195 protein-coding genes, 5 tRNA genes, 1 other RNA gene, 4 pseudogenes and 1 riboswitch (2 of these 206 cut by a window edge) are annotated in these 230686 nt (G+C 70.7%); of the genes and pseudogenes, 91 read left to right on the forward strand and 114 right to left on the reverse strand.

What is annotated here, in order from left to right; translation table 11 throughout:
- The 7 genes from G9272_RS17540 to G9272_RS17570 all read right to left on the reverse strand — a co-directional run.
- Positions 1–1253, reverse strand: partial view of a glycoside hydrolase family 36 protein gene (locus tag G9272_RS17540; protein WP_171402040.1) — the 5' portion only. The gene continues 64 nt to the left of window position 1, outside the view; the window shows 1253 of its 1317 coding nt (coding positions 1–1253); the start codon lies at positions 1251–1253; its stop codon lies beyond the left edge, outside the window.
- Positions 1254–1314: 61 nt separating this feature from the next.
- A complete protein-coding gene (locus G9272_RS17545; protein WP_171397460.1) occupies positions 1315–2199 on the reverse strand; it encodes a carbohydrate ABC transporter permease in 885 nt (294 codons plus the stop codon).
- On the reverse strand, positions 2196–3176 hold the full coding sequence (locus G9272_RS17550) for a carbohydrate ABC transporter permease (RefSeq protein ID WP_171397461.1): 981 nt from the start codon (positions 3174–3176) through the stop codon (positions 2196–2198). Before G9272_RS17550 ends, G9272_RS17545 begins: the two co-directional genes overlap by 4 nt.
- 33 nt (positions 3177–3209) lie before the next feature.
- Positions 3210–4526: an ABC transporter substrate-binding protein gene (locus tag G9272_RS17555; RefSeq protein WP_171397462.1), complete on the reverse strand. Its 1317-nt coding sequence runs from the start codon at positions 4524–4526 to the stop codon at positions 3210–3212.
- Positions 4527–4741: 215 nt separating this feature from the next.
- Complete coding sequence (locus tag G9272_RS17560) at positions 4742–6211, reverse strand: glycoside hydrolase family 18 protein (RefSeq protein WP_171397463.1); 1470 nt, start codon at positions 6209–6211, stop codon at positions 4742–4744.
- Between the two features lie 166 nt (positions 6212–6377).
- The gene (locus tag G9272_RS17565; protein ID WP_171397464.1) at positions 6378–7754 is read right to left on the reverse strand and encodes a sensor histidine kinase; all 1377 of its coding nucleotides are present in this window, start codon (positions 7752–7754) and stop codon (positions 6378–6380) included.
- Complete coding sequence (locus tag G9272_RS17570) at positions 7751–8470, reverse strand: response regulator transcription factor (protein ID WP_171397465.1); 720 nt, start codon at positions 8468–8470, stop codon at positions 7751–7753. The genes G9272_RS17565 and G9272_RS17570 overlap by 4 nt, the downstream gene beginning before the upstream one ends.
- A 156-nt stretch (positions 8471–8626) precedes the next feature.
- On the opposite strand from G9272_RS17570, the gene G9272_RS17575 reads away from it, so the two are divergent.
- Positions 8627–9160, forward strand: a complete 534-nt coding sequence (locus tag G9272_RS17575; RefSeq protein ID WP_171397466.1) for a hypothetical protein — start codon at positions 8627–8629, stop codon at positions 9158–9160.
- 27 nt (positions 9161–9187) lie between these two features.
- Here the strand turns inward: G9272_RS17575 and G9272_RS17580 are convergent, their stop codons facing one another.
- Positions 9188–10054 carry a spermidine synthase gene (locus G9272_RS17580; RefSeq protein WP_171397467.1) on the reverse strand — a complete coding sequence of 289 codons (867 nt, stop codon included), beginning with the start codon at positions 10052–10054 and terminating at the stop codon, positions 9188–9190.
- Between the two features lie 402 nt (positions 10055–10456).
- Positions 10457–10846: a hypothetical protein gene (locus G9272_RS17585; RefSeq protein WP_171397468.1), complete on the reverse strand. Its 390-nt coding sequence runs from the start codon at positions 10844–10846 to the stop codon at positions 10457–10459.
- 255 nt (positions 10847–11101) lie between these two features.
- Between G9272_RS17585 and G9272_RS17590 the strand changes: the two genes are divergently transcribed.
- On the forward strand, positions 11102–12559 hold the full coding sequence (locus G9272_RS17590; protein ID WP_171397469.1) for a hypothetical protein: 1458 nt from the start codon (positions 11102–11104) through the stop codon (positions 12557–12559).
- 64 nt (positions 12560–12623) lie between these two features.
- Here the strand turns inward: G9272_RS17590 and G9272_RS17595 are convergent, their stop codons facing one another.
- Positions 12624–13217, reverse strand: coding sequence for a histidine phosphatase family protein (locus G9272_RS17595; protein ID WP_171397470.1), 594 nt, complete (start codon positions 13215–13217; stop codon positions 12624–12626).
- Positions 13218–13440: 223 nt separating this feature from the next.
- On the opposite strand from G9272_RS17595, the gene G9272_RS17600 reads away from it, so the two are divergent.
- The 7 genes from G9272_RS17600 (at position 13441) to G9272_RS17630 (ending at position 19861) form a co-directional block, all read left to right on the forward strand.
- Positions 13441–14394 (forward strand): phosphatase PAP2 family protein, encoded by a 954-nt coding sequence (locus G9272_RS17600; RefSeq protein WP_171397471.1) that lies wholly within the window; start codon positions 13441–13443, stop codon positions 14392–14394.
- On the forward strand, positions 14345–15466 hold the full coding sequence (locus G9272_RS17605) for a hypothetical protein (RefSeq protein ID WP_171397472.1): 1122 nt from the start codon (positions 14345–14347) through the stop codon (positions 15464–15466). Before G9272_RS17600 ends, G9272_RS17605 begins: the two co-directional genes overlap by 50 nt.
- Complete coding sequence (locus G9272_RS17610; protein WP_171397473.1) at positions 15457–17055, forward strand: hypothetical protein; 1599 nt, start codon at positions 15457–15459, stop codon at positions 17053–17055. Before G9272_RS17605 ends, G9272_RS17610 begins: the two co-directional genes overlap by 10 nt.
- Positions 17052–18392, forward strand: coding sequence for an AAA family ATPase (locus tag G9272_RS17615; protein ID WP_171397474.1), 1341 nt, complete (start codon positions 17052–17054; stop codon positions 18390–18392). The genes G9272_RS17610 and G9272_RS17615 overlap by 4 nt, the downstream gene beginning before the upstream one ends.
- Before the next feature lie 291 nt (positions 18393–18683).
- Entirely contained in the window at positions 18684–19052 is a 369-nt protein-coding gene (locus G9272_RS17620) for a hypothetical protein (RefSeq protein WP_020132289.1), read from the forward strand.
- A 157-nt stretch (positions 19053–19209) separates the two neighbouring features.
- Complete coding sequence (locus G9272_RS17625; RefSeq protein WP_171397475.1) at positions 19210–19797, forward strand: bifunctional DNA primase/polymerase; 588 nt, start codon at positions 19210–19212, stop codon at positions 19795–19797.
- Positions 19788–19861, forward strand: a tRNA-Lys gene (locus tag G9272_RS17630). Before G9272_RS17625 ends, G9272_RS17630 begins: the two co-directional genes overlap by 10 nt.
- 202 nt (positions 19862–20063) lie before the next feature.
- Here G9272_RS17630 and G9272_RS17635 read toward each other — a convergent pair.
- Complete coding sequence (locus G9272_RS17635) at positions 20064–21377, reverse strand: M6 family metalloprotease domain-containing protein (protein ID WP_171397476.1); 1314 nt, start codon at positions 21375–21377, stop codon at positions 20064–20066.
- Positions 21378–21669: 292 nt separating this feature from the next.
- Here G9272_RS17635 and G9272_RS17640 point away from each other — a divergent pair, with 292 nt between their 5' ends.
- Positions 21670–23505 (forward strand): putative bifunctional diguanylate cyclase/phosphodiesterase, encoded by a 1836-nt coding sequence (locus G9272_RS17640; protein ID WP_171397477.1) that lies wholly within the window; start codon positions 21670–21672, stop codon positions 23503–23505.
- Here G9272_RS17640 and G9272_RS17645 read toward each other — a convergent pair.
- From G9272_RS17645 to G9272_RS17660, 4 genes are all read right to left on the reverse strand, one after another.
- Positions 23484–24602, reverse strand: coding sequence for an LLM class flavin-dependent oxidoreductase (locus G9272_RS17645; RefSeq protein ID WP_171397478.1), 1119 nt, complete (start codon positions 24600–24602; stop codon positions 23484–23486). The two genes, G9272_RS17640 and G9272_RS17645, sit on opposite strands and share 22 nt — an antisense overlap.
- A 62-nt stretch (positions 24603–24664) precedes the next feature.
- Complete coding sequence (locus G9272_RS17650) at positions 24665–25153, reverse strand: hypothetical protein (RefSeq protein WP_171397479.1); 489 nt, start codon at positions 25151–25153, stop codon at positions 24665–24667.
- A 17-nt stretch (positions 25154–25170) separates the two neighbouring features.
- Positions 25171–25902 carry a maleate cis-trans isomerase family protein gene (locus tag G9272_RS17655; RefSeq protein WP_171397480.1) on the reverse strand — a complete coding sequence of 244 codons (732 nt, stop codon included), beginning with the start codon at positions 25900–25902 and terminating at the stop codon, positions 25171–25173.
- Complete coding sequence (locus G9272_RS17660; RefSeq protein WP_171397481.1) at positions 25899–26747, reverse strand: maleate cis-trans isomerase family protein; 849 nt, start codon at positions 26745–26747, stop codon at positions 25899–25901. Before G9272_RS17660 ends, G9272_RS17655 begins: the two co-directional genes overlap by 4 nt.
- A gap of 137 nt (positions 26748–26884) precedes the next feature.
- On the opposite strand from G9272_RS17660, the gene G9272_RS17665 reads away from it, so the two are divergent.
- A complete protein-coding gene (locus tag G9272_RS17665) occupies positions 26885–27847 on the forward strand; it encodes a D-2-hydroxyacid dehydrogenase (RefSeq protein ID WP_171397482.1) in 963 nt (320 codons plus the stop codon).
- Positions 27848–27870: 23 nt separating this feature from the next.
- A complete protein-coding gene (locus G9272_RS17670) occupies positions 27871–29244 on the forward strand; it encodes an amidase (RefSeq protein WP_171397483.1) in 1374 nt (457 codons plus the stop codon).
- A gap of 3 nt (positions 29245–29247) precedes the next feature.
- On the opposite strand, the gene G9272_RS17675 is transcribed toward G9272_RS17670, so the two are convergent.
- Positions 29248–29757: a DUF3830 family protein gene (locus tag G9272_RS17675; protein ID WP_253267843.1), complete on the reverse strand. Its 510-nt coding sequence runs from the start codon at positions 29755–29757 to the stop codon at positions 29248–29250.
- Between the two features lie 47 nt (positions 29758–29804).
- Between G9272_RS17675 and ehuB the strand changes: the two genes are divergently transcribed.
- The 6 genes from ehuB (at position 29805) to G9272_RS17705 (ending at position 33916) form a co-directional block, all read left to right on the forward strand.
- Positions 29805–30719 (forward strand): ectoine/hydroxyectoine ABC transporter substrate-binding protein EhuB, encoded by a 915-nt coding sequence (gene ehuB / locus G9272_RS17680; RefSeq protein ID WP_171397485.1) that lies wholly within the window; start codon positions 29805–29807, stop codon positions 30717–30719.
- Positions 30716–31360, forward strand: coding sequence for an ectoine/hydroxyectoine ABC transporter permease subunit EhuC (ehuC, locus tag G9272_RS17685; protein WP_171397486.1), 645 nt, complete (start codon positions 30716–30718; stop codon positions 31358–31360). The genes ehuB and ehuC overlap by 4 nt, the downstream gene beginning before the upstream one ends.
- On the forward strand, positions 31357–32007 hold the full coding sequence (gene ehuD / locus G9272_RS17690) for an ectoine/hydroxyectoine ABC transporter permease subunit EhuD (protein ID WP_171397487.1): 651 nt from the start codon (positions 31357–31359) through the stop codon (positions 32005–32007). Before ehuC ends, ehuD begins: the two co-directional genes overlap by 4 nt.
- Positions 31997–32776 carry an ectoine/hydroxyectoine ABC transporter ATP-binding protein EhuA gene (gene ehuA, locus G9272_RS17695; RefSeq protein ID WP_171397488.1) on the forward strand — a complete coding sequence of 260 codons (780 nt, stop codon included), beginning with the start codon at positions 31997–31999 and terminating at the stop codon, positions 32774–32776. The genes ehuD and ehuA overlap by 11 nt, the downstream gene beginning before the upstream one ends.
- A gap of 194 nt (positions 32777–32970) precedes the next feature.
- Complete coding sequence (locus G9272_RS17700; RefSeq protein WP_171397489.1) at positions 32971–33729, forward strand: IclR family transcriptional regulator; 759 nt, start codon at positions 32971–32973, stop codon at positions 33727–33729.
- A 113-nt stretch (positions 33730–33842) separates the two neighbouring features.
- A tRNA-Lys gene (locus G9272_RS17705) sits at positions 33843–33916 on the forward strand.
- A gap of 109 nt (positions 33917–34025) precedes the next feature.
- Here G9272_RS17705 and G9272_RS17710 read toward each other — a convergent pair.
- The 5 genes from G9272_RS17710 to G9272_RS17730 form a co-directional block, all read right to left on the reverse strand.
- Positions 34026–35654 carry an AMP-binding protein gene (locus tag G9272_RS17710; RefSeq protein ID WP_171397490.1) on the reverse strand — a complete coding sequence of 543 codons (1629 nt, stop codon included), beginning with the start codon at positions 35652–35654 and terminating at the stop codon, positions 34026–34028.
- Between the two features lie 40 nt (positions 35655–35694).
- A complete protein-coding gene (locus tag G9272_RS17715; RefSeq protein ID WP_171397491.1) occupies positions 35695–36156 on the reverse strand; it encodes a DUF3592 domain-containing protein in 462 nt (153 codons plus the stop codon).
- 89 nt (positions 36157–36245) lie between these two features.
- The gene (locus tag G9272_RS17720; protein ID WP_171397492.1) at positions 36246–36851 is read right to left on the reverse strand and encodes a lytic polysaccharide monooxygenase auxiliary activity family 9 protein; all 606 of its coding nucleotides are present in this window, start codon (positions 36849–36851) and stop codon (positions 36246–36248) included.
- 116 nt (positions 36852–36967) lie between these two features.
- The gene (locus G9272_RS17725; RefSeq protein ID WP_171397493.1) at positions 36968–38077 is read right to left on the reverse strand and encodes an SPFH domain-containing protein; all 1110 of its coding nucleotides are present in this window, start codon (positions 38075–38077) and stop codon (positions 36968–36970) included.
- A 118-nt stretch (positions 38078–38195) separates the two neighbouring features.
- The gene (locus tag G9272_RS17730) at positions 38196–39611 is read right to left on the reverse strand and encodes a peptidoglycan-binding protein (protein WP_171397494.1); all 1416 of its coding nucleotides are present in this window, start codon (positions 39609–39611) and stop codon (positions 38196–38198) included.
- Between the two features lie 194 nt (positions 39612–39805).
- Between G9272_RS17730 and G9272_RS17735 the strand changes: the two genes are divergently transcribed.
- The 3 genes from G9272_RS17735 to G9272_RS17745 all read left to right on the forward strand — a co-directional run bounded on the left by G9272_RS17735 (position 39806) and on the right by G9272_RS17745 (position 43943).
- A tRNA-Lys gene (locus G9272_RS17735) sits at positions 39806–39879 on the forward strand.
- Between the two features lie 276 nt (positions 39880–40155).
- Positions 40156–42000 carry a glycosyltransferase family 2 protein gene (locus G9272_RS17740; RefSeq protein ID WP_171397495.1) on the forward strand — a complete coding sequence of 615 codons (1845 nt, stop codon included), beginning with the start codon at positions 40156–40158 and terminating at the stop codon, positions 41998–42000.
- Positions 41997–43943 (forward strand): kelch motif-containing protein, encoded by a 1947-nt coding sequence (locus G9272_RS17745; RefSeq protein ID WP_171397496.1) that lies wholly within the window; start codon positions 41997–41999, stop codon positions 43941–43943. The genes G9272_RS17740 and G9272_RS17745 overlap by 4 nt, the downstream gene beginning before the upstream one ends.
- Before the next feature lie 51 nt (positions 43944–43994).
- Here G9272_RS17745 and G9272_RS17750 read toward each other — a convergent pair whose 3' ends face one another.
- The 6 genes from G9272_RS17750 to G9272_RS17775 form a co-directional block, all read right to left on the reverse strand.
- Positions 43995–45029: a glycoside hydrolase family 6 protein gene (locus G9272_RS17750; protein WP_171397497.1), complete on the reverse strand. Its 1035-nt coding sequence runs from the start codon at positions 45027–45029 to the stop codon at positions 43995–43997.
- A 299-nt stretch (positions 45030–45328) separates the two neighbouring features.
- Complete coding sequence (locus tag G9272_RS17755) at positions 45329–45988, reverse strand: class F sortase (RefSeq protein WP_171397498.1); 660 nt, start codon at positions 45986–45988, stop codon at positions 45329–45331.
- Between the two features lie 2 nt (positions 45989–45990).
- Entirely contained in the window at positions 45991–46641 is a 651-nt protein-coding gene (locus G9272_RS17760; protein ID WP_216377824.1) for a hypothetical protein, read from the reverse strand.
- Positions 46642–46745: 104 nt separating this feature from the next.
- The gene (locus G9272_RS17765; RefSeq protein WP_171397500.1) at positions 46746–47525 is read right to left on the reverse strand and encodes an HAD-IIA family hydrolase; all 780 of its coding nucleotides are present in this window, start codon (positions 47523–47525) and stop codon (positions 46746–46748) included.
- A 166-nt stretch (positions 47526–47691) separates the two neighbouring features.
- A complete protein-coding gene (locus G9272_RS44760; protein WP_437184371.1) occupies positions 47692–48630 on the reverse strand; it encodes a hypothetical protein in 939 nt (312 codons plus the stop codon).
- 134 nt (positions 48631–48764) lie between these two features.
- Complete coding sequence (locus G9272_RS17775) at positions 48765–49868, reverse strand: ROK family transcriptional regulator (RefSeq protein ID WP_171402041.1); 1104 nt, start codon at positions 49866–49868, stop codon at positions 48765–48767.
- A gap of 197 nt (positions 49869–50065) precedes the next feature.
- On the opposite strand from G9272_RS17775, the gene G9272_RS17780 reads away from it, so the two are divergent.
- Together G9272_RS17780 and G9272_RS17785 are read left to right on the forward strand one after the other, a co-directional pair.
- On the forward strand, positions 50066–51193 hold the full coding sequence (locus tag G9272_RS17780) for a Gfo/Idh/MocA family protein (RefSeq protein WP_253267844.1): 1128 nt from the start codon (positions 50066–50068) through the stop codon (positions 51191–51193).
- A gap of 14 nt (positions 51194–51207) precedes the next feature.
- Positions 51208–51702 carry a heme-degrading domain-containing protein gene (locus G9272_RS17785; protein ID WP_437184279.1) on the forward strand — a complete coding sequence of 165 codons (495 nt, stop codon included), beginning with the start codon at positions 51208–51210 and terminating at the stop codon, positions 51700–51702.
- 118 nt (positions 51703–51820) lie between these two features.
- On the opposite strand, the gene G9272_RS17790 is transcribed toward G9272_RS17785, so the two are convergent.
- The 3 genes from G9272_RS17790 to G9272_RS17800 form a co-directional block, all read right to left on the reverse strand.
- Complete coding sequence (locus tag G9272_RS17790) at positions 51821–52678, reverse strand: fumarylacetoacetate hydrolase family protein (RefSeq protein ID WP_171397502.1); 858 nt, start codon at positions 52676–52678, stop codon at positions 51821–51823.
- A gap of 150 nt (positions 52679–52828) precedes the next feature.
- Entirely contained in the window at positions 52829–53530 is a 702-nt protein-coding gene (locus tag G9272_RS17795; RefSeq protein WP_171397503.1) for a YidC/Oxa1 family membrane protein insertase, read from the reverse strand.
- 96 nt (positions 53531–53626) lie between these two features.
- Entirely contained in the window at positions 53627–53938 is a 312-nt protein-coding gene (locus G9272_RS17800) for a DUF6412 domain-containing protein (RefSeq protein WP_171397504.1), read from the reverse strand.
- Positions 53939–54033: 95 nt separating this feature from the next.
- Here G9272_RS17800 and G9272_RS17805 point away from each other — a divergent pair.
- The 4 genes and pseudogenes from G9272_RS17805 to G9272_RS17820 form a co-directional block, all read left to right on the forward strand.
- Positions 54034–55083 (forward strand): annotated as a pseudogene (locus G9272_RS17805) (MFS transporter); the annotation flags it as partial.
- A gap of 266 nt (positions 55084–55349) precedes the next feature.
- The gene (locus G9272_RS17810) at positions 55350–56105 is read left to right on the forward strand and encodes a hypothetical protein (RefSeq protein ID WP_171397505.1); all 756 of its coding nucleotides are present in this window, start codon (positions 55350–55352) and stop codon (positions 56103–56105) included.
- The gene (locus G9272_RS17815) at positions 56098–56481 is read left to right on the forward strand and encodes a GntR family transcriptional regulator (RefSeq protein WP_171397506.1); all 384 of its coding nucleotides are present in this window, start codon (positions 56098–56100) and stop codon (positions 56479–56481) included. Before G9272_RS17810 ends, G9272_RS17815 begins: the two co-directional genes overlap by 8 nt.
- A gap of 77 nt (positions 56482–56558) precedes the next feature.
- Positions 56559–57452 (forward strand): annotated as a pseudogene (locus G9272_RS17820) (DUF817 domain-containing protein); the annotation flags it as partial.
- A gap of 45 nt (positions 57453–57497) precedes the next feature.
- Here the strand turns inward: G9272_RS17820 and G9272_RS17825 are convergent.
- Complete coding sequence (locus tag G9272_RS17825; protein WP_171402043.1) at positions 57498–58286, reverse strand: class E sortase; 789 nt, start codon at positions 58284–58286, stop codon at positions 57498–57500.
- Positions 58287–58728: 442 nt separating this feature from the next.
- Between G9272_RS17825 and G9272_RS17830 the strand changes: the two genes are divergently transcribed.
- The 6 genes from G9272_RS17830 (at position 58729) to G9272_RS17855 (ending at position 64642) form a co-directional block, all read left to right on the forward strand.
- Entirely contained in the window at positions 58729–60204 is a 1476-nt protein-coding gene (locus tag G9272_RS17830) for a beta-1,6-galactanase (protein ID WP_171397507.1), read from the forward strand.
- Positions 60205–60280: 76 nt separating this feature from the next.
- Positions 60281–61309, forward strand: coding sequence for a hypothetical protein (locus G9272_RS17835; RefSeq protein WP_171397508.1), 1029 nt, complete (start codon positions 60281–60283; stop codon positions 61307–61309).
- Positions 61310–61582: 273 nt separating this feature from the next.
- Positions 61583–61822, forward strand: a complete 240-nt coding sequence (locus G9272_RS17840; RefSeq protein ID WP_171402044.1) for a hypothetical protein — start codon at positions 61583–61585, stop codon at positions 61820–61822.
- Positions 61823–61860: 38 nt separating this feature from the next.
- Complete coding sequence (locus G9272_RS17845; RefSeq protein WP_171397509.1) at positions 61861–62262, forward strand: very short patch repair endonuclease; 402 nt, start codon at positions 61861–61863, stop codon at positions 62260–62262.
- Positions 62259–63254: a DNA cytosine methyltransferase gene (locus G9272_RS17850; protein WP_057600362.1), complete on the forward strand. Its 996-nt coding sequence runs from the start codon at positions 62259–62261 to the stop codon at positions 63252–63254. The genes G9272_RS17845 and G9272_RS17850 overlap by 4 nt, the downstream gene beginning before the upstream one ends.
- An 11-nt stretch (positions 63255–63265) precedes the next feature.
- The gene (locus tag G9272_RS17855; RefSeq protein WP_171397510.1) at positions 63266–64642 is read left to right on the forward strand and encodes a DNA cytosine methyltransferase; all 1377 of its coding nucleotides are present in this window, start codon (positions 63266–63268) and stop codon (positions 64640–64642) included.
- Positions 64643–64663: 21 nt separating this feature from the next.
- Here the strand turns inward: G9272_RS17855 and G9272_RS17860 are convergent, their stop codons facing one another.
- The 3 genes from G9272_RS17860 to G9272_RS17870 are packed head-to-tail and all read right to left on the reverse strand — an operon-like array spanning position 64664 to position 68691.
- Positions 64664–65542: a DUF6339 family protein gene (locus tag G9272_RS17860; protein WP_171397511.1), complete on the reverse strand. Its 879-nt coding sequence runs from the start codon at positions 65540–65542 to the stop codon at positions 64664–64666.
- The gene (locus tag G9272_RS17865) at positions 65539–66534 is read right to left on the reverse strand and encodes a hypothetical protein (RefSeq protein ID WP_171397512.1); all 996 of its coding nucleotides are present in this window, start codon (positions 66532–66534) and stop codon (positions 65539–65541) included. The genes G9272_RS17860 and G9272_RS17865 overlap by 4 nt, the downstream gene beginning before the upstream one ends.
- Positions 66535–66537: 3 nt before the next feature.
- Entirely contained in the window at positions 66538–68691 is a 2154-nt protein-coding gene (locus G9272_RS17870) for a helix-turn-helix transcriptional regulator (RefSeq protein WP_171397513.1), read from the reverse strand.
- A gap of 928 nt (positions 68692–69619) precedes the next feature.
- On the opposite strand from G9272_RS17870, the gene G9272_RS17875 reads away from it, so the two are divergent.
- The 4 genes from G9272_RS17875 to drmB are packed head-to-tail and all read left to right on the forward strand — an operon-like array spanning position 69620 to position 81388.
- Positions 69620–74383 (forward strand): DEAD/DEAH box helicase, encoded by a 4764-nt coding sequence (locus G9272_RS17875; protein WP_171397514.1) that lies wholly within the window; start codon positions 69620–69622, stop codon positions 74381–74383.
- On the forward strand, positions 74380–76281 hold the full coding sequence (locus G9272_RS17880; RefSeq protein WP_171397515.1) for a UvrD-helicase domain-containing protein: 1902 nt from the start codon (positions 74380–74382) through the stop codon (positions 76279–76281). The genes G9272_RS17875 and G9272_RS17880 overlap by 4 nt, the downstream gene beginning before the upstream one ends.
- Positions 76278–79526 (forward strand): helicase-related protein, encoded by a 3249-nt coding sequence (locus G9272_RS17885; RefSeq protein ID WP_171397516.1) that lies wholly within the window; start codon positions 76278–76280, stop codon positions 79524–79526. The genes G9272_RS17880 and G9272_RS17885 overlap by 4 nt, the downstream gene beginning before the upstream one ends.
- Entirely contained in the window at positions 79523–81388 is a 1866-nt protein-coding gene (gene drmB / locus G9272_RS17890) for a DUF1998 domain-containing protein (protein WP_171397517.1), read from the forward strand. The genes G9272_RS17885 and drmB overlap by 4 nt, the downstream gene beginning before the upstream one ends.
- A gap of 218 nt (positions 81389–81606) precedes the next feature.
- Here the strand turns inward: drmB and G9272_RS17895 are convergent, their stop codons facing one another.
- Entirely contained in the window at positions 81607–82269 is a 663-nt protein-coding gene (locus G9272_RS17895) for an ATP-binding protein (RefSeq protein ID WP_253267846.1), read from the reverse strand.
- A gap of 215 nt (positions 82270–82484) precedes the next feature.
- Here G9272_RS17895 and G9272_RS17900 point away from each other — a divergent pair, with 215 nt between their 5' ends.
- A complete protein-coding gene (locus G9272_RS17900) occupies positions 82485–83333 on the forward strand; it encodes a helix-turn-helix domain-containing protein (RefSeq protein ID WP_171397519.1) in 849 nt (282 codons plus the stop codon).
- Complete coding sequence (locus tag G9272_RS17905) at positions 83330–83542, forward strand: DUF397 domain-containing protein (protein WP_253267847.1); 213 nt, start codon at positions 83330–83332, stop codon at positions 83540–83542. The genes G9272_RS17900 and G9272_RS17905 overlap by 4 nt, the downstream gene beginning before the upstream one ends.
- Positions 83543–83572: 30 nt before the next feature.
- Here G9272_RS17905 and G9272_RS17910 read toward each other — a convergent pair whose 3' ends face one another.
- From G9272_RS17910 to G9272_RS17920, 3 genes are read right to left on the reverse strand one after another with little or no spacing between them, the layout of a single operon-like run.
- Positions 83573–84424, reverse strand: coding sequence for a helix-turn-helix domain-containing protein (locus tag G9272_RS17910; protein ID WP_171397520.1), 852 nt, complete (start codon positions 84422–84424; stop codon positions 83573–83575).
- A gap of 23 nt (positions 84425–84447) precedes the next feature.
- On the reverse strand, positions 84448–84981 hold the full coding sequence (locus G9272_RS17915; protein WP_171397521.1) for a DUF6879 family protein: 534 nt from the start codon (positions 84979–84981) through the stop codon (positions 84448–84450).
- Positions 84956–85213, reverse strand: a complete 258-nt coding sequence (locus tag G9272_RS17920; RefSeq protein WP_171402046.1) for a hypothetical protein — start codon at positions 85211–85213, stop codon at positions 84956–84958. Before G9272_RS17920 ends, G9272_RS17915 begins: the two co-directional genes overlap by 26 nt.
- A gap of 247 nt (positions 85214–85460) precedes the next feature.
- Here G9272_RS17920 and G9272_RS17925 point away from each other — a divergent pair, with 247 nt between their 5' ends.
- The 3 genes from G9272_RS17925 (at position 85461) to G9272_RS17935 (ending at position 86904) form a co-directional block, all read left to right on the forward strand.
- Positions 85461–85949: a hypothetical protein gene (locus tag G9272_RS17925; RefSeq protein ID WP_253267848.1), complete on the forward strand. Its 489-nt coding sequence runs from the start codon at positions 85461–85463 to the stop codon at positions 85947–85949.
- A gap of 31 nt (positions 85950–85980) precedes the next feature.
- Positions 85981–86430 (forward strand): hypothetical protein, encoded by a 450-nt coding sequence (locus tag G9272_RS17930; RefSeq protein WP_171397523.1) that lies wholly within the window; start codon positions 85981–85983, stop codon positions 86428–86430.
- Between the two features lie 75 nt (positions 86431–86505).
- Entirely contained in the window at positions 86506–86904 is a 399-nt protein-coding gene (locus G9272_RS17935; RefSeq protein WP_171397524.1) for a hypothetical protein, read from the forward strand.
- A gap of 240 nt (positions 86905–87144) precedes the next feature.
- On the opposite strand, the gene G9272_RS17940 is transcribed toward G9272_RS17935, so the two are convergent.
- Positions 87145–87645 (reverse strand): GNAT family N-acetyltransferase, encoded by a 501-nt coding sequence (locus G9272_RS17940; RefSeq protein WP_171397525.1) that lies wholly within the window; start codon positions 87643–87645, stop codon positions 87145–87147.
- Positions 87646–87772: 127 nt separating this feature from the next.
- Here G9272_RS17940 and G9272_RS17945 point away from each other — a divergent pair.
- The 3 genes and pseudogenes from G9272_RS17945 to G9272_RS17955 all read left to right on the forward strand — a co-directional run.
- Positions 87773–88033 (forward strand): annotated as a pseudogene (locus G9272_RS17945) (short-chain dehydrogenase); the annotation flags it as partial.
- A 166-nt stretch (positions 88034–88199) separates the two neighbouring features.
- Complete coding sequence (locus G9272_RS17950) at positions 88200–88880, forward strand: RNA polymerase sigma factor (protein WP_171402047.1); 681 nt, start codon at positions 88200–88202, stop codon at positions 88878–88880.
- Positions 88877–90043, forward strand: a complete 1167-nt coding sequence (locus G9272_RS17955; protein ID WP_171397526.1) for a CU044_5270 family protein — start codon at positions 88877–88879, stop codon at positions 90041–90043. The genes G9272_RS17950 and G9272_RS17955 overlap by 4 nt, the downstream gene beginning before the upstream one ends.
- Before the next feature lie 148 nt (positions 90044–90191).
- Here the strand turns inward: G9272_RS17955 and G9272_RS17960 are convergent, their stop codons facing one another.
- Positions 90192–90638 (reverse strand): Hsp20/alpha crystallin family protein, encoded by a 447-nt coding sequence (locus G9272_RS17960; protein ID WP_171402048.1) that lies wholly within the window; start codon positions 90636–90638, stop codon positions 90192–90194.
- A 162-nt stretch (positions 90639–90800) separates the two neighbouring features.
- Between G9272_RS17960 and G9272_RS17965 the strand changes: the two genes are divergently transcribed.
- Positions 90801–91103 carry a hypothetical protein gene (locus tag G9272_RS17965; protein WP_171397527.1) on the forward strand — a complete coding sequence of 101 codons (303 nt, stop codon included), beginning with the start codon at positions 90801–90803 and terminating at the stop codon, positions 91101–91103.
- Positions 91104–91116: 13 nt separating this feature from the next.
- Here G9272_RS17965 and G9272_RS17970 read toward each other — a convergent pair whose 3' ends face one another.
- Together G9272_RS17970 and G9272_RS17975 are read right to left on the reverse strand one after the other, a co-directional pair.
- Positions 91117–92040 (reverse strand): hypothetical protein, encoded by a 924-nt coding sequence (locus G9272_RS17970; protein WP_171397528.1) that lies wholly within the window; start codon positions 92038–92040, stop codon positions 91117–91119.
- Between the two features lie 62 nt (positions 92041–92102).
- Complete coding sequence (locus tag G9272_RS17975) at positions 92103–93104, reverse strand: GlxA family transcriptional regulator (RefSeq protein ID WP_171397529.1); 1002 nt, start codon at positions 93102–93104, stop codon at positions 92103–92105.
- A 446-nt stretch (positions 93105–93550) separates the two neighbouring features.
- Here G9272_RS17975 and G9272_RS17980 point away from each other — a divergent pair, with 446 nt between their 5' ends.
- Together G9272_RS17980 and G9272_RS17985 are read left to right on the forward strand one after the other, a co-directional pair.
- Complete coding sequence (locus tag G9272_RS17980) at positions 93551–94000, forward strand: hypothetical protein (RefSeq protein WP_171397530.1); 450 nt, start codon at positions 93551–93553, stop codon at positions 93998–94000.
- A 48-nt stretch (positions 94001–94048) separates the two neighbouring features.
- Entirely contained in the window at positions 94049–95626 is a 1578-nt protein-coding gene (locus tag G9272_RS17985; RefSeq protein ID WP_171397531.1) for an alginate lyase family protein, read from the forward strand.
- A gap of 80 nt (positions 95627–95706) precedes the next feature.
- Here G9272_RS17985 and G9272_RS17990 read toward each other — a convergent pair whose 3' ends face one another.
- A complete protein-coding gene (locus G9272_RS17990) occupies positions 95707–97269 on the reverse strand; it encodes an MFS transporter (protein WP_171397532.1) in 1563 nt (520 codons plus the stop codon).
- 65 nt (positions 97270–97334) lie between these two features.
- Complete coding sequence (locus tag G9272_RS17995; protein WP_171397533.1) at positions 97335–98657, reverse strand: DUF445 domain-containing protein; 1323 nt, start codon at positions 98655–98657, stop codon at positions 97335–97337.
- Between the two features lie 222 nt (positions 98658–98879).
- On the opposite strand from G9272_RS17995, the gene G9272_RS18000 reads away from it, so the two are divergent.
- Positions 98880–100241, forward strand: a complete 1362-nt coding sequence (locus G9272_RS18000) for an SGNH/GDSL hydrolase family protein (protein ID WP_171397534.1) — start codon at positions 98880–98882, stop codon at positions 100239–100241.
- Between the two features lie 51 nt (positions 100242–100292).
- On the opposite strand, the gene G9272_RS18005 is transcribed toward G9272_RS18000, so the two are convergent.
- The 4 genes from G9272_RS18005 to G9272_RS18020 are packed head-to-tail and all read right to left on the reverse strand — an operon-like array spanning position 100293 to position 103805.
- On the reverse strand, positions 100293–101120 hold the full coding sequence (locus tag G9272_RS18005; protein WP_171397535.1) for a DUF1707 SHOCT-like domain-containing protein: 828 nt from the start codon (positions 101118–101120) through the stop codon (positions 100293–100295).
- Between the two features lie 9 nt (positions 101121–101129).
- Positions 101130–102164 (reverse strand): ABC transporter ATP-binding protein, encoded by a 1035-nt coding sequence (locus tag G9272_RS18010; RefSeq protein WP_171397536.1) that lies wholly within the window; start codon positions 102162–102164, stop codon positions 101130–101132.
- A gap of 26 nt (positions 102165–102190) precedes the next feature.
- Complete coding sequence (locus G9272_RS18015) at positions 102191–102955, reverse strand: ABC transporter permease (protein ID WP_253268212.1); 765 nt, start codon at positions 102953–102955, stop codon at positions 102191–102193.
- Between the two features lie 49 nt (positions 102956–103004).
- Positions 103005–103805, reverse strand: coding sequence for an ABC transporter permease (locus G9272_RS18020; RefSeq protein WP_171397538.1), 801 nt, complete (start codon positions 103803–103805; stop codon positions 103005–103007).
- Between the two features lie 234 nt (positions 103806–104039).
- Here G9272_RS18020 and G9272_RS18025 point away from each other — a divergent pair, with 234 nt between their 5' ends.
- On the forward strand, positions 104040–106463 hold the full coding sequence (locus G9272_RS18025; RefSeq protein ID WP_171397539.1) for a transglycosylase domain-containing protein: 2424 nt from the start codon (positions 104040–104042) through the stop codon (positions 106461–106463).
- A 15-nt stretch (positions 106464–106478) separates the two neighbouring features.
- Here G9272_RS18025 and G9272_RS18030 read toward each other — a convergent pair whose 3' ends face one another.
- The 3 genes from G9272_RS18030 to G9272_RS18040 all read right to left on the reverse strand — a co-directional run bounded on the left by G9272_RS18030 (position 106479) and on the right by G9272_RS18040 (position 107726).
- Positions 106479–106799, reverse strand: coding sequence for a DMT family transporter (locus tag G9272_RS18030; RefSeq protein WP_171397540.1), 321 nt, complete (start codon positions 106797–106799; stop codon positions 106479–106481).
- Positions 106800–106842: 43 nt separating this feature from the next.
- Positions 106843–106910, reverse strand: a riboswitch (guanidine-III (ykkC-III) riboswitch).
- Positions 106911–106995: 85 nt separating this feature from the next.
- Positions 106996–107298 (reverse strand): GroES family chaperonin, encoded by a 303-nt coding sequence (locus G9272_RS18035; RefSeq protein ID WP_394641133.1) that lies wholly within the window; start codon positions 107296–107298, stop codon positions 106996–106998.
- Between the two features lie 98 nt (positions 107299–107396).
- Positions 107397–107726, reverse strand: a complete 330-nt coding sequence (locus G9272_RS18040; protein WP_171397542.1) for a DUF3618 domain-containing protein — start codon at positions 107724–107726, stop codon at positions 107397–107399.
- A 94-nt stretch (positions 107727–107820) separates the two neighbouring features.
- Between G9272_RS18040 and bcp the strand changes: the two genes are divergently transcribed.
- A complete protein-coding gene (gene bcp / locus G9272_RS18045; RefSeq protein ID WP_171397543.1) occupies positions 107821–108288 on the forward strand; it encodes a thioredoxin-dependent thiol peroxidase in 468 nt (155 codons plus the stop codon).
- A gap of 283 nt (positions 108289–108571) precedes the next feature.
- A tRNA-Leu gene (locus tag G9272_RS18050) sits at positions 108572–108656 on the forward strand.
- A gap of 46 nt (positions 108657–108702) precedes the next feature.
- Here the strand turns inward: G9272_RS18050 and rdgB are convergent.
- The 4 genes from rdgB to G9272_RS18070 form a co-directional block, all read right to left on the reverse strand.
- Positions 108703–109305 carry an RdgB/HAM1 family non-canonical purine NTP pyrophosphatase gene (gene rdgB / locus G9272_RS18055; protein ID WP_171397544.1) on the reverse strand — a complete coding sequence of 201 codons (603 nt, stop codon included), beginning with the start codon at positions 109303–109305 and terminating at the stop codon, positions 108703–108705.
- Between the two features lie 33 nt (positions 109306–109338).
- Complete coding sequence (locus G9272_RS18060) at positions 109339–109755, reverse strand: hypothetical protein (protein ID WP_171397545.1); 417 nt, start codon at positions 109753–109755, stop codon at positions 109339–109341.
- Between the two features lie 111 nt (positions 109756–109866).
- Positions 109867–110604 carry a ribonuclease PH gene (gene rph, locus G9272_RS18065; RefSeq protein ID WP_171397546.1) on the reverse strand — a complete coding sequence of 246 codons (738 nt, stop codon included), beginning with the start codon at positions 110602–110604 and terminating at the stop codon, positions 109867–109869.
- Positions 110605–110698: 94 nt separating this feature from the next.
- Positions 110699–110932 carry a glucose PTS transporter subunit EIIB gene (locus G9272_RS18070; RefSeq protein WP_020132213.1) on the reverse strand — a complete coding sequence of 78 codons (234 nt, stop codon included), beginning with the start codon at positions 110930–110932 and terminating at the stop codon, positions 110699–110701.
- A 185-nt stretch (positions 110933–111117) separates the two neighbouring features.
- Between G9272_RS18070 and G9272_RS18075 the strand changes: the two genes are divergently transcribed.
- Together G9272_RS18075 and G9272_RS18080 are read left to right on the forward strand one after the other, a co-directional pair.
- Positions 111118–112416: a PTS transporter subunit EIIC gene (locus G9272_RS18075; RefSeq protein ID WP_171397547.1), complete on the forward strand. Its 1299-nt coding sequence runs from the start codon at positions 111118–111120 to the stop codon at positions 112414–112416.
- A gap of 146 nt (positions 112417–112562) precedes the next feature.
- Positions 112563–113816: a PTS transporter subunit EIIC gene (locus G9272_RS18080; protein ID WP_171397548.1), complete on the forward strand. Its 1254-nt coding sequence runs from the start codon at positions 112563–112565 to the stop codon at positions 113814–113816.
- A 91-nt stretch (positions 113817–113907) separates the two neighbouring features.
- Here the strand turns inward: G9272_RS18080 and G9272_RS18085 are convergent, their stop codons facing one another.
- A complete protein-coding gene (locus G9272_RS18085) occupies positions 113908–114660 on the reverse strand; it encodes an MBL fold metallo-hydrolase (protein WP_171397549.1) in 753 nt (250 codons plus the stop codon).
- Positions 114661–114940: 280 nt separating this feature from the next.
- Here G9272_RS18085 and G9272_RS18090 point away from each other — a divergent pair, with 280 nt between their 5' ends.
- Positions 114941–115423 carry a type II toxin-antitoxin system PemK/MazF family toxin gene (locus G9272_RS18090; protein ID WP_171397550.1) on the forward strand — a complete coding sequence of 161 codons (483 nt, stop codon included), beginning with the start codon at positions 114941–114943 and terminating at the stop codon, positions 115421–115423.
- A gap of 4 nt (positions 115424–115427) precedes the next feature.
- Here the strand turns inward: G9272_RS18090 and G9272_RS18095 are convergent, their stop codons facing one another.
- The 6 genes from G9272_RS18095 to G9272_RS18115 form a co-directional block, all read right to left on the reverse strand.
- Entirely contained in the window at positions 115428–116378 is a 951-nt protein-coding gene (locus G9272_RS18095) for a PLP-dependent cysteine synthase family protein (protein ID WP_171397551.1), read from the reverse strand.
- A 16-nt stretch (positions 116379–116394) separates the two neighbouring features.
- Complete coding sequence (locus G9272_RS18100; protein ID WP_171397552.1) at positions 116395–116673, reverse strand: MoaD/ThiS family protein; 279 nt, start codon at positions 116671–116673, stop codon at positions 116395–116397.
- A 125-nt stretch (positions 116674–116798) separates the two neighbouring features.
- On the reverse strand, positions 116799–116894 hold the full coding sequence (locus tag G9272_RS46200) for a putative leader peptide (RefSeq protein ID WP_020132206.1): 96 nt from the start codon (positions 116892–116894) through the stop codon (positions 116799–116801).
- Between the two features lie 92 nt (positions 116895–116986).
- A complete protein-coding gene (locus G9272_RS18105; RefSeq protein ID WP_171397553.1) occupies positions 116987–118027 on the reverse strand; it encodes a LacI family DNA-binding transcriptional regulator in 1041 nt (346 codons plus the stop codon).
- Positions 118028–118096: 69 nt separating this feature from the next.
- On the reverse strand, positions 118097–118681 hold the full coding sequence (locus tag G9272_RS18110; protein WP_171397554.1) for an isochorismatase family protein: 585 nt from the start codon (positions 118679–118681) through the stop codon (positions 118097–118099).
- A 97-nt stretch (positions 118682–118778) separates the two neighbouring features.
- Complete coding sequence (locus G9272_RS18115) at positions 118779–120125, reverse strand: nicotinate phosphoribosyltransferase (protein WP_171397555.1); 1347 nt, start codon at positions 120123–120125, stop codon at positions 118779–118781.
- Positions 120126–120133: 8 nt separating this feature from the next.
- Here G9272_RS18115 and clpS point away from each other — a divergent pair, with 8 nt between their 5' ends.
- From clpS to G9272_RS18135, 4 genes are all read left to right on the forward strand, one after another.
- Positions 120134–120499 carry an ATP-dependent Clp protease adapter ClpS gene (gene clpS, locus G9272_RS18120; protein ID WP_057600402.1) on the forward strand — a complete coding sequence of 122 codons (366 nt, stop codon included), beginning with the start codon at positions 120134–120136 and terminating at the stop codon, positions 120497–120499.
- An 11-nt stretch (positions 120500–120510) separates the two neighbouring features.
- Entirely contained in the window at positions 120511–121119 is a 609-nt protein-coding gene (locus G9272_RS18125; RefSeq protein WP_171397556.1) for a DUF2017 domain-containing protein, read from the forward strand.
- A gap of 320 nt (positions 121120–121439) precedes the next feature.
- A complete protein-coding gene (locus tag G9272_RS18130; protein WP_171397557.1) occupies positions 121440–122873 on the forward strand; it encodes an amino acid permease in 1434 nt (477 codons plus the stop codon).
- Positions 122874–123017: 144 nt separating this feature from the next.
- A complete protein-coding gene (locus tag G9272_RS18135) occupies positions 123018–123440 on the forward strand; it encodes a Mov34/MPN/PAD-1 family protein (protein WP_020132199.1) in 423 nt (140 codons plus the stop codon).
- A 52-nt stretch (positions 123441–123492) separates the two neighbouring features.
- Here the strand turns inward: G9272_RS18135 and G9272_RS18140 are convergent, their stop codons facing one another.
- Positions 123493–123846 carry a hypothetical protein gene (locus tag G9272_RS18140; protein WP_171397558.1) on the reverse strand — a complete coding sequence of 118 codons (354 nt, stop codon included), beginning with the start codon at positions 123844–123846 and terminating at the stop codon, positions 123493–123495.
- 192 nt (positions 123847–124038) lie between these two features.
- Positions 124039–126387 (reverse strand): immune inhibitor A domain-containing protein, encoded by a 2349-nt coding sequence (locus G9272_RS18145; RefSeq protein ID WP_171397559.1) that lies wholly within the window; start codon positions 126385–126387, stop codon positions 124039–124041.
- Positions 126388–126755: 368 nt separating this feature from the next.
- Here G9272_RS18145 and G9272_RS18150 point away from each other — a divergent pair, with 368 nt between their 5' ends.
- Positions 126756–127115, forward strand: coding sequence for a hypothetical protein (locus G9272_RS18150; protein ID WP_171397560.1), 360 nt, complete (start codon positions 126756–126758; stop codon positions 127113–127115).
- Between the two features lie 66 nt (positions 127116–127181).
- Here the strand turns inward: G9272_RS18150 and G9272_RS18155 are convergent, their stop codons facing one another.
- Both G9272_RS18155 and G9272_RS18160 read right to left on the reverse strand, forming a co-directional pair.
- The gene (locus G9272_RS18155) at positions 127182–127901 is read right to left on the reverse strand and encodes an RDD family protein (RefSeq protein ID WP_171397561.1); all 720 of its coding nucleotides are present in this window, start codon (positions 127899–127901) and stop codon (positions 127182–127184) included.
- 153 nt (positions 127902–128054) lie between these two features.
- On the reverse strand, positions 128055–129830 hold the full coding sequence (locus G9272_RS18160; RefSeq protein ID WP_171397562.1) for an RDD family protein: 1776 nt from the start codon (positions 129828–129830) through the stop codon (positions 128055–128057).
- 272 nt (positions 129831–130102) lie between these two features.
- Between G9272_RS18160 and G9272_RS18165 the strand changes: the two genes are divergently transcribed.
- Complete coding sequence (locus tag G9272_RS18165; RefSeq protein ID WP_171397563.1) at positions 130103–130579, forward strand: SsgA family sporulation/cell division regulator; 477 nt, start codon at positions 130103–130105, stop codon at positions 130577–130579.
- Positions 130580–130628: 49 nt separating this feature from the next.
- Here G9272_RS18165 and G9272_RS18170 read toward each other — a convergent pair whose 3' ends face one another.
- Positions 130629–131999 (reverse strand): FAD-binding oxidoreductase, encoded by a 1371-nt coding sequence (locus G9272_RS18170; RefSeq protein WP_171397564.1) that lies wholly within the window; start codon positions 131997–131999, stop codon positions 130629–130631.
- Between the two features lie 98 nt (positions 132000–132097).
- Between G9272_RS18170 and G9272_RS18175 the strand changes: the two genes are divergently transcribed.
- A complete protein-coding gene (locus tag G9272_RS18175; RefSeq protein WP_171397565.1) occupies positions 132098–133570 on the forward strand; it encodes a tetratricopeptide repeat protein in 1473 nt (490 codons plus the stop codon).
- Between the two features lie 66 nt (positions 133571–133636).
- Here the strand turns inward: G9272_RS18175 and hppD are convergent, their stop codons facing one another.
- On the reverse strand, positions 133637–134782 hold the full coding sequence (hppD, locus tag G9272_RS18180; RefSeq protein WP_171397566.1) for a 4-hydroxyphenylpyruvate dioxygenase: 1146 nt from the start codon (positions 134780–134782) through the stop codon (positions 133637–133639).
- A 126-nt stretch (positions 134783–134908) separates the two neighbouring features.
- On the opposite strand from hppD, the gene G9272_RS18185 reads away from it, so the two are divergent.
- From G9272_RS18185 to G9272_RS18205, 5 genes are all read left to right on the forward strand, one after another.
- The gene (locus G9272_RS18185) at positions 134909–135391 is read left to right on the forward strand and encodes an Lrp/AsnC family transcriptional regulator (protein ID WP_057600414.1); all 483 of its coding nucleotides are present in this window, start codon (positions 134909–134911) and stop codon (positions 135389–135391) included.
- A gap of 59 nt (positions 135392–135450) precedes the next feature.
- On the forward strand, positions 135451–136098 hold the full coding sequence (locus G9272_RS18190; protein WP_171397567.1) for an ABC transporter permease: 648 nt from the start codon (positions 135451–135453) through the stop codon (positions 136096–136098).
- On the forward strand, positions 136091–137341 hold the full coding sequence (locus G9272_RS18195; RefSeq protein ID WP_171397568.1) for a betaine/proline/choline family ABC transporter ATP-binding protein: 1251 nt from the start codon (positions 136091–136093) through the stop codon (positions 137339–137341). Before G9272_RS18190 ends, G9272_RS18195 begins: the two co-directional genes overlap by 8 nt.
- 38 nt (positions 137342–137379) lie before the next feature.
- On the forward strand, positions 137380–138189 hold the full coding sequence (locus G9272_RS18200) for an ABC transporter permease (protein WP_171402049.1): 810 nt from the start codon (positions 137380–137382) through the stop codon (positions 138187–138189).
- Between the two features lie 86 nt (positions 138190–138275).
- Complete coding sequence (locus tag G9272_RS18205; RefSeq protein WP_437184372.1) at positions 138276–139157, forward strand: glycine betaine ABC transporter substrate-binding protein; 882 nt, start codon at positions 138276–138278, stop codon at positions 139155–139157.
- A 46-nt stretch (positions 139158–139203) separates the two neighbouring features.
- Here the strand turns inward: G9272_RS18205 and G9272_RS18210 are convergent, their stop codons facing one another.
- From G9272_RS18210 to G9272_RS18235, 6 genes are all read right to left on the reverse strand, one after another.
- Positions 139204–139995, reverse strand: a complete 792-nt coding sequence (locus G9272_RS18210) for a S16 family serine protease (RefSeq protein WP_171397570.1) — start codon at positions 139993–139995, stop codon at positions 139204–139206.
- Between the two features lie 132 nt (positions 139996–140127).
- Positions 140128–140778 (reverse strand): IclR family transcriptional regulator, encoded by a 651-nt coding sequence (locus G9272_RS18215; RefSeq protein ID WP_020132430.1) that lies wholly within the window; start codon positions 140776–140778, stop codon positions 140128–140130.
- Between the two features lie 327 nt (positions 140779–141105).
- On the reverse strand, positions 141106–142908 hold the full coding sequence (locus G9272_RS18220) for a DEAD/DEAH box helicase (protein WP_054240231.1): 1803 nt from the start codon (positions 142906–142908) through the stop codon (positions 141106–141108).
- 135 nt (positions 142909–143043) lie between these two features.
- Positions 143044–143412 carry a type II toxin-antitoxin system death-on-curing family toxin gene (locus G9272_RS18225; RefSeq protein WP_171397571.1) on the reverse strand — a complete coding sequence of 123 codons (369 nt, stop codon included), beginning with the start codon at positions 143410–143412 and terminating at the stop codon, positions 143044–143046.
- A complete protein-coding gene (locus G9272_RS18230) occupies positions 143412–143609 on the reverse strand; it encodes a hypothetical protein (protein ID WP_171397572.1) in 198 nt (65 codons plus the stop codon). Before G9272_RS18230 ends, G9272_RS18225 begins: the two co-directional genes overlap by 1 nt.
- Before the next feature lie 32 nt (positions 143610–143641).
- A complete protein-coding gene (locus G9272_RS18235) occupies positions 143642–145114 on the reverse strand; it encodes an MFS transporter (protein ID WP_171397573.1) in 1473 nt (490 codons plus the stop codon).
- A gap of 219 nt (positions 145115–145333) precedes the next feature.
- Here G9272_RS18235 and G9272_RS18240 point away from each other — a divergent pair.
- A tRNA-Cys gene (locus G9272_RS18240) sits at positions 145334–145405 on the forward strand.
- A gap of 213 nt (positions 145406–145618) precedes the next feature.
- Here G9272_RS18240 and G9272_RS18245 read toward each other — a convergent pair.
- The 4 genes from G9272_RS18245 to G9272_RS18260 all read right to left on the reverse strand — a co-directional run bounded on the left by G9272_RS18245 (position 145619) and on the right by G9272_RS18260 (position 148499).
- Positions 145619–146122, reverse strand: a complete 504-nt coding sequence (locus G9272_RS18245; RefSeq protein WP_171397574.1) for a hypothetical protein — start codon at positions 146120–146122, stop codon at positions 145619–145621.
- The gene (locus tag G9272_RS18250; RefSeq protein WP_171397575.1) at positions 146119–146949 is read right to left on the reverse strand and encodes a GTPase domain-containing protein; all 831 of its coding nucleotides are present in this window, start codon (positions 146947–146949) and stop codon (positions 146119–146121) included. The genes G9272_RS18245 and G9272_RS18250 overlap by 4 nt, the downstream gene beginning before the upstream one ends.
- Before the next feature lie 181 nt (positions 146950–147130).
- Positions 147131–147538: a hypothetical protein gene (locus tag G9272_RS18255; RefSeq protein ID WP_171397576.1), complete on the reverse strand. Its 408-nt coding sequence runs from the start codon at positions 147536–147538 to the stop codon at positions 147131–147133.
- A 169-nt stretch (positions 147539–147707) separates the two neighbouring features.
- Positions 147708–148499, reverse strand: coding sequence for a hypothetical protein (locus G9272_RS18260; protein ID WP_171397577.1), 792 nt, complete (start codon positions 148497–148499; stop codon positions 147708–147710).
- Between the two features lie 666 nt (positions 148500–149165).
- Between G9272_RS18260 and G9272_RS18265 the strand changes: the two genes are divergently transcribed.
- The gene (locus tag G9272_RS18265) at positions 149166–151556 is read left to right on the forward strand and encodes a lamin tail domain-containing protein (RefSeq protein ID WP_171402050.1); all 2391 of its coding nucleotides are present in this window, start codon (positions 149166–149168) and stop codon (positions 151554–151556) included.
- Between the two features lie 32 nt (positions 151557–151588).
- On the opposite strand, the gene G9272_RS18270 is transcribed toward G9272_RS18265, so the two are convergent.
- From G9272_RS18270 to G9272_RS18320, 11 genes are all read right to left on the reverse strand, one after another.
- The gene (locus G9272_RS18270) at positions 151589–152809 is read right to left on the reverse strand and encodes an SUKH-4 family immunity protein (RefSeq protein WP_171397578.1); all 1221 of its coding nucleotides are present in this window, start codon (positions 152807–152809) and stop codon (positions 151589–151591) included.
- A 169-nt stretch (positions 152810–152978) separates the two neighbouring features.
- Positions 152979–153143, reverse strand: coding sequence for a hypothetical protein (locus G9272_RS18275; protein WP_171394571.1), 165 nt, complete (start codon positions 153141–153143; stop codon positions 152979–152981).
- Positions 153140–155449 (reverse strand): xanthine dehydrogenase family protein molybdopterin-binding subunit, encoded by a 2310-nt coding sequence (locus tag G9272_RS18280; RefSeq protein ID WP_171397579.1) that lies wholly within the window; start codon positions 155447–155449, stop codon positions 153140–153142. The genes G9272_RS18275 and G9272_RS18280 overlap by 4 nt, the downstream gene beginning before the upstream one ends.
- Positions 155446–157257: a 2Fe-2S iron-sulfur cluster-binding protein gene (locus G9272_RS18285; protein WP_171397580.1), complete on the reverse strand. Its 1812-nt coding sequence runs from the start codon at positions 157255–157257 to the stop codon at positions 155446–155448. The genes G9272_RS18280 and G9272_RS18285 overlap by 4 nt, the downstream gene beginning before the upstream one ends.
- Positions 157254–158147, reverse strand: a complete 894-nt coding sequence (locus G9272_RS18290) for an FAD binding domain-containing protein (protein WP_171397581.1) — start codon at positions 158145–158147, stop codon at positions 157254–157256. Before G9272_RS18290 ends, G9272_RS18285 begins: the two co-directional genes overlap by 4 nt.
- 237 nt (positions 158148–158384) lie before the next feature.
- Positions 158385–160025 (reverse strand): beta-N-acetylhexosaminidase, encoded by a 1641-nt coding sequence (locus G9272_RS18295; RefSeq protein ID WP_171397582.1) that lies wholly within the window; start codon positions 160023–160025, stop codon positions 158385–158387.
- 1 nt (position 160026) lies between these two features.
- Positions 160027–160872, reverse strand: coding sequence for a carbohydrate ABC transporter permease (locus tag G9272_RS18300; protein WP_171397583.1), 846 nt, complete (start codon positions 160870–160872; stop codon positions 160027–160029).
- Between the two features lie 11 nt (positions 160873–160883).
- On the reverse strand, positions 160884–161882 hold the full coding sequence (locus G9272_RS18305; RefSeq protein ID WP_171397584.1) for a carbohydrate ABC transporter permease: 999 nt from the start codon (positions 161880–161882) through the stop codon (positions 160884–160886).
- 5 nt (positions 161883–161887) lie between these two features.
- The gene (locus G9272_RS18310) at positions 161888–163183 is read right to left on the reverse strand and encodes an extracellular solute-binding protein (RefSeq protein WP_171397585.1); all 1296 of its coding nucleotides are present in this window, start codon (positions 163181–163183) and stop codon (positions 161888–161890) included.
- Positions 163184–163491: 308 nt separating this feature from the next.
- A complete protein-coding gene (locus G9272_RS18315; protein WP_171397586.1) occupies positions 163492–163788 on the reverse strand; it encodes a DUF3039 domain-containing protein in 297 nt (98 codons plus the stop codon).
- Between the two features lie 42 nt (positions 163789–163830).
- The gene (locus G9272_RS18320) at positions 163831–164403 is read right to left on the reverse strand and encodes a YqgE/AlgH family protein (protein WP_020132411.1); all 573 of its coding nucleotides are present in this window, start codon (positions 164401–164403) and stop codon (positions 163831–163833) included.
- Between the two features lie 278 nt (positions 164404–164681).
- On the opposite strand from G9272_RS18320, the gene murA reads away from it, so the two are divergent.
- A complete protein-coding gene (gene murA, locus G9272_RS18325; protein WP_020132410.1) occupies positions 164682–166028 on the forward strand; it encodes a UDP-N-acetylglucosamine 1-carboxyvinyltransferase in 1347 nt (448 codons plus the stop codon).
- A 428-nt stretch (positions 166029–166456) separates the two neighbouring features.
- Here the strand turns inward: murA and G9272_RS18330 are convergent, their stop codons facing one another.
- The 11 genes from G9272_RS18330 to G9272_RS18380 all read right to left on the reverse strand — a co-directional run bounded on the left by G9272_RS18330 (position 166457) and on the right by G9272_RS18380 (position 181679).
- The gene (locus G9272_RS18330; RefSeq protein WP_004000874.1) at positions 166457–166738 is read right to left on the reverse strand and encodes an HU family DNA-binding protein; all 282 of its coding nucleotides are present in this window, start codon (positions 166736–166738) and stop codon (positions 166457–166459) included.
- Positions 166739–167032: 294 nt separating this feature from the next.
- The gene (locus tag G9272_RS18335) at positions 167033–168451 is read right to left on the reverse strand and encodes an NAD-dependent malic enzyme (protein ID WP_171397587.1); all 1419 of its coding nucleotides are present in this window, start codon (positions 168449–168451) and stop codon (positions 167033–167035) included.
- A 341-nt stretch (positions 168452–168792) separates the two neighbouring features.
- Positions 168793–171159 (reverse strand): HelD family protein, encoded by a 2367-nt coding sequence (locus G9272_RS18340; RefSeq protein WP_171397588.1) that lies wholly within the window; start codon positions 171157–171159, stop codon positions 168793–168795.
- A gap of 64 nt (positions 171160–171223) precedes the next feature.
- Entirely contained in the window at positions 171224–172006 is a 783-nt protein-coding gene (locus G9272_RS18345) for an anti-sigma factor family protein (protein WP_171397589.1), read from the reverse strand.
- A gap of 50 nt (positions 172007–172056) precedes the next feature.
- The gene (locus G9272_RS18350) at positions 172057–172578 is read right to left on the reverse strand and encodes a sigma-70 family RNA polymerase sigma factor (RefSeq protein WP_010039908.1); all 522 of its coding nucleotides are present in this window, start codon (positions 172576–172578) and stop codon (positions 172057–172059) included.
- A gap of 335 nt (positions 172579–172913) precedes the next feature.
- Positions 172914–173489, reverse strand: a complete 576-nt coding sequence (locus tag G9272_RS18355; RefSeq protein ID WP_171397590.1) for a CGNR zinc finger domain-containing protein — start codon at positions 173487–173489, stop codon at positions 172914–172916.
- 193 nt (positions 173490–173682) lie between these two features.
- Complete coding sequence (locus tag G9272_RS18360) at positions 173683–174858, reverse strand: uroporphyrinogen-III synthase (protein WP_171397591.1); 1176 nt, start codon at positions 174856–174858, stop codon at positions 173683–173685.
- A 99-nt stretch (positions 174859–174957) separates the two neighbouring features.
- Positions 174958–176352 carry a nitrate/nitrite transporter gene (locus G9272_RS18365; RefSeq protein WP_171397592.1) on the reverse strand — a complete coding sequence of 465 codons (1395 nt, stop codon included), beginning with the start codon at positions 176350–176352 and terminating at the stop codon, positions 174958–174960.
- Between the two features lie 343 nt (positions 176353–176695).
- Positions 176696–177994 (reverse strand): acyltransferase family protein, encoded by a 1299-nt coding sequence (locus G9272_RS18370; RefSeq protein WP_171397593.1) that lies wholly within the window; start codon positions 177992–177994, stop codon positions 176696–176698.
- Positions 177994–180069, reverse strand: coding sequence for a bifunctional polysaccharide deacetylase/glycosyltransferase family 2 protein (locus G9272_RS18375; RefSeq protein ID WP_253268213.1), 2076 nt, complete (start codon positions 180067–180069; stop codon positions 177994–177996). Before G9272_RS18375 ends, G9272_RS18370 begins: the two co-directional genes overlap by 1 nt.
- 935 nt (positions 180070–181004) lie before the next feature.
- Positions 181005–181679 carry a hypothetical protein gene (locus G9272_RS18380; protein WP_171397594.1) on the reverse strand — a complete coding sequence of 225 codons (675 nt, stop codon included), beginning with the start codon at positions 181677–181679 and terminating at the stop codon, positions 181005–181007.
- Between the two features lie 871 nt (positions 181680–182550).
- Between G9272_RS18380 and G9272_RS18385 the strand changes: the two genes are divergently transcribed.
- The 5 genes from G9272_RS18385 to G9272_RS18405 are packed head-to-tail and all read left to right on the forward strand — an operon-like array spanning position 182551 to position 188940.
- Entirely contained in the window at positions 182551–183840 is a 1290-nt protein-coding gene (locus tag G9272_RS18385) for an ABC transporter substrate-binding protein (protein WP_437184280.1), read from the forward strand.
- Complete coding sequence (locus tag G9272_RS18390; RefSeq protein WP_171397596.1) at positions 183837–184802, forward strand: carbohydrate ABC transporter permease; 966 nt, start codon at positions 183837–183839, stop codon at positions 184800–184802. The genes G9272_RS18385 and G9272_RS18390 overlap by 4 nt, the downstream gene beginning before the upstream one ends.
- Positions 184799–185623 carry a carbohydrate ABC transporter permease gene (locus tag G9272_RS18395; protein WP_171397597.1) on the forward strand — a complete coding sequence of 275 codons (825 nt, stop codon included), beginning with the start codon at positions 184799–184801 and terminating at the stop codon, positions 185621–185623. The genes G9272_RS18390 and G9272_RS18395 overlap by 4 nt, the downstream gene beginning before the upstream one ends.
- 30 nt (positions 185624–185653) lie before the next feature.
- Entirely contained in the window at positions 185654–187924 is a 2271-nt protein-coding gene (yicI, locus tag G9272_RS18400; protein WP_171397598.1) for an alpha-xylosidase, read from the forward strand.
- The gene (locus G9272_RS18405; RefSeq protein ID WP_171397599.1) at positions 187924–188940 is read left to right on the forward strand and encodes a LacI family DNA-binding transcriptional regulator; all 1017 of its coding nucleotides are present in this window, start codon (positions 187924–187926) and stop codon (positions 188938–188940) included. Before yicI ends, G9272_RS18405 begins: the two co-directional genes overlap by 1 nt.
- Here G9272_RS18405 and G9272_RS18410 read toward each other — a convergent pair.
- From G9272_RS18410 to ftsE, 6 genes are all read right to left on the reverse strand, one after another.
- A complete protein-coding gene (locus tag G9272_RS18410; protein ID WP_171397600.1) occupies positions 188927–189289 on the reverse strand; it encodes a hypothetical protein in 363 nt (120 codons plus the stop codon). The genes G9272_RS18405 and G9272_RS18410 overlap by 14 nt on opposite strands.
- A gap of 72 nt (positions 189290–189361) precedes the next feature.
- Positions 189362–189750: a transfer-messenger RNA gene (gene ssrA, locus G9272_RS18415) on the reverse strand.
- 132 nt (positions 189751–189882) lie between these two features.
- Positions 189883–190419: an SsrA-binding protein SmpB gene (gene smpB, locus G9272_RS18420; protein WP_253267850.1), complete on the reverse strand. Its 537-nt coding sequence runs from the start codon at positions 190417–190419 to the stop codon at positions 189883–189885.
- Positions 190420–190491: 72 nt separating this feature from the next.
- Positions 190492–191670 carry a S41 family peptidase gene (locus G9272_RS18425; protein WP_171397602.1) on the reverse strand — a complete coding sequence of 393 codons (1179 nt, stop codon included), beginning with the start codon at positions 191668–191670 and terminating at the stop codon, positions 190492–190494.
- Positions 191671–191737: 67 nt separating this feature from the next.
- Complete coding sequence (ftsX, locus tag G9272_RS18430; protein WP_020132391.1) at positions 191738–192655, reverse strand: permease-like cell division protein FtsX; 918 nt, start codon at positions 192653–192655, stop codon at positions 191738–191740.
- Positions 192656–192715: 60 nt separating this feature from the next.
- Positions 192716–193405 carry a cell division ATP-binding protein FtsE gene (ftsE, locus tag G9272_RS18435; RefSeq protein ID WP_020132390.1) on the reverse strand — a complete coding sequence of 230 codons (690 nt, stop codon included), beginning with the start codon at positions 193403–193405 and terminating at the stop codon, positions 192716–192718.
- Positions 193406–193641: 236 nt separating this feature from the next.
- Between ftsE and G9272_RS18440 the strand changes: the two genes are divergently transcribed.
- A complete protein-coding gene (locus tag G9272_RS18440) occupies positions 193642–193836 on the forward strand; it encodes a hypothetical protein (protein WP_062647958.1) in 195 nt (64 codons plus the stop codon).
- Between the two features lie 87 nt (positions 193837–193923).
- Here G9272_RS18440 and G9272_RS18445 read toward each other — a convergent pair whose 3' ends face one another.
- The 4 genes from G9272_RS18445 to G9272_RS18460 form a co-directional block, all read right to left on the reverse strand.
- On the reverse strand, positions 193924–194757 hold the full coding sequence (locus G9272_RS18445) for a hypothetical protein (protein ID WP_171397603.1): 834 nt from the start codon (positions 194755–194757) through the stop codon (positions 193924–193926).
- Between the two features lie 270 nt (positions 194758–195027).
- On the reverse strand, positions 195028–196134 hold the full coding sequence (gene prfB / locus G9272_RS18450) for a peptide chain release factor 2 (RefSeq protein WP_054240261.1): 1107 nt from the start codon (positions 196132–196134) through the stop codon (positions 195028–195030).
- A gap of 143 nt (positions 196135–196277) precedes the next feature.
- Complete coding sequence (locus G9272_RS18455; protein ID WP_171397604.1) at positions 196278–197531, reverse strand: serine/threonine-protein kinase; 1254 nt, start codon at positions 197529–197531, stop codon at positions 196278–196280.
- A 144-nt stretch (positions 197532–197675) separates the two neighbouring features.
- Complete coding sequence (locus G9272_RS18460) at positions 197676–199442, reverse strand: serine/threonine-protein kinase (RefSeq protein ID WP_171397605.1); 1767 nt, start codon at positions 199440–199442, stop codon at positions 197676–197678.
- Between the two features lie 336 nt (positions 199443–199778).
- Between G9272_RS18460 and G9272_RS18465 the strand changes: the two genes are divergently transcribed.
- From G9272_RS18465 to G9272_RS18505, 9 genes are all read left to right on the forward strand, one after another.
- A complete protein-coding gene (locus tag G9272_RS18465) occupies positions 199779–203435 on the forward strand; it encodes an FHA domain-containing protein (RefSeq protein WP_171402052.1) in 3657 nt (1218 codons plus the stop codon).
- 264 nt (positions 203436–203699) lie between these two features.
- Positions 203700–205082: an ABC transporter substrate-binding protein gene (locus G9272_RS18470; RefSeq protein ID WP_171397606.1), complete on the forward strand. Its 1383-nt coding sequence runs from the start codon at positions 203700–203702 to the stop codon at positions 205080–205082.
- A gap of 7 nt (positions 205083–205089) precedes the next feature.
- Entirely contained in the window at positions 205090–206433 is a 1344-nt protein-coding gene (locus G9272_RS18475) for a carbohydrate ABC transporter permease (protein ID WP_171397607.1), read from the forward strand.
- A gap of 56 nt (positions 206434–206489) precedes the next feature.
- Entirely contained in the window at positions 206490–207317 is an 828-nt protein-coding gene (locus tag G9272_RS18480; protein ID WP_253268214.1) for a carbohydrate ABC transporter permease, read from the forward strand.
- Between the two features lie 200 nt (positions 207318–207517).
- Positions 207518–209794 carry a bifunctional glycosyltransferase/CDP-glycerol:glycerophosphate glycerophosphotransferase gene (locus G9272_RS18485; protein ID WP_171397609.1) on the forward strand — a complete coding sequence of 759 codons (2277 nt, stop codon included), beginning with the start codon at positions 207518–207520 and terminating at the stop codon, positions 209792–209794.
- Positions 209795–209977: 183 nt separating this feature from the next.
- Positions 209978–212182: a bifunctional glycosyltransferase/CDP-glycerol:glycerophosphate glycerophosphotransferase gene (locus G9272_RS18490; protein WP_171397610.1), complete on the forward strand. Its 2205-nt coding sequence runs from the start codon at positions 209978–209980 to the stop codon at positions 212180–212182.
- Positions 212183–212190: 8 nt separating this feature from the next.
- Positions 212191–214410 (forward strand): bifunctional glycosyltransferase/CDP-glycerol:glycerophosphate glycerophosphotransferase, encoded by a 2220-nt coding sequence (locus G9272_RS18495; RefSeq protein ID WP_171397611.1) that lies wholly within the window; start codon positions 212191–212193, stop codon positions 214408–214410.
- A 26-nt stretch (positions 214411–214436) separates the two neighbouring features.
- A complete protein-coding gene (locus tag G9272_RS18500) occupies positions 214437–215696 on the forward strand; it encodes a hypothetical protein (RefSeq protein WP_171402053.1) in 1260 nt (419 codons plus the stop codon).
- A gap of 192 nt (positions 215697–215888) precedes the next feature.
- Complete coding sequence (locus G9272_RS18505) at positions 215889–217448, forward strand: hypothetical protein (protein ID WP_171397612.1); 1560 nt, start codon at positions 215889–215891, stop codon at positions 217446–217448.
- 32 nt (positions 217449–217480) lie between these two features.
- Here G9272_RS18505 and G9272_RS18510 read toward each other — a convergent pair whose 3' ends face one another.
- Positions 217481–217894 carry an organic hydroperoxide resistance protein gene (locus G9272_RS18510; protein ID WP_171397613.1) on the reverse strand — a complete coding sequence of 138 codons (414 nt, stop codon included), beginning with the start codon at positions 217892–217894 and terminating at the stop codon, positions 217481–217483.
- A 142-nt stretch (positions 217895–218036) separates the two neighbouring features.
- Here G9272_RS18510 and G9272_RS18515 point away from each other — a divergent pair, with 142 nt between their 5' ends.
- The 3 genes and pseudogenes from G9272_RS18515 to galE all read left to right on the forward strand — a co-directional run bounded on the left by G9272_RS18515 (position 218037) and on the right by galE (position 220786).
- Positions 218037–218534 (forward strand): MarR family winged helix-turn-helix transcriptional regulator, encoded by a 498-nt coding sequence (locus tag G9272_RS18515; protein ID WP_171397614.1) that lies wholly within the window; start codon positions 218037–218039, stop codon positions 218532–218534.
- A 279-nt stretch (positions 218535–218813) separates the two neighbouring features.
- A pseudogene (locus G9272_RS18520) lies at positions 218814–219735 on the forward strand (hypothetical protein).
- Positions 219736–219805: 70 nt separating this feature from the next.
- Positions 219806–220786 (forward strand): UDP-glucose 4-epimerase GalE, encoded by a 981-nt coding sequence (gene galE, locus G9272_RS18525; protein ID WP_171397615.1) that lies wholly within the window; start codon positions 219806–219808, stop codon positions 220784–220786.
- An 85-nt stretch (positions 220787–220871) separates the two neighbouring features.
- Here galE and G9272_RS18530 read toward each other — a convergent pair whose 3' ends face one another.
- Together G9272_RS18530 and G9272_RS18535 are read right to left on the reverse strand one after the other, a co-directional pair.
- Positions 220872–221516, reverse strand: a complete 645-nt coding sequence (locus G9272_RS18530) for a LuxR C-terminal-related transcriptional regulator (RefSeq protein ID WP_171397616.1) — start codon at positions 221514–221516, stop codon at positions 220872–220874.
- A 34-nt stretch (positions 221517–221550) separates the two neighbouring features.
- Positions 221551–222189, reverse strand: coding sequence for a TetR/AcrR family transcriptional regulator (locus G9272_RS18535; protein ID WP_171397617.1), 639 nt, complete (start codon positions 222187–222189; stop codon positions 221551–221553).
- A gap of 173 nt (positions 222190–222362) precedes the next feature.
- Between G9272_RS18535 and G9272_RS18540 the strand changes: the two genes are divergently transcribed.
- A complete protein-coding gene (locus tag G9272_RS18540; protein ID WP_171397618.1) occupies positions 222363–223280 on the forward strand; it encodes an ABC transporter permease in 918 nt (305 codons plus the stop codon).
- Positions 223273–224106, forward strand: a complete 834-nt coding sequence (locus G9272_RS18545; protein WP_171397619.1) for an ABC transporter ATP-binding protein — start codon at positions 223273–223275, stop codon at positions 224104–224106. Before G9272_RS18540 ends, G9272_RS18545 begins: the two co-directional genes overlap by 8 nt.
- A gap of 107 nt (positions 224107–224213) precedes the next feature.
- Here G9272_RS18545 and G9272_RS18550 read toward each other — a convergent pair whose 3' ends face one another.
- Positions 224214–229166, reverse strand: coding sequence for an NAD-glutamate dehydrogenase (locus G9272_RS18550; RefSeq protein WP_171397620.1), 4953 nt, complete (start codon positions 229164–229166; stop codon positions 224214–224216).
- A gap of 1217 nt (positions 229167–230383) precedes the next feature.
- Between G9272_RS18550 and G9272_RS18555 the strand changes: the two genes are divergently transcribed.
- On the forward strand, positions 230384–230686 hold the 5' portion of the coding sequence (locus tag G9272_RS18555) for a DJ-1/PfpI family protein (protein WP_171397621.1). The gene runs 264 nt beyond the window's last position; 303 of the gene's 567 nt are visible here — the first part of the coding sequence; its start codon is at positions 230384–230386; its stop codon lies off the right edge, out of view.

Raw genomic sequence — 230686 nt, forward strand, 5'->3', positions numbered from 1 at the left:
AGCCGGTCGCTGGACGCCATCAGGCCGCCGGTCGCCTCCACATGCGCGGCCCACCGCTCCCGGGTCTCCACCGCCGGGCGGGCCATCAGACAGTCGGGGTCGTTGGTCCAGAGCCGGCCGTGCTGCCACTGACGGCCGGCGCCTGTGAACTCGGCCGGGTCCTGGCCTGGCTGGCTGAAGTCGTCGGCCTCGGGGCGGCGGTGCGGGGCCGTGTCGGGGCTGACCCGCATCGCGTCGAAGAGACCGAGGGAGGGCAGGATCGGCGCGCCGCAGCCCAGGAGGTACGCGTCCGGACCGATCGCCGCGCGGATCAGCTCGATGCCCGAGCGGTAGGCCGTCAGCGCGTCCACGGTGTCGTCGTGCCGTACGCCGTCCAGCGCGCCCGCGTAGAGGAAGTCGACCTTGAAGTAGTCGTAGCCCTCGGCGCGCAGCGTCCGGAAGACGTCCGTCAGGTAGGCCGCCGCCTCGGGGTGGGTGGTGTCGAGGACCCGCAGGTCGTGGCCCCAGTTGCGGCCGGCGTGCGCGAAACCGCCGTCGGCGGAGCGGACCAGCCATTCGGGGTGCCGGGCGGCCAGCTCGCTGCTCGGGTCGACCAGGAAGGGCGCCGTCCAGATGCCCGCGCGGCGGCCCCGGGCGCGGATGGCGTCGGCGATGCCGGAACGGGAGCGGAAACGGCCCGAGAGGATGAGCCAGTCGCCCAGGGCGCGCTGGTAGCCGTCGTCGATCTGGACGACGTCGACGGGCAGGTCGAGGGTGTCCATCGCGCGGAGATTCTCGTGGATGTCGTCCTCGGTGACGGCGGTGAAGTACTCGTACCAGGAGCACCAGACGGTCGGCGCGGGGCGGGGGGCCACGAGGCCGAGCCCGGCGGCCCAGTCGGACAGGAGCGCCTGGATGTCGGTGCCCGTGTACTCCTTCACCGGGCCGTCGGCGCTGATCTCCGCCACGGATCCGGCCGGGGTGAGGCGGATGGACGGCACCTCCCGCACCGGGTCCGGCGCCGCCCACAGGCGGACCGGTGAGCCGTCGCCGGGGTCGAGGGCCAGCAGCCCCTCCCCCTGGAAGGCTCCCGCGGGGACGGTGGCCCCGGGGCGGTAGCAGACCGTCGCCCAGTTGTCGTTCGTCGGGCGGTACGGGGTGTCGCGGAGCGCGTAGGTACCGCTCGGGCTCCAGGACTGCCAGCCCTCCTCGTGGACGCGGGCACGACGCGGGTCCACGGGGACGGCGGCCACCGGGGTGAAGGGGTGGTGCACGGGGTTCTCTTTCACGGGGAGGGGCTCGCGGGGAGGGGGCACGCGGAGAGGGGGGCGGCGGTCAGCCCTTGTTGGCGCCCAGGGTCAGGCCGCTGACGAACTGGCGCTGGAGCACGAAGTACACGATCAGCGTGGGGATCGCGGTGAGCAGGGCACCGGCGGCGACCAGGTTGGGGTCGGTGAAGTACTGGCCGGAGAGGTTGTTCAGGGCCGAGGTGATCGGCATGTTCTCACCGGTGGAGATCAGCACGATCGCCCAGAAGAAGTCGTTGTAGATCCAGATGGAGAGCAGGGTCGCCAGGGCCGCCATCGCGGGCTTGCACAGCGGCAGCACGATCTGCCAGTACAGCCGCCAGACGGACGCGCCGTCGACCAGCGCGGCCTCGGTCAGCTCGTGCGGCAGCGAGCGCATGTAGTTGCTCAGCACGAAGGCGCAGAAGCCGGACTGGAACGCCACGTGGATCAGGACCAGGCCGAGCGCGGAGTCGTAGAGCTTGCCGCTGACCGTGATGCCCGGCAGGTCGACGAGGAGGTACAGGCGGTACAGCGGGGTGATGATCACCTGCTGCGGGAGCAGGTTGCCGGCCGTGAACACCAGGAGCAGGAACAGGTTGACCCGGAAGTCGAAGCGGCTGACGTAGAAGGCCACGCACGACGACAGGAAGAGGGTCAGGAGCACGGCGGGGACCGCGATCAGCAGCGTGTTGCCGAAGTAGTGCAGCATGTCCGACTGCTGGAACGCGTCCGTGAAGTTGTCCAGGCCGAGTTTGTCGGGCCAGGAGACATAGCCCTTCTCGCTGGTCTCCGCGTAGGGGCGCAGGGCCGCGAACAGGGCCCACAGCAGGGGCGCCAGCCAGGCCAGGGACGTCACGACGAGGAACGTGTGCAGCAGGATCCGGGCGGGGCGGACGGGGGTGCGCTGCTTGGACGCGAGGGTCGCGCTCATGCTCGCCGCTCCTTCCGGAAGGTCGCGATCAGGTACGGGATGATCACGGCGAGGGAGATCACCAGCAGGACGACGGCGATCGCCGATCCGTATCCGATGCGGCTGGACTCGCCGATGATGTTGTTGGTGACCAGGATCGACAGCAGTTCGGTCCCCTGGGCGCCCTTGTTGAAGACGAAGACCAGGTCGAAGGCGCGCAGGGCCTCGATGATCGTCACCACGAGGACGACGGTGTTCGTGGGCCGCAGGGTCGGGAAGATGACGTTCTTGAACGTCTGCCACTCGTTCGCGCCGTCCAGTGCGGACGCCTCGCGCAGGGCCGGGTCGACGCTCTTCAGACCGGCCAGGTAGAGGATCATCATGTAGCCGGCGTGCCGCCAGGAGGCGGCGATGAGGATGGCCCAGAGGTTGAGGTCCGGGTCGCCGATCCAGTCGATGTAGTGGCCCGGCTCGTTGGCGCCGATCAGGCTGTTGATCAGGCCCGTGTCCGGGTTGTAGACCAGCTGCCAGACGAAGCCGATGACGGCCATGGAGACCACGACCGGCAGGAAGAAGGCCGTCTGGTAGACCCGGCTGAACCGGATCTTCTTGTCCAGCTGGACCGCCAGGAAGAGCCCGAACGGGGTCGGGATCAGGATGAGCACGACGAACCAGATGACGTTGTGCTGGACGGCGGGCCAGAACTGCGGGTTGTTGCTGAACAGCTCCCTGAAGTTGTCCAGCCCGACCCACTTGATCGAGTCGAAGCCGATGCCGTCCCAGGTGGTGAAGGCGAGGGCGACGGAGGCGAGGGCGGTGACCCAGACGAGGGCCACGTGCAGGATCGTCGGCACGCCCGCCATCAGGCCGAGCGTGAGCCGGTCGCGGCGGGTCAGCAGGCGCCGGTGGCCCTGCGGAGCGCGCTTCTTCGGGGTCGCGGTGCCCGGAGGCGGCTCGGCGGCCGCCTCCGGGATCTGCGTGGTCGTTTCGGAGCTCATGTGTCGGTGCTCATCCGCCTCGGCTCGAGCGTCTCAGCCGGACGCGAAGATCGTCTTCTTCTGACGCTCGATCGACGTCAGCAGGCTGTCGATCCCCTTGGGATCGCGGACGAACTTCTGGAGCGCGGGCTGCATCACCGTGGAGGTGAAGTCGGGCCGGCTGTCACGGTCCATGAACTGCGTGAGGTGCTTGGCGCCGCTGATCATCGCGTACGCCTTCTTCTGCAAGGCGGTGTACGAGGAGGTGTCGGCCTTGGAGGAGGCGGCGACGACGCTCGGGTCGGCCTTGAGGTAGATCGCCTCGGCCTCCGGGGTGCCCAGGTACTCCAGGAGCTTGACGGCGGACGCCTTGCTCTTCGGGGCCTTGGAGAGCATGAAGCCGTCGGTGGGCGCCTCGACGGTGTCCTGGCCGTAGGCCGGGTCGATCTCCGGGAAGGCGAAGAAGTCGAGGTCGTCGGCGTCGGCCTGGTTGGTGAACTGCTGCGCCACGAAGGTGCCCAGCAGATACATGCCGGCCTTCTTGGAGACGAGGGTCTGGGCGGCGTCCTGCCAGGTGCGGCCGACGGCGCCGTCCTGGTGGTAGGGGAGGATCTCGGCCCAGTGGTCGAAGGTCTTGCGGACCTTCGCGTCGGTCCAGGAGGCCTTGCCCGCCATCAGCTCGACATGGAAGTCGTAGCCGTTGGTGCGGAAGTTGATCTGGTCGAAGGTGCCGAGCGCGGGCCAGGCGTCCTTGTCACCGAAGGCTATGGGGACGAGCCCGTCCTTCTTCATCTGCTTGCACAGGGCGACGAGCTGGTCCCAGGTGGTGGGGACGGTGTACCCGTGCTGCTGGAAGACGCTCTTCCGGTAGAACAGCGCCCAGGGGTACGTGTACAGCGGCACGAAGTAGTACTTGCCGTCCGCGCCCTTGCTGAGCGCCTTCATGGCGTCGGGGAAGTTGCCGCCGATCTTCTGCCACACGTCGTCGATCGGGGTGGCGAGCTTCTTGGCCGCGAAGAACTGCATGCGGTAGCCGGCGAACCAGTTGAACACGTCGTCCGGGGTGCCCTGGAGGTAGGAGTTGATCTGCTCCTGGAACGTGTTGTGGTCCTTGGTGTTCACGTCGACCGTGATCCCGGACTGCTTCTTGAAGGCCGCGTAGATCTCCGCGAAGGCCTTCTTCGGGACGGCGTCGGAGGCGTTGGAGCCGAGGGTGACGGTCTTCGGGTCGGCCGCGGTGCCACTGCCGCCGCAGGCGGAGAGCAGGGGTATGCCGGCGCCGAGCACGGCCGCGCCGCCCATACCGCGCAGAAGGGTGCGACGGCTCGGGGAGGGGAGAGCGAGGCGGCCGGAGGGGGAGAGGTGGTGCATGAACGGCTCCTGACGCGAGGTTCGGCCACGGTGTGTGGCTGAAAGCCGGTCGCAATCGACCAGAAATCAACTTGACCGAACACGGGGTGGCGCAATAACAGCCGTATGTCCGGTCATGCGTCAAGAGCCGCTGGCTTCATTTGTCGAAACGTAATCGACACACCTTGATCACTTACATGATCATTTCCCGCTCCCCCTCTTGATCGTTCAATTGATCACTTGTAGGCGGCGAACGCCTTCGAGAACGCGGAGTCGGTCTGGACGATCGAGCTGCACGTCGCGTCCGCGTAGTTCTTGGCCCCGCCCGCGCACTGCTTGTCCCGGGTGGCCGACCACATCGACAGCGGGCCGAGCCCCTTGGCCTTGGCGAAGGCGACGAGCTGGGCGGCGTCGTCGACCTTGAATATCTCGGACGTGACGTCGTTCACACCGATCATCGGGGTGACCCCGACCGTCTTCCAGGCCTCGCTGTCACCGAGCCCGAGGACGCTCTTGACCTGCGCCTGGGTGGCGGTGGCGGCCTGCTCGGCGTAGGTCCCCATGTCGCCGCTGTACGCCGGCCCGTAGTCCATCGCCATGATGTTGACGGTGTCGATCCCGACGTCGGCCGACTTGGCGCCGGCCAGCAGGTTCACGCCGTCCTGCGTCAGCCCCTCGGGCATGACGGGGAGCGTGAACGACACGTCCAGGTTCGGGTGCTGCTGCTGGAGCTTGGCGATCGCCTGGGCGCGGCGGGTGTTGGCCGCGGTGTCGGGCAGCGCGCCGCCCTCGATGTCGAAGTCCACCTTGGTGAGCTGGTAGGCGTCCACCGCCTTTCCGTACGCCGCCGCCAGCGCGTCCACCGAGGAGCAGGTCGTCGCCAGCTCGGTGCCGGAGGCGCCGCCGAAGGAGACCCGGACGTCACCGCCCTTGGCCCGCAGGGCCCCGATCTGCGCGGCCACGCCGTCGCTCGCGAGGTCGGTCACACCGCCCCACTTGGGCGTGCAGCCGCCGCCGTCGGTGACGAACGCCAGGTTGTAGTCCTTCACCCCGGTCGCGCTCGCGCTCGCCAGGAGGTCGAAGGCGGGATAGAGGGAGGTGTCGACGTAGGGGGCGAACCCGGCGGATGCGGTGGTGCCGGTACCGGTGCTCGCGCTGGTGCTCGGGGCGGGAGAGGAGGGGGTCGCGGGAGAGGAGGGCGAGGAGGTGGCGGTCGGGCTCGGGGCCGTGGTGGGACTCGCGGTCGTCGTCGGTCGGCCGCTCGGCTCGGGCGTGGCGCCGTCGTCGGCGGAACACTTGGCGCCGTCGACCAGACAACCGGCGGGATCCCCGCTGCCGTTGACGACGAAGCCGACGGTGACGGACTCCCCGACGGCCAGCCCGTCGGTGTCCCACTCGGGCGGCGAGACGGTGACATGCCGCCCGCTGACGGCGGACTCGCCGTTCCACAGGGAACTCAGCTTCGCCCCGGCCGGCAGATCGAACTCGAGCTTCCAGCCCGCCTTGACCTGACCGCTGTTGTTCGTCACGACGTACTGCGCGGTGTACCCCGTCGACCAGTCGCTGGTCCTGGTGTAGGCCGCCCCGACCCCGGCCGCCTGCGCGGTACCGCCGAGCAGAACGGCCCCGCCGCCCACCACGGCCGCGGCGACCGCGCCGCCGATCATCTTGTTCCTGCCGCTGATCCTGCGCCGATGCGTGCTCATCACGTGCCTGCCTTCATTGCTCACGGGGGTTCCCGGGGGTGGGGTGCGGCAGCACGCTAGCGATCCCCAACCGGGCAAAACGCCTGATAGGGACGGCCGTTGAGGTCCTTAGGGAGCGCTTAAGGAACACATCGGGGGCGGTTAAAGGTCGAGACCAATTCGCTCCTCAGGAGCGGCCGGCGACCGCCCGTCGCCGTCTGCGGACAGCCCCCCGGTGGCCCCTGCGCACCGGCTCCCGCCCGTCCAGCTGGATCCAGAGCCGCACCTCGGTGCCACCCAGTACCGAGGAGCCGATGCGGACGTCACCGCCCGTCGACTCGGCGAGTCGGCGGACGATGTCCAGGCCGAGGCCGGTCGAGCCCGCGGTGCCCGAGCCCCGGCCGCGCGCCATCGCCGCCTCGGGGTCACGGATGCCCGGGCCCGCGTCCGAGACGAGCACGATCACCGCGTCCTCGCCGTTGTGGACGTCGACCGCGAAGGCCGTGCCCTCGGGGGTGTGGCGGAAGACGTTGCCGAGCAGGGCGTCCAGGGCGGCGGCGAGGTCGGTACGGGCCACGGGTATGCGGACCGGGCGGTCCACACCGGCCGTGCGCACCTTGCGGCCCTCGTCCTCCGCAAGCGCCGACCAGAACGCCATCCGCTCCCGGACCACCTCCGCCGCGTCGCAGCCCGCGCCCGGACCGGCGGCCGCCGTCTGCGGCTTGGCCTCCCGCGCCGTCCGGATGATCGTGTCGACCTCGCGCTCCAGTTGGGCGACGGCGGTTCTCGTCTGCTCGGCGGCCGCAGACCCGCCCAGGGAGGCCGCGTTGAGCCGCAGCACGGTCAGCGGGGTCCGCAGCCGGTGGGACAGATCCGCCGCCAGTTCCCGCTCGTTGGCCAGCAGTTGGACCACCTGATCCGCCATCGAGTTGAACGCCACCGCCGCGAGGCGCAGTTCGTTCGGCCCCTCCTCGGGCACTCTCGCCCCGAGCTTGCCCTCCCCCAGCTCGTGCGCCCCCTCGACCAGTCGCCTGGCCGGCTGCACCATCCGTACGCCCAGCCGGTCGGCCACGGCGACCGAGCCGACGACCAGCGCGGCCCCGACCGCCGCCAGCACCGCCCAGGCCGTGCCGACGCCGTTGCTCACCTCGGACTCGGGGACGAACACCTCGATCACCACGGTCCCCAGGCTCAGCGCGACCGGCTGGAGCAGTGCGGAGCCTCCGGGAACCTCGGTGGTGGAGGCGCGGCCCAGCTTCCGTACGGCCGCGATGTCCGCGTCCGCGGCACGCTGCCGGCCGAGGTCGACGGCGGCCCGGCCGTCGCTCGCCGGCAGGTGCACCGCCATGCCGTCGTCGGAGCCCGCCGAGGCGACGACCCGCTCCAACTGGTCGCGGTCGGTCGTGATGGACAACGCCGGGACCACGACCGCGGCCTCCCGCTCGGCGTTGGAGAACGCGCGGTCGCGGGCCATCTCCTTGATGACGAGACCGAGCGGGACGGCGAAGGCGACCACGACCATCGTGGTGACCGCCAGACAGACCTTGACCAGTGCCCATCTCATCGGATCGGTCCCGTCCCCCCGGAGTCGCAGACGGGCGGCTCCAGCTTCACGCCGACACCCCGCAGGGTGTGCAGATAGCGCGGCCGCGCCGCCGTCTCGCCCAGCTTGCGGCGCAGCCAGGACAGATGGACGTCGATGGTCTGGTCGTCGCCGTAGGACTGCTGCCACACCTCGGCAAGCAGTTCCCGGCGCGCGACCACGACCCCCGGCCGGCCCGCGAGGAAAGCCAGCAGGTCGAACTCGCGGCGGGTCAGGTCGAGCCGTACGCCGTCCAGCTCGGCCTGGCGGCGCAGCGGGTCGACGGTCAGACCGCCGACGCGGATGACGCTGGAGGGCGAGGCCTCCGCGGCACCGGACCGGGCCCGCCGCAGCACGGCCGCCATCCGCGCCGACAGATGCTCCACGGAGAACGGCTTGGTCAGGTAGTCGTCCGCGCCCGCGTTCAGCAGCCGGACGATCTCCGTCTCGTCGTCGCGCGCGGTGGCGATGATGACCGGCACGTCCGTGATGCCGCGCAGCATCTTCAGGGCCTCGGAGCCGTCCAGATCGGGCAGGCCTAGGTCGAGAATGACCACGTCGAAGCGGAAATGGGCGACCTCGCGCAGCGCCTCCAGCGCCGTACCGACGCTGCGCACGAGGTGCGAGGCGTCGGTCAGCTGCCGGATGAGCGCCGAGCGTACGAACTGGTCGTCCTCGACCACGAGCACACTTGCCATGCGCCGCAACCTACGCCATGCAGACGAGGGTCATTCGGGCCTGTGGACAACTCGGCCCCTGTGGACGACCGGTGAGGCGACCGTGCGCGGCCGAGGGGACAGCCGGGGCGACTTCCGTGCGACACGGGTGAGGCGCGTGGGGCAAGATGGCCCGCGATGCGCAGAGGACTCGTACTCGTACTGGCCTGGTCGCTCGCCACGGGCGCGGCGGTCACGCTGTCGTGGTGGGGTGTCCACACGGTGATGGCGGGCACGGCCTACGACCCGCCGCGCGCCCTGCCGCTCACCGCGGGTGACGCGATCGCGCAGGAGTCGAAGCCGCCGGCCTCGCCGACGAGCAGCCCGTCCGCGTCGCGGAGCCCGTCCCCGACGCCGAGCCGGACCCCGGCGTCCCCGTCCCCCTCGCGGACGGCGGCGACCGCCGGCCCCTCCCCCAGCGCCTCCGGCACGCCTCAGGGCACGTCCCGGGGCACGGTCAAGAGCTACGACACCGACGGCGGGCTGGTCGTCTTCGATCTGGGCAAGGTCTCCGCGTCGCTGGTCTCGGCGACGCCGGGCGCGGGCTGGTCGATGCAGGTGTGGAAGACGGAGTCGTGGATCCGGGTGGAGTTCAGCTCCGGCGCGGACCGGGTGTCGGTGTTCTGCACCTGGCACGACGGGCCGCCCCGGGTGGAGGTGGGCACGTACTGACGCCGGGGCTCCGGCCGGCCGGCGGGCCTAGCGGAAGACCGAGGGCGGCGGGGCCGGTGAGGCCACCGCCGACGCGTCCACGACCGGTACCGCGCCGCCGGTGAAGTCGGTGAGCGCCCTGCCGTGCTCGACCCGGCCGGGGTGGGGGTCGGAGGCAGCCCTGCGGGTCAGTTCGGCGGTCGGCAGCGGCAGGTCGGAGGCGACGAGTACGGCGTTGCCGAACCGTTTGCCGCGCAGCACGGTCGGGTCCGCGACCAGCGCGAGTTCCGAAAACCGGGCGGCGGCGGTGGCGATCTGGCCGCGCAGGTGCGCCAGCGGGGGGCCGTCGGCGAGGTTGGCGGCGTAGGCACCGCCGGGCTTGAGCGCCCTGCGGACCTCGTCGAGGAACTCGGTCGAGGTGAGGTGGGCGGGGGTCCGGGCGCCGCTGAACACATCGGCCAGGACGAGATCCGCCCACCCGTCGGGCACCTTGGCGAGCCCTTGGCGTGCGTCGACCGACCTCACCCTGATACGCGCCCCCGGGTCCAGCGGCAGCTCCCGGCGCACCAGTTGGACGAGGGCCGCGTCCCGTTCGACGACCTGCTGGGTGGAGCGGGGGCGGGTGGCGGCGACGTACCGGGCGAGGGTGAACGCGCCGCCGCCGAGATGCACGACGTGCAGGGGCTTGCCGGGCGGTGCGACGAGGTCGATGACATGACCGAGGCGCCGCTGGTACTCGAAGGAGAGATGGGCGGGGTCGTCGAGGTCCACGTGTGACTGGGGGGCTCCGTCGATGAGCAGCGTCCAGGCCCGCGCCCGGTCCCGGTCGGGTACGAGCTGGGCGAGCCCGCCGTCGACGGGCTCGACGACGGCGTCGGCGTCCCGCTCGCGCCGGGTGTTCCTGGACTTTGCCATGACAGCATTTTCGCAGGCCGCGAGCGCTCCCCGCGCGCCCGCCCGGACAGCGGCCGGACGGCTGCCGGGCAGCGGCCGGGAGCGGCCGGGAGCGGCCGGGCAGCGGCCGGGAGCAGCCGGGAGCGGCCGGGCAGCGGCCGGGAGCAGCCGGGCAGCGGCCGGGCAGCGGCCGGGAGCGGGCCGCACAAGCAGGCGAGCATCAACCGGACAAGCGGGCGAGCAGGAGCCGGACGAGCGGACGAGCATCGGCCGGACCGGCGGGCGAGCAGGAGCCGGACGAGCGTCGGCCGGACCGGCGGGCGAGCTGGAGCCGGGGAGCCGTCACGGAGCTCACGGTCACGCGCGCGTTCGCTCGGGGCCCACGCGCGGCCGGGTGCCGCGCCCGTCACATCGGAGGCGTCCTCACCGGCAGCTGTCCGCCGCCTCGATCAGCCGCGCCGCCTCACCCAACGCCCGCCGCAGCACCGCCGGATCCGTCGCGAGGTCCGCCTCGCCGGGGGGCACCAGCCAGTCCGAGCCCTCGACCGGCGACTCGGGGGCGAGTCGCAGTCCCCTGCCGTCGGTCCTCGTACAGGTACTGCCCGGCATGTCCCATGCCGCCGCCGTCCCGGCCGGCACCACGAAGCCGAGCGTGTCGTCGCCGTCGTCGTGCAGGACGGGCCCCACACCGTCCCCCGTCGCCCCCCTCCGCAGGATGTCGACCGCCTCCAACCCCTGACGGGTCGGCACCGTCACCAGGTCGCACGCCGCCACCGAAGTCATAGAAGGAACATTGCTCTGGCTGGTCTCCATCCCGGCCTCCACCGCGCAGCCCGCTGTATTCCACAAGGCTCAACGCCCCACGACGTCAAGGGCTACGGCGGAAGTCCGCCGCAAAGGATGGCAGTTCATGGCAGAACGCGGATGAGATATCCGGTTTGTAGCCAAACAGCGCATGGCGGCCCGACCGCAGCAGGTACGTTCTTGCCCGCCGGGAACAAGGGTGCCACACGGACAACTCATCCCTATTCCGGCATGGTTCGACGGTTCGCACGAGAGGACCCGGCCATGGCGTCGTCAACGGTGACCCCACCTCGGCCCGACCGGCCGGCACGGCCCAACCTCGCCTTCCGCCGCCTGCGCGGACATCGCTCACCCGCCGAGTTCGCCGCACTCGTGCGGCGGGCCGCGCGTGAGATCGGCGAGCGCGTCAGCTGTGACGCGCGCTACATCGGGCGCGTCGAGGCGGGCGAGATCCGCTGCCCCAACTACGCGTACGAGCGGGTGTTCCTGCACATGTTCCCCGGCCGCACGCTCACCGATCTGGGGTTCGCGCCCCGTGCGTCCGTGCGCGGACGAGGGGCGCGTGCTCCCGAGGACGCGCCCTGCGCGCACACCACAAGACCGGAGCGCACTACCAGTGACGAGCGGAACACGGGTGAGACGGGTGGGGCGCACAAGCCGTATGACACGCAGGACCCGTACGACAAGCACCACAACCACGAGGAGAGCGACGTGCTGCGTCGCGCATTCATGACCGGCGGAGGTGCCACCATGGCCGCCGCCACGCTGGGCCCCCTCGGGCTCGCCCACGACGCGTCGGCGGATCGTCCCGTGCGCCGCGCGGGAGCGAGCGAGGCCGGTGCCCTCGAAGAAGCGGTCCGCAGGATCCGGCTGCTGGACGACCGGCACGGGGCCGACGGTCTCTACCGGCGCGCGGCCGCTCCGCTGCGCGCCGCCTACGCGCTGCTGGACGCCGGGACGACCCGGCAGACGACCGCCGACCGGCTCCACTCGGGCGCCGGGGAGCTCGCCATCTCGGTGGGCTGGCTGGCACACGACTCGGGCCGGTTCGACGACGCGCGCTCGCACTACGCGGAGGCGCTGGCGACCGCCCGGATGACCGGGGACCAGGGACTGGAGGCGCACGCCTTCTGCAACACGGCGTTCCTGGCACGCGACGCGGGCCGGCCCCGGGAGGCCGTCCGCGCCGCCCAGGCCGCGCAGCGCGTCGGCCGTCCCCTGGGCTCGCCCCGCCTGATGTCGCTGCTGGCGCTGCGCGAGGCGGGCGGCTGGGCGGGGCTCGCCGACCGCACCGGCTGCGAGCAGGCCCTCGTCCGCGCACAGGCCCTCTACGACCGGGGTCCCTGCGACAGCGACCCCGAGTGGATGAGCTTCTACGGCGAGGCCGAGCTCGAGGGGCTCGAGGCGCAGTGCTGGTCGACGCTGGGCGACTGGCCGCGCGCGGCCCGGCACGCGAAGCGGGCGGCGGACCTCCAGGACCCGCACTTCTCCCGGAACATCGCGCTGTACACGGCCGAACTGGCGGACGACCTCGCGCGCGGGGGTCATCCCGACGAGGCGGCGGTGGCCGGGATCCGGGTCCTCGACCTGCTGGACCAGGTCCAGTCGTCCCGGATCCAGACGATGCTGGCGGGTACGGCCAGGGTGCTGCTGCCGCACCGGCGGGCGGGCGGCGTGTCCACGTTCCTGGAGCGGCACGCCTCGACACCGCGGATGGTGTGAGACCCGGTTCCCGGAACCGCCCGTGGTCACCGCGACCGCCCGTGGTCACCGCGACCGCCCTCGGCTACCCGAGATGCCCGAGGTCGTTCCAGCTCTCGATCGCCGGTTCGCCGTAGGCCCAGCCCAGGACCGACAGTGACGTCGGGTTCAGGCGGATCCGGGCCGCGAAGTCCAGCGGCAGACCCAGCCAGCGTGCCCCGATGGAGCGGAGAATGTGCCCGTGGGCGAAGATCAGCACGTCCCGGTCGGCCGAGCGGGCCCAGGCGACGGCCTCGTCCGCACGGGCGGTCACCTCGGCGAGCGTCTCGCCCTCGGGGACGCCGTCGCGCCAGATGAGCCAGCCGGGCCGGGCGGCCTGGATCTCGGCGGGCGTCATGCCCTCGTAGGCGCCGTAGTGCCACTCCATGAGGGTGTCCCAGGTGGTGGCCCGCTCACCGAAGCCGGCCAGCTCGCACGTCTCACGCGCGCGTGCCAGCGGGCTGGTGCGTATCTCCACGTCCGTCAGGCCGTCGTACGGCGGCCTGCGCAGCCGCTCGCCGAGCAGCTTGGCACCCCGGCGACCCTCCTCCAGGAGCGGCACATCGGTCCTGCCGGTGTGCTTGCCGGACAGCGACCACTCCGTCTGTCCGTGCCGGGCCAGCAGGATGCGCGGTGCCATGGGGGACCTTTCCGGAAAAACCCTGAGCGGAATCAGGGGAGAAATCAGGGGCGGAGCCCTTCCATCATCGCTCACCCTGAACAGGGGCAACCCGGTGGGCGATCTCAGCGTCTTTGAGAGCCGGGGCGCCAAAAAGGGCCGCGCACATACGCCGTAAAGTGGCCCGTCCCGAGCCACCGGCACACCAGCGACGAGACAGCGACACGAAGGGGGAGGCGATCGGATGCCGCAGACCGAGACACCAGGCACCGAGGCGGCCCCGCGGACACGGCTGCGCTGGTGGACCGAGCTGCCCCTGATCCTGCTGGTGTACGCCTGCTACTCCGCGGGCCGGCTGCTCGCGCGGGGCGATGTGACCACCGCCGTCGACCACGGTCTGGCGATCCTGCGCATCGAGAAGTTCCTGCACATCAACGCCGAGCACCCGCTGAACCGGCTGTTCAGGACCCAGGCGTGGATCGGTGTGCCGGCCGACTTCTGGTACGCGTCGCTGCACTACCTGGTGACGCCGGTGATCCTGGTCTGGCTGTTCCGGTCCCGGGCCGTGCTCTACCGGGAGGCCCGCACCTGGCTGATGACGTCCACGTTCATGGGCCTCATCGGCTTCATACTGCTGCCCACCTGCCCGCCCCGGCTGCTGTCGGCCGGCCACGGCTTCGTGGACACCATGGCCCAGTACAGCTCGTACGGCTGGTGGGGCGCCGAGGCGAGCGCGCCGCGCGGCATGGGCGGCATGACCAACCAGTACGCCGCCATGCCCAGTCTGCACGTCGGCTGGGCCCTGTGGTGCGGCGTCATGCTGTGGCGGCACGGCGGCACGCGTACGGCGAAGACGGCCGGTGTCGTCTACCCGCTGGTGACGACGCTCGTGGTGATGGGCACCGCCAACCACTACTTCCTCGACGCGGTCGCGGGCGCGGCCGTGATGGGCCTCGGGCTGCTGCTGACGCCGTTGGTGATGCGCGGCGCGGACCGCGCCCGGGTGTGGTTCGCGGACCGTGTCCCGCTGGTCGCGGCGGCCTCTGCGGGCACATCGTCCTCGATTGTCAGTGGCGGATGCCAGACTTCGACGGGTGAGCGAATTCCACGGCAGCGCGAGTCACGGTTCGGCCCCGGAGCCGAGCCGGGTGCCTCCCCCTCGGACGCGGGGGACGGCGCTCCGGCAGCGGCTCGCTGAGCTGCGCGGCCCCGACGTTCCGGCCAAGGCGCTGGACGCCCGTGCCCTCGCGGCGCTGGCCGCCAACCCCGGCTGCGAGCGGCGCGCGATCCTCGACGGCGCCGGGGTGGACAAGGCGACGCTGGCGGACGCGCTGGGCTCGCCCTCGGCCTTCGGGCAGTCCCAGTTCGCCCTCACCCGCGGCAACGCGTTCGAGGCGAAGGTGAAGGCGGACGGCGGCGCGGAACTGCTGCGGCTGGTGCACGAGCGGCTGGACCCCGGCGCCGCGCCGCCCGCCGACGCGGCCCTGCCCGACCTGTCCGCGATCGGCCCCGAGGGCCGTACCGCGCGCACCGCGCTGGCACTGCGCGAGGCCACCGGGGCGACCGGCACCTGGACGCTCCTGGACCATCCGATGATCGCGCTCGACGTCGCGGGCTCCCCCGCCTTCCTGGAGCCGGACGCGGTGGTGGTGCACCCGGACGGCAGCTGGACGGTCGTGGAGATCAAGTCCTTCCCGATGCTGGACGGCTCGGCGGACCCGGCGAAGGTCGGCGCCGCCGCCCGGCAGGCCGCCGTGTACGTGCTCGCCCTCGAGGCGGTCGCCGCCCGGCTCGACCCGGCCCCGCGCGTGCGCCACCGCGTGCTCCTGGTCTGCCCCAAGGACTTCTCCAACCTGCCCACCGCCTCCGCCGTGGACGTGCGCAAGCAGCGCGCGGTCACCAGCCGCCAACTGGCCCGCCTCACCCGTATCCAGGACATCGCCGACGCCCTCCCCGAGGGCACCTGTTTCTCCCCCGAGCTGCCCGCCGAACAGCTCACGGCGGCCGTCGAGGCGGTCCCGGCGGCGTACGCGCCCGAGTGCCTGGCCGCCTGCGAGCTGGCGTTCCACTGCCGTGAGCGGTCCCGCACGGCCGGCGCGGTCACCTCCCTGGGCCGTTCCGTGCGGGCCGAGCTGGGCGGGCTGACCACCGTCGAGGACGTCCTGGCGGCGGCACGCGGCGAGAGCGGCGATCCACGGGATCCGGCGGTGGCCGCCCTGCGCCGGGCCGCACGACTCCGCGCCGACGCCCTGGGGACGACGTGTCACTGATCACCACCCTCGCCCGCCTCGAGGCCGTCACCACCGGCCGCGCCCAGCCCACCGCCACCGTCCGGCACCGGCACCTGTCCGAGCGGCCGCTGGTCTTCGTGCCGCTGACCACGGCCGGTGAGGCCGGTGCCCCGCTGGGCGCGCTGGTCGGCACCGACCGGGACGCGCCGCGGCTGCTCGTCGTACCGCAGCCGCGCGACCGCGAGCTGAGGTTCGCGTTCCTCGCCGAACTGGCCGACGTCGTCCTGCCGTACCTCGACTCCTACGCCGACGTCGTCGAGGCCGCCGAGCGCAGCGAGACCGACCCGGAGACCGGCAAACGCGTCAAGGTCGAGGTCGAGCTGTGCGCCGACGCGCCCCAGCTGATCGTCCCGAGCCGCGCGGGCGTCGACTTCGTACGCCTTCTGGGCCGCTCCATGCGCTTCAGGCGCACGGCGGAGCAGGACCCGGAGACGCCGTATCCCGCGCCTCCGCGCGTGCCGCTGCTCGGCCGGTGGCTGACCCACTTCGGGGAGCGGTCCCGGGTGCCCGGATCCTCGCTGCTGACGGCGATGACGGAGGTCCTGGGCCGGCACTGGGCGACCGGGCAGTCCAGCCTGGAGGACCAGCACCTGGGGGCACAGCTCGCCTGGATCGCCCCGCCGCCGGGTGAGACGGGCGCGGCGGCGGCGCTGCGCGCGGAACTCGCGCGGGACGCCGCGGGACAGCTGGGGTGCCCGCCGGCCGGTCCGGCGACCGACCCGGCCTTCGACAACAAGCTGCTCGCCCCGGCCATCGAGCGCTACGACCGCGCGCGTACCGCCCTGGCCGCCGCCGAGGACGGCCTCCAGGCCGACGACCGGCTGGGCGCGCTCACCGCGGCCGAGCGGGAGATCCGCGAGCTGGTGAAGCGCCAAACGCTGCCCACCTGGAACAAGGTGTGGGAGGGCCTGGACCTGCTGCGGGCGCTGCCGGAGGGCGCGCACGTCGAGGAGCGGTGGACGCGCGACCGCTGGTCGTTCACCGGCCACCGCGACCGGGTCGTCGCCGGCGAGCCCCCGCAGCCGCGCCGCGACGACGCGGTCACCGCCGCCAACAAGCTGGCCACCCGCGAGCGCGAACAGGCCCGGCTGGAGGCGCAGGAGGCGCTCGACGACCCGCTGGTGATGGCGGGGCGGCGGCTGGCCGGGGAGGCGTTCGCGGGCGAGGTCGTCGACGTGGTCATGGCGTACAGCGAGAGCAAGCGGCCGAGCCCGCGCCCGCTGGTCACCGTACGCACGGACGACCGGCCGCATCTCGGGGAGCGGGCGAAGGTGTTCCGGTCGCTGGGCGGGAAGCCGCAGGCGGCCGAGTTCGTGGGGCGGGACGGCGAGGAGGACGACGGCCTGTTGGTGCTGCGGATCGTCGACAAGATGGGCCGCGGCAAGGAGCCCGAGGTGGGGTCCGTGCCCGAGAAGGGCGACCGGCTCTGCTTCACGCTCTTCGAGCACGAGCAGCGCGGCGGCGCGAAGCTGCCCGACCCGGAGGACACGCCGTGGACGCACGGCGGCCCGCCGGGCGAACAGGTGCCCGAAGTCCCCGATTCCGTCACCCAGGAGGATGTGCTGTGACCACCGAGGCCGCCTTCGACCCCGGTACCGCCGCCACCCGCGCCACCGACGCGATCCTGCGCGACACGTTGCACGGCACCGCGCGCGGGGTGGTCGTCGACTCCCCGCCCGGCGCCGGCAAGTCCACGCTCGTCGTCCGCGCGGCGCTGGAACTGGCCGACGCGGGGCGGCCGTTGATGGTGGTCGCGCAGACCAACGCGCAGGTCGACGACCTGGTCGTGCGGCTCGCCGTGAAGAACCCCGAGCTGCCGGTGGGCCGCCTGCACAGCAGCGACACCGACCCGTACGACAAGGTGCTCGACGAGCTGCCGAACGTACGGAAGTCCGCGAAGGCGTCGGAGCTGGCGGGCCTGCCGGTGGTGATCTCCACCGCCGCCAAGTGGGCGCATGTGAAGGTCGACGAACCGTGGCGGCACGCGATCGTGGACGAGGCGTACCAGATGCGGTCGGACGGGCTGCTGGCCGTGGCCGGGCTGTTCGAGCGGGCGCTGTTCGTGGGCGACCCGGGGCAGCTGGACCCGTTCTCGATCGTGGGCGGCGAGCAGTGGGCGGGCCTGTCGTACGATCCGTCGGCCTCGGCGGTGAGCACCCTGCTCGCGCACAACCCCGAGCTGCCGCAGCACCGGCTGCCGGTGTCCTGGCGGCTTCCGGCGTCGGCGGCGCCCCTGGTCTCCGACGCGTTCTACCCGTACACCCCGTTCCGCAGCGGCACCGGGCACGGCGACCGGCGTCTGTCCTTCGCCGTGCCCCCGGACGGCTCCGGCACCGACCGGGTGATCGACGAGGCGGCGGAGTCGGGCTGGGGCCTGCTGGAGCTGCCCGCGCGGCACACGCCCCGGACCGACCCCGAGGCGGTGCGGGCCGTCGCGGCGGTCGTCCGGCGGCTGCTGGACCGGGGCGGCGCGGCCACCTCGGAGCTCTCCCCCGATCCGACCCCGCTGACCGCCGACCGGGTCGCCGTCGGCACGGCGCACCGCGACCAGGCGGCGGCGGTGCGGGCGGCACTGGCGGAGCTGGGCGTGCCGGACGTGACCGTGGACACGGCGAACCGGCTCCAGGGCATGGAGTTCGACGTCACGGTGATCCTCCACCCGCTGTCCGGCCGCCCCGACGCCACCGCCTTCCACCTGGAGACGGGCCGCCTGTGCGTCCTGGCCTCCCGTCACCGGCACGCGTGCGTGGTGGTGTGCCGGGCAGGCGTGGGCGACCTCCTCGACGCCTACCCGTCGACGGAACCGGTCCAGCTGGGAACCCTCGTGAAGTTCCCGGACGGCTGGGAGGCGAACCACGCGGTACTGGCACACCTCGCCGAACACCGGGTGGCCTGGAGACCTTGACCTCGCCACCCACCCACCCGTCTGTCCGCCGGCCGGAGGCCGGCACGCCGCCGGAGGCGGCCGGTGAACACAGCCCGGACGGCTGGGAGGCGAACCACGCGGTACTGGCACACCTCGCCGAACACCGGGTGGCCTGGAGACCTTGATCCGGCGGGAACATCAGGGGGTTCCGGAGCCTTGAGACTGCGGGGCCGAGGGCCTCTTGCGCTGTCGGGGGACAATGGAGGGTGGTCCACTCCACCGGTGCTGTGCGCCCGTGGAGCCATCCGAACCGTACGAGGAGGAGAAGACATGGCGGAGCCCACGCCGCGTCGGAACGAACCGCGGCTACGCCCCGCGCCCCTGCTCTTCGAGCCCGCCGAGGCGGCCGGTGATCCGGAGCACTTCTTCGACCTGGAGTCGATAGACGATCCGGCCGCGTTGCTCGCGCGGGCGACGGAACTGACGCTCGCGTTCCGGGCGGCCGCCGACCGGGCGGTGGAGTTCCAGGCCATGGCGGCGGCACAGCTCGCCGATCCGCGCCGCTTCGACCGGCTGACCCCGGCGGACATCGGTGAGCGGGCCGAGTGGACCGAGGACTACGCGAAGAAGATGGTCGAGTTCGGCCGGGATCTGCTGCGGGGCGACACCGAGGGGCGGGGGCACGCCGACCCCGTGTGAGCGCCGCGTCGGCCGCGTCCGGTCCGCCCTGCCCAACCTGCCTGCCCTGCCCGCCTGGCATATGCCAGGCGGGCAAGATACTCCTCCCCGTCCCCTCCCGTCCCGGTTTCCCGCAACCCTGTGAAATCACCCGCTCACCCCCGGTAGACCTGGAGGTATGAGCAGCGCATGCGACGAACCCATCGGTGTCACCCCGGACGGCGCCGCCTGGCTGGCCTCCGCCGGGACCTATCCGCGCAGCACGCTCGCCTTCTGGAAGGAGCGGCCGCAGGCCCCGGTGGTGCTGCCCTGCGGCTCGGCGTTCGACATCGTCAGCGCGCCGGCGATGTTCGGGCGGCTGATGCTAGACCGGCTGTGGGGCGAGGGGCCGGGCTCCGGGCCGGTGGCCGCCTTCCGCGGGCGGACGCTGCTCTTCGCCGCACCGGGCACGGCCCAGCGGCTGCCCTCGCTGCTGGAGTGGGAGGAGTGGAGCGCCGAAGGACGCAAGGACGGCCGTACCGCGACGGTGCCGCCGCTGCTGTGCCACGGCACGGGCGACGCGGTGACCGTGCCCGCGCTCACCCCCGCCGGGGACGGCGCGTCGACGCGCTGGATGGTCGCCCCGGACACCCGTCATCCGTGGCTGCCGGGCCCGGAGATCCTGCTGTGGGCGGCGGTCCGGGCGGCCCGTTCGGCCGTGCGGATTTCGATTTCTCCTCCCCAGGATCAGGATGCTAAGGTCTACGACGTCAGCAGGCGCCGCTAGCTCAGTTGGTTAGAGCAGCTGACTCTTAATCAGCGGGTCCGGGGTTCGAGTCCCTGGCGGCGCACGACGTCGACGGCGGGGCTTGTTCGCAGAAAGCGCGAACCAGCCCCGCCGTCGTCATTCCTGCGCGGCTGCGCCGCGCACTGTGGGGGCTACGCCACCCACACCCCCTCCGGCAAAGGCCCCTCGTGAGAGCGAGGGGCCTTTCGCGTGTCCGAAACGGGTCACGTCCGGGACGGGTCACGTCCGGGATGCCGCGGGAGGGGTCACAGCTTCGTCCCCGGCGTGATCTTCACCGTCCACTCCCCCGACACCGTGCGCCCCTCCACGTCCACCCGTACTCCGTTGCCCGGCACCGTGAAGCTCTCGCCGAGGGCGACCGGGGCGTCCGCGAGGGGCGGGTAGACGGAGTTCTCCCAGCAGGCCTCGGTGCGCGGGTGGGCGTCGATCACCTCGACCGGGCCCCGGCCGGACCGGGCGCCGCTGCTGATGCGGTAGACGAGGACGCCGGTGCGGCAGGCCGCCAGGTCATTGCCCGCCGGGCTGCGCGCCTCGAAGGCGAGCGCGCTGTCGGGGCCGGTGCGCACCACCGCAAGCTTGGGCCCGTTGCCGAGCCCGAAGGCCGGCGCCCCGGAGGCGGCGGCGACCGGCACGCCCGGCCCGGCGCTCAGCGGTTCCAGGGTCAGCCGGGTCGGACCCGGCCCCCGTACGCACACCACCTGGCGCTCGTCCAGCCAGCCCAGTTTCCATTTGTGCCAGGCGAACAGATCGGGGGCGAGGCCGAACTGGCTGCCCATCAGGTCCCAGTCGCCGACGTAGGTGTCCCAGTCGCCCTTGCCGTCGACGGGGCGGTGGTAGAGGTCGGGCAGGTCGAAGACATGGCCCGTCTCGTGGGCGAGGACGAGACGGTCCGGGGGGTGCTGCTCGAAGACCGTGACGACCCGGCGGATGTCCGTGCCGTCGGCGTTCAGCGGGGTGTCCAGGTTGACGACCTTCGTGGCGTCCGAGTCGACGCCCGGCGCGTCCGGGTCCGCCACGAAGTAGACGACGTCGTAGCGGGAGAAGTCCACGTGGGGGTCGGCGGCGGCCAGCGCGTCGTGCAGGTAGGCGGCCCGGCTGTCGGCGTTCCAGTCGCGCTGTATGGCGTACGCGGTGGACGGCTTCGGCATGCGGATCCAGCGCTTCAGCGGATGCGCGCGCAGGGCGAACTTCCCGTAGGACGCCTGCCGGAAGAAGCGGCTGGTGGCCGGGAAGTGGTCGGCGGCCAGTTCGTCGGGGGAGGTCGTCGGGAACCGGTCCGGGAAGGACAGGAAGACCATCACCGCGTCGAGGGAGCGGGCCGGGCGGGGGTAGGCGGTGTTCCAGGTGTCCACGCCCTCCGAGTGGTGGGCCATGGTGCGGGTCAGGGCGCACGGGGCGGGCGAGAACGGCTCGGCGACCGAGGGGCCGCCGACGAGCGAGTTCGCGACCAGCGCCGAGAGGGTGGTGAACACGGCCGCGGTACTGCGCAGTCGGGGGCGCGGAAGCAGTCGCTCACGTCGCGGCAGTCGCGGCACAGGGACCTCCGGAAGGCGGTTCACGGGACACCGCCACCCAGCCTGTGTCAAATTGTCGTACTACGCCCTGTTTGTCTGCCCCAGACGAGTGAGGAGGCGGAAAGCGGGCATCACCTCGACACCCCCGGAATTCTCACGGAACGTCACAAGCGGTCGTCCCCCCACAGAACCGGGCCAGGTGCGGGCAGAAACGATCTGTCAGAAAGGCCGGTTGTTCGGGGACACTGGGCAGTGGCTGCGCGGGTCCGGGGGCAGCCTCTATGATCGGCAGACTTTCCTGCACGGACAGCGATCGAGTGCACTGCGGGAGCGAGCGGTGAGCGGAACGTCCGAAGGGCCGACGCCCGCGGCAGACCTCGACCGGTCAGCCGTCACAGAGAGTGACATCGACAGTACGGAAAGCGGGCTTCTGGTCAACCGACCACCGGCCTACCGTTCCGTCTTCGCGGCGGCACCCCTCGCCATGGCCGTGGTCGACGGCGAGGGTCGCATCGTCGACGCCAACGACGCGCTCGGCGCGCTGCTCGGCGGCGGGAGCACGGGCCTGGTCGGGCGGGTCGCCTCCGACCTGCTGGACCTGGCCTCCGACCCGCGCACCTGGCACGCCTACCGCGAGGTGCTGCGCGGCCGGCAGGCGAAGCTGCGCTGCACCCGGCGCCTGAAGCAGCCCGACGGGCGCTCACTGTGGGCGCAGGTCACCATCTCCCCCCTCGACGCGGACATGCCCGGCGTACTGCTGTCGGTCGCCGACGTGAGCGCTCACCGTGACCTCCAGGCGAGACTGCGCCACCTCCAGATGCACGACCCGGTGACCAGGCTGCCCAACCGGACCCTGTTCTTCGAGCGGGTGTCCGCCGCGCTGGAGGCGGAGGCGTACGAGCAGAGCGGGACCGGCCGGATCGGCCTGTGCTACCTGGACCTGGACGGCTTCAAGGCGGTCAACGACACCCTCGGTCACCGGGTCGGCGACCTGCTGCTGGCCGCCGTCGCCGAACGGCTGACGGAGTGCGCCGAGCAGGCCGGGCAGACCCGGCCGAGCGTGCCGCTGGTGGCCCGGCTGGGCGGCGACGAGTTCGCCCTGCTGGTCGAGGACTCCACCGGCACCGAGCAGCTCGCCGATCTCGCCGAGTCCGTGCTCAAGGCGCTCCAGGCCCCCTTCGACCTGGCCGGGCACCGGCTGAACGTCTCCGCGTCGATCGGGGTGGTGGAGCGGCACGCGGCCGGCACCACGGCGACCGGTCTGATGCAGGCCGCCGACACGACCCTGTACTGGGCGAAGGTGGACGGCAAGGACCGCTGGACGCTGTTCGACCCCGAGCGCAACGCGCATCTGATGACCCGGCAGGCGCTGGCCTCCACGCTCCGTCCGGCCATCGAGCGCGGCGAGTTCCGCCTCGACTACCAGCCGCTGGTCGGCATGTCGGACGGCCGGCTGCGCGGCGTGGAGGCGCTGGTGCGCTGGGATCACCCCCGGTTCGGGCTGCTGTCGCCGAATCGGTTCGTCGCGCTGGCCGAGGAGGACGGTTCCATCGTGCCGCTCGGCCGATGGGTTCTGGCCACCGCCTGTCGGCAGGCACGGCAGTGGCAGCTGGACAATCCGGACGATCCGCCGCTGTTCGTCAGCGTCAACGTGGCGGTGCGTCAGGTGTGGGACTCCGACCTGGTGGCGGATGTGGCGGAGATCCTCGCCGAGACCGGGCTCGCGCCGCACCTGCTCCAGCTGGAGCTCACCGAGTCGGCCGTGATGGGCTCGGCGGGGCGGCCGCTCCAGGCGCTCCAGGCGCTCAGCGACATGGGCGTGGGCATCGCCATCGACGACTTCGGCACCGGCTACTCCAACCTCGCCTACCTGAGCCGGCTGCCGGTGTCGGTGCTGAAGCTCGACGGGTCCTTCGTACGCGGCTTCCAGTACGAGGGCGCGGGCTCCCCGCCGAACCCGGCCGACCAGGTCGTCGTCGAGGCGATGATCGACCTCGCCCACCGGCTGGGGCTGACCGTCACCGCCGAGTGCGTGGAGACCTCCGCGCAGGCGACCCGACTGCGCAGCATCGGCTGCGACACCGGGCAGGGGTGGTTGTACTCCCGTCCGGTGTCGCCGGATCGTATCTCCGAGCTGCTGGGGACCGAGACCTACGCCGTCGGCAACCCGTAGGCGTCCGCGACGAGTTCGTAGGAGCGCAGGCGCAGCTCGCCGCGGTGGGCGTGGCTGGTGAGCATCAACTCGTCGGCGCCGGTGCGCTTGTGGAGGTCGTCGAGGCCGGTGCGGACCTCGTCGGCCGTGCCGTGGATGATATTCGCGCCCCAGGAGTCGACGAACTCCCGTTCCAACGGACTGAATTCGTGCGCCTCCGCCTCCTCGGGGGAGGGGAACAGACCGGGACGGCCGCCGCGCAGCCGGATCATGTTGAGGCCGGTGGCCAGGATCTGACGGCGGGCCTCCCGCTCCTCGTCGACGGCGAGCACGGAGACGCCGATCAGCGCGTACGGCTCGGCGAGCACCTCGGACGGCCGGAAGGACTCCCGGTACAGGTCGAGGGCCGGGACGGTGTTCTGCGCCGAGAAGTGGTGCGCGAAGGCGAAGGGCAGGCCGAGCACACCGGCCAGCCGGGCGCTGAAGCCGGAGGAGCCGAGCAGCCAGACGGGCGGCCGGTGCGGCGACTGCACCCCGCCGGGGGACGTGCCCTGGACCGGGCCGGGGATCGCGTGGATACGGCCGTAGCGGTGGCCGTCGGGAAAGTCGTCGTCCAGGAAGCGGGTGAGCTCGGCGAGCTGCTCGGGGAAGTCGTCGGCGCCCTCGTGCAGGGTGGCGGTGCGGCGGAGGGCCGCGGCGGTGGCGCCGTCCGTGCCCGGGGCGCGGCCGAGGCCGAGGTCGACGCGGTGCGGGGCCAGCGCCTCCAGGGTGCCGAACTGCTCGGCGATGACGAGGGGCGCGTGGTTGGGCAGCATCACGCCGCCCGAGCCGAGCCGGATGCGGTCGGTGTGGGCAGCGAGGTGGGCGAGGATCACCGCGGGCGAGGAGGAGGCGACGCCCGGCATCGAGTGGTGCTCGGCGACCCAGTAGCGGTGGAAGCCGCGCGACTCGGTGAACCGCGCGAGTTCGACGCTGGTGCGCAGCGCCTCGGTGGCGGTGCTGCCGGAGCCGACGGTGACCAGGTCCAGTACGGAGAGCGGCACCGGCGCGCCGCCCTGAGCCGCCCCTCGGATCTCGTCCGCCACCGTCACATCACTCACCGTCTCGTCCGCCGCCACGGGGGTCCTCCTGTTGTCGACCGTGCACTGTCCTCGGGCCGACAACAGGAGGGTGTCCCCGTTTATTCCGCGCCGTTCGAGGAGACGACGAATCCCTCCCCGCCGTAGACGGACTCGTAGTGGATGTCGATCGCCAGCCGGTCCCTGATGCCGTCGTGGAAGCGGAGGAGACGGTCGGGGTCGTCCGTGTCCAGGCGGACCAGGAAGGTGGACTCACCGACCAGGACGACGGAACCCTGCCGGAGCGCGTACTTCTGGACCCCCTCGTCGGAGTCGAGCATCACGTTCCAGGCCTCTCGGGCCCACTGCCCGGCGACCACACCGTCCCAGCGCACCACGGTGGCCGTGATCACGGCCGGGCCCAGTCCGGCGTTGATCACCTTCAGCCCGGTGAGACCCTGCTGCCGGTTCCGGATGCGTCGTATCTGGAGGATGGGCCGCAGGGACTGCCGGTTGTGCACACGGGCAGCCCGGCTCTGGCTGTAGCTGACCCAGAGCGAGCCGAGCGCGACGACCGTCGCCGCGACGGCTATGACCGTTTCCGCCTGCATGGCCCCCCTCGCCCGGTTCACACCTGCACGATCGGCTCCCGGGTGAACAGGCTGCCCAGGCCCGGGGCGTTCACTCGGCGGTCGGTGAGACGCAGGGCCTCCCAGACCGTGACCTGGTTGGCGGTGAGGACCGGCTTGCCGAGCTCCTTCTCCAGGGCGGGGAGGAGCGCGGCCGTGTGCAGGGCGGTGTCGGGCAGCAGGATCGCCCGGGCGTCGGGCGCGTCGGCCGCCCGCGCGAGGGCGAACACCTCCGCCTCGCCCCAGGTGCCGACCTCGGCCGCCGTGACGATCCCGGCGCTGTGGACGCCGGTCACCTCCACGCCGCCCGCCCGCAGGAACTCGGCGAACAGTGCCGCCACGTCGTCCGGGTACGTCGCGCCGACGGCGACCCGCCCCGCGCCGATCTCCTGGGCCGCGTGCACGAAGGCGAAGGAGGTGGAGGAGGCCGGCATCCCGGCGGTCGTGGCCAGGGTGCGCACCTGCTCCTGGGCGCCCTCCCAGCCGTGCACGAAGCCGCCGCTGGTGCAGGCCCACACGATCGCCTCGGCGCCGGCCAGCCGCAGCTGCTCGACGCCCTTCGCCAGCCGCTCCGGCGCGCCCATCTGGCGCAACGCGTCGACCCGGTGCGCGTCCTCGCCGATGTCCGTGTGGACCAGGTCCAACCGGATGTCACTGCCCAGGAGCTGCTCGATACGGGGGTAGTCGTCCTCGGCCGAGTGGCCCGGGTAGAGGAAACCGAGTGCGGTCATGTCCAGCCTTCCTGCTGCTCTTCTTCCGGCAGGACCGGGGGTTCCTGCGGCACGGGAAGTTCCCGCGGTACCCGGGTGTCCGGCAGCCCGGGGGGCCACACGCGTGCCGAAGTGTCCAGCAGCGCTTGATACGGTCCCACCGCTCGGGTACCCAGTCGGCGCAACGCCGCCCACATGGTCACCTGGTTGGCCGAGATCACCGGTATGCGTAGTTCGGCCTCCAGTTGGGGGATGACGTCGTAGGTCGGCAGGTTGGTGCAGGAGATGAACAGCACGTCGGCGGTCGCGGGCGCGGGCACCGCCCGGTGGGCCATCTCCACCACCTCCCGGTACGGCACCTTCCAGATGTGCCGGGTCAGGCCCATGAACGCGCGTCCGGTGACCGTGCCGCCCGCCTCGGCCACGTACTCCTCCAGCGACCGCGTCACCGACTCCGTGTACGGCGTCACCAGGGCCACCCGGCGGGCGCCCAGCTCCGTCAGGGCCTCGATCAGCGCGCCCGAGGTGGTCACGGACGGCGTCGCACCGGCCCGGGTCATCGCCTCGCACATCGCCCGCTCCCCCGCGAGCCCGCCGACGAAGCTGCCCGAGGCGCAGGCATAGGCGACGGTCTCCGGGGCGACCGCGATCAGGGTGCGGACGGCGTCCCTGAGGGTCTCGTGCTCGCTCACCCGGCGGGCGAGGTCCAGGCTGACCTCGACCGGGACGTACGGCGTGCGGGTCAGGTGGAGCGAGACGTCGTCCGGCGTCCAGCGCCACAGCTCGCGATCCAGCGCGAAGTCGAAGGGGGCGACGACACCGAGGCCGCGCTGCGCGCGGGGGCCGCCGAGAAAGGTGACGTCCATTGCGGGCACCGCCCTCACCGGGAGACAGGATGCGCAACGAGCCGTACGAACGGCCGTGTTGACGACGGTAGGTTCGGGTGCGAACGTGGTCAATCCGCGCACGTCAGGCACTTGGTCACGGACGGAGGGGGCACCGGATGGCCGTCGTCCCCGCAGCTCTGCCCACGCTTCTCGTGTTGGACGCCGATCCCCTCCCCCGGCTCGGGCGCCTCACCGGGCGGGCCCGGGTGCTGCACACCGACGAGGCCTCCCTCGCCGCGCGGCTGCCCGCGGCGGACGTCCTGCTGGTCTGGGACTTCACCTCGCACGCGGTGCGCGCCGCCTGGCCCGGCGAGGGGCCGCGGCCGCGCTGGGTGCACACGGCGAGCGCGGGCGTGGACCACCTGCTGAGCCCCGAGCTCGCCGCCTCGGACACGGTGGTGACCAACGCCCGCGGGATCTTCGACGAGCCGATCGCCGAGTACGTCGCCGCGCTGGTCCTGGCGATGGCGAAGGATCTGCCGCGAAGCTGGGAGCTTCAGCAGCGGGGCGAGTGGCGTCACCGGGAGGGCGGGCGGGTCTCCGGGACCCGGGCGGTCGTCGTCGGGTCCGGGCCGATCGGACGGGCGATCGCCCGCACCCTGAAGGCGCTCGGCATGACCACGGCTGTCGTCGGCCGCGTCCCGCGCACCGGCATCCACGGACCCCAGGATCTGGACCGGCTCCTCGCCCGCGCCGACTGGGTGATCGCGGCCGCCCCGCTCACCGAGCAGACGCACGGCATGTTCGACACGCGGCGGTTCGGCGTGATGCAGCCCTCCGCCCGCTTCGTGAACGTCGGCCGCGGGCCGCTGGTCGTCGAGGAGGCGCTGGTGCAAGCCCTGGAGCGGCGATGGATCGCGGGCGCCGCCCTGGACGTCCTCACCACCGAACCCCTCGCTGCCGACAGCCCGTTGTGGCACGTGCCGGGGCTGCTGATCTCGCCCCACATGAGCGGCGACACGGTCGGCTGGCGGGACGAACTCGGCGCGCAGTTCGTGGAGTTGTTCGAGCGGTGGGCGGCGGGCCGACCGCTGAAGAACGTGGTCGACAAGCAGCGCGGATACGTGCCCGGACACTGACGTCCCCGGCCTCGGGAGGGTGCATGACCGACCTCACCACACTCACGGCGACCGAGCTCCTCGACGGTTACCGCAAGGGCGGGTTCAGCCCCGTGGAGGCGACCCGCGCGGCCCTGGACCGGGCCGAGCGGATCCAGCCGGAGGTGAACGCGTTCGTACGGATCCTCGCCGACGAGGCGTCGGCGCAGGCGCAGGCCTCGCGGGAGCGGTGGCGGCGCGGGGAGCCGGCCGGGCCGCTCGACGGAGTGCCGGTGACGGTCAAGGACATCCTGCTGCTCAAGGGGCATCCGACCCTGCGCGGCTCGAAGTCCGTCGACCCGTCGGGCTCCTGGGACGAGGACGCCCCTGCCGTCGCCCGGCTGCGCGAGGCCGGCGCGGTCTTCGTCGGCAAGACCACCACCCCCGAGTACGGCTGGAAGGGGGTGACGGACTCCCCGCTGACCGGCGTGACCCGCAACCCGCACGACCCGTCGCGCACGGCGGGCGGTTCCAGCGGCGGGAGCGCGGCCGCCGTGGCGCTCGGCGCGGGGCCGCTGTCGCTGGGGACGGACGGCGGGGGCAGCGTCCGTATCCCGGCCGCGTTCTGCGGGATCTTCGCGCTGAAACCGACGTACGGCCGCGTGCCGTTGTACCCGGCGAGCGCCTTCGGCACGCTGGCGCACGTGGGTCCGATGACCCGGGACGCGGCGGACGCGGCGCTGCTGCTCGACGTGATCGGCGTGCCGGACTCGCGGGACTGGTCGGCGCTGGGTCCGGCGGACGGGTCGTTCCGGGCGGGGCTCGACCGGGGCGTGCGCGGGCTGCGGGTGGCGTACTCGCCGTCGCTGGGCGGACAGGTCGCCGTACGGCCGGGGGTCGCGGCGGCCGTACGGCGGGCCGTGGAGCGGCTGGCGGAACTCGGCGCGTACGTCGAGGAGGCCGACCCGGACTTCACCGACCCGGTGGACGCCTTCCACACCCTGTGGTTCGCCGGGGCGGCCCAGGTGACCCGGCGGCTGGGGGCGGACCGGCGGGAGTCGCTCGACCCCGGGCTGCGGGAGATCTGCGCCGAGGGCGCGCGGTACACCGCCCTCGACTATCTGACCGCGGTGGACGTCCGGATGGAACTGGGCCGCCGCATGGGCCGTTTCCACGACACCTACGACCTGCTCCTCACCCCGACGCTGCCGATCACGGCGTTCGAGGCGGGAGTCGAGGTGCCGGCGGGGTCGGGGCATCGGCGCTGGACGGGTTGGACGCCCTTCACCTATCCCTTCAACCTCACCCAGCAGCCCGCGGCGACGGTTCCGGTGGGGACGGACGACGACGGGCTGCCGGTGGGGTTGCAGATCGTGGCCGCCCGCCACCGGGACGACCTGGTGCTACGGGCGGGGCATGCGTTGCGCGGCCGGCCGTAGCCCTCACCCGGGCGGGCCGGAACGCCGGAACCGCAGCGTCTCTCCCGCCGCGCCCGTTCGCCACAGGTCGTTGCACGCTTCCGCCATCTCCTCCAGGCCCGCCACGATCCGGCCCCAGACGATGCCGGGGACCCAGCCGACGTCGCCGTTGAGGAGCAGGTTGTTGCGTTCGTAGAAGAGGGCCAGGTCGACGACGGTCGTGTCCGGGCGGACCTCGCGGTCGTAGCCGTAGGCGCCGGTGCCCAGTTCCGTTCCGGCGAAGGAGAAATAGCAGAGATCTCCGGGAATCGGGGTGACCGTCGGATTCTCCAGGGGCGGTTCCGTTTCCGCGAAGGGTGGGAAGAGGGCGTAGATCTCGTTGCGGGCGTACTTCGCGTGATAGACGTCACCGGCGAGAGGCAGGGCGTTCCAGACGGCGTCGCAGGTGACCGGGGCGCGGTCGGCCAGCAGTTTTGCCGTGCAGTGGATTCCCCGTTTCACCAGGGAGACCTCGAGGTAGCGGTCGGCAGCCATGCGATCCATGGTGCATACGTCGTGTCGTCCTGGGTAGCCGCGCCGCCATGGCTCCACCGACCAGACAACTCAGTCATCGCATACACACAACCGGAACCTCCCGCCGATCGCTGCTCGCGGGGGTGGCGGCGCTCGGCACGCTGGGCGTCGCGGGCTGCTCACGGGTGGCGACGGCGTCGACCGCACCCGGCGGCGACCTGCTGGAGAGACTCCGCGCGCAGGGTGTCGTACGGCTCGGGATAGCCGGTGAGATTCCCTTCGGATACATCGACAGGGACGGTCAACTTACGGGTGAGGCACCCGAGTTGGCGAAAGCGATATTCAAGCGGCTCGGCGTCGACAAAGTGCAGCCCGTGCCCACCGAGTTCGGCTCGCTCATTCCGGGCCTCGGTTCCCAGCAGTTCGATGTCGTGGCCGCCGGGATGTACGTCAATCCCGACCGCTGCGAGCAGGTGATATTCGCCGACCCGGACTATCAGATGCTGGATGCCTTCATCGTCCGTAAGGGGAACCCGAAGGGGTTGCACTCCTACCGGGACGTGGTGGAGAAGGGCGCGAAGTTCGCCACCGGGACCGGGTACGCCGAGATCCAGTACGCCGTCGAGGCGGGGTACAAGCAGAGCGACATCCTGATCGTTCCTGACCAGGTCGCCGGGCTGAACGCCGTCGAGGCGGGGCGGGTCGACGTCTTCGCCGGTACGGCGCTCACCGCCCGTGAGGTCGTCAAGAAGTCCGCCAAGGCCGAGGCGACCAAGCCGTTCGCCCCGCTGGTCGACGGCAAGCCGCATGTCGACGGGGGCGCGTTCGCGTTCCGGCCGACCGAGACGAAGCTGCGGGACGCCTTCAACGTCGAGCTGCGCAAACTGAAGAAGAGCGGGGAGTTGTTCCGCATCCTGCGGCCCTTCGGGTTCACCGAGGCCGAGATGACCGACCTGACCGCGAAGGAGCTGTGCGGCGGATGACCTCGGGACTCTGGGAACTCGTCCTCAGGGGGATCTGGGCGACCGTTCAACTGCTGGTGTTCAGCGCCCTGCTGGGCGCTGCCGTCTCCTTCGTCGTCGGGATCGCGCGGACCCATCGGCTGTGGATCGTCCGCTTCCTCGCGGGCTTCTACACCGAGGTGTTCCGCGGGACCTCGGCCCTCGTGATGATCTTCTGGGTGTTCTTCGTGCTGCCGCCCGCCTTCGGCTGGCAGCTGGTGCCGATGTGGGCGGGCACCCTCGCGCTCGGGCTGACGTACGGCGCGTACGGCGCCGAGATCGTGCGCGGTGGCCTCCAGGCCGTCGACCCGGCACAGCGGGAGGGCGGCATCGCGCTCGGCTTCACGCCCGGGCAGCGGATGCGCAAGATCCTGCTGCCGCAGGCGGTGCCGGAGATGATCCCGCCGTTCTCCAACCTCCTCGTCGAACTGCTCAAGGGCACCGCCCTGGTGTCCGTCATGGGCATGGGCGACCTGGCCTTCAGCGGCAACCTGGTCCGCCTGGCGCTCCAGGAGAGCGCGGAGATCTACACCTACGTACTGCTCATCTACTTCGTGATCGCGTTCCTGCTCACCCGGGTGATGCGCGGGCTCGAGAACCACCTGAAGGCGGGTGTGCGATGAACTGGGACTGGAACGCGGTCCGCGACTTCATGCCGTTGTTCTGGGACGGCCTGCTGGTCACCCTCCAGGCGCTGGTCCTCGGCTCGCTGATCTCGTTCACGCTGGGTCTGGTGTGGGCGCTGCTGATGCGGACACCCACGCGGTGGGTGCAGTGGCCGGTCGGGATCGTGACCGAGTTCGTCCGGGACACCCCGCTGCTGGTGCAGCTGTTCTTCCTCTTCTACGTGCTGCCCGAATGGGGACTGACCCTGTCGGCGATGGCCACCGGGGTCGTCGCGATCGGGCTGCACTACTCGACGTACACGATGCAGGTCTACCGGGCCGGTATCGAGGCGGTGCCCGTCGGCCAGTGGGAGGCGGCGACCGCGCTGAACCTGCCGAAGGCCCGGACCTGGCGTGCGGTGATCCTTCCGCAGGCGGTCCGCCGGGTCGTGCCGGCGCTCGGCAACTACGTCATCTCGATGCTCAAGGACACGCCGATGCTGATGGCGATCACCGTGCTGGAGATGCTCGGCCGGGCCCGGCTCTTCTCCCAGGAGCACTTCCAGTTCACCGAGCCCCTCACGGTGATCGGCGTGGCCTTCATCGTCATCTCCTATCTCGCCTCCGTCCTCATGCGCACCCTGGAGCGACGCCTTGTCCGTTGACACCCTCAAGCAGCCCGCCGACACCCCCAAGAGCACCGAGCTGATACGGCTGGAACAGGTCACCAAGCGGTTCGGGGACAACACCGTCCTCGACCATCTGGACTTCTCCGTGCAGCCCGGCAAGCACGTCACCCTCATCGGCCCCTCGGGCTCCGGCAAGACCACGATCCTGCGGCTGCTGATGACCCTGACCAAGCCCGACGAGGGCACCATCACCGTCGACGGGCAGCAGCTGTTCCCGGCGCCGGAGAAGCAGGTCCGCGAGGTCCGCAAGAAGATCGGGATGGTGTTCCAGCAGTTCAACCTGTTCCCGAACATGAGCGTGCTCAGAAACCTCACCGAGGCCCCGGTGACCGTGCTCGGCCTGTCCAAGGACGAGGCGGAGGAGCGGGCTCGTGAGCTGCTGGACCTGGTGGGCCTGGCCGACAAGTGCGACGCGAAGCCGTCCCGGCTGTCGGGCGGCCAGCAGCAGCGCGTCGCGATCGCCCGGGCGCTGGCGATGCGGCCGCAGATCCTGCTCCTCGACGAGGTCACCTCGGCGCTGGACCCGGAGCTGGTCGCGGGCGTCCTCGACGTCCTCAGGGACATCGCCCGCACCACCGACATCACGATGCTCTGTGTGACGCACGAGATGAACTTCGCCCGGGACATCTCCGACCAGGTCCTGATGTTCGACGCGGGCCGGGTCATCGAGGCGGGACCGCCGGAGCAGATCTTCGGCTCACCGGAGCAGGAACGCACGCGGGAGTTCCTGAGCGCGGTGCTGTAGGGACTTTCCCCAGCTCTCGACGACGGGGCATGACTTTGGCATATGCCAGCGTGTCAGCGCCGCAGTTGAGGGGGCCGAAGGTGCAACACATTCTCGTCAACAACCCCTCCCCCCGGCCCCCTTGGCCGCTATCGTGGAGGTGATTCGCTGCCAGATCAGGAATCACGGCCAGAAAGGCGACCAGGGGGGAAACCGTGGCGCTGAAGCACGAGCCGACCGTGCCGTACCACTCGGCCCAGGAAGCGTTGCGCGTCCTGGAGACGGTGGCGCGGCACTCCACCGGTGTCACCGACGCCGAACTCGCCCGTCAGACCGGACTCACCGCGGAGCGGCTGACCACACTCCTGCGCATGCTGCGCCGCGAGGGCTACGTCGAGCAGATCGCCGACGGGGCGTACGTCACGGGCGACGCCCTGACCCGCCTGGGCTCCACGCACCACCGCGAACAAGCCCTGCGCGACCAGCTCCAGCGCACCCTCGACCGGCTCCGCGACTCCGTCGGCGCCGCCGTCTACATCAGCCGGTACGTGGACGGCGAGGTCACGATCACCCAGTACGCCGACGGCCCCGCCACCCCGTCCGTCAACGAGTGGGTCGACTTCCGCTCCTCCGCCCACGCCACCGCGCTCGGCAAGAGCCTGCTCGGCCAGCTCGACCACAACGGCCGGCGCGACCACCTCTCCCGGCACAAGATGGCCCGGCTCACCTCGCGCACCATCACCAGCGACAAGCTGCTGCTCTCCCGCCTGGAGGCACAGCCGCCCACGGTCCCGATGCTCGACCTCCAGGAGTACGCGATCGGCACGGTCTGCGCGGCCGTCCCGATCACCGCCGGCTCCATGGCGGGCTGTCTGGCCCTCTCCCTGCCCGTCGAGCACGCCCACCGGCTCCGCCAGGCCGCCGAGACCCTGAACAGGAACGCGGCACCGGTACTGCTGTCGCTCGCGATCTGACGCCCGTCCGACAGATGGCCCGGCGGGTGCTCCCGGCATGGTCCGGAGCACCTCCGCGGACCGGGTAGTATTTTCTCCGTCGCCAGCCGCCGAAGGCGGAGGGCGGGAGTCATGCGCCGCTAGCTCAGTTGGTTAGAGCAGCTGACTCTTAATCAGCGGGTCCGGGGTTCGAGTCCCTGGCGGCGCACGATGACGGTGGCGGCTTGTGTTCGCAGAAAGCGCGAACGCAAGCCGCCACCGTTGTGTTTTGTGCGGCGAAGCCGCGCGTTGCGGGGGTTCCGCCACCCGCACCCCCCTCAGGAAGGGCCCCTCGTGGAAACGAGGGGCCCTTCGGCGTCCTCTGGCGTGAGCCTTCTGTACGTCGCCTTTCCCGGTGGCCGCCACCACACCGGATCGGCGCATCGGATCCCCTCCCGCCGCAGCAGCGCCCGGTGGATCTTGTTCGTGGCGGTGACGGGCATCCGCTCCAGGACCCGTACGAACCGGGGCGCCATCTTCGTCCCCAGATCGGGCTGGGCGAGCAGGAACTCGGCGAAACCGAGCGGATCGAAGGACCCGGCCAGCGCCGCCATCACCTGGTCCCCGGTCACCGGATCCGGCACCGCGTAGACGGCCACGGCGGCCGCTCCCTCGTACCGGGCGAGGATGTTCTCGATCATCGCGGCGGCCAGGTTCTCGCTGTCGACGCGGAGCCGGTCGTCGGTGCGGCCCGCGAAGTACAGGAAGCCTTCGCGGTCGCGGTAGAAGAGGTCGCCGGTCCAGTACTCCCCGTCGTCCCGGCGCCGCTCCGCCTCCGCCGCCGGGTTGCGCCAGTAGCCCTCGAAGGGGTTGGGGCCCCGGTTGACCAGCTCGCCGATCGCCTCTTCGCCGTTCAGCAGCCGTCCGGCCGGGTCGAGAACGGCCGGCGGACACTCGGCGCGTGTCTCCTGGTCGAGGACGACGAGACCGGGCGCCGCCCGCCCGACCGCCCCCGCCGGAGTCCCCGGCGACCACTGCACGGCCGCCCCGCCCTCCGAGGAGCCGTACCCCTCCACCAGCCGTACCCCGAACCTCCGTTCGAAGGCGGCCGCGTCCACCGCCCCCGCCTCGGTGCCGAAGCCGAGCCGCAGCGCGTGCTCCCGGTCGTCGGGGCGCGGCTCGGTGGCCAGGACGTACTGGATCGCCCGGCCCACATAGGTGAAGTACGTCGCCCGGTAGTGCCGTACGTCCGCCAGGAACCCGGACGCGGAGAACCGCCGTCGCAGCGCCACCCCGGCCCCGGCCGCCAGTGCGGGCGCCCAGTCGGCGATCACCGCGTTGCCGTGGAACATCGGCATGCAGACGTAGTGCACGTCGTCCCGGCGCACGGAGAACTGTCCGGCCAGGGAGCGCCCCGCGGCGGCCAGCCGGCCCTGGGTGCAGATCGCGGCCTTGGGCGCGCCGGTCGAGCCGGAGGTGAAGTAGAGGAGGAGCCGGTCGGCGGGGGTGGCCCGGGAGGGGTCGGGGCGGGCGTCCGCGTACGGGGCGAGCAGGTCGTCGTACTCCGGGGTGCCGGTGATCAGCAGGCGGACCCCGGGCAGGTCGAGGCCCCTGAGGAGGGGGAGGTGGGTGTGCTCGGTGATCAGCAGCCGGCACTCGGTGTGCAGGATGTCCCGGGCCAGTTCGGGGCCCCGCCGGGTGGGGTTGATCCCGGCGACGGCCGCGCCGGCGAGGGCGGCGGCCGACAGCCAGAGCGGGAACTCCGGGGTGTTGTCCAGCAGGACCCCGAGATGCGGCGGACCGTCCGACGGCAGCAGGTCGGCCAGCAGCGCCGCACGGGCGGCGGCACCGGCGGCGACCTCGTGATGGGTGAGGACGGTGTCCTCGAGGCTCGCGGGGTTCTGGCACCACAGCCCGGGCCGGTGGTCGCCCCACCGGGCCGCTACCAGTTCGGCGACGGACTCCATGGCGGCGCACGGTAGTTGACGTACCGTCAGATGTGGAGGGCTACGGCATGAAGACGTCCGCCTCGGCGAACATCCAGTGGGCGGTGACCATGAAGAAGACACAGAAGGCGATGGCCACGCCGAGGAAGAGCAGCAGGCAACCCGACTCGGCGAGGAGCCTGCCGCGGGCGGGCGCCTTGGCCGTGGCCTCCTCGGGGTGGTCGGCCGCGTAGTGGACGGTGACGATGTCACCCTCGATGGTCGTCCCCGGGCCGTTCGCCTCCTCGAAGCGGACGGCCCGGCCCTCGCGGGTGGTGAACTCGTAGACGTGGTGCAGGGTCGTGCTGACCATCGTGTCGCCGCCGCCGCTGGTCGTCGTGTACGACCGCAGACAGCGCGCCTCCGCGGTGAGACCGCCGTTCCAGGCCCGGGCGACCCGCCGGGAGCGGCGGACCAGCCCGAACACGCCGAACAGCAGGCCGGCGATCATGATCGACGGCACCAGGTAGAAAAAGGCTTCCATGAGCTCCCCCGAGATCCAGGCGCCGACCTGGTCGTGTCGGCGTGCAGGGAACGTACCCGCGCGCGGACCCGGGGGAGCTCAAGCCATGCTCAGAACGTGACGTCGGAGCAGGCGTAGAACGCGTTGGTCGTGTCGGCGACCGTCCACACCGCGACGATCACGTGACGTCCGCTGAGCCCGGACGGCAGCGTGCCGCTGTGCGAGAGGGTGGACGGGGGCCGCTGACCGCCGTAGGGCACGGTCAGGAACGGGGTGAGGTTGAGGTCGGAACGGGCCAGGTTGTGGTTCTGGTTCCAGCCCTGCTTGGTGACGTAGTACTTGAAGTCGGTCGTGGCGTGCATCGCGGTGAACTGCCACCGGAAGGTGTAGCTCTGACCGCCGGTCACCTTGGTGGCCGGCCACGCCCCGCCCGAGGGGGTCTTCGGGCTGTCGAGCTGGGCGAAGCGGGTGTTGTTCGCGGAGCAGATCCTTCCGTCGGCCGCGCCGGACGCCGGGAAGCCCTTCGGGCCCTCGACGCTCTGCGGCTCCCACTGGATGTCACCGCAGTTGGTGACGGAGCCGTTCTGGCAGAGCTTCTGCCGGCTGATGGGGAGGTCGGTGTAGCCGTGGCCGCTCGCACCCCCGGCGGTGAGCACGAAGGCTCCCGCCGTGGTGAGTCCGAGCGCGGCGGCGTACCACTTGGTCTTTTTGCGCATGCTGCCGCTCCTGGAGAACGTGGGGAGTTCACTGAGCCGAGCTGTGCAGGTCTAGACCAAGTTCGAGATTATTGCCGTTTCTTGGCTGTGTCCATATCAAAGACGTGTCCGGACCGTCAGGGCCCCTGTTCCCCGCGCCCCGAGCAGAAGGCGACGGTCAGGTCCTTCACCAGCGCCTTGCGCTCGTAGTCGTCGAGTTCCACGAGTCCGCGCATGGTCAGCCGGGTCACCGTGTCCTCCACCGAGTCCACGACCGAGGTCAGCACGCTCGCCCGGTGCTGGGCGTCGAGCGCGGCGATCCGGCGGCGGTGCATCGCGGCGGCGACCTCGGGGGCGTACTCGATCCGCAGCGGCCGCACCGAGAACACCTCCAGTCCGATCGCGCCCGCGTCCTGCGCGACCCGCCTGGTCAGCGCCTCCCCGGCCGCCTCCACCGAACCGCGTCCCGCGCCCGGCGTCTCCACCGGGATCCGGGCCAGGGCCGCCTCGACGCACTCGCGCAGATATGTCTCGTGGTCCTCTACGCCGAGCGTGGCCCGCGCGGTGTCCCGCACCCGCCACACCACGAGCGTCACCACGCGCAGCGCGACCCCGCTGCCGTCGGCGGCGGGCATCGGCTCACTGCGCCAGTGCCGCAGCCGTACATCCACCCGGCGGCGCAGCAGCAGCGGGTTGACCCACAGCAGGCCGGTGCGCCGCACGGTCCCCCGGTAGCGGCCGAACAGACCGAGCACCCAGGCCCCTCCGGTCCGCCCGCGGGCCAGACCGCCGAAGCCGAACAGCCCCAGGGCGCCCGCCCCCGCGTACGCCGCCCACTGCACCGGACCGAGGCCGGCGCCCGCGAACCCCGGCAGCCGCAGCGCCTGCGCCGCGTGCGGCGGCAGCACCCCGGCCCACCACGAGGCCGCCACACAGCCGGCCGCCCCGCACATCCCGGCGAACACGCCCGCCGCGCCGGGCAGTACCCGGGCCGGCCGCTCCACCAGGTCCGGGTCGACCTGCGCCACCGGGCGGGGTTTCGCCGGCGTCGGCCGGCGCAGTCGCGGCTGCTCGCCGGTGCTCGCCCGGCTGCCCACCACGGCGGCCCCGAGCGGCACGGGCCGCGACTCGGGCTCGTCGCGGAACAGCAGATGGACGGGGATCTCGGTGGTCACCTCGTTCTGGATGAGCCGGGGGGGCCTGGACGGTCCCTCGGACTCGGGCGTTTGTGAAGTGGTCGTGTTCATTGCGTGCCTCCAGCCTCCGCGCCAGATACGCCATGACAGTGAGAGGGGATCAAGGGAATCAAGGGAGCGGGCGGGTCCCAGCAGGCCCGAGCGGGTTTCGCGCGGCACCCGCTCCGGTCTACGAGAAGAGCCGCCGCCAGGTCTCCGGGCCCGGGTAGCCGTCCGCCGCGCCGCCCCGCCAGCCCTGGGCGCGCTGGAAGGCCTCGACCCCGCGCCGGTCCGCCTCGCCCCAGTGCGGTCCGGGACCCGTCGTGTAGTACTTGCCGAACCCCTTCTTCGCCAGTTGTCTCCCCAGCTGGGTGACGTACGCGTTCTGCGCGCCGGGCCGGAACATGCCCCGGCCGGGGTATGCGGGGACCCGCGACACCGAGGCTGCGGCGGGCGCGCCGGCCGCCCCGGTCGCGGGATACCCGCCGATCCCACCGCCGGAGCCGGAGCCGGTCGTCGGGGCCTGCCCGAAGGTGATGTTCCTGCCCTGACCGGAGATCAGCAGGGCCCAGGTACTCGGGCCGGGGATGCCGTCGGCGTCGGCGCCGCGCCAGCCCTGGGCCTGCTGGAAGGCCAGGGTGGCCCAGCCGTCGGACGCCGACCACCTCGGGCCCGGGCCCGAGGCGTAGAAGCGTGCGCCGCCGCGCTCGACGAGGAGCCGGCCGAGCTGGGTGACGTACGGGTTGTTCGCGCCGGGCCCGAAGGCCAACCGCCCCGGGAACGACGTCGTCGTGGCACCCCCGGCGCCGGGCCTGTTCCCGCTGCCGGTGCTCGTGCCGATCTGTTCCACGGAGCCGGAAGTGACCGCCGTGAGGCCCTTGTAGCGGTAGGGCACGTAGCGGTCGGAATTGCTCCAGTAGGCGTAGGGAGTGGGCTGCCGGCGCGTGGTCGGGCGGGTCTGCTCGTAGACGAGGTAGTAGGTGTGCGTGTAGTCCGTCCAGCCGCCGAAAATGACGACGTGCGAGCCTTTCTCGGGGTCGGACGGGTTATGGAACAGCAGAATGTCGCCGGGCTGGAGCTCCTCCTTGGTAATCCGTGTCCCGAACTGGTGGAGGCTGCCCGTCCACTCGTTCCCGGGCAGGTTCCAGGCCTTGGAGACGAAGCCCGAGCAGTCCTGCCGGTAACCGTCGTACCAGTAGGTGCTCATGCTGTACGGCACCTCTGCCGAAACCCATTCCTTGGCCCGTCTGATGATGTCCGCCCGGGTTGTCGGGGGCGTTTTCACCGGTCCCGCCAGTCCCCCCGGTCGGGCCGGCTGCCCGGCCGGACCGTGCAGCGGCGCTTTGCGGCCCTGCGGGGTATCGGGCTCGTCACCTGCGGGTACGCCGGGCCGGTCGGAGGACTGCGGGGCCGCGAAGGCGGGCACCGCGTGGGCGGTACCGAGCGCGGCGGCCGCCGCCGTGGCGACGACCACGACGCGATGGGCGGCCGGGTGACCGCCGAACCGGGCGGGCGGGGAATTCGACCCCACCCACCGCCGAGATACGCATCCGGGGCACTCGCAGTCTCTCTCGGGCTCGAATTCCTCGAATACCGGAGAGCCCATGCGATTTCCCTCACACTCCAGCTGGAAATGTCCGCGACTGTGCACGTCCGCCAGTTTCTCAACTGTCTTCCCGACGCGCATGCTGACGGTCCGAATGATGTACGCGGCACCCGCCTGGCCCAGTGGTGCGGCGGCCCGGCGGCCGGGTGGTCCGGGGCACCCCCGGGGGTCCTGTAGAGTTATGACGTCAGCAGGCGCCGCTAGCTCAGTTGGTTAGAGCAGCTGACTCTTAATCAGCGGGTCCGGGGTTCGAGTCCCTGGCGGCGCACAGACACCGAAGGCCCTTCGCGAAAGCGAGGGGTCTTCGTTCGTATGCGCACACACAGCGGTATGTCGCATCCGCGTGCGAATAACCACACCGGTTCCATGAAGTCCACGACACTCCCACATGCGACACAATGCGCCCGTATGCCCGGTAAACAGAGTGTTTCCCATCTTGCGATCATGCTGAGGCCCATAGAACCCTGGATATCAATCTGCTGCGGATACGCGGCAGTTGGGGGGATTTACACGCGGTCTCGAGCCGCGTGTGGGGGGATGATTCATGACGGTGCCCGCGCACCACCATTCCGGGCGTTCCGGCGGCACGGTGACCTACCACCGCCTCAGAAAATCTCTGCCGAAGTACGACTACGAGCACTACAGCAGGCTGGCGGGACCCCTCACCCAGCCGGAGCCGGGCGGACCGTACACCGTCCGCTACCGCTCGCTGCTGGCCCAGGAACCGCACCGGATCCGGGCCGCGCTGATGCTCTGCGCGGCGCCGCTGCTGTCGGTGGTGCTGCTGGTGTGGCTGCTGCGGCCGGCGCACTGGACCGAGCGCGACCACCCGGCGCACGGCTTCCTGCCGGTCCTCGACCTGGTGATGCTGGTGTCGATCGGCCTGATCGAGTTCTTCCGCTGCCTGAACGTGCTGTCGAACGCGCACGCCACCCTGGTCGCCCGCGACCCCGTCCCGGTGGTGCCCGAGACCGGCACCCGCGTCGCCTTCCTCACCTCCTTCGTCCCCGGCAAGGAACCCCTGGAGATGGTGACGAAGACCCTCGAGGCGGCCGTCCGGCTGCGTCACCAGGGGCTGCTGCACATCTGGCTGCTCGACGAGGGGGACGATCCGGAGGTGAAGGAGGTCTGCGTGCGCCTGGGCGTGCGCCACTTCAGCCGCAAGGGCGTCGAGCGCTGGAACCGGCCGTCGGGCCCGCACCGCGCGAAGACGAAACACGGCAACTACAACGCCTGGCTGGAGGCGCACGGCGATGCCTACGACTACTTCGCCTCCGTCGACACCGACCATGTACCGCTGCCCAACTACCTGGAGCGGATGCTGGGTTACTTCCGCGACCCGGACGTCGGCTTCGTCATCGGCCCGCAGGTCTACGGCAACTACGACACCTTCGTCACCAAGGCCGCCGAGTCCCAGCAGTTCCTGTTCCACGCCCTGATCCAGCGCGCCGGAAACCGCTACGGCGCCCCGATGTTCGTCGGCACCTCCAACGCCGTACGGATCGGCGCGCTGAAGCAGATCGGCGGGCTGTACGACTCGATCACCGAGGACATGGCCACCGGCTTCGAGATGCACCGCACGCGCAATCCGGCCACGGGACGGAAGTGGCGGTCCGTCTACACCCCGGACGTGCTCGCGGTGGGCGAGGGTCCGGCCGCCTGGACCGACTTCTTCACCCAGCAGCTGCGCTGGTCCCGCGGCACCTACGAGACGATCCTCAAGCAGTACTGGAAGGGCTTCTTCAGCATGCCGCCGGGCAAGCTCTTCAACTACACGATGATGATCGTCTTCTATCCGATGTCGGCCCTCAACTGGATCCTGGCGGCGCTGAGCTGCGCGCTGTTCCTGGGGCTCGGTGCCTCGGGCGTGAACATCGACCCGGCGGTGTGGCTGATGCTGTACGGCAACGCCTCCGCGCTCCAGATCGGCCTGTATCTGTGGAACCGCCGGCACAACGTCTCCCCGCACGAGCCGGAGGGGTCGGGCGGGGTGGCCGGCATGGCCATGTCCGCGCTGTCGGCGCCGGTGTACGCCCGCTCGCTGATGGACGCCGTACTGCGGCGCAGAAGCAGGTTCGTGGTGACGCCCAAGGGGGACTCCGCCAGCCCGGACACGCTGTTCGGGACCTTCCGGATCCATCTGTTCTTCGTGCTGGTCTTCGCCGTGTCCATCGGCGCCGGGTTCGTGTTCGGGCACGCGCATCCCGCGATGACCGTCTGGGCCACGTTCGCGCTGCTGGTCACCGCCTCGCCGATCGTGGCGTGGCGGATGCTGCTGCGGGAGACGGCGGACGGGCGCGGACGGGGGGCCGAGCCGCACGAGCCCCGGGGGCCGGCCGCCCGGGTGCCGGTGGCGCTGCCGGTCGGACCGGGGGGACGTGAAAAGTGAGGGACGGGGTCGGCGGTTTCGTCCATCGGCGCGTCCGCAGGTTCGCGATCACCACGGCGGTCGTCGCCGTGCTGGCCGGGACGAACGCGCCGTGGCTCTACCGCGTCGGGACGGAGAAATACCACGACTACGCGATCAACAGGCCCGCGTACAAGGCCGTCAACGGCCACTGGCAGATCGTCGAGTTCCCGGAGGAGTACCGCCAGGACACCATCCACGCGGTGCTCCTGCACACCGGGAAGGTGCTGCTGGTCGCCGGCTCCGGCAACAACCAGGACAACTTCGACGCCAAGCGGTTCGACACCCGGATCTGGGACCCGGCGCGGGGCACGATCAAGAAGGTGCCCACGCCCAACGACCTGTTCTGCACCGGCCACACCCAGCTCGGCGACGGTTCCGTCCTGATCGCGGGCGGCACCAAGCGGTACGAGAAGCTCAGGGGTGACGTCACCAGGGCCGGCGGCCTGATGATCGTCCACAACGAGAATCCGGACAAGCCGATCACCCTGCCCGCGGGCACCCGGTTCACCGGGCGGGAGAACGGCAGGACGTTCGTCTCCAGGGACCCGGTGCTCGTGCCGCGCGCGACGAAGGTCTTCGACCGGCGGACCGGGAAGTTCCTGCGCAACGATCCGGGGCTGGGGCGTATCTACGTCGAGGCGCGGAAGTCGGGGGCGAGGTACGAGACCGGGACCCAGGACAACTACCGGATCCGGGGGCTGGGCGGCGTCGACGGGCGCAATACCTACGGCATCGCGCAGAAGCTCGCCCTGGACAAGAAGGACTTCCAGGGGATCAGGGACGCGTACGAGTTCGATCCGGTCGCCGAGAAGTACCTCAAGGTCGATCCGATGAACGAGGCCCGCTGGTATCCGACGCTCACCACCCTGGGCGACGGAAGGATCCTCGGTGTCTCGGGACTCGACGACATCGGACAGTTGGTGCCGGGCAGGAACGAGGTGTTCGACCCGGCCACGGGGAAGTGGACGTACACGAGGAAGCAGCGGCAGTTCCCCACGTATCCCGCGCTGTTCCTGACGCAGGACGGAAAGATCTTCTACTCCGGGTCCAACGCGGGGTACGGGCCCGCGGACGTGGGCCGCGATCCCGGTATCTGGGACGTGGCCGGCAACGGGTTCACCGAACTGCCGGGGCTGAGCGATCCGGACCTGATGGAGACCTCGGCGACCGTGCTGCTGCCGCCCGCGCAGGACGAGCGGTACATGGTGATCGGCGGGGGCGGCGTCGGTGAGTCGCCCCGGGCCAGCGCGCGGACGCGGCTCGTGGATCTGCTCGACGAGAGCCCGCGCTTCGTGGACGGCCCCGCCCTGGCGAAGGGAACGCGGTATCCGCAGGTTTCCGTGCTGCCCGACGACAGCGTTCTGGTGTCGGGCGGCTCGCGGGACTACCGGGGGCGGGGGAACTCCGACATTCTCCAGGCCCGGCTCTACCACCCGGAGAGCAACACCTTCGAGCGGGTCGCCGACCCGCTCGTGGGGCGCAACTACCATTCCGGCTCGTTGCTCCTGCCCGACGGCCGGGTGATGTTCTTCGGCTCCGACCCGCTGTACGAGGACGCGGCGAACACGAAGCCGGGGAAGTTCGAGCAGCGGATCGAGATCTACACACCGCCGTATGTGTACCGGGGGGAACGGCCGAGGCTTTCGGGCGGACCGAAGAGCATCGCCCGGGGCGCTTCGGGGACGTTCGTCTCCCCGGACGCGGCCGCCGTCCGCAAGGTACGGCTCGTCCGCCCGAGCGCGTCCACCCATGTGACGGACGTGGACCAGCGGTCGATCGCGCTGGACTTCGCCGTGGCGGGGGACAGGGTGCGGGTCACCGTGCCGGGAAACCGGAATCTGGTGCCGAGCGGCTGGTACATGCTGTTCGTCGTCGACGGCCGGGGGGTGCCGAGCGAGGCGCGGTGGGTGAAGGTGCCTTGAGGGCCGCGGGCCGGGCCCCGGATCGCTCGTCCGTCCGCGGGCCCCGGTCGCTCATCCGTCCGCGAGTCGCAGGGCGTACTCCGGCCACCACTCCCCCGCCTTCGGGCCGCCCTTGCACTCGCCGTCGGACTCGCCCGGGCGTTTCACCCACAGGTAGGCGTCGACCAGGGGATCCGTCGTGGTGGTGGTCGGGGGTGCCCCCAGGGAGCGGCCCGGGGGGTTGCACCAGCGCTCCGCCGGGTCGCCCTCCTCGTACGGGCCGTTGCCGTTGCGGCTGGTGTCGATGACGAAGTGCTTGTCGCCGGTCCTCGCGGAGAGCTGCCTGCCGTACTCGACGGAGTCCGGTGTGGAGTAGAAGTTGGAGACGTTGACCGCGAAGCCGTCGGCCCTGTCCAGGCCCGCGCGCCGGAGCGGCTGGAAGATCTGGTCGGGCCGGCCCCAGCCGGCGTTGCCCGCGTCCAGGTAGACCTTCGTGTTCTCCAGGGCCTTCAGGGCGGTGACCGCGTCGTCGAGGAGGTCGTAGCGCTCCTCGTGGAACTCCTGCGGGGTGCAGCCGTCGACCAGGTGGAGCAGGGCATCGGGTTCGAGGACGACGACCGCCGGGCGGTCGGCGATGCCTCGGGCCACCGCGGCGATCCAGGCCCGATAGGCGGCGCCGTCCGCCGCACCGCCCCCGGAGTACTGACCGCAGTCGCGGTGCGGGATGTTGTAGAGGACGAGAAGCGGGGTGCGGCCCGCCCGGTCGGCGGCCTCGGTGAAGCCCCGGGCCTCCTCCTCCGGGTGCTCCGGGCCGAGCCACTGACCGGTGGGCTGCCCGGCGATCTCGCGGATCGCGGCGGCCTCGTCCGTCTTGCCCGCCCGCTCGTACGCCGCCACCTGGCGGGCCGCCGAGCCGTCCGGGTCGACCCAGAACGGGCCGGTCTGCCCGGGCTGTCGGGTGACACCGGCCCGCCCGCTCGTGGGCCTGTCGGCCGTGTCGTCACCGCCGCCCGAGGAGCAGCCCGCGAGCGCCGGCACCGCGAACAGCACCACCGCGGACAGCAGTACCGCGCCCGGCAGGGACGCGGTCCCCCTCCTGACGTACATTCACATCCCCCTTGGGCGAACGGAATTGAACCGTCTGTCCCGGAACTCCCCTTGCTCAATCCTGACATAGGACCCGCACTGCCCACGAGAGTGCCGAAAAACGGTCACCAGCGTCGTCCACGGGGTAGGTGAACCTCACAGCCTCCCGCGCCGGTCGCCGGGCTACTCCCGCAGCCCGGGCACGCGCGGTCGAGGACCGGCCCGGTCGGCGGTTTCGGGGGAGCGGGCCGTCGACCGGGCCAGGTGACGTCGAATCAGGTGACGTCGGGCCAGGTCACGTCGGGCCAGATCACGTCGAGTCAGACGCCCGTGCCCGTCAGATACGCCGACACGATCACGTTCGCCGTGTAGCTGCGGCTCACCCGGTCGAAGGTGCCGCCGCAGGTGATCAGCCGCAGTTCGGCGCGGTCCGGCTGCCGGGGGCCGTAGACCTGGCGGGCGTCGAAGCGGTCGCGCTGGACCACCTCGACGTCGTCGACGGTGAACTCGGCGACCTTCCCGTCGTCGCGGACCACCCGTACCGTCTCGCCGGCCTTGAGCGTGCTGAGCTTGTAGAAGACGGCGGGCCTGGTCTCGGTGTCGACATGCCCGACCAGCAGGGCCGTGCCGCGGGCGCCGGGTTTCGCGCCGTCGGCGTACCAGCCGACGACGCCCGCCTGGTCGAAGGGCGGCGGGTCGACGCCCCCCTCGGTGTCCAGCCCGCGGGCGACGACCGGGGCCTGCACGCCCAGGTCGGGGATGTCGATGCGTTGCGGCAGCGCCTGCCCCAACGGCTTGACGGCGGGCGGGAGTTCGGCGTCCGGCGGGCGGCCCACCGCGGCCATGTCACCGGTGGCCGGGGCGGAAATGCCGTGCCGTACGTCGGTCACCTCGCGCCCCCACAGCCACAGCCCGAGCAGCAGCACCGCCCAGGCCAGGCCGGTGAGGAAGCGGCCGGAAGAGCGTTCGCGGTCGGACATGCTCAATCCGCCCTGCGTCTCCGGTGCACCCCGCGGAACGCGACGGCGGCCGCGGCGACACCCGCGAGCACCATCCCGACGACCGTCTGCACGGTACCGGGACCATGGCCTTCCACCTGCGCCTCGTCGACGGCGGCGAGCGGGGCCAGCGGGGCGGTACCGCCGCCGCCGGCGCGCACCGGGGCGACGGGAGAGGCGGGCGTGGACGGCCCGTACGGCTCCGACGACTCGAAGTCCGACGACTCCGACCGTTCCGAGGACTCGGCGGACGACGAGGCGACGACCTTGATATGGCCCTTCACCTTGAAGTCGACGCAGGTGATCTGTACGTCATAGGTGCCCGTCCCGATCGAGGAGCGGACCCGGGTGTCGCCGACGAGCGTGCCGGCCGCGCCGGCGAGCTGCGCGTCGGCGAGCTGCGCGTCGGCGAGCTGCGCGTCGGCGACGAAGGCGTCCGAGGCCGCGGTGGCCGTTCTGCCGCCGCAGCCGCTGACCTTCAGGGTGACCTCGGCGCCGGGTGCGGGCGTGGACGGCGTGATCGAGACGCTGCCGCCTTTGTCCCCGCTGCCTTCGCCCGAGGCGTAGGCCGTCGGGACGAGCACCGCGGCGACGACCGCGATCCCCGCACAGAGAGTGATTTTCATTGAACCCATCGTGAACCTCCAGCTAGATGGAGACTCCCCCGCCGGGACGCGACGCGCATCCCCAGGCGGGGTATCACTGCTCCGTACGAGTGGCTCACGCCGTGTTACGGGTTTCAGATCCGGTCGACGAGATCCGCGATCGAGTCCACGATCTTCGACGGGCGGTACGGGAAGTTCTCGACCTGCTCGGGCCGGGTCAGCCCGGTGAGCACCAGGAACGTCTGCATGCCGGCCTCCATGCCCGCGAGGACGTCGGTGTCCATGCGGTCGCCGATCATCGCGCTGTTCTCGGAGTGGGCGCCGATGGCGTTCAGACCGGTGCGCATCATCAGCGGGTTCGGCTTGCCCGCGAAGTACGGGTTCTTGCCGGTCGCCTTGGTGATCAGCGCGGCGACGGCTCCGGTGGCCGGGAGCGCGCCCTCGGCGGAGGGGCCGGTCTCGTCCGGGTTGGTGCAGATGAAACGGGCGCCGTCGTTGATGAGCCGGACGGCCTTCGTCATCGCCTCGAACGAGTAGGTGCGGGTCTCGCCGAGGACGACGTAGTCGGGCTCGTGGTCGGTGAGGATGTAGCCGATGTCGTGCAGCGCGGTGGTCAGACCGGCCTCGCCGATGACGTACGCCGTGCCCTCGGGGCGCTGGTCGTCCAGGAACTGGGCGGTGGCCAGCGCGGAGGTCCAGATGTTGTCGATCGGCACGTCCAGGCCCATGCGCCGCAGCCGGGCGTGCAGGTCGCGCGGGGTGTAGATCGAGTTGTTGGTCAGGACCAGGAACGGCTTGCCCGAATCGCGCAGCTTCTTCAGGAAGGCGTCGGCGCCGGGGATCGGGACGCCCTCGTGGATGAGCACACCGTCCATGTCGGTGAGCCACGACTCGATGGGCTTGCGGTCTGCCATGTGCGGGATCTCCCTGCCGTACGCGAACGCGGGTACGCGGTGGCCGCGCCTGTACGCGGTGCTGCGCCTGCACGCGGTTGCTGCGTGCGCCCCAGCCTAAGCACAGGCCCGATCTTGAGGGAATGGCCGGTGGTGAGGCGTCCACCGGCTGGGATGCGGCCGCGGTTCAACGGCGTCGCCGGGCCAGCCTGCGAGCCACCAGCAGGACCGTCCCGGCGACGAGGAGACAGACGGTGGCGCCGACCAGAACGGCGGGTGAGGTGAGGCCGGTGCGGGCGAGCTCCTCGGCCTCGTCGGCGAAGGAGAGCCGGCCGGAGTCCGCGGCGGAGGCGTCCGGGGCGGGAGTGGGGGCGGAGGTGGCGGTGGCAGTGGCAGTGGCGGTGGCAGTGGCGGTGGCGGTGGCGGTGGCGGTGATGCTGGCGGTGGCGGTGGCGGCGTGTGTGGGATCGGGGGTGGGGGCGGCCGGGTCGAGGCCGGTGGCGGTGTCGGGATCGGGGTCGGGGGCGGGGGCGGTGCCGGGGCCAGGGCCGGCCTCGACGGCGAATCGGTAGTCGTTCGACTGTCCGATCCAGTCACCGTCGTCACCGTGCCGCTGGACGACCGCCGCGTTGGCGGTGACGGCGTTGGGCGCGGTGTCCGAGGTGAGGGCGAGGCGCAGCTTGACGGTGAGGGTCCGACCGGGGCCCACGGTGAAACCGGGGAAGCCGTGCGCGCCCTCGGCCGCTCCCGTGGTGGGCCCGTCGGTGAAGGCTCCGACCAGTTCGTCCTCGTCGGTGGGTTCGAAGCGGACCGGGTGCGGTCGTCCGTCGGCGTAGAACTCCAGGCGGGCCTGGGACGGCTTCAGGGTGCGTCCGGTGTCGACCAGGACGACGACCGGGTGGATCCCGTCGCAGGTGAGGCGGGTGGTGTTGGTGAGGTCGAGATACCAGATGCCGTAACCGCCCCCGGCCCGGTAGGAAGCCGGGCCCCCGTGCAGCCGGGTGGTGAGGGGGAAGTTCGCGCCGTCGGGACCGGCGCAACTCGGGCCGGCCACCGCGTGGGCGGGCGCGGGGAGGAGGGCGGCGGCCACGGCGAGGCAGAGGGAGACAGGCGGGCACAGTCGCATGAACACGTGAGCCTGCACGACGGAGCGCACCAAGCAGGAACGGCACACCGCACGACCGTACGAATCCCCTCATTCGGCGCAGCCCCTGCCGACCGGCTTGGCGGTGGGCCCGGTGGTCGGCTTCAGTCCTCGGGTCAGCCGTCTCCTCGGCCGAAGACCGGTGCCAGCAGTAGTTGGGCCGCGCCCTCTGCGACGGCTCGGGCTCCGCCGGGGGCGAGGCGTACCGGTACGGGGCCCTCCCGTGAGCCCTCGCGGCGTGCGTGGGCGTCCAGGACGGCGGCGACTCCCCGTACGAACGGCTCCGGCGCGGCCGCGATCGTGCGGCCGCCCAGCAGCACGGCGTCGATGTCGAGCAGGCCGGCCAGGTTCGCAGCGCCCTCGCCGAGCACCCGCGCCGCCTCGGCCATGTCCCCCCGGCCGATGGCCGCCAGGCACAGCGCCTCGACGCAGCCCCGGTTGCCGCAGGGGCAGGGCGGCCCGTCCAACTGGATGACCTGGTGGCCGAACTCCCCCGCGCCGGTACGGGCCCCCCGGTGCACGGTCCCGCCGATCACCAGGCCGGCGCCCAGGCCCGTACCGAGGTGCAGACAGGCGAAGGAGCCGCGTTCGCCGCCGACGGCGAGGCCGAGCGCGGCGGCGTTGGTGTCCTTGTCGACGACCACCGGCACGCCGAGCCGCGCCGCCAGCACGTCCCGCAACGGGAACCCGTCCCACTCGGGAAAGCCGGTGACCCGGTGCAGCACCCCGCGGGCATGGTCGAGAGGCCCGGGAAGCACCACCCCGACCCCGAGCAACGTGGACGCGACACCCCCGCCGCCGGACCCCCTGGCAGAGGCCTCGCCCTCGACGACCTGTGTCACCTCGCTCACCACCGCGCCCAGTACCGCCTCCGCCCCCGCGCCCAGCGACAGCGGGACGCATCGCTCGCCCACCACGCGCCCGTCGAGGTCGGCCAGGACCACCCGCAGCTCGTCCCGGTCGAGGTGGACGCCGATCGCGTGGCCGGCCTCGGGGACCAGTCGCAGGACCGTGCGTGGCTTGCCGCCGGTCGACGCGCGGTGGCCGGCCTCCGCCGCGAGCCCCTCCTCCCGCAGCCGGGCGGTGATCTTGCTGACCGCCTGCGGGGTGAGACCGGTGCGCTCGGCGAGCTCCAGCCGGCTGATGCCCTCCGGGCCGGCGGTGCGCAGCAGGTCGAGCACGAGCGCGGTGTTGTGGCTGCGCAGGGCGAGCAGGTTCACACCTGTCGTACGACCCGTCGGGCGGCCCGTCGTACGACCGGTCGTGCGGTCCGTCGTACGACCGGTCGTGCGGTCCGTCGTACGGCCTGTCGAGCGGCCCGTCGTGGGGTCCGGGCGGCCTCCGCCGTTCGTCCTGTTCACCCCGCCATTCTCTCCCGCGCTTGCACTTTAGCAACAGCGTTGCCAAAGTGGTCGGCATGACTGGACGCACAACTGGCGAGACCGACTCCGACACCGGCACCCGCACCGACCCGGCTGCCCCTCCGCTCCGCGTGGGCCTGATCGGCTACGGCCTCGCGGGCTCCGTGTTCCACGCCCCGCTGATCGCCGCGACCGAGGGCCTCGCCCTCGACACGGTGGTCACCTCGAACCCCGAGCGGCAGGAGCAGGCCCGCGCCGAGTTCCCGGACGTACGCGTCGCCGCCACCCCCGACGACCTCCTCGCCCGCGCCGACGAGCTGGACCTGGTCGTCATCGCGTCCCCGAACAAGACGCACGTCCCGCTCGCGACCGCCGCGCTGAAGGCCGGCCTGCCGGTCGTCGTCGACAAGCCGGTCGCCGGCACCGCGGCCGAGGCACGCGAGCTGGCCGCCCTCGCCGAGGAGCGCGGCCTGCTGCTCTCCGTCTTCCAGAACCGCCGTTGGGACAACGACTTCCTGACCCTGCGCAAGCTGCTCGCCGAAGGCGAACTGGGCGACGTGTGGCGCTTCGAGTCCCGCTTCGAGCGGTGGCGACCGCTGCCGAAGGGCGGCTGGCGCGAGTCCGGCGACCCCGCAGAGATCGGAGGTCTCCTCTACGACCTCGGCAGTCACCTCGTCGATCAGGCGCTGGTGCTGTTCGGCCCGGTGGTCTCCGTCTACGCCGAGGCGGACGTCCGCCGGCCCGGTGCGGAGACCGACGACGACACCTTCATCGCGCTGACGCACGCGAGCGGCGTCCGCTCCCACCTCTACGCCTCCGCGACGACGTCCCAGCTCGGCCCGCGCTTCCGGGCCCTGGGCTCGAAGGCGGGCTATGTGAAGTACGGCCTGGATCCGCAGGAGGCGGCCCTGCGGGAGGGCGAGCGTCCCGACGGCACGCCCGGCTGGGGCACCGAGCCGGCGGAGCTGTGGGGCCGCGTCGGCGCCGGGGAGTCCCCGCTGACCGGCGGCGGACGACCCGAACAGACCCTCCCCGGCGACTACCCGGCCTACTACGCTGCGGTGGCCAGGGCACTGATCGACGGCGGCCCCAATCCGGTGACCGCCGCCGAGGCGGCCGCCGCCCTGGACGTACTGGAGGCGGCCCGCCGTTCGGCACGAGACAAGGTGGCGGTGACGCTGTAATGGGAACCCACCAGATGACCCCGAAGTTCACCCCGGAGATCACCCCGACCCTGGAGGAGCTCCAGGCCCAGGAACGCCGACTGATCTTCCGCCAGTTCACGAACGACGACGCGTGGGAGCTCGGCTCACTGCTGGTGGAGCTGGCCCGCGAGCGCCAGGCGCCGGTCGCCGTCGACATCCACCGGGCCGGCCAGCAGCTCTTCCACGCGGCCCTGCCCGGTTCGACGCCCGACAACGACGCCTGGATCGCCCGCAAGCGCCGGGTGGTGGAACGCTTCGGCGCCTCCTCCTACCTGGTGGGCTCCCGTTTCCGCGCCAAGGGCACGACGTTCGAGGACTCCTCCCGCCTGGACCCCGACGCGTACGCGGCCCACGGCGGCTCCTTCCCCATCAACGTGGAGGGCGTGGGCATCATCGGCGCGGTGACGGTGTCGGGCCTGCCCCAACTGGAGGACCACCGGTTCGTGGTGGAGGTCCTGGAACAGTTCCTGGAGAAGTACCTGGGCTGAAACGCGGCCCAAAGGGGCGCGGGTGAAACGCGCCCGAGGGGCGCGGGGAACTGCGACCAGCCACGGACCGGCCCGCAGCCGACAACCGACCCCAGTTCCCCGCCCCCCAGCGGAGCGCTTACGCGTCCTTGAACTCCTGGCGCTGGCTTCCGAGCCCGGTGATCTCCAGCTCCACCACGTCCCCGGCCCGCAGGTACGGCTTGGGCTCCGGCGCGCCCATGGCGACCCCGGCGGGCGTCCCGGTGTTGATGACGTCCCCCGGGTACAGGGTCATGAACTGGCTGACGTACCGCACGACCTCCCCCACCGGGAAGATCTGCTCACCCGTGGTCCCGTCCTGCTTCAACTCCCCGTTGACCCAGAGCTTCAGGGAGAGGTCCTGCGGGTCGGCGACCTCGTCGGCCGTCACCAGCCACGGGCCCAGTGGATTGAACGTCTCGCAGTTCTTCCCCTTGTCCCAGGTCCCGCCCCGCTCGATCTGGAACTCCCGCTCCGACACATCGTGCGCGACGGCGTATCCCGCGACATGCGCGAGCCCGTCCGCCGCCGACTCCAGATAGCGGGCCGTGCGCCCGATGACGACCGCCAGCTCCACCTCCCAGTCGGTCTTGAGCGACCGGCGCGGCACGAGGACGGTGTCGTAGGGCCCCACGACCGTGTCCGCCGCCTTGAAGAAGACGACGGGCTCGGCGGGCGGCTGGGCCCCGATCTCCCGGGCGTGGTCGTGGTAGTTCAGCCCGATGCACACGATCTTGCCGATCCGGGCCAGCGGCGGACCGACCCGCAGCCCGGTCGCGTCCAGCACCGGCAGTTCCCCGGACTCGGCGGCCTCCCGGATCCGGCCGAGCGCCTCGTCGTCGGCGAGCAGCGCGCCGTCGATGTCCGGGACGACCCCGGAGAGGTCCCGCAGGGCCCCCTCGGGGTCGAGCAGCGCGGGCCGCTCCGTTCCCGCCGTACCGACTCGCAGCAGCTTCATGGTCACTATCTCCCTCGATCGCGGGGCACCCGTCCGATGGGTGCAGCCATCGGAGGACTGGTCGATCCTCCAAGCTCGCGATTCGGTCCGCAAGCCCCCGTTCACGGACTGGACCGTCACCCGTTCAGGACCGTCACCCGTTCAGGACCGTCACCGGTACAGGGCCGCCCGTTCGAGCGCGCTCCACGTCGTGCTCGTGATCACGTAGAGCGCGGCGGCCAGTGGTACGACGGCCACGGTGACCAGCGTGAAGAAGGACAGGAACGGCATCACCTTGGTGATCGCGCCGACCCCGGCCACCTCCTCACCGCCGCCGATCCGAGGCAGCGGCACCCGCTTCGCCCGGACGAAGTTGAAGGAGGCGACGGCCGCGACGACGGCGAACAGCCCGAGGTAGACCAGTCCGGCCGCGCCGAACAGCCCGCCCCCGGCCAGCGCGTCCGCCCAGCGGTCACCGAGGGGTGCGGCGAACAGCTGATGCCCGAGCAGGCCGTTGCCCTCGCCGCCGATCGAGGAGCTGGAGAAGAGGTGGTAGAGCAGGAAGAAGGCCGGAATCTGGCAGAGGCTGGGCAGCAGTCCGGACAGCGGCGACACCTTCTCCTCGGCGTGCAGTTCCAGCACCGCCCGCTGGAGCTTCTCGGGGTTCTTGGCGTGCTTCCTGCGCAGTTCGGCGATCCTCGGCTGCAACGCCGTACGGGCCTTCTGGCCGCGGGCTGCCGCGCGGGACAAGGGGTGCACGAGGAGTCGTACCAGAGCGGTGAACAGGACGATCGCGGCGGCCGCGGCGGTGGCGCCGAACAAGGGGTGAAGCAGGTCGGCGAGCCGCTCGACCAAGCTGGCGAAAACGGACATGAGTGGGGAGCCCTCCGGGGGTCTCGTCGTGCCGGGGAAACGGGACGGCGGCATGACGACCCGCGCGGGTCACCCACGTGACGGTGGAGAGCGGCCCTACGCGACGGTCGTCGGGAGGGCGTGGCCGGGCGCCCTGGGGCGGGGGCGGCCGGAGGCGTCGGGGTCGCGTTGCGGCAGGAATGCCGTACGACGGGCCCGGTCCCTGATGGCCGTGCGCACCCGGGTGGGCGGGACGGCGGGAGCGCTGCGCGCGGCGACGAGCGTGCAGACGGCCAGCGCGGAGCCGGCCGCGGCGGTCGCGGCGAGCGCGACGGCGGCGGAGAGGCTGCCGGCGTCGAGGAGCACGACGTCGACGAAGAGGACGAAGAGGACGAGGGCGGGACGCGGGACGAACCGACTGCGGATCACGCTCTCCCCCTCCCTCTCGTCGGCTCTGGCCGACTCTCGCCGACTCTGGCCTCTGTTTGTCTGATGTCGGTTATACCTGACCGACCTCGATCGGCTCCAGCAGCCTGGGCCTGCTGGTGCACGCTTTCCCCACCCCGCGCGGCCGGCTGCACGCCACCGGGGTGTGGGGCGCGTTCGTCAGCGCGGGCATCGCCGCGAGCCCGGTGCTCAGCGGCGCACTGCCCGGCTGGCGCCTGGTCTACGTCCTGCTCGGCGCCGCGACCCTGCTGGTCGCCGCCGTCGCGTCCCGCGTGCTGACGGAGTCCCGCTCACCGCGCGGCGGGCGCCCGGACCTGCCCGGCGCGGCGGCCTTCGGTGCGGCGACCGTCGCCCTGATCGCGGCCCTGACGCTGGGCCGGGACGGCTGGCTGCGGGCACCGGTGGGGCTGCTGCTCCTGGCGTCGGTGGCCCTGCTGGGGCTCTTCGTGGTCATCGAGCGCAGGGTGGCCACCCCGATGATCGACCTCTCCCTGCTCCGGAACCCGGCCTTCCTGGCCTCCTCCACCGGCGGACTGGTGACCGGCCTCGCGGTGATCGGCCTGTTCAGCTTCCTGCCGACGGTGCTCCAGAAGTCGCTGGGCATGTCCCCGATGGCCACCGCCTGGCTGTTCCTCCTCTGGTCCGGCCTGTCCTTCGTGGTCGCCCTCCAGGCCCGCCGTCTGGCCGGCCGCGTCCCGACCCGGGTCCAGCTCGCCCTCGGCTTCGCCCTGCACGCGGCGGGCGTTCTGACCCTGCTCGGCGCGGTGAACGCGGGCTCCTGGCACCGGATGCTGCCGGGTCTCGTCGTCGCCGGCATCGGCAGCGGCCTCCTGAACGCGGCGCTGCCCCTGCTGGCGGTGGAGTCGGTACCGGCGGCGCGAGCGGCGATGGGGTCGGGTGCGCAGCAGACACTGCGCTACGTCGGCTCGTGCGCCGGCGTGGCCCTGACGATCGCCATCGTCACCGGAACGGGCGGCGGGCTCGCCCAGGGGACGGATGTGGCAATGGCGGTGTCGGCGGGACTGGCGATCCTCGGGGCCGTGGGCGTGCTGGGCGCCCTGGGCGTGGCGCGAGCAGCGACCGCGGCGAGGAGCTTGGCCACGGCGGGTTCCCGGGGGCGGAACTGACGGGACCGACGGGACCGACGGGACCGACGGGACTGGTGGAACTGGTGGAACTGGTGGAACCGAAGGGCCCGACGCGACCGACGGGACTGGTGGAACTGGTGGAACCGAAGGGCCCGGCGCGACCGACGGACCGGTCACCCCGGCGGACCGACGGGACCGACAGATCGGTCACCCCGGCGGTACTTGTATCAACCGATTGACACAAGATCCGGCTCCCGGCATCTTGTACTCACCACTTGATACAAGTACTCACCGGGGGACCCGACATGCTGGACACCGTTCCACCTGAGCGGCTGCTCGCCCGCGCCGACCTCTGCGCCCGCTGGGCCGGGCTGACCCTGGGTGTCGTCGTCGCACAGCAACTGGCGGTGCGGGACAGCGACGACGGCGCCATGACCTTCCTCAGCGCGGTCACCGCGTTCGGACTGTGCGCGGTCGGTGGCGTGCTGCTCGGCGACTCCCTCACCCCCGCCCCTCTCGAAGCGGTCCGCACCGCCAGCCTCGCCCCGCGCCGGGTCCGTGACCACGTACCGCCCCGGATGGCCCCGCTGCTGCTCTTCCAGGCGGCGTGCCTCGTCGTCCTCCTGGCGATCGGGGCCGCCGCGGCCTCTCCCGACACCATGGGCCGGGCGGGCCGGGCCGTCACCGTGACGTGCCGGGGCGTGACCAGACCCCTGGGCCCCTGGCCCGGCATCTTCTACGCCACCCCGATCCTCGCCTCCATCGCCCTCGGAACCGCCGCCTGCGTGTGGGCCCTGCGCCGCATCGCCCACCGCCCGGGCGAGAACCAGCGGCGCCACGACCGCTCGTGGGCGATCACCGCGGCCTGGGGACTGCTGGTCTCCAGCCAGCTGCTGCTCGTCCTCGGCATGATCGGCAGAGTGCTGTCCCGCACGACCTGCGCCGGCATGCTGGGCAACATCACGGCCCTGGTGATCTACCCCCTGGGCCTGCTGAGCCTGTTCTCCCTGGGATGGTGCCTGTTCACCATCGTGATCCCCCGGGCCGTCGGCGATGAGTGAACCCGCGGTCCGCGTCGACACCACGAGCCAGGTACCGCCGTTCGAGCAGATCCGCGCCCAGCTCGCCGCCCTGATCGTCACCGGCCGGCTGACGGAGGGCGAACGCCTGCCGACCGTGCGCCAGCTGGCCTCCGACCTCGGTCTGGCGCCGGGAACCGTGGCCCGCGCCTACCGCGAGCTGGAGGCCGCCGAGCTGATCCGCACCCGTCGGGGCGCGGGCACCCGGGTGGCGGCGCCCCCGTCCGAACCGGCCCGTCCCGACCCGGACCAACTCGCCACCCTGGCCCGTGACTTCACCGCCTCCGCCCGCGCTCTCGGCGCAGACACCGAGGCCGTCCTGACCGCCGTCCGAGAGGCTCTGGAGGAAGGGGCGTAGGCGGAGGCCGCGATGCGGTGGGCGGGACCGCGACGCGATTCGCAACCGCCGCCCCCGCCGGACCGCTCTACATGACCATGCACAAGACGACCACGCACGGAGTGACCACGGACGCGGCGACCACGCACGGAGTGACCACGGACGCGGCGACCACGGACGCGGCCCCCACGGGCACGGCGACCGCACGCGGAACGACCACGAACGTGACGTCCACGCACGGAACAGCCACTGACCCGACGGTCACGCACGGGATCAAGCACCGTGCAGAAACGTTCGTCCGGCAGTTGGTCCGCTTCGCCTGGCTCCAGGCGCGTTGCTGCGCGTTCGCGGTCGCCCTGCTCGGCGGCATGGCGGTCTCGAAACTGCTCCCGCCCCTGCCGGTGGCCCGCTACGACCTGCTGCTCGCCTACGGTGTGCTGCTGACCGCCGTCGGATTCCTGCTCGGCTGGGAGACCCGGCGGGAGGTCGCGGTCGTCGCCGCCTGCCATGTGCTGGGGCTCGCCTTCGAGATGGTCAAGGTGCGGGTGGGGTCGTGGAGTTACCCCGAGCCGGGTCTGGCGAAGGTCGCCGGGGTGCCGCTGTACGGAGGCTTCATGTACGCGGCCGTCGGGAGCTATGTCTGCCGGGCCTGGCGACTGCTCGACCTGACCTTCACCGGCTACCGCGCCCGCGCCACCGCCGCGTTGGCCGTCGGCCTGTACGCCAACTTCCTGAGCCATCACTGGCTGCCCGACCTGCGCCTGCCCCTCGGCACCCTGCTGCTGGCCGCGACCACGGGGACCTGGGTGCACTTCACGATCGTCGAGCGCCGGCACCGGATGCCCCTCGCGGTGGCCTTCGCGCTGATCGGCTTCTTCCTCTGGCTGGCGGAGAACATCGCCACGTACCTCGGGGCCTGGAGATACCCGTACCAGCTCCACGGCTGGGAACCCGTGTCCGTGACCAAGTGGGTCTCCTGGGCCCTGCTGATCAGCGTCACCTTCGTCATCTGCGGGACCGGGCGGCGCCTCGGCGCGCTACCCCCGGGGCAGGGTCGCGACGAGCCTGCCCCACACGACCAGGCGGTACCGGGAGGTGTACTCGGGTGTGCAGGTGGTGAGGGTGAGATAGCGGCCGGGGGCGTCGTAGCCGTAGGCGGGTTGGGTGAGGGAACGGGGCACGGGCCGGATGACGCCCGAGTCGCGGGGTGAGGTCTGCGGCAGGATCTTGTCGACGAGGTAGGTGTAGGTCGCGTTCCGGGTCTCCACCTCGACCTTGTCGCCCTTCCTGAGACGGTTGAGATACCGGAAGGGCTCGCCGTGGGTGTTGCGGTGCCCGGCGACCGCGAAGTTGCCGTCCTGGCCCGGCTGTCGGGTGCCGGCGTAGTGGCCGACGTACCCCTTGTTGAGCACGTTCTGCTTGCTGGTGCCCTCGGCGACGGGGACGCGGAGATCGAGCCGGGGGATACGGAGCACGGCGTAGGCCTGGGAGGAGCGCGGGGTGGCGGACGACGACTCCGCCCCGCCCTGCCCGGTGCCGCCGTCGGATGCCGAGGGCGCACCCTCGGCCCCGGTGGCGGAGCCGGCCCCGGGTTCGCCGCTACCGGCACCGCTGGGGTCACCGGTGCTGGTACCCGTACCGGCCCCCCACTCCCGCTCCAGCGCCTCCACCCTCCGCTCGGCGCCGTCCTTCGCCTCCCGGTTGGTCCACCACAGCTGATGCGCGACGAGGAGCAGCACCAACACCCCTGCGGTGACGAGGACTTCGGCACCGCTCCAGAGCACCCGCCGGTACCGGGCGCGCCGCCGCCGGGTGCTGTGCTGCACGAGGGGGATCCGCTGCCCGGAGAAACTCCGCCGTACGAGGGGAATCCGCACGCGGGCACGATAAGGGGAGGCGGACGAGGTCTCCATACTGTTCGCCCCCTCGAACCCTCCCCCGCCCTTTCTCCACAGGTTTGAGAAAGGGCTGTCAGAACTCTCGACAACACCACGAACCGCACCCGATGCTTCGTGACGCACTGAGCACTGACGCACGAACGCAATGAGCACGGGCGCACGGACCCGCAAGGGCACGGGCGCACAGACCCACGGACCCACGGGCCCACGAACGCACGAACGCGCCGAGAACAGACGCACTGAGAACAGACACACAGACGCACTGACGCACGCACCGGTGCACTGCCGCACACACCCCCGTGCACCGACGCATCCGACGACGCCGGTTGGGACGACCGGCGGTCGATCGCTGTCACGAAGCGGAGAAGTCATGATCCGACGCAGAACACTGCTGGCGGCCACGGGCGGCGCGCTCTTCGGAAGCGCCCTCGCGACGGGCACCGCCCACGCCGACGCGACGATTTCGGTCAACCCGTCGACGACGTACGGAACCTGGGAGGGCTGGGGCACCTCCCTCGCCTGGTGGGCGAACGTGTTCGGCGCCCGGGACGACTTCGCCGACATCTTCTTCACGACCAAATCGGTGTCCTACAACGGCAAGACCCTCCCCGGTCTCGGCCTCAACATCGCCCGCTACAACCTGGGCGCGTGCAGCTGGAACACGGTCAGCGGCTCGAGCATGGTGGCGTCCGCCAACATCCCCGCGTTCAAGCAGATCGAGGGCTACTGGCAGGACTGGAACAACGAGGACCCCGCCTCCTCGGCCTGGGACTGGACGGCGGACGCGGCACAGCGCGCGATGCTGGTGAAGGCGACGGCGCGGGGCGCCACGACGGAGCTGTTCGCCAACTCCCCGATGTGGTGGATGTGCTCGAACCACAACCCGTCCGGCGCCTCGGGCGGCGGCAACAACCTCCAGACCTGGAACTACCGCCAGCACGCCTCCCACCTGGCGGCGGTCGCGCTGTACGCGAAGTCGAACTGGGGCGTGAACTTCGCGACCGTCGACCCCTTCAACGAGCCGTCGTCGTCCTGGTGGACGGCGACCGGCACGCAGGAGGGCTGCCATATGGACGCGACCGTGCAGTCGGCCGTACTCCCCTACATGCGCAGCGAGTTGGACAAGCGTGGTCTGACGGCGACGAAGATCTCGGCGTCGGACGAGACGAGCTACGACCTCGCCCGCACCACGTGGAACTCCTTCTCCTCGACGACGAAGGGGTACGTGAACCGGGTCAACGTGCACGGCTACCAGGGCTCGGGCGGCCGCCGAGACCTGCTCTACACCGACGTGGTGACGACGGCCGGCAAGGCGTTGTGGAACTCGGAGACGGGCGACAACGACGGCACCGGCCTGTCGATGGCGAGCAACCTGCTCTACGACTTCCGCTGGCTGCACCCGACGGCCTGGGTCTACTGGCAGGTCATGGACCCGTCGACGAACTGGGCGATGATCGCGTACGACGCGAGCACGCTGGCGGCGGGCGCGGTCACGACGAAGTACTACGTGATGGCCCAGTTCAGCCGGCACATCCGCCCCGGCATGACGATCCTCGACACGGGCGTGAGCTACGCGGCGGCGGCGATCGACAAGACGGCGAAGCGCCTGGTGATCGTCGCGGCGAACACCTCGTCCTCCGCCCAGACCCTGACCTTCGACCTCTCCCGCTTCACGACGGTGACGGGCGGCTCGTCGGGCCTGGTCCCCCGCTGGAACACCGTGACGAGCGGCTCGGGCGACCTCTACACGGCCCGCTCGGACACCTACCTCAGCGGCAAGACGATCAGCGTGCCGTTCGCGGCGGGCGCGGTGCAGACCCTTCAGGTGGACGGGGTGACGATCTAGGGAGCGCGAGCCGGGGGTCGGCCCCTGGCCTGCACCTATCTCCTTTTTGTCAGCGGCGGGCAGTACGGTGTCGTGCATGCGCCCCGACACGCCTGCCGAGAACGTCGACCACACCGCCGAAGCGGCACGCCTGGAGCGGACCGCCGGCCTGTATCCCGAGGACGCGGAAGCCCTGCTGTTGCAGGCCGCGGCCCACCTGGAACTGGCCGGCGACCGCCCCGCCGCGACGACCTTGTACGACCGTCTCCTGTCCTCCTCCGAGGGTCCGGAGAACCTGGACGCCCCCCACCTGGTCCGCGCCCTGAAGGCCGCCAACCTGTGGGAGTACGGCCACGAGGCCGAGGCCCGAGCCATCATCGACGGCATCCGGGCCGCGGCCCCCCGCGACCCGGCCCCCTGGGTGATCGTCGCGGAGTCGCTGGAAGCCCACGACGAGCTGGAGGCGGCGCAGAAGACGTTCACGGAGGGGGCGACCCTGCTCCTGGCGGACGTGCCGGAACCCCCGCACGCCGCCCACCCGCTGCTCTTCGGCCGCCACCGGGTACGCCGGATGCTGGGCGCGGCCCACGACGAGTGGGACCTGCTGGCGGACACCCTCCACTCGCTGCCCGTCTCCCTGGACGAGCTCCACGACCCCAAGCGCGTCTGGTCCCTGGGCTCGGACAACCCGGCGGAACTGGAGGCGGAGATCTCCCGCCTCCGCGCGGAGCTCGGCGCGTACCGGGAGGAGCTGTCCCGCCCGTTCCCGGTGGCCGTCCTCCACTGGCCGGCGAGCGAACTGGCGGAACTCGTCGCCGCGTACCCGTCCTTGGCGGAGGAGTACCCGTCTCACGAGGAGCACCTGGCAGGCATAGAGGCGTCCCTCACCGAACTGGCCGCCTCGGGCACGGCCAACCTCGGCATCGTGACGGGCACGGTGCCGTCCTACGAGGCCTTCGCAGCCTCGGAGGGCACGTCCCCGTCCGACACGGACCTGCTCCCGCAGTACGCAACGACACTGGCGGCGCGGGGGCGGGCAGCGGGGTGGCCGCCGGAGCGGGGGGCTGGGTGTTGGTGCGGGTCGGGGGCGGCTTATGAGGAGTGCCACAGGGGAGCCGCCCTATAGCCAGGCGACAGCAGGGCCGTGGACACGTTCCGTGACCCCGAAATCGGCCTGGGCGGCTTCTGACCCTCAAGGGAAGATCACCAGCACCACGTTTCCCATCATCTACGTCGAGGTCCTGGTGCAGGACTGAGCTAGGGGTTGATCGCGCCCGTCAAGCCGGAAGTCCGATCTACGGAGGTGAAGCTCGGTAAGACTTGAGCAACGCCTCAAGCGCGCCGGCAGAATGGTTTCGTGTCCGGTGCCGTTCCGTCCTCCCACTCTGTCTCCGCCCGCATGAGCCGCCAAGGCTCCCGCGATACGGCCCCAGAGGTCACCGTCCGACGTCTGCTACATGGCTCCGGCCTTAGCTACCGGGTCAACGTGCCTGTTCCTGGCATGCCCCGTCGAACCACCAACATCGTCTTCAGCACAGCCAGGATCGCGATCTTCCGGGACGATTGCTTCTGGTACGGCCGCCCGAACACGCAACGCACTCGAGTGACGACAGACGTTCGTGAGGCCCAACGACCGTGAACAGCGTGATGCCCTCCTCTTCCGGTGTCTCAGCCCGCATGAGCAGACAGGTGAGCAAGGACACGGGAGCCGAGCTGGCCGTGCGCCAGCTGCTGCACGCGGCGGGGCTGCGTTATCGCGTGGAGTACCCCGTTCCGGGCATGCCCCGCCGCCGGATCGACATTGCTTTCACCGGAGCCAAGATCGCGGTCCTCATCGACGGCTGCTTCTGGCACGGCTGCCCGCAGCACGCCACTTACCCGAAGGCCAACGCGGAGTGGTGGCGACAGAAGCTGGACCGGAACATGGCCCGCGATCGGGAGACGACGGAGCATCTGATCGCGGAAGGCTGGACAGTGCTGCGGTTCTGGGAGCACGAGGCTCCGGAGGAAGTGGCCGTGCGGGTGGGGGCAGCCGTGGAGCGGCGTCAGACGGAACGGACCAGGGGGAGAAGAGAATGAGTGGGCTGACCTTCGTGGATGTGTGCTCCGGGGCGGGTGGGCTCGCCCTCGGACTGGAGCAGGCGGGGTTCGAGCCGCGCCTGCTGCTGGACGACGACGAGGCCGCCGTCAGGACCCTGCGGATCAACCGGCCGCAGTGGAACGTGCTTCACACCGACCTGCTCGACTTCGACCCTGCCGAGCACCGTGTGAGCCACGACGTGGATCTCCTCTCGGCCGGCCTGCCACGAGTGAAGTCGAGTGCGACCGTCCGGCGGGCGGATTCGGGTGTGGAGGAGCGGCTGTTGGAGGCCACGGTCTATCTCGTCCATGCGATCAGACCTCGGGCGGTACTCATCGAGAACGTTCCCGGGCTCGCTCACGCGGACGAGTACCAGCAGTTTCGTGACTTCGCCCGGGCCGAACTGACCCACCTGGGATACGAGTTCAGTTGGTTCGTCATGAACGCCGTCGACTTCGGCGTACCGCAGAGCCGTAAGCAGGGCGTTCTGGTAGCCGTGGAGCGGCAGCGTGCCAAGCCCTTCCGGCCGCCGACAGCAACCGTACAGCGGCCGACGACGGTCGGTTCCGCCTTGGGGCCGTCCATGGCCTCACGCGGTTGGCAGGACGCCGCCCGTTGGGCCGCGCAGGCCGATCGACCGGCTCCGACGCTGGTCGGCGGCTCGAAGAATCGGGGCGGCGCCGACCTGGGGCCGACGGGAGCCAAGCGGACATGGGCGACCATGGGCGTCAACGGTCACACCGTGAGCGACGAGATCCCCGGTCCGGACTTCGTGTGGAATCCCGAACTCGGCAGGGACAACATGGTGAAAATCACGGCTGCGCAGGCGGCGCTGTTGCAGGGCTTTCCTGAATCATGGGAGATCACCGGGCTGAAGACCGCCCGGTACCGCCAGATCGGGCACGCGACGCCGCCGCCCGTCGGAAATGCCCTGGGCCAGGCCATCGCCGAGGCACTGGATGCGGATCCGACGATCTTCATTGCCGGCTAGACTTCCGCCACATGACCAGCACGGCGTCTCACCAGTCCATCCTCGACAAGCCCTTTGTCCTGGATCTATTCGCAGGTCCCGGCGGGCTGGATGTCGCAGGCCGCGTGCTCGACATCCCGAGTCTCGGCATCGAATGGGACAGGAGCGCGTGTCTCACGCGATACGCAGCAGGGCTGGACACCCTCCACGCCGATGTGAGCGCGGTACGCAGGGACGCCTTCGAGTCACTGCCACCAGAGATCAACGTGCTCGCCGGTGGCCCACCCTGTCAGACGTACTCGGTGGCGGGGCACGGCTCCGGGCGGAACGCACTGGACGAGGTCAAGAAGTACATCGAGCGTCTGATGAAGGGCGACTCCGACCAAGCGATCGACGAGGATCTGAAGACGTTCAGCGACGATCCGCGCACGGCGATGGTCCTCGAGCCTCTGCGGTACGCCATCCAGGCGACGAGGAGCCCCAACCGGGACAGGCGCCCCTACGACGTCATCGTCTTGGAACAAGTCCCCGCCGTCGAGGCGCTCTGGCACCACTACGCCAAGGTGCTGAAGGAGATCGGACTGCCCGACGGAACCAAGTACGAGGTCGTCGTCGATGTCCTCGACACCGAGACGTACGGGGTACCACAGACGCGGTCCCGCGCCGTGCTGATCGCACGGCGGGAAGGGCTCGGTGAGCCCTCGCTTCCCCGGGCAACTCACCTTCCCTACGTGGCGAAGGAATGGAATCGAAGGAGTGACCAGGCCACGGGTCAGGTCCTTCAGCCGCCTCTTGACGACGACATCGCAGCGGAAATCGAAGAAGGCAGGAAGACGGGCAAGGAAGCTGAGGAAGCCCCTCAACACTGGAGGTCCATGGGTGAAGTGCTCGCCGAGCCGGTGGGCACGCATCCGGGGCGTGTCACTCCCTTCCTGGTCCGCTCGAACTACGGAAGTTCAGGCAACCCAGGGCGACGTGGGGTGCGGAGCCACCAGCAGCCCGCCACCACCGTCACCGGCCGTATCTCCCGCTTCGTGGTCTTCCAACACCTCGACGAGAACATCGTCTACGAGGGCGCGCGATTCAGCATGAACGAGGCGGGGATGCTACAGAGCTTCCCGCCGGACTATCCGTGGTCCGGTACGGCACGGGCCCAGCAGGTGGGCAATGCCGTGCCGCCCCTGTTCGGTGCGCACCTGCTGAGCGCCGCGCTCGGCATTGCCGCCCCAGCCCCGGAGGTACTGAGGGAGCCGTGGCAGCCGGCCACGGAGGAAAAGCGGGCCAAGCTGCGAAGCCACGGCTGCGGGGCCACTGACGACTGCACCGCCCGGTGCCCGGTGCCCGAGGACCAGACGCCGCCCCGCTCTTCCGCTCGCCCGCGCAAGAACAAGAAGATGTCGGCACAGTAGCTCGCGAGCAATGGAGCCAGGTCAATCCTCGCTCTTCCTGCCTCTGACCGGCGCAGTCTCGAACAGCTCCGCGAAGTAGTCGGTGAGCGCAACCACGGACTCCTCCCGGACGGGATCCTCGTCAGGCCCGTCTGGGAGACGGCGTCGATCGACGGGTGGTGCCGATCCCGCCTCCGCGATCCAATCCCGCAAACGAGCGGGGTCCCGAGGCTCGTCCGGTGCGAGGACGTCGTAGACCAAAGTCGCTCCGGCCGCGTTGATCGCGACGCTGAGGCCGAAGATCTCTCGCCCAGTGGTGACCTGTCCACTCTTCAGGAGTCGGACCAAGGCCTGAGCGGTGGGGCGATGATCGATCAGCTCCATCCGGAGAACCGTGTGGATGAGGTCCTGGTTTCCGCAGGCCGCCTCGACCGGGTCGTAGTCCCGCCCGTTTCGGAAGAGCTCAGCCGCCCACCACAGACGGGAGAAGCACTGCCGGTCCGCGGGGCCGCGGAAGCGCTCTGCGGCAATGCGTCTTTCCGGCTTGTTGGCCGTCGGCTCCGACAGGTGCCGCCAGGCGACGTAGTCAGGGGCCACAGCCAGGGCGATGTGGTTCCACAGACGCTTGTCTGCCGCTTCTCGCCGCGTCAGACGCAGGGTGGCGTGGAGACGTGTGGCCAGCCATGCGTCGGCCCGCGTGCGGTCCTCCCGGAACTCGTACATGGCGTCTTCCACCAGGCTGCGGACCGGCTCGACCAACCACCTGGCGTCGTCCTCCGGGAGGGGTTCGACGACCTTGGCGAGATCGATTCCGCCGTGCACCTGTTCGCCTGTGAGCAATTCCTGCGTGAGGAACGGATCGACAGCCGAGGTGGCGAGCAGCGCCAGGCGCTCGGGTACGTGGTTCGGTGCGGTGATCACGTCTCACTCTCTCGGTTCATCTGTTCCAGACTGCGGATAGCGTAGGCAAGCGCCCTGGTGGCATCTGCACGGCGGACCGCCGCGTAGTGGATGCGGGTCTGGAGTTCCACCCAGCCCGAGTCCCCGGTGCGGCGGCGATGGACCTGCCGTAGGGCCTCCTCGACCTGCACGCCGGGAAACACATCCGGGAGCATTTCCCGCAGCACCTCGCCCTGCCAGTCGGTCGGGAAGACGGGGCCGCTGCCGGGTTCCACCTCCAAGTCACCGATGGCACCGTGGAACACCGCGGTCCAGACGTCGGTGGCCATCTGGGCGACCAAGAGGTCACGCACCTTGCTGTCCACGCCGGAGCCGCTGCTGTCCAACAGCCCGATGACCCCCTCGACATCCGTGTTCACGAACACGGTGGGGACTCTGGCCGAGGTGTCCACGAGCCAGGGCGCGTCCGCGTAAGCCTGCAACCACTCCCGGGAGCTCTTCCTGAACGAGGCTTTCTGCACGTCTAGTTGGAGCCCACGGACCGGGTCGTCGGAGACCGTGTCGACGATCCAGCTCCGATCGGTCTCCGCGATCGACCGTCCGTGTACTCCGTCCACCGTCCCGACGGCGTAGACGGCGAGGGAGGCCCGACCCAAGTGATCGTCACGGAGCACCTCCAGGGGGCCCGACCAGTCACGGCCGTCCTCCGCGTCACGCGTGAGGTCCACAGAGGTGCGGACATTGGTCTCGCCGTCCGTCAGAACGGCGAGGACGCGCAGGTCGGACCAGGCCGCGTCCGGCGCGTTCGCGCCGGGCGGCAGCGTCGCCGAGAGGTCGATCGTGGCGCTCACCCAGTCGGTGTGGCCCGCGATGCCGAGTGCGACCGTCTGCTGCTGGGTGGAGTACGCGGTGGTCTCCAGTTGGTCGCGGGTGCCGTCGGAGAGCCTGAGGGACACCGAGGTCACTCTGAGAACGACCGGCCGGTTGAGCCGCTTGTACGGGTAGATCTTCACTCGTCACTCCCCCTTGCCGGCGCGGAGTTCGAGGACGAGACGGGTGAGAGCAGTCCTGACCGGGTGGCTGGTGACATCGGTCGCCCCTCGGAACTTCGCGCGACGTGTGCCTGGCGCGAAACGCAGGATCCCGTCCTCCACCTCACAGCCCTCGACGGCCACCAGTTCTGCCCAGTCCAGTTTCGGGCGGCCGCCTGAGCGCACGTCGAGCTGGGCGACCGGCATCATCGGGACGATCTCGTCACCGCGCGGAATGCTCACTTCCGCGGTGATCCGCCACTCACCGTCGTCTCCGACCGTCGCGTCGAGCCCGGCCAGGACGGGAACCACCGGCCCGGACGGCGCCTTGGCCTTGGGCCTCGTCTTCACTGTCAATGCCTTGCGCAGCGCCTCACCGCCTTCGCGGCTGCCGCGCTTGGGCCGCGCGACGAGTTCTCTCACCGCGCTGTTGACCTCGGTGGTCAGTGTGTTGATCCGCCGGTACGCGGAAGGTGACCAGCGCAGGGTCAACTCCTCGGTCTGCCCCCAGCGGTCATGCTCGGGCGGTTCCGCCGCGCGCAGGAATTCCTCGGCCTCCTTCGCGAACGGAACCGATTCCCCGGCTGCCTCGCCCACCAGGAGAACGGCCTGGAACGGGTTCGTGCCGAGCGGCAGGTTCGGGACTCCGGCCGTCTTGACGGTCATACGGTTGCCCCGCAGCGAATGCACCTGGTTCTTCGCTCCGTCCCCGTTCTCGGCGTCGGTGGCCAGGTCGGTGAGCAACAAGACCGCTTGGTGTGTCCCCAGGGTCCCCCGGGCACCTCCGGACAGCGGCAGTTTCAGGGGAACACTTCGCGCCGCCACCTGGCCGGCCTCGAGCAGCCGGTCCACGGTGGTGCCCTCGTAGTGCGCTCGCAGGGCACGGGTCCGAGCTGGCTGTTCGGCGGACGGGTCCACCTGCTTCTCCGGTACAACCACTTCGCCGTTGCGAAGGGCACGAACGGAGACCTCCAAGAGGGGAAGTCTGTTGCCCCCACCGGTCATCGCGGCCCAGAAGTCGCGCCCCAGCGCCTCGACCAGACGTCGGTGCATCCTACGGATGTCGCGCGTGTCCTCGACGCCCTCCTCGTCCATGGTCTCCTCGTCGACATCGGCCCCGTTCTCCTCAAGGCTGGCCACGTCGTGCGCGCCGACGATGAGGAAGGACGTGCCGGGTTCGACGCCCTCCCGGGCGAGATGCAGACGAGCGACGGTCGCCTCGTCCGCCCAGAAGGAACGGGCGACCATCGCGCCGGGAGAATCGGGGTCGGGGCGCCCGAACCAGGCGGGGCCCGCGTACGGCTCACCGTCGACCTCCCGCCAGGGCAGTTCGAGACGTCCGATGACGCGCCGCTCCGTACGTCCCTCATGGGGCACGGACAGAGTGGAGTTGACGAGTACGAGCCCCAGGGCACTCGTGGCCCACAGGGTCGCCTTGCCCAGGCCGTATGAACCGCCCGCACCGTGCCCCGACTTGAGACTCTCCAGTTGCCGCCTGACCACGGCGGCGAACTTGCCGTCCGCGTAGTCGTCTCCGATGAGCCCTGACGCGTTGTAGTCATCGACCCGCAGCAGGACCAGGCGGCCCTTCTCGTACATGTCACGCACTCCGGCGTCCACGACTCGGCCGACCTTCTGACTTCCCGCGCCCTCCGAGACGGCGGAGTAGTGGGGGAAGAGGTCGTTCCAGAGGATCGCCTCACGGAAGGCGTCGAGCGTATCTCCGGTCAGCTCGTGCAGGGTGTAGCGCACCCTGACAGGGCGGCCGTTCTCGGTGAGACGTTCGTCGAGGCTGTTCTGGCAGGTCTCTCGGGCGAGTACCTGCACGTCGGCGTCGAACGCGAAGGCCGCGGCATTGCCCAGGTCACGGCCGCCGTCGGGGTACCCGGGGCGGTGGTACCAGGTGATCGGAAGACCGGCCTGGGTATCGGTGGTGCGGGTGTGCACCGTGCCGAGGTCCGTGCCGAGCGCCTTGGCGATGTCAACCATGACAGTCGGGCGGGGCGTCGACCTTCCGGTGATCCACGCGGAGACGGCAGCTCGAGTGACCCCGGCCTCCTTGGCCAGTTCGGCCTGCGTCTTTCCAGCGAGTTTGAGCTGACGGGCCAGCCAGGGCCCGAACTCCTCACCTGTGTCCAACGGTGCCTCCACCTGCTCTTCCCCTCGAGGTCGCCCAGGGCTCGCGGGCGACTGACCAGGAGGCTAATTTGACACAGCGAACACTGTCAACCAACAGTTGATCGGACCTGAACGCCAGGATTACTTGGACCGGTGGCCGAGTTGCCCTACTTTGCACCCTTCTGCCCCGAAATCCACATGCGGAGCGCCCAACTCCGCGCCATCGAGGCGGAGTTGGGTTGACCCCTCGATCACCATTAGGTATTCTGAGGAATGGTGAGACTTTCACCCTGCTCGCGAACTCGGACGGCAAGTCGAGGGAATCGGGTGGCCTGTCAGACGTATGTCAAAAATCAGCATCAAGGGTGAACTTGCAGGTCTAGACCAAATTCGTACAAGCGCCTCCTCGTTCAAATCTAACTACTAGTCAGGCGAGCATGAGGCCTGCTAGGTTGATTTCGGCGAAACGTTTTACCCGAGATTCTCACACCTTTTTTCCGCGAGGGGTCGATCGTGCCTTCATGTACCCCTGGAGACGATGCGACAGGGGGACCTGACATGGATGGAAACTACGGCTACGACCTCGATTCGGGACGCGGCATGAATTCGCTTCTTCTGGACATGCACATGGGAATAATCGCACCCAAGGAAGTGGCACACCTACTGAAGGGCCACCCGCGCGAAGACGAATTCTGGGCCCATTGCCCCCAGCTGAGGGACGACACCTTCACTTCAACCTGACCCCTGTCCCATCACCTCCTGCGGGCATGGGCCCACAGAGGAGAGCTCTCGCACTACCGCCTTCACCAGCACAAACGTGCCGAGGCGGCGATCACGCATCCGCTGACACCACTCGGACGCCCATGGGCCGGCTGTACGAAGTCGACGACAGCCGGCCCCTCAAATACACTTTCGCCCGGATCTTTGACATCTCAGGAGTGCAGGACCAGTGTCGTCTTCATTGTCTCCGGTGATTGAAACCGTAATCGAGCAATCTTCCCGTGTCCTCAAAACATATGCCGTGGATCCCGGGCTCGTAGCCGAGCACGCCAATGGAGAGCGCCGTATCACCCAGGGCGGATATGGCGATCGCCAGCTTTTCGAACTCGTCCAGAACGCGGCCGACGAAATCGCCGACGAGCCCGGCGGAAGGGTTCACGTTGTCCTCACTAAAACCCATCTGTACTGCGCGAACGAAGGAAGTCCGGTCACCGCTGAGGGTGCAGAGACAATTCTTCGGATGAGCATGTCGAAGAAGCGCGGAGGGCAGATCGGAAGGTTCGGTGTGGGCGTGAAATCGGTCCTCGTCGTGACCGACGCACCTGAATTCTTCAGCAGCACCGGAAGTTTCGGTTTCGACCGCGCCTGGTCGTACGAGCAAATCCAGAACGTGCCCGGCGTGGCCGCTCGATACGGTCCGAAATTCGATGCCCCAGTGCTACGGATGGCCCGTCCTCTCGACGCGCAGGCCGAGCGCGCCACCGACCCCGTCCTGGACGAGCTGTTGGCCTGGGCGACCACCGTCGTACGCCTGCCCCTGCTGCCGAAGGCGGACCGTCGGCTGGGTCTGGACATGCACGGCGGGCGCGCCAAAGAACACGGCGAGCCCCGCGACGAGTTTCCTGTGGGCTTCCAGCTCTTCTCACCACACGTCGCGAAAGTCGTCCTTGAGGACCGTAGGCACCTCCCTGCGGCTCGCCGGGTCCTGACCACGCGGCAGGCCGGCGACCTGCACACCGTGACGGAGGATAGGACCGGGAAGGCAAGCACCATCCGCTGGCGGGTGTTCACCACCACCCACACTCCCGGTCCAGCGGCCCAGGCGGACGCCGGTGAACTCCACGACCGCCTCTCGCTCGACCTCTCCTGGGGGGTTCCCGCCCTACGGAAAGATCCGGAGACCGGGCTGTACGTCAACCCGCAGATTCGTGGCCGCGGCAGGTTCTGGTCCTTCTTCCCGACCAAGTACGAGATGTCGTTGAGCGGCATCCTCAACGGAGCGTGGAAGACCAACGAGGACCGGCAGAACCTGCTCGACTCCTCACCCTTCAACCAGGAGATGATCAGGGTGTCGGCGGCGTTGGTCGTCGACTCGCTTCCCGCGCTCGCTCCCGCTGAAGACCCTGCTGCCTACCTCCCCCTGCTTCCCGGACGAGTCAAGGAGGCGATCAGCTGGGCCGACGAGTTCCTGACCCGGGAGATCTGGGCCCGTGCCGCGACCCGTCCGTCGCTGCCCGACCAGGACGGTGTGCTGCGCGCCCCCGCCGAACTGCGTATCCACCCCCGGTTCGACAAGAAAGACCTGAAGAGGTTGGCCGGGTGGCTGCGGACGTGGCACGAGTGCCCCGGTCGCCCCTCGAACTGGCTGCACCCGAGCGTCGAAACCGACTCCCTGCGTTCCGGAAAGGTCGAGCACATCCTCGACGCTGCCAGGCACGAGCGAGCAGACGTCCGTGCATGGCTGGAAGCTTTGGTCGAGAGCGGCACCGCCGAGGCCTCGGCGGCGGCGATCCGGATCCTCGCGAACATGATCGAGGTCGGCTCACCGTACGCGGAGGAGGCCCGCAAGGCGCACGTCGTGCTCACCGAGGAGCACGGTCTGGTCCCGCCCGTGCACGGTCGGGTGTTTCGCCGTGCGGAGGAGGGTGGGCTGCGCGAGTCCTTGGTGTACGTGGTCGACTCACTCGCCCAGGACGACTCTTTGGCACACGCGCTCGACCTTCTCGGGATCCGCGAGGCCGATGTGGAGGGGCGCTTCGTCAGCGTCCTCGACCAGGGCTTCGACGGCTACCGGGACGCCGAGTGGCAGCGGTTCTGGGAGTTGTTCCGTCGGGCTGGGATCCCCCGGCTGTCTCTCAAGGTCCTGGAACGGGTCCCCGCCCCCGGCTCGACGCTGCGCGTGCGCACCACCGACGGAAGGTTCCGGCCGATCGAGGACTGCATGCTTCCGGGCAAGGTGGTCGACGCGCGGCGTGACCCTACCGTCGCCGTCGACCTAGCCTTCCACTCCGACGACACCGCCTTCTTCAACCAGGTCGGCCTGCGAGACCGGCCCAGCACAGGAGTGCGGCCGACGGAGGGCGAGGCATGGTTCGAGGAGTACAGGGAGGCCGTCCACTCCGCCTATCTGCGCAGCCTGGACAGCCGCGCGCCCCGCCCTTCCCTGAACCGGATGAAGGTCGAGGGAGCCGCCATCGGGGGCCCGCTCCACCTGTTCCGCGCACTCTCCGACGAGTCCCGTGCCGCCTTCCTGAAGGCACTTCCCGACGATGCCGTGGTCGACAACTGGACACTCCAGATCGGTGCGCAGAGCGGCACCCGACAGGCCGTGATCTCACCGATCCGCTGGATGCTGCGGAAGTACGGCACGGTCGCCACCTCCCAGGGGATCAAACCGCTGAAGGAAGCCGTCGGTCCTCAGCTCACCGCTTATCGCGATGTGCTGCCGGTCGCCGACCTGTCGGCCGAGAAAGCCCGCAAGCTGCGGCTCCCGTCGACGGTCGACGAGGTTCCGGCAGATCGCTGGGCCACGCTCCTCGACGAGGTGTCCCGGAGCGAGGACGACTCCTTCGTGGGCACCACCTATGTGATGCTGACCCGGTTCGGCGCGGACTTTCCCGAGGACGCCCTCACCCGCTGCCGGATCGGCGACGCCTGGGGGACCCGTCCCGACGACGAGATCACGCTCGCCGTCGGGCCCGCCGAATACGGGGTGCTCCGCGCCGAGCAAGTACCCGCGCTGCTCGTGCCGACAGTCGAGGACGCCGATCTGATGGTCGAGAAGTGGGGGATGCACCGCTACAGCGACATGATCAGCCGGGAGACCCGTGAGGTGCTCGAAGGCGATCCTGTGCCGCTGGTCGAGCTGTACCCCGCCCTGCGCAGGCACCTCAACAGCTCCAACAGGAACAGCGTGGTGCAGCGGTGCACCGAGCTGGAGGAGGTCACCCGCACGCCCAACGGCACCCAGGCCACACCCTTGGACGCCGTCCGCCAGGACGGCGTCGTCAAGGTCCGTGTCCCGCTGGATCCCGAACCGATGCTCCGCCTGATCGACCGCGAACTCGCGTTGGGCCTGGGTGCCTCCGGCTGCCGGGCCGTGCTCGAACACCAGGACCGCATGGCCCGGGACAGTGCGATGCAGACGGCCCGGAAGGCCGTGCGCGACACCTCGGACGTGGTCACCAAGATCGAGCTGCTGGTCGGGGCGGAGGCGCTCCGGATCGGTCTCCCCGAAGGGTTGATGGAGGCGGAGCTGCAAGCGACCGACGGCGTACAGCCCTCGGGGCGGCGGATCGCGCAAATGGCTTTCAACGCCCACGGCGACGGTGTCCTCCATCAGCACGCCCGCGACATCCAGGGACGGTTCCCCGACGCCCCCGTCTCCTACACCGGCTCTTCGTCCGCCGTCGCCTTCGTGTCGGACCTGAAGCTTCCGGTGTCCTTCGCGGGCTCACGGACCCCAACCCCACCGGCGTTCGAGACCGTCGAAGGCCCTCGGGACTTCCCGAGCCTCCACGAGTACCAGGAGGACCTGGTCCGCAACATCACCACCATGCTGGACCGTCTCGCTCCCCAGCGCGGGATGCTGTCGTTGCCGACCGGCGCGGGCAAGACCCGGGTCACCGCCGAGGCAGTGATCCGCTGGGTCAAGCGCGTCGGCGACCTGAACGGACCGCTGCTGTGGATCGCGCAGACCGAGGAACTGTGCGAACAGGCCGTGCAGAGCTGGAAGTTCGTCTGGAGCAAGGTGGGTGCGGAGCGTCCGCTGACCATAAGCCGGCTCTGGAGCGGCAACGAGGTCGGGAACATCCTCGACCACCCGCACCTGGTGGTCGCCACCGACGCCAAACTGGATCGCTGCCTGGACACCGAACCGTACACATGGCTACGGCAGGCCGCGCTGGTGATCGTGGACGAGGCCCACACCGCCGTCTCCCCGCGATACACCGCGATCCTGCGGCAGTTGGGGCTCACCCAGTACGAGACCGGTCGGCACCTCCTCGGCCTGACGGCCACGCCCTTCCGCAACACCAACGAGGAGGAGACCCGTCGTCTGGTCGGGCGCTTCGGGAACCGTCGACTCGACGAGGGTGTCTTCCCGTCCGGTGATCCGTACCGGGACCTCCAGGAGTGGGGGATGCTCGCGCAGGTGGAGCACCGCACCCTGGAAGGCGGTCGGATCGAACTGACCCGTGACGAGAAGGCTCAGGCCGAACGGATGGCGATGCTGTCCCGTGCCGCCGAGCAGCGGCTCGCCGACGACCACGCACGCAGCCGGCGCATCGTCGACTCGGTGGCCGACCTGCCCGACGACTGGCCGACGCTGCTCTTCGCCACCTCCGTCGACCACGCCAAGTACCTGGCGGCCATGCTCAACGACCGGGGGATCCGATCCGCCGCCGTGGACGCGACGACCAGCCCACAGGACCGTCGTACACGCATCGAGAAGTTCCGTGACGGACGGATCCAGGTGCTCACCAACTACGGCGTACTCACCCAGGGATTCGACGCTCCGGCCACCCGTGCCGTGGTCGTGGCCCGGCCGGTCTACAGCACCAACGTCTACCAGCAGATGATCGGTCGTGGTCTGCGCGGTCCGCTCAACGGTGGCAAGGACACCTGCCTGATCCTCAACGTCAGCGACAACATCGCGAACTTCGACACCCGACTCGCCTTCACCCAGTTCGAGCACCTGTGGAGCAGAAAGTGATCGACGCCTACCTCGACAGCCCACCGCTCACCGATGAGCAGCAGGCCGTGGTCGAGCAGCCCTGGGACGCACGTGTCCTGGTCACCGCGGGGGCCGGGGCGGGCAAGACACACACGTTGGTGCGCCGGCTCGACGCGCTGTGCGGTCACGACGACCCCGACGAGGCGTTGGAGGCCGCCGAGATCCTGGTGCTCACCTTCTCCCGGGCCGCCGCCCGCGAGTTGCGCGAGCGCATCGCCCGGCACGGGGAGCGGGCCCGCCGGGTGCGTGCCCAGACCTTCGACGCCTGGGCATACGGGGTGCTCCTCCAGGCTCATCCGGACGGCGAGTGGGGTGCGGTCGGCTTCGACGAACGGATCGGCGCCGCGGCCCGGGCGATCGAGGAGGGGGCGCTGGAGGCCGGGGACGCCGTCCCACCCGCTCATGTCGTGATCGACGAGGTACAGGATCTGGTGGGCGGGCGTCGCGAGCTGGTGGAGACGCTGCTCGACCGGTACCAGGACAGCTGCGGCTTCACGGTCGTCGGCGACGCCGCCCAGTCCGTCTACGGCTTCCAGATCGAGGATCTGGCCGAACGCGCCGACGAGACCGGGCGGTTCTTCGACTGGCTGCGCGGCTCGTACCCCGACGAACTCGTGGAACTACGCCTCACGCGGAACTTCCGAGCCGTCACCCCCGAGGCCCGGATCGCGTTGGCACACGGCCCCCGGCTCCAGCAGGTCGCCGACGCGGACGAGGCGGCGACCGCTTACGAGGAACTGCGCGAACTCCTCCTGGATCCGGCGAACGATCTGGGCGACCTCACCGATCCGTTCACCTTGGACGGATTGCGGGCCTTCCCCGACACCTGTGCGATCCTCACCCGCGACAACCGACAGGCACTGGTGGTCTCCGGCCTGCTCCACGAGCACGGCGTCGAGCACCGGCTGCGGCGCCCTCTCGAAGAGCGGCCGGTGCCGTACTGGGTGGCCGAGTTGTTGCGCCGCACCGAGGCGACCGGCCTCACCGAGGAACGGTTCCGCTCGCTGCTCGCGGAGATCCCGCTGCCGTACGAGCCGGACGCGACCGTCCTGTGGACGGTGCTGCGGCGGGCCGCGCGCTCCGCCGGCCGCGGAGTGCTCGATCTGGAACGGCTGCTCCGCTCGGTCGCCGACGGCAGGTTCCCCGACGAAGCGGCCGACCCGGAGACCGCGCGCATCGTCGTCTCCACCGTGCATCGGGCCAAGGGGCTCGAGTTCGACCGGGTGATCGTCCTGACCCCACCGACCGTCGCCGAACTGCGCAAGCAGTACAAGGACGAGTTGGACCTCTCCGCCGAGGCCCGAGCCTTGTACGTGGCGATGACTCGCGCCCGCGAGGACCTGTACCACGCGCGGTCCCCCGAGCTGCCGATCATCAAGAGAGCGGGCGGCCGAAAGAACGGCCGCCGCTACGTCGGCGGATGGCGGTCGTACGACAGATACGGCGTCGTCGCCGAGGCGGGGGACGTCTGCCGGGACAACCCACCCGGCCACGAGAGCGACGCAGTGGCGACCCAGGCATACCTCCTGACTCAGATCGGCCCCGGGCAGGACGTCGTGCTGCGCAAACGCCACGATCTGCCGATGGGCGAGTACCAGAGCCCGCCGTACGCTCTGGTGCACGGAGGCCGGGAGATCGGTGAGGCGTCGGAGCGGTTCCGGGAGGAGCTGTTCCAGGTGCAGAAGGTGAACAGGACGTGGGACCCCCGGTGGCCGGACGAGATCCACGGCATACGGGTCGACACTCTGGAGACGGTGACAGGCAGCGCCGCCGCCGGCGCCAACGCCGGTCTCGGCGACCGTGGGGCGTGGATCGTCCCCCGAGTCACCGGCATCGGAAGGTATCGACGGGCCGACGAGGAGGAGCAGAGCGCATGACACAGGTGGCAGGCCGGCACTCCGAGCACTATCGGGTCCGGGACGAGGAACTGCTGGTAGGGCTCCGCCGCGAGCTTCTCGGTCCCGCTCCGGGCGCCGCGCCGGAGGACCGGGACGAAGTCCTTGCCGAGGACGCGCCGATCGACCGCTACCTGACCGGCGTCCTGTACCCGCGATCGGCCGACCCGACCGCGGAGCAGCGGATCCGTGAGGACGAGGCCGAGTACGAAGGTCTGGACGTCACCCCGCTGCGCACGCGTGACAGCGTCGAGGAGTCCGGTACCGCGCAGGAGGTGGGTGCCTCGGGCTCCCGCCGCCCCTCGTCCATGGGCCTCACCTTCGCGGTCGACCCGGCCATAAGCGACTCGATCGTGGTCTCGGCGCGCGCGGCCGTCTACGAGCCCACGGATCCGGAGGGCAAACCCATTCCGGCCCGCCGTGCCGAGGCTCGCACCACCTCCGAACAGCGGGAGCGGTGGCGACGCAAGGAACTCGTCCTTCCGGACGCCCCGGTCGACGTGACCTCACCCGCGCCCGACAAGAAGTTCGACCTCGGTGCGGGAGCTCTGCTGCGCGTCAACGTCCGACGCCCTCACCCGACCACCGGCACGGTCACAGTCACGGTCACACTCGTCAACACCCACCAGGTCGGCGAGCGCGAACTCCAGGACGCGTTCTCCCTGTTCCAGTGCGGTGTCACCGTCCGCGCGGCTGACGGGTCCACCGCCTTCGTCGAGCGCCCCGCCCCCGGCGCCCACGACGCGGAGGTCGCCACGAGCAGGCTGCTGCACCGACACGCACCGACCTTCGCCGTCGGCCACGGTTGCGCCGCCGAATGGGACTGGACCCCGCCCCCGATCGGCATGACCGACACCGTAACGGCCGCTGTGGCCGAGGTTCGGAGCGAGTTCGTCCCCAGCGTGGAAGTACTGCTCACCGACTCCAATCCGGAGAGCGACAGCCCAGCGCTGTCCATGCTGGGGCTGGCGGAGAAGTCCGACACCGAGGTCCTGGCCGCTCTGGAAAAGCTCGCCACAGGGTACGAGCGCTGGATCGAGCGCAAGGCGGCCGAGGCGGAGGCCTTGACGGGCGGCACCCACGAGGAGCCCGCACGGAATCAGGTGGAGGCCTGCCGCGAGGCGCTCGACCGGATCCGTGAGGGCATCGAGCTGCTGCGGACCGAGCCCGACCTGATGAGGGCGTTCCGGCTCGCCAACCGTGCCATGGCGGACCAGCGTGCCCGTAGCGCCTGGGTGAAGAGCGGACGCGTCGGCGCCCCCGACCCGGCCGCCGGTCGCTGGCGCCCCTTCCAGATCGCGTTCGTGCTGCTCTGCCTGGCCGGCATCGACGACCCCGGCCACCGCGACCGGGACGTCTCCGATCTGCTGTGGTTCCCCACGGGTGGTGGCAAGACGGAGGCCTACCTAGGGCTCATCGCCCTCACGTCCTTCCTGCGTCGCATCCGCAAGGGTGCGGACGGCGGTGGTGTCACCGTCCTCATGCGCTACACGTTGCGGCTGCTCACCCTCCAGCAGTTCGAGCGCGCGGCGATCCTGCTCTGCGCCATGGAGCACATGCGACGCCGCACACCCGAGTTGGGACGTGAGGAGTTCTCCATCGGCATGTGGGTGGGGCGCTCTGCCACCCCCAACACACTGACCGTGGCCGGCCAGAAGCTGGACGAGCTGCGCAGGAGCCTCGACAAGCGGCTCGCCACCGAGAACCCCGTTCAGCTGCATGCCTGTCCCTGGTGCGGCACCCACCTCGACGCCCGGAACTACGAGATCGACGAGCACGCCAAGCGGATGCGCGTTCGCTGTCCCGGCACGGATTGCGAGTTCACCGACGGTCTGCCCGTCCACCTGATCGACGAGGCGGTGTACAGCGCTCGTCCCACACTGGTGATCGCCACGGTCGACAAGTTCGCGTCGATGCCGTGGCGTCCGGCGACCTCGGCGCTCTTCAACCTCGACGACCTGGACGCCGGCACTCCTCCCCCGGAGCTGATCGTTCAGGACGAACTCCACCTGATCTCCGGCCCGTTGGGGACACTGACCGGCCTGTACGAGACCGCTGTGGACGCACTCGCGGGCCGGCCCAAGGTGATCGCCTCCACAGCGACCATCCGTCGCGCCGCCGACCAGGGCCGCCACCTCTTCGCTCGCGGTGTTCGCCAGTTCCCGCCCGCAGGTCTGGACTCCCGCGACTCGTGGTTCGCCGTGGAGACCCCGCGCGAGGAGAAGGCGAGCCGGCGCTACGTCGGCCTCCTGGCGCCCGGCACCAGCCAGTCCACCCTGCTGATCCGCACGTACGCCACGCTGCTGCATCGGGCCAAGCACGCGGAGACCGCCGACGAGGTGCGCGACGCGTACTGGAGTCTCGTCGGCTATTTCAACAGTCTCCGGCTGCTCTCCGCGGCCGAACTCCAGGTCCACGACGACGTGGTGGCCTATCTGGAGCTGCTCGCCGAGCGCGAGGGGGTGACGGTCCGCTCGGTCGCCAACTACTCGGAGCTGACCAGCCGTGTCGACGCCAGCGAGATTCCGACGCGTCTCAAGGGCATCGAGAAGAGGCTTCCCGACGAGGACACGGTGGATGTCCTCCTGGCCACCAACATGATCGCGGTGGGTGTGGACGTGGACCGCCTCGGTCTCATGGCCGTGATGGGCCAGCCGCAGACAACCGCCGAGTACATCCAGGCGACGAGCCGTGTCGGCCGCGCGCACCCCGGCCTGGTCACGGTCATGCTCAACTCGACCCGGTCTCGAGACCGATCCCACTACGAGAGCTTCCAGCACTTCCATTCGGCCCTCTACCGTGAGGTCGAGTCCACCTCCGTGACACCGTTCTCCGCCCGCGCCCGCGAACGGGGCCTTCACGCGGTGATCGTCGCTCTCGCCCGCATCCTGATCCTGGACGCTCGCCCCAACGAGGGTGCAGGCAAGGTCGAGTCCTACGAACACATTCTCCGGGGCCGTATCAAGTCCGTGCTCCTGGAACGCGTAGAAGCGGTCACCCCGGAAGAGGTCGAGGCCACGTCCCATGCCTTCGACGAGTTCGTCGAGTGGTGGTGCAAGGAGGCGAGCAACAACAGTGGCCTCCTCTTCGAGCCGAAACCGGGCAGTCGTGCCCCTTCCCTTCTGAAGGCGTACGACGACTCCAAGGACGTCAAGGCGTGGGACACGCTGTGGAGTCTGCGCGACGTCGACGCCGAGTCCACCCTGTTCATGGAGGGAACCCGATGACCCCACCCCCCGCCCGCCGTCGCCGGACCGGCGCACAAGGCTCCGCACCCGCCCACAACCTCCCACGGCGCGGTACGGTCCGGCGTGCCCAGGTGATCACCACGTACGGCATCGGATCGCTCATCGCCGTCGACCAAGAATCCTTCGTGGTCTCCGGCCTGGACGAGGCGGACCGGAGCTGGAGCGACAACGAGTCCCCGCGGATCCACGAACGGCGCTTGGCCCGCCTGCTCGACGTCGACCACTTCCGGCTGCCGCCCGCGTCCGACGACAAGAGCAGGGACGGCCTCAGGGTCAGGCGCTTTCCCTTGATGCACTCCTGCCCCGAGTGCAACGATCTTCAGCGACACCGTGACTTCAACCCGCCGGCCGGTCGTAGTGTCTGCGGCACGTGCGAGGCCGACCTCGTCCCCTCCCGCTTCGTCGTCGCCTGCGAGTCCGGACACCTTGGCGAGTTCCCGTACTGGCAGTGGGTGCACCGTTCCACGGACCGCAGTGCCGCGGCGGCCGGGCAGTGCGGGGGGAAGCTCAAGATGCGCACGTCCGGGCGTACGTCCTCGCTCCGCTCGATCCTCATCTCCTGCACCTGTGGCAAAGCCCCCGAGGTCTCGATGGAGGGCTCCTTCCGCAGGAACGCGCTCAAGGACCTGGGCCTCAAGTGTCATGGCACCCGCCCGTGGCTCGGCACGTCCGCCCCCGCTCAGGAGTGCGGGCTCCCTCTGCGCACGCTTCAGCGCGGTTCCTCGGCGGTGTGGCAGCCGGTGCTGAAGTCGGCGCTCTCCATCCCGCCGTGGAGCGACGGCCGCGCGGATCCGCTTGCCGAGCACTGGGAGGAACTCCGCAAGCTCGACAGCCGCGCGGAGGTCGAGATGTGCCTCAAGTTCGCGTTCAAGGGTGAGATCCCGATTCCGATCGACGAGGTGATGGAACTGCTCGACGCGGAGCGCGAGGAGGACTCCGACGGCGAGTCGGATCCCACTCTCGACCACCGCTACCGCGCCCTGCGCAACAAGGAGTACGAGCGTCTCCGCTCGGGCAACGACGAGAGTGAGCACTCCCACGAGGAGCAGTTCGTCTGCGAAACCCCGCTGGGCGACCAGAGCGTACTCCTTCCGCTCGGCGTCACCGGGCCGATGCTGGTCAAGAAGCTCCGCGAGGTACGCGCCCTGAAAGCGTTCACCCGGCTTGCAGACCCCGACTCGACGACCGAATCGAAGGAGATGCCACTCTCCGGCTCCCCCTTGCGCTGGCTCCCGGCCATGGAGGTTCGCGGAGAGGGAGTCTTCCTCCGCCTGGACAATGACCGACTGGGCACCTGGGAGAAGGCTGCGGCGGTCGCCGCACGGGTCGAGCGGATGCGCACCGCCCACCAACGGGTGCTGGAGCAGCGGGCAGGAGACCCGAGCAGTGTCGTACCTTCCCCGGCCACCCCTCGCATGGTGCTGCTGCACACACTGGCGCACGTCCTCATCAACGAGTGGAGCCTGGACGCGGGCTACCCGGCCGCTTCCCTGCGCGAGCGTCTGTACGCCGCCGACGACATGGCGGGGGTGCTCATCTACACCGCGACGAGCGACTCGGCGGGCAGCCTCGGCGGGCTCGTCGCCCAAGGTGAGCCGGACCGCCTCGACCGGGCGATCCGTTCAGCCGTCCATCGCGCCGAGTGGTGCTCCTCAGACCCGCTCTGCGTCGAGTCCGAGGCGTCGGGCACCGGCGGCACCAACCTCGCAGCCTGCCACGCCTGTGTGATGCTCCCGGAGACGAGTTGCGAGCACAACAACATCCTGTTGGACCGCGCGCTGCTCGTCGGCACCCCGGAAGATCCTCGCCTGGGCTTCTTCGCAAACGTTCTGGAGCAGTGACACCCGACCGGCCGTGGGACACCGACACCGAGCGGCACTCTCGACCGTCCACGTCTCGGCAGGGGCAGGGGCAGGGATCGGGACGGTGGCCGACGCTCCGATTCCGGTCCCTGCCGCTCCAGCCGTGCACGGAATGGTGTGGCAAGCAGTGGCTTGTCGCCCTGATGCGATGCGCTTCCGTTCGCCACCCACGAGGACGTCTCAGTGGGATTCCACCGTCACGCACTCGACCCACGACAGACCTCGTCGCCGCAGTTGTCCAGTTCGGCGTCATAGCGGGTCTGAGCACGATCCAAGGCTTCGTCCACGTCACAGCCGTGCGCACGGAGCCAGTGGAGGAAGTCCGTGATGACTGCGATCACCGACTCCTCGGCCGCGGCTCTGCCCACTTTCCCCGGGCCGGGCCTCAGGAGCGGATTCGCGCCCGAGTAACACTCCAGCAAGGCCTCGGCCCGCCCGACACCGGGGCCTTCCACGTACCCGTTCGGCGACGTGAGGCCAGTGACAAGCTCACACCACGTCACCTTTTGGTCAGCATGTAGCTGAACGCCCCACCGATCGGCGATGGCGTCCACGAGGGCCATGCCGCGCCCGGACTCCGACTCGACGTTCGCGTCGAGGAGGGTGGGCAGCGCCCGTGCATCAGGGTCGTGGACTTCGATGCGCAGACGAACGCCGTTCATCGACACCGCGAGCTTGGCCGGGGTCCCGGGGCCGACGTGGGTGATGACGTTGGACACCAGCTCGCTCATGCAGAGCTGGGCGTCGTCGACGACTTCCGCCAGGCCCCAGATGCCCAGATGCAGCCGCATGATCCGGCGCAGGGCCGCCACCTCCGTCGGCTCGGCGGTGAAGGCAAGGTCCCACGGTTTGCGCGTCATGCATGCGTGCTGACCCATGAGAGGCCCTTTCGTCGCAGGTGACACCCCATGGAGACACACAGCGTCACAGGGGATCACGATGAGTTGCGTTGCCTCAGAGTGCAGCCGGCGAATCCCTTCGTGCAATGTGCACGGCGAGAATCCCACTTCCGAGTGATTGGCAAGCCTGCCCCTTGGCCCGAGACTGAACGTCCGCTATCCAAAACGGGGTTGATATGGCCGGATCACCAACGGCACGCCGTCGCCGTCTCTCGATCGAGCTGAAGAAGCTCCGGGAACAGTCGACGCTCACCTGCGCCCAGGTGGGCGCCGGTCTCGACTGGAGCGGTTCCAAGGTCAACCGCATGGAGACGGGCAGCGGCCGGGTCCAGCCGTCGGACATAGACGCCCTCTGCCGGTTCTACGGCACCAGCGACGAACTGCGCGAGTTCCTCAAGTCACTTGCCCGGCAAGCCAAGATGCGCGGCTGGTGGCAGGTCCACGGCGCAGGTGTTCCGGAGTGGTTCAACATCTACATCGGCTTGGAGCAGGAGGCCTCGACCTTCCGTCAGTACCAGTGCGAGTTGGTGCCCGGCCTCATGCAGACCCACGCGTACACCTCTGAGCTGCACAAGACCGGTGCGCACATGTCCGCCGAGGACATCGACAGGGCCGTACAGGTTCGGATGGAGCGCCAAGCTCTGCTGAAGGGGGCGGACGCCCCCGAAGCCTGGTTCATCGTGAACGAAGGTGCTCTGCGCAACGTCATCGGGGACCGTGCGCTGATGCGCGAACAGGTCGAACATGTTCTGGACGTCGCTCAGTTGCCCGCCGTCACGCTTCAAGTCCTCCCCTTCGATTCCGGCACCTATCCGGCCACGGGCTCATTCACCATGCTGGGGTTTCCCGCCCCGGAGGATCCTGACATCGTCTACCGGGACGGCATCACCGATGCCGTCTATCTGGAGGGCGAGCATCATGTTCGTGAGTACACCCGCGCGTTCGACGGCCTGCGCGCCGCGGCCCTGAGCCCTCGGCGTTCGACCCACCTGATCGAAACGGTCTTGAAGGAATACGCAACGTGAGCATTGCAGTGCCCGGCAGGAAGAGCCGTCCGGCGTGGTTCACGTCGTCGTACAGCAACGGGGCGGGAGGGGAGTGCGTCGAGTGCGCGCTGATGGGCGACGGCGCGCTGGTGCGTGATTCGAAGAGGGCGGGAGGGCCCGAAATCATCGTACGAAGCGGGGCTTGGTCCTTCTTCATAGGTGCCGTGAAGCGCAACACCGAGCGCTGACGGCACCGCAGGCAACGCGCCGTTGCCGGATTACCGAAGCGCCTCGATCGCCCGCAGTATCAGAGCCCGGGCATCCGCCCCGTAGACGGCCATGCGGCGCAACCGCTCGAAAGCCTTGATGTACAGGGCGATCTCCGAAGGCTGGGTGATGTTCACCTCGGCGGAGATCAACTCGACGGACACGAGGGTGTCGTCGTGGACGTCGAACGTCTCCTGCGGCCAGAGCGTCCGTTCGCGGGTCGACATCGGGATGACGCCGAGGGACACCGCCGGGAGCGCCCCGGCGGTCAGCAGGTAGCCGAGCTGCGCCGCCATCGCGTCCGCGTTGCCGAGCTGGTAGTACAGCACTGCCTCTTCGACGACCATCACGAAGCGATGGCCGGGCTCGTGGATGATCCGGGAGCGCTGGAGGCGTGCCGACGCGGCTTCGGCCGCGTCGTCGGGGATGTCGAGAAGGCGTGCGTTGGTGCTCAGCAGCGCCCGCGCGTATCCCTCTGTTTGCAGCAGTCCGGGCACCAGGACCGGGGAGTACGTGCGCAGCAGGTCCGTTGCCCGGTACAGCTCCACGTAACTGTCCTGGAGCTTGCGAAGTCCCGCCCGCACGCGTTGCCGCCACTCGCGGTACAGGGACTCCGCGTCCTGGGAGGCCGCGATCAGATCCTCGACCTGGTCCTCGGCGCCGGTCGCACCGCACCACGAGCGGATGTCCGCGGGGGACGGGGGCGTCCGGGCATTTTCGATCCTGGACGTCTTGGCGTGGTGCCAATGGCATTGCGAGGCCAGCTCGGTGACCGTGAGGCCTGCGTTTCTCCTCAGGTCGCGTAGGCGTCGCGCCACGTTCTCGCGTGCGGCCTGGGCGGAGGAGGACGGGGAGATGGACATGAGCTGGCCAGGGACGCTTTCTGTCAGTGGATCTCGTAGTCGTCGTGCGGGACGGCGCGCTCCCATACTGCCTCGAAGGCGTCCGAACACTGCTTGGCGAGGTCCGGATCCGTGCGCAGTTCGTTGGGCGTGCCACTCCAATCGCCGTTGCCCGCGAAGTGGTTGAAGAGCACTTGTGCGTCGTCGAAGATCCACAGATCGGCGCCGGGCAACATCAGGTCGGCCGCGTGCCGACGGGGCAGCCAGCGCACCTGCTCGCCCGCCCGCACGTTGACGACGGTTCCGGCGTGCTCGTAGCGGATGTAGTCGGTGACCGGCTCGGACACGATGCGGGCCCGTCGTACGACGACCCCGCGGGCCACCGCTCTGGAGATCAGGTCCACCCAGGGCGCCCAGTACTCCGAGCTGGGATCGGCGTCCCGCCGGCCGGTGCGCAGCCAGTTGTCGTAGTCGTCCGCTTCGTCGCCGACCGCGTACCGGTCACGCATCTCCAGGTGTACGGCGGAGTGCCGCGCGGCCTCCATCAGCTCGTCAAAGCTGGGTACGTTCTGCGACATCGCAGGCCTCCCGCAGGATCGGCACCAGGCGTGCTGGGATGCGCACCACCGTCTCGTGGTCGGGGATGCCCTTGGCGTGCCCGGGTGCCGGGTTCTCCACACACTGGGCTCGCGTCGGCTCGTCTGCCGTGTAGCTCTGGATCACGATGTCAGAGGTCTCCAGGTCCACCCACGCTGTGGGCGACCCGTTCTTTCCCGTGTCCGGGTCGATCCCGATGAGCCGTAAGCGCATGGCTGCCTCCGTGTCGGTCATGTGCGCTGATGTGCACCAAATTTCTCGGCTTCGAGACGCCTAGTCAAGGCCACAAAGCAGCCAGAAATGGCATTTTGAAGTTATGTGCACATCTATGCACATCGCTGGTTGTGCCGCACCGCTCGGCCCTAGCTTCGGCAAGGTGACCTTCGAGACGAGAACTCGGGCTCTGCAACCCGTCCCACCAGAACCAGGGATCCGCGTCCACACCCGCGCCGTCCGCGAGTTGGCCATTGCCTACTGGCTGCTGTCGGCTCACCCCGTGCCCAGCAGCGCGGCGAAGGAGTGGACGGAGCAGGGCATCGCGCTGCTGCCCCTCGGCACCCTCATGTCGGCCGTACGGCTGCCGCAGGACCTCGTGCGCGCCGTGGCCGACAGCCATGAGCGCGAAGACATCGACTCGTTCCTCGACGAGGCCCTCAACGCTGGTCCGGCCATCTGCGATCCGCAGGGGGCCCGGTACTACGCCCTTGTCCCCGCCGGCATGCCCACCAGATGGCGCATGGCTGCCACGGAATGGCGCGCGCTGGGCGTGAGCTGCCTGGGCCGCGGCTCCCATCTCGGCGTACCGAGACCGCAGTCCGTCTCTCTCGAACCCGGTACGTGGAACTCCTACTGGGCCGTGCCCATGCCCTCGGCCGGCGAACTGTGCCGCCCCCTCGACGTCGCTCGGATCATCGCCGCCGGAAAGCGGCTGACGGGCGACGAGCAGTGAAAGCAAAGTCCCATTCGAAGGAGCTCACCCCATGGCCCCCACCGCCGTCACCGCCGTCACCACGCAGATCCGCACCGGCCGTTCCCTCGTCACCGATGCCGAGTTCGAGATGCTCGCCGCATTCTGCGCCGACGAGTACGGCCTGGAGCGCTGTGTCGCCGATCGGGTCGTCGACCAGGCCCTCGCTCTCGTCTACGTCATGGGGTCGAGCGGTGAGGGCGTGAACATGGCGCCCTCACAGCAGGTCGACCCCGGATGGCACACGCTCATCCTGCACACCGGCTGGTACGCCGACTGGTGCCGGCGCAGCATCGGCTACTTCCTGCACCACCAGCCGAACTCCAAGGTCCGAACACGCGGGCTGATGGTCGACGTCGTCGGCAAAATCCGGGCCGCGGGCTTCGACGTCGACGAACGGCTGTGGGGCACAGCCGCCGAGTGCAATCCGCCCGCCTGCTGCGGCGACGGCCCCTGCTGCTGAACATCCCCTTCGCATACGGGCCGGTCGTCCCCACGGTCGGCCCGCCTCTCCTCACGCCAGAACGGACTCACGCCCGTGCCCCTGACCGAGCTGACCGCGATCAGCCGCGTGACCGTCTTCCCGCTCGAAGGCCTCAGCGTCGCCTACACCACCCACTCCAGCGACGCCCGCGGGCTCGGCGACGTCGGGCTCGTCACGGTCGTCGACGATCAGAGCGACGGCGACGAACTGTGGCATCTGGCGCGCAATCTGGGCGGCCGCCTCAACGGTGGCGACCAGGCCCGATGGATCCTCACCCAGGCGAGCCGTGCCCGGATGGTCATGGCGTACACGGACCTGCCGGACACCTCGTGGACGGCGCACATCCGTCGACACGTCGAGCTCGAGATGCTCTTCGCCAATCACGAATCCTTGATGACCGGCCGGATCACCATGCCTGGTACTCCAGCCGTAAATCGTGATCTTCACGTTTGATTCGCGGCCTAATGGCCGGCCTGGGCTCGAGCCTGGTGAGCGGAATCAGCAGCCAGTGACAGCCAGGCCGGTGACGGCCCAGTCATGGAAGCGGTCCACCCGCGCGAACCGGCCGGCTGTCCGAGCCCATCAGGACCTCGAACGCCTCCTGTCGGCGGGCAGGGGCTACGCGTCCTCACTCACCGGTGATCAGCGGTGGCCGCGGCCTTCCCGCGGTCAGTCCACCGGCAAGATCACGCGCTACGGCTGGACTGCCAGGTCACGCTGATACCAGGTGCCTGGCTTACCACCGAGGTCGGCCGGGTCGGCCGGGCCGACCGGTACGAACCCGGCCTTGGTCAGCACCTTCTGGGACGCGGCATTGTTGTGTGCAGCGGCCGCCCGCAGTGTGCGCAGCCCGTGCCGCGCCGCCGCCAGCCGACACAGCTCCAGGACGGTCGCGGTCGCCACGCCGCGGCCGGCGACGTGCTGCGCGACCCGGTAGCCGAGTTCGGCAGTGCCGTCCTTGAGGTCGTACAGGTTGAACCGGCCCAGAACCGAGCCGTCCTCGGCGACGAGCACGTAGAAGGCGCAGATGCCGGCCTCTTGCTCAGCCAGCAAGGCGCTGTACCGGTCGGCGAACTGGTCGTAGAACTCGTCGCCGCGGTCGGAGACCGAGGCGGCGAAGTAGGCGCGGTTCGCCAGCTCGAAGGCCAGGACCGCCGGGGCATCGCCGGCATGCAGTCGCTTCAGCTCGGGCACCGCCCGACTCTACCCAGGTGGTGCGCTGAGGTCACCCGAGTTCGCTTCCGGCGCCGACGCTGACACCGGGGCCGAGGCCGACTGGCTCTCCTCGACGAGCGGCTGGGGGTCCAGCACCGCAAGGAGCACCCCGGCATACGGCTATCCGGGCGTCGCCTACCCGGCCTCGAAGACCACGGTCAGCATGATCACCGTGCAGTACGCGAAGGCGTTCCCGGCCATGCGGATCAACGCTGTGGAGCCCGGCTTCACCAAAACCGACCTCAACGGGAACACCGGCGTCCAGAGCGTCGAGGAGGGCGCCGAGATCATCGTCCGGCTGGCGCAGGTGGGGCCCGACGGTCCGACCGGCGGGTATCCCGACGCGGCGGGGACACTGCCCTGGTAGCCCCTGGTGGGACCTGGTGGGACCTGGCAGTCCCTGGAAGCCTCGGTTCGGAGGAATGTGATCCATGCCACTGGAACTGCCTTCCCCTGCCCGGAGAGGTAGAAGTGTGAGTTCCAACGATGGCGACAGCGATGGCGATAGCGATGACCGTGACGACGACGGGCTTCTGCGGGCGCGAGTGCGGGGTGGGGAGCGGGCGGCGTTCGCCGAGCTCTACGAGTTGCACGCGGCGGCCGTGTACAACCATGCCCTCCGGCTGACCGGTGACTGGTCCGTCGCCGAGGAGGTCATGTCGGAGACGTTCCTCGCCGCCTGGCGGGGGCGCGGGGCCGTCGAGGTCGAGGGCGGGTCGTTGCGGCCCTGGTTGTTCGGGATCGCCACCAACAAGGCGCGCAACGCCGACCGGAGTCTTCGACGGCGGCTCGCCTTTCTCGCCCGGCGGGCCGAGGCCGGTGCCGGTGCCGGGGGTGATGACGCGGTCGGTGACTTCGCGGAGGACGTCGTCGGGCGGATCGACGATGCCCGTCGGCTCGCCGAAGTGCGGCGGGTGCTCGGGCGGTTGCGGCGGCACGAGCGGGAGGTCATCGCCCTGTGCGTGTGGGGTGGGCTCGACTACGCGCAGGCCGCGGAGGCGCTCGGCGTGCCCGTCGGGACCGTTCGGTCGCGGTTGTCCCGGGCTCGTGCGCGGCTTCGGGAGATCGTCGAGCGGGAGGCGCGGCAGTCCGGGCGTACGGAGCGACGTACGGAACGGCGTACGGAACGGCGTACGGAACCCCGCTCCCGTCGCGGAGAGGTAGAGAGTGAGACCGCGTTCGCGGTCCTGCCCATTCAGGAGGAAGCCCGATGAACGCCACTCCCGCCGGGTCCGAGCAGGAGGAGCGCGCGGAACTCGAGGAACTGGCACGGCTGTTGCCGGCCGGTCCCGTCGAGCAGGTGCTGTCTCCCGGGCGTCGCTCCCATCACAAGGACGTTCTGATGCAGCTCATCGACAGAGACAGCGGCAGCGGCAGCCTCAGCGGCAGCCGCAGCAGTGCCGGCGCCGGCGCCGGTACCAGGGCCGGCGGTCGCGTCGGCTACGGCGATCCGGCCCGGCCTCGACTTCCTCGCCTGTCGCGGCCCGTTCTCGTCGCCGGATCCGTCGCCGTCGCCGTCGCGTTGGCCGCCGGGCTCACCGTCGGGATCGGGGCGGGGCGGGGCGACGGGGGTGCGGCGGCCCGGCCCGGTGCGAGCAGTACGGCGGGCGGGAGCCGTGGTGCCGTCGTGACCCTCGACCGTATCGCCGCCGTCGCCCTGCGGACGGACGTCGAGCCCGTGGGCGACGGTCAGTTCGTGTACGTACGCAGCAGGGGGGCCGGGAACGAGGGCGTCTTCGACGGACCCGTCGAGCTCGGGAAGATGCACGAGCGGCAGGTGTGGTTCTCGCAGCGGCAGGGGCCCGTGATCGACGTGGGGCTGATCCGCGAGTACGGGCAGGACTGGCCGATCGAGATCGGCGTGCCGGACGGTACGGATCCGAAGGACGCCGCGGTACCGGCCGGGTTCGACCGGCCCACCTACGCCTGGCTCGCCTCGCTGCCCACCGATCCCGACGCCCTGCTGAAGCTGCTCTACGCCGGCACCCGCGTCGAGCAGGGGGAGGACAAGGATCAGGAGGTCTTCGGCCGGATCGGCGATCTCATCGGCGAGCAGATCATGCCGTCCGCGACCGCTGCCGCGTTCTACAAGGCCACCGCCCGGATCCCCGGTGTGACCGAGGTGGCCGACGCGGTGGACGCCGTCGGCCGGCACGGCATCGCCATCGCCCGGGAGGACACCCGGCACGGCACCCGCACCGAGTGGATCTTCGATCCCGGCACCCTCGACTACCTCGGCGTACGCACCGTCTTCAGCCGGGACACCGAGCGGGCGAAGGCGGGGACGGTCGACAACACCAGCGCGGTGCTGGAGCGGGGCGTCGTGGACAAGAGCGGGCAGGAGCCGGGCGAGCGGCGTCGGGCGGGTCGAGGCTAGCCCTTGACTCCGGGCGCGGGCGCCGGACTGAACTTCCTCGTGGCCGCCGCAGGGAACCTCCTCGTGCGGCGGCCCGGTTGCGCGGGGGCTCGGGAGAGCGTCGGGCCGTGGCTGCCTCGGCGCTCCCCCAAGCCCCGTCAGGCACCCGTCATCCGCTGAGCTGCCTGCGGTCGCTCCTCGCGCCGCCCGTGATCTGGATACGGCGCGGCTTGGCCTGTTCGGCCACCGGGATGCGGAGGGTCAGGACGCCTGCCTCGTAGGACGCGTCGATGCGCTCCGTGTCGAGGGTCTCGCCCAGGAAGAGCTGGCGGGTGAAGGTGCCGGTAGGACGCTCGGCCACGATCAGCTCCGCTTCCTCGGGGGCGGGCGAACGGCGCTCGGCGCGCACGTTGAGGACGTTGCGTTCGACGTCCAGTTCGATCGTCTCCGGGTCGATGCCGGGGAGGTCGAAGTGGACGAGGAACTCGTCGCCCGACCGGTAGGCGTCCATCGCCATCGCCGCGGGGTGGTGGTCGGTGCCTGTACCTGTGCCGGGGCCGAAGAACTGCTGGGCGAGTCGGTCGAATTCACGGAACGGGTCGGTCCGCATGAGCATCACGGGTCACTCCTTTCCTAGGTGCTGGGTGCGATGCCCTACGCCTTCTTATATAGCTCGCGAGAGGAAAGTTGACAAGCCTAGGCTCATGTTCGTGGTGTCGACGGGTCCCGGCGTTAGCCTCGGGGCAGACGGGACGGACGAGAAGGCAGGCGGACAGACATGGCGAAGGTTCCCAGTGCGGTGATCGCCGCGGGTGGGCTGGTCGGTGGGTACGGCGTGGCCCGGTGGACGAGGAAGCGGCCGCTGGGCGGGGCCGTCCTCGCCGTCGCGGGGGCCGCGGCCGCGCAGCAGTGGCGGCAGCAGGCGGGCGGGAAGGCGGCGGGGGCGCTGACCGTCGCGTACGTCGCCGCCTTCGCGGGGTCGCATCCGCTGGCGAAGAAGGTCGGCGCCTGGCCGTCGGTGTTCGGCGTGGCCGGCGCGGTCGCACTCGCGTCGTGGGCGGTCGCCGACCGGCGGGGCTGAGCAAAGGCCTGGCTCAGGGGGACGAGGGCGGGTACGGAGGGTAGGACGTCGAGGGAGCCGAGGGCGCGGTGTACGGCGACGGGGCTCCGTAGCCGGGCTCCTGGCCCGCCACCGGCGGCGTCGGCTCCCACTCCGGATCCGGCGCCCGCTGCGGCTCTCGTCCCAGCGCCGACGTGAACGTCATCCCGTACCGCTGGTTCAGCCGTCGTATCTCCCACACCGACAGAGCCGTCACCGACAGGGGACCGCCCAGCAGGAACGGGTAGAGGACGAGCGGCGGTGCGGCCACCTCGGGGCCGTCCAGGCAGCTCAGGACGAACAGGGACCACACCAGGACCGGGGAGACCAGCGCGGGCAGCAACTCGTGCACATCGCCGACGCGGAAGCAGGAGTTGAAGGAGTACCAGACGCAACTCAGCACCGAGAAAGCCCCCATGACCACGAGGACGAGGCAGACGGGGAGGACGAGGACAAGAAACGGCACGAACGCCGCCACCGTGGCGAGTATGCCGTGGGAGTGGATCTCGCTCCACGGGATGATCTCCCCCCGCAGCAGCTTGGCCAGCAGCGTGCCGCCGCCACCGGCCATGATCGCGCCGATCAGCAGAGCGCGAAGCGTCTCTCCCGGTGCCTTGAGACGGCGGACGTAGACGCGACGCAGCGGGGGACGCGTCGCGGTGATGAAGACCGCCACGGCGAGAAGACCGGCCACGCAGAGAATTCCGAAACCGGCCACCAGGTCCACCAGCTTGCCCAGGACGAACTCCGCGCGCCCTTCGGCCAGCGGGTAGGACACCAGCATCCATCCCGTCGCTGTGAACCCTGCCAGCGTACGGCCGGACTGGAGCCGTTTGATGACGGGATCCTGGATCTGACCCGGGCGCGGGTCGGCGGCCCCGGCGCCGATCTCGAGGAACTCGCGAACCGTACGGAACATGCCGTTGAGATCCCTGCCGTCGCTGCTGACCAAGACGTTCGGCGGATCACCTTATACGATCTTTACTCCCCCGGGCTCGGCTGCCGCCCCCTGTCCCTGTGTCCCCCGGGCCCCTCCCCCGACCGGAATGCCCGTCGATATCCCTGGGGGCTGGTGCCGACCACCTTGCGGAAGCGTTCGCGGAAGGCCGTCGGAGAGCCGAAACCCGCCTGGGTGGCGATGCGTTCCACCGGGTACGCCGTCGACTCCAGCAGGTACTGCGCGCGCCGCACCCGCGCCCGGTGCAGCCAGCGCAGCGGCGTCGTGCCGGTCTGTTCACGGAAGCGGCGGTTGAGGGTGCGGGTGCTCATACCGGCCCGCCCGGCGATCTGCTCCAGCGTCACCTCCCGGCCGCAGTTGTCCTCCAGCCAGGCCAGCACGGGTTCGAGGGTCGCCCCGGCGGGCGCGGGCGGCAGGTCGTGGACGATGAACTGGGCCTGGCCGCCCTCCCGTTCGAGCGGCATGACCGACATCCGGGCCGCCTGCGCGGCGACCGCCGAGCCGTAGTCGCCGCGGATCATGTGCAGGCACATGTCGAGGGCCGCGGCGGCGCCCGCCGAGGTGAGGAACTGGCCGTTGTCGACATACAGGACGTTCGGGTCGACCGTCACCTTCGGGTAGCGCTCGGCCAGCTCACGCGCCGCGATCCAGTGCGTCGTCGCGCGCAGTCCGTCCAGCAGGCCCGTCGCGGCGAACAGGAACGCGCCGACGCAGACCGAGGCGATCCGGGTGCCGCCCGCCGCAGCGTCCCGCAGGGCCTCCGCGACGCCGATCGGCAGCTCGTCCGGTGGGTTCGCGACCCCGGGCAGGATGATCGTGTCCGCCTCGGCCAGCGCCTCGAGCCCGTACGGCGCGCGCACGGTGAACGCCCCCGCGCTCACCTCCCCGGAGGGGGACGGCGAGCAGACCCTGACGCGGTACGCCGGGCGCCCGTCGGGCAGCCGCGGCCAGCCGAAGGCGTCGATCGGGGCGGACAGGTCGAACGGGACGACCCCGTCCAGGACCAGTACGGCGACGGTGTGCATGGCAAGAGCGTAGGTGTACGACGGATTACGGCCACCCCGGCCCCCTGGTCACCGGCGACCGCCGCCCCCGCCGCCGCGCCCGCCCCCGCCGCCGCGCCCGCGCCCGCCGCCGCGCCCGCCCCTGCGCCCGCCCCACATTCGCCCCGAGCCCGATCCGCGCCCACCCCGAGCCCCCTGGCACCCGCCCCACCCGATCCACGCCCGCCCCGAGCCCGCCGGCACCCGATCCGTGCCCCGAACCACGCCCGTCCGGCACCCCCTCCTCACCCGCACCGCGCCCCACCCGCACCGCGCCCCACCCGCACCGCGCCCCACCCACCAGCGCCCCGCACCCGCAACCGCGCCGCACCCGCACACACACCCGCAACCACCCCCTGGCGAGAATCCGTCGCCCTCTGGCATTTCCGCCGCTTCTGTGGGGCGAGCGCGCCGCCTAGCGTCGGTGTGTGACCAAGTTCCTCCTCGCCGTGCACGTCCTCGCCGCGATCGTCGCGATCGGGCCCGTCACCGTCGCCGCCAGCATGTTCCCGCCCGCCGCGCGCCGCGCCCTGGCAGCGCCCGACGACGCCCGCGCGAGCGAGACCGTCCGGCTGCTGCACCGCATCTGCCAGGTGTACGCGGCCGTCGGTCTCGCCGTCCCCGTCTTCGGGTTCGCCACGGCCGGCGCCATGGGCGTGATGGGTGACCCCTGGCTGATCACGTCGATCGTGCTGACCGTGCTGGCCGCGGGTGTGCTGCTGGTCCTGGTGCTGCCCCGGCAGGAGGTACTCGTCGAGGGCACGGGGGCACGGGAGACGACGGTGCAACTCGCCATGTTCACCGGGGTGTTCAACCTGCTGTGGGCGACCGTGACGATCCTGATGATCGTCCGGCCGGGGTCGACGACGGGGGCGTAGCCGGCCAGGTTTTCGTTATCGGCCCGGCCTCTCGTCCGTCTCCCCGGCATGCATCTGCAACCGCACCTGACCCGACCCGGACAGATCAGCCGCCACGAGATCAGCCGCCGCGGCCTGCTGAAGGCCGCGGGCACGGCGGCCGGAGCCGTCGGTGTGGCCGTGGCCCTCCCCGCGGCCCCCGCCGCCGCCGTCGGATACGCGCACCCGGGCCTCCTGCACACCGGCGCCGATCTGACCCGCATGGCCGCCAAGGTGAAGGCCGGCGCCGCGCCCTACACCGCCGGATACGCCAGGCTCACCGCCAACCGGCATGCGCAGAGCGGCTGGACGGCCAACCCGCAGGCGACCGTGTACCGGGGTTCGGGCTCGCCGCAGAACTACACGATCCTCTACAACGACCTCCACGCCGCCTACCAGAACGGCCTGCGGTTCCACGTCAGCGGTGAGAGCGCGTACGCCGACACCGCCGTCGCGATCCTCAACGCCTGGTCGGCGAAGCTCACTTCGCTCGAGGGCTCGGCCGACCGGTTCCTCGCGGCCGGGCTCTACGGCTACCAGGCCGCCAACGCCGCCGAACTCGTCCGCGACCACGCCGGCTTCGAGCTCGAACGCTTCCAAAAGATGCTGACCACCGTCTTCTCGCCGCTCAGCGAGAGCTTCCTCGTCAAGCACAACGACGCCGTGGTCACCAACTACTGGCCCAACTGGGACCTCACCGCCATGGCCTGCGTCCTCGCCACCGGCATCTTCTGCGACGACGGCGCCAAGGTGGAACAGGCCGTCGAGTACTTCAAGAACGGCTCCGGGCTCGGCGCCGTCAAGAAGGCCATCCCCGTGGTGCACGACGACGGTCTCGCCGAGTGGCTGGAGGCGGGCCGGGACCAGGGGCACGCGCTGCTCGGCGTCGGCCTCATGGGCACCTTCTGCGAGATGGCCTGGAACCAGGGCATCGACCTCTACGGCCACGACGACAGCCGTTTCCTCAAGGGCGCCCAGTACGTGGCCAAGTGGAGCCTCGGCGGGGATGTCACGTACACGGCCAACACCCGGGCGAAGGGCGCGATCAACGGCTGGTCGGGCCGCGAGACCGCCGCCGACGCGGCCGCCGTCGACCCGGCGATGACCCGGCCCATCTGGGCGATGATCGCCAACCACTACACCAAGCGCCGGGGGCTGTCCGCGCCCTACCTCACCCGCATCGCCGCCAAGGCGGCACCCGAGGGCGGCGGCGGGGACTACGGGCCCAACAGCGGCGGCTACGACCAACTCGGCTTCGGGACGCTGGCGTTCACCCGGGACAGGTCGACGACGAGTGCGGGCGGCTCCCCGACCGGCCCGTCCCCCTCGATGGACTCCCCCTCCCCCTCCCCGTCCGCGTCCGGCGCCGCGGGATCGGGCGCCGCCGCATCGGGCGGATCGGCCGCGCCCTCCGCCTCGGCGGCGCCGACCGGGGCGGAGGCCGCCGCCGCGAAGAGCGGCGGCCTCGCCTCCACCGGCTCCACCGACCTCGTCGCGTGGACCGCGACCACCGGCCTCACCGCCCTGGCCGGCGGCCTGCTGTTGCTGCGCCGAAGGGGCCGGACCAGGGACGGCGCCGAAGGCAGGGCCGCGGGCGGGGCCGAGTAGGAAAAGCAGGAGGGGCAGGAGGGGCTAAGAGCACCCGCGTGGGGTGGCCGCGTGGGGCGGCCGCCGGAGCGACCGCACCCTCAGGCAGTGGCCTTCCGCGGCCCGCCCGGAGTCGGCCCACCCGTCGTCGGCCCGCCCGGAGTCGGCCCACCCGGAGTCGTCGCCTCGCGTGTCTTCGTCGCGGCCGCCGTCAGCGGCCGGGCGATGTCCTCCAGGGAGCGTCGCTCGGCCTTGACCGCGAGGAACACCGCCACCAGACCCGCCGCGCACATCAGCGTCGCGCCGATGCAGAAGGCGAGGACCGTGTCGCCGACCTTGCCCGTGTCGGTGAGTTCGGCGAACAGCAGGGGGCCACTGATACCGCCGGCGGCCGTACCGAGGGCGTAGAAGAAGGCGATGGACATCGCGCGGGTCTCCATCGGGAAGACCTCGGACACCGTCAGATAGGCACTCGACGCGCCCGCCGACGCGAAGAACAGCACCGCGCACCAGCAGGCCGTCATCGTCGTCGCGGTCAGCGAGCCCTGGTCGAACAGCCAGGCCGTGCCGAACAGCAGCACACCGGAGAGCAGATACGTCGAGGAGATCATCACCCGCCGGCCCACCGTGTCGAACAGCTTGCCCAGCAGCAGCGGACCACAGAAGTTGCCGATGGCGATGACGGCGAAGTAATAGCCGGTGTTGCCGCTCGGCACGTCGAAGAACTTGGTCAGGATCGCGCCGAAGCCGAAGGTGATCGCGTTGTAGAGGAAGGCCTGTCCGATGAAGAGGGAGAAGCCGAGGACCGCGCGGCGCCGGTAGGAGGAGAACACCGTGCGGGCGATCTCGACGAAGGAGACGCTGCGGCGCTGGTGGATGGTGAGCTCACCCTCGGCCCGGGGCAGCCGCTCCCCCTTCTCCTCCTCGATCTGCTGTTCGATCGAGGTGACGATCTGCTCGGCCTCCCGGTCCCGGCCGTGGATCAGCAGCCAGCGCGGGCTCTCCGGGACGTGCCGCCGTACGAGCAGGATCACCAGGGCGAGGACGGCGCCCAGCGCGAACGTCAGCCGCCAGCCCACGTCCGCCGCGAAGATGTCCGTGTTCAGCGCGACGATCGACAGCAGCGAACCGGCGACCGCGCCCAGCCAGAAGCTGCCGTTGATGATCAGGTCGACGCGCCCCCGGTACTGCGCGGGGATCAGCTCGTCGATCGCGGAGTTGATGGCCGCGTACTCCCCGCCGATGCCGAAGCCGGTGAGGAACCGGAAGAGCAGGAACCACCAGGTGTCGAAGGAGATCGCGGTCAGGGCGGTGGCCGCCAGATACACCGCGAGGGTGATCATGAACAGCTTCTTGCGGCCCCACTTGTCGGTCAGCCGCCCCCAGAAGAGGGCACCGATACAGGCGCCCGCCACATACAGCGCGGCCGCGATGCCGGTGACCTGCCCGGAGGTGATCGGCAGGCCGCTTCCCGGCTCCGACAGTCGGCTCGCGATGTTCCCGACGACCGTGACCTCCAGGCCGTCCAGGATCCACACGGTGCCGAGTCCGAAGACGATGGTCCAGTGCCAGCGCGACCAGGGCAGCCGGTCGAGGCGGGCGGGGATGTCGGTGGTGATCGTGCGGTCCTTCTCGGCCGGCACGGCGGCTTCTGCGCTGGTCATGGGCTCCCTCCTCGGCACGCTCCCCATCGGGCGGCATGCGGATCAGGTTCCCGCGACCGGCTGATTCACGCCCCGAGCGCGCGCGCCACCGTGTAGATCAGCAGCCCGGCCAGCGAGCCCACCACCGTGCCGTTGATCCGGATGAACTGGAGGTCACGGCCGATGTTGGCCTCGATCTTGCGGGTCGTGTGTTCCGCGTCCCAGCCCGCGACCGTGTCGGTGATCAGCGAGGTGATCTCCTTCCGGTACGTCGTCACCACGTGCACCGCCGCGCCCTCGACCCAGCTGTCCACCTTCTCCTGGACCTTGCGCTCGGTGGCCATCCGGGCCCCCAGGGACAGGAGCGAGGCCCGCACCCGCAGCCGCAGTTCACTGCGCTCGTCCTCCGCCGCCGCCACGATCATGGAGCGCACGGCGGTCCAGGCGGACGCGATCAGATCCTGCACCTCGCCCCGGCCCAGCACCTCACCCTTGAGCCGCTCCACCCGCGCCCGCGTGTCCGTGTCGGACTGGAGGTCGGAGGCGAAGTCGGTGAGAAAACGGTCGAGGGCGCCCCGGGCCGGGTGGGACGGCATGTCCCGCATCTCCGCACAGAACCGCAGCAGCTCCTTGTAGACGCGCTCACCGATCCGCTTGTCGACGAACCGGGGGGTCCAGCCGGGCGCACCGCCCTCCACCGCGCCCATCACCGAGTCGCCGTGCAGCACCAGCCAGTCGTACGCCCGGGCCACCACCAGGTCCACGGCCCGCCGGTGACCGCCGTCCGCGACGACCTTCTCCAGCATCTTCCCGATGCCCGGCGCGATCTCCTGCGCGTCCGCGCGACGCGTGATCGCCTCCCCCACCACCGCCTGCACGTCCGAGTCGCGCAGCACCGTGAGCGCGCCCCGCAGTGCCGTCGCCAGCTCGGCCGTCACCCGGTCGGCGTGCTCCGGATCGGCCAGCCAGGCGCCCAGCCGGGTGCCGATGCCGACCGTGCGCAGCCGCTGCCGTACGACGTCCTCGGAGAGGAAGTTCTCCCCGACGAACTCACCCAGCGAGACACCCAGTTGGTCCTTCTTGTTCGGGATGATCGCGGTGTGCGGGATGGGCAGGCCGAGCGGGTGACGGAAGAGCGCCGTGACCGCGAACCAGTCGGCGAGCGCACCGACCATGCCCGCCTCCGCGGCGGCCGCCACATAGCCCGCCCAGGGGCCCGCGCCCCGATGCGAGGCCCACTCGGCGAGGACGTACACCACGGCCACGAACAGCAGCAGCCCGGCCGCGGTGAGCTTCATCCGGCGCACACCGCGCTGCTTCTCCTCGTCGGCGGCGCTGAAGACGCTCATCGTGCGCGCCGCCCTGGTGCCGGCCGGCCGCTCCGCTTCCGTACGATCCATCCGTTCCATCCGTTCCGGTCGACGCCCCGTGCCACCCGTGTCCCGCACGCAGATATTGTCCCTACTTGACCGACTCCTGGAACGGAACAAGAGTTCCCGGCGTCTCTCAGGTGGGGAGCTCAACGGCGAACTCCTGCGTGAACGCATCACCGTATGAACGCATTCACGCATGACTGCATGACTGCATGACCCGGAGCCGCGCCGCTCCCTTCACCGAGGAGAACCCCCAGCATGACCAGGCCACACGTTGGGGGTGTGGGGGTGTCCCCCACAAGACACGGCGCCCTCCTGTCGGCGATCATCGCCCTTGTCGTGGGCCTGTCCACCGCCATATACGTCTCCGTCGCCTCCGACCACGGTCCCGGGCTCGACCCCCGGGCGGCCACCCGCGCCGCCGCCCCCGGCCCCGGCAGCGCCGCCCCCATCTCGACGGGCGTCTGGGTCGGCACCTGGGCCGCCTCCCCGGTCAGTGGTGAACCGGGCACCGCGACCGACGGCATGGCGGGCCGCACGGTCCGCAACGTCGTGCACACCAGCGTCGGCGGGACGAGTGCCCGCATCACGCTGTCCAACCTCTACGGCACCGGCCCGCTCACCGTGACGCACGCCACCCTCGCCGTCGCGGCCGACGGCGGGAGCGCGGCAGCGGTCCCCGACACGCTGCGCCGGCTCACCTTCGGCGGCGCCACCACCGTCGTCGTCCCGGCCGGCGGGCAGACGGTCAGCGACGCCGTGACCGTCATCGTTCCGCACGACTCCGATGTCCTGGTCAGCACCTACTCCCCCACCTCCGCCGGGCCGGTCACCTACCACCCGCACGCCCGGCAGACCAACTACGTCGCCGAGGGCGAGTCCACCGAGGACGTCACCGGCGCCGCGTTCACCGGGGCCGGCGAGTACTGGCGCTACCTGACCGCCCTCGACGTGCTCAGCAACGAGGCCGACGGCACGATCGTCGCCCTCGGCGACTCCATCACCGACGGCGTCACCTCCACCGCGGGCGCGAACCGCCGCTGGCCCGACGTCCTCGCCGACCGGCTGCGGGCGAGCGTCGCCGCCGACGGGGACGCGCCCCGCTACGGCGTCGTCAACGAGGGCATCAGCGGCAACCAGGTCCTCGCCGACGACTCCCGCCGCGGCGCCGCCGGCCTCAACCGCTTCGAACGGGACGTCCTCGGCCGTACGAACGTCAAGGTCGTCGTCATCGACCTCGGCATCAACGACATCCTGCGCAACCCCGGGCTCGTCGACCCGCAGGCGGTCCTCGACGGCCTGCGCACCCTCGTCGACCGGGCCCACGCCCACGGCATCAGGGTCGTCGGCACCACCCTCATGCCGTTCCGCGGCCACCGCGGCTGGAGCGACGGCCGCGAGGACGTACGGCAGCGGATCAACCAGGCGATCCGGGCGGACGGGGTGTTCGACACGGTCGTCGACCTCGACCGGGCGCTGCGCGACCCGTACGACCCGCGCAGCCTGCGCCCGGAGTACGACTCGGGCGACCATCTGCACCCCAGCGACCGGGGCTACCGCAAGATGGCACAGACCGTCGACCTGACGAAGCTGGAAGGCTCGGCACCCGCCCGCCTGTGACAACCGCCGAGCCCCCCGCAGGGCTCAGCCGGAGCAGATCCCGGGGCGGGCTCAGTCCTCGTAGCGGCGCTCCCGCCGGTCCTCCCGGGGCCCGGGCCCTGCGCCGTGGCCCTGGCCGAGGCCGTGCCCGTGCTGGAGGTCCTTGTGGCCCTCCAGGATCCGGCGGTGGGCCTCCCCCTCGTCGCCCCGGGACGACGAACGCAGCTCGCGCTTCGCCGCCTTGCGGTCCAGCTTCTCCTGCCGCCGGGCGGCCCGCGTCTTCTTGCGCTCGATGCCGACCCCACCCCAGAAGGCGAACCCGCCGACGACCACCCGCGGCGCACCCGGGTCACCGGGAACACCGGTCTCCCGCTGGTCGAAGCCGCCCATCACGCCGATCCCACGGACCACGACCTCGACCCCCGGCGGCACCGTGATCTGCACCCCGCCCATGATCGCGACGCAGTTGATCTCGATCTCACCGGCGGCGAAGTTCGCCTCACGCAGGTCGATCTCCCCGCCACCCCAGAAGGCGAAGCAGTTGAACCGCCGGGGCGCCGTCCAGCGGCCCCTGCGCTGGAAGCCGGACATCACGGCCACCGCCCAGGTCGACGAACCCTCGCCGCCCACGATCCGCCCGGCCCAACTCCCCTCCGCAGGCGGCTCCTTGTGCAGCGACACGAGGGGCGCAGGCGTGACCCCGGCGACCGGCAGATCACGGGTGATCGGCGCCAACTCCCCGTACGTGCGCGCGTTGTACGTCTCCTCCAGCCGCTCCTCGAACTCCGTCATGTCGAGCCGGCCCTCCGCGAGGGCGTCCCGCAGGACCTCGGCGACCCGCTCACGATCGGCGTCGGAGGCACGGAGATCCGGCAGGCCCGGGGCTGCGTCGTCGGTCATATCAGCAGCCTACGAGTTCCCGGGCCCCGGCACTACGGTCTCCCTCACGGGCTCCCGGTCCGGCGGGAGCTTGGGCGTGTCCCCCATCGAATACAGCATCTTCGCGATCACGGCCTCGATGTCCGGCTCCCGCACCGACAGGTCCACCAGCGGGTACTCCGCCGCGATCCGGGCGACGAGCGGAGCCGCCGACTCCGACGCCGGGAACGCCAGCCACTGCCTCGGCCCGTCCACCTTCACCACCCGCGCCGCCTCCCCCACCTCGACCGGCGGCAGCTCCCGCTCCAGGTCCACCACCAGCGTCCGCTCGCTCTCCCCCGCCTCGTGCAGCCCGGCGAGCGCACCGTCGTAGACCAGACGACCGTGGTCGATGACCATCACCCGGGAGCAGAGCTGCTCGATGTCCTGGAGGTCGTGCGTGGTGAGCAGGACCGTCGTGCCGCGCTCGGTGTTCAACTCGCGCAGGAACTCCCGCACCCGCGCCTTGGAGACCACGTCCAGACCGATCGTCGGCTCGTCCAGGTAGAGCACCTCGGGATCGTGCAGCAGGGCCGCCGCGATGTCCCCGCGCATCCGCTGACCGAGCGACAGCTGACGCACCGGCACATCCAACAGGGCCGACAGGTCGAGGAGTTCGACCAGCCGGTCGAGGTTCTCCCGGTAACGGCCGTCCGGGATCCGGTACATGCGGTGCATCAGCCGGTAGGAGTCGATCAGCGGAAGGTCCCACCACAGCGTCGTGCGCTGCCCGAACACCACCCCTATGCGATGCGCCAGCCGCGTCCGCTCACGGGACGGATCGATCCCGGCGACCCGCAGCCGGCCCCCGCTCGGCGTCAGGATCCCCGTCAGCATCTTGATCGTCGTCGACTTCCCCGCGCCGTTCGGCCCGATGTAGCCGACCATCTCACCGCGCGCCACGGTGAAGGAGATCGCGTCCACCGCCCGCACCCGCCGCAGCTCCCGCTTCAGGAAACCGGTCCTCCTCCGCACGTCGAAGACCTTCTCGACCCGGTCCACCTCGATGAACGCACTCTCCGACACCGTCGCACCCTCCGACACGATCGCCCTCAACTCCCCGTACTCCGATACGTCCGCAGCCCCGCCCGCCACGCCAGCCCCGCCGCCGCACAGCACGCCGCCGCCACCAGCGGCGGAGCGAACGCCGCCCACTCCGGCAGCCCCAACGGATACGGCCGCCCCAACACATGAGCCGCCGGAACCCAGTTGACGAACGCCAGCGGCAGCACGAACGTCACCCCGCGCACCAGCTCCTTGCCGAACACGGTCGGCGGATACTGAAGCAGCGTCTGACCGCCGTACGTGAACGCGGCCTGCACCTCGGACGCGTCCTGCGCCACGAACTGGAACGCCGCGCCCGCCACGAACACCGCCGAGAAGATCACCCCGCCGCACACCAGCATCACCGGCACCAGCGCCACCTTCACCGGCGTCCAGGCGACATCCAGCGCGACACACGCGTAGCCCAGCACCAGCGTGCCCTGGATCAGCCGGGCGACCCGGCGCAGCGCGAACCGGTCCGCGGCGACCTGGGCCAGCACCGGCGCGGGCCGCACCAGCAGCGTGTCGAGCGTGCCGTCCCGCACCCGCGAGCCCAGCCGGCCCGCCGAGCCGATCGACAGGTCCGCGAGCCCGAACGACGTCGCCGACAACCCGTACAGAAAGGCGACCTCTGGCAGCGTGTAGCCGCCGAGCACGTCCACCTGCGAGAACATCAGCAAGATCGCGACAAAGTCCAGCCCGGTCACCAGCAGACCACCGACCACGGTCAGCACGAACGACACCCGGTAGGCCAGCGTCGAGCGGATCCACATCCCGGCGATCAGCCGATAGGCCCGCAACCCCTCCGCCAGCCGGCCGCCCTCACCCACCCTGCACCACCACCCGCCGCGTCGCCGCCCCCTGCACCAGCCGGCCCACCGCCAGCAGCACCACCGCCCAACCCGCCTGGAAGGCGAACGCGAACAACGGATCCGTCCGCCCCATCAGCACGTCCGCGGGCATCTGCAACAACGCCGACCACGGCAGCAACGTCACGATGTCACCGAGCGGCTGGGGAAACGCGTTGAGCGGCAGCGCCATCCCCGAGAAGAACATCCCGGTGACCATCAGCACCTGCACCGCACCCGTGCCGTCCATCAGCCAGAACCCGCTCAGCGCCACCAGGAACCGGATCCCGTAGCTGACCACCATCGCCAGCGCGATCGTCACCGCGAAGGCCAGCCAGATCACCGGATCGTGGGGCAGCGCCGTCGGAAAGAACAACGCCCCGAAGACGAACGGCAGCACCCCACGACCCAGCAACTGGAACAACGCCCGCCCCAGGTCACTCGCCAGCCACCACGCCTGGAGATCGGCCGGCCGGTACAGATCGACGGCGACCTCACCCGTACGGATCCGCTCCATCAACTCGGTCTCGAAACCGCCGCCCTGGATCGCGAGCGTCGCGAACAGCGCCTGCCCCAGCCACACATAGGTGACCGCCTGCGCCTGGTCATAGCCCCCCAGGTGCGGCCGCTCGTCCCACAACGCCAGATATGCGTAGACGAGGATCAGGCCGAAAACGGTATTGGTGAACACCCCCGCGGCCGTCGCCACCCGATAGGTCGCGTACCTTCTGAAACCCCCCGCCGTGACGGCCGCGTACAACCGCGCCGATCCCAAGGCAACCGTCCTCCTCGCCCGCTAGTCACCCTTCGTGCCCTCTTCGACACCGAAGCGCAGGAGCCTAGTGCGCCGCTCCGGCCGCGTGCCACGCGTTTTCCGGGCACGAGGTGTGACCGAACGCGCGCCGATTGTCGGGAACGGAACGCTTGGTGCGAGAGTCTTCAACAGGGGACGCAGAAGGCGTACGAGGCGTACGGGAACGTACGACGCGAAACAGGAGTCCAGCAACACATGAGTGACGAGCCACAGCCGCAGCAGCCCACCGAGGGCTCGGCACCCGGAGCACCCGAGGCGGGTGACGGAGGAAGTGGCGAGGAGGGCAAGAAGATGAAGCGACCCAAGCGCACCGGCTGGCGACGGATCCTGCCCACCTGGCGGATGGTGCTCGGCACGTTCGTCCTCGGCGTCGTGGTGCTCGCCGGACTCTTCTTCCTCGGCTACTCCATGGTCAAGATCCCGCCGGCCAACGCGCTCGCCACCAAGCAGTCCAACGTCTACCTCTACGCCGACGGCACCGAGATCGCCCGCGACGGCACCGTCAACCGCGAGAACGTCGACCTCGCCCAGATCTCCAAGGACGCCCAGCACGCCGTCCTCGCCGCCGAGGACCGCGACTTCTACACCGAGTCCGCCATCGACCCCAAGGCGATGCTCCGGGCCGGCTGGAACACCGCCACCGGCAAGGGCAAGCAGTCCGGCTCCACGATCACCCAGCAGTACGTGAAGAACTACTACCTCGCGCAGGAACAGACCGTCACCCGCAAGGTGAAGGAGTTCTTCATCTCCATCAAGCTGGACCGCGAGACCTCCAAGGACGACATCCTCGAGGGCTACCTCAACACCAGCTACTTCGGCCGCAACGCCTACGGCATGCAGGCCGCCGCCAAGGCCTACTTCGGCGTCGAGGCCGTCAAGCTCACCCCCGCCCAGGGCGCCTACCTCGCCGCCCTGGTCAACGCGCCCAGCGAGTACGACATCATCGCCCACCCCGAGAACAAGGCCGCCGCCGAGTCCCGCTGGAACTACGTCCTCGACGGCATGGTCACCAAGGGCTGGCTCAGCGAGTCCCAGCGCACCGGCATGAAGTTCCCCGCGGTCAAGGAGACCTCCGGCGCCGACACCGGCATGTCCGGGCAGCGCGGCTACCTCGTCAACGCGATCAAGGACTACCTGCGCGACAACAAGATCGTCACCCAGGACGAACTCGACGCCGGCGGCTACCGCATCACCACCACCATCGACAAGAAGAAGCAGGACGCCTTCGTCGACGCCGTCAACGACAAGCTGATGAAGAAGCTCGACAAGAAGAACCGCAAGGTCGACACCTACGTCCGCGCGGGCGGCGCCGCCGTCGAACCCAAGACCGGCAAGGTCCTCGCCCTGTACGGCGGCATCGACTACGTCAAGCAGTACACGAACAACGCCACCCGCCAGGACTTCCAGGTCGGCTCCACCTTCAAGCCGTTCGTCTTCACCTCGGCCGTCGAGAACGACTCCACCACCCAGGACGGCCGCCAGATCACCCCCAACACGATCTACGACGGCACCAACAAGCGCCCCATCCAGGGCTGGACCGGCGGCACCTACGCCCCCGAGAACGAGGACTACGTCAACTACGGCAACATCGACGTGCGCACCGCCACCGACAAGTCGGTGAACTCGGTGTACGCGCAGATGGCCGTCGACGTCGGCCCCGCGAAGGTCAAGCAGACCGCGATCGAGCTCGGCCTGCCCACCGACACCCCCGACCTCCAGCCCTATCCCTCCATCGCCCTCGGCACGGCCAACGCCAGCGTCCTGGACATGGCGGAGGCCTACGCCACCCTCGCCAACCACGGCAAGCACGGCACGTACACCCTGATCGAGAAGGTCACCAAGGACGGCTCCGACGTGGTGGACCTGCCCGAGCAGAAGTCCTCCCAGGTCGTCAGCCGCGAGGCCGCCGACACCACCACCTCGGTCCTGCGCAGCGTCGTCCAGAACGGCACCGCCACCGCCGCCCTCGCCGCCGACCGGCCCGCCGCAGGCAAGACCGGCACCGCCGAGGAGGACACCGCGGCCTGGTTCGCCGGCTACACCCCCGACCTCGCCACCGTGGTCGCGGTCATGGGCCAGGACCCGGAGACCGCCGCCCACAAGTCCCTCAAGGGCGCGATGGGTCTGCCCCGCATCAACGGCGGCGGCGCGCCCACCGAGATCTGGGCCCAGTTCACCAAGAACGCCCTGAAGGGCGAACCGGCCACGGACTTCAACCTCCAGATCCAGGAGGGCGGCGAGCAGTCCGCCTACCCCTCGGCCCCGCCCTCCGAGGACGAGCCCTCCGCCGACGAGACCGACGGCAGCTCGCCGGACACCGACGCCACCAAGGGCCAGACGCAGGGCCAGACCCAGGGGCAGACGAACGGCGGCACGACCACCGGCGGCACCACCGGAAGCACCACCTCCGGCACCACCGACGGCGGCACGACCACCGGCAACACGTCGACCGGCACCACCGACGGCGGCACGGCGACCAGCGGAACGACCTCGGGCACCAGCTCCGGCACCACCGACGGCAGCACCTCCACCGGCACCACCGAAGGCGCGACCGGAGACACCGGCAACACGGTGGGCACGACGACCGGCCCCCAGCTGACGGCCACCGGCTGGGACTGACGTGCCCCGAGTCCCTCAGTGACCGCTGGTCGCCTTGAGCCCCACCACGGCGACCAGCAGCAGGCACACGAAGAAGATCCGGGCTGCGGTCGCCGGCTCACCCAGCACCGCCATGCCGACCACCGCGGCCCCCGCCGCCCCGATCCCGACCCACACGCCATAGGCGGTACCGATGGGGAGGGAACGGGCGGCGTACGACAGCAGCAGCATGCTGGCGACGATGCCGGCGCCGGTGAACAGACTCGGGACGAGCCGCGTGAACCCGTCCGTGTACTTCATCCCGATCGACCAGCCGACTTCCAGCAGACCGGCGACGACGAGCAGAACCCAGGCCATGAGGGCCACCTCCGAGACGCGAACGCGAACGCACTGACACAGCGATGCGTCGTCTTTTCCTGCGTCCCGGTACGGCGCGTCTCGTCGGGCTCCTTCCAAACGTAGCAAAGGAACGACAAAAGGGCTGGTGACGATGGTCACCAGCCCTTTATGCCGACTAAATCAGAGGTACAGCCCGATCAGAGATACAGGCCGATCAGAGATACAGACCGGTCGAGTCCTCCGAGCCCTCGAACCGGTCGGCCGCCACGGCGTGCAGATCGCGCTCCCGCATCAGCACATACGCGACACCCCGCACCTCGACCTCCGCACGGTCCTCGGGGTCGTACAGCACCCGGTCCCCCGGCTCCACGGTCCGCACGTTCTGCCCCACCGCGACGACCGTGGCCCACGCCAGCCGGCGACCGACGGCCGCGGTGGCGGGAATCAGAATGCCGCCACCCGAACGCCGCTCACCCTCGCCGGTCTCCTGCTTCACGAGCACACGGTCGTGCAGCATCCGGATGGGCAGCTTGTCGTGCGTGGTACTCAGGTCGTCTCTCTTGGCGCTCACACCACTGAACCTACCCCGGGGAGCACGCGAGGAGTGCCAGGGGATCAGCCCTTGCGGCGCCGTCCACTGAACGCGAGCAGCCCCACGACGCCGACCACCACGAGCGCCACCGGCACGACCCGCTCCAGCCGGGGCGCGCCCTCCTCGTCCACGAACTGCGCCCGGACCTCGCTCACGGCACGGTTGACCTGGACGTAGGCCTTCCCGAGCGTGTGATCGACGTTGGCGACGACCTTGGCTTTGGCGTCGCCGACGATGGTCTTCGGATGCACCCGCACCCCAATCTCGTCCAGCGTCTCCGCCAGCACCTCGCGGCGGGCCCTGATGTCCGCCTCGATCTGCGCCGGGGTTCTGGTGTCCGACGTCTCCGCCACGGTAAGGCCTCCGAAGTCAGCTGTGTCTTGTTCTGGACAGTCTGTCAGCTCTGCCCGCCGCCGCACTGTCAGGACCCCCGGTTACGCTGGCCCGATGAGCGAGCGACTCCAGCCCGGGGACGTGGCCCCCGCCTTCACCCTCCCCGACGCCGACGGCAACCAGGTGTCCCTGTCGGACCACAAGGGCCGCAAGGTCATCGTCTACTTCTACCCGGCCGCGCTTACCCCCGGCTGCACGAAGCAGGCCTGCGACTTCACGGACAACCTGGAACTCCTGACCGGCGCCGGGTACGACGTCATCGGCATCTCCCCCGACAGCCCCGAGAAGCTGGGCAGGTTCCGCGACAAGGAGTCCCTGAAGGTCACCCTCCTGGCCGACCCCGAGAAAACCGTCACCGAGGCCTATGCCGCGTACGGCGAGAAGAAGAACTACGGCAAGACGTACATGGGCGTCATCCGCTCCACGATCGTGGTCGACGAGGCCGGCAAGGTCGAACGAGCCCTGTACAACGTCCGAGCCACCGGCCACGTAGCCAAAATCATCAAGGACCTGGGCATCTGAGTCCCCTTTCCGCCGGCAAGCGGCCCGCGTCGAAACACTCCGACACGGGCCGCTTCACGTTTCAGACGTGACTGTCCGAATGGACGTCAACGACACCGATCACCGGCGCGTACGGCGCGCCGCCTCCCGTCTGAACCTCACCTTGCACCTGCGCTGTCTGTGCCCCAATTGCCATGCGCCGACGGAGACGTGGTGGCGCCGGAAGGGCAGAGTCCCACTCGCCGGGTGAGCCGGGAGGCCCGTACACTGAGTGCCGCCGGTCGAGCACGATGACCGTTTTTGAGCGGCCGTGATGGAATTTGGCAGTCATGCTGGGTTTAGGTCCCAGTGGGTTCACACCCGTGTGGGTTCGAGTCCCACCGGCCGCACGCCAATGAGAAGGGCCGCCCGGCCGGGCGGCCCTTCTCACGTGTCTCAGCTCAGCAGCTCCCGGACCACAGGAACCAATTCCCGGAACGCCTTGCCGCGGTGGCTGATCGCGTTCTTTTCCGCCGGGGTCAGTTCCGCGCACGTGCGGGTCTCGCCGTCCGGCTGGAGGATCGGGTCGTAGCCGAAGCCGTTGGTGCCGGTCGGGGTGTGGCGGAGGGTGCCGGTGAGGCGGCCCTCGACGACGCGTTCCGTGCCGTCCGGGAGGGCCAGGGCCGCGGCGCAGGCGAAGTGGGCGCCTCGGTGTTCGTCGGCGATGTCCGAGAGCTGGGCCAGGAGCAGGTCCAGGTTGGCCTGGTCGTCGCCGTGTTTGCCCGACCAGCGGGCCGAGAAGATGCCCGGGGCGCCGTTCAACACATCGACGCAGAGACCCGAGTCGTCGGCGACGGCCGGGAAGCCCGTCGCCTGCGCGAGGGCGTGGGCCTTCAGGAGCGCGTTCTCGGCGAAGGTGACGCCGGTTTCCCTGACGTCGGGGATGTCGGGGTAGGCGTCCGCGCCGACGAGGTCGTGGGGCAGGCCTGCGTCGGCGAGGATCGACCTCAGTTCGGTGATCTTTCCGGCGTTGCGGGTGGCGAGGATCAGGCGGGTCATGCGCCCAGTATCCCCAGTTCCGCCCGGCGTCTCCTACGGGGTGCAGACCTTCGTCAGTTCGCCCGCCGCGTCCGTGACGGGGCTGAGGTCCGGGGTGTTGTCGCCGTTCTCGACGGCTGTGCGGACGTTGGCGACGGCTGCCTGGAGGTCGTCGACCGCCTTGTTGACGTCGGTGTTGTCCGTCTTGTCGCCTATCTTGTCGAGGTTGTTCTCGATGGAGGTCAGCGACTCCTCCGTCTGCGTGGGGTCGTTCGCGGCGTTCTCCACGGCCTGCTGGAGGTCGGTGACGCTGTCGGCGATGGAGTCGGCGGTCTGGACGCAGTCCAGGGCCTTGTTGACTGCGTCGCAGCCGGTCGCCGTCAGTCCCACGGTGAGGGCGACGGCCGCCGTGGCGGTGGCTATGACGGTACGGCGACGCCTCTTCGGGCGTCGGCTCGCGGCCGTGGACATAAGTGTGTTCCTCCCCTTGTCAGGCCCAGGAGGCCCCCGTTGGTGTACTGGCCAAGACGTCTCGGCGGGCGGGCCGGTTGCTCGCACCCGCCGTCCCTCTTGGTGTTCCCTTTACTTTTCGAGGACCGTATCAAGTGCCGTGCGCTGGAGGACAGTCAGTTCCGTGCAGCCCAGAACGGCCAGGTCCAGCAGGGAGTTGAGTTCCTCGCGGGCGAACGGCTCGGCCTCGGCGGTGCCCTGGACCTCGACGAAGCGGCCGTCGCCGGTGCAGACGACGTTCATGTCGGTCTCGGCGCGGACGTCCTCCTCGTAGCGGAGGTCGAGGAGCGGGACTCCTCCGACGATGCCGACGGAGACCGCGGACACCGTTCCCGTGAGCGGCCGGCGGCCGGCCTTGATGAGCTTCTTGCCCTGGGCCCATGTGATGGCGTCCGCCAACGCGACGTACGCGCCGGTGATGGCCGCCGTACGAGTGCCGCCGTCGGCCTGGAGGACGTCACAGTCGAGGACGATGGTGTTCTCGCCCAGCGCCTTGTAGTCGATCACCGCGCGCAGTGAGCGGCCGATGAGGCGGGAGATCTCGTGGGTGCGGCCGCCGATCTTGCCGCGGACGGACTCGCGGTCGCCACGGGTGTTGGTGGCGCGGGGGAGCATGGAGTACTCCGCGGTGACCCAGCCCTCGCCGCTGCCCTTGCGCCAGCGGGGGACGCCTTCGGTGACGGAGGCGGTGCAGAAGACCTTCGTGTCGCCGAAGGAGACGAGGACGGAGCCCTCGGCGTGCTTGCTCCAGCCGCGTTCGATGGTGACGGGGCGGAGCTGTTCGGGGGTGCGGCCGTCGATTCGAGACATGGCGCTGAGCCTAGCCGTACCTGCGGAAGGGGCTCCTCCCACGGTGGCGGGAGGAGCCCCTCGAGAGTGAGTACTCAGAGGTGAGCGCGAAGGCTCACATCATGTCTTCGATCTCCGCGGCGATGGGGTCGGCGTCGGTGCCGATGACGACCTGGATCGCGGTGCCCATCTTGACGACGCCGTGGGCGCCGGCGGCCTTCAGGGCGGCCTCGTCGACGAGCGAGGCGTCGTTGACCTCGGTGCGCAGCCGGGTGATGCAGCCTTCGATCTCTTCGATGTTGTCGAGGCCGCCGAGTCCGGCGACGATCTTCTCAGCCTTGGTGGCCATGTTCCGTCTCCCTGAATTCCCTGATGCGAACCGCGATCTGAACCGCTTTTTCGCAGTAACCCACAGTTGGCCCAACTTCGCGAGCGATTGTGCCGGGTGTGCCGAAGGATGACGTCAGTGATGACGTCGCAGCAACCCAATCGTCCGTAGCTGGTCTACACCACCTGACAGGCGGTCGCCAAACGATGAGTGCCGAGAGCGCCGGGACCGAGATCAGCCCGGCACGCCAGCGCTGGCACACCGCGTTCCAGGGTCTCCAGAAGATGGGGCGCAGTCTTCAGCTGCCGATCGCGGTGCTGCCGGCCGCGGGCATCCTCAACCGGCTCGGCCAGCCTGATGTGTTCGGGGACGACGGGCTGGGCTGGACGAACGTGGCGAAGGTGATGGCGGGTGCGGGGGCGGCGCTGCTCGACGGCTCGCTCGGGCTGCCTCTGCTGTTCTGCATCGGTGTGGCCATCGGCATGGCGAAGAAGTCGGACGGTTCGACGGCGCTGGCGGCGGTGGCGGGTTTCCTCGTCTACTACAACGTGTTGCGGCAGTTCCCGGAGGACTGCGAGCCCGGTTCGAAGGTGATCCCGAACATCGGGTGCCAGGCGACCGACAACACGGTGGGGGCCTTCGCGTACCAGAATCCGGGGGTCTTCGGCGGGATCGTCATCGGGTTGCTGACGGCGTACTTCTGGCAGCGGTACCACCGCACGAAGCTGGTGGACTGGCTGGGCTTCTTCAACGGGCGGCGGCTGGTGCCGATCATCATGGCGTTCGTGGCGATCGCGTTCGCCGCGTTGTGTCTGTGGGTCTGGCCGCCGATCGGTGACGCCCTGGAGAGTTTCAGCGACTGGCTGGACGGGCTGGACGCGTGGGGTGCGGGCATCTTCGGTGTCGCGAACCGGGCGTTGCTGGTGATCGGTCTGCATCAGTTCCTGAACGTGCCCATCTGGTTCCAGTTCGGCAGTTTCACGAAGCCGGACGGCACGGTGGTGCACGGCGACATCAACATGTTCCTTCAGGGCGACCCGGATGCGGGTCAGTTCACCTCCGGGTTCTTCCCGATCATGATGTTCGCGCTGCCCGCGGCGGCGCTGGCGATCACGCACTGTGCGAGGCCGTCGCGCCGCAAGGAGGTCGGCGGGCTGATGCTGTCGGTGGCGCTGACGTCGTTCGTCACCGGCATCACCGAGCCGATCGAGTACTCGTTCCTGTTCGTCGCGCCGCTGCTGTACGCGGTACACGCCCTGCTGACGGGGGCGTCGATGGCGGTGACGTGGGGGCTGGGGGTGCACGACGGTTTCAGTTTCTCCGCCGGGCTCATCGACTACGTCATCAACTGGAACCTGGCGACGCGGCCGTGGGCGATCATCCCGATCGGCCTGAGCTTCGCCGTCGTCTACTACGCGATCTTCCGTTTCGCGATCACGAAGTTCGATCTGAAGACCCCCGGGCGAGAGCCGGAGGAAGAGCGGGAGGACGTCACGAAGGCGTAGCCGGGCGGTCGCCGGGCGGTTCTCGGGCGTAGCTGAGCGTAATACCACGATTACGGGAATCGTGGGTTCCTTATGCCACCTTCATCGTGCTACAACATGGTCTACACCACTGAGTGGTGTAGACCACCACCCGATGGAGGAAGTCTATGAGCACCGCCACCGCGCCCACGGCGGCCCCCTCGAAGAAATGGGGCTCCGGCCTTTTGCAGGGGCTTCAGAAGGTCGGCCGCAGCCTTCAGCTCCCGATCGCCGTGCTGCCGGCGGCGGGCATCCTGCTGCGACTCGGCCAGGACGACGTCTTCGGCAAGGACGGCCTCGGCTGGGACAAGGTCGCCAAGGTGTTCGCGACTGCCGGTGACGCCGTCTTCGCGAACCTGCCGCTGCTGTTCTGCGTCGGCATAGCCATCGGCTTCGCCAAGAAGGCCGACGGCTCGACCGCCCTCGCCGCGCTGGTGGGCTTCCTCGTCTACAAGAACGTGCTGACCGCGTTCCCGATCACCGACGCGCAGATCACCAAGGGCGCGGACGTCGCCGCCACCTACAACGACCCCAAGGTCTTCGGCGGCATCATCATGGGCCTGATAGCCGCGGTCACCTGGCAGCGCTTCCACCGCACCAAGCTGCCCGACTGGCTGGGCTTCTTCAACGGCCGCCGACTGGTCCCGATCCTGATGGCCTTCATCGGCACCGCTGTCGGTGTCCTCTTCGGCCTGGTGTGGGAACCCATCGGCGACGTCATCACCAACTTCGGCGAGTGGATGACCGGACTCGGCGCTGTGGGTGCGGGCATCTTCGGTGCCGTCAACCGTGCGCTGCTCCCCGTGGGCATGCACCAGTTCGTCAACACGGTGGCCTGGCAGGAGATCGGCTCGTTCAAGGACTCCTCCGGTGCCGTCTGGCACGGTGACCTGCCGCGCTTCTTCCACGGCGACCCGACCGCCGGCCAGTTCATGACGGGCTTCTTCCCCATCATGATGTTCGCGCTTCCGGCCGCCGCCCTGGCCATCACCCACACGGCCCGCCCCGAGCGCCGCAAGGCTGTCGGCGGCATGATGCTGTCGCTCGCGCTGACCTCCTTCGTCACCGGTATCACCGAGCCGATCGAGTTCGCGTTCATGTTCATCGCGCCGGTGCTGTACGTCATCCACGCGGTCCTGACAGCCCTGTCCATGGCCGTCACCTGGGCTCTGGGTGTCCACCACGGCTTCAGCTTCTCGGCGGGCGCGATCGACTACTTCCTCAACTGGAACCTGGCCACCAAGCCCTGGATGATCATCCCGATCGGCCTGGTGTTCGCGGCGATCTACTACGGCGTCTTCCGCTTCGCCATCATCAGGTGGAACCTCCCCACCCCGGGCCGGGAGCCCGAGGAGGAGGTCGAGGACCTCACCAAGGCGTAGGCGCGCGCCACGCCCGCGCAGGACATGCGAAGGCCCCCGGAGCCCTGAACCGCTCCGGGGGCCTTCTGCGTGGTGTGTGCATGGGGTGGATCTAGATCTCGTACGTCGCCCGTGGCGCGGCCAGTTCCACCGGGCCGTCGAACACCGCGCGGGCGTCCGCCAGGTTGACCCGGGGGTCCGTCCACGGCGGGATGTGGGTCAGTACGAGCTTCCTCGCGCCCGCCCTGCTCGCCGTCTCGCCGGCTTCGCGGCCGTTGAGGTGCAGGTCGGGGATGTTCTCCTTGCCGTGCGTGAAGGCGGCCTCGCACAGGAAGAGGTCGGTGTCGCGGGCGAGGTCCTCCAGCGCGGGGCTGATCCCGGTGTCGCCGGAGTAGGTCAGCGACCTGCCGCCGTGTTCGACGCGGATGCCGTACGCCTCCACCGGGTGCGCCACGCGTTCGGTGTGCACGGTGAACGGGCCGATGTCGAAGGTGGACGGCTTGACCGTGTGGAAGTCGAAGACCTCGCTCATGGAGGAGGCCGACGGGGTGTCGGCGTAGGCCGTGGTCAGGCGGTGCTCCGTGCCCTCAGGGCCGTAGACCGGGATGGGGTCGCAGCGGCCGCCGTCGTGCCGGTAGTAGCGCGCGACGAAGTAGGCGCACATGTCGATGCAGTGGTCGGCGTGCAGATGACTCAGGAAGATCGCGTCGAGGTCGTAGAGACCGCAGTGGCGCTGCAACTCGCCCAGGGCGCCGTTGCCCATGTCGAGAAGCAGCCGGAAGCCGTCGGCCTCGAGGAGGTAGCTCGAGCAGGCCGATTCCGCGGACGGGAACGACCCCGAGCAGCCGACGACGGTGAGCTTCATGAAGGCGAAACCTCCGCTGGCGGGAAACCGAGAAGTACCGGGTGAGGTCCGGGGGACGGATCGTGGAACGAATGATCGTCAAGTGGAACGAATGATCGTTAAATGGGGCGACGGAGCTCGTGCGGTGCGTCGAGCGTAAGGCGCAAAACCCCGGGTCGCTCCTCCACCAGGGGCCGTTGTGGGCGAACTCACCTGTGGTGTCACCGGTTCGGCTGGACCGGGGGCATGTGAAGTGATGATGGGGCGCGCGGTGGCACTCGCGCGCCGGTAACGTCGTCGTATGGACACGTCCTGGTGGCTCGCGCTCGCGGCGGTGATACTGCTCGCGCTCGTCGCGACGCTCGTGGACGGCTGGGGGCGGGGCCGACGACCGCAGCGGCGCAGGACCCGGCCGCCGGGCCGGACGACGGGTCGGCCCTCGGGCCGGTCGACCCGGGGCCACGGCTTCGCCGGCCGTCCCCAGCCCGCGGAGATCTGGTGGGCGGACGTGCCGTTCGAGGACGGCCCGGGGGTGAAGGACCGGCCGTGTCTGGTGCTCATGGTGCGCGGTGACCGCGCCACCGTCGCGAAGATCACCAGCAAGTACCACGACGAGCGGGCCGGAGTGATCCCGCTGCCGCCGGGTGCCGTGGGGGACGCGCAGGGGCGGCCGAGTTTCCTGGAGACGGACGAGCTGCGCCAGATCCGGATGAGTGACTTCCGGCGCAGGGTGGGTGTGGTGGACCCGGTCCTGTGGGACCAGGTCCGTCACCTGGCTACCTGAAACCCTACGCCCAGAGCTGGCCCTGGAGGGTCTCGATCGCTTCCTCCGTGGTGGCCGCGGTGTAGACGCCCGTCGACAGGTACTTCCAGCCGCCGTCCGCCACGACGAACGCGATGTCGGCGCTCTCCCCCGCCTTCAGCGCCTTCCTGCCGACACCGATAGCAGCGTGCAGGGCCGCGCCCGTGGAGACGCCCGCGAAGATGCCCTCCTGCTGGAGGAGTTCCCGGGTGCGGGTCACGGCGTCCGCCGAGCCGACCGAGAAGCGGGTGGTGAGGACGGAGGCGTCGTACAGCTCGGGTACGAAGCCCTCGTCGAGGTTGCGCAGGCCGTAGACCAGGTCGTCGTAGCGCGGCTCGGCGGCGACGATCTTCACGTCCGGCTTGTGCTCGCGGAGGAAACGACCGACGCCCATCAGCGTCCCCGTCGTGCCGAGGCCGGCGACGAAGTGGGTGATGGACGGGAGGTCGGCGAGGATCTCGGGGCCGGTGGTGGCGTAGTGGGCGCCCGCGTTGTCGGGGTTGCCGTACTGGTAGAGCATCACCCAGTCGGGGTGCTCGGCGGCGAGTTCCTTGGCGACGCGGACCGCGGTGTTGGAGCCGCCCGCGGCCGGGGAGGGGACGATCTCGGCGCCCCACATGCCGAGCAGGTCCCGGCGCTCCTGCGAGGTGTTCTCGGGCATCACGCAGACCATGCGGTAGCCCTTGAGCTTGGCCGCCATGGCGAGGGAGATGCCGGTGTTGCCGCTCGTCGGTTCCAGGATGGTGCAGCCGGGGGTGAGGCGGCCGTCCTTCTCGGCCTGCTCGACCATGTGCAGGGCGGGGCGGTCCTTGACCGAGCCGGTGGGGTTGCGGTCCTCGAGCTTCGCCCAGATGCGGACGTCGGCGGACGGCGAGAGCCGCGGCAGGCGCACCAGAGGGGTGTTGCCCACCGCGGCCAGCGGGGAGTCGTAACGCATGGGGTCCGGCGGCCGATCAGGCCATGCCGCCGGCCACGGCCGGCAGGATGGTCACGGTGTCGCCGTCGGTCAGCTTGGTGTCGATGCCGTCGACGAAGCGGACGTCCTCGTCGTTCAGGTACACGTTGACGAAGCGGCGCAGCTTTCCGTCGTCCACGATGCGGGCGTGGATGCCCGCGTGCCGGGTCTCGAGGTCGGTGAACAGGTCGGCGAGGGTGTCTCCGTTGCCCTCCACCGCCTTCTGACCGTCGGTGTACTGGCGGAGGATGGTGGGGATGCGGACCTCGATGGCCATGGCTCAGGGCTCCTGTCGGAAGGTGTGGGCGGCGCGGGTTCGTGCGTGTGTGGCTCCCCACGCTCGGCTGCGCTCGCGCGGGCGGTGCCCCCATCGGCTCACGGCCGTACGGCGGGGGGTGTGCGTCAACAGATGGCGCTGGCGAGCCTGCACAGGTCGACGTGCAGCCGCGCCACGAGCAGTGCGCCCGGCGTCTTCTCGCTCACGTCGTTCAGAACCATGGGCTCATCGTATCGATTCCCGGTCCGGCTCCTGGAATGTGATCCCACATCGCGGACGGTATGGGGCCGGGGAGTGAGATGTCACCCCGCCGCTAGGCCGACGCGCGGCGCACCAGGCGGGTGGGGACGATCACGGAGGGCCCGTCCGGCGCGTCTTCCCGGGCGAGCAGCAGCCGGGCCATCAGCCGTCCCATCTCCTCGATGTCCTGGTGGACGGTGGTGAGCGGCGGGTCGGTCGTCTCGGCGATGGAGGTGAGGTCGTCGAAGCCGACGACGGCCACGTCCTCGGGGACCCTGCGCCCGCGCTCCCGCAGGGTCTGGAGGGCGCCGGAGGCCATGAGGTCGGAGGCGACGAACACGGCGTCGAGGTCGGGGTGGCGGTCCAGCAGCGCGGCCATGGCGTCGGCGCCGCCCTGCCGGGTGTAGTCCGCCCGCTCGACGAGGGGCGGCGAGACGGCGTCGCGCAGCACGTCCCGGTACCCGGCCAGCCGGTCCACGGCGGAGTTCTCCTGGTCGTAGGGTCCGGCGACGGTGGCGATCCGGCGCCGCCCGAGGGCGACCAGGTGCTGGACGGCCAGCCGGGCGCCGCCCCGGTTGTCGCCGTCGACATGGGCCTGGCCGGGCCGCTCGGGGTCGCCGTCGCGCAGCAGCGGGCGGCCGCCGAACACGGCCGGGAGGCCGAGTCGGTCGATGATCTCGGCCAGCCGGTCGCCGGGGCGCAGGGGGAACAGGATCGCGCCGTCGACATGGCCGCCGCCGAGGTAGTCGGCCACGCGCGCGTAGTCGTCGGGTTCCTCCAGGAACAGCAGGACGGCCTGTGCGCCGTGGAGCGCGAGTTCGCGGCGGATGCCGCGCAGGAGGAGGTCGAAGAAGGGGTCGATGAAGAGCCGGTTCTCGGGCTGGGCGGCGACCACGGCGACGGCGTTCGTGCGGTGGGTGACGAGTTGCCGGGCCGCCTGGTTGGGGACGTATCCCAGCTCGGAGATCACCCGGCGGACCCGGTCGACGACCTCCGTCCGTACCCGGGCCTCCCCGTTGATCACCCGGGACACGGTCGACTTCGAGACTCCCGACTGCCGGGCGACGTCTTCGAGCGTGGGCCGCCGTACGTACGAGCGTTGCGTCAACACCATCTCCGTTGGGGCGAGTTGTGCGTGCACCTTGCGGAAACGGTAACCGGCGGGCGGGGGGTGGCGCCGGGACTAGACGACCGGCTTGCCCATCAGTTGCACGCCGGCCGCGCGCAGTTCCTCCAGGGCACGGTCGGTGCTCTCCTCGGCCACGCCGGCGGTGAGGTCCAGCAGGACCTGGGTGCGGAAGCCCTCGCGGGCCGCGTCCAGGGCGGTGGCGCGTACGCAGTGGTCGGTCGCGATGCCGACGACGTCCACCTCGTCGATCTGGCGGTCCCGCAGCCAGTCCCCCAGCGTGGCGCCGTTCTCGTCGGCGCCCTCGAAGCCGCTGTACGCGGCCGCGTAGGCGCCCTTGTCGAAGACGGCGTCGATGGCCCCGGAGGCGACGGCGGGCGCGAAGTTGGGGTGGAAGCCGACGCCCTCCGTGCCCGCCACGCAGTGCGCGGGCCAGGAGTGCACGTAGTCGGGGTTGTCGGCGAAGTGGCCGCCGGGCGCGATGTGGTGGTCGCGGGTGGCCACCACGTGCCGGTATCCGGCGGGCGCCTGCCCGATCAGCTCGGTGATGGCGGCGGCCACGTCGGCGCCGCCGGCCACCGCGAGGCTGCCTCCCTCGCAGAAGTCGTTCTGCACGTCTACGACGATCAAGGCGCGGCGCATGGTCGGTGTCCTTCGACTGAGGGTGAAGTAATTGAGCCTAGAGACTTTGTCGGCCCCGCGGGAGGGGGCGTCGCCCGGTGTGCGCCGGGCACACGCCCTAGTTACCCGACAGGCCCTGTACATACTCCGTGGGAATGACGGGTTCCCCGCGCGACAGCTGGTTCGCGGAGAGGGGCAGACCGGCGCGGGCCGCCGCGTGGCGGTCGCGGACGGCGTCCAGGGGCTCGCGGCCGACGACCTCGCCGCCCTTGACCAGCTCGACGAGCAGCTGGTGGTCGGCCAGTCCGGCGGGGACGGGGCCGGTGCCGACGACCTCGGCCTCGGCCACCCCGTGCGCGTCGGGCCGGCGCGCCGCCCACTTGCGGCCGCCGATGGAGGTCTTGCCGCCGGTGGACTTCTTCGCCACCGACACCAGCGGCGCCGCCGGGTCGGCGGATCCGGCGCGGGCGACCAGCTTGTAGACCATCGAGCAGGTCGGGTGCCCGGAACCGGTCACCAGCTGGGTTCCGACGCCGTACGCGTCGACGGGCGCGGCGGCCAGCGAGGCGATGGCGTACTCGTCGAGGTCGGAGGTGACGACGATCCGGGTGTCCGTCGCGCCGAGCTCGTCGAGCTGCTCGCGCACCCGGTGGGCGACGAGGAGCAGGTCGCCGGAGTCGATGCGGACCGCGCCGAGCTCGGGCCCGGCGACCTCGACGGCCGTCCGGACGGCCTCGGCGACGTCGTACGTGTCCACGAGCAGGGTGGTGCCGCGGCCGAGCGAGTCGACCTGGGCCTGGAAGGCGTCCCGCTCGGTGTCGTGGAGGAGGGTGAAGGCGTGGGCGCTGGTGCCCACGGTGGGGATGCCGTAGCGGAAGCCGGCGGCCAGGTCGGAGGTGGTGGCGAAGCCGCCGATGTAGGCGGCGCGGGCGGCGGCGACCGCGGCCAGCTCGTGGGTGCGGCGGGCGCCCATCTCGATCAGGGGGCGCTCGCCCGCGGCGGAGGACATCCGGGAGGCGGCGGCCGCGATCGCGGAGTCGTGGTTGAGGATGGAGAGGATGACGGTCTCGAGGAGCACGCACTCGGCGAAGGAGCCCTCGACCCGCATGATCGGCGAGCCCGGGAAGTAGACCTCGCCCTCGGGGTAGCCCCAGATGTCACCCGTGAAGCGGTATCCGGCGAGCCGGTCCAGGGTCTCCTCGTCGACGATGTTCCGCTCGCGCAGGAAGCCGAGGACGTCCGCGTCGAAGCGGAGGTTCTCGACGGCGTCCAGGACCCGCCCGGTGCCCGCGACGACGCCGTAGCGCCTGCCGTCCGGCAGTCGCCGGGTGAAGACCTCGAACACGCTGTGCCGTTCGGCCGTGCCCGCTTTCAGGGCCGCCTGGAGCATCGTCAGTTCGTACTGGTCCGTGAAGAGCGCCGTCGACGGAACATCCACCGGCAGCCCAAGGTCCGCTGTGTTCATGGCAATGGATGGTACTCCCTTTTCGTCGGTGTGACGATTTCCCGGATGCGTGGCAGCATGGGCTTGTGACGTCACCCGCTCCCCTTGAGATCGAACGCACCGAGTCGGCGGAGGAGGTCTTCGCCGTACCCGAGCCGGACGTCCCCTGGGTCACGATCGTGCACAACGACCCGGTCAACCTCATGAGCTACGTGACGTACGTCTTCCAGTCGTACTTCGGGTACAGCAAGGACAAGGCCACCAAGCTCATGATGGACGTCCACCACAAGGGCCGCGCGGTCGTCTCCAGCGGCAGCCGCGAGGAGATGGAACGCGACGTGCAGGCCATGCACGGTTACGGCCTGTGGGCCACGCTCCAGCAGGACCGGAAGTAGCCTCCCCTCCTATGCCTGGACACTTCGAACCGCTCCCCGGCGGCGGCGCGGCCGTCGCACTCGACGACGTCGAGATCTCCATCATCCGGTCGCTGGCCGTGCAGCTCCTGGAGCTCATCGGCCCCGGCCCCGCCGAGGACGCCCCCGACGACCCGCTCGCCGAGCTCTTCGCCGACGGGCCGAGCGAGCCCCCGGCCGACCCGGTGCTGCGCCGCCTCTTCCCGGACGCCTACACCGACCCGGAGGGCACCCCGGGACCCCAGCGGGCGGACGAGCAGAAGGCGCACTCCGCCGAGTTCCGCCGCTACACCGAGAACGACCTGCGGGCCGGCAAGCGCGAGAACGCCCTCACGGTGGTCCGCTCGCTGGACGAGCTGGCCTCCGAGGCGGCCGGCGCGGGCGGGGCGGTGCTGAAGCTGACGCCGCAGGAGTCCCAGCAGTGGCTCCGCGCGCTGAACGACCTGCGCCTCGCGATCGGCTCCCGCCTGGAGATCACCGACGAGGACGACACCGACCTCCTCTACCGGCTGCCGGACGAGGACCCGCGCAAGCCGATGGTGATGGCGTACCTGTGGCTGGGCGGGCTCCAGGAGACGCTCGTGACGACTCTTCTGCCCTGATTTCTTCGCTTTTTTGTTCGCTCAGAGGACGCTCAAATCCGGATAACGATCGCGTCAACGCGACGGCCGGGAGTGTCCTCTTTGTGTCTCGTTCATCCGCTTCTTCTTGTGTCGTGCGCCACAGCCCGCCCGGGTGATCAATATTGCGGGCGTGATAAATCTTCACGACCGCCCGGCGAACACCACCCGTATGTTCGGCCGGGTGCGCCACCGAGCCGGTTGATCGCCGGCCAGGCATCGCTCCATCAATCCGGGGGGATCGAAACCCGATCCGAGGCCGACGAGAGGCCCGGTTCGGCATGGAGAAAGGCGCACCACACATGACCTCTGAGAAGGTCACTGACACCGCTGTCACTGACACTCCCGAAGAGGGGTACGAGCGCGGACTCGGCAGCCGCCAGGTCCAGATGATCGCGATCGGCGGCGCCATCGGCGTCGGGCTCTTCCTGGGTGCCGGGGCGAACATCGCCAAGGCCGGCCCCAGCCTCATCCTGATGTACGCCCTCGCGGGCGGGATCATCTTCTTCATCATGCGGGCGCTGGGCGAGCTGCTGCTCTACCGCCCGGTCTCGGGTTCCTTCGCGGAGTACTCCCGCGAGTTCCTCGGCCCGTTCTTCGGCTACTTCACCGGCTGGACGTACTGGCTGATGTGGGTCGTCACCGGTATGGCCGAGCTGACGGCCGCCGCGATCTACGTCAACTACTGGTTCCCGGCCGTCCCCCAGTGGGTGACCGCACTGGTCTTCCTGGTGATCCTCTTCGGGGTCAACCTGATCTCCGTGAAGCTCTTCGGTGAGCTGGAGTTCTGGTTCTCGATGGTGAAGGTCACCGCGCTCATCGGCATGATCGTCATCGGCCTCGGTGTCCTCACCTTCGGCTTCAGCAGCGCCGGCGACACGGCCGCGGTCTCCAACCTGTGGGCCTTCGACGGCTTCTTCCCCAAGGGCGTCGGCTCGTCCCTGATGACCCTCCAGGGCGTCATGTTCGCCTACCTCGCGGTCGAGCTGGTCGGTGTCACGGCGGGCGAGTCGCAGGACCCGGAGAAGACCCTCCCGAAGGCGATCAACACCCTGCCGTGGCGTATCGCGCTGTTCTACGTCGGCGCGCTCACGGTCATCCTCTGCGTCGTGAAGTGGACGGAGTTCGCGCCGGGCGTGAGCCCGTTCGTCGAGGCGTTCGCGAAGATCGGCATCCCGGCGGGCGCCGGCATCGTGAACTTCGTCGTGCTGACGGCGGCCCTGTCCTCCTGCAACTCGGGCATGTACTCCACGGGCCGGATGCTGCGGAACCTGGCCGACAGCGGCGAGGCCCCCGCGGTCTTCCGCAAGCTGTCGTCGACGAAGACCCCCGCCTTCGGCATCACGGTCTCGGTGCTGTTCATGGGCATCGGCGTGGTCCTGAACTACGTCGTCCCCGAGAAGGCCTTCGGCTACGTCACCTCGGTGGCCACCGCGGCCGGCATCTGGACCTGGCTGATGATCCTGATCAGCCACGTCCTCTACCGCCGCGCAGTCGTCGCGGGCCGGCTGCCCGCCTCGTCCTTCCCGGCCCCGGGCGGCTCGGCGTTCAGCTGGGTGGCCATCGTCTTCCTGCTCTTCGTCACCGGCCTGATCGCGTACGACGCCGACTCCCGGGTCTGCCTCTACGTGATGGCGGGCTGGGCGGTCGCGCTCGGCATCGGCTGGGCGGTCCTGAAGGGCCGCAACCCGGAGATCACCGCACGGCGCGAGCCGGAGTTCGAGAAGGTCGGCTGACCGACCCGTCGACCATCCCCGGGACGTCCGGCCGCAGGGAGCACTCGTGGCGCCCCCTGCGGCAGCCGCTCAGGACGTCCGCGATGTGGGCCGTTCCGTACCACTCCTCGGTACGGGGCGGCCCCTTTGCTTATCCTGGCGACCATGCTGACCATCACCCAGGCCCTGCACGACCAGATCGTCGCCCACGCGCGCAAGGACCACCCCGACGAGGCGTGCGGCGTGGTCGCGGGTCCGGCGGGCACGGACCGCCCGGAACGTTTCATCCCGATGCTGAACGCGGCCATGTCACCCACGTTCTACGAGTTCGACTCGGGCGACCTGTTCAAGCTCTACCGCGAGCTGGACGACCGCGACGAGGACCCGGTGATCATCTACCACTCCCACACGGCCACCGAGGCGTACCCGTCCCGCACGGACATCTCGTACGCGAACGAGCCGGGCGCGCACTACGTGCTGGTGTCGACGGCGGACACGGACGGCGGGGGCGAGTTCCAGTTCCGCTCGTTCCGCATCGTGGACGCCGTGGTCACGGAGGAGGACGTACGGGTGGTCGAGGCGTACTGAGACGCCCACGGCGGCGTTCTGGTGGCCCCGCCGTGGTGCGGCGGCCGCGCGCCTACGCCGCCGCGCCCCGCAGCAGCGACCGGATGGGGCGCCACAGCTCCGGTACGACCACGACGCCGACCGGGACACCGTTGTCAGGGGCCGTACGCCAGATCAGGCCGTCCGGGTGGTGGAGCACCGCCGTGACCTCGTCCGGGGTGGGTGGCGCCGCGTTGCCGCGCAGGTAGACGGCCCGCAGACCCAGGTTGCGGAGCCTGGTCAGGGCTCGGGCCCGGTTCTGGGCATGGACCAGCACGCGGACGTCCGTGGAGGGGCCCGGGAGGCCCTCCCGGGCGGTGGGGCTGGGCAGGTTCAGCGCCACCACCACCATGCCGTCGGGCAGCTTGCAGAAGCCTCCTGCGGCCATGCGGTCACACCCCCGTGCGCGTCGGTATCGAGGTCGTCGCCGGGGTCGGCGCCGAGGTCGCTGTCGCTGTCGATGTCGGTGTCGCTGTCGATGCAGGTGTCAATAAGAAGGGCACAGGAGGCACCTAAACACGATCGGCGGCAACCCGCCAGGGGTTGCCGCCGATACGCGTCTGACCTGCGAAAACGTCGACTACTTGGTCGACGGACCGACCTTCACCTTGATCGTCGAGCCACTGGCGGGCTCGTTGACGATCTTGATCGAGGTGTTGGTGTCAGTGACCTTGACGCCCGCGAGCGGGGTCGTCGCGTCGTAGTACGTGGACTTGCCGTCGTCGAAGACCGGGACACCCGGACGCGACTTGATCTTGACCGCGACGTCCGCCTTGTGCAGCGTGATCGCGTCCGTCCGGTACTGGCTGAAGGGCGAGTCGAAGCTCTGGAGACGGGCGTTCATCACGGAGCCGTCGGTCCACTTCAGCGCGGTCGGGTGCGAGTCGATCGGGAGGATCAGGCCCTCACCCGGGTGCTGGCTGGTGTTGTCGTCCGCCTGCGAGGTGTCCCACTTCCAGATCAGCAGACCGTTCTGGTACGGGTAGTGCTCCACCCAGTCGGGACGGGTCGTCGAGAAGCCGAAGTTGTACGGGCCGACCTTGAGGGTCTTGTCGTACGACACGTACTGGCGGTTCTCGGCGATGTAGTACTGGGCGTAGTCGTCCGTGATGGACGCGCCGATGCGGGAGAAGCCGTTCGCCGTCCAAGCCGCGTCCGCGGTCTCCGCGTTGTCGGAGAAGAGCGCGGCGCCGTCCGCCGTCACCGTGATCTCGTCGGCCGCGAAGCCCTTCTGGGCCACGCCGCCGTCGGTGGCGTACCGGAACCGGACGCTGATCTTCTGGCCCGCGTAGGCGTTCAGCGGGAAGGTCAGCTTCTGGTAGGCGTCGACCGTGCCGGTGAGCGCGGGCTTGCCGCTGCCGTCCCGCGGGATGGCGCTGCCGTCGGCCAGGGTGCCGTCGATCGGCGTCCAGTTGGCGCCGTCGGTGGAGACCTCGGTGTACAGGTAGTCGTAGTCCTGCTCGATGTCCCACCAGCCGTCCAGGGACAGCGAGGCCGACGTCTTGCCGGTCAGGTCGACCGCGCGGGTCAGGGTGTTGCGCAGGTCGTCACCGCTGCCGCTCCACCACTGCGTGGCGCCCTCGGCCGGGGCGACCACCTCGGTGGTGACCTCCTTCTCCGGCAACTGGACCACGAGGGCCTGGGCGTTCTTGGTGTTGTACTCCGCGACGCCGAGCGTGTGGCTGGACTTCACGCCCGCCTTGGCGACGTCGTAGTCGAGCCAGCCGAGCTGGAGCTTGTCCCAGGCGTTCATGTCGCCGGGAAGGTTGCCGATGGCCTCCTTGCCGGTGCCGAGCCAGGAACCGGAGGACATCAACGTCCAGAAGCCGGTGGAGTTCTCGCCGCCGCCGGAGGTGTCGTACTCGTCCGGCAGGCCGAGGTCGTGGCCGTACTCGTGCGCGTAGACGCCGAGTCCGCCGTTCTCCGGCTGGATGGTGTAGTCGCCGACCCAGATGCCGGTGTCGCCGACCTGGGCGCCGCCGAGCTTGTTGGTGTCCGGGCCGGTGGAGCCGGCGTCGGTGCCGAAGGCGTACCAGCGGTGCGCCCAGATGGCGTCCTCGCCCTGGGCGCCGCCGCCCGCGGACTCGTCCTCGCCGGCGTGCACGATCTGGAAGTGGTCGATGTAGCCGTCGGACTCGTTGAAGTCGCCGTCGCCGTCGTAGTCGTAGCGGTCCCACTGGTCGAACTCGGCCAGCTCCGCCTTGATCTCGGCGGCCGTGGCACCCGCCGCCTCACGCTCGGCGACCCAGGCGTTGACGCCGTCCTGGACCGCATACCAGGCGCCGGTGGACGCGTCGTTGGAGCCGTAACGGGCCTCGTTGTAGGGGACCTTGACCCAGTCGGTCACCTCACCCTCGACCGAGTAGCGGCCCGAGGACTGCTTCTCGTAGTACTTCTTCAGCGACTCGGTGTTCTTGCCGGTGCCGAAGTACAGGTCCTGGAAGTGCGCCTGGTTGTAGTCCGCCTGCCAGGCCGTGGAGTTGTCCTTCTTGCGGTCGGGCGCGGCTATCTGGTTGTGCAGCGGGCCGACCGTGCCGCCGTAGCGGCTGTCGACCTGGTCGCCGAACTCGACGAGGATCGTGAAGATCTTGTCGGTCTTCTCGCGGCCGAGCTCGACGTACTTGCTGTCGCCCTTCCGGCTCTTGAGCTGGACGACCTTCGAGCCGTCCCGGTCCTTGACCGACGCCTCGCCGGATATGACCTGCTCGATGGCCTCCTCGCGCTGCGCTTCCTGGGTCTTGCTGAGCGGGCCGTCGAAGTCGTGCTCCTTGGCCTTGGCCGGCTGCGGGTCCTGCCGGTCCACCGCCGGGGCCTTCGCCGAGGTGTTGTCGGCGGCCTGTGCCACGGCGAACGTCGAGAACGTCGCCGAGGCCGCCGCAAGGGCGACGACCGTGGCGGCCGTCCTGAACGTCCAGGATCTACTGGTCACTTGATGTCCTCCCACGCACGCGTCCGGACGCGCGGAAAGGGGGGATCCCTGTCAAGGAAGGTCCGCGCGCTGTTATACGCGTGTAGTCAAGTGACGCCATTTGACTACTGGTTTACGAGAAAAGACAGACCTTGACTTGGACAAGTCAACTGCATTATTGGGAGCGCGTGTTCGCATTGCGGACATGTGACTGTAACGTGGCGGAGGCCGTGACAGGCGCGCGGGACAGTCCACTTGGTGGACGCCATGACTCCGTGCGCCCCCTGTGCACCGGCACCGTGGGTTAGGTCACGCTTACCGCTCGTCCCGCTCGGGCATGCAGGCGATTAGAGTCGAGACCGCCCCCGCTTCCGAGGACACCGATTGCCATGCCTCGTCCGACTGTCGCACAGCTCACGTACGGTTCCTGCACCGTCATCTTCTCGACGCTCGCCATGCTGCTGCTGTCACAGACGAGTTCGGGCCCCGGGATCGCGGTCGTCGTCGTCGCCGCGGTCGCGCTCGGGGTGCTCGTCGCCATGACGGTGCCGGTGCCGAAGCCGTCCCGGGCTCCCGTGGCCCACTCCACGACCCGTTCCGTGATCCGACCCGCGGCCCGCTCCACGGCGAGCGTGCCCGCGAGCCGGCCCGAGCCCGTCACCGTTCCCGCGCGCGCCCCCGTGCACGCGTCGGTCCGGGCTTCGGTCGCCTCGGCACCCGAGCCCGTCCGGGAGCCCACGGCCCCCTGACACACGCGCACATGACGGAGGGCCCGCGCCACGAGGTGCGGGCCCTCCGTCGTGCGCGCGGTCGGCTCACCGCGAGCTGACCACCACCGTCTTGGCCGCCTTGTCGTGCAGACCCTGCTTGTAGGGCTTGTCGAAGAAGCTCCAGCCGCCGCAGATCGCCGTCCACACACAGGCGCAGCAGAACGCGAACGGCACCCACAGCACCAGGGCGCGGATCAGCGAGGTCTGCGCGGAGGGCGTGGAGCCGTTTTCGAGGTTGGCCACACGCATGCCGAGCCACTTCTTGCCCAGCGTCTGACCGGACTTGGCGGTCAGGATCGTGTCGTACGCGACGTACAGGATCGCGGCGAGGAGCTCCCGCCCGAAGGTCTTGCCGAACTCGATGTCGTCCGCGTCCACCGTGTACTGCGCGACCCCGAAGGCCCAGGCCAGCAGGGTCACCACGATGAAGACGAGGATCATGTCGATGATCCGGGCCAGCGTGCGCTTGCCGCTGTCGGCGAGCGGGGGCATCCCGGAGAGCGGGTCGGCCGGGTAGCCGCCGTAGGGGTCGCCGCCCTGTGGACCACCGCCGTACGGGCCGCCACCAGAGGGCGGGGGCTGGCCCGCCCCGCCGCCGAACGGATCGTGCGGTGCGTCGTACGGCGAGCCCTGCCCCGCACCGGACGGGGGCTGACCCTGACCGTACGGGGGCTGCGGGGGCTCCTGCTGCGGGGGCCGCTTCCTGAACGGGTCGTCCTCCGGCGGCTCACCGCCGCCGGAGCCGGGGGGCGGTTCGGTGGTCATGCCCCCGAGTCGACCGCGAACCCGCGGCCTCCGCATCCGGCGAGCGGCCGTCCGGGGGACGGGGTGCCGGGGTACGGGGTGCCGGGGTACGGGGTGCCGGGGTACGGGGTGCCGGGTTGGGTGGTTCCTCCGGGAGGGGGACGGAAGTACGGGTCAGCCGGCGACGAACGTGTGGGCCGCCTTGTCGTGCCAGCACTGCCGCCACGGCTTGTCGAACAGGCCCCATACGACGCCCACCACACCGACGACGAGCAGACCGGGCACGCTGTAGACGAGCCAGCGGCGCAGGGCCGCCCGGAAGGACGGCGGCTCGCCGCCCTCGATGTCCCGCACCTCGAGACCGAACAGCTTCTTGCCCAGCGTGCGACCCCACTTCGCGGTCGGCACGGCTTCGTACACGATCCCGAAGACCAGCAGCACGGCGAGGACGATCCCGAGGTACACCGACGTCGTGCCGTCGAGCAGCCAGACGGTGACGGTCTCTCCGGTGAGCTTGGCGGCGTCGACCTTCGCGGTCACATGGTCGAGGGCCTTCACGCCCAGCGGCACGGCGGCGGCGGCGGTGACGGCCGCGAGGACGAGCGTGTCCACGAGCCGGGCGGCCAGCCGCTTGCCGAGGCCCGCGGGACGGGCCTCGGACGCCCGCCGGGCGGCCGCCTGGAAGATGTCGTCGACCGGCGGTTTCCACGGCGCGACGGGTCCGTCCTCGGCACCCGCGAGCTGGTGCACCTGTTGTGCCCACGAGGACTGTCCACCGCCGGGACCGGCGGCCATCGGGACGGCGGCCTGCGGGGCGGACCCGGCGGCCTGCGGCTGAGGGCCGCCGGCCTGCTGGGGCACGCTCGGAGCGCCCTGCTGGGGGCCGGAGAGGGGTGCGGCGGACGCGGGCGCCTGGGCGACGGGCTGAGCACCGGGCTGCGCGGCCGGGAACCCCGCGGGGCCCTGCGGGGCGGGGGCGGGCGCCGGAACGGGGGCGGGGACAGGCGCCGGTGCGGCGGCCGCGACGTGGGCTGGGCCCTGCGGGGCCGGGACGCCCGGGGTCTGGGCCGCCGCCGCACGCTCGGCGGCCGCCTTGCCGGCCCCGAAACCGGGCTTGGCGGGGGCGGCACCGGGTCCGGCCGGCGCCCCGACCGGACCCTGGGCGCTGAAGGCGGCGGAAGCGGCTGAGGGGGCTGCGGCGGAGTCGCCGAACCCGGGTGTCCCGGGCGCCCCGGGTGTCCCGGGGGCCGCCGTGGGGCCGGGCCCCTGGGCTGCGGCGGGGAACGCGGCCGCGTTGCCCGCCGGACCCGACGTGCCCGCCGGCTGCGCGCCGGACGCGCCGTCCTGGTGGCCCGTGCGCGGGGCCGGCGCGCGGAAGGTGACCGTGCCCTCGTCGGGGACGAGCCCCGGCGGGCCGGAGGCACCGGGCGCGGGGGCGGCGGCGCCGCCCGCCGTCGGCCGGCGGAAGACGAACGTGCCCCCGGAGACCACGTCCCCGGCACCGGCACCGTCCTCCGGTTCCGCGGGCGGGATCGTGGACGTGCCGTCCGTGCTCGTGGACAGGCCCTCGGGCTGCGCCGGGGCGGGCGAGGGCACCCTGGGGTCGGCGCCCTGCGGGGCGCCCCAGGAGACCCGGCGGTCCTGGTCGCCGCCGAAGCCGGACTGGTGGGCGCGGTCGGCGCCCCACGCGGAGGCGGGCTCGGGACGGCCGCCGTACGGGTCCGCCGGTGCCGGGTCCTCGTCGAAGAAGTGCGGGCCGGTCTCCTCCACGGAGGCCGGGGGCGAGCCGGGCGGGGGCGTGAGCGGTCGGCCGTCGGATGGCGCCGGCCGGCTGGTGCCCGGTACCCAGGAGGCACCGTTCCAGTACCGGACGTATCCAGGGATGGACGGGTCCGGGTAGTACCCCTCGCGGGGCCTGTCGTCGCCGGGTGCCGGGGTTGGGGCGCTCATGTCCGTCGTCCCGTATCTGCTCGGGGGTGGGATGGGGGGCTCCACATCTATCAGACCGACGCAAGCCCCACTGCCAGTCCGGTCGGACCCGCCCCTTTCCGGGCAACCCCGTGCACGCTCTTCACACGTTCGGAACCGCCCGTCGGAGCCGGGTCAGAAACGCGCCGAAAAAAGTTCTCCGAACCCGCGTAATGGTTCCGGGTGCAGCCCCTCTCCACTCGTACGGGCCCACCGCGGGTCCGCGCGAGGTCCGTCTCGAGAGGAGAACCGACATGCATCTCACCGTGGTGGAACGCGAACTGGAGCTCAAGCTGATCCTGTCGCCGGAGCGCAGCATCCCGGTCCCGGCCCGGCTGGGCTACCGCAGCGACGACCCGTTCGCCGTCCACGTCGCCTTCCACATCAACTCCGAGCACCCGGTCGACTGGACGTTCGCCCGTGAGCTGCTGGTGGAGGGCGTGTTCCGGCCGTGCGGGCACGGGGACGTGCGGGTGTGGCCCACGAAGGTGGAGGGGCGCAGCGTCGTGCTGATGGCACTGAGCTCGCCCGACGGGGACGCCCTTCTCGAGGCGCCCACGGCCCAGGTCTCGGCCTGGCTGGAGCGGACGATGCGAGTGGTGCCCCCGGGGACCGAGGGTGAGCAGCTCGGCATCGACGACGGTCTGGCCGAGCTGCTCGCCCCGACTCCCGCGGACGACCTGTGGCTGTGCGACCCGTGGCCGTCGGACGAGTCCAAGGAAGGGGAGTGAGGCGTCGGTCCCGGCCCCGTTCGCGGTCCCGGTCGCAGCCCTGGCGGCGTCAGAACAGTTTGCCCGGGTTGAGGATGCCCAGCGGGTCGAAGGCCACCTTGACCGCCCGCTGCATCTCCACGCCCACCGGGCCGATCTCGCGCGCCAGCCACTCCTTCTTCAGCACGCCCACGCCGTGCTCGCCGGTGATGGTGCCGCCGAGTTCCAGGCCGAGGCCCATGATCTCGTCGAAGGATTCGCGGGCGCGCCGGCACTCGTCGGGGTCCGCCGCGTCGAAGCAGACCGTGGGGTGGGTGTTGCCGTCGCCCGCGTGGGCGACGACCCCGATGGTCAGCCGGTGCTTCTCCGCGATGCGCTCGACGCCCTCGATCATCTCGCCGAGCCTGGACCGGGGCACGCACACGTCGTCGATCATCGTCGTGCCCTTGACGGCCTCCAGGGCGACGAGCGCCGACCGCCGCGCCTGGAGCAGGAGTTCGGACTCGGCGAAGTCGTCGGCGGGGACCACCTGGGTGGCGCCGGCCGCCTCGCACAGCGCGCCGACGGCGGCGAGGTCGGCGGCCGGGTCGGGGGTGTCGAAGGCGGCCAGCAGCAGGGCTTCGGTGCTCTCCGGGAGGCCCATGTGGGCCAGGTCGTTGACGGCTCTGACCGTCGTACGGTCCATGAGTTCGAGGAGGGACGGGACGTGTCCGCCGGCCATGATCCGGCACACCGCGTCGCAGGCGGCGGCCCCGGACGCGAACTCGGCCGCCAGCACCAGCTGCTGCGGCGGCTGCGGCCTCAGGGCGAGGACCGCCCGGACGACGATCCCCAGCGAGCCCTCCGAGCCCACGAACAGGCGGGTGAGGTCGTATCCGGCGACGCCCTTCGCCGTGCGGCGGCCGGTGGTCATCAGGCGGCCGTCGGCGAGCACGACGTCCAGGCCGAGGACGTACTCGGCCGTCACCCCGTACTTGACGCAGCACAGGCCGCCCGACGCGGTGCCGATGTTGCCGCCGATCGTGCACATCTCCCAGCTGGAGGGGTCGGGCGGGTAGCAGAGGCCGTGTTCGTTCACCGCTCGGGAGAGGGCCGCGTTGACGACGCCCGGTTCGACGACGGCGATCCGGTCGACCGGGTTGATCTCGATGATCCGGTCCATCTTCGTCAGGGAGAGGACGACGCAGCCCTCGGAGGCGTTGGCGCCCCCGGACAGTCCGGTGCGGGCGCCCTGCGGGACGACCGGGACACGCAGCTCGGTCGCCGTGCGCATGACGTGCTGGACCTCTTCCACGGTGCGCGGCAGCACCACCGCGGCGGGGGTGCCGGCCGGGCAGAAACTGGCCATGTCGTTGGCGTAGGAGCCCGTGATGTCCGGGTCGGTGAGGACGGCCTCGGGGGGTAGGCCGACGAGCAGACGGTCGACGAGGTGACGGCTCATGATCACAGGTTCGCACCCGGGGCCATCGGTGTGAACCCCGTCCGCCCGACCCTTCGGCTGACGTCATACGGTCGTCGTACTGACGCACAGTGAGCGCCATGGAGAACGCAGAGCGCGCCGCCGAAGAGCGCACCGCCCCCGAAGAGGCCGCCGCGGACGACGCGGCTCCCGCGGCCACCGGCAAGGTTTCCCGGCTGCGTCGGCGGCTGCTCGTCGGCTCGCTCGTGGGGTGTCTCGCGCTGGGCGGCGGGGTGCTGCTGTGCCTGCCCGGTGGGGACCCCGCGGTGCGGCGGGCGGCCGCGCCGGCTCCGGGGGCGCAGGCGGGCACGGCGGTCCGTACGGGGGTGCCTGCCGCGCTGCCGGATCTGGCGGTGCTGATCGACGAGCGCGAGAGCAGGGTACGGGCGCATCCACGGGACGCGCGGTCCTGGGCGGTGCTGGGCACGGCCTACGTCGAGCAGGGCCGGCGCACCGCGGACGCCGCCGCCCTGTACCCGAAGGCCGAGCAGGCGCTGCGGACCTCGCTGAAGGTGCGTCCGAAGGGCAACGCCGAGGCCCTCGACGGTCTGGCCGCGCTGGCGAACGCGCGCCGTGACTTCCGGGCGGCCCTGTCCTTCGGCGAGGCCGCGCGCAAACTGGCGCCGAAGCGCTGGACGACGTATCCGCAGCTGATCGACGCGTACACCGGGCTCGGCGACTACAAGAAGGCCCGCAAGGCGCTCGACTCGCTGACGGCGCTGCACTCCGGGCCGACCGTGCGGGCCCGGGCGGCGGGCGTCTACTGGGACCGGGGCTGGCGCGAGGACGCGCAGGCCGCGCTGGCCGACGCGGCGGCCGGTGCCTCCTCCCCCGCCGAGCAGGCGGCCTGGCTGGAGCGGGCGGGGCAGCTGGCCTGGGAGCGCGGCGAGCGGGCGGACGCCCTGCGGCACTTCCAGGAGGCGGTCAGGATCGACCCCGACCAGCGGGCCGCGCAGGCCGGGCAGGGGCGGGCGCTGGCGGCTCTGGGGCGGACCTCGGAAGCGTTGAACGCGTACCAGGTGGCGCTCGCCAAGCAGCCGTCGCCGAGTTACGCGCTGGAGCTGGGCGAGCTGTACGAGTCGCTGGGGCTCACGCAGGCGGCGCGCGTGCAGTACGACCTGCTGCGGGAACGGGTCCGGCAGGACGCGGCGGGCGGGGTGGACGGGGAGCTGGTGCTCGGCCGGTTCGAGGCGGACCACGGGGACCCGGCCTCGGCGGTACGGCGGCTGCGGGCCGAGTGGCGGCAACAGCCGGGGATCGCGGTCGCGGACGCGCTGGGCTGGGCGCTGCACCGGGCCGGGGACGACAAGGAGGCGCTGAGGTTCGCCATGATCGCCACCGACCGGGTGCACGGGGGCGCCATGCACAGCGCGCCGTACATGTACCACCGGGGCATGATCGAGCGGACGCTGGAGAGGGAGGGGCCGGCCCGGCGTCACCTCCAGGAGGCGCTGCGGATCAACCCGTACTTCTCGCCGCTGCTCGGCCCGGTGGCCCGGGAGGCGGTGGCCCGGCTGGGCGGCGAGCCGGCCCCGGCCGAGCTGCCCGAGTAGGGGCCGCACCGCCGCCCTCCCGCACCGCCGCCCTCCCGATCAACGCGTCACGGGTGATCAGCGCCGTTACAGGTTGCCGCGCTTCTCCTGCTCGCGCTCGATCGCCTCGAACAGGGCCTTGAAGTTGCCCTTGCCGAAGCCCATCGAGCCGTGCCGTTCGATGATCTCGAAGAAGACGGTCGGCTTGTCCTGGACCGGCTTGGTGAAGATCTGGAGCAGGTAGCCGTCCTCGTCGCGGTCGGCGAGGATCTTCAGCTCGCGCAGGGTCTCGACGGGGACGCGGGTGTCGCCGACCCACTCGCCGAGGGTGTCGTAGTAGGAGTCGGGGGTGTCGAGGAACCGGACCCCGGCCGCCCGCATCGTCCGTACCGTCTGCACGATGTCGTTGGTGTTGAGCGCGATGTGCTGGACGCCGGCGCCGCCGTAGAACTCCAGGTACTCGTCGATCTGGGACTTCTTCTTGGCGATGGCGGGCTCGTTGATCGGGAACTTGACCTTGAGCGTGCCGTCCGCGACGACCTTCGACATCAGGGCGCTGTACTCGGTGGCGATGTCGTCGCCCACGAACTCCTTCATGTTCGTGAAGCCCATGACCTTGTTGTAGAAGCCGACCCACTCGTTCATCCGGCCGAGTTCGACGTTGCCGACGCAGTGGTCGATCGCCTGGAAGGTGCGGTGGGCGGGCGGTTCGACGATCGGCTCGGCGGCGGCGAAGCCGGGGAGGTAGGGGCCGTCGTAGCCGGAGCGGTCGACGAGGGTGTGGCGGGTCTCGCCGTAGGTGGCGATCGCGGCGAGGACGACGGTGCCGTGCTCGTCCTTCAGCTCGTACGGCTCGGCGACCGAGCGGGCGCCGTGCTCGATCGCGTAGGCGTACGCGGCCCGCGCGTCGGGAACCTCGATGGCCAGGTCGACGACGCCGTCGCCGTGCTCGGCCACATGCCGCTCGAGGAAGTGGCCCCAGGTGGTGGCGGCCTTGATGACCGAGGTCAGGACGAAGCGGGCCGAGCCGTTGGTGAGCACGTACGAGGCGGTCTCGCGGCTGCCGGTCTCCGGTCCGGAGTAGGCGACCAGCTTCATGCCGAAGGCGGTGGAGTAGTAGTGCGCCGCCTGCTTGGCGTTGCCCACGGCGAAGACGACCGCGTCCATTCCCTTGACCGGGAAGGGGTCGGCCTGCCGGGCGGTGTCGGGAGTGTGGTGTGTGGTCTGCGTCATAGCCGAAGCCTCGCGCCGGGCTGCAAGGTGCGCAATAGTTCGCTTCATCGCTGGGCAATGTGTTCAGCGGTACGGCGGTTTCGACCGGCTTTCTGTACAGGGTGACCATCGCGGAGGCGGGCGGGTATGGCGATCGACCGACTGGACGGCCGGATCATCGTGCTGCTGGCCCGGGAACCGCGCCTGGGGGTGCTGGAGATGTCCCGGCGGCTGGGGGTGGCCCGGGGGACGGTTCAGGCGCGGCTCGACCGGCTTCAGTCGAATGGCGTCATCCGGGGGTTCGGCCCCGAGGTCGATCCGGCGGCGCTCGGCTACCCGGTCACGGCGTTCGCCACGCTCCAGATCCGGCAGGGGCAAGGAGCCGACGTGCGGGCCCACTTGGGTTCCGTGCCGGAGGTGCTGGAGCTGCACACCACCACCGGCAGCGGGGACATGCTGTGCCGGCTGGTGGCCCGTTCCAACGCCGACCTCCAGCGGGTGATCGACCTGGTTGTCGGTTTTGATGGCATTGTCCGGGCCTCCACCGCGATCGTGATGGAGAACCCCGTTCCGCTGCGGATCATCCCGCTGGTGGAGCAGGCGGCCGAGGACGACCGGGACAGGCCCTGACCCAGCGGACCTGACCCGGAGCTGGTCCGGGTCCGGTCGACATGGGGCGGTGAGGGCGTGTGAGCTTCTGGGAGTACCTGGGCAACCGTCACCAGCAACTGCTCACCGACGCCTATCAGCAGGCCAGCCTCGTCTTCCAGTGCATGCTCATGGCGACCGTGATCGGCGTCGTGATCGGCGTCGTCACCTACCGCAGCGGCTGGGCGGGCAACCTCGCCACCCTCGGCACCTCCGCGATCCTCACCGTCCCGTCGCTCGCGATGATCGGTCTGCTGATCCCGCTCGTGGGGCTCGGCGTGCCGCCGACGGTGATCGCGCTGACCCTGTACGGACTGCTGCCGGTGGTGCGCAACGCGATCGTGGGGCTGCGCGGCGTCGATCCCACGCTCGTGGACGCGGCCAAGGGCATCGGGATGTCCTCGGCGATGCGGCTGCTGCGGGTCGAGCTGCCGCTGGCCTGGCCGCCGATCCTGACCGGGATCCGGGTCTCGACACAGATGCTGATGGGCATCGCCGCCATCGCCGCGTACGCCTCCGGGCCCGGCCTCGGCAACGAGATCTTCCGCGGCATCGCCTCGCTCGGCAGCAAGAACGCCCTCAACCAGGTCCTGGCGGGCACGCTCGGGATCATCGTCCTGGCCCTGCTGTTCGACGCCGCGTACGTCCTGATCGGACGGCTGACGATTCCCAGGGGGATCCGTGTCTGAGACCGAGCCGGAGGACGGCGCCCACGGGGCGACGATCGAGCTGGTGAACCTCACCAAACGCTATCCGGGCAACCCCAACCCCGCCGTCGACAACGTCACCATGGAGATCAAGGCGGGCGAGACCGTCATCTTCGTCGGCCCGTCGGGCTGCGGGAAGTCGACCACCCTGAAGATGATCAACCGGCTGATCGAGCCGAGCGGCGGCCGGATCCGGATCAACGGCGAGGACGTCACCGACATCGACCCGGTGAAGCTGCGCCGCAAGGTCGGGTACGCGATCCAGTCGTCCGGGCTCTTCCCGCACATGACGGTCGCGCAGAACATCGCGCTCGTGCCGAAGATGATCGGCTGGCCCAAGGGGCGGATCCGGGACCGGGTGGAGGAGATGCTCGACCTGGTCGGGCTCGACCCCGGCGAGTTCCACGGCCGCTATCCGCGCCAGCTGTCCGGCGGGCAGCAGCAACGGGTCGGTGTGGCACGGGCGTTGGCGGCGGATCCGCCCGTACTGCTGATGGACGAGCCGTTCGGCGCGGTCGACCCGATCACCCGCGACCACCTCCAGGACGAGCTGATCCGGCTCCAGCACGAGCTGCACAAGACCATCGTGTTCGTCACCCACGACTTCGACGAGGCGATCAAGCTGGGCGACCGGATCGCGGTGCTGCGCGAACGCTCGCACATCGCCCAGTTCGACACCCCGGAGGCGATCCTCACCAACCCGGCGGACGACTTCGTGTCCGGGTTCGTGGGGGCGGGGGCGGCGCTGAAGCGGCTCAACCTGAGCCGGGTTCGGGACGTGGAGATCACCGACTACCCGACGGTGACCGTCGACGACCCGCTCCAGACCATCTTCAACAAGCTCCGCTCCAGCGGCACGAACGAGATCCTGCTCCTCGACCAGCGCAGACGCCCCTACAAGTGGCTGCGCCGCGGGGACCTGATGCGGGCCAGGGGCTCGCTGGCGCGGGCCGGAACCCTGGTCAGCGACACGGTGACCCGGGACGCCACTCTGCGGGACGCGCTGGAGGCGGTGCTCACGGACAACACCGGGCGGGTCGCGGTCACCGGGCGGCGCGGCGAGTACACCGGGGTCGTCGACATGGAGACGCTGCTGAACTCCGTGCACGAGCTGCTGGAGGCCGACCGGTTGGAGGCGCTGGAGGCGCAACACGAACTGGAGGAGGCCCGGGCCGCGCAGACGCACGCGGAACAGGAGGGCCCTGGCGGGGAGGCGAAAGCGTGAGCACCCCCGACCTGGACGAGAACGCCGGCCCGGACGGAATTCCCGGGCCGCAGGACGAGACCGAGGACGAGCGACAGGAGACCAGGACCCCGCCGTCGGCGCCGCCCCGCCGTCGCCTCACCTGGCAGAAGCTGACCTTCCTGCCCGCCTTCCTCGTCGCCCTGCTGCTCGCCACCTGGCTGTGGTTCCAGCAGGCGGACCTGGACCCGATCTCCGAGAACGCGCTGTCGAACGGGCAGGTGTCGAAGGCGCTGTGGCAGCAGGTGCAGCTCACGGTGATCTCCACCTTCTTCGTGCTGATCATCGCCATCCCGCTCGGCATCCTGCTCACCCGGGGTTCGCTGCGCAGAGCCACGCCGTTCGCGATGGCCATCGCCAACATGGGGCAGGCGACACCCGCCATCGGTCTGCTCGCCCTGCTGGTGATCTGGCTGGGCACGGGCACGAAGGCCGCCCTGATCGGCATCATCGCCTACGCGATCCTGCCGGTGCTCGCCAACACCATCGCGGGTCTGAAGTCGAACGATCCGACGCTGCTGGAGGCGGCCCGCGGCATCGGGATGTCCTCGCTGGGCGTGCTCCGCAAGGTCGAGCTGCCGCTGGCCGTCCCGCTCATCCTGGCCGGTGTACGGACGGCCCTCGTCCTCAACGTCGGTACGGCGACCCTGGCGACCTTCGGCGGGGGCGGCGGCCTGGGCGTACTGATCACCACCGGCATCACCAACCAGCGCATGCCGGTGCTGGTGCTGGGCTCGATCCTCACCGTCTCGCTGGCACTGCTCGTCGACTGGCTGGCCTCACTGGCGGAAGTGCTGCTGCGGCCGCGGGGGTTGGAGGTGGACTCGTGAAGCGCTTCCGCCCGGTGATCGCCGGGGTGCTGGCGGCACTGGCCGGCTGCGGGCTCGCCGGGTGCGGGCTCACCAGCGGCTCCCCCATGGTCGACGACGTCTCACCCGGGTCGATCGGACAGGGTGAGCCGCTCAAGGGCGCGCATCTCACGGTGACGTCCAAGTCGTTCACCGAGAACCTCATCCTCGGCGCGATGATGGGCATCGCCTTCGAGGCGGCCGGCGCGGACGTCCTGGACCGCACCGGCATCCAGGGCTCCATCGGCTCGCGCGAGGCGGTCAGGAACGGCGACGCCGACGCCATGTACGAGTACACGGGCACCGCCTGGATCACCTACCAGGGCAACAGCGCGCCCATCCCGGATCCGCAGCGGCAGTGGCAGGCGGTGCACGACGCCGACCTGAAGAACGGCGTGACCTGGCTGCCTCCGTCGCGGCTGAACAACACCTACGCGCTGGCCATGAACCAGGCCAACTTCAAGAAGTACGGCACCAGGACGCTGTCGCAGGTGGCCGCGCTGTCCAAGTCCGACCCGAAGGCCGTGACGCTCTGCGTGGAGAGCGAGTTCGCCAACCGCGCGGACGGACTGCCCGGCATGGAGAAGGCGTACGGGATGTCCGTGTCGGCGTCCCGGATCACGCAGATGGACACCGGGATCATCTACACCCAGGTCCAGAAGGGGAGTTGCACCTACGGGGAGGTGTTCACCACCGACGGGCGCATCAAGTCCATGAACCTGGTGGTGATGGCCGACGACAAGAACTTCTTCCCCAACTACAACGCGGCCCCCGTGATCAACTCCAAGACGCTGAAGAAGTGGCCGGCGATCGCGAAGGTCATCGACCCGGTGACGAAGAAGCTGGACAACACGGTGGCCCAGGACCTGAACGCCAAGGTGGACGTCGCCGGGGAGGATCCCCACCAGGTGGCCCTGGACTGGATGAAGAAGGAGGGGTTCGTCAAGTAGCCGACCCGCCACGCCCAAACGGTCGCCCGCCGTCGCCCGCGGTCGCCTAACAGCTCGGTACCGAGCCCTTCCCCTTCTCCAGGGCGGTCAGCGCGGTCACCGTGCCCTTCAGGGTGGTGACCGGGATCAGCCGGAGCCCCTTCGGCAGCTCGGCCTTGGCGTCGGCGCACTCGGCCTTCGGCACCAGGAACACCGTCGCCCCGTCCCGCCGGGCGGCCTGCGTCTTCAGGGCCACGCCGCCGACCGCGCCGACCGTACCGTCGGCCTCGATCGTCCCGGTGCCGGCGATCGTGCGACCGCCGGTGAGGTCGCCGCCGCTGCCGTCGCCGTCGAGCTTGTCGACGATGCCGAGCGAGAACAGCAGCCCGGCGCTGGGCCCGCCCACGTCGGACAGCTTCAGCGTGACCTTGACGCCGTCGTCGGTACGGTCGAGGTACTTCAGCGCGGCCTCGGTCGCGGCGTCCTGGGACTGCCGCATCTGCTCGGTGTTGTGCTGCTCGATCTCCTTGGTGCTCTCCCCGCTGGGGTAGACGGAGTCGCGCGGCATGATCGCCTGGTCGGCGCGGAACCAGCCGTCGACGACGTCGGAGAGCCTGACGTCCGTGTCGGGGTTGGTCGCCTCGATCGTCGTCATCCGCAGCTGCCCGCTCGTGTCCCGTACGGGCGCGCCGGTGATCGTGATGACCGGGGTGCCCTTGTTCTCGCCGAGGACGTTCGCCGTCATGCCCGGCTGCGCCACCGAGAAGGGCAGCGGCGCGAACGCGGCCGTCGCGAGCAGCGCCACGAACGGCAGAGCGCAGACGGTGAGGGCCTTGGGGCGTGAGAGGCGTGAGAGCACGAGGTCAATCTAACGTGACGACGAGTTCCGGCTCGCGGCTGGATGTCGTCCGGCCGACCGCGAGCCCCGGCTCCGCCTCCTCCCCCGCCGCCCCTCGCCCGCCCCGGGGCCCCGCGGCGTCGACGAAGCGCGTCAGCGCAGTGCCTCCGCCACCTCCCGCGCCGCGTCCACGACCCGTGGCCCCACCCGCTCCGGCACCGCGTCGGCCAGCATCACCACGCCCACGCTGCCCTCGACGCCGGTCACGCCCAGCAGCGGAGCCGCGGCCCCGCTCGCGCCGGCCTCCAGCTCCCCGTGCGTCAGCGTGTAGCCGGGTTCGTCCGCCGGCCGCGCCGGGTTCTGCCGCGCGAAGAGGATCGCCCGGCCGGCGGCACCCCGGTCCAGCGGATGCCGGAACCCGGCCCGGTACGCCACGTGGTAGTCCGTCCAGGTCGGCTCGACGACGGCGACGGCGAGCGCCTCCGTCCCGTCCACCAGGGTCAGATGCGCGGTCGCCCCTATGTCCTCGGCCAGCGACCGCAGCGCGGGCAGCGCGGCCTCCCGTACCAGCGGATGCACCTGGCGGCCGAGCCTCAGCACCCCGAGGCCGACCCTGGCTCGCCCTCCCAGGTCACGCCGTACGAGTGCGTGCTGCTCCAGAGTGGCGAGCAACCGGTACACCACGGTCCGGTTGACGCCCAGTTTGTTGGAAAGTTCGGTGACGGTCAGCCCGTGGTCGGTATCGGCCAGCAACTTGAGGACTTTCAGCCCTCGATCGAGCGTCTGGGAGGTCTCCGCGGTCACGACGCCCACTCCTTAAGTGGTGAGGTCGGCAACCTCCGTCGCGGCAGATGCGTCACCGAGTCCCGTCAGTGACGCGCTTCAGAGGCCGCCGATCGACAGATGGGCCCGGCGTGTCCGGGCCCAGTCGCTTCACGGCTGCGCTCCGCGGCGGCGCTGCCACGGGGCGTGTGCGTAGCGGGACAGTAGCGAAGCAGGTTCGCTGAGCGGAAGGCTCCGTCCAGAATCCGGTCAGTGGCCGGTATGGACTACTTGCATTTATCCCGATACGTACGGAGCGTGACGCCATGGCTCGCGCCCCCGGTCAGCGACCAGGGCGCGGGTGAGGCCTCACTTCATCCGGGTCGCCCACTCCTGCACCTTGGCGATGCGCTGCCGCAGCTGCCCCGCCGTGGCCTCCGCGCTCGGCGGACCACCGCACACCCGCCGCAGCTCGGTGTGGATCACTCCGTGCGGCTTGCCGCTCTGGTGGACGTACGCCCCGACCATCGTGTTGAGCTGCTTGCGCAGCTCCATCAGCTCCTTGTGCGAGACGACCGGCCGCCGCTCGGCCGGCAGCTCCAGCAGATCGGCCTCGGAGTCCGGCCGCTTCTTGCTGTGCGCGATCTGCTTGGCCTGCCGCTTCTGGAGCAGCATCTGCACCTGGTCGGGCTCCAGCAGACCCGGAATGCCGAGGTAGTCCTGCTCCTCCTCGCTTCCCGGGTGAGCCTGCATGCCGAACTCGGCGCCGTTGTACATCACCCGGTCGAAGACGGCCTCGGACTCCAGCGCCTCGAAGGCGAACTGCTCCTGCTCGCCGGTGTCCTCGTCCTGCTCCTTGTTCGCCTCGTCCATCTCCTGCTCGGACTCGGCGTACGGATCCTCCTCGCCCTCCTTCTTGGGCTTGTCGAGGGCGTGGTCCCGCTCGACCTCCATCTCGTTGGCGAAGGTGAGCAGATCGGGCACGGTCGGGAGGAAGACGGAGGCGGTCTCGCCGCGCCGCCGGGACCGCACGAAGCGCCCGACGGCCTGGGCGAAGAAGAGGGGCGTGGAGATGGTCGTCGCGTACACCCCGACGGCGAGCCGCGGCACGTCGACGCCTTCCGACACCATTCGCACCGCGACCATCCAGCGGTCGTTGCTGCCGCTGAAGTCGTCGATGCGGCTGGACGCGCCGGTGTCGTCGGACAGGACGAGCGTCGCCTTCGTCCCCGTGATCTCCCGGATGAGCTTGGCGTAGGCGCGGGCCGACTCCTGGTCGGAGGCGATGACGAGCGCGCCGGCGTCCGGGATGGCCTTCCTGACCTCGGTCAGCCGCTGGTCGGCGGCGCGCAGCACGCTCGGCATCCACTCGCCGCGCGGGTCCAGCGCCGTACGCCAGGCCTGACTGATCGCGTCCTTGGTCATCGGCTCGCCGAGCCGCGCCGCGATCTCGTCCCCCGCCTTGGTCCGCCAGCGCATGTTGCCGCTGTAGGAGAGGAAGATGACGGGCCGGACGACCTGGTCGGCGAGCGCGGACCCGTAGCCGTAGGTGTAGTCGGCGGCCGAGCGCCGGATCCCGTCGTTGCCCTCCTCGTACGTCACGAAGGGGATGGGGTTGGTGTCGGAGCGGAACGGCGTACCGGTGAGCGCGAGGCGACGGGTCGCGGGTTCGAAGGCCTCGAGACAGGCCTCGCCCCAGGACTTGGAGTCACCGGCGTGGTGGATCTCGTCGAGGATGACGAGGGTCTTGCGCTGTTCGCTCCGGTTGCGGTGCAGCATCGGACGGACGCCGACACCCGCGTACGTCACGGCGACGCCGTGGTAGTCCTTGCTGAGCGGGCCCGCGCTGTACTCGGGGTCCAGCCGGATCCCTATCCGCGCGGCCGCCTCCGCCCACTGCTTCTTCAGATGCTCGGTCGGCGCGACCACGGTGACCTGCTGCACGACATGGTGGTGCAGCAGCCAGGAGGCGAGGGTCAGCGCGAAGGTCGTCTTGCCGGCGCCGGGTGTGGCGACGGCGAGGAAGTCGCGCGGCTGCTCCTGGAGGTACTTCTCCATCGCCCCCTGCTGCCAGGCCCGCAGCTTGCTCGCGGTGCCCCAGGGGGCTCGGCCCGGGAAGGCCGGTGACAGGTGGTGGGAGTGGGAGGTGGAGGAAGCGGCGGTGGTAGTCACGGTCTCCGGGTTCGGGGCTCTCGGCTGTGTATGACAACCGGGCCACCCTACCGGCGGCCCGACGCCGTCAACGAGCGAACAAGGCCGGGTCGCGTGCGGGTGGGACTCAGGTCACAGAGGACGGGCGGCGCCGGCTCAGCGCGCGAAGCGCGGCAACCGGGCCGCGATCCCGGGTACGTCGAGGACGCCCTGACACACGTCCAGCACGAACCGCTCGGCCTCGTCCACATCGAAGTCCACGTCCAGTGGATGACCGTCCAGGTGCAGAAAGACCCAGGTCGCGTACCAGGCGATGCGCTTGTTGCCGTCGACGAGTCCGTGGTTGCGGGCCAGCGACTCCATCAGCGCCGCGGCCTTGCGCCACACGTCCGGGTACGCGTCCTGCCCGAACACACTCGACCGGGGGCGGGCCAGGGCGGAGTCCAGCAGTCCGTAGTCGCGCACCTCGTCCGCCCCGAGCCGCCGAGTGAGGTTCAGCAGCTCGTCCAGGGTGAGGTGGTGCATCAGGCGAGCCTCCGGTTCAACTCGGCGCTGGCGTTCAGCACGTGCTCGGCGGCCTCCTCGAAGAGCCGCGCGTGCTCGTTCACGGCCTTGATCACCGCGTCGTGCGCGAAGGCCTGCATGCTGCGTCCCTCCGCCTGGGCGCGCTCACGCAGGGCGTCGAGTTCCTCGTCCGTGAAGCGCAGGTTCAGTCCGGCCATGCTGGGACGGTACCGGCCGGTACCGCATGGTGTCATCGCGATTCCGCCCGCAGCCGCGTCGTCACCCAGGCTCCGAACAGCGCGACGGCCGCCATCGGCAGGAAGACGGCGGCGAAGGCGGCCGGATGGGAACCGGCGGACGTCGTGGCGGATGTCGTCGCGTGCGCCACGCTCCCGCCGCCGAGCGCCACGAAGGCGGCACCTCCCACGGCCAGCAGCAGCACGTTGGACAGCCCGTCCGAGATCTGGAGGGCCGCGGAGTTGGCCCCGGCCTCCTCGGGGGCGGACAGCTTCAGCATCAGCACGCTCGAGGCGGCGATCACCAGCCCCATCCCGAGGCACCCGAAGCCCCAGGCGACGGCCACGGTCCAGACGGGCACGGAATGGATCAGGACACTGGGCGCGGCGGCGATGGCGGCAGCCGCCAGCACCATCCCGAGCGCCATCAGCCGCTCCCGGTACGGCTCCGCCCACGGCCGTGACTGCACCCACGACCCCAGCGCCCAGGTCGCCCCGCCGGCCGCGAGCGAGAACCCGGCAAGGGTCGGGCTCAGCCCCCGCTCCGTCACGAGCATCAGCGGCACGAAGGACTCGGCGGCGATGAAGGACCCCGCGGCCACCCCGCGCAGCAGCACGACGGACGGCAGCCCGCGGGCCGCCCGCCAGGTGCCGCGCGGGAGCAGCCCGAGCACGGCGGGCACGAGCAGCGCGATGCCCGCGGCGCCGGGGACGAGCGAGACCGGCCGCAGATCCTGGGCGGCGTACTGAAGCAGTCCCGCGCCGAGGGAGATGCCGAGGGCCAGCCGGATCCGCCGCCGGTCGAAGGCGCCCGCGGCCATGCCCTCCACGGGGCCACTCGCCCGCCGCCGTATCTGGGGCAACGCGAGCGCGAGCGGAAGCACCACGAGGGCGGGTATCCCGAGGAAGACCCACCGCCACCCCAGCTGCTCGGTCACCGCACCGGCGGCCAGCGGCCCGACCACGGACGGCACGACCCAGCAGGCGGCGAACGCGGCCATGATCGCGGGCCGCAGCCGCTCCGGGTAGGCCCGCCCGACGACGACGTACAGCGCGACGATCACCAGCCCCCCGCCGAGCCCCTGCACGGCCCGCCCGAGGATGAACACCCACATGCCCCCGGCGCTCCCGGAGAGCAGCAGCCCGGCGGCGAAGGCCGCGATGCCACCGCCCAGCGCCCCGAGCGGCCCCCGCCGGTCCGACCACTGCCCGGCGAACACCATCCCGAACAGGCTGGTGGTGAAGTACCCGGAGAACGCGAACGCGTACAGCGCCACCCCGTCGAGCTCCCGCGCCGCCACCGGCATGGCGGTGCCCACGGCGGTCGCCTCGAAGGCGATGAGCAGCACGACGGAGACGATCCCGATGGTGAGGGCCCGGTAGGAACTCCCGAGAACGGTCTCGCCGGGCTCGCCGGCCCGCTCCACGGCGGCGGAGGAAAGGAGGTCGTCGGCGACACCGGTGTCGCGGGGTTCGAGGGCAGCCATGAGGGCCAGCGTAAGGTCCACAACCGACATTGACCCCTGTCGGAAGACGGGTCCACGACCGGGACGATGGTCCTACGACCACCACGCCGCACCCCCGTTTCATGAACGGCGTGTGGCAGTCCCATTGCAGCCCCCGCGTCCCCCTTGAGCCCCTTCCTCACCCCGCCGTACGGTCGACCTACCAAGTTCGGAACGGGGCCGACACCCCACCCCCGACCTGGCCGTGTGCCCGAGTGGCTTAGGGACTCGCCTGCAAAGCGAGGTACGTGGGTTCAATTCCCGCCACGGCCTCTGACCGGCCTGACCAGGCAGAACGAGAGGGCGGCACTCCTTCGGGGGTGCCGCCTTTTCGACCGTCCGTCTCAGAGCGGACACCGAGACGATGTCGCCGCGGCGATCATGTTTTCTACCGTGGCGCCTCGGCGTGACTTTTGGAAAATGCCACACCTCGGGCGCTCGGATCCGTCTCGGTTTCCTCTGTCGATGGAAGCAATTCCTGTGGAGTCACATTCGGTCGTACGGGTCCCTGTCTTTTGTTGGACCGGAACCCGCGGGCGATGCCAGCAGTACTCGAATCGCCCGACTGATAAGCCCTCCGCCGGAACTGGCCGTCATGTCCAGCCTCGCCAGCCGGATGCGCAGCTCGGCTTTCTGTAGTTTGCTCAGACTGAGGGACGCGTCGACCTCGTGAAGGAGGTCCAGAACGCGCACCATCGCTCGCCCCTCGCGGCGGAAAACTCGCTGATTCATGCTTCTTCGCTGAAGCCATTGAAACAGAGAGCCGGTGAGCGCAAGCGTCCAGGCGACGTAATAGGCCGGATCTATCAGCGCAAGGGTTTTCGGATGAGAGGTCAGGAACGCGGCGCCGCCGAGGGAAGCGGCGGCCAGAAGCGTGAAAAGGCTTTCGCCGGCCGTGGAGAGTCGACTGCTCCGATCGATCTTCTCCTGCATCTCTTCGGCAAGTTCGAGCATTTTCTGCACATCATGCCATTCCTCATCCGAGTTCATGACGCGGAGATTCGGTCGTCAATGGCCTTCAAGAGGCCCAGGAGGAGCTTGTTGCGCTGGTCAGGGAGAAGCATTGACTGGACGCCTTCCTCCTCCCAGATGAAATCACTCAGTGAGGCGCATACCGGCAGGGCGTCCCACTCGAAGTCGGTCCGCCCCAGGGATGCGCCAAGTTGATCCAAGCATGCGAAGAACTGGCCACCGGGGGCGGCATAGTGCCTGTAGGCACCCTTGAGACTGGTGTCCTCGTAATACAGGTCGACTTTGTTCACGGCCAGCAACAACCAGGAAGGCCCTTTCCCCTTCCGGTGCGATGACTTGACGTAACTGATCAGTTCCTTGAACTCTTCCACCTCTTTGTTCCTCTGGAACTCCCGAAACCTTTCCAGGTCATTGTGCTCCTGCGCGAGCTCTCTCGCATCCTGCTCTCGCAGGGTGATAAATCCGTTGCTGACGACGTGAATGACTCCGTCTACCCGGCGCCGCCCATCGAACAGTTCGTCGAGACTCTTGTCTTTCTGCGGGGAGACTTGTCCCGGAACGATGGTGAGTGCCGTCAGCCTCTTGCTGGAATAGAGCTCCTTGCGCTCCTGATTGACCGACCTTCCCGGTGTTGAGTAGTGGATCGACAACCCTTCTCCCGAAAGATAGTCGGAGAGTACGGTTTTCCCCACGCCTCCCACACCGGTTATGGCTATCGAGGACTGCCTGTGCATGATCTTCGTGATGATTCTGTGCCAGGTGGAAGCAATTTGCTGCCGCTCGCTATAAGCTGTCATACCAGCGCGCACTGCCAGCGTCGCTACGGACCATGGTTCGACCGGCATGCGGGACCCCTTCGATATGACCTGCCTCCTGGAGGAGATCTATCTCCGAAGGGGAGTAATCATGCGCGCCATTTGCCAACTGCTCATTTTTGGTACAAGAGAGTCGGCCAGCCTTCATAAGTCGACTGATCCTGGTTTCGTAAGATGCAAATATTGATCAGCTGTGACGGTCGCGCGGTCGTCAGCCTGCCGAGCAGAGGCCGCCGTCCGGGCAGAACATCACCCACGTGAAGTTGTAGCCGGTTCGGATGGTGACGGGGTTCGGCGTGGGGCCGTCGTTGATGTAGGAACCCGAGTCGGGGGTGGCGGTGAAGGTGACCGTCGCGCCGACCTCGAAGCTCGCGGTGCAGGTGCCCGTCGGGTACGGCTGCGGTTCGTTGTTCGCGTACGGATCCCAAGCCGACTGGTGGCAGTTGATGCCGGCGGGCTGGCTGGTGATGGTGCCGCCGCCCCAGCCGTCGCTGACCCACGCGGACAGTTGAGCGGTGGACTGGGCCTGAACCGGTGCGACGGAGGCGATCGCGGCGGCCGTGGCGAGTGCGGTGACGATTCCCGTCGCGCGCCAGGCGCCCTTTCTGTTCTTCCTCATGGAAGGCTCCTCGGATCGAACCATGCCGACCCCCTACGACCAGCCTATTCGCCCCCTTGGCCGGCTGCTGCGGGAGCGGGTGGCCGGCCGCGCCGTACCCTTCCAGACCGCGACGGCCGTCAGACGAGTCACACCGACAGCCGCGACCCGGCTCTCTCGGTCGTCCGTCTCAGCTCTCGTCGGAAACAGCCTCCTCCGGCGCCTCTGTCAGTGGCAGTTGGGCCTGCACCCGCCTGATCACTGCGTGAACGTGCGGCATGTCGAGCGGAGTTCGCCCAAGCGCGGTCCGGAGCTCTCGCAAGTCATGCCGCAGGGCGAACAGAGCCTCGGGGCTCAGTTCCAGCTGATCAAGTCGGTCCAGCAGACCACTGAGCGCATGCAGGAGCTGTACCCGACAACGCTCTTCGGCGCTCATCAGGGGCTCATGTCGCAGGACTACCATGTCCGACAACGCGGACTCCCACGCCGGTTCGAACGCCAGGGAACGCTTCCCGTGCGGGGAGTCGCTCTCCGGCTCCGGCGGTGTCCGATCCGTACTCGCCCGACGCGGCTCGGACAGCTCCCTCGTCATGGTCTGGGTCACCGCGCCATTGTTGATCGCCACCTGGCTGTTGGTGATCTGTCCGAGGAACACCACCATCAAGGGGTCCGGCGTGTCGGCGGCCCGCGACCGGGCCGCTCCGAGCGAACTGCCCGGGTCGGGACGAGACTCCGCATCAGGTCCCGAATGCTGGGTCGGCTGCCGCTTCTCGACGGACTCCCGCGCACCGGACGACGAGGTCGGCGTCCGCTGCCCCTGCGCCCCGGACGTCGGCGTCCGCTGCCCCTGCACCCCGGAAGTCGGCGTCCGCTGCCCCTGCACCCCGGAAGTCGGCGTCCGCCCCGCCTCGGGCTCCGCATGTGGCTGCGACACACCACGCTGTTTGGTCGACTGCACTCCTTTGGGCTGCGCACTGGCCATGTAAATCCCCCATAGTGCGAGTGCCTTACCCAAAGCGTAGCGAACCCGGCTGACCGACCGGTGACGCAGGGGAGGCCTGAGGTGTCGCTCCCCTCCCTGTCTCACAGTTGTCGGTGTTGTCGGCCGATCCACCGAGTCAGGCCGGTGAGGTATCCGGGTGCCAGGCGGGCGCCGGGGACCGGGTGGATGCGGTGGTCGAAGAGGGCCGGGGAGCCGTCGATGTCGAGTCCCGCCGCGCCTGTCGCCGCTCACGCAGGGCGTGGGACAGCGCGTGACGTTCCTGGGCGGCCGGAGTCACCCCCGGGCAACTGCGCAGCCACATCCGCCATGGCCGCGCCCGGGCACCCCGCGTCGCGGTCCGGCGTCGTCGGCGAATCGGCCGGGCTCACCGGCCAGCTCCGGAAAGTGAGATCGCGTAGGGCCGGATCCCTCGCCATCAGGCCGGCCTCCTCGTTTCGGCGGCGCACACTCCCCCGCCGGAGCAACACACCTTTCCGTTCCCCCGATTTAACCTACGCCCCCTTAACAACCCCCTCTCTACGCGCGTAACTTGAGCCGACTCCCCCACACCGCCATCGGCCGTACACGACGACGTACGAGGAGACCTCCAGCGTGTCCAGACCCGTAGGAAACAGAACCCGCCGTGCCGCCTACGCGCTCATATCCGTGGGTGTGGCGAGCGCGTTCGCCATCACCTCGCTGCCCGCCGCCTACGCGACGCCGTCCGCCACCGCGGTGATCTCCGAGGTGTACGGCGGTGGCGGGAACTCCGGGGCGACCCTGACCCGGGACTTCGTCGAGCTGGGCAACGCGGGGTCGGCTGCCTACGACCTGGCCGGGTACAGCGTGCAGTACCTGCCGGGTGCGCCGTCGGCGTCCTCGCTGTGGCAGGTGACGGCGCTGAGCGGGGCCGTCGCGCCCGGCGGGCGTTTCCTCGTCGCCGAGGCCGCCGGGACCGGAGGGAGCACCGCGCTGCCCACCGCCGACGCCACCGGTTCCGTCGCCATGAGCGCCACCAGCGGCACCATCGCCCTCGTCTCCGGTACCACCGCCCTGACGTGCAAGACCGCCGCCGACTGCGCCGCCGACGGTCGGATCGTCGACCTGGTCGGCTACGGCAGCGCCCTCGTACGGGAGGGCAGCGGGCCTGCCACCGGGGCCTCCAACACCGCCGCCGTCGCGCGGGGCGCCGCCCTGGGCGACACCGACGACAACGCCGCCGACCTCACGGCCGGTACCCCATCGCCCGTCAACTCCGCCGGAGGGACTCCTGGTTCGGGCGACGGCGGCGGGGACGGTGGAGACGGCGGTGGCGATCCGACCACGCCCGGTACCGTCCGCGTCCACAACATCCAGGGCACCACCCGGCTCTCCCCGCTCGCCGGGCAGACCGTCAGCCGAGTGCCGGGCATCGTCACCGGGGTGCGGACCTCCGGGTCCAAGGGGTACTGGATCCAGGATCCGACGGCGGACGCCGACTCCCGCACCAGCGAGGGCGTGTTCGTGTACACCGGGTCCGCCACGCCCACCGTCGCCGTCGGCGACTCCGTGCTGGTCAGCGGCAAGGTCAGCGAGTACTACCCGAGCAGCACCAGCCAGTCGGTCACCGAGCTCACCGCCCCCACCGCGACCGTGCTGTCCAGCGGCAACGCGCTGCCCGCCGCCGTCGCCCTGAGCGCCGCGAACGTGCCCGCCGCGTACATCCCCACCGCCGGTGGCGGCAGCATCGAGTCGCTCGCCCTCGAACCGGCCGTGTACGCCCAGGACTTCTACGAGTCGACGGAGGGGATGCGGGTCGCGTTCTCCGACGCCCGTGTCGTCGGCGCGAGCGACGCGTACGGCGAGCTGTGGGTGACCGTCAAGCCGGACGAGAACGCCACGGCCCGCGGCGGGACGCTCTACCCCTCCTACGACCAGCCGGGCACCGGTCGTCTTGAGGTCATGTCGCTCGACACCACCACCGCCTTCCCCTCCGCCGACGTCGGCGACGAACTGTCCGGCACCACCACCGGGCCGCTCGACTACTCCACCTACGGCGGCTACAACGTCCAGGCCACGCAGCTCGGCACCCTGGTCGACAACGGGCTGAAGCAGGAAGTGACCCGTCGGCAGAAGGGCGACGAGCTCGCGGTCGCCACGTACAACGTGGAGAACCTGGACGCGCTGGACGCCCAGGAGAAGATCGACCGGCTCGCGCACGGGGTCGCCGTCAACCTCAACTCCCCCGATGTCGTCGCCCTGGAGGAGATCCAGGACGACAACGGCGCCACCAACGACGGCACCGTCACCTCCGAGGCCACCCTGAAGCGGTTCACCGACGCCATCCGCGCCGCCGGCGGCCCCCGCTACCAGTGGCGCTACATCGCCCCCACCGACAACCAGGACGGCGGGGAGCCCGGCGGCAACATCCGTCAGGTCTTCCTCTTCAACCCCAAGCGGGTCTCCTTCACCGACCGGGCCGGCGGTGACGCCGTCACGGCAACCAGCGTGGTGAAGACCAGGAAGGGCGCGAAGCTCACCGCCTCCCCGGGGCGCATCGACCCGGCCTCCGACGCCTGGGACAACAGCCGCAAGCCGCTGGTCGGCGAGTTCGTCTTCCACGGGGAGACGGTCTTCGTGATCGCCAACCACTTCACCTCCAAGGGCGGCGACCAGCCCCTGCACGGCCGCTACCAGCCGCCGTCACGCAGCTCCGAGACCCAGCGCCAGGCACAGGCGGCCGAGGTGAACTCCTTCGTCAAGTCCCTGCTCGCGGCGGACAAGAACGCCAAGACCGTGGTGCTCGGCGACCTCAACGACTACGAGTTCTCCCAGACCGTGGCCACCCTCACCGCCGGCCGTGTCCTCACCCCGCTGATCACCACCCTGCCGGCCGCCGAGCGGTACACCTACGTCTACGACGGCAACTCGCAGACCCTGGACCACATCCTCACCAGCCCGGCCGTCACGCACTACGACTACGACGTGGTGCACATCAACGCCGAGTTCGCCGACCAGGCCAGCGATCACGACCCGCAGGTCGTACGGATCGACGTCAGCCGGTGCCGCAGGGGCTGACCGCAGAGCAGGAGAGCCGGTGCGGGCGCGGGCTACGCGTACAGGCCCCCGCCCGCCTCGTCCTCGAAGACGCCCGGCCAGTACCGCCGGCCGTCGTCCGTGGGGACGGCCGGGACCGGGGTCGGGTCGCAGGCGACCGGGTCGACCGCGGCCAGGGTGCGGGACATCGTCTCGGCGAGCTGGTCGTAGGCCTCGGTCAGCCGGTGCACCGCGTCCAGGGCCCGCTCACGGCGGATCAGCCAGAGGGTGAACGCCAGCGTCGAGATGTCGGCGTTGAGCGGGCGCAGGCCGAGATCCGGCTCGCTCCAGCTCAGCACCGCGCCCGTGGCGCCGTCGACGACCAGGCTGGTCTCCTCGAGGAGATGGCCCAGGCGGATCAGCCGGTCGGCGTTCGCGGGCAGCCGCTCCTCGGTGAGGACGCCGCCGCGGTCGTCCGCGTGGTACTCGGCGAGGGTCTGGAGCGGCATGTCCGTCTCCAGCGAGAACCAGACGACCTCCTCCGGCAGGCCCACCTCGCGCAGGAAGCGGCGGGTCGGGGCGTGCGTGAGCGCCCGCGGGCAGTCGACGTCCTCGAAGCGGACGACCTCGCCGGAGCCGAACTCCTCGTCCAGGAGACGGACCGGCAGATCCAGGGCCAGGCCGGACGTCGTGCCCGGACCCGCCACCAGGGCCAGCGGGCGGATCACCGCGGCCAGCTTCCAGAAGGGGCCGGACGCGCCGCCCGTGTCCTTCGCGCCCTCCTCGAAGACGGCCAGCAGCTGCCGTGACGCCTCCGCCACCGCCTTCGGCCCGAGCCGGCTCGCGTAGCAGGCGAACTGGCCGCGCAGGGCCGCCAGTTCGTCCACCGCCGTCGCGAAGCGCACCAGCTTCTCCAGGGAGGGCGCGAGCGGGCGGAGGTCCATCAGGTCGGGGCGGTCGTGCAGGAAGTACGTCGTGGAGATCTCGCCGGTCATGCCGTCGAGCAGGACGGACTCCGTCTCCCGGCCGTCGGCGCCCAGGAGCCCGCCTATCACCAGCCGGTCGCGCAGCTCCGCCGCCAGGCGGCCGTCGGGGTCGCCCGTGGAGTCCCCGACCGTGCGCAGGCCGTCCGTGCGCAGCGCCTCGAACGTCAACAGGCCGCCGTCGCCCGGAGTCGCGGGCAGGCCGGGGCCGGTGAGCCAGCGGCGCGTCGGCGCGTGCGTGACATACGGGTACAGCTCGTCCTCGCTGAAGATGATCATTGTCGTGGCGGTGGTGGTCCTGGTCGTGCCCATCGGGTCCCCCGTGCGGAAAGTTGCGTGCGCCGTCCCACTGCTCCGCAGCCTATGCGGCACCACTGACAACGGCTCTGACCAGCGACTGCACCCAGCACACCCGTCACCGGTCCCGCACTGACAGACGTCGGGGCAGCCTCACGAGTTCCCTTTCGGGCCCGATCACCTCTCAGGTGAGGTAGACGCCGCCGAGCACCACGACCACCGCCGCCACCACGAACAGCAGGATCCAGCCCAACAACTTGCCCACGCCGGGCGGAGGTTCGTACCGCTGCGCGTCCGCGTCCGCCTCCGAGTCCGAAGGTGACTCCGGCGCCGGATGCCGCTCGCTCACCGGTCCGTCACCACCGCCGCCTGGGGCCTTATCGGCAGCCGGTTCACCGGGCGGCCCGTCGCGGCGCGCACGGCGGAGGCGATCGCCGCGGGAGAGGTCACCACCGGGACCGCGCTGGCGGCCTTCGCCCCGAACGGGGCGACCACATCGCGTTCCTCGACCAGCTTGACGATCCGGATGTCCGGGGCGTCCAGGGCGGTGGGCAGCGCATAGCCGGTGAGGTCGGGGTGGCGGATCAGGCCCCTCGGCGTGCGGAGGTTCTCGGTGAGCGCGATGCCGACGCCCTGCGTCACACCGGCCTCGATGCGCGCGGTGAGCTGCGCCGGGTTGAGGATCCGGCCGACGTCCTGGGCGACCGCCAGTTCGACGACCCGGACCGAGCCGAGCTCGATGTCGACGTCCACGACCGCGCGGATCGCGCAGAAGGCGAGGCCGACGAAGGCGTCACCCTGGCCGGCCGCGTCCAGCGGCTCGGTCGGGTGCGGGCGGCACTGGGCCGTCGCCCACAGCTCCTTGCCCTGCATCTCCTCCGTGACGGTCGTCGACAGGACGCCGTCGTACGAGGTGATCTTGCCGTCCGTGATCTGGAGCAGCTCCGTGGACATGCCGAACTTGTGCGCCAGGGGCTGGAGCAACTGCGTGCGGACCATCTTCGCCGCGCGCTCCACCGCGCCGCCCGAGACCCATGTGTGGCGGCCCCGGCAGCCGGGGCCGGCGGGCGGCTGGTCGGTGTCGACCGGGGCCACGTGGACCTCGTCGACACCCAGCGTCTCCTGGACGATCTGGCGGGCCAGCGTCGTGAAGCCCTGGCCCGTCTCCACCGCCGCGCACAGGACCGTCGCGACGCCGTCCTGGACCTTCACGGTCGCCGTGGAGACCTCGTCGGCGCCCTCCGCGCCCAGCATGTGCACCATGCCGAGGCCGTAGCCGACGCCCCGGCGCACCGCGCCCGGTTCGCCCGCGCCCTCGGGGCCGCCGGGCAGCAGCCAGTCCTCCTCGGGCGTGTCCTTGGGGAGCGCCGGGAGGGGGAACTCCTGGACGGCCTGGAGTAGTTCGGCCACGGGGGCCGGGCAGGTCACCGTCTGGCCGGTCGGCAGGACGTCCCCGGTCGCCATGGCGTTGCGCAGCCGCAGCTCCGCCGGGTCGACGCCGAGCTTCTTCGCCAGCTTGTCCATCTGCGCCTCGTAGGCGGCGCAGACCTGCATCGCGCCCTCGCCGCGGACATGGCCCGACGGCGGGTTGTTCGTGCGGACCGCCCAGCCCTCGATGAAGGCGTTCGGGACGACGTAGGGGCCGCAGGCGAAGGAGACGGCGGCGGCCAGGGCCTCGGCGGAGGTGTCGGCGTACGCGCCCGCGTCCAGCAGGATCTGCGCCTCGACCTTCACCAGCCGGCCGTCGGCGTCGGCGTGGTGGCGGTAGCGCAGCAGCGTCGGATGTCTGTGGACGTGGCCGAGGAAGGACTCCTCGCGCGTGGCCGTGAGTTTCACCGGGCAGCCGGTCTTCAGCGCGAGCAGGCCGAGCGGGAGCTGGAAGCCCTGGTCCTCGCGGTCGGCGGTGGCGCCGGGCACTCCGGTGACGACGATCTTCACGCGCTCGGGTTCGAGGCCGTAGCAGGCGGCGGCGGTGTCCCGGTCGGTGTGCGGGTCGGTGGAGGCGAGGTAGAGCTCCACACCGCCGTCGGGTCGGGGCACGGCGAGGCCGGCCTCGGCGCCGATCGGGGCGGGGTCGGCGCGGCCGATGCGGTACTGGCCCTCGACGACGACCTCGCCGGCCGCGGACGGGTCGCCGTGGTGCAGCGGGATGTGCCGGATCAGGTTGCCGTCGGGGTGCAGCGCCTCCGCCTCGAAGGCCTGCTCGGGGTCGATCACCGGGTCGAGCACCTCGTACTCGACGATGACGGCCGCCGCTGCCATCCGCGCGGTGTCCGGGTGGTCGGCGGCGACGGCCGCGATGGGCTCGCCGTGGTGGCGTACGACGTCGGAGGCGAACACCGGGCGGTCGGCCTTGCCGCGGCCGTGCAGGGCGCGGCCGGGGACGTCCTCGTGGGTGACGACGGCCCGGACGCCGGGCATCTCACGCGCGTGTGACGTGTCGATGGACACGATGCGCGCGTGCGGGTGCGGCGAGCGCAGCACGGCCGCCCACAGCAGACCCTCGGCCCACAGGTCGGCCGCGTACGGGAAGGTGCCCTCCGTCTTGGCGCGCGCGTCGGCGGGCTGCAAGGAGGCGCCGAGGCCGTGCGGGATCGGCTCGGAGGCCGGGGCGGGATCCACGGGCGTCGTCGCGGTGACTGTCTCGTTGCTCACGCCTGGCCTCCGTCCTGGCCCTGTCCGTATGCCGGGTCATGCGGGTGGGGCTGTGCAGGGTTCTCGAACGCCGACGGGTGGACGCCTCCGGCGCCCGGTCCCGCCTGGTGCGGAATACGTGCCTCGTCGCCGTCCGTCTCGGCGTCGGCGGCGGCGACCGCCTCGCGTTCGGCGACGACGTCCTGGACGGCCCGCAGGACGCCCCGGTAGCCGGAGCAGCGGCACAGGTTGCCGCACAGGGCCTGGCGGGCCTCCAGTTCGGTGGGCGCCGGGTTGCCCTCCAGGAGGTCGTGCACGGTCATCGCCATGCCGGGCACGCAGAAGCCGCACTGCACGGCCCCGCACTTGGCGAGCGCCCGCTGCACGTCCGAGGGCTGTCCGTCGACGGCCAGGCCCTCGACGGTGCGGATCTCGCTGCCTGCGGTGGTGACGGCCGGGACCAGGCAGGAGGCGACGAGCCGTCCGTCGACCTGGACGTTGCAGGCTCCGCACTCACCCTGCGAGCAGCCGTCCTTGGCGCCCGCGAGGCCGAGCCGCTCGCGCAGGACGTAGAGCAGCGACTCGCCGATCCAGGCGTCGGTGACGGGGCGGTCGGAGCCGTTGACGCGCAGCACGTAGCCGGCGAGGGGGTGTTCCTCGTGCAACGGCGCCGGCGCGTCGTCCGTCTCCTCGGCGGGCCCGTCGGGCTCAGCCGACTCGGCGGCCTCGGCGGACCGTTGGGAGGCGGTGTCGGGGGCCGCGTCCGCCTCGGGATCGTGCGGGGCGTCCGCGGCGGCGGACCGGTCCTCGGGCGTCTCGGCCGGGCCGCGTGCGGCTCCGTGCGGGGCGGCGGGTTCGGCGGGCGGCTCCGCGGGGCCGTGGGCGGCCTCAGCGGGCTCGTGAGCGGCCTCGTGGGCGTGCTCGGCGTTCCCGGACCCCTCGGCGGCCTCTTCGGCCTCAGCGGCCCGCTGAGCGTCTCGCCCGGCGGCCTCCGGAGGCCTGTTCGGGGCCACCGTGTACGCCTCGGCGGAGATCTCCGGGGCGAATGCCCCGGTCGGGTGCGTGTGCTGCCCGGTGTGCTCGGCGGCGGGGTGGTGCCGGTCGGGGTCCACGGCCATCGGGCCGTGCTCCGGCGCGTGCCCGAACGCGGGCAGGTCCGTCGCCGGCCGCACGGCCGTGTCGGCCTCGCCGGCGTGCTGCCCCCACACCTGGTCCTGCACGCCGTGGTCCTGCACGCCGTGGTCCGTCGGGCCGGCCGGTTCCGTCGCCCAGGGCGCGGACGCGCCGCCGGGCAGGGTGGCCGGGGGCGTGCCGCCCCACTGCTCGACCAGGGACGAGGTGGTGAACTCGCCCGACTCGTCGGGCAGGTCGCCGCCCGCGACGGGGATCGACCACTGGCCCGTCACGTCGTGGCCGGGCGCGGACCCCGGTGCGCCCGACGGCCCGGAGGTGTCCTCGAAGGCCCACTGCCCGGTCGCGCCGGGGTGGTACGTGAACCGGTCGTCGCCCACCGTCTGCGGGGTGCCCTGCGGAGCGGGCCAGTCGGAGCCGCCGGCCGGGGCCGCCCACGTTCCGCTGCCGTCCGTGGGGGGCGCCACCGCTATCTGCGGCGGCACGTACCCGTGACCCGGCGCGGCGAGCGGGCTGTCGCCGCGGGCGGCCAGGAAGGCGTCGATGCCGCCCTCGGGGAGCTTCACGAAGGCGGTCGCGCCGTCGTCGTAGTCCCCCTGGGGCAGCGGGTCCCAGCGGCCGCCGCCCTGCGGCGCGCCCTGGCCCTGCCCGTCTTCCTGTCCGTGTCCGTGTCCGGGTCCGTGCTGGTCGTCGCTCACGACAGCGCCCTCCCCAGTGCTCGTCGGGCCAGCGCGGCGACAGTGCGCCGCAGGTGCAGTACGGCGGGCGGAAGTTCCGGTACGGAGCCGTCCACGCCCGGCACCGGGTCGGGGATGCAGGCGGCGGCGACGTACTCCCCGAAGGCGGTCAGCGCCTCGGGGACGATGGTGCGGTTGTTGTCCCAGTCGATGAGCCGGGCGACCCACTGCTCGGCCTCCAGGGGCCGCAGCGGCATCGGCGCTATGGCCCCGACGGCGCACCTGACGCCACGCCGGGCGGGGTCGAGGACCAGCGCCACGGAGGCCACCGCGCGGCCCGGGCCGGTGCGGCCGGTCGCCTTCAGGAAGATCTGCGGGGCGTGCAGCAGCGGCACGCGCACGTACCCGATGAGTTCGCCGCCGCGCAGCATCTCCATGCCGGCCAGCAGGTGCGACACCGGCATCTCACGGCGGGCTCCACCCGGGCCCGCGATGATCAGGGTCGCCTCCAGCGCGGCCAGCACGGGCAGCGCGTCGCCCGTGGGAGCGGCCGAGGCGATGTTGCCGCCGAGGGTGCCCGCGTTGCGGATCTGCGGCGGGCCCGCCGCGCGCGCGGCCGCGGCGAGCGCCGGGATCAGCGCGGCGAAGTCGGGACGGCCCATACGCGCGTGGGTGAGTCCGGCGCCGAGCAGCGCGTGGCCGTCCTGGTACTGCCAGCCGCGGATCTCGCTGATGCGGCCGAGACCGACCAGTCCGGTGGGCCTGAGCTGCCCCGAGTTGACGGCGGCCATCAGGTCGGTGCCGCCGGCCACGGGCACGGCGGCGGGCATGGCGGCCAGCGCCGCCACGGCCTCGTCCAGCGTCGTGGGCAGCGTGACGGCCTGCCCCGCCTGCGGTGCGTGCGTGGTCAAAACCGGCTGCCCCTTCCCGCTGCCCCACCTGGTCCCACCTGTGCTGCCGTACGGTACGTGCTGACAGGGCGGACGTGGCAACTCTGGCACATCTTCGCAACACCCGAACGCGGGGGTCCGCTAGGAGGCATTCGCCCACCTCACCGGGGAGATGGTCCGTTTTCGCACGGCATCACCGGTGCGCTTGAATTGCCACTCTTCGGTGGCTATGCCGGGGTTCATCCAGGACGCGCGGTATCACCGGTTCGGGGGCGCGCCGTCGATCGGGCGCCCCAGGACACCCGGCCGCCGCTGCCACGGCCTGGGGCCGGCCGGCGGGCGGTAGCCGACGCCCAGCGCGTCGAGCCGCTCGTAGTGGGCCTCCATCCGTCGCTCGAAGTCGGCGAAGTCCCGCTCCTCCGGGGCGGGCAGGGCGCTCCAGGCGACCTCGGCGAAGGCGGCGAGCCGGGGGAAGGCCTGGTAGTCCACGCGCGCGGGGTCCTCCATCACCTCGGTCCACAGGTTGGCCTGCGTGCCGAGCACATGCCCCGCCTCCTTCGGTGTCAGCTCCGAGGGAACGGGTTCGAACCGGTAGACGTCCTCCAGGGTGCGCACGAACCCGATCGGCACGGGCTCGTCCGCGCCGCCGTCCTGCCGGTGGTCCAGGTACACCTGCTGCTCGGGGCACATCACGACGTCGTGCCCGGCCCGCGCGGCGGCGATCCCGCCCGCGTAGCCACGCCAGGACGACACGGCCGCCCCGTCCGCGAGCCCGCCCTCCAGGATCTCGTCCCAGCCGATGAGCCGACGCCCGCGCGCGGAGAGCCACTTGTCGAAGTGCCGGATGAACCAGGACTGGAGCTGGTCCTCGCCGGCGAGTCCGAGTTCCCTGATGCGGGCCTGCGCGGCCGGCGACTGCCGCCACTGGTCCTTGGGGCATTCGTCACCCCCGACGTGAATGAACTCCGAGGGGAACAGCTCCAGCAGTTCCTCGAAGACCCCCTCGTAGAAGCGCAGGGTGTTGTCGGTGGGGGCGAGTACGTTGGGATTGATCCCCCAGGTGTCCCACACGGAGAGGGCGGTCGTGTCGATGACGTCGGTGTTGCCGAGTTCCGGATACGCGGCGATCGCGGCCTGCGAGTGGCCGGGGACGTCGATTTCGGGGACGACGGTGATATGCCGCTCGGCGGCGTAGGCGACGATCTCCCGGATGTCGTCCTGCGTGTAGAAGCCACCGTGCGGCTTCTCCTCCCACAGCGGTGAGGCCCGGTGGCCGAATTTCGTGCGCGCCCGCCAGGAACCGACCTCGGTCAGCCGGGGGTACCGCTCGATCTCGATCCGCCAGCCCTGGTCGTCCGTCAGATGGAAGTGGAAGACGTTGAGTTTGTGCGCCGCCATCAGGTCCAGGTAGCGCAGGACGCCGTCCTTGGGCATGAAGTGCCGGGCGACGTCGAGCATGAGGCCGCGCCAGCGGAAGCGGGGGGCGTCCTCGATGATCTGGTGCGGGATGCCGTACATGATCCCCGGCCGCACGGGGGCGCGCCGGAAGGCGTGCCGGCCGAGCAGCTGACGCAGCGTCTGCGCGCCCCAGAAGACGCCGGCCGGGCTTCCGCCGCGGATCTCGATGCCCCAGGTGGCGAGGACGCTCAGTTTGTACGCCTCCGGCTCCATCGTGTCGTCCAGACACAGCTGTACGGAGTCGCGGACGCCCTGCGGGCCGGGTCGCAGGGGCACACCGAAGGCCGCGCCGAGGGTGGCGCGCAGCCAGCGTTCGGTGCCCTCCGTGCCGGGCGCGGCCCATACGGTGATGTTCTCGTCGATGACGACACCGCAGCGCTTGGGGCCGTTGACGGCGCGCGGCACGGGGACGAGTTCGACGAGGTCGAATGCAGAAGGCACATCAGTCCTTTACCGCTCCGCCCAGCCCGGAGACCAGCCGTCGCTGTACGAGTACGAAGAACACCAGAACGGGAATCGTCATGACCGTGGAGCCGGCCATCACGCCGCCCCAGTCGGGGTCGTCCGGCTTGTAGAAGACCAGCAGGGCCATCGGGAGGGTCGACTGCGAGGTGTCGCTGATGATGAAGGACTTGGCGAACAGGAAGTCGTTCCAGGCCGAGATGAAGGAAAACACGCTCGTGGCCACCAGACCCGGCAGGACGAGCGGGAAAAGGATCTGCCACAGAAAGCGCGTCCGGCTCGCCCCGTCGAGGTACGCGGCCTCCTCCAGCGCCTCCGGAACCGCTTTCACGAACCCTCTCAGCATCCAGATCGCGAAGGGCAGTGAGAAGGCGATGTGAGGCAGGATCAGGGAGCCCAGGGTGTTCAACTGGCCGAAGTCCCGCATGAGGAAGAACAACGGGATCGTCAGCGCCTCCACGGGCACCATCTGGGCCACCAGGAACATGATCAGCAGGGTGGTGCGGAAGCGGAACCGGAATCGGGTCACGGCGGTCGCGGCGAGAAACGCGATCACTCCGGAGGCGATCACCACCGCGCCCGCCACGACAAGGCTGTTGAGGAAGTAGCGGCCGAATTCCTGCTGCCCGAAGACGCGGCGGAAGGAATCCAGAGAGGGCGCGAGCGTCCACGGTCGCGGCTCGCTCGAGCGGATCTCCCCGGCCGGTTTGAACGCGCCCAGCACCATCCAGTAGAGCGGGAAGGCGACGACCACCGCGACCAGCAGCGCGCAGGCCTCGGCGGCGAACCGCCACGGACGGGTCACGAGACCCCGCACAAGAGTCACGCTTCCTCCTTTCACAGCTCCTCCCCCTGCCGGCGCAGCAGCCGCAGGTACACCAGCGTGACGGCGAGCAGGATCAGCAGCATCACGACGCCGATCGCCGAGCCGAGGCCGTACTGCGAGGACGCGAAGGCCTGTTGGTAGGCGTAGACGTTCAGGACGAGGTTCTGCCCGGCGATGCCGCCCCCGTTCGTCATCACATAGATCTGGGTGAAGACCTTGAAGTCCCAGATGACCGACTGGATGGTGACGACCACGAGGATCGGCCGCAGCATCGGGGCCAGCACGGACCGCCAGATCCGCCACTGCGAGGCGCCGTCCAGGGCCGCCGCCTCCAGGACCTCGGACGGCACGGAGCGGATCCCGGCGTAGACGGTGACCATCACGAACGGGAAGGAGCACCAGACCACTTCGAGCAGGACGAGGAAGAAGGCGCTGAAGCGGCCGTACGTCCATGAGTGGTCGCCGAGGCCCAGCAGCCGGTTCACCGGGCCGAAGTCGGGGTCGAACAGGAACAGCCAGACCGTCGAGCCGGTGACCGCGGGGGTCGCCCAGGCGCCCATCGCGGCCAGCATCAGCGCGAGCCGCGGCACGGCACGCACGCGCGTGAGGAGCACGGCGAGCGCGCAGCCGACGGCGAGGGTGGAGACCACACAGGCCGCCGCGAAGACGACCGTCGACAGGAGCACCTGCCAGAACTGGTCGTCGGAGAAGACGTCCGCGTAGTTGCCGAAGCCCCGGAAGGCGGTCGGCTCCCCGCCGCTGACCTGGGCCTGGGTGTAGCGGAAGAGCGAGATCAGGCCGAGCTGGTAGACGGGGTAGGCCAGCAGCGCGGCAAGGACGACGAGAGCGGGCGCGAGGTAGAGCCAGGGCACCGTTTGACGCCGCCCGCCACGACCGGCCCGGGGGCGCGGGGCCGCATCGGATGTGCGGCTGTCGCCGCGTGGGCGCGACCGGCCACGTCCGGCCGGCGGTCGCCCACGAACCTCGACCCCCGGGCTGTTGGGCGTCACCGGCGTCACCCGGCCGAGCCGAACGCGGCATCCATCTTCTTCGCCGCCTCCGTCGAGGCCGCGGCCACGTCCTTCTTGCCGCTGACGACCTCCTGGAACATCGTCGGCAGGACCAGGGACGAGTCGATCTGCGACCACGCGGGCGACGCGGGCACGAACCTGGTCCCGGCGGCCAGGGTCTGCACGAAGGGCTTCACGAAGGGTTCCTTCGCGGCGGCCTGGTCCCGGACGTCCGTGAAGGTGGGCAGGAAGCCCATCGCGTCGAACAGCGATGCCTGGGTCTTCTTCGAGGCGAGGGCCTCCATCAGCTGGACGGCGAGGGTGCGGTGCGAGGTGCTCTTCAGCACACCGATGTTGTTGCCGCCCGCGAAGGCCGGGGCGATCGAGCCGGACGTCACACCCGGCAGCGGTACGACGGCGTACTCGCCCTTCACCTTGCCGGCCTCCACGGCCGTGTGGCTGAAGTCGCCGCCGATCGCCATGCCCGCCTTGCCCGCGGCGAAGGCGGTGATGGTGTCGTTGCCGCCCATGCCCGCGCACTTGGCGGCGGGACAGTTGTCGTCGGAGAAGAGCGACGTGTACGCGGTGATGCCCTTTTGGGCGGCCGCGCTGTCGATGCCGGAGGCGTACGAGCCGCTCTTGCCGGTGGCGAGTTCACCGCCGTTGGCCCACACGAAGGGCATCGCGCCGTAGGTGTAGGCGCCGCCGACCACCAGGCCGTACAGATCGGGCTTCGCGGCGCGGATCCTGCGGGCGGTGGTCGCCAGCTCGGCCATGGTCTTCGGGACTTCCAGACCGAGTTCCTCGAAGACGTCCGTGCGGTAGTACAGGGCGCGGACGCCGACGTAGAAGGGGGCGCCGTAGAGCTTGCCGTCGACGGTGACGGACTGCTTGGCGGTGGGGTCGGTCGCCTTGGCCTCGCTCCAGTCGCCGAAGTCCTCGGTGACGTCCAGGAGTCCGCCGTCGTGGACGTAGCCGGCCGTGTCGGTGTTGCCGTACTCCATGACGTCAGGAGCCGACTTGGGGTCGTTGAAGGCGGCCTTGACGCGCTGGGCGCGGGTGTCGATCGGGATGTACTCGACGTCGACCTTCGCGCCCTTGTGGGCCTTCTCGAAGGCGGCGACGACCGAGTCGACGACCTGTTCCTTGGGCTTGTTGCCGACCTCCTGGAACAGCCAGACGCGCAGGGTGCCCGTCTTGGCGTCCGTGTCGGAAGAGGAGTTGTCGGATGTCTGGGGGGCGCAGGCGGCGACGACCAGGGCGGCGGCCGCGAGTGCGGCCAGTCGGGTGGGGAGCTTCATGGCGCGATCCTCCGAGCGTTGCAACATATGCAATGACTGTTTCGCTCTGCACAACACATCGGAGGCTAGGGACTACATGAACACGCCGACAAGAGGTCTCAACCACTCTGTGACCACCGGACGCACCCCGTGCAACGACAAAGGCGGCACAAGGCGACACAAAGCGACAGGACCCACCAGAAGGGCCGGAAGGCACAGAAGGGAGTGAAGGGAGTGAAGGGCGAGAAGGGAATGAAGAGCCGGAAAGACGCCGAGGCCCCCGGGGCGCGTCACATCGCGCCCCGGGGGCCTCGGAAAAGTCCCTGCGGCTACTTCTTGTCGCCGCCCTTGCCCTTGTCGTCGCCGCCGGCCATGGACTCGAAGATCTCCTTGCACATGGGGCAGACCGGGTACTTCTTCGGGTCACGGCCGGGCACCCAGACCTTGCCGCACAGCGCCACGACGGGCGTCCCGTCGAGGGCGCTCGCCATGATCTTGTCCTTCTGGACGTAGTGGGCGTAGCGCTCGTGGTCCCCGTCGCCGTGCGACACCTGCGGCGTCGGCTCTACGAGGGTTCCCGTCCCAGTGCCTCGCTGGGGCTGGGTCTCAGGCTCAAGAGTGCTCATGGCGCCAAGGGTACTGAAGCCGGGTACCGAAGCTCACACCCGTCAGTTGAGCGAAGCGTCGTCCGGATACGTCGCCACCATCGCGAGTTCGCTGCGCTGGCGGCGCAGCACCTCGCGCCAGAGTCTCTCGGGGGACGGCGAGGAGACGTCGCCGGGTTCGGACTCCACGACGTACCAGGCGCCCTCGCCCAGCTCGTCCTCCAGCTGGCCCGGGCCCCAGCCGGCGTATCCGGCGAAGATCCGCAGGGAGCCGAGGGCCGAGGCCAGGAGCTCCGGCGGGGCCTCCAGGTCGACGAGGCCGATCGCGCCGTGCACCCGGCGCCAGCCGAGCGGGGTGCCGTCGACGGCCGTGCCGCCCGGGATGACGGCGATCCCGAGGGCCGAGTCGAGGGACACCGGGCCGCCCTGGAAGACGACGCCGGGTTCACCGGTGAGATCCGCCCAGCCCTCCAGGATGTCGCTCACGCCCACCGGTGTGGGCCGATTGAGGACGACACCGAGGGAGCCCTCCTCGTCGTGGTCGAGAAGGAGCACCACCGCACGGTCGAAGTTCGGGTCCGCCAGGGCGGGTGTTGCCACGAGCAGCCGCCCTGTGAGCGAGGACACCTCGGTCATGCCAGACATGATCCCGCATCTTCCCGCGAAGTGGGGAGGCAATGCGGGCACACGGGACGCGCACGGGCGCGGTCCGGGCGCACGGGCCCGCGGGGCGGTCGATGGTGACCCCATGTGCCCGGTGGGAAACGGTTCGTGTTGTGACACAGCTATGACGTAGCTGGGCGGTCCCTGGGCTTACGGGACAGGGGGCGACGGCGATTACTCTGTCTCATCTGGCCCTGCCCCCGACACCAACGGCCCTTGCCCCAATCCACCATCCATGGAACGCGAGATACATGACCGTCAACGGCTCTGACGACGTACTGCTTGTCCACGGCGGAACCCCGCTCGAGGGCGAGATCCGTGTCCGCGGTGCGAAGAACCTCGTACCCAAGGCCATGGTCGCCGCCCTGCTGGGCAGTGAGCCGAGTCGGCTGCGCAACGTTCCGGACATCCGTGACGTGCGGGTCGTACGCGGCCTGCTCCAGCTGCACGGTGTGACGGTCCGGCCGGGTGAGGAGCCGGGTGAGCTGGTGCTCGACCCGACCTACGTGGAGAGCGCCAACGTCGCCGACATCGACGCCCACGCGGGTTCGAGCCGGATTCCGATCCTGTTCTGCGGCCCGCTCCTGCACCGCCTCGGCCACGCGTTCATCCCGGGCCTGGGCGGCTGCGACATCGGCGGCCGGCCCATCGACTTCCACTTCGACGTGCTGCGGCAGTTCGGCGCGAAGATCGAGAAGCGGGAGGACGGCCAGTACCTGGAGGCCCCGCAGCGGCTGCGCGGCACGAAGATCGTGCTGCCGTACCCGTCGGTCGGCGCGACCGAGCAGGTGCTGCTGACGGCCGTCCTGGCGGAGGGCGTCACCGAGCTCGCGAACGCGGCCGTGGAGCCGGAGATCGAGGATCTCATCTGCGTGCTCCAGAAGATGGGCGCCATCATCGCGATGGACACCGACCGCACGATCCGCATCACCGGTGTCGACAAGCTCGGCGGCTACAACCACGCGGCCCTGTCGGACCGTCTGGAGGCCGCCTCCTGGGCGTCCGCGGCGCTGGCGACCGAAGGCAACATCTACGTCCGCGGCGCCCAGCAGCGCTCGATGATGACGTTCCTGAACACCTACCGCAAGGTGGGCGGCGCCTTCGAGATCGACGACGAGGGCATCCGCTTCTGGCACCCGGGCGGCCAGCTGAAGTCCATCGCGCTGGAGACGGACGTCCACCCCGGTTTCCAGACGGACTGGCAGCAGCCGCTGGTCGTCGCCCTGACACAGGCCACGGGCCTCTCGATCGTCCACGAGACGGTCTACGAGTCCCGGCTGGGCTTCACCTCCGCGCTCAACCAGATGGGCGCCCACATCCAGCTGTACCGCGAGTGCCTCGGCGGCTCCGACTGCCGCTTCGGGCAGCGCAACTTCCTGCACTCGGCGGTCGTGTCGGGCCCCACGAAGCTCCAGGGCGCCGACCTGGTCATCCCGGACCTCCGCGGCGGCTTCTCGTACCTGATCGCCGCCCTCGCGGCCCAGGGCACCTCCCGGGTCCACGGCATCGACCTCATCAACCGCGGCTACGAGAACTTCATGGAGAAGCTCGTGGAGCTCGGCGCGAAGGTCGAACTGCCGGGCAAAGCACTCGGCTGACCCCACCGCCTCACTCCGGCCCGGGACGACCTCCTCCCGGCCGGAGGTCCGGGCGTCGCCCCCCGGGCAGGCACAGCATGGAGAAGCTCGTGGAGCTCGGCGCGAAGGTCGAACTGCCGGGCAAAGCACTCGGCTGACCCCACCGCCTCACTCCGGCCCGGGACGACCTCCTCCCGGCCGGAGGTCCGGGCGTCGCCCCCCGGGCAGGCACAGCATGGAGAAGCTCGTGGAGCTCGGCGCGAAGGTCGAACTGCCGGGCAAAGCACTGGGCTGGCACTCATCCGTCCGGGCCGGCAGAAAGCGGCCCGGACGGCGCTTGAGGCCATGTGTGAGCGCACAACGATGGGGCGGCACCCGGGAAAACCGGGTGCCGCCCCATCACGTTGCCTACGCGCCGTACACCGTCCGGTGAGGCGTAGACGGCAAGGTCACTTGCCCTTTGCCGCTTCCTTGAGCTTCGAGCCCGCGGAGACCTTGACGCTGTAGCCGGCCGGGATCTGGATCGGGTCGCCGGTCTGCGGGTTGCGGGCGGTGCGAGCGGCACGGTGGGTGCGCTCGAAGGTCAGGAAGCCGGGGATCGTGACCTTCTCGTCGCCCTTGGAGACGATGTCGCCGACGACCTCGGCGAACGCGGCCAGCACTGCGTCGGCGTCCTTGCGGGTCACCTCGGCGCGGTCGGCCAGCGCGGCCACCAGCTCACTGCGGTTCATGTTGTTACTCCCGTGTTCTTCTTGCCGTTGCGGCGTGCCACGCGGCGGAGCCGCATGTTGGGCACAGCGAAGTCGTTGTGCACGCGCCCAGAGACGCATCCTGCCCCTACCAGCGGCGCGAAAGCCAATCCGGCACCCGCTCGGAGTCGTGAGACAACCCTTGGGAGTCACACGAAGGGCGATTGGGTCGGGCGCAACCCTAGAGGGCCGTCCACGGCGCGAGGTTCCGCGACGCGCCGTCGCGGGGGCCACCGTGGCGATCCTCACAGCCCCCGCACACCCGGTGCCCCGAGCCTACGAGGCCGACGCCCCCGCCGCCTTCGCGGCCTCCCTCACCGCACCCGCCACCGCGCCGGCGACCTTGTCGTTGAAGACGCTCGGGATGATGTAGTTCGGGTTGAGCTCGTCGTCGCTCACGACCTCCGCGAGGGCCTTCGCGGCCGCGAGCATCATCTCGGTGTTGACGGTGCGGGACTGCGCGTCCAGCAGGCCGCGGAAGACGCCCGGGAAGACCAGCACGTTGTTGATCTGGTTGGGGAAGTCGGAGCGGCCGGTGGCCACGACGGCGGCCGTCTGACGGGCGATCGTCGGGTCGACCTCGGGGTCCGGATTCGCGAGCGCGAACACGATCGCGCCGTCGGCCATGGCGGCCACGTCGTCGCCGTCGAGGACGTTCGGGGCGGAGACGCCGATGAAGACGTCCGCGCCCCGCACGGCCTCCTTCAGGGTGCCGGTGAGGCCCTCGGGGTTGGTGTTGTCGGCGATCCAGGACAGCGCCGAGTCCGGGGCCGCGTCGACCAGGTCCGCGCGGTCCGCGTGGACGACACCGTGGATGTCGGCGACGACCGCGTTCTTCACGCCGGCCGCGAGCAGCAGCTTGAGGATGGCGGTACCGGCCGCGCCGGCGCCGGACATGACGACCCGCACGTCCCCGATGCCCTTGTTCACGACACGCAGGGCGTTCGTGAGGGAGGCGAGGACGACGATCGCGGTGCCGTGCTGGTCGTCGTGGAAGACCGGGATGTCGAGGGCCTCGCGCAGCCGGGCCTCGATCTCGAAGCAGCGGGGGGCGGAGATGTCCTCGAGGTTGATGCCCGCGAAGCCGGGGGCGATGGCCTTGACGATCTCGACGATCGCGTCGGTGTCCTGGGTGTCCAGGCACAGCGGCCAGGCGTCGATGCCGGCGAACCGCTTGAAGAGGGCCGCCTTGCCCTCCATGACCGGCAGCGCGGCCTTCGGGCCGATGTTGCCGAGGCCCAGCACGGCCGAGCCGTCCGTCACGACCGCAACGGAGTTGCGCTTGATGGTGAGGCGGCGGGCGTCCTCGGGGTTCTCGGCGATCGCCATGCAGACGCGGGCCACGCCCGGCGTGTAGATCATCGAGAGGTCGTCACGGTTGCGGATGGGGTGCTTGGACTGCATCTCGATCTTGCCGCCGAGGTGCATCAGGAAGGTGCGGTCGGAGACCTTGCCGAGGGTGACGCCCTCGATGCCGCGCAGCTGCTCGACGATCTCGTCGGCGTGGGCGGTGGAGGTGGCGGCGATGGTGACGTCGATGCGGAGCTTCTCGTGGCCGGACGCGGTGACGTCGAGGCCGGTCACCGAGCCTCCGTGGGACTCCACGGCCGTGGTGATCTGGGAGACCGCCGTGCCGCTCGCGGGCACCTCCAGACGGACCGTGATCGAGTAGGAGACGCTGGGCGCCGTTGCCATGGCCGACTTCCTCTGCACTGCTGGGTCGCGGGTTTGCCGTCCGATCGTCGCACCTACCGACGAGTACATGAAAGCCGCCCCGGATTGCGATCGTTTTGTTCTCAATCAAGTCGATGGAGGCACCCGGAGAGGGCAACGAGAGAGGCCCACATCACAGGTGATGTGGGCCTCTCTCGCGTTCATGACACCGACCCGCCATGCTCGCCTCGCGGCAAGTGGTCGCTCGTAGCGACGAAGGTTGGGCCCGGGGGCTTGGATCGAGCCGGTGTCACGACCAGGCTAACAAACGGATGCCCGAAGACCATTCCCGTCCGGGGAGTTCACAGGAAACGGTCAGCTGTTCAGTCCCTCAGGAGGTCCGGGACGCCGTTCGCGTCCGGCTCGTCGCGGTCCCCGGAGACGACCGTGAGCTGCTGCGTCGCCCGGGTGAGGGCCACGTACAGCACCCGCAGGCCGGCCGGGCTCTCGTCCGCGATCTCCGCCGGTGAGACGACGACCGTGGCGTCGTACTCCAGGCCCTTGGCCTCGAGGCTGCCGAGGGCCACCACCCGGTCGCCGAGCCCGGCGAGCCAGCGTCTCGCCTCCTCGCGGCGGTTCATGGCGACCACGACGCCGACGGTGCCGTCGACCCGCTCCAGCAGGCGCTGGGCCTCCGCGCGGACCGTGGCGCCCAGGGTGTCGGTGACGGCCTCGAAGCGGGGCACGACCCCCGTCGACCTGACCGCCGACGGGGATTCGGCGCCGGGCATGGCCAGGGCCAGCACCTTCGCGGCCAGCTCGGCGATCTCGGCCGGGTTGCGGTAGTTCACGGTCAGCTGGAAGCGGCGGCGCGGGCGGGTGCCGAGGGCCTCGTCGCGGGCCTCGGCGGCCTCGTCGGGGTCGGACCAGGAGGACTGGGCCGGGTCGCCGACGACCGTCCAGGTGGCGTGCCGGCCGCGGCGGCCGACCATGCGCCACTGCATCGGGGTGAGGTCCTGTGCCTCGTCCACGATCACGTGCGCGTACTCGGTGCGCTCCTGGGCGAGCCGCTCGGCGCGCTCACGTTGCGTCTCCTCACGCACCGGCATCAGCTCCTCCAGACCGGTGAGCTGGTCCAGCGGATCGAACTCGCGCCGCTTCCGCGGGCGGAGCGGGGCGCCGAGGATCGCCTGGAGCTCGTCGAGCATGGCGATGTCGTGCACCGAGCGGCCGTCCCGCTTGAGGGCCCGGGCGACCTTGCGGACCTCGCCGGGGTTGAGGATGCGCCGGGCCCAGCGGCCGAGCCGCCGTTCGTCGGCCATGGCGGTGAGGACCGCTTCCGGGGTCAGCTCGGGCCACCAGGCGTCGAGGAAGGCGATGAACGAGTCCTCGGAGGTCACGTCCTCGTCGAAGGAGGAGCGCAGTTCGGCGGCGAGCTCGGGGTCGCTGTGCCGGCCGACCGCGCCGGAGCGCTCCCACAGGGCGTCCAGGAGCAGCTTGCGGGCGCGGGGGCGCAGGAGGTTCACCGGGGCGGTGCCGCTGAGGGCGCTCTGCCGGACGCGGTCCAGGTCGGCGGCCTCCAGCTCGAGTCGGCGGCCGAAGGCGACGACCCGCAGCCGGGTGGGGGTCGCCGAGGGCGCGGGGGCCTCGTCGGGGTCGCCGAGGGTCAGCTGTGCCGAGGCCCGGCCGCCGCTCTCCAGCGCGCCGCGCGCCGCCTTCCGCAGCACCTTCAGCATCCGGTGCGACCCCTTGGCCCGGGCCACCGCCGGGGAGTCGTACAGGGTGGCCTCGGCGCCGTCGACGAGGGAGCCGATGGCGCGGATGGCGACCTGGCCCTCCTCGCCGAGCGAGGGCAGCACGCCCTCGGTGTACGCCACGAGCAGCGGCGTGGGCGAGACGATCAGGATGCCGCCCGCGTACCGGCGCCGGTCCTGGTAGAGCAGATAGGCGGCCCGGTGCAGCGCGACGGCGGTCTTTCCGGTGCCCGGCCCGCCCTCGACGTAGGTCACGGAGGCGGCGGGGGCGCGGATGACCAGGTCCTGCTCGGCCTGGATGGAGGCGACGATGTCGCGCATGGTGTGGCTGCGGGCCTGTCCGAGGGCGGCCATGAGGGCGCCGTCGCCGATGACGGGCAGCTCGTCGCCGTCCAGGACCGCCTTCAGCTCGGGACGCATCAGGTCGTCCTCGACGCCGAGGACGCGCCGCCCCTTCGAGCGGATCACCCGGCGCCGTACGACACGCCCCGGGTCGACCGGGGTGGACCGGTAGAAGGGCGCCGCGGCCGGTGCCCGCCAGTCGATGACCAGCGGGGCGTAGTCGGAGTCGAGGACTCCGATACGGCCGATGTGGAGCGTTTCGGCGATGTCGGCGGTGTTGTCGGGGCGTACGGCCCCCTCGGCGGGCTCCACGGCGGTGTAGGCGCCGTCCGGGCCCTTCTTGCCGTCCTTCCCGGCGAGCAGATCGATCCGCCCGAACAGGAAGTCCTCGAACTCGTTGTTGAGCCGGTTGAGGTGAACGCCCGCGCGGAACACCTGGGCGTCCCGCTCGGCGAGGGCGCCGGGCGTGCCGACCTGCCCCCGCTTGGCCGCGTCGTGCATGAGGAACTCCGCCTCGTGGATCTTCTCCTCGAGGCGCCGGTACACCCGGTCGAGGTGTTCCTGTTCGATGCCGATCTCTCGGTCCCGCACCGAATCCGGCGCGGTGTGCCGAACCGATCCGACCGCGGTTTCCTGCTGTGCCTGAACGGCCACCGGGCCCCCTTCTGACGTGCTGGGCAGCCGTCAACCGTACGCGAAGGGGACCCCGTGTAGGAAGTTACGCGTCGATCTGGACGAGCTTCTTGCCGTCGAAGGTCATGACCTCGAAGTGATCGATCTCGTTGGTCTTGAAGGCGGCGCCGCCCACGACGTAGAGCGGGTTCTTGGCCTGCTCGGTCTTGGCGTTCGCGATGCCGTAGCCCCACTCCGGGACCGACCAGGAGGAGACCGTCTCACGCTCGCCGTTCTTGCCGACGGCGATGAGCGAGCACTTCTCCGGGCCCGTCACGTTCTTCAGCTCGACGCCGATCTCCGTGCCCCACGCCTTCTCGCCCATGGCGACGGTCGCGGAGACCTTGGTGGCGGAGTCGGTCTCGGACACGCGGTCGGTGAGCGTCTCGAACGTGGTCTTGGCGGAGTTGGCGGACTTGGTGGAGCTCGCCTCGGTCCCCTTGGTGCCGCTGTCGCCGCCGGTCGCCGCCAGCACGGTGAGCGGGCCGCCGATGATCAGCGCGGCCGCGGCCGCCACCAGGAAGAACGAGCGGCGGCGCTTGACCGCGCGGCGCTCGGACACCTCGTCGACCAGCCGTTCCGCGAGCCGCGGGCTGGGGCGGGCGGACAGGGACTCGCCGATCGCGGGGGTGCCGGTGCCCGGCAGGTCCGCGAGGGCGGCCAGCATGGGTTCCATGCCGGCGAGCTCGTCGAGCTGCTGGGCGCACCACTCGCAGCCGGCGAGATGCATCTCGAAAGCGGTTGCTTCGGCGTCGTCGAGAATCCCGAGGGCGTAGGCGCCGACGGTCTCGTGTTCGCTCGGGCTCGGAGATCCCGTAGATCCCTGCATGGGTCCAGACATACCCGAACCACCTGCTCCGAATCCCCCGTAAACGCTCATCACGCCGTCACCCCCCGCTCCTCCAGAGCCAGCTTCATCGACCGCAGGGCATAGAAGACCCGTGAGCGCACGGTGCCGCTGGGTATACCCAGCGTCTCGGCCGCCTCGTTGACGGTACGCCCCTTGAAGTACGTCTCGACGAGCACCTCCCGGTGGGCCGGGGTCAGGTCGTCGAGCGCATCGGACAGCGTCATCAGCCACAGCGCCTTGTCGATCTCGTCCTCCGCAGGAATGACCTCCAGCGGCGACGGGTCGACCTCCTGCGGCCGGGCCTGCCGGCTGCGGTGGCCGTCGATGACGATGCGGCGTGCGACCGTCACCAGCCAGGGGCGTACAGATCCGGTCGCACGATTGAGCTGACCGGCGTTCTTCCAGGCACGGATGAGCGTCTCCTGCACGACGTCCTCGGCGCGCTGCCGGTCTCCGGCAACCAGGCGCAGGACATACGCAAGCAGGGGTCCGGCATGCTCCCGATACAGAGCACGCATCAGCTCCTCGTCAGGTTCCGAGGGCTGGGACATGCGATGTCGGGCCCTCGATCCACGTTCATTGGCCACGGCCGCATCCTTGCGCACGCCCACCTCCGGTGTCCGGGGGTTCCCCCAGTCGGTCGCTCGACGACGGGTACGCAAGCGGGGTGTTGAGCGTTCAAACCGAGGAGACACTTTTCTTCGGGGTGTCATGACGAGCGGGGACATGGCGGCACATTCCCACCGCTTTTTCTTTACGTTTTCGCCACATCGACAAGATCGCCTCGGCTGCCCGGCGCGCGGCTCAGGTAAACGGTGTGTAATCGAAATCACTTCGACAGCAGGCCGGGGACACCTCCACGAAAGCCGCATACCAGGCAGGGGAGTTACGGCCGTGAGGCGAGCGCCGCCCGTCGACGGTGCCGCGCCACCCGCTCCCGGTTCCCGCAGACCTCACTGGAACACCAGCGGCGCCGACGCCCCCGGGACATGTCGACATACACGATCGGGCAGTTGTCCCCCGCGCACTGCCGCAGCCCCGACCGGGCGACCGGATCGGTGAGCAGCTCCACCGCGTCCCGGGCCACGGCGGCCAGCAGCCCGGCACACGCCGGCGGCCCCGCCAACTCGCGCACGAGCCCACCGTCTTCGCCGCGCACGGCACGCGGGGCCGGGGGCACGGCCCGGGCGGCGTCGTTGACGCGGCCCAGGGCGAGGTCGTACGACCCGGCGTCGTGACGGGTGAGCCACCCGTGCACCAACTGTCCGGTGTTCCTCCGCAGTTCGCGGAAGGCCGGCGGCCAGGAGGCGTCGGCGTGGCTGAGCGGGGTGTCCGGCGGGACGAGTCCGGAGCCGCGGATCCACGCGCACAACGGCGCGACGGCGTCGAGCCGTTCGAGAGGATGCGCGGTCGCGAGCAGGTCGAGACAGATCCGCCCGGCGTCGAACCGGAGCTCGTCCATGCGCGTGTCACCGCCAACCGAGGGGCACTGCTCGGGAATCCGTCCCTTCACAGTGCCAGCGCCGGGTGCCAATCACCAGCCCGTCCGTCGATTGAGGACGAGGCCCTTTCGGGGCCGAAGCGGGGGCCCGGGGGCGGCAGCCCCTGGTGACGCGGCTCCTGGCCGGACCGGCTCCGGTGCCGATACAGCCCGCCTACTCGTCCGAGTACTTCGCGTCCGCGGCCGGATCCAGCGCCAGCCGGTACCCCCGCTTCACCACCGTCTGGATCAACTTCGGCGCCCCGAGGGCCGTCCGCAGCCGGGCCATCGCCGTCTCGACGGCATGCTCGTCCCGCCCGGCGCCGGGCAGCGCCCGCAGCAGATCGGAGCGCGGCACAACCCACCCCGGCCGCCGCGACAGCGCCCGCAGCAACGACATCCCCGCGGGAGGCACCGGCTTCAGACACCCGTCCACCAGCACCGCGTGCCCCCGGATCTCCACCCGGTACCCGGCGATCGGCAGCGCCCGGGCCCGCGACGGCAGCTCCTGGCACAGCAACTGCACGAGCGGCCCGAGCCGGAACCGCTCCGGCTGGACGGTGTCCACGCCCTGCGCCTGGAGCGGCAGTGCGGTGACCGGCCCGACGCAGGCGGGCAGCACATCGTGGGAGAGGGCGGCGAGCAGCTCGGGCAGCAGCCCGCGCTCCTCCGCGCGCGACAGCAGGGACGCGGCGGCGGGCGCGCTGGTGAAGGTGATCGCGTCCAGTCCGCGTGAGACGGCGGCGTCGAGGAGCCGGTCGAGTGGCGAGATGTCCTCCGGCGGCATCCACCGGTAGACGGGCACCCCCACGACCTCCGCGCCCGCGACCCGCAGCGACTCCACGAACCCGGGCAGCGGCTCACCGTGCAGCTGGACGGCGACCCGGCGCCCGTCGACGCCCTCCTCCAGGAGCCGGTCGAGCACCTCCGCCATGGACTCGCTGGACGGCGACCAGTCCTCCGTCAGCCCGGCGGCCCGCACGGCGCCCTTGACCTTGGGGCCACGGGCCAGCAGCTCGACGCCGCCCAGCTTGTCGAGCAGCTGTTCGCCGAGCCCCCAGCCGTCGGCGGCCTCGATCCAGCCGCGGAAGCCGATGGCCGTGGTGGCGACCACGACGTCCGGCACCTGGTCGATGAGCTCCTTCGTGGCCGCGAGCAACTCACCGTCGTCGGCGAGCGGCACGATCCGCAGGGCGGGCGCGTGCAGCACCGCCGCCCCCCGCCGCTGGAGCAGCGCGCTGAGCTCCTCGGCCCGGCGCGCGGCCGTCACGCCCACGGTGAAGCCCGCGAGGAGCCCGTGTTCGACGGCGCGTTGAGGGCCGGCGTCGGATCGCTGCTGTTGCTCGTACATAACTCTCGTCCCGCTCGAGTCCCGTTTGCACCTACATGCCGACGAGCCTGTCAACGGTGCGTGACAGGCTCGGTTCGGCCACATGTCGACGGTGTTACGTCACACCTCGGCGTAGCTGAGCTGCTGCTTCGCCTCGGAAGCGGTGCTTCCTGCCGTGATCCTGCCGGACGGACGGCGAAGGTATACGGCCCAGGTGACCCCGAAGCACGCCGCGTAGAAGGCGAGGAAGGCGACGAAGGCGCCGGTTCCGGAACCGTAGGAGAGGAAGGACTGCCGGAAGGCCAGGTTGATCCCGACACCGCCGAGCGCGCCGACCGCGCCGATCAGTCCCATGGACGCGCCGGAGAGACGCCGGCCATAGGCGGCCGCCTCCTCGCCCTCCAACCCCTTGGCCACGGCCTTCGCCTGGAAGATGCCGGGGATCATCTTGTACGTCGAGCCGTTGCCGAGGCCGCTGAGCACGAACAGCACCACGAAGACGGAGACGAAGAGCGGCAGCGACTTCTGCATGCTGGCGAAGACCAGGACGGCGGTGGCGGCGGCCATGCCGACGTAGTTGTACAGGGTGATGCGGGCACCGCCGTAGCGGTCGGCGAGCCAGCCGCCCACGGGACGGATGAGGGAGCCGAGCAGCGGGCCGATGAAGGTGAGGTAGGCCGCCTGGAGGGGCGTCCGGCCGAACTGGTTCGTCAGGACCTGTCCGAAGGCGAAGCTGTAGCCGATGAACGACCCGAAGGTGCCGACGTAGAGGAAGGACATGATCCAGGTGTGCGCGTCCTTCGCGGAGTCGATCGCGGCGCCCGTGTCGTTCTTCACGGAGGCCAGGTTGTCCATGTACAGCGCGGCGAGGGTGGCGGCGATGACGATGAACGGGATGTAGATCCCCAGCAGCACGCGCGGCCCGCCGCTGGCGCCGATGACGGCGAGGGCGATCAGCTGGATGACCGGTACGCCGATGTTGCCGCCGCCCGCGTTGAGTCCGAGCGCCCACCCCTTCTTACGGAGCGGGAAGAAGGCGTTGATGTTGGTCATCGAGGAGGCGAAGTTGCCGCCGCCGATGCCCGCGATCAGGCCTACCAGGAGAAACGTGTTGAAGGAGGTCCCCGGCGTCATCACCGTGAACGCGGCGATCGTGGGGATCAGCAGCAGACCGGCCGAGATGATCGTCCAGTTCCGGCCGCCGAAGATCGCGACAGCGAAGGTGTAGGGCACCCGCACGACCGCCCCGACCAGCGTCACCATCGACGTCAGCAGGAACTTGTCGGCCGGGGTGAGGCCGTACTCCGGGCCCATGAAGAGCACCAGCACGGACCACATCGTCCAGATCGAGAACCCGATGTGCTCGGAGAGGACGGAGAAGAGGAGGTTGCGGCGGGCGATCTTCTCGCCCTTCTCGTTCCAGAAGGCCTCGTTCTCCGGGTCCCACTCCTCGATCCAGTGGCTCCCCTTCTTCGTGGGGGGCGGGGATGCGGGGGCTGTAGTCGGGGCTGTCATGACGCCTCCACGGTGCTCCGGGGCTGGGGTGGTTCGGGGGGATGAGCGGTGATGAGTCCCGAAGGTAGGGAGGGCGCGTTTCCACGCTGTGGCTGTGGGTGACCGGAAAGGAACGTTGCTCTCACCTTGCGCCGATGCCCGGTGAGAGGTTGTGCGGAGCGCCGGGTGGCGCGGGGGATGCGGCCGCGGCCGGGTGTGGGGCTGAGGGTACTGCGGAGGACGCGACCGCTGTCGGTCGTGCGGTCCCGGCCGGGGCCGCCGGCCGAACGGTCCGGGTTACAGGTGGGGGGTGGGGCCGCGGACACCCGCGACCCCACCCCCCCTCCCCCACGCCGGGGCGCGATCAGGCGCGGTGCGCCGCCGCTCGGCCGTCCGGCCACAGGCGTGGCCTGCGGCGGGCCGCCAGGTCCTCCACCCAGCCGAAGCAGACCACACAGGCCGCGGTGAGCAGCCAGATGGCGGGCAGCTGCGGCCACGGGCTCTCCAGGACCCAGGTCGCGTTCGTCTCCAGCCATGAGATGCCCCACAGCCGGTCCCACAGCGCCTCCACGACTCCGATGCACACGTTGTGCCACAGGTAGATCGTCACGGCACGGGAGTTGAGCAGGGTGATCAGCCGGTCCCAGCGGCGCAGCCGGGCCGGCCACTCGGACCAGGACGGGCTGATGTGCAGGAGCAGCAGCACCGCGGCGAAGGACCACAGGGACTGGGCGAAGGGCATGTCGTCCAGGTCGTGGCCCTCCCTGAGGTCGTGGGTCAGGGTGTACCAGAGGCCGATTCCCGCCACCGCGGGCGCCAGGGACGGCACGACGTAGCGGGGCAGGCGACGCAGGACGCCCTCCTGGTGCGCCATGCCCAGCAGCCAGCACGCGCCGAACGCGCCGAAGTCGCTGAGCTGGGCCTCCAGCCGCCAGCCCGGCACCGACAGCGCGCCGAACTCCAGGGCGGCGGACAGTGCGACGGGCGCGAGGATCGTCGGCCAGGGCAGCCGGCGCAGGGCACGCAGCAGAAGCGGGGAGAGCAGCACGAACCACAGGTAGGCGCGGATGTACCAGAGGGGTACGCCCAGGTCGCCTGCCCAGCCGTCGCTGATCAGCCCGTGCACGCCGGGCAGGCCCTCGCCGTAGGGCGGGTCGCTCAGCGGCAGGACCCAGTAGGCGAGGTGGAGCCACCACCAGCCGGGGTGCCCCTCGTCGTCCGGACTCCAGCCCGCCACCAGCATGCCCGTCACGCCGACCGCGCCCAGCAGCCACAGCGGGGGCAGCAGCCTGCGCAGCCGGCCGCGTACGACTCCCAGCGCGGGGCGTCTGGCCAGCGAGCGGGCCATGAGGTTGCCGGCGAGCGCGAACATCACGCCCATGGAGGGGAAGACGACGGGCAGCCAGGCCCAGCCCATCAGGTGGTAGAAGACGACCCGGAAGAGGGCGATGGCCCGGAGCAGGTCGAAGTAGCGGTCCCGTCCACCGCCCTTCTTCTCGGCACCCTTCTTCTCGGCGCCCTTCTTCTCGGCGCCCTGCTGCTCGGCGCCCTGCTGCTCGGGACCTTGCTGCTCAGAACCCTGCTGCTCCGGCACGGTGTTCCGGGTCGGCGGGTGGGGCAGTTCGGGCAACTCGGCCGTGGTGTCCGTCGGGTGGGTGCTCATCAGGCCGCTCCTCCGTCCGCGGTCGCCGCCGCGCCGGGCGGGGCCGCCACCTGGCCCTTGCGGCGAAGTTTCTGCCAGCGCAACCGGCCGCCGGTGAGGGCGGTGATCCAGGACTGGAGCAGCACGATGTACATCAGCTGGCGGTAGAGGAGCTGCTGGAGCGGGAGGGAGATGAGGGGGGTGAGGCGCTCGCGGTCCAGGACGAAGGCGTACGCCGCGCAGCCCGCCTGGACGGCGAGGACGCCGAACCAGGCCGCGATCGTCTTGCCGGTCGGGCCGAAGAGCAGGCCGTAGACGAGGAACAGGTCGATGAGCGGGGCGAGGAGCGGGGCGACCACCATGAAGAGGGAGACGAGCGGGAGGCCGACGCGGCCGAAGCGGCCCGACGGTCCGCTCTCGACGAGGGCGCGGCGGTGCTTCCAGATCGCCTGCATGGTGCCGTAGCACCAGCGGTACCGCTGCGACCACAGCTGCTGGACGGACTCGGGCGCCTCGGTCCAGGCGCGCGCCTTCTCCGCGTACACGACATGCCATCCGTCCCGGTGGATGGCCATGGTGATGTCGGTGTCCTCGGCCAGGGTGTCGTCGCTCATGCCGCCGACCCGGTCGAGCGCGCTGCGGCGGAACGCCCCGACGGCCCCCGGGATGGTGGGCATGCAGCGCAGGACGTCGTACATCCGGCGGTCGAGATTGAAGCCCATCACGTACTCGATGTGCTGCCAGGCGCCGATCAGGGTGTCCTTGTTGCCGACCTTGGCGTTGCCGGCGACCGCGCCGACCTTCGGATCGGCGAACGGCTGGACGAGTTCGCGGACCGTCGAGGGCTCGAAGACCGTGTCGCCGTCCATCATCACGATGAGGTCGTGCCGGGCGTTGGCGATGCCCCGGTTGAGGGCGGCGGGCTTGCCCGCGTTGAGCTGCCGGACGACGCGGACGCCGGGCAGGTGCAGGTCCTCGACGATACGGGCGGTGCCGTCGCTGGAGCCGTCGTCGATGACGACGATCTCGATCGGGTGCTCGCTCTTCATCAGCGAACGCACCGTGCTCTCGATGCACTTGGCCTCGTTGTAGGCCGGGACGAGCACCGACGCCGGTTCGGTGACGGGCGCGTCGGGCCCCCAGACGAAACCCTTGCGGCGGGTACGGCGGGTGTGGATCGCGGAGAGCAGGAGCATCAGCCCGAAGCGGGCGAAGACCAGGACGCCGATGACGGCGAGGCCGACGACCAGGACTGCGGTGATGTCGTCCGAGGCCTCGACCAGGAAGACCCAGGCCCTGCCCTTCCACAGGTCGAGCCCGGTGACCGGGGTGTGCGCGCTCGGGGCCTCAAGGGCCTCGGTGAGGTTCTCGAACGTGTAGCCCTTGCCCTGGAGTTCGGGGAGGTAGGTGTCGAGGGCCCGGACCGTCTGGTGGCGGTCGCCGCCGGAGTCGTGCATGAGGACGATCGCGCCCTTGCCGCCCTGCGGCGTGGAGTTGCGGATGATCTCGCGGACCCCGGGCCTGCGCCAGTCCTCACTGTCGGCGGTGGTGAAGACGGTGAGATAGCCACGGGTGCCGACGAACTGCGTGACCGGCCAGGAGGCGTTGTCGAGGGCGTCCGTGCTGGAGGAGTAGGGCGGCCGGAAGAGCGACGTCCGGATCCCCGCGGCTCCCGCCAGGGCCAGCTGGTTCTGGGTGAGCTCCCAGTCGATGCGCTTCTTCGACTGGTAGGAGAGGTCGGGGTGGTTGAAGGTGTGCAGCCCGATCTCGTGGCCCTCGTCCACCATCCGCCGGACCAGGTCCGGGTAGCGGGAGGCCATGGTGCCGGTGATGAAGAAGACTGCGTGCGCGTGGTGCTGCTTCAGGACGTCGAGGACCTCGGGGGTCCACTTCGGGTCGGGTCCGTCGTCGAAGGTGAGCACGATGCGGTGGTCCGGCACGTCCAGGCTGGTCTGCTGCCCGTTCCGGGTGTCGACGACCGGCCCGCCGTCGAGCACCTTCTGCGGCACCTTGTCGGCGGCGGCCTCGGGGCGGATGCGGTAGTCGGCGAGGATCTCGCTGTGCACATAGCCGCGCAGCATCAGCATCGCCATCATCGCGAGGAGCACGACGAGCGGCAGCAGATGGCGCAGCCGGAGCGACACCAGACGCCGGCGTTCGGGTGACGGCGGCGCGGCGTGCGCGGAGCCGCCGGCGGCATGCCCCGGGGCGCGGCCCCGCCCCTGCCTCGGGCCGGACCGCCGCCCGGAGGACCGCCGCCCACTGCCGCGCGACCCGCCGGCCGACTCACCTCCTGGCGCGTCCCCCGTCGACGGTGAAGCGGACGCGGCGTGACCGCCGGACGAGTGCGCGGGCTGCCCGACAGCTGACCGTCGGGTCGAGCGGCGGCTGGTACGTGGTGCCATGAGAGGTGGTTCTCCGGGGACGAGATCGGGCGAAGGTACGCGCCGCGAGCTGAGCGGCGAGGAGCGAGTATCAAGACATCGCTGACAAAGTTCGGACTTCATATGCCGGGCCCCGTTGCGCCGGGGCCGTTGTGCCGGGCCCCGTTGCGTCAGGGCCGTTGTGTCAGGACCCGTTGCGTCGGACCCCTCACGTCGGGGCCGTTGCATCGGACCCGTCACGTCGGGGCCGTTGCATCGGACCCGTCACGTCGGGGCCGTTGTGTCAGACCCGTTGCATCGGACCCGTCACGTCGGGACCGTTGTGTCAGACCCGTCACGTCGGACCCGTTGCGTCGGACCCCGCGTTGCAGGCCCGGGGCGGGCCGGAGGGTTCGGATCCCGGGGGTCGGGCCCCGAGGCGCGAGCCCGGGATCCCGGCGCGGTGGTGGAGCCGTGGTGGAGCGACGGTGGATTCCCTCCGCCACGCGGTGACCGGAGCTCCGGCCCGGTGGTCGAGAACCGCCTCCCCCAGGGCCGAAGTCCAACCCCGGCCCCTGGTAGGCGAAGCCCCGACCCCGAAGCCCAGCCCCAGCCCCTGGTGGCCGAAGCCCCGGCGCCGACGGGCCGGCGACTCTCACGGGTCCCGTTCAGGCTGCCGGGCTCGATGCCGCCGGGACCGGTTCCGGCGGGCCGTCGGCGACCGTGGTGGAGACTCCTCCGGCCGGGGACGGCGAGGAGGCGGCCGAAGGAGAGGCGGCGGGTGAGGACGCCGGCGGTGGCGTGGACGGCGTCGGTGCGACCACCGGAGTGCTCGGGCCGGGCGCCGAAGAGGCCGTGGTCGTGGGGCCGGTGCCGGGACGGGTGGTCCCGCTCGCCGAGGGCCGCGCCGCCGGGGACGCCCCGCTCGACGGAGCCGCGCTCCCCGACGCGCCCGGCGCCGTACTCGCGCCCGGCTTGCCCGGCACCGCGCCGGACGCGGTGGCGGTGGCGCCCGAGCCGCCCGGAACCTTGCCGCCGGGAACCCCGTGACGCGGGCTCGCGGACTTGTCGGGCGCCGACGTGCTGTCCACCTTGCCGGCCGCCGGCTTCTCGTCCGCCTGGCCCGGCACGGGAACCGGCAGCCAGGGCGCGCCCGCGTTGCCCGAGAGCAGCGCGGCCACGATGACGACGGCGTACGCCCCGCACGCGGTACCCACGACGATGCCGATACGGCGGAACGTACGGCTGCGCCGGCCCGACTCGTCGACGAACACCGGGACGTCGGAAACGGCCTCCGAACCGTCGGGCCGCCCCTTCTTCAGGTGGTCGAGCTGGACGGTCACCTCGCCCGGGTCGTTCCCCTCCCCTTCCGCGCCGCCGGGCCCCTCTCCCCACGGATCCCGGAGATCGCTCGACCGTTCGTTTTCGGAAAGACCGTTCGAGGTGTTCGAGGCCGACAGGAGACCGCTTTCACGCGGTACATCCATCAATGACCGGTATCTGGTGCTCTCTCCCGCCATGGACGTCAGGGGCTGCCCCCCGATCCCGGCCGAGCTCTGGGATCCCACTCCCACGGCCGGCACGTCCCGGGTCGGCGATGCCGCCTCCGGCCACTCCGGTTGGGCGTCTTCCCGCCAATTCTTCATGTGTGTACTTCCCCCCACGGAACTGTTCCGGGTGCGCCGACGACCCTGAGCACATGTCGACGAAACCGGGCCCCCACCCAGCTCCAGCGCCCCTTTTATCCCATTGCGCTCAGGTCTATGAATCTAGCGCAGGCTTGGGCCCTGTGTTCGCGATGTGTCATATATGGACAGAAGTCATGCCCATGTCCATGGCTGGAAACCACCCCTCCCCAAGCCTCGACGGTCGCACTCCGATCACCCCGATCCCGAAAGTGACCCCTCGATGCGCATCGAAGATCGAAAGGGTCAGACCGTTTCGGCACATCAGTGGCATAGACGGACGAAGAGGAAGCGTCGAGGAAGAGGCGGAGAGCCGCCCCAGGCATGGCCGGAAAGTTCACTGGCGCCAACACCGGATTGCCCGTTTTCCCCACCCGCCCCATTGACGTGACCACAGCAGCCACATAACTTCCCCCGTCGAAGCGCTTCGACGTCACCCATCGAATCGATTCGATGGACGCACCGTGACGCCCTCAGATCCATCCGACTCCCCTGGAGGCACAGGATGTTGACGGCACGAAGGCGTGTGATGGCACGACGGGGAACGGCGAGCGCGGCGGCGGTCCTCGCCGGATCGCTGCTCCTGGCCTCCTGCGGCGGCTCGGACGGCGGCGGCACCTCCGACGCCAAGACCCTGCGGCTGTGGCACTACGAGGCCCCGAACAGCGCGATGGGCGTGGCCTGGACAGCGGCGATCAAGGAGTTCGAGGCCCAGCACCCGGGCGTGAAGGTGGAGTTCGAGGAGAAGAGCTTCGACCAGATCCAGAAGACCGCCCCGATGGTCCTCAACTCCTCCGACGCGCCCGACCTCATGGAGTACAACAAGGGCAACGCGACGGCGGGCCTGCTCTCCAAGCAGGGGCTCCTCACCGACCTGTCCGCCGAGGTGACGAAGCGCGGCTGGGACAAGCTGCTCAGCCCGGGCGTGCGCACCACCAGCCGGTACGACGCGAACGGCGTGATGGGCTCCGGCAAGTGGTACGGCGTGCCCAACTACGCCGAGTACACGATGGTCTACTTCAACAAGGAGCTGTTCGCGAAGTACCGGCTCGCCGAGCCGAAGACGTTCGACGACCTGGTCGCGGCGATGGACACCTTCGCCGAGAACAAGATCACCCCGCTCGCCAACTCCGGCGCCGAGTACCTCGCCCAGCAGTACGTCTACCAGTTGGCCCTGTCCAGGGCGGACCGCTCCTGGGTCGACTCCTACGAGCTGTACAAAGGGAAGACCGACTTCCACGACGCGGCCTGGACGTACGCGGCCGACACCTTCGCCGACTGGGTGAAGAAGGGCTACATCGGCAAGAGCTCCACCAGCGCCAAGGCCGAGGACGCGGGCGTCTCCTTCCTCCAGGGCAAGGCGCCGATCCTGTTCTCCGGCAGCTGGTGGTACGGCCGCTTCCAGGACGAGGCGACGTTCGACTGGGGCACCACCCTGTGGCCCGGCTCGAATCTCACCCCGGGCTCCGGCGGCAACCTCTGGGTGGTCCCCAAGAGCGCCCACAACAAGGAGCTCGCCTACGACTTCATCGACATCACCATGTCGAAGAAGATCCAGAACCTGCTCGGCAACAAGGGCGGCGTCCCGGTCGCGGCGGACACCGCCGCCATCACCGACCCGAAGTCCAAGGAGCTCATCGCCAACTTCAACACCCTGTCCGGCCGCGACGGCCTGGCCTTCTACCCGGACTGGCCGGTCCCCGGCTTCTACGACGTCCTCGTCTCCGAGACACAGAAGCTGATCACCGGCAGCGAGAAACCCGACGACTATCTGGACGCGCTGCGGGAGGCGTACGACAAGGGCGTACCGAAGACATGACGGTGACCGTCGAACGCGGCGGGCGGGTGACCGGCAAGCAGGACGGGGCCGTTCACCCGCGCCGCGCCCGCGACTCCTACGCCCTGTTCCTGCTCCCGGGCGCCGTCGCCTTCCTCGCCGTCGTCATCGTGCCGTTCCTGATGAACACCGGGGTGAGCCTCACCGACTGGCAGGGGGTCGGCAGCCCCGAGTGGTCCGGGCTCGCCAACTACCGCGAGCTGCTGGACGACGCGGAGTTCTGGGAGAGCTTCCGGCACAGCCTCTTCATGGTCGTCGCGATGGCGGCGCTCCCCACGGCCGTCGGACTGGTCCTGGCCGCCGCCCTGTTCGACTATGTCGGCAAGCACTTCGGCAGCCGGACGGCGGCCGTCCTGCGTGCCTGCTTCTATCTCCCGCAGGTGCTGCCGATCGCGGTCGCCGGCATCGTCTGGAGCTGGATCCTCGCGCCCGACGACGGCTCGCTCAACGAACTCCTCCAGGCCGTCGGTCTCGGCTCCTGGCGGCAGGACTGGCTCGGCGATCCCGACCTCGCGCTCTGGAGCGTCATGGGCGTGATGGTGTGGGTGCAGCTCGGCTTCCCGCTGGTCGTCTTCATGGCGGGGCTGGAACGCGTCGACCCGCAGCTGTACGAGGCGGCCGAGCTGGACGGCGCCGGCTGGTGGCGTCGCTTCCGGCACATCACGGTGCCGCAGATCCGCCCGGAGATCTACGTCGTCCTGACCTGGTGCACGATCGCCGCGCTGAAGGTGTTCGGCGCGGTGTACGTCCTGACGAAGGGCGGCCCCGGCGGCGCGACGAACGTCCCCTCCTACTTCTCCTTCACCACGTTCTTCGAGAAGACGCAGGTCGGCTACGGCGCCGCGATCTCCACGGTCCTCACCGTGATCATCCTCGCCCTGTCCGTCATCGGCCTGAGACTCCAGACCCGCGCGGAGGACGCCGAGGAAGGGGCACGCGCATGAGGACGGCTCTGCGCCGCTACCCGGTCCTGATCGCCCTGTGTCTGGCCGCCCTCTTCATGGTCGTGCCGTTCCTGATCGTGGCGGTGAACGCGGTCAAGTCCCCGGCGGAGTACTCCCGCAACGGCCCGCTCGGCCTCCCCGACGGCCTCTACCTGGACGGCCTGAAGGACTTCTGGGAACGGGTGGACTACGACCGGAAGCTGCTCAACTCGGTGCTGATCAGCGGCTCGGTGGCGGTACTGGCCGTGGTCCTCTCGGTCCTGAACGCGTACGCGATCGGCATCGGGCGGATCAGGGGCCGCACCTGGATCCTGGCCTTCTTCGTGCTGGCCAACATGCTCCCGCAGGAGGCGCTGGTCTACCCGGTGTACTACCTGAGCAAGCAGGCCGGCCTGTACGACACCCGGCTCAGCGTGATCATCGTCTTCACGGTGATCCAGGCGGCCTTCGGCACCTATCTGCTCTCCTCCGTGCTGAGCCGGTTCCCGCGCGAGATCATCGAGGCGGCCCGGATCGACGGCGCCGACAAGTGGCAGGTGCTGTGGCGGATCGTCGTCCCCGTCAGCCGGCCCACCCTCGGTGTGCTGCTGGTCTTCTTCTTCATCTGGACCTGGAACGAGTTCCTGCTCCCGCTGGTCATGCTGATCTCCAACGACAACCAGACCGTGTCGGTGGCCCTCGGCGTCCTCCAGGGGCAGCGCCTGATGGACGCCACGATGACCAACGCGGCCGCCCTCCTCGGCGTGCTCCCGGCCCTCGTCTTCTTCCTCGTCTTCCAGCGGACCCTCACCCGCGGTATCGCCGTGGGTGCCGTGAAGTAGTGAGGACCGAGCAGTAAGGACCCCCCACCCATGAAGTTCACCGACGGTTACTGGCTGCTGCGCGAGGGCGTCACGGCCGCCCACCCGGCCGAGGTCCTCGACGTCGTCGAGTCGGACGGCGTCCTGGAGATCCACGCGCCGACCCGGCCCATCCGCAGCCGCGGCGACCTGATGACGGGACCGGTCATGACGATCACCGCCCACACCCCGATGCCCGACGTCGTCGGCCTCACCCTCACCCACTTCACGGGCGAGCGGCCCCGCGAGCCGGCCTTCGACCTCACCGAGGCGGAGCCCGCCCCCCTGCTCTCCTACGACGACGCGTACGCGACCCTGACCTCCGGCGCGCTCTCCGTGAAGGTCGCCCGTTCCGGCCCCTGGCACGTGGAGTTCCTCGCCCATGGGCGGACCCTCACCTCCAGCGGCCCCAAGGGCATGGGCATCATGCGGGACGCGGCCACCGGCGGCCACTACCTGCGCGAGCAGCTCAACCTGGGAGTGGGGACCTCCGTCTACGGCCTCGGCGAACGCTTCGGCCCGCTGGTCAGGAACGGCCAGGTCGTCGACATCTGGAACGCCGACGGCGGCACGGCGACCGAACAGGCCTACAAGAACGTGCCGTTCTACCTCACGGACGCGGGCTACGGCGTCTTCGTCGACCACCCGGGCAAGGTGTCCTTCGAGGTCGGCTCGGAGGCGGTGTCCCGGGTCCAGTTCAGCGCCGAGACACAGGAGTTGACGTACTACGTCATCCACGGCCCCACCCCGAAGGACATCCTCCGCAAATACACCGCCCTCACCGGCCGCCCCGCCCTGCCCCCCACCTGGTCGTTCGGCCTGTGGCTGTCGACGTCGTTCACCACCTCCTACGACGAGGAGACGGTGACCTCCTTCATCGAGGGCATGCGGGAGCGTGAACTCCCGCTCTCCGTCTTCCACTTCGACTGCTTCTGGATGCGGGAGTTCAACTGGTGCGACTTCAGCTGGGACCCACGGGTGTTCCCCGACCCGGAGGGCATGCTGGCCCGGCTGAAGGCGAAGGGCCTGCACATCAGCGTGTGGATCAACCCGTACATCGCCCAGCGGTCGCCGCTCTTCACGGAGGGCCGGGCGCTCGGTCATCTGCTGAGGCGGCCGGACGGGAGTGTCTGGCAGTGGGACCTGTGGCAGCCCGGCATGGCCCTCGTGGACTTCACCAGCCCCGCCGCCCGCGACTGGTACGCGGCCAAACTGGAGGCGCTGCTCGCGCAGGGCGTCGACTGCTTCAAGACCGACTTCGGCGAGCGCGTCCCGGTCGACGTGACCTGGTCCGACGGCTCGGACCCGGAGCGGATGCACAACTACTACACGTACCTCTACAACCGCACCGTCTTCGACGTGCTGCGCAAACACCGGGGCGAGGGGGAGGCGGTCGTCTTCGCCCGGTCGGCGACGACCGGCAGCCAGCAGTTCCCGGTGCACTGGGGCGGTGACTGCGAGGCGACGTACGAGTCGATGGCGGAGTCGCTGCGCGGCGGGCTGTCCCTGGGCCTGTCCGGATTCGGCTTCTGGAGCCACGACATCGGCGGCTTCGAGGGCACACCGACACCGGCGCTGTTCAAGCGCTGGCTGGCCTTCGGCCTGCTGTCCTCGCACAGCAGACTGCACGGCAGTTCCTCGTACCGGGTGCCCTGGCTGTTCGACGAGGAGTCGGTGGACGTGCTGCGGCACTTCACCCGGCTGAAGCTGCGGCTCATGCCCTATCTGTACGAGGCCGCCCGCGTCGCCCACGAGGAGGGCACGCCGATGATGCGGGCGATGGTGCTGGAGTTCCCGGCGGATCCCGGGTGCGCGCACCTGGAACGGCAGTACATGCTCGGTCCGGACCTGCTGGTCGCGCCGGTGTTCAGCGACGCGGGGGACGTGACGTACTACGTCCCCGAGGGCACCTGGACCCACTACCTCACCGGACGGACGGTGACCGGGCCGCGCTGGGTGCGCGAACGCCACGGGTTCCTCGGCCTGCCGCTGCTGGTGCGGCCGGGCGCGGTGCTCCCGGTGGGCGCCCACGCCGACCGGCCGGACTACCCGCACGCCGACGGGGTCACCCTGCGCACCTACGGCCTGGAGCGCGGCGCCCAGGTGACGGTACGGGTCGGGGACGTGACCTTCACCGTCGTACGGGAGGGGGACACCCTGCGGGCGTCCGCGAGCGACCCCGCGGCGCCGTGGGCGCTGGCGGCCGGGGACCGGGTCGCGCGGGCGGCGGCGGGCTCCGGGTTCCTGACCCTGGAGACCCCGGACGACCGGGAGCAGGCCTGATGGTGAAGATCACCGATGTGGCGCGGCATGCCGGGGTGTCCCCCAGCACGGTGTCGTACGCGCTGAGCGGCAAGCGCCCGATCTCCGAGGAGACCCGGCGCCGGGTCGAGGAGGCCGCCCGCGCGCTGGGCTACCGCCCGCACGCCGGCGCCCGCGCGCTGGCCAGCAGCCGCTCGAACGTGCTGGCGCTCGTGGTGCCGCTGCGGACCGGCATCCATGTCCCGGTCGTCATGCAGTTCGCGGTGTCGGTGGTGACGGCGGCCCGGCAGCACGACCACGACGTGCTGCTGCTGACCCAGGAGGAGGGCGAGGAGGGGCTGCGCAGGGTCGCGGACACGGCCCTCGTCGACGCGCTGATCCTGATGGACGTCCAACTGCACGATCCCCGGCTGCCGTTGCTGCGCTCGTTGGACCGGCCGTCCGTGATGATCGGGTTCCCGCTCGAGGCCGACGGACTGACCTGCATCGACCTCGACTTCCGGACGGCGGGTGAGCGGTGCGTGGAGCATCTGGCGCAGCTCGGGCACCGGGTGGTCGGGCTGGTCGGGTCGCCGCCGGAGGTGTACGTGCGCGGGACGGCCTTCGCGCAGCGCGTGGTCCAGGGGTTCACCGCGGCCGCCGACCGGGCGGGGCTCGCCTCCGCCGTCCACCCCTGCGAGGCGACCCCGGCCGCGGCCCGCCGGGTGGCGGAGCAGCTTCTGCGCGAGCAGCCCGCGTTGACGGGGGTGGTGGTCCACAACGAGGCGGTCCTGGAGCCCCTCATCGACGCGTTCGAGCAGCTGGGGCTGCGGGTCCCCGGCGACCTGTCGGTCACGGCGATCTGCCCGGACGAGCTCGCCGCGGGGCTCCGGGTGCCCGTCACCTCCATCGCGCTGCCGTCGGCGGAGGTGGGCGAGCGTGCGGTGGAGCTGCTGATGCGCAAGCTCGACGGCGAGACCGTACCCGAGGCGACCCTGCTGCCGCCGACGCTGACCCGGCGGGCGAGCACGGCGCCGCGAACGGTCAGTCCACGCTGACCGGGTTGCCGAGGCGGGTCCCCAGGAGCGCGCAGGACACGCCCTGGACGCCTTCGTACCCCACGGTCCGACCGGGGGCGAGTTCCAGGGCGAGGCGTTCGGCCAGCGTCTCGCCCTCCTCGTGCAGTCGCAGGAACGCGGCGTCCCAGCGGATGTCGTCACGGTCGGCCAGCCAGGTGTTCATGGCCGCGTCGATGCCACTCGCCCAGGCGGACAGATCGGCGACCAGGGCGTCGGACAGGCCGAGGGCGGCCCCGGGGTCGTCCGGGGCGAAGTCGTCGTAGGAGCCCCTGCGGAGGGGGCGCGCGTGGTACTCGCCCAGGAGCGTGATGTGCAGCGGGTCGTCCACCGGGCCCTCCCTCTCGTGTTACGGCAAGAACCCCGCCGCTCGGAAGCGACGGGGTTCTTGTTCACATGGGATGAGTGGAGATGGCGGGAATCGAACCCGCGTCCAACGGTGCAGAATCAGGGCTTCTCCGTGTGCAGTTCGCTGTGATTTTCTCGGCCCCGGTGATCACGCGAACAAGTCGCCGACGGGCCCAGTCACTGTTTGATTTCCCATCGAACCCCGTGACCGGGCTCGATGGTTTAGTCCCCTAGATTATGCCAGGATCCGGATCGGGAACACTTCCGGGCTGACACCCATTATGGGTCCTACACTCACTGCTTATTAGGCAGCGAGGGCGTAGGACTGGGAATCGCTCTTGGTATTGGCGATTATTTTTTGCGACATATGGTTTACGAGATCATTGCCGCTTCCTCGACACGCTTCCCCTGCTTCAACAGTCGCTGTCGAAACCGATCATCCCCATGTTGATTTTTCAATCCCTCCGAAGAGGGTTCGTGCCTGCTGTGAGGCACAGGTGCCATCGTACGTGACCAACGCACGACGATGCCACTGTATTCCCGGCGACCCGTGTGCGGCGGCTACGCGTGTGGTGGCTACGCGTGCCGCTGCTTGCGCTTCTCCGCCGCGATCACCCGGTCCGTCTCCCGGCGGTCCTGCTGCTCGCGCAGGGTCTGCCGCTTGTCGTACTCCTTCTTGCCGCGCGCCAGCGCGATCTCGGCCTTCGCCCGGCCGTCCTTGAAGTAGACGGCGAGGGCCACGATCGTGTGCCCCGTCTCCTCGGACTTCACCGCCAGCTTGTCGATCTCCTCGCGGTGCAGCAGCAGCTTGCGCTTGCGGCGCGCGGAGTGGTTGGTCCAGCTGCCCTGGAAGTACTCGGGGATGTGCGCGGCGTGCAGCCACGCCTCGTTCCCCTCGATCTGGACGAAGGCGTCGGTCAGCGAGGCGCGCCCCTCGCGCAGCGACTTCACCTCGGTGCCGGTGAGGACGAGACCGGCCTCGTAGACGTCGATGATCGCGTAGTCGTGCCGGGCCTTCTTGTTCTGCGCGACGATCTTGCGCTTGCCGTCCTTGACCTTGCCGGACGCGGCCGCCCCGCCCTGCTTCGGCTGGGACTCCTTCGGTACGTACATTCCCTTGCTCATAGTGCAGCCAGTTTCGCACCCGGAGGCCCACTGAGGGAAAGCCGATTACGCGGCGGTCGCTCAGGACACGTCCCCGAGGCCGCTCAGCACGGTCTCGGCCCGCTCCAGCGCCCCGTCGTCCGCCTCCAGGTCGGGAGTGATGCCCCGGCCGTCGACACCGTGACCGGAGGGGGTGCGGTAGTGCCCGACGGTCAGCTCGGCGACGGAGCCGTCGGGCAGCCGGCTCGGCATCTGGACCGAGCCCTTGCCGAAGGTGCGGGAGCCCACGACGACCGCGCGGCCACGGTCCTGGAGGGCGCCGGTGAGCAGCTCGGCGGCGCTCATCGTGCCGCCGTCGACAAGTGCGACCAGGGGGCTGGTGGTGTCGCCGCCGCCCTCGGCGTGCAGGGCGCGCTGGTCGCCGTCGACGTCGTAGGTGGCGACGAGGCCGCCGTCGAGGAAGGCGGAGGCGGTGGAGACGGCCTCGGTGACCAGGCCGCCGGAGTTGCCGCGCAGATCGAGCACGATCCCGGCACCGGCCGGGGTCCGGCGGACGGCGCTGCGCACGCTGTCACCGACCCCCTTGGTGAACGCGGCGACGGTGATGACGGTGGTGTCGTCGGAAAGCCGGTGGACGGTGACGGAGTCCGTGGACAGGAGCGCCCGGCGCAGGGTCTCGGTCCACGCGCGCGTGCCGCGCTCCAGGCCGAGACGGACGGTGCTGCCGGCGCTCGCGCCCGTGGCGTCACCGCGCAGTAAGGAGACGACGTCGGTGACCGGGAGGCCTTCGACGGACCGTCCGTCGACGCTGCGCAGCCGGTCGCCCGCGCGGATCCCGGCGGCGGCCGCGGGCGATCCCGACTGCACCTTGGTCACCTCGATCCGGCCGTCCCGGTCACCTCGCGCCTCCAGGCCGACGCCGGTGTACCGGCCGTCGAGGGACGCCTCGAACTCCGCGTACTCGCCCTCGGAGTAGACGGCAGCCCAGCGGTCCCCGCTGCGGCTGACGGCGCGCTCGGCGGCCTCCATCGGGGACTTGCCGTCCGCGGCGGCCTCCTCGGCGGCCCGCGTCACGTCCTCGGAGTGGCCGACGGGGGCCGGGGAGGGGGCGGCGCCCGAGGCGCTGCGCCCGCCCTCTCCGGGGTCACCCGGCAGGGATCCGGTGGCGGCGCCGGCGACCAGCACGCTCGCGAACACCAATGTCAGGACGGCCCCGCGGCCGAAACGGCGGGGCTGACAGAACAGGTCACGGCCTGACATGGCGGTGAGTCTAGGGGAACGCGAAGGGCCGTACGGTCGGTTGACCGTACGACCCTCGGGGCGTGCGTCACACCTTCAGGTACTTGCGCAGCGCGAAGAACGCGGCCAGCGCGGGCATCAGCAGGCTCGTGGCGAGGATGAGCGGAAGCTTCGTCAGCACGGCGTCCCAGCCGATGAAGTTGATCAGATTCAGCTTCTCGGACAGGGCCAGGCCGTTGTCGATGATGAAGTACCGGGCGATCACCAGGAATCCGCAGGCGACCGTGCCGCCGATCAGCCCGGCGACCGCGGCCTCGGCGATGAACGGCGCCTGGATGTAGAAGCCGGAGGCACCGACGAGCCGCATGATCCCCGTCTCACGCCGTCGGCTGAAGGCCGAGACGCGCACGGTGTTGACGATCAGCATCAGCGCCACGACGAGCATCAGCGCCATGACCGCCCGCGCCGCCCAGTTCATGCCGTTGAGCAGCCCGAAGAGGTTGTCCAGGATGCCCTTCTGGTCCTGCACGGACTGCACGCCGTCCCGCCCGTCGAAGGCGGTCGCGATGACCTGGTACTTCTCCGGGTCCTTCAGCTTGATGCGGTACGACTCCTGCATCTGGTCCGGCGTGAGGGAGCTGGCCAGCGGGGAGTCGCCGAACTGCTCCTTGTAGTGCTTGTACGCGTCGTCCTGCGACTCGTACGTCACCTTCTCGACGACCCCCATCTTGTCGAGGTCGGACTTGATCTGCTTCTTCTGGTCCGCGGTGACCGCGCCCTTGGCGCAGTTCGGGTCGGACTCGGCGTCGCTCTTGTTGCAGAGGAACACCGAGACGTTGACCTTGTCGTACCAGTAGCCCTTCATCGTGCTGACCTGGTCACTCATCAGCAGCGACCCGCCGAAGAGCGCCAGGGACAGGGCGACGGAGACGACGACGGCGAAGGTCATCGTCAGGTTGCGGCGGAGACCGACACCGATCTCCGACAGTACGAACTGGGCGCGCATGGCGAGTTGTTCAGGCCTTTCCGGGGACGTCCGCGAGAGCGGGGGCGATGGCGGGAGCGGTCAGTGCTGGTAGCCGTAGACGCCGCGCGCCTGGTCGCGGACGAGACGGCCCTGCTCCAGCTCGATGACGCGCTTGCGCATCTGGTCCACGATGTTCTGGTCGTGCGTGGCCATCAGCACGGTCGTGCCCGTCCGGTTGATCCGGTCGAGCAGCTTCATGATGCCGACGGAGGTCTGCGGGTCGAGGTTGCCGGTGGGCTCGTCCGCGATCAGCAGCTTGGGCCGGTTCACGAAGGCCCGCGCGATGGCGACGCGCTGCTGCTCACCACCGGAGAGCTCACCGGGCATCCGGTCCTCCTTGCCGCCGAGCCCGACGAGGTCGAGCACCTGCGGCACGGATTTGCGGATCTCGCCCTTCGACTTGCCGATGACCTCCTGCGCGAAGGCGACGTTCTCCGCCACCGTCTTGTTCGGCAGCAGCCGGAAGTCCTGGAAGACCGTCCCCAGCTGGCGGCGCATCTGCGGCACCTTCCAGTTGGAGAGGCGTGCGAGATCCTTGCCCAGGACGTGCACCTGACCGTGGCTGGTGCGCTCCTCGCGGAGGACCAGCCGCAGGAAGGTGGACTTGCCGGAGCCGGAGGATCCCACGAGGAACACGAACTCGCCCTTCTCGACCTCGAGGGAGACATCCCTGAGTGCGGGGCGGGTCTGCTTGGGGTAGACCTTGGAGACGTTGTCGAATCGGATCACGGGTGCACCACGGGTCGCCGGGGGTAGATGAGCGTGACCATACGCGAACCGGGGAGGGCGGCGCAGGCATCAGGAGGGGTTGAGTGGGGCTTGTGCCTTTTTGTGCGGGACTTTGTACACCCACCGCTCTCCGGGTGGGCCGCGCACCCTCCGGAGGAACCTGGCACAGTGGAGGGGGAACGTTCCCGTTCCCCGAGGCGTTGTGTACATGGAACCGGTGCAAGGAGGGCGAGCGCATGACGTACGACCGGCTGGTGTGCGCTAACTGCGCCGCGCCCGTGAGCGAGGGCCGGTGCCCGGTGTGCCGCGCGAACCGCGAGCGGATGCAGCAACAGGACAACTTCTTCGCGGGGCTGAACCCGATGGCGCTGATCGCGCTGCTCGCGGTGCTGGTGGCGGCGCTGGCGCTGCTGGCGCACCAGACCGCGTAACCCCCGGATACGCACGTCAAGGGGCCCGGAGCTGATCACTCCGGGCCCCTTCGCGCGTACGTCACGTACGGGTGCGACTACCTACCGTCAGGCAGCGGCTCCGCCGCGGCCCGCCGCGAGGCGCGGCAGCACACGGAAGCCGATGCCGCCGGCGATCATCGTGGCGGCACCGATGATCAGGAACGTGGTCTGGCCCGCACCGGTCTCGGCGAGCTCCTTGCCACCACCCTGCGCGCTGGTGTCGGCGGCGGCGTCCGAGGTGTCGGTCAGCGCGGAGCTGCCCTCCTCCTGGGTGGAGGTGCCGTCGGTGTCGGTACCGCCCGCGGTGGAGCCGCCGCCGGTGGTGCCGGAACCGCCGGTGCTGCTCGAACCGCCGGTGGAGTCGTCACCGCCGGTGGTCGAGCCGCCGCCGGAGGTCGAGCTGCCACCGGTGGTGGAGCCGCCCGTGGTGGTGGAGCCACCGGTCGTGGTGGAACCGCCGGTGGTGGTGGAGCCGCCCGTGGTGGTCGAACCGCCCGTGGTGGTGGAGCCACCGGTCGTGGTGGAACCGCCCGTGGTGGTGGAGCCACCGGTCTCGGTCCCACCGGTCTCCGTGCCGCCGGTCTCGGTCCCACCGGTCTCGGTCCCGCCGGTCTCCGTGCCGCCGGTCTCGGTCCCGCCGGTCTCCGTGCCGCCGGTCTCGGTCCCGCCGGTCTCCGTGCCGCCGTTCTCGCTCCCGCCGTTCTCCGTGCCGCCGGTCTCGCACTCCGGGGTGACGATGATGGTGCAGTCGTCCTCGCCGTCCATGGGGACGATCGTGCTCGTGTCGACAAGCGCGTCATCGTCGGCCGAGGCGACGCCGGCGACCGTCAGCGAAGCGCCCGCGGCGATCATGGCGCCGGCGGCTATGCGCGCGAAACGGATCCGCGTCTTCTTGGTCATATAGCTGCTACCCCCAGTAGCTGAATCGTCGATGAGGCCGCGTCCGGGGCCGTGATCGACGGAGGTAGCTGAGATGTAGCCGAAGCCCCCGGTTCACATGCGCCCCAGAGATACGCATGCCACACTGCACCTTCCCCACTTTTCAAAGCATCGTCAAGGTCGTTGCGTACGCAATGTCCAAGTCGGGGCGCTTTGCGTGTCGTTGGTGCTGTGAATGTGATGTAAAAAGCAACCGCCCCTGATTCAGGGGCGGTTGCCTTGTCGACAAAGTTACTTCTCTTGCTGCTTGCGCCAGCGAATTCCGGCTTCCAGGAACCCGTCGATCTCACCGTTGAACACGGCCTCGGGGTTACCGACCTCGAACTCGGTGCGCAGGTCCTTGACCATCTGGTACGGGTGCAGGACGTACGAACGCATCTGGTTGCCCCAGGAGTTGCCGCCGTCGCCCTTGAGCGCGTCCATCTTGGCCTGCTCCTCCTGCCGGCGCCGGTCGAGCAGCTTGGCCTGGAGGACGTTCATCGCGGACGCCTTGTTCTGGATCTGCGACCGCTCGTTCTGGCAGGAGACGACGATGCCGGTGGGGAGGTGGGTGAGGCGCACCGCGGAGTCGGTGGTGTTCACGCCCTGGCCGCCGGGACCGGAGGACCGGTAGACGTCGACCCGCAGCTCGGACTCGTCGATCTCGATGTGGTCGGTGGTCTCCACCACGGGAAGGATCTCGACACCCGCGAAGGAGGTCTGCCGACGCCCCTGGTTGTCGAAGGGGGAGATGCGCACGAGCCGGTGCGTGCCCTGCTCCACGGAGAGGGTGCCGTAGGCGTACGGGATCTGCACGGCGAAGGTGGTCGACTTGATGCCGGCCTCTTCGGCGTACGACGTCTCGTAGATCTCGGTCTTGTAGCCGTGTTGCTCCGCCCACCGCAGGTACATCCGCTGGAGCTTCTCCGCGAAGTCGGCGGCGTCGACGCCACCGGCCTCGGCACGGATGTTCACGAGTGCCTCGCGGGAGTCGTACTCGCCGCTGAGCAGCGTACGGACCTCCATCTCGTCCAGCGCCTTCTTGACGGAGGTGAGCTCGGACTCGGCCTCGGCGAGGGTGTCCGGGTCGTCCTCCTCCTGGGCCATCTCGAACAGCACGGAGAGATCGTCGATCCGGCTGCGCAGCGCGTCCGCCTTCCTGACCTCGGCCTGGAGGTGGGACAGCTTGCTGGTGATCTTCTGCGCCTCGTCCGGGTTGTCCCACAGGGACGGCGCGGCCGCCTGCTCCTCGAGCACGGCGATATCTGCCCTCAGCTTGTCGAGGTCCAGAACGGCCTCGATCGACTCCATGGTCGAGGAGAGGGACTTGAGCTCTTCGGATACATCGACGACTGCCACGCCTCCAGCCTAACGGACCCGGCATCCGAGCCCGTCCGGCCTCGGCTGCCGAGCCCCGGTCAGGACATTCCGGCCCGTCCGGCGGTCGAGGACGAGGCCCCTTCAGGGCCGAAGCGGGGGTCCGGGGGCGGCAGCCGCCAGGGTCAGGGGGACGCCGGCGTCGAGTTCTTCGTGTCCTGCGGAGTCGCCCCCGCGTCGTCGCCGGAGGTGGCCGCCCAGGTGCCGATGCCCGCCGCGGCGACCAGCGCCACCGCCGCCACACCCAGCGTGATCCGGCGCCGCCGGGTGGCGGAACGGTTCCGTGCCGAGCCGGGGCGCGGCGCGCCGGCCGCCCTCGGTACCCGTGCCGTGCCGTGCGCCCCGCCCGCCAGCTCGTCCGGCGCGGGCACCCGCATCGACGTGTGGGTGTCCCGGTTGGAGTCCGGCTTGGCGCCGGGCACCAGCGGGACCGACCCGCGCCGTACCCGTCCGGAGGGAGCAGAGGGAGAGGACGCGGAGGGCGCGGTCTCGGCCGGCTCGCCCTCCCCTTCCTCCTGCTCCGGGTCCGGCTCGTCGACGTCCAGCGGCGGCATCCCGGCCAGCGTCGGCAGCTGCTCCCGCAGCCGTGCCGCCAGCTCGGACGCCCGCAGCCGGGACGCCGGCGCCTTCGCCAGGCACTGCACGAGGAGCTGCCACAGCTCGTCCGTGATGCCGGGGAGCGGGGCGACGGACTCGGTGACGTGACGGCGCAGCACCGCGCCGGGGTGGCCGCCGCCGAACGGTGTGAAGCCCGCGAGGAGCTCGTACAGCACGGTCGCCAGGGCGTAGATGTCCACCGAGGCGCGCGGCGGCAGGCCCTCCACGATCTCCGGCGCCAGGTAGTCCGGCGTGCCGATGATCTTCGTGGCGCGGGTCCGTTTGGGGGTGTCGATCAGTTTCGCGACGCCGAAGTCGGTCAGCAGCGCGCGGTGCGAGCCGCCGGGGCCGAGCGGGCCCTGCATGTCGAGCAGGATGTTCTCGGGCTTCACGTCCCGGTGCACGATCCCGGCCGCGTGCGCGGCGGCCAGTCCCTCGGCGATGTCCGCGACGATCGCCACGGCGGCCTCGGGCGCGAGCCGCCGGTCCCTCTCGAGGCGGGTACGCAGGTCCGTGCCGCGGACGAGGTCCATGACCAGGGCCAGGTCGTTGCCGTCGACCACCAGGTCCCGTACGGACACCACGTGCGGGTGCTCCAGGCCGAGCAGTGCCGTGCGCTCCTGCACGAAGCGGCCCACGAGCTCCTCGTCGGAGGCGAGGTCCTCGCGCAGCAGCTTTACGGCGACGGGTCCGTCCGGTCCCTCGCCCAGCCACACCGTGCCGGCGCTGCCCCGTCCCAGGATCTGGTGGGCGGTGTACCGGCTGCCGATCTTCCGTGCCAAGGCTGCTCCTACAGACGCGTGTTGCCCATCAAAGTACGCGTCCGAGGAGCCAACCTTCACCGCGGAGACGGAAATCACCCGTCGGATGTCGACAAGTACACAAACTCGCGGTCAGGACCGGAGTCCGTGCCGGTCGCCGGTGCCTCAGTTGCCGGCGCCGCCCGTGCCGCCGCCGCCCGAGTCGGCCAGGTCGCCGATCCAGCCGGTGACGTCGTTGAACCAGCCGCTGATCAGCTGCCAGTAGTTCTTGCCGGTGCCGATCCAGCCCTGGAGCGGGCTCAGCTCCCAGATCAGCCATCCGGCCACGAACAGGATGACGATCGTGAACAGGCAGCCCTTCAGGCAGCCGAGCCCGGGGATCTTCATCGGGTTGGCACTGCGCTGTCTCGGCTCGCGCGGCTGACGGGGTTCCGGCTCGGGCCGCTGCCTCGGCTGCTGCTGAGGCTGCGGCGCGTACCGCTGGGGCTGCTGTTGCGGCTGCTGGTGCTGCGGCGCGTACTGCTGCTGCGGCTGCCCCTGGTACCCGTAACCGGGGGGCTGCTGCTGGCGCTGCTGAGGTCGTTGCTGCTGCTGAGGCCGCTGTTGCTGCTGGTTCTGCTGCGGATACGGCTGCTGCGGCTGCTGCTGGCGGGAGACCTGCCGCTGGGGGCGGCGGCGCAGCGGGTCGTCGCCGGGGTCGAGGTACTGCTGGACCTGCGTCGGCTCGTTGCGGTCGCGGGCGGCCCGCATCTGGGACTGCCAGGGATGCGGCTCCTGGCCCTGCTGGCCCTGCTGTCCCGGCTGGTGCGGCGGCACCGGCGGCAGGACGGCCGTCGGATCGGCGGCGCCCGCCGGACCGCTGGTGTGCGGCAGCACGGCGGTGGGGTCGGCGGCGCCCGCGGGACCGCTGGTGTGCGGCAGCACGGCGGTGGGGTCGGCGGCGCCCGCGGGACCGCTGGTGTGCGGCAGGACACTGGTCGCGGCGTTCGGGTCGTAGGCGCCGCCCGGCACGGTCGCGGGCGCCGGGTCGGGCGTGAGCAGGTGGCCGACGCCGTCGGCGGCGGCGATCTGCATCGAGTTCGCGTGCACCCCGATGCCCTCGGCGACGATGCGCAGCCCGCGCGCGAGGTTCTCGGCGCTCGGCCGGTCGTCGGGGTTCTTGCGCAGGCAGCGCTCGATGACCGTCCACAGCGGGTCCGGGACCGTGGACGGGCGGCGCGGCTCGGCGTTCAGGTGCTGGTGGAGGACCTCCAGGGCGGAGCCGCCGGAGAACGGCGGACGCCCGGTGACCAGCTCGTACAGCAGGATGCCGGCGCCGTAGATGTCCACGGCCGAGGTCTGCGGGCGGCCCTCGGCGGACTCCGGCGCGACGTACGCGGGCGTGCCGACGAACTCGCTGGTCCGGGTCAGGCCCGGGGAGTCGGCGAGGCGCGCGATGCCGAAGTCGGTGAGCAGCGGGTGCATCTGCCCGCCGTTCTGCATCAACAGGACGTTGGCCGGCTTCAGGTCGCGGTGCACCACGCCGTCGGCGTGGCTGGCGGCGAGCGCGTCGGCGACCTGGGCGGTGAGCAGGGCGGCGGCGACGGGCGTGAAGGGGCCGTTCTCGCGCAGGTAGCGGTGCAGGTCGGGGCCGTCGACGAGGTCCATGACCAGCGCCAGCAGATCGCCCTCGACGACCAGGTCACGGACCCGGACGATGTTCGGGTGGGTCAGGCGCAGCAGCACCGACCGCTCGCGCAAAAAGCGCATCACGACATCGGGGTCGTTCGCGAGCTCCTCCTTGAGGACCTTGATCGCGACGGTCTCCCCGGGCTGGCCGGCCACGGCCGCCTCGGCGCCCGCGGTCTCGCGCTGGCGGGCTCGCCAGACGGTGCCCGTGGCGCCGCGTCCGAGCGGCTCCTCGAGCAGGTACTTGCTGCCGACTGGCCGCACGTCACGCGCTCCCTGCTGCTTGCTTGCCTGTCCTGTCCGTGTTCCGACCCACTGTAGTGCCGCAGTGCGGACACCGGGCCGTCGTCCTTATCCGAAGGAAAGACGCTCGACCCGGTCTTTCTGGTTGCCGGGGCCGGACGTGACCGATCTCAACTGATCGCCGGTGACGCACTTGTCAGGCACTTTTGCGGGCAGAGCCGACCAATCAAGATCACTTGTCCCCGGGTATGGGGCGCGTTGTCAGTGACAGGTGCGAGGATGCCTTCAGTACTGGCCGCTGTGCTCGTGTGGGGTGGGGGGAAGTCCGCGCCCGTGCAGAAGGGACCGCTGACGGCGATGCAGATCCGGCTGACCGTCGTAGACCCGACGGGCCCGCCCTTCCCCGCGCCGGGCTCCGCTCGCGCCGGGGGACCTCAGGCGCGGGCCCGCACCGCGAGCTGCGACGTGCTGGTCACGGCGCCCGCCGGCACGGCGCTGGCCGCGGTGGCGTCCGCGCTGGCCGCCGCGGTCTCCGGGGAGGGCGCCCCATCGGCCTCCTCCGCGGCCGCGGTCGTGCTCTACGCGGGCGTGGAGCGGCTCGACACCCAGCGCTGCACGCTCGGCGAGCCGCCGCTGATAGACGGCGCCGTGCTGTCCCTGGGCGCCCCGGCCGACCCCGAGCCGCACCCCGAGGTCGACGAGGCCCCGGCCCGTCTGCACGTGGTGGCCGGGCCCGACGCGGGCGGGGTCCATCTGCTGCACGGCGGCCAGGTCCGCGTGGGCCGCTCCGCCGACGCCGACGTACCCCTCGACGACCCGGACGTCTCGCGCCTGCACTGCGCGGTGACGCTCTCCCCCGAGGGCCGGGTCACGGTCGCCGACCTCGGCTCCACCAACGGCACCACCCTGGACGGCGCCCGGGTACAGGCCCGTCCCGTCCGCCTCACCCCCGGCGCCCTTCTGCGCGTCGGCGAGTCGGCCCTGCGCCTGGCCCCGCCCGGCGGCCCCGGTCCACGGGCGGCGACCACTCCGGACGGCGAGGGCCACGTCCGGGTGCCCTGCGCGGGCCCGGACCCGGCGCCGGACGGCGGCCCGTCCGGCGACCGCCCCGGCCCGGTCACGGGCGCGGCACACGCGCGTGCGGCGGGCGACGGCGCGGGCGACCGGGAAGGCCCCTCGGGCCCGACCGGCCACGCCTACGGCACGGTGGACTGGAACGGCTCGCCGGAGGGCCGGGGCGGGCAGACACGCGGCGCCGGGGAGACCCACTCGGCGCCTGCGGTGGTGCCCGGCCAGGGCACGGCGCCGCGCATCGAGAGCCGGCGCGTCGGCGAGGCACGCACAGGTGACCCCGTGCGCCGCAACCAGCCCGGAGCGGTTCCCTCCGGCGGCGTGTCCGGAGCGGGTGAAGGCTCCTCGGCCACCCACGCCGGCCACTCGGGCCTCGGCTCGTTCACCGGGACGTACGACGACGTCCGTGGACCGCACGGCGCGCCGGAGGACGCGGGCGCCCCGCAGCGCCCCGCCGCCTCCGCGCCCGACCCCGCCGCCCCGTCCGGCCCTCCGTCCGCTTCCCCGCCCGCGCCCTCCTACGACGACGCCCCCGAAGCCGATCCCCGCGCGGCCGCCCGCCGCAAAGGCACCCCGCTGCGCGGCACCGACGTGCCCCCGGGCGTGCGGAAACGCGGAGGTCTCTCCGCGTGGGCGCGCCGGCTGGCCGGCGGTCGCGGCGACGCGCAGGACACGGACGCCCCCGGGACCTACGAGGAGGAGGCGGCCGGAGCGCAGTCGTACCCGTCGGCCGCCGCGTCCCCCGTACCCGAGACCTGGCCGGACCCGGCGGCGCTGCTGCTGACGGCGCTGGGCCCGGGCCCCCGGCTGTGGGAACGCGGCCCGGGGCATCCGGAGGCGCTCACCGTGCGGCTCGGCACCGCCGACCGGCCGGCGCCCGACGGCTCGGGCCTGCTGCCCGCCGTACCGGTGACGACGGGGCTGCGCGAGGTCGGCGCGCTCGGTCTGGCCGGGCCGCGCCCGCGACTGTCCGGGCTGGCGCGCGCGGTACTGGCCCAGCTCGCCGCGCTGCACTCCCCCGACACCCTGGAAATCGTCCTGATCAGCACGGACCGCGCGCGTTCCGAGGAGGAGCGCGTCGCCGAGTGGTCCTGGCTGGGCTGGCTGCCGCAGCTGCGCCCCGGGCACGGCCAGGACTGCCGTCTCCTGCTCGCCTACGACCGCGACCAGGCCACGGCCCGCGCCGACGAGCTGCTGCGCCGCCTGGAGGACCACCTGGCCGACAGCGCGGGCGGCTCGAGCGGTACGGGACCGGCCCAGGTACCCGCGCCCCGCAACGCCGGCCGCCGCCCCTCCTGGGCCGTGCCGGACGAGTCGGGCGACGGCGACTTCCCCGGCCCGTACACGGTGGTCGTCGTGGACGGCGATCCCGGCGGCGCCGACCTGCGCGAGGCGGTGGCCCGGCTGGCGGTCGCCGGACCGCGCGCCGGGATACACGTCGTCTGTCTGGCCGAGACGCCGGCCGCCTCCCCTTCCTCTCCGGTGACCGAGACCTACGAAGCGGCCTGTGCGGCGGCGCCCACCTTCCGCGCGTGCGGAGCCGTCGCGCTGCTCAGCGGGGACGTGGCGACGGCGCTGCGGCTGCTGCGGGTCGCGCCGGCCGGGGCGGAGACGGAGCGGCCCGGCCCGGTGGGACCCGGCACGGTCGGCGCGGTGGACGCGGTCTCCCTCGCCTGGGCCGAACGCTTCGCGCGGGCCCTCGCGCCGCTGCGCCCGGACGGCGCGGGCGGCGGCGGTGAGCGGCACACGCGGGTGTCGGCTCCGCTGCCCCAGTCGGCCCGGCTCCTGGACAAGCTCGGGCTCGCCCGGGCCACGCCCGCCTCGCTGATGGCCCGCTGGGCGGACGCGGCGGACGACGCCGAGGCGCTCGGCGGACGGGCGTGGGCCGTGCTCGGCGCGGGGCCGCGCGGCCCGGTCGGCGTGGACCTGGTCGCCGAGGGCCCGCACCTGCTGATCGAGGGCCCGACCGGCAGCGGGCGTACGGAACTGCTGCGGGCGGTCGTGGCCTCGCTGGCCGCCGCCGAGCGGCCGGACCGGCTGGGCATCATCCTGCTGGACGGCCGCGACACCGTCGGCAAGGGCGGCGGCGGTCACGGCGACGGCCTGCGGATCTGTACGGACGTACCGCATGTCACCACCCACCTCACCGCCAACGACCCGGTCCGCATGCGGGAGTTCGCGCAGTCGCTGAGCGCCGAGCTGAAGCGGCGGTCCGAACTGCTGGGCCGTTCCGGCTTCGCGGAGTGGCACACGCAGCGCGCGGTGTCCGGCCGTATCGTCCCGCAACGCACCCCGAACGCCCCGTCCCCGGCAGCCGGGCTCGGCGGCGGCTCCGGCGGCGCCGCCGACATCGAGGCCCCGCCCAGCGCCACCCTGCGGCTGCGCCCGGGAGCGGCCGCCCGGCAGCGGGCCGAGGCGGCGCCCCCGCTGCCCCGTCTGGTGGTGGTCGTCGACGACCTGGACGCGCTCGTCTCACCCGCCCTCGGCTCCCCGGGCCGGCCGGCCGCCGGCTCGGTCATGCGCGCGCTGGAGGCGGTGGCCCGCGAGGGCGAGCGGCTCGGCGTGCACCTGGTGGGCGCGGCAGGCCCCGGCGGCCGTACGGCGGAGTCGGAACCGGCCCGGCTGTCCACCGTTCGGATCACTCTGGACCCGCCGGGTTCCGGCACGGACGAACCGGCGCCGGGCCGCGGCCGTCTCAAGGGCGCGGACGGCCGCCTCACCCCCTTCCAGGGCGGCCGCGTCACGGGCCGCATCCCCCGCACGGCGACACTGCGCCCCACGGTCGTCCCCCTGGAGTGGCAGCGCATGGGCGACCCCCCGGCCCGTCGCCCGGTACGGGAACTCGGCAACGGCCCGACGGACCTGGCCCTGCTGGCCAGCGCCCTGGAGCGAGCCGCGCGGCAACTCAGTCCGTCCGGGGGCGCACCCGCCGGGGGCGCGTGAGGACGAGGCCCTTCAGAGCCGAAGCCGGCCCGAGCGGGGCCCGAGCAGGCGACCGGGGGCGGTGGCCCCTGGTCGACGCCCGGGCCGGGCAACGCGCACCGGTCTCGCATCGACAATCGCGCACCTTGCGATCACGACGCGGTCACGATCCCCCGCTTGACAGCACAGGCGCCCTTGCCGAGCCCAGGCACCCGGCGTAGACCAGTGCTCACGGGACAGCGCTCGAACGTTCACGAGTCGACGAGGACGAAGAACGGGGCAGTGATGCGCAGCACGAGCAACACCATCGGGACACGCAGAACCGTGAAGGCGGCCGCCACGCTCCTGGCGGGAGCGCTCGCGCTCTCGCTCACGGCGTGCGGCAGCGACGACGACAAGAGCGGCGGAAGCGACAGCAGCACCGGAAGCAAGGAATCCGGCGGCACCCTCACCCTCCCCAAGCTCGACGGCACCACGCTCGAAGTGGCCGCCGTATGGACCGGCACCGAACAGGCGAACTTCAAGAAGGTCCTCGCCGAGTTCGAGAAACGCACCGGCGCGAAGATCACCTTCGTGCCCGCCCAGGACCCGATCATCAACTTCCTCGGCTCGAAGATCGCGGGCGGCTCACCGCCGGACGTGGCGATGCTGCCGCAGCCCGGCGCCATCAAGCAGGCCGCCGACAAGGGCTGGGCCAAACCGCTGGGCGCCGAGGCCCAGGCGGAGCTCGCGAAGAACTACTCGCAGGGCTGGCAGGACATCGGGAAGGTGGGCGACAAGCAGTACGGCGTCTACTACAAGGCCGCCAACAAGTCGCTGATCTGGTACAACGCCAAGGTCTTCGAGAACGCGGGCGCCTCCGACCCCGCGACGTGGAAGGACCTGCTGACCACCGCGCAGACGGTGTACGACTCCGGCGTCACCCCGTTCTCGATCGGCGGCGCCGACGGCTGGACCCTCACCGACTGGTTCGAGAACGTCTACCTCTCCCAGGCGGGCCCGGAGAAGTACGACCAGCTCGCCCAGCACAAGATCAAGTGGACGGACCCCTCCGTGAAGGAGGCCCTGACCACCCTGGCCCAGGTCTGGGGCAAGAAGGACTGGGTGGCGGGCGGCGCGAGCGGCGCGCTCCAGACCGAGTTCCCGGCCTCGGTGACCCAGACCTTCACCGGCGGCGAGCAGCCGAAGGCGGCCATGGTCTACGAGGGCGACTTCGTGCAGGTCAACATCGCCGACACCAAGTCGAAGGTCGGCACGGACGCCAAGGTGTTCCCGTTCCCGAAGGTCGGCGACACCGCGCCGGTGGTCTCCGGCGGTGACGCGGCCGTCATCCTGAAGGACTCCAAGGGCGCGCAGGCGCTGGCGACCTTCCTGGCCTCGCCGGACGCGGCGGAGATCCAGGCGAAGCTCGGCGGCTATCTCTCGCCGAACAAGAACGTCGACGTCTCCGTGTACCCGAACGAGGTCCAGCAGACGATCGCCAAGGCGCTGGTCGCGGCCGGCGACGACTTCCGCTTCGACATGTCCGACCAGGCCCCGCAGGCCTTCGGCGGCACCCCCGGCAAGGGCGAGTGGAAGGACCTCCAGGACTTCCTGAAGAACCCGACGGACGTGGCCGGCATCCAGGCGAAACTGGAGTCGGACGCGGCAGCGGCGTACGGGAACTGACGCGGAGATGGCGACGCCCGCGGCGGCGGGGGCTCCCGGGGCCCCCGCCCCTCCTCGCTCGCGCAAGAGTGTGACCGGCACCCGAAGGACCGTGGCCGCGCTGTTCCTGCTGCCCGCCCTGGTGCTGCTCGGCGCACTCGTGGTCTACCCGATCGGGTACTCGGTCGTGCGCAGTTTCTACGACCAGTCCGGCGACGGCTTCGCCGGCGTCGACAACTACAAGGCCCTCTTCACGGACGACGGCATCCGTACCGCCCTGAAGAACAACGTGATCTGGGTGGTGTTCGCGCCGACGGTCGCGACCGTGCTCGGTCTGATCTTCGCGGTGCTGACCGAACGGGTGCGCTGGGGCACCGCGTTCAAGCTGGTCGTCTTCATGCCGATGGCGATCTCGATGCTCGCCGCCGGCATCATCTTCCGGCTGGTCTACGACCAGGACCCGGACAAGGGCGTCGCCAACGCGGTGTGGGTGGGCGTCCACGACACGTTCGCCGAGTCGTCGGCGTTCCCGAAGGCCCACCCGGGCCGCGACTCGCCGCTGCGAGCGGAAGACGGCGGCTTCGTCACCAGGACCCCGGTCCGCACGGGCGTCCCGGTCGCCCTTCCGCTGGTCGGCGTCGCCCCCGACCAGATGCCCGGCAGCGCGGAGAAGGCGGCGAAGGCGCGGCCCGAACAAGGTGAGATCACCGGGACCGCCTGGCAGGACTTCACCCGCGGCAAGGGCGTCGGCACCCTCGGCGCGCCCGACCCGTCCGAACTGGGCTACGCCGGAATGAGGATCGAGGCGGTGAAGGACGGCAAGGTGGTGGCCTCGACGAAGGCGGCCGACGACGGCACCTTCACGCTTCCGGCCAAGGCCGACGGCGCCCTGCTCCGGCTGCCCGCGAGCAACTTCAAGGAGGCGTACAACGGCCTGGACTGGCTCGGCCCGTCGCTGGTCACGCCGGCGATCATCGGCTCGTACATCTGGATGTGGGCGGGCTTCGCGATGGTGCTGATCGCGGCCGGCCTCGCGGGGATTCCGCGGGAACTGCTCGAAGCGGCCCGGGTGGACGGCGCCAACGAGTGGCAGGTGTTCCGCAGAGTCACCGTCCCGCTCCTGGCACCGGTCCTCGCGGTCGTCGCCGTCACCCTGATGATCAACGTGCTGAAGGTCTTCGACCTGGTCTTCATCATCGCCCCCGGCTCCTCGCAGGACGACGCGAACGTGCTCGCCCTGGAGCTGTACCGCAAGGGCTTCTCCGAGGACCAGCCGGGCATCGCCAGCGCCATCGCGGTGTTCCTGCTGCTGCTGGTGATCCCGGTGATGTGGTTCAACGTGCGTCGGCTCAGGCGGGAGGTGCGGCGATGACGGCGACGACGGGGACGACGGGGACGACGGGGACGAAGAAGCGGCTCGAGTGGGTCATGGAGAAGCTCAACGGCGGGCTGGTGCGCGCCTTCCTGATCGTCGTCGGCCTGTTCTGGCTGGTGCCGACCATCGGACTGCTCATCTCCTCCCTCCGCGCCCCCGAGGACATGAGCGCCACCGGCTGGTGGAAGGTGTTCAGCGAGCCCTCCCAACTCACCTTCGACAGCTACCAGAAGCTGCTGGAGAACGGCGACATCACCAACTCCCTCATCAACACCGTGCTGATCACGGTGCCGGCGACGGTCCTGGTCGTCGTCATCGGCGCGCTCGCGGGCTACGCGTTCGCGTGGATGGAGTTCCCGGGCCGGGACTGGTGGTTCCTGGGCGTCGTGGGGCTGCTCGTCGTGCCCGTACAGGTGGCGCTCATCCCGATCGCCGAACTGTTCGGCAGGATCGGCCTGTTCGGGAACATCCTGGGGGTGATCCTGTTCCACGTCGGGTTCGGACTGCCCTTCTCGGTGTTCCTGCTGCGGAACTTCTTCGCGGAGATCCCCCGCGAACTGCTGGAGGCGGCCCGTCTCGACGGAGCCGGTGAACTGCGGCTGTTCGCCCGCGTCGTGATGCCGTTGGGTGCCCCCGCTATCGCGTCCCTGGGCATCTTCCAGTTCCTGTGGGTGTGGAACGACATGCTGGTCGCGCTGGTGTTCACCAACGCCGACAGTCAGCCGATCACGGTCGCGCTCCAGACACAGGTACGGCAGTTCGGCAACAACATCGACGTGCTCGCGCCCGGCGCGTTCATCTCGATGGTGATCCCGCTGGCCGTGTTCTTCGCGTTCCAGCGGCAGTTCGTGTCCGGCGTGATGGCGGGCGCGGTCAAGTAGCCGGTCAAGTGGCCGGTCAAGTGGCCGGTCAAGTGGCCGGTCAAGTGGCCAAAAAGATCAGGGGCGGGCCGGGTCATCGGCCCGTCCCTTTCCGTTCACCCACAATCCCCCGTATGCCGTATGAACCGTAACCAATTCACCCCATCGGCCGTTTCCGGGCAAGGCCCTGTCTTCCGCCCGCGCCGACCCATGGATGTCCCTTGCCCAGGTTCAGTGTCATCGTCCCCGCGTACAAGGTTCAGGCGTACCTGCACGAGTGCCTCGAATCGGTGCTGTCCCAGTCGTTCGCCGATCTCGAACTGATCGTCGTCGACGACCGTTCGCCGGACGCCTGCGGCGAGATCATCGACGAGTTCGCGGCCCGCGACACGCGCGTGCGCGCCGTGCACCTGCCGGAGAACGTCGGCCTGGGGCAGGCCCGCAACGCGGGTCTGGAGCGGGCGACCGGTGACTACCTGCTGTTCCTGGACTCCGACGACACGCTCACCCCGGAGGCGCTGCGCGCGATCGCCGACCGGGTGAAGGAGACGGGCGAGCCGGACGTCCTGGTCTACGACTACGCGAGCACGTACTGGTCGGGCGAGACCGTCCGCAACCAGTTCGCGGCGCAGCTCACCGAGGAGGGCACCGCGCCCTTCCGGCTCGCGGACCGTCCGGGGCTGCTCAGGGTGCTGATGGTGGCCTGGAACAAGGCCTACCGGCGGGAGTTCGTCGAGGGCGTGGGCCTGACGTTCCCGCCCGGCTACTACGAGGACACCCCGTGGACGTACCCGGCACTGATGGCCGCGGAGTCGCTCGCGACGCTCGACCGGGTCTGTGTGCACTACCGGCAGCGCCGCCGGGGCAACATCCTGTCCACCACCAGCCGGGGCCACTTCGATGTCTTCGAGCAGTACGACCGGGTCTTCGCGTTCGTCGAGCAGCGGCCCGAACTCGCGTGCTGGCGACCGGTGTTGTTCCGCCGCATGGTCGACCACCTCTCGACGGTCTTCACCAAGCGCGACCGGCTCCCGCGCGGTTCGCGGGCCGAGTTCCTGCGCCGGGCCCGCGCCCACTACCGCCGTTACCGCACCCCGGGCGTCCCGGTCCCGCTGCGCTCCCGGCTGCGCCACACGCTGGTCCACTTCGGTGTGCATCGCACCTACCGGGTGCTCCAGGCGTCCATGACCGTGCGCCGGCGCACGCACAAGGCCGTCTCGAAACTCGCCCGCGCGCTGCGGGCGGCCGTCCTCCAGGCCCACTACCGCGTCCAGTTGCAGCTGCCGCTGCGCGCCGACCGGGCCGTGTTCGCCGCGTACTGGGGTCGCGGGCACAGCTGCAACCCGGGCGCGCTGGAGGCCGCGTTCCGTACCTTCGCGCCGCAGGTGCGCACGGCGTGGATCGCCCGCCCCGAGCACCAGTCGGCCGTGCCGCCTGGCCCCCGCCAGGTGCGCCCCGGGACGGCCGCCTACTGGACGGCGCTGGCCCGCTCCAAGTACCTGGTGAACAACGTCAACTTCGACCGCCGGCTGGTCAAGCGCCCCGGTCAGGTCTTCGTGCAGACCCAGCACGGCACGCCCCTCAAGCACATGGGCCTCGACCTCCAGGAGCGCCCGGCGGCCGCCCGCGACATGGACTTCGCCGAGCTGCTGAGGGGCGTCGACAAGTGGGACTACGTCCTGTCGGCCAACCGCCACACCACCCTGACCTGGGAGCGCGTCTATCCCGGGCGCTACGAGACCCTCGAGTACGGCTACCCCCGCAACGACGTCTTCCAGCGGGCGACCTCGGCGGACGTGGCCCGGCTGCGCGAGTCCCTCGGCATCCCCCGCGACACGGTCGCCCTCCTCTACGCCCCCACACACCGCGACTACCGCCGCGTCCAGCGCTCCCACCTCGACCTGGAGCGGGTCCTGCGCCGCCTGGGGCCCCGCTTCGTGATCCTGGCCCGCGCCCACTACTGGCAGGAGGCACCGGCCGGCCGGCCGGTGCCCGGCGTCATCGACGTCACCGACCACCCGAGCGTGGAGTCCCTCTGCCTGGCCTCGGACGCCCTGGTCACCGACTACTCGTCCCTCATGTTCGACTACGCCGGCCTGGACCGCCCGATCGTGATCCACGCCGACGACTGGGAGGCCTACGAGGCGGCCCGCGGCACCTACTTCGACCTGCGCGCCTGCCCGCCGGGCGCGGTCGCGCGCAGCGAGGACGAACTGATCGACATCTTCGCGACCGGTCACTGGCGGGGTTCCCGCTCCGCCCAGCTGCGGACCGCTTTCCGCGAGCGCTTCTGCCCGTACGACGACGGCCGCGCCGCCGAGCGCGTCGTACGCCGGGTCGTGCTGGGCGAGACGCTGCTGCCCCCGGTCGTGCCGCTCTCCGAGCGCCGTCCGGTGCCGTCGGCCGCCGCCTCGGCGACGATGCCCGCGGGGCGCCCGGCGCTCGCCCATGTGCCCCCGCCCGCCGGCCCCGTCCTCCCCGTCACCGACCGGCGCTGAACCCCGTTCGTCCCTTCGGGAGTCGCCATGCCCTTCGGCTCGTCGCGGCCCACCCCGACACGGCCGTCCACCTGGCGGCCGGCCGGGCGGCCCGGCCGTAGCGCCTGAAGAACACCGCCACAGACCGACCGCCACAGACCGACTGCCGCAGCCCGTCCGCCGCACCGACAGAGAAAGAGCAGCATGCCCCGCTTCAGCATCATCGTCCCGTCCCATGGGGTCGCGGGCCGGTTGTCCCTGGCGCTGGACTCCGTCCTGGCCCAGTCCTTCGGCGACTTCGAGCTGATCCCGGTCAGCGACGCGCCCGGCACCCCGGCCGCCGTCCTCGCCGCCGGGTACGCGCGGCGGGACTCCCGGGTGGCCCCGGTGCACTCGCCACCGTCCGCCGGGCTGAGCGGGGCGCGCAACACCGGGATGCGGGCGGCGACCGGTGCGTATCTGCTGTTCCTCGACGGTGACGACGTCCTCGCCCCGGGCGCCCTGGCCACGCTGGACGCCCGGCTGGCCGAGACCGGCGACGTCGACGTCCTGTACACCGAGCACGAGCGCACGCCCTGGTGGGACGGCGAGCCGACCAACCCGGCCACCCCGCTGCTGGCGAGGACACCGAAGGGCGCCTTCTCCCCCGCCGAGGCCCCGCACATCACCGGCGTTCAGCTGCCCGCGTGGGGCACGGCCTACCGGCGCTCCTTCATCACCGAGCACCGGCTCGCCTTCCCCGACGGGCACTTCACGGACGTCGGCTTCGGCGGCCTGGTCACCGTGCACGCCGAGCGGATCGCGGTGCTGCGCTCGGTCGTCGTACGGCATCTGCTGCGGCGTCAGGGCCACCGGCTGAACCTGCCGGGCGTACACCATCCGGAGCTCCTGGACCGGATCGAAGCGGTGCTGACCCGGGCGGCCGGACTCGGGCTGTCCGGAGACCGGTCCGGTCCGCTCTTCGAGCAGCTCTTCGCGGCCGTCCTGAAGACGGCCGCGCATCCGGCCCGGCTGACCGGGCGCAGCCGCCGGGCCTTCTTCCGCCGCGCGGGCCGGCTGTACCGGCGCCACCGCCCGGCCGGTTTCCGCGGGCCGGGCGGCAGCCTCGGGGTGCAGCACCGGCTGCTGGCGGCCGGGGCGTACACGGCGTTCCGCGCGCTGCGCGGCGCCAACCAGAAGGCCGCGGGTGCCGTCGAGCGCCTCCCGCGCCCCCAGGGCCTGCGCACCCGCCTGCTCTACCGACGCCAACTGCGCCGCCGTATCGACCCGAACCTGGCGGTGTACTGCGCCTACTGGGGGCGCGGCTATGCGTGCAGCCCGGCCGCGATCCATGCCAAGGCCGCCGAACTCGCCCCGCACATCCGCTCGGTGTTCCTCGTCGAGGCCGACCAGGCGCACGCGATGCCCGAGGGCGTCGACCACGCCGTCATCGGCAGCCGCCGCTCCTGGCAGGTCCTGGCCCGCGCCAAGTACCTGGTCAACAACGCCAACTTCGCGGAGGGCGTGGTCAAGCGCGAGGGCAGTGTGCATGTGCAGACCCAGCACGGCACCCCGCTCAAGAAGATGGGCGTCGACCAGTCGACGTACCCGGTCGTCGCCGCCGCGACCGGCTCCTTCACCAAGCTGCTGGGCCGCGTGGACCGCTGGGACTACAACCTCTCCTCCAACACCCACTCCACCCAGATGTGGGAGCGCGCCTTCCCGGGCTCGTACGAGCAGCTGGAGTACGGCTATCCGCGCAACGACGTCTTCTACACGGCGACCGCGGCCGACGTGGCCCGGGTCCGGCGGGAGCTGGGGGTGCCGGAGGGCAGCACGGCCGTCCTGTACGCGCCCACCCACCGCGACTACCACACCGGTTTCGAGCCGGGCCTAAACCTGGAGGCCTTCTGCGAGGCGGCCGGCGAGGACGTCGTCGTGCTGCTGCGGGCGCACTACTTCTACGACGGGGGCGGCCGGCGCGGCACCGGCCGGATCATCGACGTCACCGGTCACCGCTCCTCCGAGGAGGTCTGTCTGGCCGCCGACGCACTGGTCACCGACTACTCGTCGATCATGTTCGACTACGCCAACCTGGACCGCCCGATCGTCGTGTACGCCGACGACTGGGACGTCTACCGGGAGACCCGGGGCGTCTACTTCGACCTGCTGGCGGCCCCGCCGGGACCGGTCGCCCGCACGCCCGAGGAGCTGACCCGGGTGTTCCGCGACGGCTCGTACGCGGACTCCGGGTCCGCCGCCCGCCGGGCCGCGTTCCGGTCCCGTTTCTGCCAGTTCGACGACGGCCGGGCCGCCGAGCGCGTGGTGCGCCGGGTGCTGCTCGGCGAGCCCCCGGAGGCGATCGAGCCCGTGCGGCCGCTCGCCGAGCGCGTCCCGGCCCCCGCCGCCTCCACCCTCGTAAGGAGCTGACCTCCGCAGTGCCCCGCTTCAGCATCATCGTCCCCTGTTTCAAGGTGCAGGGCTTCCTGCGCGAGTGTCTCGACTCGGTCCTGGAGCAGTCGTACCGGGACATCGAGGTGATCGCCGTCGACGACCGCTCGCCCGACGGCTGCGGCGCGATCCTCGACGAGTACGCGGCCCGCGACGACCGCGTCCGGGTCCTGCACCTGCCGGAGAACGCCGGCCTCGGCCGCGCCCGCAACGCCGGTATGCCGCTCGCGGGCGGCGACTACCTGTTCTTCCTCGACAGCGACGACACCCTCACCCCGGGCGCGCTGGGCGCGATGGCCGACCGGCTCGACGAGGCCGGCGACCCGGACGTGCTGGTCTTCGACTACGCGCGCACCTACTGGTGGGGCGGCACCCGCAGGAACTCCCTCGCCCACGTCCTCGCGGAGGGCGGCGACGGCACCTTCACGACCGCCGAACGCCCGGAGATCCTCGACCTGTTGATGGTCGTGTGGAACAAGGTCTACCGGCGGGAGTTCGTCGAGGAGAACGAGTTCTCCTTCCCGCCCGGCTACTACGAGGACACGCCCTGGACGTTCCCGGTCATGCTCAGCGCGGACCGGATCGCCACGCTGGACCGGATCTGCCTCAACTACCGCCAGCGGCGGCAGGGCAACATCCTGTCCACCACCAGCCGCAAGCACTTCGACATCCACGACCAGTACGAGCGGGTCTTCGCCTTCGTCGACTCCCGCCCGGGACTGGCGGGTTGGCGGCCGTACCTGCACCGCAAGATGGGCGAGCACTGTCTCGACATCCTCGCCAAGCCGGACCGGCTGCCGCCGTCGGACAAGGGCGAGTTCTTCCGCCGTACGGCCGAGCTGTTCGCCCGCCACAAGCCCGCCGGTGAGCCGGTGCCCGCCGAACTCCGGTCCCTGGAGGGCGGTTACGCGGCCTACCGGATCAAACGGAGGGCCGGGCAGGCGGCCCGGGAGTTCGCCCGGCGCGGCGGGCAGGCGAGCCGGGCGGCGGGCGGGCGGCTGCGCCGGGCTCCGAACGCCGTGCGCGGGCACCGCCCCCTGGACCCGCACCTCGTCCTGTACTCGGCGTTCTCGCACCGGGGCGTGCTCGGCGATCCGGGAGCCGTCTACGAGAAGGCGCGGGAGATCGCACCGCAGCTGCGCGGGGTGTGGGTGGTGCGCGACGAGGAGACGGCCGAGCGGCTCCCGGCGGGCGTGGAGCACGTACTGCTCGACTCCCCCGCCTACCGCCGGGTCGGCGCGCGGGCCGGCTTCTTCGTCAACAACGTCAACTGGCCCGGCACCCTGGCCAAACGACCCGGCAGCGTCCATGTCCACACCCACCAGGGCACCCCGCTGAAGTACATGGCGGCCGACCTGCTCCAGCGGCCCGGTGCCCGGCACGGCCTGGACGTGCCGCAGATGCTGCGCCGCGCCGACCGCTGGGACTTCAGCCTGGTCGCCAACCAGCACTCCGAACTGGTGTGGGAGCGGGCGTACCCGTGCCACTTCACCTCGGTGCGGACCGGGAGCCCGCGCAACGACGTGCTGGTGAACGCCGGTCCGGAGGCGGGTCTCGCGGTCCGCGCGCGGCTCGGGATCCCGGCCGGTCACACGGTCGTGCTGTACGCGCCGACCCGCCGCGAGTACGTGCGCGGCGGGCACGTCGACCGGCTCGACCTGGCCCGGCTCGCCGCCGACCTGGGCGAAGGGCACACCCTCGTCGTACGGCTGCACCCGTCGCTGGCGACCGGCCCGGCGCGCGGGATGGGCCTGGCCGACCTGCACCGGCGCGGAGTGCTGGTGGACGCGACGGACGAGCCGCGCGTCGAGGACGTCATGCTCGCCTCCGACGTCCTGGTCACCGACTACTCGGCCCTGATGTTCGACTACGCCAACCTGGACCGGCCGATCGTCGTCCACGCCGACGACTGGGCCGTGTACACGGCGAGCCGGGGTGCCTACTTCGACGTCACCGCCGACGCGCCCGGCCATGTCTCGCGCACCTATCGGGAACTGGCCTGGCTGCTGGCCTCCGGCAGCTGGCGCGACGAGGAGTCGGCGCGGCTGCGGGCGGGGTTCCGGGAGCGGTTCTGCGCCTACGACGACGGGCGGGCCGCCGAGCGGGTCGTCCGGCGGCTGCTGCTGGGCGAGGAATTCATCGAGGGGGCCGCCCTGCCGAAGGTGCCCGGCCCGGCCGGGGCCCGCGATCTGCTCGCGTCGACGTGAGGACTCCCCCACGGCCGCGCACCTGGGTGCTGGTCCTGGTCGCCGTGTTCGCGCTGCTCCAGCTCGCGAACGTGACCGGCCGGGACACCCCGGACAGCAAGAACTACCTGTCGTACGCACTGAGTCTGCGCGGTGAGGGCAAGCGCGAGGCGGCGGACGTGACCATCGCCTACGCCTGCGCGGGTGAGGCCTCGACCGCGGCCCGCCGGCAGAGCGTGGACGTGCTCCGCTTCGACGATCCCGACCCCGGCCGCCGGGTCGCGGCCGAGTGCCGCAAGCGGGAGTGGCGCACCGTCGACGCGCGGCTGCGGGCGGGGCAGACCGGCGGGCACACCGTGCCGTTCATGCCGGAGCGCTTCATGCGGATCTTCGAGGCGCGCCCCGGCTACCCGGTGTTCCTGCTTCCGTTCATCACCCTGTTCGGCGTGACCTGGGGCGTGTGGCTGGCGGGTGTCGCGGTGACGGCGACGGGCGGGGTGCTGGTGTTCCTGATCCTGCGCACCCGGCGCGCGCCGACCTTCGTCTGTCTGACCGGGCAGGCCCTGTACTACGTGCTGCCGTGCGGTACGACCGCCATGCGCCCGATGACCGAGGGCCTGATGTTGGCGCTGACGCTGGCGGCGGTGTGGGGGTGCGCGCTGGCACTGGACGGGGAGGTGCGGGCGGGGGCGTGGCTGGTCGGCGGTTCGCTGGCCGCCCTGTTCACCGTCAAGCACTCGCAGGCGCTGTTCCTCGGGCTGTGTCTGGCGGGCGCGGGCGCGCTGATCGCCGTACGGCGCCGGCGGAGCGGTCGGCCGCCGGGGCTCGGGGTGGTCGTGGTGGCCGTGGCGGGTGGTTTCGGGGTGCTGGGGACGCTGGTACTGGCGAGGCTGCTGCACTATCCGTCCGAGTCGGAGAGCCTCCAGGATCTGCTGACCCACCACTTCGACCGGCCGGACCGCACGCAGGTGTGGCCGGAGTTCCTGCGTCTCCAGGGGAACTTCTGGGTGGAGTGGTTGCGCCGGCAGCTGTGGGAGCCGCTGTTCGTGGCCGCGCTGGCGGCCGGGGCGTGGGGTGTGACGCGGGGGCGGCGGCGGGCGTTCGGCGTCTTCGTGCTCGGCGCCGCCTGCACCGGGGTCCTCACCCAGGCCGGACACCCGGACATCGGCATCTGGGGCGACCGGTTGATCGTGCTGGCGTGGCTGCTGCCGGTGCTGGGGGTGCCGCTGCTGCTGGAGCCCGTGCTGCGGGGGCGGGTGGCCCTGCCGGCCCAGGAAGGCTCCGATCGGGCTCACTCCTTGAGGTGACTTTCGGCAAGGCCGTTGACCGGGCGGGAAGATACGGCCAATGCCCCTCTTTGCCCAGCCCGGACCCCGGTACGGTGCGCCCTTCCGTTCCCTGCCCGGTTCCCTGTTCGACTCCTTCCCCGGCGCGGCCCGATCCGGTGCGGCCCGATCCGGTGCGGCCGGGTGCGGCGCCGCCCGGTCCGGTGCGGTCCGTTGAGCACCGGTGTCCTGACCCGGCGGCCCACGCTCGGTGTGACGGCGCTGCGCGGGGGGCGGGGGTGGCGGCCGACCCCGTACCAGGCCCTCGGCTTCCTGTTCTGGCTGGTGATGTCGCTGGCGTACTGGCGGGTGCCGCAGTGCTGCGACGCCGGCCAGCACGCGGCGGTCGTCGAACGTCTGAAGGACCGTCTTCTGAGCCCGCGGCACCCGATGGGCGATCTGCCGGGTGCGGGCAGCCCCTACTACTCGCCGTACGCGGTGGCGGAGGGCGCGTTCGCCCGGGTGACCGGGCTGACGGGCTGGGCGGCGCTGCGGGTCGCCGGCCCGGTGAACCTGCTGGTGCTGCTGACCGGTATCGGCCGCTTCACGCGCGTGCTGACGCCGAGACCGTGGGCGCCGGTGCTCGGGCTGGCGGCGATGACGCTGCTGTGGGGCACCGAGCGGGCCTGGTGGAGCGGCTACCTGGGCCTGATGTCGATGACCGGCAACCTCGGCTACCCGTCCACCTTCGCCGTCGGGCTCACCTTCTGGGCGTGGGCCCTGGCGGGCACGCGCGCGCGTGACGCGCGGCGGGTGCGCTACGTGGGTCCGAGCGGGCTGCGCGGCTACACCGGGTACGTGGCACTGGGCGTGCTGTACGGGGTGATCCTGCTGGTGCATCCGATCACGTCGATCGCGGCGGTGACCGGGGGCGCGGCCTTCGTCGTGGGGTGGCAGCGCGGGTGGCGGGCCGCGGTGGCCGCCCGATGGGCGGTGGTGGGGGCGGTGGCGCTGCTGGTGGCCGCTCTCTGGCCGTACTTCGACGTGTTCGAGCTGGCCGGGAACGACAGCGTGGACGCGATGCACCGGCGGCTGTACGACGGGCTCGTGGGCCATTTCTGGCTGGCGCTGCTGGGGGTGCCGGCGCTGTGGGCGCGGGGGCGCCGCTCGGCGCGCGACCCGCTGGTGCTGATGTTCGCCCTGGAGTGCCTGGTGGTGGCGTACGGCTTCGTCAGCGGCCACTACACCTGTGGGCGGATCCTCGGGCTCACCCTGGTGCCGCTCCAGTTCGCGCTGGCCGTGGAACTGGCGGCGCCCCGGCCCTGGCGGGTGGGGCGGCGGGTGCTGGGCGCGGTCGCGGCGGGCGCGGCCTGTCTCGGTTTCCTCACGGTGCAGGCGGGGGCGGTCGTGCCGCGGGCACTGGACCCGGTCGGCTTCGCGCCGCCGCCGCGCTGGCCCGCGTACGACTGGGCCGCACGGCACATCGGGCCCGGCGAGGTGGTGGTCACCGACGGGTACTACGCGGTCCACGCGATCGCCGGGTACGGGCCGAACCTGGCCGCGCCGGCCTGGCCGGACGCGGCCCTGGACGAACGCGAGCGGCTACGGCGGCTCGCCGACGTCCGCACCTACCTCTCCCGCGGGTCGACCCGCGCCGAGCGGGTGGGGATCGCCCACCGCTACCGCATCCGCTGGCTGCTCCTCACGCGCTGGCACCCGCTGCCCGAGGAGGCCGTGGTGGTGGCGTGGAGCCGGCGGACGGGGGAGGTGCTGGCGCGGGTCGGGACCCGCTGAACCGCCGCACCCGCCCGGAAGCGGGTCGGCGACTACTCGATGACGAGGTCGACCTCGATGTTGCCGCGGGTGGCGTTGGAGTAGGGGCAGACCTGGTGGGCGGTCTCGACCAGCTTGCGGCCGGTCGCCTCGTCCAGGCCGTCGGGCAGCTCGACGCGCAGCGTCACCTTGAGGCCGAAGCCCTCGCCCTGCTTGCCTATGCCGACCTCGGCGGTCACGGCGGCGTCGGTGACGTCGACCTTCGCCTGGCGTCCGACGAGACCGAGGGCGCTGCCGAAGCAGGCCGCGTAACCGGCGGCGAAGAGCTGCTCGGGGTTGGTGCCCTGACCGTTGCCGCCCAGCTCCACCGGCGGGGCCAGCTGGAGGTCGATCTTGCCGTCGGAGGAGACGGCGCGACCGTCGCGGCCGTGGGTGGCGGTGGCGACTGCGGTGTAGAGCGCGTCCATGGATGAACCATCCCTCTCGGAAGTCATGTCGGGGGGTGGCCGGCCCTCGCGCTGTTCGCGTCCGGACCGCCTCACGGAGATAAGTAGAGCACACAATTCAGTTGTGCACAACTAAATGGCTCGCTGGAGCTACTCTGGAGACATGACCCCGACGCCCACACCCGCAGCGCAGGAGAACGCCGAGGAGAACTGGCTCCGCCTGGACAGCCAGATCTGCTTCTCCCTGCACGCCGCCTCGCGCGCCTTCAACGGCGTCTACCGCGTGATCCTCAAGGAACTCGGGCTGACGTACCCGCAGTACCTGGTGCTGCTGGTCCTGTGGGAGCACGGCGAGCTGCCCGTCAAGAAGCTCGGCGAACACCTCCGCCTCGACTCCGGCACGCTCTCCCCGCTGCTCAAGCGGCTGGAGTCGGCCGGCCTGGTGCGCAGGGAGCGCAGCTCCCGCGACGAGCGCTCGGTGGAGATCCGGCTCACCGAGGAGGGCACGGCCCTGCGCGAGCGGGCGCTGCGGGTGCCGCGCCGGATCGTTTCGGCGACCGGGTTCGACCTGGACGAGATCCGCGACCTGCGCGAACACCTCGACCAGCTCACCTCGGCCCTCGACGCGGCGGCCCTGGAGGAGGAACCGGAGCGCGGCTGACGGGCCGCCCTCACGGCGCGGCACCAGGTCCTGGCGGACGCCGAGGCCCGGCTCGGGCACGGACGTGCCGCGGCGTGACGGCCCGTTCGCGTCATGGACGGCCACATCGGCACCGATGGGCGCTTCCTGACGTTTAGCCCGGCTTACGAACCGCGTGTGATGAAACGTCGCCGTCTCCTCGCCCTGCCTGCCCTGCCTGCCCTGCCTACCCTCCCTACCCTCCCTGTCCTCCCTGCTCTTCCCGCTCTCGCCCTCACCTGGCTCGCCACCCGCGCCGGGATGCTGTGGCTGCCCGCCCACGACGCCCTGCCCGTGCTCGGCAGCCGTGTCGCGCGGGCTGTGTGGCGCGGCTACCACCACTGGTACGGCACCCTGTCGGCCGGTGCCTTCCCCGCGCAGGACACGCTGTGGCAGTACCCGCCGGGCGCCGGGCCGGTGCTGCTGGCGCCCGGGGCGCTGCCGTGGTGGACCTACCTCCAGGCGCTCGTCGCCCTGACGGTCGCGGCGGACGCGGTGACCACGGTGCCCCTGGCCCGCGCGGGCCTACGCCCCGGTCGCAGTCTCTACGGCGCCGCGCTGTGGGTGGGCGGGCTTCCCCTGCTGCTGCGCCTTCCGCTCGCCCGCTACGACGTGCAGGTCACGGCCCTCGCCGTGGTCTCCCTGCTGACGCTGTCGCGGTCCACACGCGTGTGCGGGGCGTTCGCGGCGCTGGGCGCGCCGGCCCTATGTCTCGACCGTCGCCCACATCTCCCTGGCCCTCACCGCGGCCGCCTTCGGCCTCCTGCTGCTGTGGCGGATCCGGGCCCGCCGCTGGACGGAGGCGACACCGTACGACGCCGCGCTGAGCGCCGTGCCGCTGTTCACCGTCACCAGCCGGGTGATCAGCCCGCAGTACATGGTCTGGCTGCTGAGCCGGGCCGCCGTCTGCCTGACCTCGCGGCACACCACCCAGCGCCCGGTCGCCGCGCTGGTCCTGGCGGCGACCGCGGTCGGCTCGGTGATCTTCCCTCTCCTCTACCCGGAGGTCATCGACCGCACCTGGACCGGCACCACACTCATGCTCGTACGCAACGGCCTCCTGACCACGGCCGCCGCCCTCTCCTGCACCCGCCTGTGGCGCTCCGGCACACCCCGCGTCGTACCCGCCGCAAGAAGCCGTCCACAGCCTCGGCGCGAGAGCCGAACACCTGCTTCACTTTGAGACGACAGGGCACCCAGACATGTGCCATCACGCACCGTCACGGACGGGACTCACGAGGGGGAGGCCGCGGATGACCTGGTTGATCACGGGCGGCGCCGGATACATCGGGGCGCACGTCGTACGGGCGATGACCGAAGCGGGCGAGCGCGTCGTGGCCTACGACAATCTGTCCACGGGGATCGCCGAGCGCGTACCGGACGGGGTACCTCTGGTGATGGGTTCGACGCTGGACGGACAGCGGGTCGCGGACACCCTCGCCGAGCACTCGGTCACCGGCGTCATCCACCTCGCGGCGAAGAAGCAGATCGGCGAGTCGGTGGAGCGGCCCCTGCATTACTACCGGGAGAACGTGGAGGGCCTCCGGGTCCTCCTGGAGGCGGTGACCGCCGCCGGGGTGTCATCCTTCGTGTTCTCCTCCTCCGCCGCCGTGTACGGCATGCCGGACGTGGACCTGGTCACGGAGGACACTCCGTGCGTCCCGATCTCTCCGTACGGCGAGACGAAGCTGGCCGGGGAGTGGCTGGTGCGGGCGACGGGGCGGGCCACGGGCCTGTCCACAGCCTCGCTGCGCTACTTCAACGTGGCCGGGGCGGCACGCGCGGACCTCGCGGACATCGGCGTGTACAACCTTGTCCCCATGGTCTTCGAGAAGCTGACCGAGAACGCGTCCCCGCACATCTTCGGCGACGACTACCCGACCCCCGACGGCACCTGCGTCCGGGACTACATCCACGTGGTCGACCTGGCGGAGGCCCATGTTGCCGCGGCCCACGCACTCCGGGCCGGCCCCGGCCGCCGGCTGACCCTCAACATCGGGCGCGGCGAGGGCGTTTCGGTACGAGAGATGATCGACCACGTCAACGCCGTCACCGGGTACGACCGGCCGCCCACCGTCACCCCACGCCGCCCCGGCGACCCGGCACGCGTGGTGGCCTCCGCCGGCCGCGCCGCCACGGAACTGGGCTGGAAGGCCGGGCACGACGTTCAGGACATGATCGTCTCGGCCTGGGAGGGGTGGGTCAGGCTCCACCCGGAGGCAGCTCGGAAGTAGGAACGGGGAGGGCCGGTGGGGCCTGTGAGGCCCGTCGACCGGGCGAGCCGAGCGGTGACGGCCCGAGGGTCGCCGTCGGTCCGGGTCAGGCGTTGTTCAGGTAGGCCAGTACGGCCAGCACCCGCCGGTGTCCGCTGTCGCTGGGCGGGAGGCTCAGCTTCAGGAACACGTTGCCGATGTGTTTGCTGACAGACCGTTCGGTGATGACGAGGGTGTCGGCGATGGTCGTGTTGTCGCGACCCTCCGCCATCAGCTTCAGCACCTCGCGCTCACGCGGGGTGAGCGAGTCCAGTGGTGAGTCGCGGCGGCGGGACATCAGCTCCGTGACGACCTCGGGGTCGAGAGCCGTACCGCCGGAGGCGACCCTCTCCAGGGCGTCGAGGAACTCGTCCACCCGGCCCACGCGGTCCTTCAGCAGATAGCCGACCCCGCTCGCGCCCCCGCCCAGCAGCTCGGCGGCGTAGGACTCCTCGACGTACTGGGAGAGCACCAGCACCGGCAGGCCGGGAATCTTCTCGCGGGCCTCCAGCGCGGCCCGCAGCCCCTCGTCGCGGAAGCCCGGCGGCATCCGCACGTCGAGCACGGCCACGTCCGGCCGGTGCCGGAGGAGCGCCGGCAGAACCTCGGGGCCGGAGCCGACGACGGCCACGACCTCGTGCCCGGCCGATGTCAGCAGCAGGACCAGGCCCTCCCTGAGCAGGGCGTTGTCCTCGGCCATCACGACTCTCATGCCACCTCGACTCCCGTCACGGCGTCCGCGCCACTTACAGCGCCTTGATCGCCTCGGTGGTCGCACGAGCCAGCGCGCCCAGGTAACCCTTGGGCAGCTTCGGGCTGCGGATCACCACCGAACGCCAGTAAAGCGGACCCGAGATCAGATCGAGCGCCAGCTCCTCGTTCAGCCCCGCGCGGACCTCGCCGCGCTGCTCCGCCGCCGCCACGATCTTCAGGGCGACCTCCTCCTGCCCCTGCTTCAACGCCGTCTGCAAGGCCTCGGCGATCTCCGGGTTGCGGGCCGCCTCGGCCTGGAGGTCGGGGATGATCTGCGAGGCCACCGGATGCCGCAGCGCCCGGGAGCTCACCTCGTAGAGCATGCGCAGATCGCCCTCCAGGCTGCCCGTCTCCGGGGCCGGCAGACCCTGCACGGCGATCACCGAGACGATGTCGAGGACCAGGTGCAGCTTGGAGCGCCAGCGCCGGTACACCGCGGTCTTGCCCACCCCGGCGCGCCGGGCGATCCCCTCGATGGACATCCGCGCGTAGCCGACGGTCGCGAGCTCCTCGAACACGGCGGCCCGGATGGCCTCCGTCACATCCTCGCGGAGCACGGCCGCGCCCGCGGGGGCCCGGCGGCGCGGGCGCACCTGGGGTCCATCGGCGTTCGTCGTCATACGAACCAGCATAGGGCGTTACGACGAAACGGTTGCGTTCCGACGGCGAAACGGCCTACTCTCACGTTGCGACGATACGGTCCCGTCCCGACGTAAGAAAACGTAAAGAAAAATGTAAGGAAACGTCGAGCGGCCACAGAAACACCGCCGCCCGCACCCCTTCCCCCCGAGCGAAAGCAGCGGATGTGAGTCAGGTCCTCCACACACCGCCCCAGGCACAGGCCGCCCCCCACGGCGACCTCGCGGCTCTGGCCGCCCGTCACGGCCTCACGGTCAGCGGCGCCCGCCCGTCCCTGCCCGAGTACATCCGCCAGCTCTGGGCGCGCCGCCACTTCATCACCGCGTTCGCCACCGCCAAGCTCACCGCGACGTACGCCCAGGCAAAGCTGGGCCAGGTCTGGCAGGTGATGACCCCCCTGCTGAACGCGGCGGTCTACTACTTCATCTTCGGTGTGCTCCTCGACACCAAGAAGGGTGTGGCGGACTTCATCCCGTTCCTGGTCACGGGCGTGTTCGTGTGGACGTTCACCCAGACCTCGATCATGGCGGGCACCCGGGCCATCTCGGGCAACATCGGCCTGGTCCGGGCTCTGCACTTCCCGCGGGCCGCGCTGCCGATCTCGTTCTGTCTTCAGCAGTTGCAGCAGCTGCTGTTCTCGATGGCCGCCCTGGCGGTCATCCTGCTCGCCGTCGGCGTGCCGCCGGCCGTCTCCTGGCTCCTCGTGATCCCGGCCCTGACGCTCCAGTTCGTCTTCAACGCGGGCATCTCGATGGTCATGGCCCGGCTGGGTGCCAACACGCCGGACATAGCACAGCTGATGCCGTTCATCCTGCGCACCTGGATGTACATCTCCGGTGTGATGTGGAGCATCGACAACCTGCTCGACAAGCACGCCGGCATGCCGACCTGGGTCGCCGACCTGCTGCGGGCCAATCCCGCTGCCATCTACATCGACCTGATGCGCTTCGCGCTGATCGACAGCTTCCACGCGAGCCAGCTGCCGCCCCACGTGTGGCTGGTCGCGGCCGGCTGGGCCCTGCTCGCCGGTGTCGGCGGCTTCATCTACTTCTGGAAGGCTGAGGAGACGTACGGCCGTGGCTGACAACGCACCCCGCACAGCGCCCGTCGACATCACCGACGAACGGGCCCCCACCGTCATCGCCGACAGCGTCGACATCGTCTACCGGGTCAACGGCACGGTCGGCGGCCGGGGCAGCGCGACCGCCGCCCTCAACCGCATCGTGCGCCGCAAGCAGGCCGACAAGGTGTCCGGCGTGCGCACCGTGCACGCGGTGAAGAACGTCTCCTTCGTCGCGTACAAGGGCGAGGCGATCGGCCTGATCGGAACCAACGGTTCCGGCAAGTCGACCCTCCTCAAGGCGATCGCCGGTCTGCTCCCGGTGGAGCGCGGCAGGATCTACACCGACGGCCAGCCCTCCCTCCTCGGCGTCAACGCGGCCCTGATGAGCGACCTGACCGGCGAGCGCAACGTCTACCTCGGCGGCCTGGCGATGGGCATGACCCGGGAGCAGATCAAGGAGCGCTACCAGGAGATCGTCGACTTCTCCGGCATCAACGAGAAGGGCGACTTCATCTCCCTCCCCATGCGCACATACTCCTCCGGCATGGGCTCCAGGCTGCGCTTCTCCATCGCCGCCGCCAAGGATCACGACGTCCTGCTCATCGACGAGGCCCTGGCCACCGGCGACGCCAAGTTCCGCAACCGCTCCGCCGAGCGCATCCGTCAGATGCGCGAACACGCGGGCACGGTCTTCCTGGTCAGCCACAGCAACAGCTCGATCCTCGAGACCTGCGAACGCGCCCTGTGGCTGGAGCGCGGCGAACTGCGCATGGACGGCCCCGCCGAGGAGGTCCTGAAGGAGTACGAGGCCTTCACCGGGGACGGCAAGGCAAAGAAGAAGCGCTGAGCGAAGCAGCCGCGCCCGAGGGCACGGCAAAAGGGCGCCCCCCGGTCGATCGGGGGGCGCCCTTCCGTCGTCCTACGGCCAACTGCCTACCGCCTACCGCCTACCGCCTACGAGTGCGTCCGCAGCAGCGTACGCATCGTGCGCATGGCCACCGACAGGTTGGCCAGGTCGAACGTCTCCGAGCTCTGGATCTCCTCCAGCGTGGTGCGCGCCCGGCCCAGGATCGCCGCGTTCTTCTCGTCCCAGGCCTTGAAACGCTGCTCGGGCGTCGAGGTGCCGTTGCCGACGGCCAGCACGTCCGCCGTCAGCGCCGCGTGGGCCGCGTACAGGTCCTCACGGATGGAGGCGCGGGCCATGGACTGCCAGCGGTCGGCCCGCGGCAGCTCGATGATGCGGTCCATGAGCTGCGCGATACGCAGCCGGTCGGCGAGGTCGTAGTAGACCTCGGCGACGTCCAGCGGGTCCCGCCCCATGCGGTCGGCCACCGAGACGATGTCCAGCGCCGGGAAGGCCGAGGAGAACCCGGCCACCCGGGTGGCCAGCTCGTCCGGGACGCCGGCGTCGGCCAGCTCGTCGTGGATCCGCTGCCACCACTCCAGGTCCGCGCCCCGCAGCAGCTTCGTCAGCTGCGACCACACCTGCTCGACGCGCTCGGCGAAGAAGTCGACGGTCTCGGCGAGCTGGAGCGGCTGCGGCCGGTTGTTCAGCAGCCAGCGCGTACCGCGCTCGACGAGCCGCCGCGAGTGCAGCCGGATACGGGTCTGGACGTCGGCCTCGACCTGGTTGTCGAGATCCTCCACCGCGTCCCACACCGGCGCCGAGCTGAAGATCGCCCGGGCCGCGGTCTGGGCCCGCACGATCTCCTCCAGCGAGGCGCCGGTCTCCTCCCGCAGCCGGTGCAGATACGTCGTACCGCCCGTGTTGACCGTGTCGTTGACCAGGACGGTCGTGGTGATCTCGCGGCGCAGCGGGTGGCTGTCGATGCCCTCGGGGAACCGCTCGCGCAACGCCGTCGGGAAGTACGCGTGCAGCAGACCGCGCAGGTACAGGTCGTCGGGCAGCGAGGTGTGCAGCAGCTCGTCCGACACCGTGATCTTCGTGTAGGCCATCAGGACGGCCGTCTCCGGGCTGGTCAGACCCTGGCCGGCGCCGAGACGCTCACGGATCTGCCGGTCGGTGGGCAGGAACTCCAGGGCCCGGTCCAGGTGCTTCTCCCTGACCAGGTGGCGCATGAAGCGCTGCTGGGCGTGGAGCATGTCCTTGGACTGGGCGAGGGCGTTGGCGATCGCCGTGTTCTGCGCGTAGTTGTTGCGCAGGACGAGAGCGCCGACCTCGTCGGTCATCTCCGCGAGCACCTTGTTGCGCTGCTTGACGGTCATGTCCCCGTCGCCGACCAGGCCGTTGAGCAGGATCTTGATGTTCACCTCGTGGTCGGAGGTGTCCACGCCCGCGCTGTTGTCGATGGCATCCGTGTTGATCTTGCCGCCGTGCAGCGCGAACTCGATCCGGCCGAGCTGGGTCAGCCCCAGGTTGCCGCCCTCGCCGACGACCTTGACGCGCAGGTCGGCGCCGTCCACCCGGATCGGGTCGTTGGCCTTGTCACCGACGTCGGCGTTCGACTCCGCACCGGACTTCACGTACGTGCCGATGCCGCCGTTCCACAGCAGGTCCACCTGCGCCCGCAGGATCGCCTTCATCAGGTCGGCCGGGGTCAGCTTGGTGACGCCCGTCTCGATGCCCAGCGCCTCACGGATGTGAGCGTTGACCGGGATCGCCTTCGCCGTGCGCGGGAAGACACCGCCGCCGGCGGAGATCAGATCGCCGTTGTAGTCGGCCCAGCTGGAGCGGGGCAGCTCGAACAGCCGGCGGCGCTCGGCGTAGGAGGTCGCCGCGTCCGGCTTCGGGTCGATGAAGATGTGCCGGTGGTCGAAGGCGGCGACCAGCCGGATGTGCTCGCTGAGCAGCATGCCGTTGCCGAACACGTCACCGGACATGTCACCGACGCCGACGACCGTGAAGTCCTCCGCCTGGGTGTTCACGCCCAGCTCCCGGAAGTGCCGCTTCACGGACTCCCAGGCACCTCGGGCGGTGATGCCCATGCCCTTGTGGTCGTAGCCGGCCGAGCCGCCGGAGGCGAAGGCGTCGCCGAGCCAGAAGTTGTACGACTCCGCGACCTGGTTGGCGATGTCGGAGAACGTCGCCGTGCCCTTGTCGGCGGCGACCACCAGGTAGGTGTCGTCCTCGTCGTGCCGCACGACGTCGGCCGGCGGCACGACCTCCCCGCCGACCAGGTTGTCGGTGATGTCGAGCAGCGCCGAGATGAACGTCTTGTAGCTGGCGATGCCCTCGGCCAGCCACGCGTCACGGTCCACGCCCGGGTCGGGCAGCTGCTTGGCGACGAAGCCGCCCTTGGCGCCGACCGGCACGATGACGGTGTTCTTCACCATCTGCGCCTTGACCAGGCCGAGCACCTCGGTACGGAAGTCCTCACGCCGGTCGGACCAGCGCAGACCACCGCGCGCGACCTTCCCGAACCGCAGGTGCACGCCCTCCACCTGCGGCGAGTACACCCAGATCTCGAACGCGGGCCGGGGCGCCGGAAGGTCCGGGATGGCCTGCGGGTCGAACTTCATGGACACGTAGTCGTGCGGCTCGCCGCCCGCGCGCTCCTGGAAGAAGTTCGTCCGCAGGGTCGCCTTGATGACGGTGAGGAAGGACCGCAGGATCCGGTCCTCGTCGAGCGAGGCCACCTCGTCGAGGGCGGCGTCCAACTCCTCGAGCAGCGCGTCGACGATCTCGTGCCCGGCACGCTGCCGGTCGGGCGACATCCGCGCCTCGAACAACGACACGAGCAGCCGGGTGGTGTGGACGTTGGTCCGGAGGGTGTCCTCCATGTAGTCCTGGCTGAACGTGGACCCGGCCTGACGCAGGTACTTGGCGTACGCGCGCAGCACCATCGCCTGCCGCCAGTGCAGCCCGGCGCCCAGCACCAGCGCGTTGAACCCGTCGTTCTCCGCCTTGCCGGTCCAGGTCGCCGAGAACGCCTCCTGGAACCGCTCACGCCCGTCGTCACCGAGGAAGTCCCCACCGGGACCCGCCAGCGACTTGGGGATACGCAGACCGAAGTCGTAGATCCAGGCGTTGCTGCGGTCCGCGCAGCGCAGTTCGTACGGCCGCTCGTCGATCACCTCGACACCGAGCCGGTTCAGGACCGGCAGCACGGCCGACAGGGAGATCGCGTCACCCTTGCGGTAGATCTTGAAGCGGCGCTCGTCGGGCGCGGCGCCCACCGGCTCGTACAGGCTGAGCGAGAAGTTCCGCTCCTCGGTGAGCCGCTCCAGATGGCAGAGGTCGGCGACGGCGGAACGCGGGCTGTGGTCGGCCTTGTAGCCCTCGGCGAAGGCGTTGCTGTAGCGCCGCAGCAGCTCCGCGGCCCGCTCCTCGCCGAGTTCGGCGTTGAGCGCCTCCTGGAACGCGTCGGCCCAGGAACGCGCCGCCTCGACGAGCCGCGCCTCGATGCGCTCCTTGTCGACGTCGGACAGCTCCGGCAGCTCGGTGCCCTGCGGGACACGCACGACGAAGTGCAGCCGGGACAGGATCGACTCGGTGTTCCAGGCGGTGAAGTCGACGTTCGTGCCGCCCAGCTCCTCCTTGAGGATGTCGATGATCCGCAGCCGCACGCCCGTGGTGTAGCGGTCGCGGGGCAGGTAGACGATCGCCGAGTAGTAGCGCCCGTACTCGTCCTGGCGCAGGTACAGCCGCAGCCGGCGCCGCTCCTGGAGATAGAGCACGGACGTGACGATGGACCGCAGTTCGTCCACCGGCGTCTGGAAGAGCTCGTCGCGCGGGTAGGTCTCCATGATCTGGAGCAGGTCGCGCCCGTCGTGGCTGTTGGGCGAGAACCCGGCGCCCTTCAGCACGGCCTCGACCTTGCGCCGCACGACCGGCACGCGCACCACGGACTCCGTGTAGGCGGCGGAGGAGAACAGCCCGAGGAACCGCCGCTCCCCGACGACGTTCCCGTCCTTGTCGAACTTCTTCACACCGACGTAGTCGAGGTAGGAGGGCCGGTGCACGGTGGCCCGGCTGTTCGCCTTGGTCAGCACCAGCAGCTTGTGCTCACGCGCCTTGGCACGGGCATCGGCGGGCAGCCGCTCGAAGGAGGGGCTGACGGGGTGGCTGTCGGCGTCGGCGTGATGCGGGTCGGAGCGCAGAATGCCGAGCCCGGTCCCGGGAACGGCGGCGAGGGAGTCGTCCCCGCGCAGCTGGTACTCCCGGAAGCCGAGGAACGTGAAGTGGTCGGCGGCCAGCCAGCGCAGCAGCTCACGGGCCTCGTCGACGTCGGGCCGCGCCAGATCACCGGGGACGGGCTCCTCCCGGAGGTCATCGGCGACCCGCAGCGCGGTGTCCCGCATCTTCTCCCAGTCCTCGACGGCCTCCCGGACATCGGACAGGACGCGCACCAGGTCGGCCGTGATCTGCTTCAGGTCGGCCCGGTCGGTCTCACGGTCGATCTCGACGTGGATCCACGACTCGACATGCCCGTCGTGCGGGAGGTCCCCCGCGGCGGGCGGGGCGCTGAGCACCTCGATGAGCTTGCCTGCCACATCGCGCCGCACGACGACCTGCGGGTGGATGACGAGGTGGATCCCCCGCCCCTGCCGGGTCAGCTCATTGGTGACGGAGTCGACGAGGAACGGCATGTCGTCGGTCACGACCTCGACGACCGAATGGCTGCACGTCCACCCGTTCTCCTCGACGGTCGGGGTATGAACCCTTACATTGGCCGTCCCCTGCGGCCGGTTCTCGGCAAGCCGGTAGTGCGAGAGCGCGGCTCCGAAGACATCGACCGGGTCACGGCCGCTCAGGTCCTCCGGGGCGGTGTGCAGGTAGTAGCGCTTGAGGAACGCGAGGAGGGAGTCGTGGTCCGGGGTCCCCGGAGTACCGCCGCCCTCGCCCGTCGTCCCAGTCGGTAGATGCCCCCCGACCGGGCTGTTCTCAGCGACCCGCGCCGCCCTCTCGAGCAGCTCGGCCTTGGCTTCGTCCAGCTTGGTCTGCATTGTCCTCTGGCTCCTGTCGCGCGCCGTTGCGTGACGTAGAAGGAAGTACGGTCTCTTCCCCTGCGGCTCGACGCCACGGCCCGGGTTCTCCGGTCTGCTCCGACGCTATGCCGCAAGGTGAGATGAGCGGGGGGTTATCGGCCATTCTCGACACCACTCCCGGGTGTGACGCTGCTCTCCGCGCCGGGTGCATCCGGGGTGTGTACGGCGTCCTGGGGGCCCTTTCGGCCCCGTCCCGCCCGCGCCGACCAGCGTCCGCCGCCCGGCTGCGGAGATGGTCCGCACACGCCGGGCGCAGGGCAGGGGCACCAATGCCCCCGCGAGCTATCGCGCTGATCACGCCACCAAGGCTATCGCCCCTCCCGGGCCTCCCGTCATGAGCCGTATGTGTACAAAACCCAGCCCAGAACTTTGCCGTTCTGCACAGAGGCAAAACGGGTGGTGACGTGGGAAGGGACCCAGGGGCGAGGACGGGAAGGGCGGGACCGGAGGGTTGTGCCGGTGGGCACGGTGTGCGAGGACGACGAGGGACGGGGGAGGCGACCCCTACCGGGCGCACCTGAGGCGCAGCCCCCGGGGGCGTGCACGGGACCCGGTCCCCGGGCCGGGGTGCGGGGGCGGAGGCCCTGGAGGGGTGCGGGGGCGGAGCCCGCTGGGGTGCAGTCCCGCAGGGCGGAGGCCCTGGAGGGGTGCGGGGGCGGAGCCCGCTGGGGTGCAGTCCCGCAGGGCGGAGGCCCTGGTGGGGTGCAGGGACGGAGCCCCTGGAGCGGTGCACGGGGCGGAGCCCCGCCGGGGTACAGGGGACGCAGTCCCCGCCGGGGTACAGGGGACGCAGTCCCCGCCGGGGTACAGGGGACGCAGTCCCCGCCGGGGTACAGGGGACGCAGTCCCCGCCGGGGTACAGGGGACGCAGTCCCCGCCGGGGTACAGGGGACGCAGTCCCCGCCGGGGTACAGGGGACGCAGTCCCCGCCGGGGTGCAGGGGACGCAGTCCCCGCCGGGGTGCAGGGGACGCAGTCCCCGCCGGGGTGCGGGGGCGGCCCCTGGTGGGGTGGAAGGGGCGGAGCCCCTGGGATGGGACGGGTAGGGGCGGCGGGGGCGAGAAAAGTCGACGCCGACCCCACCCCGCGGGACGCTGAAAGCGCCCCCTCTTGGCAAGCCGACCCCCAAGAGACACGTTGCCCATGGCAACGCCCGCCCGAGAGGAGCCGCCCACCATGACCGCGAAAATCCTGATCGTCACCGGCGACGCAGCGGAATCCCTGGAAGTCCTCTACCCCTACCAGCGCCTCCGCGAGGAAGGCTACGAGGTCCACATCGCCGCCCCCACCCGCAAAAAGCTCCAGTTCGTCGTCCACGACTTCGAACCCGGCTTCGACACCTACACCGAGAAGCCCGGCTACACCTGGCCCGCCGACCTCGCCTTCTCCGAGGTCGACCCCGGCCAGTACGCCGCCGTCGTCATCCCCGGCGGCCGGGCCCCCGAGTACCTCCGCAACGACCCCGAACTCCGCAAGATC

The sequence above is a fragment of the Streptomyces asoensis genome (genome assembly GCF_013085465.1).
Taxonomy (GTDB): Bacteria; Actinomycetota; Actinomycetes; order Streptomycetales; family Streptomycetaceae; genus Streptomyces; species Streptomyces cacaoi_A.

Excerpts from the sequence above, each read along its gene's own strand:
- G9272_RS17545 (WP_171397460.1), bottom strand. The coding sequence starts at position 2,199 with ATGAGCGCGACCCTCGCGTCCAAGCAGCGCACCCCCGTCCGCCCCGCC.
- G9272_RS17550 (WP_171397461.1), bottom strand. The coding sequence starts at position 3,176 with ATGAGCTCCGAAACGACCACGCAGATCCCGGAGGCGGCCGCCGAGCCG.
- G9272_RS17555 (WP_171397462.1), bottom strand. The coding sequence starts at position 4,526 with ATGCACCACCTCTCCCCCTCCGGCCGCCTCGCTCTCCCCTCCCCGAGC.
- G9272_RS17560 (WP_171397463.1), bottom strand. The coding sequence starts at position 6,211 with ATGAGCACGCATCGGCGCAGGATCAGCGGCAGGAACAAGATGATCGGC.
- G9272_RS17565 (WP_171397464.1), bottom strand. The coding sequence starts at position 7,754 with ATGAGATGGGCACTGGTCAAGGTCTGTCTGGCGGTCACCACGATGGTC.
- G9272_RS17570 (WP_171397465.1), bottom strand. The coding sequence starts at position 8,470 with ATGGCAAGTGTGCTCGTGGTCGAGGACGACCAGTTCGTACGCTCGGCG.
- G9272_RS17575 (WP_171397466.1), top strand. The coding sequence starts at position 8,627 with ATGCGCAGAGGACTCGTACTCGTACTGGCCTGGTCGCTCGCCACGGGC.
- G9272_RS17580 (WP_171397467.1), bottom strand. The coding sequence starts at position 10,054 with ATGGCAAAGTCCAGGAACACCCGGCGCGAGCGGGACGCCGACGCCGTC.
- G9272_RS17585 (WP_171397468.1), bottom strand. The coding sequence starts at position 10,846 with ATGGAGACCAGCCAGAGCAATGTTCCTTCTATGACTTCGGTGGCGGCG.
- G9272_RS17590 (WP_171397469.1), top strand. The coding sequence starts at position 11,102 with ATGGCGTCGTCAACGGTGACCCCACCTCGGCCCGACCGGCCGGCACGG.
- G9272_RS17595 (WP_171397470.1), bottom strand. The coding sequence starts at position 13,217 with ATGGCACCGCGCATCCTGCTGGCCCGGCACGGACAGACGGAGTGGTCG.
- G9272_RS17600 (WP_171397471.1), top strand. The coding sequence starts at position 13,441 with ATGCCGCAGACCGAGACACCAGGCACCGAGGCGGCCCCGCGGACACGG.
- G9272_RS17620 (WP_020132289.1), top strand. The coding sequence starts at position 18,684 with ATGGCGGAGCCCACGCCGCGTCGGAACGAACCGCGGCTACGCCCCGCG.
- G9272_RS17625 (WP_171397475.1), top strand. The coding sequence starts at position 19,210 with ATGAGCAGCGCATGCGACGAACCCATCGGTGTCACCCCGGACGGCGCC.
- G9272_RS17650 (WP_171397479.1), bottom strand. The coding sequence starts at position 25,153 with ATGCAGGCGGAAACGGTCATAGCCGTCGCGGCGACGGTCGTCGCGCTC.
- G9272_RS17655 (WP_171397480.1), bottom strand. The coding sequence starts at position 25,902 with ATGACCGCACTCGGTTTCCTCTACCCGGGCCACTCGGCCGAGGACGAC.
- G9272_RS17660 (WP_171397481.1), bottom strand. The coding sequence starts at position 26,747 with ATGGACGTCACCTTTCTCGGCGGCCCCCGCGCGCAGCGCGGCCTCGGT.
- G9272_RS17665 (WP_171397482.1), top strand. The coding sequence starts at position 26,885 with ATGGCCGTCGTCCCCGCAGCTCTGCCCACGCTTCTCGTGTTGGACGCC.
- G9272_RS17670 (WP_171397483.1), top strand. The coding sequence starts at position 27,871 with ATGACCGACCTCACCACACTCACGGCGACCGAGCTCCTCGACGGTTAC.
- G9272_RS17675 (WP_253267843.1), bottom strand. The coding sequence starts at position 29,757 with ATGGCTGCCGACCGCTACCTCGAGGTCTCCCTGGTGAAACGGGGAATC.
- ehuB (WP_171397485.1), top strand. The coding sequence starts at position 29,805 with ATGGCTCCACCGACCAGACAACTCAGTCATCGCATACACACAACCGGA.
- ehuC (WP_171397486.1), top strand. The coding sequence starts at position 30,716 with ATGACCTCGGGACTCTGGGAACTCGTCCTCAGGGGGATCTGGGCGACC.
- ehuD (WP_171397487.1), top strand. The coding sequence starts at position 31,357 with ATGAACTGGGACTGGAACGCGGTCCGCGACTTCATGCCGTTGTTCTGG.
- G9272_RS17710 (WP_171397490.1), bottom strand. The coding sequence starts at position 35,654 with ATGGAGTCCGTCGCCGAACTGGTAGCGGCCCGGTGGGGCGACCACCGG.
- G9272_RS17715 (WP_171397491.1), bottom strand. The coding sequence starts at position 36,156 with ATGGAAGCCTTTTTCTACCTGGTGCCGTCGATCATGATCGCCGGCCTG.
- G9272_RS17720 (WP_171397492.1), bottom strand. The coding sequence starts at position 36,851 with ATGCGCAAAAAGACCAAGTGGTACGCCGCCGCGCTCGGACTCACCACG.
- G9272_RS17725 (WP_171397493.1), bottom strand. The coding sequence starts at position 38,077 with ATGAACACGACCACTTCACAAACGCCCGAGTCCGAGGGACCGTCCAGG.
- G9272_RS17730 (WP_171397494.1), bottom strand. The coding sequence starts at position 39,611 with ATGGGCTCTCCGGTATTCGAGGAATTCGAGCCCGAGAGAGACTGCGAG.
- G9272_RS17740 (WP_171397495.1), top strand. The coding sequence starts at position 40,156 with ATGACGGTGCCCGCGCACCACCATTCCGGGCGTTCCGGCGGCACGGTG.
- G9272_RS17750 (WP_171397497.1), bottom strand. The coding sequence starts at position 45,029 with ATGTACGTCAGGAGGGGGACCGCGTCCCTGCCGGGCGCGGTACTGCTG.
- G9272_RS17755 (WP_171397498.1), bottom strand. The coding sequence starts at position 45,988 with ATGTCCGACCGCGAACGCTCTTCCGGCCGCTTCCTCACCGGCCTGGCC.
- G9272_RS17760 (WP_216377824.1), bottom strand. The coding sequence starts at position 46,641 with ATGGGTTCAATGAAAATCACTCTCTGTGCGGGGATCGCGGTCGTCGCC.
- G9272_RS17765 (WP_171397500.1), bottom strand. The coding sequence starts at position 47,525 with ATGGCAGACCGCAAGCCCATCGAGTCGTGGCTCACCGACATGGACGGT.
- G9272_RS44760 (WP_437184371.1), bottom strand. The coding sequence starts at position 48,630 with ATGCGACTGTGCCCGCCTGTCTCCCTCTGCCTCGCCGTGGCCGCCGCC.
- G9272_RS17780 (WP_253267844.1), top strand. The coding sequence starts at position 50,066 with ATGACTGGACGCACAACTGGCGAGACCGACTCCGACACCGGCACCCGC.
- G9272_RS17785 (WP_437184279.1), top strand. The coding sequence starts at position 51,208 with ATGACCCCGAAGTTCACCCCGGAGATCACCCCGACCCTGGAGGAGCTC.
- G9272_RS17790 (WP_171397502.1), bottom strand. The coding sequence starts at position 52,678 with ATGAAGCTGCTGCGAGTCGGTACGGCGGGAACGGAGCGGCCCGCGCTG.
- G9272_RS17795 (WP_171397503.1), bottom strand. The coding sequence starts at position 53,530 with ATGTCCGTTTTCGCCAGCTTGGTCGAGCGGCTCGCCGACCTGCTTCAC.
- G9272_RS17810 (WP_171397505.1), top strand. The coding sequence starts at position 55,350 with ATGCTGGACACCGTTCCACCTGAGCGGCTGCTCGCCCGCGCCGACCTC.
- G9272_RS17815 (WP_171397506.1), top strand. The coding sequence starts at position 56,098 with ATGAGTGAACCCGCGGTCCGCGTCGACACCACGAGCCAGGTACCGCCG.
- G9272_RS17830 (WP_171397507.1), top strand. The coding sequence starts at position 58,729 with ATGATCCGACGCAGAACACTGCTGGCGGCCACGGGCGGCGCGCTCTTC.
- G9272_RS17835 (WP_171397508.1), top strand. The coding sequence starts at position 60,281 with ATGCGCCCCGACACGCCTGCCGAGAACGTCGACCACACCGCCGAAGCG.
- G9272_RS17840 (WP_171402044.1), top strand. The coding sequence starts at position 61,583 with ATGAGCCGCCAAGGCTCCCGCGATACGGCCCCAGAGGTCACCGTCCGA.
- G9272_RS17845 (WP_171397509.1), top strand. The coding sequence starts at position 61,861 with ATGAGCAGACAGGTGAGCAAGGACACGGGAGCCGAGCTGGCCGTGCGC.
- G9272_RS17850 (WP_057600362.1), top strand. The coding sequence starts at position 62,259 with ATGAGTGGGCTGACCTTCGTGGATGTGTGCTCCGGGGCGGGTGGGCTC.
- G9272_RS17855 (WP_171397510.1), top strand. The coding sequence starts at position 63,266 with ATGACCAGCACGGCGTCTCACCAGTCCATCCTCGACAAGCCCTTTGTC.
- G9272_RS17885 (WP_171397516.1), top strand. The coding sequence starts at position 76,278 with ATGACACAGGTGGCAGGCCGGCACTCCGAGCACTATCGGGTCCGGGAC.
- drmB (WP_171397517.1), top strand. The coding sequence starts at position 79,523 with ATGACCCCACCCCCCGCCCGCCGTCGCCGGACCGGCGCACAAGGCTCC.
- G9272_RS17895 (WP_253267846.1), bottom strand. The coding sequence starts at position 82,269 with ATGACGCGCAAACCGTGGGACCTTGCCTTCACCGCCGAGCCGACGGAG.
- G9272_RS17900 (WP_171397519.1), top strand. The coding sequence starts at position 82,485 with ATGGCCGGATCACCAACGGCACGCCGTCGCCGTCTCTCGATCGAGCTG.
- G9272_RS17910 (WP_171397520.1), bottom strand. The coding sequence starts at position 84,424 with ATGTCCATCTCCCCGTCCTCCTCCGCCCAGGCCGCACGCGAGAACGTG.
- G9272_RS17915 (WP_171397521.1), bottom strand. The coding sequence starts at position 84,981 with ATGTCGCAGAACGTACCCAGCTTTGACGAGCTGATGGAGGCCGCGCGG.
- G9272_RS17920 (WP_171402046.1), bottom strand. The coding sequence starts at position 85,213 with ATGCGCTTACGGCTCATCGGGATCGACCCGGACACGGGAAAGAACGGG.
- G9272_RS17930 (WP_171397523.1), top strand. The coding sequence starts at position 85,981 with ATGGCCCCCACCGCCGTCACCGCCGTCACCACGCAGATCCGCACCGGC.
- G9272_RS17955 (WP_171397526.1), top strand. The coding sequence starts at position 88,877 with ATGAACGCCACTCCCGCCGGGTCCGAGCAGGAGGAGCGCGCGGAACTC.
- G9272_RS17960 (WP_171402048.1), bottom strand. The coding sequence starts at position 90,638 with ATGCTCATGCGGACCGACCCGTTCCGTGAATTCGACCGACTCGCCCAG.
- G9272_RS17965 (WP_171397527.1), top strand. The coding sequence starts at position 90,801 with ATGGCGAAGGTTCCCAGTGCGGTGATCGCCGCGGGTGGGCTGGTCGGT.
- G9272_RS17970 (WP_171397528.1), bottom strand. The coding sequence starts at position 92,040 with ATGTTCCGTACGGTTCGCGAGTTCCTCGAGATCGGCGCCGGGGCCGCC.
- G9272_RS17975 (WP_171397529.1), bottom strand. The coding sequence starts at position 93,104 with ATGCACACCGTCGCCGTACTGGTCCTGGACGGGGTCGTCCCGTTCGAC.
- G9272_RS17985 (WP_171397531.1), top strand. The coding sequence starts at position 94,049 with ATGCATCTGCAACCGCACCTGACCCGACCCGGACAGATCAGCCGCCAC.
- G9272_RS17990 (WP_171397532.1), bottom strand. The coding sequence starts at position 97,269 with ATGACCAGCGCAGAAGCCGCCGTGCCGGCCGAGAAGGACCGCACGATC.
- G9272_RS17995 (WP_171397533.1), bottom strand. The coding sequence starts at position 98,657 with ATGGAACGGATGGATCGTACGGAAGCGGAGCGGCCGGCCGGCACCAGG.
- G9272_RS18000 (WP_171397534.1), top strand. The coding sequence starts at position 98,880 with ATGACCAGGCCACACGTTGGGGGTGTGGGGGTGTCCCCCACAAGACAC.
- G9272_RS18005 (WP_171397535.1), bottom strand. The coding sequence starts at position 101,120 with ATGACCGACGACGCAGCCCCGGGCCTGCCGGATCTCCGTGCCTCCGAC.
- G9272_RS18015 (WP_253268212.1), bottom strand. The coding sequence starts at position 102,955 with ATGTGGATCCGCTCGACGCTGGCCTACCGGGTGTCGTTCGTGCTGACC.
- G9272_RS18025 (WP_171397539.1), top strand. The coding sequence starts at position 104,040 with ATGAGTGACGAGCCACAGCCGCAGCAGCCCACCGAGGGCTCGGCACCC.
- G9272_RS18030 (WP_171397540.1), bottom strand. The coding sequence starts at position 106,799 with ATGGCCTGGGTTCTGCTCGTCGTCGCCGGTCTGCTGGAAGTCGGCTGG.
- G9272_RS18035 (WP_394641133.1), bottom strand. The coding sequence starts at position 107,298 with ATGCTGCACGACCGTGTGCTCGTGAAGCAGGAGACCGGCGAGGGTGAG.
- bcp (WP_171397543.1), top strand. The coding sequence starts at position 107,821 with ATGAGCGAGCGACTCCAGCCCGGGGACGTGGCCCCCGCCTTCACCCTC.
- rdgB (WP_171397544.1), bottom strand. The coding sequence starts at position 109,305 with ATGACCCGCCTGATCCTCGCCACCCGCAACGCCGGAAAGATCACCGAA.
- G9272_RS18060 (WP_171397545.1), bottom strand. The coding sequence starts at position 109,755 with ATGTCCACGGCCGCGAGCCGACGCCCGAAGAGGCGTCGCCGTACCGTC.
- rph (WP_171397546.1), bottom strand. The coding sequence starts at position 110,604 with ATGTCTCGAATCGACGGCCGCACCCCCGAACAGCTCCGCCCCGTCACC.
- G9272_RS18070 (WP_020132213.1), bottom strand. The coding sequence starts at position 110,932 with ATGGCCACCAAGGCTGAGAAGATCGTCGCCGGACTCGGCGGCCTCGAC.
- G9272_RS18075 (WP_171397547.1), top strand. The coding sequence starts at position 111,118 with ATGAGTGCCGAGAGCGCCGGGACCGAGATCAGCCCGGCACGCCAGCGC.
- G9272_RS18080 (WP_171397548.1), top strand. The coding sequence starts at position 112,563 with ATGAGCACCGCCACCGCGCCCACGGCGGCCCCCTCGAAGAAATGGGGC.
- G9272_RS18085 (WP_171397549.1), bottom strand. The coding sequence starts at position 114,660 with ATGAAGCTCACCGTCGTCGGCTGCTCGGGGTCGTTCCCGTCCGCGGAA.
- G9272_RS18090 (WP_171397550.1), top strand. The coding sequence starts at position 114,941 with ATGGACACGTCCTGGTGGCTCGCGCTCGCGGCGGTGATACTGCTCGCG.
- G9272_RS18095 (WP_171397551.1), bottom strand. The coding sequence starts at position 116,378 with ATGCGTTACGACTCCCCGCTGGCCGCGGTGGGCAACACCCCTCTGGTG.
- G9272_RS18100 (WP_171397552.1), bottom strand. The coding sequence starts at position 116,673 with ATGGCCATCGAGGTCCGCATCCCCACCATCCTCCGCCAGTACACCGAC.
- G9272_RS46200 (WP_020132206.1), bottom strand. The coding sequence starts at position 116,894 with ATGGTTCTGAACGACGTGAGCGAGAAGACGCCGGGCGCACTGCTCGTG.
- G9272_RS18105 (WP_171397553.1), bottom strand. The coding sequence starts at position 118,027 with ATGGTGTTGACGCAACGCTCGTACGTACGGCGGCCCACGCTCGAAGAC.
- G9272_RS18110 (WP_171397554.1), bottom strand. The coding sequence starts at position 118,681 with ATGCGCCGCGCCTTGATCGTCGTAGACGTGCAGAACGACTTCTGCGAG.
- G9272_RS18115 (WP_171397555.1), bottom strand. The coding sequence starts at position 120,125 with ATGAACACAGCGGACCTTGGGCTGCCGGTGGATGTTCCGTCGACGGCG.
- clpS (WP_057600402.1), top strand. The coding sequence starts at position 120,134 with ATGGTACTCCCTTTTCGTCGGTGTGACGATTTCCCGGATGCGTGGCAG.
- G9272_RS18125 (WP_171397556.1), top strand. The coding sequence starts at position 120,511 with ATGCCTGGACACTTCGAACCGCTCCCCGGCGGCGGCGCGGCCGTCGCA.
- G9272_RS18130 (WP_171397557.1), top strand. The coding sequence starts at position 121,440 with ATGACCTCTGAGAAGGTCACTGACACCGCTGTCACTGACACTCCCGAA.
- G9272_RS18135 (WP_020132199.1), top strand. The coding sequence starts at position 123,018 with ATGCTGACCATCACCCAGGCCCTGCACGACCAGATCGTCGCCCACGCG.
- G9272_RS18140 (WP_171397558.1), bottom strand. The coding sequence starts at position 123,846 with ATGGCCGCAGGAGGCTTCTGCAAGCTGCCCGACGGCATGGTGGTGGTG.
- G9272_RS18150 (WP_171397560.1), top strand. The coding sequence starts at position 126,756 with ATGCCTCGTCCGACTGTCGCACAGCTCACGTACGGTTCCTGCACCGTC.
- G9272_RS18155 (WP_171397561.1), bottom strand. The coding sequence starts at position 127,901 with ATGACCACCGAACCGCCCCCCGGCTCCGGCGGCGGTGAGCCGCCGGAG.
- G9272_RS18160 (WP_171397562.1), bottom strand. The coding sequence starts at position 129,830 with ATGAGCGCCCCAACCCCGGCACCCGGCGACGACAGGCCCCGCGAGGGG.
- G9272_RS18165 (WP_171397563.1), top strand. The coding sequence starts at position 130,103 with ATGCATCTCACCGTGGTGGAACGCGAACTGGAGCTCAAGCTGATCCTG.
- G9272_RS18170 (WP_171397564.1), bottom strand. The coding sequence starts at position 131,999 with ATGAGCCGTCACCTCGTCGACCGTCTGCTCGTCGGCCTACCCCCCGAG.
- G9272_RS18175 (WP_171397565.1), top strand. The coding sequence starts at position 132,098 with ATGGAGAACGCAGAGCGCGCCGCCGAAGAGCGCACCGCCCCCGAAGAG.
- hppD (WP_171397566.1), bottom strand. The coding sequence starts at position 134,782 with ATGACGCAGACCACACACCACACTCCCGACACCGCCCGGCAGGCCGAC.
- G9272_RS18185 (WP_057600414.1), top strand. The coding sequence starts at position 134,909 with ATGGCGATCGACCGACTGGACGGCCGGATCATCGTGCTGCTGGCCCGG.
- G9272_RS18205 (WP_437184372.1), top strand. The coding sequence starts at position 138,276 with ATGGTCGACGACGTCTCACCCGGGTCGATCGGACAGGGTGAGCCGCTC.
- G9272_RS18225 (WP_171397571.1), bottom strand. The coding sequence starts at position 143,412 with ATGCACCACCTCACCCTGGACGAGCTGCTGAACCTCACTCGGCGGCTC.
- G9272_RS18230 (WP_171397572.1), bottom strand. The coding sequence starts at position 143,609 with ATGGCCGGACTGAACCTGCGCTTCACGGACGAGGAACTCGACGCCCTG.
- G9272_RS18235 (WP_171397573.1), bottom strand. The coding sequence starts at position 145,114 with ATGGCTGCCCTCGAACCCCGCGACACCGGTGTCGCCGACGACCTCCTT.
- G9272_RS18245 (WP_171397574.1), bottom strand. The coding sequence starts at position 146,122 with ATGAACTCGGATGAGGAATGGCATGATGTGCAGAAAATGCTCGAACTT.
- G9272_RS18250 (WP_171397575.1), bottom strand. The coding sequence starts at position 146,949 with ATGCCGGTCGAACCATGGTCCGTAGCGACGCTGGCAGTGCGCGCTGGT.
- G9272_RS18255 (WP_171397576.1), bottom strand. The coding sequence starts at position 147,538 with ATGAGGAAGAACAGAAAGGGCGCCTGGCGCGCGACGGGAATCGTCACC.
- G9272_RS18260 (WP_171397577.1), bottom strand. The coding sequence starts at position 148,499 with ATGGCCAGTGCGCAGCCCAAAGGAGTGCAGTCGACCAAACAGCGTGGT.
- G9272_RS18270 (WP_171397578.1), bottom strand. The coding sequence starts at position 152,809 with ATGGGCACGACCAGGACCACCACCGCCACGACAATGATCATCTTCAGC.
- G9272_RS18310 (WP_171397585.1), bottom strand. The coding sequence starts at position 163,183 with ATGAAGCTCCCCACCCGACTGGCCGCACTCGCGGCCGCCGCCCTGGTC.
- G9272_RS18315 (WP_171397586.1), bottom strand. The coding sequence starts at position 163,788 with ATGAGCACTCTTGAGCCTGAGACCCAGCCCCAGCGAGGCACTGGGACG.
- G9272_RS18320 (WP_020132411.1), bottom strand. The coding sequence starts at position 164,403 with ATGACCGAGGTGTCCTCGCTCACAGGGCGGCTGCTCGTGGCAACACCC.
- murA (WP_020132410.1), top strand. The coding sequence starts at position 164,682 with ATGACCGTCAACGGCTCTGACGACGTACTGCTTGTCCACGGCGGAACC.
- G9272_RS18330 (WP_004000874.1), bottom strand. The coding sequence starts at position 166,738 with ATGAACCGCAGTGAGCTGGTGGCCGCGCTGGCCGACCGCGCCGAGGTG.
- G9272_RS18335 (WP_171397587.1), bottom strand. The coding sequence starts at position 168,451 with ATGGCAACGGCGCCCAGCGTCTCCTACTCGATCACGGTCCGTCTGGAG.
- G9272_RS18345 (WP_171397589.1), bottom strand. The coding sequence starts at position 172,006 with ATGCAGGGATCTACGGGATCTCCGAGCCCGAGCGAACACGAGACCGTC.
- G9272_RS18350 (WP_010039908.1), bottom strand. The coding sequence starts at position 172,578 with ATGTCCCAGCCCTCGGAACCTGACGAGGAGCTGATGCGTGCTCTGTAT.
- G9272_RS18355 (WP_171397590.1), bottom strand. The coding sequence starts at position 173,489 with ATGGACGAGCTCCGGTTCGACGCCGGGCGGATCTGTCTCGACCTGCTC.
- G9272_RS18360 (WP_171397591.1), bottom strand. The coding sequence starts at position 174,858 with ATGTACGAGCAACAGCAGCGATCCGACGCCGGCCCTCAACGCGCCGTC.
- G9272_RS18365 (WP_171397592.1), bottom strand. The coding sequence starts at position 176,352 with ATGACAGCCCCGACTACAGCCCCCGCATCCCCGCCCCCCACGAAGAAG.
- G9272_RS18370 (WP_171397593.1), bottom strand. The coding sequence starts at position 177,994 with ATGAGCACCCACCCGACGGACACCACGGCCGAGTTGCCCGAACTGCCC.
- G9272_RS18375 (WP_253268213.1), bottom strand. The coding sequence starts at position 180,069 with ATGATGGCGATGCTGATGCTGCGCGGCTATGTGCACAGCGAGATCCTC.
- G9272_RS18385 (WP_437184280.1), top strand. The coding sequence starts at position 182,551 with ATGGCACGACGGGGAACGGCGAGCGCGGCGGCGGTCCTCGCCGGATCG.
- G9272_RS18390 (WP_171397596.1), top strand. The coding sequence starts at position 183,837 with ATGACGGTGACCGTCGAACGCGGCGGGCGGGTGACCGGCAAGCAGGAC.
- G9272_RS18395 (WP_171397597.1), top strand. The coding sequence starts at position 184,799 with ATGAGGACGGCTCTGCGCCGCTACCCGGTCCTGATCGCCCTGTGTCTG.
- yicI (WP_171397598.1), top strand. The coding sequence starts at position 185,654 with ATGAAGTTCACCGACGGTTACTGGCTGCTGCGCGAGGGCGTCACGGCC.
- G9272_RS18405 (WP_171397599.1), top strand. The coding sequence starts at position 187,924 with ATGGTGAAGATCACCGATGTGGCGCGGCATGCCGGGGTGTCCCCCAGC.
- smpB (WP_253267850.1), bottom strand. The coding sequence starts at position 190,419 with ATGTACGTACCGAAGGAGTCCCAGCCGAAGCAGGGCGGGGCGGCCGCG.
- G9272_RS18425 (WP_171397602.1), bottom strand. The coding sequence starts at position 191,670 with ATGTCAGGCCGTGACCTGTTCTGTCAGCCCCGCCGTTTCGGCCGCGGG.
- ftsX (WP_020132391.1), bottom strand. The coding sequence starts at position 192,655 with ATGCGCGCCCAGTTCGTACTGTCGGAGATCGGTGTCGGTCTCCGCCGC.
- G9272_RS18440 (WP_062647958.1), top strand. The coding sequence starts at position 193,642 with ATGACGTACGACCGGCTGGTGTGCGCTAACTGCGCCGCGCCCGTGAGC.
- G9272_RS18445 (WP_171397603.1), bottom strand. The coding sequence starts at position 194,757 with ATGACCAAGAAGACGCGGATCCGTTTCGCGCGCATAGCCGCCGGCGCC.
- G9272_RS18465 (WP_171402052.1), top strand. The coding sequence starts at position 199,779 with ATGCAGATCCGGCTGACCGTCGTAGACCCGACGGGCCCGCCCTTCCCC.
- G9272_RS18470 (WP_171397606.1), top strand. The coding sequence starts at position 203,700 with ATGCGCAGCACGAGCAACACCATCGGGACACGCAGAACCGTGAAGGCG.
- G9272_RS18475 (WP_171397607.1), top strand. The coding sequence starts at position 205,090 with ATGGCGACGCCCGCGGCGGCGGGGGCTCCCGGGGCCCCCGCCCCTCCT.
- G9272_RS18480 (WP_253268214.1), top strand. The coding sequence starts at position 206,490 with ATGGAGAAGCTCAACGGCGGGCTGGTGCGCGCCTTCCTGATCGTCGTC.
- G9272_RS18490 (WP_171397610.1), top strand. The coding sequence starts at position 209,978 with ATGCCCCGCTTCAGCATCATCGTCCCGTCCCATGGGGTCGCGGGCCGG.
- G9272_RS18510 (WP_171397613.1), bottom strand. The coding sequence starts at position 217,894 with ATGGACGCGCTCTACACCGCAGTCGCCACCGCCACCCACGGCCGCGAC.
- G9272_RS18515 (WP_171397614.1), top strand. The coding sequence starts at position 218,037 with ATGACCCCGACGCCCACACCCGCAGCGCAGGAGAACGCCGAGGAGAAC.
- galE (WP_171397615.1), top strand. The coding sequence starts at position 219,806 with ATGACCTGGTTGATCACGGGCGGCGCCGGATACATCGGGGCGCACGTC.
- G9272_RS18530 (WP_171397616.1), bottom strand. The coding sequence starts at position 221,516 with ATGAGAGTCGTGATGGCCGAGGACAACGCCCTGCTCAGGGAGGGCCTG.
- G9272_RS18535 (WP_171397617.1), bottom strand. The coding sequence starts at position 222,189 with ATGCTGGTTCGTATGACGACGAACGCCGATGGACCCCAGGTGCGCCCG.
- G9272_RS18550 (WP_171397620.1), bottom strand. The coding sequence starts at position 229,166 with ATGCAGACCAAGCTGGACGAAGCCAAGGCCGAGCTGCTCGAGAGGGCG.